The 230,686-nt window shown below is 44.8% G+C and carries 193 protein-coding genes, 1 tRNA gene, 1 other RNA gene, 1 pseudogene and 2 other annotated features; of the genes and pseudogenes, 108 read left to right on the top strand and 88 right to left on the bottom strand.

The genetic code is table 11. The features are described 5' to 3' along the window. Nucleotides 1-129 precede the first annotated feature (129 nt). The 5 genes from calR to R7D93_RS13930 all read left to right on the top strand — a co-directional run bounded on the left by calR (nt 130) and on the right by R7D93_RS13930 (nt 7,853). A complete protein-coding gene (gene calR, locus R7D93_RS13950) occupies nt 130-1,089 on the top strand; it encodes a LysR family transcriptional regulator CalR (protein ID WP_005379693.1) in 960 nt (319 codons plus the stop codon). A 294-nt stretch (nt 1,090-1,383) separates the two neighbouring features. Next, complete coding sequence (locus R7D93_RS13945; RefSeq protein ID WP_213903654.1) at nt 1,384-3,192, top strand: AMP-dependent synthetase/ligase; 1,809 nt, start codon at nt 1,384-1,386, stop codon at nt 3,190-3,192. A gap of 449 nt (nt 3,193-3,641) precedes the next feature. Further along, nucleotides 3,642-5,366 (top strand): acetolactate synthase 3 large subunit, encoded by a 1,725-nt coding sequence (locus R7D93_RS13940; RefSeq protein WP_213970546.1) that lies wholly within the window; start codon nt 3,642-3,644, stop codon nt 5,364-5,366. Between the two features lies 1 nt (nt 5,367). Next, on the top strand, nt 5,368-5,862 hold the full coding sequence (ilvN, locus tag R7D93_RS13935; RefSeq protein WP_005379697.1) for an acetolactate synthase small subunit: 495 nt from the start codon (nt 5,368-5,370) through the stop codon (nt 5,860-5,862). A 110-nt stretch (nt 5,863-5,972) separates the two neighbouring features. Further along, nucleotides 5,973-7,853 (top strand): GGDEF domain-containing protein, encoded by a 1,881-nt coding sequence (locus tag R7D93_RS13930; RefSeq protein ID WP_206953635.1) that lies wholly within the window; start codon nt 5,973-5,975, stop codon nt 7,851-7,853. 54 nt (nt 7,854-7,907) lie between these two features. On the opposite strand, the gene R7D93_RS13925 is transcribed toward R7D93_RS13930, so the two are convergent. Together R7D93_RS13925 and pykF are read right to left on the bottom strand one after the other, a co-directional pair. Next, nucleotides 7,908-8,594: a GntR family transcriptional regulator gene (locus R7D93_RS13925; RefSeq protein ID WP_080659233.1), complete on the bottom strand. Its 687-nt coding sequence runs from the start codon at nt 8,592-8,594 to the stop codon at nt 7,908-7,910. 157 nt (nt 8,595-8,751) lie between these two features. After that, on the bottom strand, nt 8,752-10,164 hold the full coding sequence (pykF, locus tag R7D93_RS13920; protein ID WP_225496774.1) for a pyruvate kinase PykF: 1,413 nt from the start codon (nt 10,162-10,164) through the stop codon (nt 8,752-8,754). Nucleotides 10,165-10,597: 433 nt separating this feature from the next. Here pykF and R7D93_RS13915 point away from each other — a divergent pair, with 433 nt between their 5' ends. Both R7D93_RS13915 and glmS read left to right on the top strand, forming a co-directional pair. Next, nucleotides 10,598-11,359 carry a DeoR/GlpR family DNA-binding transcription regulator gene (locus tag R7D93_RS13915; protein WP_005379701.1) on the top strand — a complete coding sequence of 254 codons (762 nt, stop codon included), beginning with the start codon at nt 10,598-10,600 and terminating at the stop codon, nt 11,357-11,359. Nucleotides 11,360-11,469: 110 nt separating this feature from the next. Continuing rightward, a complete protein-coding gene (gene glmS, locus R7D93_RS13910; protein WP_213970545.1) occupies nt 11,470-13,302 on the top strand; it encodes a glutamine--fructose-6-phosphate transaminase (isomerizing) in 1,833 nt (610 codons plus the stop codon). Between the two features lie 84 nt (nt 13,303-13,386). On the opposite strand, the gene R7D93_RS13905 is transcribed toward glmS, so the two are convergent. Beyond that, nucleotides 13,387-14,469, bottom strand: a complete 1,083-nt coding sequence (locus R7D93_RS13905) for a glycerol dehydrogenase (RefSeq protein ID WP_171344397.1) — start codon at nt 14,467-14,469, stop codon at nt 13,387-13,389. 353 nt (nt 14,470-14,822) lie between these two features. Here R7D93_RS13905 and dhaK point away from each other — a divergent pair, with 353 nt between their 5' ends. From dhaK to ptsP (R7D93_RS13890), 3 genes are read left to right on the top strand one after another with little or no spacing between them, the layout of a single operon-like run. Beyond that, nucleotides 14,823-15,881, top strand: a complete 1,059-nt coding sequence (gene dhaK / locus R7D93_RS13900) for a dihydroxyacetone kinase subunit DhaK (protein WP_213970544.1) — start codon at nt 14,823-14,825, stop codon at nt 15,879-15,881. 14 nt (nt 15,882-15,895) lie between these two features. Then, a complete protein-coding gene (dhaL, locus tag R7D93_RS13895) occupies nt 15,896-16,531 on the top strand; it encodes a dihydroxyacetone kinase subunit DhaL (RefSeq protein ID WP_213903651.1) in 636 nt (211 codons plus the stop codon). A gap of 1 nt (nt 16,532) precedes the next feature. Next, nucleotides 16,533-18,932, top strand: a complete 2,400-nt coding sequence (gene ptsP / locus R7D93_RS13890) for a phosphoenolpyruvate--protein phosphotransferase (RefSeq protein ID WP_225496776.1) — start codon at nt 16,533-16,535, stop codon at nt 18,930-18,932. Between the two features lie 80 nt (nt 18,933-19,012). Here the strand turns inward: ptsP (R7D93_RS13890) and dhaR are convergent, their stop codons facing one another. The 5 genes from dhaR to R7D93_RS13865 form a co-directional block, all read right to left on the bottom strand. After that, a complete protein-coding gene (dhaR, locus tag R7D93_RS13885; protein ID WP_167415666.1) occupies nt 19,013-20,938 on the bottom strand; it encodes a dihydroxyacetone kinase operon transcriptional regulator DhaR in 1,926 nt (641 codons plus the stop codon). Between the two features lie 145 nt (nt 20,939-21,083). Then, nucleotides 21,084-21,614, bottom strand: a complete 531-nt coding sequence (locus tag R7D93_RS13880; RefSeq protein ID WP_005379708.1) for an MltR family transcriptional regulator — start codon at nt 21,612-21,614, stop codon at nt 21,084-21,086. A gap of 86 nt (nt 21,615-21,700) precedes the next feature. Continuing rightward, nucleotides 21,701-22,849 (bottom strand): mannitol-1-phosphate 5-dehydrogenase, encoded by a 1,149-nt coding sequence (locus R7D93_RS13875; protein WP_005379709.1) that lies wholly within the window; start codon nt 22,847-22,849, stop codon nt 21,701-21,703. Nucleotides 22,850-22,960: 111 nt separating this feature from the next. After that, nucleotides 22,961-24,913 carry a PTS mannitol transporter subunit IICBA gene (locus R7D93_RS13870; protein WP_167415667.1) on the bottom strand — a complete coding sequence of 651 codons (1,953 nt, stop codon included), beginning with the start codon at nt 24,911-24,913 and terminating at the stop codon, nt 22,961-22,963. A 595-nt stretch (nt 24,914-25,508) separates the two neighbouring features. After that, the gene (locus tag R7D93_RS13865; RefSeq protein ID WP_213970542.1) at nt 25,509-27,272 is read right to left on the bottom strand and encodes a lysophospholipid acyltransferase family protein; all 1,764 of its coding nucleotides are present in this window, start codon (nt 27,270-27,272) and stop codon (nt 25,509-25,511) included. A 233-nt stretch (nt 27,273-27,505) separates the two neighbouring features. Between R7D93_RS13865 and R7D93_RS13860 the strand changes: the two genes are divergently transcribed. Beyond that, the gene (locus R7D93_RS13860) at nt 27,506-28,225 is read left to right on the top strand and encodes an SIMPL domain-containing protein (RefSeq protein WP_005379714.1); all 720 of its coding nucleotides are present in this window, start codon (nt 27,506-27,508) and stop codon (nt 28,223-28,225) included. A 43-nt stretch (nt 28,226-28,268) separates the two neighbouring features. On the opposite strand, the gene R7D93_RS13855 is transcribed toward R7D93_RS13860, so the two are convergent. Continuing rightward, the gene (locus R7D93_RS13855; RefSeq protein ID WP_213970541.1) at nt 28,269-29,318 is read right to left on the bottom strand and encodes a DUF4382 domain-containing protein; all 1,050 of its coding nucleotides are present in this window, start codon (nt 29,316-29,318) and stop codon (nt 28,269-28,271) included. A 229-nt stretch (nt 29,319-29,547) separates the two neighbouring features. On the opposite strand from R7D93_RS13855, the gene R7D93_RS13850 reads away from it, so the two are divergent. Then, on the top strand, nt 29,548-29,823 hold the full coding sequence (locus tag R7D93_RS13850) for a D-fructose-6-phosphate amidotransferase (protein ID WP_213970540.1): 276 nt from the start codon (nt 29,548-29,550) through the stop codon (nt 29,821-29,823). A gap of 95 nt (nt 29,824-29,918) precedes the next feature. On the opposite strand, the gene R7D93_RS13845 is transcribed toward R7D93_RS13850, so the two are convergent. The 26 genes and pseudogenes from R7D93_RS13845 to rpsU form a co-directional block, all read right to left on the bottom strand. Beyond that, entirely contained in the window at nt 29,919-30,722 is an 804-nt protein-coding gene (locus R7D93_RS13845; RefSeq protein WP_017633488.1) for a MetQ/NlpA family ABC transporter substrate-binding protein, read from the bottom strand. A gap of 509 nt (nt 30,723-31,231) precedes the next feature. Then, nucleotides 31,232-32,779 carry an anti-phage dCTP deaminase gene (locus R7D93_RS13840; RefSeq protein WP_225496800.1) on the bottom strand — a complete coding sequence of 516 codons (1,548 nt, stop codon included), beginning with the start codon at nt 32,777-32,779 and terminating at the stop codon, nt 31,232-31,234. A gap of 50 nt (nt 32,780-32,829) precedes the next feature. Then, nucleotides 32,830-33,003 carry a hypothetical protein gene (locus R7D93_RS13835; RefSeq protein ID WP_213966833.1) on the bottom strand — a complete coding sequence of 58 codons (174 nt, stop codon included), beginning with the start codon at nt 33,001-33,003 and terminating at the stop codon, nt 32,830-32,832. A gap of 705 nt (nt 33,004-33,708) precedes the next feature. Further along, nucleotides 33,709-34,380: a hypothetical protein gene (locus R7D93_RS13830; protein WP_213966834.1), complete on the bottom strand. Its 672-nt coding sequence runs from the start codon at nt 34,378-34,380 to the stop codon at nt 33,709-33,711. Nucleotides 34,381-34,562: 182 nt separating this feature from the next. Beyond that, nucleotides 34,563-34,703, bottom strand: a complete 141-nt coding sequence (locus tag R7D93_RS13825; protein WP_213966835.1) for a hypothetical protein — start codon at nt 34,701-34,703, stop codon at nt 34,563-34,565. Nucleotides 34,704-35,245: 542 nt separating this feature from the next. Further along, nucleotides 35,246-35,917, bottom strand: a complete 672-nt coding sequence (locus R7D93_RS13820) for a hypothetical protein (RefSeq protein ID WP_213966836.1) — start codon at nt 35,915-35,917, stop codon at nt 35,246-35,248. A 156-nt stretch (nt 35,918-36,073) separates the two neighbouring features. Then, the gene (locus tag R7D93_RS13815) at nt 36,074-36,328 is read right to left on the bottom strand and encodes a hypothetical protein (protein WP_213966837.1); all 255 of its coding nucleotides are present in this window, start codon (nt 36,326-36,328) and stop codon (nt 36,074-36,076) included. Nucleotides 36,329-36,364: 36 nt separating this feature from the next. Further along, the gene (trbL, locus tag R7D93_RS13810) at nt 36,365-37,621 is read right to left on the bottom strand and encodes a P-type conjugative transfer protein TrbL (RefSeq protein ID WP_225496802.1); all 1,257 of its coding nucleotides are present in this window, start codon (nt 37,619-37,621) and stop codon (nt 36,365-36,367) included. A 178-nt stretch (nt 37,622-37,799) separates the two neighbouring features. Continuing rightward, nucleotides 37,800-38,576, bottom strand: a complete 777-nt coding sequence (gene trbJ / locus R7D93_RS13805; RefSeq protein WP_029803108.1) for a P-type conjugative transfer protein TrbJ — start codon at nt 38,574-38,576, stop codon at nt 37,800-37,802. A gap of 31 nt (nt 38,577-38,607) precedes the next feature. After that, complete coding sequence (gene traI, locus R7D93_RS13800; RefSeq protein WP_213966839.1) at nt 38,608-40,371, bottom strand: TraI/MobA(P) family conjugative relaxase; 1,764 nt, start codon at nt 40,369-40,371, stop codon at nt 38,608-38,610. A 2-nt stretch (nt 40,372-40,373) separates the two neighbouring features. After that, complete coding sequence (traJ, locus tag R7D93_RS13795) at nt 40,374-40,739, bottom strand: conjugal transfer transcriptional regulator TraJ (RefSeq protein WP_213966840.1); 366 nt, start codon at nt 40,737-40,739, stop codon at nt 40,374-40,376. Between the two features lie 323 nt (nt 40,740-41,062). Beyond that, the gene (locus R7D93_RS13790) at nt 41,063-41,407 is read right to left on the bottom strand and encodes a TraK family protein (protein ID WP_213966841.1); all 345 of its coding nucleotides are present in this window, start codon (nt 41,405-41,407) and stop codon (nt 41,063-41,065) included. Between the two features lie 935 nt (nt 41,408-42,342). Then, on the bottom strand, nt 42,343-43,008 hold the full coding sequence (locus R7D93_RS13785) for a hypothetical protein (protein ID WP_058966365.1): 666 nt from the start codon (nt 43,006-43,008) through the stop codon (nt 42,343-42,345). Then, entirely contained in the window at nt 42,983-43,621 is a 639-nt protein-coding gene (locus R7D93_RS13780) for a 7-cyano-7-deazaguanine synthase (RefSeq protein WP_213966842.1), read from the bottom strand. Before R7D93_RS13780 ends, R7D93_RS13785 begins: the two co-directional genes overlap by 26 nt. Further along, nucleotides 43,618-44,934 carry a nucleoside 2-deoxyribosyltransferase gene (locus R7D93_RS13775; protein ID WP_225496805.1) on the bottom strand — a complete coding sequence of 439 codons (1,317 nt, stop codon included), beginning with the start codon at nt 44,932-44,934 and terminating at the stop codon, nt 43,618-43,620. Before R7D93_RS13775 ends, R7D93_RS13780 begins: the two co-directional genes overlap by 4 nt. Before the next feature lie 18 nt (nt 44,935-44,952). Further along, nucleotides 44,953-45,333, bottom strand: a complete 381-nt coding sequence (locus R7D93_RS13770) for a hypothetical protein (RefSeq protein WP_213966844.1) — start codon at nt 45,331-45,333, stop codon at nt 44,953-44,955. A 291-nt stretch (nt 45,334-45,624) separates the two neighbouring features. Next, the gene (locus R7D93_RS13765) at nt 45,625-46,038 is read right to left on the bottom strand and encodes a hypothetical protein (RefSeq protein ID WP_213966845.1); all 414 of its coding nucleotides are present in this window, start codon (nt 46,036-46,038) and stop codon (nt 45,625-45,627) included. Nucleotides 46,039-46,341: 303 nt separating this feature from the next. Further along, nucleotides 46,342-46,500 (bottom strand): annotated as a pseudogene (locus tag R7D93_RS13760) (tyrosine-type recombinase/integrase); the annotation flags it as partial. Nucleotides 46,501-46,659: 159 nt separating this feature from the next. Beyond that, a complete protein-coding gene (locus tag R7D93_RS13755; RefSeq protein WP_033906078.1) occupies nt 46,660-47,250 on the bottom strand; it encodes a hypothetical protein in 591 nt (196 codons plus the stop codon). Beyond that, the gene (locus R7D93_RS13750; RefSeq protein WP_054578491.1) at nt 47,247-47,981 is read right to left on the bottom strand and encodes an AHH domain-containing protein; all 735 of its coding nucleotides are present in this window, start codon (nt 47,979-47,981) and stop codon (nt 47,247-47,249) included. Before R7D93_RS13750 ends, R7D93_RS13755 begins: the two co-directional genes overlap by 4 nt. 375 nt (nt 47,982-48,356) lie before the next feature. Then, nucleotides 48,357-49,448: an integrase gene (locus R7D93_RS13745; RefSeq protein ID WP_058966373.1), complete on the bottom strand. Its 1,092-nt coding sequence runs from the start codon at nt 49,446-49,448 to the stop codon at nt 48,357-48,359. A gap of 98 nt (nt 49,449-49,546) precedes the next feature. Then, nucleotides 49,547-49,622, bottom strand: a tRNA-Ile gene (locus tag R7D93_RS13740). Between the two features lie 155 nt (nt 49,623-49,777). After that, a complete protein-coding gene (gene rpoD / locus R7D93_RS13735) occupies nt 49,778-51,640 on the bottom strand; it encodes an RNA polymerase sigma factor RpoD (RefSeq protein ID WP_005395986.1) in 1,863 nt (620 codons plus the stop codon). Between the two features lie 99 nt (nt 51,641-51,739). Continuing rightward, nucleotides 51,740-53,506 carry a DNA primase gene (dnaG, locus tag R7D93_RS13730; protein WP_005379719.1) on the bottom strand — a complete coding sequence of 589 codons (1,767 nt, stop codon included), beginning with the start codon at nt 53,504-53,506 and terminating at the stop codon, nt 51,740-51,742. A gap of 149 nt (nt 53,507-53,655) precedes the next feature. Next, nucleotides 53,656-54,099, bottom strand: a complete 444-nt coding sequence (locus R7D93_RS13725; RefSeq protein WP_054574265.1) for a GatB/YqeY domain-containing protein — start codon at nt 54,097-54,099, stop codon at nt 53,656-53,658. 27 nt (nt 54,100-54,126) lie between these two features. Then, complete coding sequence (gene rpsU, locus R7D93_RS13720) at nt 54,127-54,342, bottom strand: 30S ribosomal protein S21 (RefSeq protein WP_001145625.1); 216 nt, start codon at nt 54,340-54,342, stop codon at nt 54,127-54,129. A 230-nt stretch (nt 54,343-54,572) separates the two neighbouring features. Between rpsU and tsaD the strand changes: the two genes are divergently transcribed. Further along, complete coding sequence (gene tsaD, locus R7D93_RS13715) at nt 54,573-55,589, top strand: tRNA (adenosine(37)-N6)-threonylcarbamoyltransferase complex transferase subunit TsaD (RefSeq protein WP_005379854.1); 1,017 nt, start codon at nt 54,573-54,575, stop codon at nt 55,587-55,589. A gap of 176 nt (nt 55,590-55,765) precedes the next feature. Then, nucleotides 55,766-56,581: an alpha/beta fold hydrolase gene (locus tag R7D93_RS13710; RefSeq protein WP_053350197.1), complete on the top strand. Its 816-nt coding sequence runs from the start codon at nt 55,766-55,768 to the stop codon at nt 56,579-56,581. Nucleotides 56,582-56,615: 34 nt separating this feature from the next. Here R7D93_RS13710 and plsY read toward each other — a convergent pair whose 3' ends face one another. Next, the gene (gene plsY, locus R7D93_RS13705; protein WP_005379857.1) at nt 56,616-57,227 is read right to left on the bottom strand and encodes a glycerol-3-phosphate 1-O-acyltransferase PlsY; all 612 of its coding nucleotides are present in this window, start codon (nt 57,225-57,227) and stop codon (nt 56,616-56,618) included. A 250-nt stretch (nt 57,228-57,477) separates the two neighbouring features. Between plsY and folB the strand changes: the two genes are divergently transcribed. The 3 genes from folB to R7D93_RS13690 are packed head-to-tail and all read left to right on the top strand — an operon-like array spanning nt 57,478 to nt 59,134. Next, nucleotides 57,478-57,837: a bifunctional dihydroneopterin aldolase/7,8-dihydroneopterin epimerase gene (folB, locus tag R7D93_RS13700; protein WP_005387458.1), complete on the top strand. Its 360-nt coding sequence runs from the start codon at nt 57,478-57,480 to the stop codon at nt 57,835-57,837. Next, entirely contained in the window at nt 57,834-58,316 is a 483-nt protein-coding gene (folK, locus tag R7D93_RS13695) for a 2-amino-4-hydroxy-6-hydroxymethyldihydropteridine diphosphokinase (protein WP_005387457.1), read from the top strand. Before folB ends, folK begins: the two co-directional genes overlap by 4 nt. A gap of 14 nt (nt 58,317-58,330) precedes the next feature. Beyond that, the gene (locus R7D93_RS13690) at nt 58,331-59,134 is read left to right on the top strand and encodes an undecaprenyl-diphosphate phosphatase (protein ID WP_017820255.1); all 804 of its coding nucleotides are present in this window, start codon (nt 58,331-58,333) and stop codon (nt 59,132-59,134) included. 52 nt (nt 59,135-59,186) lie between these two features. On the opposite strand, the gene R7D93_RS13685 is transcribed toward R7D93_RS13690, so the two are convergent. After that, complete coding sequence (locus R7D93_RS13685) at nt 59,187-60,407, bottom strand: multifunctional CCA addition/repair protein (RefSeq protein ID WP_213898502.1); 1,221 nt, start codon at nt 60,405-60,407, stop codon at nt 59,187-59,189. A gap of 138 nt (nt 60,408-60,545) precedes the next feature. Here R7D93_RS13685 and R7D93_RS13680 point away from each other — a divergent pair, with 138 nt between their 5' ends. The 3 genes from R7D93_RS13680 (at nt 60,546) to ggt (ending at nt 64,852) form a co-directional block, all read left to right on the top strand. After that, nucleotides 60,546-62,162 (top strand): ExeA family protein, encoded by a 1,617-nt coding sequence (locus R7D93_RS13680; protein ID WP_213898501.1) that lies wholly within the window; start codon nt 60,546-60,548, stop codon nt 62,160-62,162. Further along, the gene (locus R7D93_RS13675; RefSeq protein ID WP_005387437.1) at nt 62,162-62,848 is read left to right on the top strand and encodes a general secretion pathway protein GspB; all 687 of its coding nucleotides are present in this window, start codon (nt 62,162-62,164) and stop codon (nt 62,846-62,848) included. Before R7D93_RS13680 ends, R7D93_RS13675 begins: the two co-directional genes overlap by 1 nt. Before the next feature lie 273 nt (nt 62,849-63,121). Next, nucleotides 63,122-64,852 carry a gamma-glutamyltransferase gene (gene ggt, locus R7D93_RS13670; RefSeq protein ID WP_025768393.1) on the top strand — a complete coding sequence of 577 codons (1,731 nt, stop codon included), beginning with the start codon at nt 63,122-63,124 and terminating at the stop codon, nt 64,850-64,852. A gap of 88 nt (nt 64,853-64,940) precedes the next feature. Here the strand turns inward: ggt and R7D93_RS13665 are convergent, their stop codons facing one another. From R7D93_RS13665 to R7D93_RS13655, 3 genes are all read right to left on the bottom strand, one after another. After that, nucleotides 64,941-65,552 (bottom strand): TIGR04211 family SH3 domain-containing protein, encoded by a 612-nt coding sequence (locus tag R7D93_RS13665; protein WP_005379900.1) that lies wholly within the window; start codon nt 65,550-65,552, stop codon nt 64,941-64,943. Between the two features lie 178 nt (nt 65,553-65,730). After that, nucleotides 65,731-66,990: an inorganic phosphate transporter gene (locus tag R7D93_RS13660; protein ID WP_005379898.1), complete on the bottom strand. Its 1,260-nt coding sequence runs from the start codon at nt 66,988-66,990 to the stop codon at nt 65,731-65,733. 131 nt (nt 66,991-67,121) lie between these two features. Continuing rightward, nucleotides 67,122-67,802, bottom strand: a complete 681-nt coding sequence (locus tag R7D93_RS13655) for a TIGR00153 family protein (RefSeq protein ID WP_005379896.1) — start codon at nt 67,800-67,802, stop codon at nt 67,122-67,124. A gap of 212 nt (nt 67,803-68,014) precedes the next feature. On the opposite strand from R7D93_RS13655, the gene R7D93_RS13650 reads away from it, so the two are divergent. Continuing rightward, on the top strand, nt 68,015-69,547 hold the full coding sequence (locus tag R7D93_RS13650; RefSeq protein ID WP_005379894.1) for an inorganic triphosphatase: 1,533 nt from the start codon (nt 68,015-68,017) through the stop codon (nt 69,545-69,547). A gap of 41 nt (nt 69,548-69,588) precedes the next feature. Here the strand turns inward: R7D93_RS13650 and R7D93_RS13645 are convergent, their stop codons facing one another. Then, the gene (locus R7D93_RS13645) at nt 69,589-70,362 is read right to left on the bottom strand and encodes a potassium channel family protein (protein WP_025768395.1); all 774 of its coding nucleotides are present in this window, start codon (nt 70,360-70,362) and stop codon (nt 69,589-69,591) included. Between the two features lie 105 nt (nt 70,363-70,467). Here R7D93_RS13645 and R7D93_RS13640 point away from each other — a divergent pair, with 105 nt between their 5' ends. The 3 genes from R7D93_RS13640 (at nt 70,468) to hldE (ending at nt 76,179) form a co-directional block, all read left to right on the top strand. Continuing rightward, nucleotides 70,468-71,724, top strand: coding sequence for a methyl-accepting chemotaxis protein (locus tag R7D93_RS13640; RefSeq protein WP_005379890.1), 1,257 nt, complete (start codon nt 70,468-70,470; stop codon nt 71,722-71,724). 113 nt (nt 71,725-71,837) lie between these two features. Further along, nucleotides 71,838-74,681: a bifunctional [glutamate--ammonia ligase]-adenylyl-L-tyrosine phosphorylase/[glutamate--ammonia-ligase] adenylyltransferase gene (gene glnE, locus R7D93_RS13635; protein ID WP_064353615.1), complete on the top strand. Its 2,844-nt coding sequence runs from the start codon at nt 71,838-71,840 to the stop codon at nt 74,679-74,681. A gap of 67 nt (nt 74,682-74,748) precedes the next feature. Then, nucleotides 74,749-76,179: a bifunctional D-glycero-beta-D-manno-heptose-7-phosphate kinase/D-glycero-beta-D-manno-heptose 1-phosphate adenylyltransferase HldE gene (gene hldE / locus R7D93_RS13630; protein ID WP_017633601.1), complete on the top strand. Its 1,431-nt coding sequence runs from the start codon at nt 74,749-74,751 to the stop codon at nt 76,177-76,179. Nucleotides 76,180-76,357: 178 nt separating this feature from the next. Here hldE and tolC read toward each other — a convergent pair whose 3' ends face one another. Further along, a complete protein-coding gene (tolC, locus tag R7D93_RS13625; RefSeq protein WP_005379884.1) occupies nt 76,358-77,686 on the bottom strand; it encodes an outer membrane channel protein TolC in 1,329 nt (442 codons plus the stop codon). A gap of 229 nt (nt 77,687-77,915) precedes the next feature. Here tolC and nudF point away from each other — a divergent pair, with 229 nt between their 5' ends. From nudF to parC, 6 genes are all read left to right on the top strand, one after another. Beyond that, entirely contained in the window at nt 77,916-78,566 is a 651-nt protein-coding gene (gene nudF / locus R7D93_RS13620; RefSeq protein WP_025768397.1) for an ADP-ribose diphosphatase, read from the top strand. Next, entirely contained in the window at nt 78,566-79,009 is a 444-nt protein-coding gene (locus R7D93_RS13615; RefSeq protein WP_017633603.1) for a DUF1249 family protein, read from the top strand. Before nudF ends, R7D93_RS13615 begins: the two co-directional genes overlap by 1 nt. A gap of 61 nt (nt 79,010-79,070) precedes the next feature. Then, nucleotides 79,071-79,877, top strand: coding sequence for a 3',5'-cyclic-AMP phosphodiesterase (gene cpdA, locus R7D93_RS13610; protein ID WP_005387419.1), 807 nt, complete (start codon nt 79,071-79,073; stop codon nt 79,875-79,877). 47 nt (nt 79,878-79,924) lie between these two features. Continuing rightward, complete coding sequence (gene yqiA / locus R7D93_RS13605; RefSeq protein ID WP_005379875.1) at nt 79,925-80,509, top strand: esterase YqiA; 585 nt, start codon at nt 79,925-79,927, stop codon at nt 80,507-80,509. A gap of 249 nt (nt 80,510-80,758) precedes the next feature. Then, nucleotides 80,759-82,639: a DNA topoisomerase IV subunit B gene (gene parE, locus R7D93_RS13600; protein ID WP_005387417.1), complete on the top strand. Its 1,881-nt coding sequence runs from the start codon at nt 80,759-80,761 to the stop codon at nt 82,637-82,639. 3 nt (nt 82,640-82,642) lie between these two features. Further along, entirely contained in the window at nt 82,643-84,928 is a 2,286-nt protein-coding gene (gene parC, locus R7D93_RS13595; RefSeq protein WP_206959305.1) for a DNA topoisomerase IV subunit A, read from the top strand. Between the two features lie 37 nt (nt 84,929-84,965). On the opposite strand, the gene degS is transcribed toward parC, so the two are convergent. From degS to zapG, 3 genes are all read right to left on the bottom strand, one after another. Continuing rightward, the gene (degS, locus tag R7D93_RS13590; RefSeq protein ID WP_017633606.1) at nt 84,966-86,030 is read right to left on the bottom strand and encodes an outer membrane-stress sensor serine endopeptidase DegS; all 1,065 of its coding nucleotides are present in this window, start codon (nt 86,028-86,030) and stop codon (nt 84,966-84,968) included. Between the two features lie 190 nt (nt 86,031-86,220). Further along, nucleotides 86,221-87,588 carry a Do family serine endopeptidase gene (locus R7D93_RS13585; protein WP_025768400.1) on the bottom strand — a complete coding sequence of 456 codons (1,368 nt, stop codon included), beginning with the start codon at nt 87,586-87,588 and terminating at the stop codon, nt 86,221-86,223. Nucleotides 87,589-87,788: 200 nt separating this feature from the next. Then, complete coding sequence (gene zapG, locus R7D93_RS13580; protein WP_005379861.1) at nt 87,789-88,232, bottom strand: Z-ring associated protein ZapG; 444 nt, start codon at nt 88,230-88,232, stop codon at nt 87,789-87,791. A gap of 195 nt (nt 88,233-88,427) precedes the next feature. Here zapG and zapE point away from each other — a divergent pair, with 195 nt between their 5' ends. From zapE to sspB, 8 genes are all read left to right on the top strand, one after another. After that, a complete protein-coding gene (gene zapE / locus R7D93_RS13575) occupies nt 88,428-89,531 on the top strand; it encodes a cell division protein ZapE (RefSeq protein ID WP_137281704.1) in 1,104 nt (367 codons plus the stop codon). 251 nt (nt 89,532-89,782) lie between these two features. Continuing rightward, entirely contained in the window at nt 89,783-90,211 is a 429-nt protein-coding gene (rplM, locus tag R7D93_RS13570; protein ID WP_005372872.1) for a 50S ribosomal protein L13, read from the top strand. Nucleotides 90,212-90,226: 15 nt separating this feature from the next. Further along, a complete protein-coding gene (gene rpsI / locus R7D93_RS13565) occupies nt 90,227-90,619 on the top strand; it encodes a 30S ribosomal protein S9 (RefSeq protein WP_005372876.1) in 393 nt (130 codons plus the stop codon). Between the two features lie 693 nt (nt 90,620-91,312). Continuing rightward, on the top strand, nt 91,313-91,903 hold the full coding sequence (petA, locus tag R7D93_RS13560) for a ubiquinol-cytochrome c reductase iron-sulfur subunit (RefSeq protein ID WP_005372877.1): 591 nt from the start codon (nt 91,313-91,315) through the stop codon (nt 91,901-91,903). Further along, nucleotides 91,903-93,168, top strand: coding sequence for a cytochrome b (locus R7D93_RS13555; protein WP_005372880.1), 1,266 nt, complete (start codon nt 91,903-91,905; stop codon nt 93,166-93,168). Before petA ends, R7D93_RS13555 begins: the two co-directional genes overlap by 1 nt. Continuing rightward, nucleotides 93,165-93,902, top strand: a complete 738-nt coding sequence (locus R7D93_RS13550; protein ID WP_005372881.1) for a cytochrome c1 — start codon at nt 93,165-93,167, stop codon at nt 93,900-93,902. The genes R7D93_RS13555 and R7D93_RS13550 overlap by 4 nt, the downstream gene beginning before the upstream one ends. Before the next feature lie 96 nt (nt 93,903-93,998). Beyond that, on the top strand, nt 93,999-94,634 hold the full coding sequence (sspA, locus tag R7D93_RS13545; protein ID WP_005372897.1) for a stringent starvation protein SspA: 636 nt from the start codon (nt 93,999-94,001) through the stop codon (nt 94,632-94,634). A 17-nt stretch (nt 94,635-94,651) separates the two neighbouring features. Further along, on the top strand, nt 94,652-95,137 hold the full coding sequence (sspB, locus tag R7D93_RS13540) for a ClpXP protease specificity-enhancing factor (RefSeq protein ID WP_005387408.1): 486 nt from the start codon (nt 94,652-94,654) through the stop codon (nt 95,135-95,137). Between the two features lie 71 nt (nt 95,138-95,208). Here sspB and R7D93_RS13535 read toward each other — a convergent pair whose 3' ends face one another. The 4 genes from R7D93_RS13535 to R7D93_RS13520 are packed head-to-tail and all read right to left on the bottom strand — an operon-like array spanning nt 95,209 to nt 98,659. Further along, nucleotides 95,209-95,877, bottom strand: coding sequence for a BON domain-containing protein (locus R7D93_RS13535; protein ID WP_225496807.1), 669 nt, complete (start codon nt 95,875-95,877; stop codon nt 95,209-95,211). Between the two features lie 21 nt (nt 95,878-95,898). After that, nucleotides 95,899-96,489, bottom strand: coding sequence for a phosphoheptose isomerase (locus R7D93_RS13530; protein WP_005372901.1), 591 nt, complete (start codon nt 96,487-96,489; stop codon nt 95,899-95,901). 3 nt (nt 96,490-96,492) lie between these two features. Then, on the bottom strand, nt 96,493-96,861 hold the full coding sequence (locus tag R7D93_RS13525) for a YraN family protein (protein ID WP_005372903.1): 369 nt from the start codon (nt 96,859-96,861) through the stop codon (nt 96,493-96,495). After that, nucleotides 96,848-98,659, bottom strand: coding sequence for a penicillin-binding protein activator (locus tag R7D93_RS13520; RefSeq protein WP_213868525.1), 1,812 nt, complete (start codon nt 98,657-98,659; stop codon nt 96,848-96,850). The genes R7D93_RS13525 and R7D93_RS13520 overlap by 14 nt, the downstream gene beginning before the upstream one ends. A gap of 68 nt (nt 98,660-98,727) precedes the next feature. Here R7D93_RS13520 and rsmI point away from each other — a divergent pair, with 68 nt between their 5' ends. The 16 genes from rsmI to lpxC all read left to right on the top strand — a co-directional run bounded on the left by rsmI (nt 98,728) and on the right by lpxC (nt 117,036). After that, nucleotides 98,728-99,591 carry a 16S rRNA (cytidine(1402)-2'-O)-methyltransferase gene (gene rsmI / locus R7D93_RS13515; protein WP_005372907.1) on the top strand — a complete coding sequence of 288 codons (864 nt, stop codon included), beginning with the start codon at nt 98,728-98,730 and terminating at the stop codon, nt 99,589-99,591. Between the two features lie 167 nt (nt 99,592-99,758). Beyond that, an RNA gene (rnpB, locus tag R7D93_RS13510) (RNase P RNA component class A) lies at nt 99,759-100,189 on the top strand. A 175-nt stretch (nt 100,190-100,364) separates the two neighbouring features. Then, nucleotides 100,365-101,315 carry a 16S rRNA (cytosine(1402)-N(4))-methyltransferase RsmH gene (gene rsmH, locus R7D93_RS13505; RefSeq protein ID WP_005372918.1) on the top strand — a complete coding sequence of 317 codons (951 nt, stop codon included), beginning with the start codon at nt 100,365-100,367 and terminating at the stop codon, nt 101,313-101,315. Nucleotides 101,316-101,320: 5 nt separating this feature from the next. Beyond that, complete coding sequence (ftsL, locus tag R7D93_RS13500; protein WP_005372920.1) at nt 101,321-101,638, top strand: cell division protein FtsL; 318 nt, start codon at nt 101,321-101,323, stop codon at nt 101,636-101,638. After that, nucleotides 101,635-103,428 carry a penicillin-binding transpeptidase domain-containing protein gene (locus tag R7D93_RS13495; RefSeq protein WP_086046525.1) on the top strand — a complete coding sequence of 598 codons (1,794 nt, stop codon included), beginning with the start codon at nt 101,635-101,637 and terminating at the stop codon, nt 103,426-103,428. The genes ftsL and R7D93_RS13495 overlap by 4 nt, the downstream gene beginning before the upstream one ends. A gap of 62 nt (nt 103,429-103,490) precedes the next feature. After that, on the top strand, nt 103,491-104,972 hold the full coding sequence (gene murE / locus R7D93_RS13490) for a UDP-N-acetylmuramoyl-L-alanyl-D-glutamate--2,6-diaminopimelate ligase (RefSeq protein ID WP_213868523.1): 1,482 nt from the start codon (nt 103,491-103,493) through the stop codon (nt 104,970-104,972). Next, on the top strand, nt 104,969-106,333 hold the full coding sequence (locus R7D93_RS13485) for a UDP-N-acetylmuramoyl-tripeptide--D-alanyl-D-alanine ligase (RefSeq protein WP_054574276.1): 1,365 nt from the start codon (nt 104,969-104,971) through the stop codon (nt 106,331-106,333). The genes murE and R7D93_RS13485 overlap by 4 nt, the downstream gene beginning before the upstream one ends. After that, nucleotides 106,333-107,415 carry a phospho-N-acetylmuramoyl-pentapeptide-transferase gene (mraY, locus tag R7D93_RS13480; RefSeq protein WP_005372931.1) on the top strand — a complete coding sequence of 361 codons (1,083 nt, stop codon included), beginning with the start codon at nt 106,333-106,335 and terminating at the stop codon, nt 107,413-107,415. Before R7D93_RS13485 ends, mraY begins: the two co-directional genes overlap by 1 nt. 39 nt (nt 107,416-107,454) lie before the next feature. Next, complete coding sequence (gene murD / locus R7D93_RS13475; protein WP_053306876.1) at nt 107,455-108,768, top strand: UDP-N-acetylmuramoyl-L-alanine--D-glutamate ligase; 1,314 nt, start codon at nt 107,455-107,457, stop codon at nt 108,766-108,768. A gap of 18 nt (nt 108,769-108,786) precedes the next feature. Beyond that, nucleotides 108,787-109,983, top strand: coding sequence for a cell division protein FtsW (gene ftsW / locus R7D93_RS13470; RefSeq protein WP_005372933.1), 1,197 nt, complete (start codon nt 108,787-108,789; stop codon nt 109,981-109,983). After that, complete coding sequence (murG, locus tag R7D93_RS13465) at nt 109,970-111,037, top strand: undecaprenyldiphospho-muramoylpentapeptide beta-N-acetylglucosaminyltransferase (RefSeq protein ID WP_158159555.1); 1,068 nt, start codon at nt 109,970-109,972, stop codon at nt 111,035-111,037. The genes ftsW and murG overlap by 14 nt, the downstream gene beginning before the upstream one ends. Before the next feature lie 23 nt (nt 111,038-111,060). Further along, entirely contained in the window at nt 111,061-112,518 is a 1,458-nt protein-coding gene (murC, locus tag R7D93_RS13460; protein ID WP_213868521.1) for a UDP-N-acetylmuramate--L-alanine ligase, read from the top strand. 192 nt (nt 112,519-112,710) lie between these two features. Continuing rightward, complete coding sequence (locus R7D93_RS13455; RefSeq protein WP_005387393.1) at nt 112,711-113,493, top strand: cell division protein FtsQ/DivIB; 783 nt, start codon at nt 112,711-112,713, stop codon at nt 113,491-113,493. Further along, on the top strand, nt 113,486-114,748 hold the full coding sequence (gene ftsA, locus R7D93_RS13450) for a cell division protein FtsA (RefSeq protein ID WP_005372946.1): 1,263 nt from the start codon (nt 113,486-113,488) through the stop codon (nt 114,746-114,748). Before R7D93_RS13455 ends, ftsA begins: the two co-directional genes overlap by 8 nt. A gap of 30 nt (nt 114,749-114,778) precedes the next feature. Further along, nucleotides 114,779-116,017: a cell division protein FtsZ gene (ftsZ, locus tag R7D93_RS13445; protein ID WP_017633617.1), complete on the top strand. Its 1,239-nt coding sequence runs from the start codon at nt 114,779-114,781 to the stop codon at nt 116,015-116,017. A 101-nt stretch (nt 116,018-116,118) separates the two neighbouring features. Next, nucleotides 116,119-117,036 carry a UDP-3-O-acyl-N-acetylglucosamine deacetylase gene (gene lpxC, locus R7D93_RS13440; RefSeq protein ID WP_225496809.1) on the top strand — a complete coding sequence of 306 codons (918 nt, stop codon included), beginning with the start codon at nt 116,119-116,121 and terminating at the stop codon, nt 117,034-117,036. 114 nt (nt 117,037-117,150) lie between these two features. On the opposite strand, the gene R7D93_RS13435 is transcribed toward lpxC, so the two are convergent. Further along, complete coding sequence (locus R7D93_RS13435) at nt 117,151-117,609, bottom strand: DUF721 domain-containing protein (RefSeq protein WP_033906094.1); 459 nt, start codon at nt 117,607-117,609, stop codon at nt 117,151-117,153. Between the two features lie 407 nt (nt 117,610-118,016). On the opposite strand from R7D93_RS13435, the gene secA reads away from it, so the two are divergent. The 5 genes from secA (at nt 118,017) to carB (ending at nt 127,091) form a co-directional block, all read left to right on the top strand. After that, a complete protein-coding gene (gene secA, locus R7D93_RS13430) occupies nt 118,017-120,746 on the top strand; it encodes a preprotein translocase subunit SecA (RefSeq protein WP_005387389.1) in 2,730 nt (909 codons plus the stop codon). A gap of 155 nt (nt 120,747-120,901) precedes the next feature. Further along, nucleotides 120,902-121,300 carry an 8-oxo-dGTP diphosphatase MutT gene (gene mutT / locus R7D93_RS13425; protein ID WP_005387387.1) on the top strand — a complete coding sequence of 133 codons (399 nt, stop codon included), beginning with the start codon at nt 120,902-120,904 and terminating at the stop codon, nt 121,298-121,300. A gap of 110 nt (nt 121,301-121,410) precedes the next feature. Further along, nucleotides 121,411-122,220 carry a 4-hydroxy-tetrahydrodipicolinate reductase gene (gene dapB, locus R7D93_RS13420; protein ID WP_170890660.1) on the top strand — a complete coding sequence of 270 codons (810 nt, stop codon included), beginning with the start codon at nt 121,411-121,413 and terminating at the stop codon, nt 122,218-122,220. Nucleotides 122,221-122,701: 481 nt separating this feature from the next. Further along, nucleotides 122,702-123,841: a glutamine-hydrolyzing carbamoyl-phosphate synthase small subunit gene (carA, locus tag R7D93_RS13415; protein WP_017821483.1), complete on the top strand. Its 1,140-nt coding sequence runs from the start codon at nt 122,702-122,704 to the stop codon at nt 123,839-123,841. 16 nt (nt 123,842-123,857) lie between these two features. Continuing rightward, on the top strand, nt 123,858-127,091 hold the full coding sequence (carB, locus tag R7D93_RS13410; protein WP_005381854.1) for a carbamoyl-phosphate synthase large subunit: 3,234 nt from the start codon (nt 123,858-123,860) through the stop codon (nt 127,089-127,091). A 322-nt stretch (nt 127,092-127,413) separates the two neighbouring features. On the opposite strand, the gene R7D93_RS13405 is transcribed toward carB, so the two are convergent. Next, nucleotides 127,414-127,839 carry a hypothetical protein gene (locus R7D93_RS13405; RefSeq protein WP_017633621.1) on the bottom strand — a complete coding sequence of 142 codons (426 nt, stop codon included), beginning with the start codon at nt 127,837-127,839 and terminating at the stop codon, nt 127,414-127,416. Continuing rightward, nucleotides 127,836-128,705: a hypothetical protein gene (locus R7D93_RS13400; protein ID WP_167415012.1), complete on the bottom strand. Its 870-nt coding sequence runs from the start codon at nt 128,703-128,705 to the stop codon at nt 127,836-127,838. Before R7D93_RS13400 ends, R7D93_RS13405 begins: the two co-directional genes overlap by 4 nt. Before the next feature lie 304 nt (nt 128,706-129,009). On the opposite strand from R7D93_RS13400, the gene R7D93_RS13395 reads away from it, so the two are divergent. Next, nucleotides 129,010-129,789, top strand: a complete 780-nt coding sequence (locus tag R7D93_RS13395; RefSeq protein WP_213970534.1) for a TSUP family transporter — start codon at nt 129,010-129,012, stop codon at nt 129,787-129,789. Here the strand turns inward: R7D93_RS13395 and R7D93_RS13390 are convergent. The 10 genes from R7D93_RS13390 to gltB (R7D93_RS13345) all read right to left on the bottom strand — a co-directional run bounded on the left by R7D93_RS13390 (nt 129,731) and on the right by gltB (R7D93_RS13345) (nt 146,833). Further along, nucleotides 129,731-130,585 (bottom strand): LysR family transcriptional regulator, encoded by an 855-nt coding sequence (locus R7D93_RS13390; protein WP_213868514.1) that lies wholly within the window; start codon nt 130,583-130,585, stop codon nt 129,731-129,733. The genes R7D93_RS13395 and R7D93_RS13390 overlap by 59 nt on opposite strands. A 128-nt stretch (nt 130,586-130,713) precedes the next feature. Beyond that, nucleotides 130,714-131,334, bottom strand: a complete 621-nt coding sequence (locus tag R7D93_RS13385; protein WP_005387377.1) for a TRIC cation channel family protein — start codon at nt 131,332-131,334, stop codon at nt 130,714-130,716. 69 nt (nt 131,335-131,403) lie between these two features. Beyond that, a complete protein-coding gene (gene btuF / locus R7D93_RS13380) occupies nt 131,404-132,225 on the bottom strand; it encodes a vitamin B12 ABC transporter substrate-binding protein BtuF (RefSeq protein WP_213868512.1) in 822 nt (273 codons plus the stop codon). Continuing rightward, complete coding sequence (locus tag R7D93_RS13375) at nt 132,225-133,178, bottom strand: cobalamin biosynthesis family protein (protein ID WP_213868510.1); 954 nt, start codon at nt 133,176-133,178, stop codon at nt 132,225-132,227. Before R7D93_RS13375 ends, btuF begins: the two co-directional genes overlap by 1 nt. An 11-nt stretch (nt 133,179-133,189) precedes the next feature. Then, entirely contained in the window at nt 133,190-133,885 is a 696-nt protein-coding gene (gene mtnN / locus R7D93_RS13370; RefSeq protein WP_005381837.1) for a 5'-methylthioadenosine/S-adenosylhomocysteine nucleosidase, read from the bottom strand. 63 nt (nt 133,886-133,948) lie between these two features. Further along, the gene (locus R7D93_RS13365; RefSeq protein ID WP_047102022.1) at nt 133,949-134,377 is read right to left on the bottom strand and encodes a DUF1499 domain-containing protein; all 429 of its coding nucleotides are present in this window, start codon (nt 134,375-134,377) and stop codon (nt 133,949-133,951) included. Between the two features lie 91 nt (nt 134,378-134,468). After that, complete coding sequence (locus R7D93_RS13360) at nt 134,469-135,881, bottom strand: FAD-dependent oxidoreductase (protein WP_213868508.1); 1,413 nt, start codon at nt 135,879-135,881, stop codon at nt 134,469-134,471. Between the two features lie 20 nt (nt 135,882-135,901). Beyond that, a complete protein-coding gene (gene gltB, locus R7D93_RS13355) occupies nt 135,902-140,365 on the bottom strand; it encodes a glutamate synthase large subunit (protein ID WP_213868506.1) in 4,464 nt (1,487 codons plus the stop codon). 448 nt (nt 140,366-140,813) lie between these two features. Further along, nucleotides 140,814-142,283 carry a glutamate synthase subunit beta gene (locus R7D93_RS13350; protein ID WP_138938955.1) on the bottom strand — a complete coding sequence of 490 codons (1,470 nt, stop codon included), beginning with the start codon at nt 142,281-142,283 and terminating at the stop codon, nt 140,814-140,816. Continuing rightward, nucleotides 142,283-146,833 carry a glutamate synthase large subunit gene (gene gltB, locus R7D93_RS13345; RefSeq protein ID WP_136976980.1) on the bottom strand — a complete coding sequence of 1,517 codons (4,551 nt, stop codon included), beginning with the start codon at nt 146,831-146,833 and terminating at the stop codon, nt 142,283-142,285. Before gltB (R7D93_RS13345) ends, R7D93_RS13350 begins: the two co-directional genes overlap by 1 nt. A 550-nt stretch (nt 146,834-147,383) precedes the next feature. Here gltB (R7D93_RS13345) and R7D93_RS13340 point away from each other — a divergent pair. The 4 genes from R7D93_RS13340 to R7D93_RS13325 all read left to right on the top strand — a co-directional run bounded on the left by R7D93_RS13340 (nt 147,384) and on the right by R7D93_RS13325 (nt 153,167). After that, nucleotides 147,384-148,343 (top strand): TIGR01212 family radical SAM protein, encoded by a 960-nt coding sequence (locus R7D93_RS13340; protein ID WP_017633631.1) that lies wholly within the window; start codon nt 147,384-147,386, stop codon nt 148,341-148,343. Nucleotides 148,344-148,378: 35 nt separating this feature from the next. Next, nucleotides 148,379-150,124, top strand: coding sequence for a GGDEF domain-containing protein (locus R7D93_RS13335; RefSeq protein WP_225496812.1), 1,746 nt, complete (start codon nt 148,379-148,381; stop codon nt 150,122-150,124). Nucleotides 150,125-150,361: 237 nt separating this feature from the next. Next, nucleotides 150,362-152,716 (top strand): aerobic respiration two-component sensor histidine kinase ArcB, encoded by a 2,355-nt coding sequence (gene arcB, locus R7D93_RS13330; protein ID WP_005381826.1) that lies wholly within the window; start codon nt 150,362-150,364, stop codon nt 152,714-152,716. 1 nt (nt 152,717) lies between these two features. Further along, nucleotides 152,718-153,167 (top strand): hypothetical protein, encoded by a 450-nt coding sequence (locus tag R7D93_RS13325; RefSeq protein ID WP_005381825.1) that lies wholly within the window; start codon nt 152,718-152,720, stop codon nt 153,165-153,167. Nucleotides 153,168-153,252: 85 nt separating this feature from the next. Here R7D93_RS13325 and arcA read toward each other — a convergent pair whose 3' ends face one another. Next, nucleotides 153,253-153,969: a two-component system response regulator ArcA gene (arcA, locus tag R7D93_RS13320; protein WP_005381824.1), complete on the bottom strand. Its 717-nt coding sequence runs from the start codon at nt 153,967-153,969 to the stop codon at nt 153,253-153,255. A gap of 361 nt (nt 153,970-154,330) precedes the next feature. Between arcA and R7D93_RS13315 the strand changes: the two genes are divergently transcribed. Together R7D93_RS13315 and R7D93_RS13310 are read left to right on the top strand one after the other, a co-directional pair. Then, nucleotides 154,331-154,738, top strand: coding sequence for a DUF3293 domain-containing protein (locus R7D93_RS13315; protein WP_053306886.1), 408 nt, complete (start codon nt 154,331-154,333; stop codon nt 154,736-154,738). A 64-nt stretch (nt 154,739-154,802) separates the two neighbouring features. Beyond that, nucleotides 154,803-155,285: a putative 4-hydroxy-4-methyl-2-oxoglutarate aldolase gene (locus tag R7D93_RS13310; RefSeq protein ID WP_005381822.1), complete on the top strand. Its 483-nt coding sequence runs from the start codon at nt 154,803-154,805 to the stop codon at nt 155,283-155,285. Here R7D93_RS13310 and R7D93_RS13305 read toward each other — a convergent pair. Then, nucleotides 155,282-155,740: a ribonuclease regulator gene (locus R7D93_RS13305; protein ID WP_225496814.1), complete on the bottom strand. Its 459-nt coding sequence runs from the start codon at nt 155,738-155,740 to the stop codon at nt 155,282-155,284. The genes R7D93_RS13310 and R7D93_RS13305 overlap by 4 nt on opposite strands. Before the next feature lie 423 nt (nt 155,741-156,163). On the opposite strand from R7D93_RS13305, the gene thrL reads away from it, so the two are divergent. The 5 genes from thrL (at nt 156,164) to R7D93_RS13280 (ending at nt 161,863) form a co-directional block, all read left to right on the top strand. Next, the gene (thrL, locus tag R7D93_RS13300; RefSeq protein WP_074192076.1) at nt 156,164-156,241 is read left to right on the top strand and encodes a thr operon leader peptide; all 78 of its coding nucleotides are present in this window, start codon (nt 156,164-156,166) and stop codon (nt 156,239-156,241) included. After that, nucleotides 156,177-156,296, top strand: a sequence feature (Thr leader region). Its footprint overlaps the gene before it by 65 nt. A 53-nt stretch (nt 156,297-156,349) precedes the next feature. Beyond that, nucleotides 156,350-158,809 (top strand): bifunctional aspartate kinase/homoserine dehydrogenase I, encoded by a 2,460-nt coding sequence (gene thrA, locus R7D93_RS13295; RefSeq protein ID WP_053304351.1) that lies wholly within the window; start codon nt 156,350-156,352, stop codon nt 158,807-158,809. A 20-nt stretch (nt 158,810-158,829) separates the two neighbouring features. Beyond that, nucleotides 158,830-159,786 carry a homoserine kinase gene (thrB, locus tag R7D93_RS13290; protein WP_041852994.1) on the top strand — a complete coding sequence of 319 codons (957 nt, stop codon included), beginning with the start codon at nt 158,830-158,832 and terminating at the stop codon, nt 159,784-159,786. Then, nucleotides 159,783-161,063 (top strand): threonine synthase, encoded by a 1,281-nt coding sequence (thrC, locus tag R7D93_RS13285; protein WP_061007749.1) that lies wholly within the window; start codon nt 159,783-159,785, stop codon nt 161,061-161,063. The genes thrB and thrC overlap by 4 nt, the downstream gene beginning before the upstream one ends. 140 nt (nt 161,064-161,203) lie before the next feature. Next, nucleotides 161,204-161,863, top strand: coding sequence for an NADPH-dependent FMN reductase (locus R7D93_RS13280; RefSeq protein ID WP_054822993.1), 660 nt, complete (start codon nt 161,204-161,206; stop codon nt 161,861-161,863). Between the two features lie 111 nt (nt 161,864-161,974). Here R7D93_RS13280 and grcA read toward each other — a convergent pair whose 3' ends face one another. Beyond that, the gene (grcA, locus tag R7D93_RS13275) at nt 161,975-162,352 is read right to left on the bottom strand and encodes an autonomous glycyl radical cofactor GrcA (RefSeq protein WP_005381814.1); all 378 of its coding nucleotides are present in this window, start codon (nt 162,350-162,352) and stop codon (nt 161,975-161,977) included. A gap of 326 nt (nt 162,353-162,678) precedes the next feature. On the opposite strand from grcA, the gene nfo reads away from it, so the two are divergent. From nfo to R7D93_RS13260, 3 genes are all read left to right on the top strand, one after another. Further along, nucleotides 162,679-163,563, top strand: coding sequence for a deoxyribonuclease IV (gene nfo / locus R7D93_RS13270; protein WP_213971589.1), 885 nt, complete (start codon nt 162,679-162,681; stop codon nt 163,561-163,563). A 289-nt stretch (nt 163,564-163,852) separates the two neighbouring features. Beyond that, entirely contained in the window at nt 163,853-164,533 is a 681-nt protein-coding gene (ung, locus tag R7D93_RS13265) for a uracil-DNA glycosylase (protein WP_005382846.1), read from the top strand. Nucleotides 164,534-164,646: 113 nt separating this feature from the next. Further along, the gene (locus tag R7D93_RS13260) at nt 164,647-165,198 is read left to right on the top strand and encodes a hemerythrin domain-containing protein (protein WP_005381807.1); all 552 of its coding nucleotides are present in this window, start codon (nt 164,647-164,649) and stop codon (nt 165,196-165,198) included. A 236-nt stretch (nt 165,199-165,434) separates the two neighbouring features. Here R7D93_RS13260 and R7D93_RS13255 read toward each other — a convergent pair whose 3' ends face one another. Beyond that, nucleotides 165,435-165,620, bottom strand: coding sequence for a DUF3545 family protein (locus R7D93_RS13255; protein WP_005381805.1), 186 nt, complete (start codon nt 165,618-165,620; stop codon nt 165,435-165,437). Between the two features lie 721 nt (nt 165,621-166,341). Here R7D93_RS13255 and R7D93_RS13250 point away from each other — a divergent pair. After that, nucleotides 166,342-167,775, top strand: coding sequence for an alanine/glycine:cation symporter family protein (locus R7D93_RS13250; RefSeq protein WP_005381800.1), 1,434 nt, complete (start codon nt 166,342-166,344; stop codon nt 167,773-167,775). A gap of 110 nt (nt 167,776-167,885) precedes the next feature. Beyond that, nucleotides 167,886-168,662: a peroxide stress protein YaaA gene (gene yaaA / locus R7D93_RS13245; protein ID WP_005382848.1), complete on the top strand. Its 777-nt coding sequence runs from the start codon at nt 167,886-167,888 to the stop codon at nt 168,660-168,662. Between the two features lie 109 nt (nt 168,663-168,771). Here the strand turns inward: yaaA and srmB are convergent, their stop codons facing one another. Both srmB and R7D93_RS13235 read right to left on the bottom strand, forming a co-directional pair. Beyond that, nucleotides 168,772-169,995 (bottom strand): ATP-dependent RNA helicase SrmB, encoded by a 1,224-nt coding sequence (gene srmB / locus R7D93_RS13240; RefSeq protein WP_005381797.1) that lies wholly within the window; start codon nt 169,993-169,995, stop codon nt 168,772-168,774. Nucleotides 169,996-170,102: 107 nt separating this feature from the next. Continuing rightward, entirely contained in the window at nt 170,103-170,822 is a 720-nt protein-coding gene (locus R7D93_RS13235; protein WP_053306891.1) for a tRNA1(Val) (adenine(37)-N6)-methyltransferase, read from the bottom strand. A 330-nt stretch (nt 170,823-171,152) separates the two neighbouring features. Between R7D93_RS13235 and brnQ the strand changes: the two genes are divergently transcribed. After that, the gene (brnQ, locus tag R7D93_RS13230; protein ID WP_005381792.1) at nt 171,153-172,463 is read left to right on the top strand and encodes a branched-chain amino acid transport system II carrier protein; all 1,311 of its coding nucleotides are present in this window, start codon (nt 171,153-171,155) and stop codon (nt 172,461-172,463) included. Nucleotides 172,464-172,548: 85 nt separating this feature from the next. Here brnQ and fldB read toward each other — a convergent pair whose 3' ends face one another. Then, entirely contained in the window at nt 172,549-173,067 is a 519-nt protein-coding gene (gene fldB, locus R7D93_RS13225; RefSeq protein WP_005381790.1) for a flavodoxin FldB, read from the bottom strand. A gap of 157 nt (nt 173,068-173,224) precedes the next feature. On the opposite strand from fldB, the gene xerD reads away from it, so the two are divergent. The 7 genes from xerD (at nt 173,225) to R7D93_RS13190 (ending at nt 181,956) form a co-directional block, all read left to right on the top strand. After that, nucleotides 173,225-174,142, top strand: coding sequence for a site-specific tyrosine recombinase XerD (xerD, locus tag R7D93_RS13220; protein WP_005381788.1), 918 nt, complete (start codon nt 173,225-173,227; stop codon nt 174,140-174,142). Between the two features lie 59 nt (nt 174,143-174,201). Further along, nucleotides 174,202-174,990 (top strand): bifunctional protein-disulfide isomerase/oxidoreductase DsbC, encoded by a 789-nt coding sequence (gene dsbC, locus R7D93_RS13215; protein ID WP_005381786.1) that lies wholly within the window; start codon nt 174,202-174,204, stop codon nt 174,988-174,990. Between the two features lie 43 nt (nt 174,991-175,033). Further along, nucleotides 175,034-176,773, top strand: a complete 1,740-nt coding sequence (recJ, locus tag R7D93_RS13210) for a single-stranded-DNA-specific exonuclease RecJ (protein ID WP_017821504.1) — start codon at nt 175,034-175,036, stop codon at nt 176,771-176,773. 173 nt (nt 176,774-176,946) lie between these two features. Further along, nucleotides 176,947-178,045 (top strand): peptide chain release factor 2 gene (gene prfB, locus R7D93_RS13205; RefSeq protein WP_100068604.1). Its coding sequence is split into 2 segments (ribosomal slippage): nt 176,947-177,021 and nt 177,023-178,045, totalling 1,098 coding nucleotides; the frame shifts between segments, so codons are not numbered across the junction. A gap of 34 nt (nt 178,046-178,079) precedes the next feature. Continuing rightward, nucleotides 178,080-179,597, top strand: a complete 1,518-nt coding sequence (gene lysS / locus R7D93_RS13200; RefSeq protein WP_137281723.1) for a lysine--tRNA ligase — start codon at nt 178,080-178,082, stop codon at nt 179,595-179,597. A 243-nt stretch (nt 179,598-179,840) separates the two neighbouring features. Further along, nucleotides 179,841-181,175, top strand: a complete 1,335-nt coding sequence (gene vpsR, locus R7D93_RS13195) for a cyclic-di-GMP-binding transcriptional regulator VpsR (protein ID WP_017635067.1) — start codon at nt 179,841-179,843, stop codon at nt 181,173-181,175. A 529-nt stretch (nt 181,176-181,704) separates the two neighbouring features. Then, nucleotides 181,705-181,956, top strand: coding sequence for a hypothetical protein (locus R7D93_RS13190; protein WP_005381776.1), 252 nt, complete (start codon nt 181,705-181,707; stop codon nt 181,954-181,956). Nucleotides 181,957-182,087: 131 nt separating this feature from the next. On the opposite strand, the gene R7D93_RS13185 is transcribed toward R7D93_RS13190, so the two are convergent. Then, nucleotides 182,088-183,122: an NADP(H)-dependent aldo-keto reductase gene (locus tag R7D93_RS13185; RefSeq protein ID WP_005381774.1), complete on the bottom strand. Its 1,035-nt coding sequence runs from the start codon at nt 183,120-183,122 to the stop codon at nt 182,088-182,090. Nucleotides 183,123-183,276: 154 nt separating this feature from the next. Here R7D93_RS13185 and R7D93_RS13180 point away from each other — a divergent pair, with 154 nt between their 5' ends. After that, a complete protein-coding gene (locus R7D93_RS13180) occupies nt 183,277-183,588 on the top strand; it encodes a DUF6482 family protein (protein ID WP_005381772.1) in 312 nt (103 codons plus the stop codon). Nucleotides 183,589-183,603: 15 nt separating this feature from the next. Here R7D93_RS13180 and mutH read toward each other — a convergent pair whose 3' ends face one another. Further along, complete coding sequence (mutH, locus tag R7D93_RS13175; RefSeq protein WP_017821501.1) at nt 183,604-184,284, bottom strand: DNA mismatch repair endonuclease MutH; 681 nt, start codon at nt 184,282-184,284, stop codon at nt 183,604-183,606. Between the two features lie 619 nt (nt 184,285-184,903). Here mutH and rppH point away from each other — a divergent pair. From rppH to R7D93_RS13150, 5 genes are all read left to right on the top strand, one after another. Continuing rightward, nucleotides 184,904-185,425 carry an RNA pyrophosphohydrolase gene (rppH, locus tag R7D93_RS13170; RefSeq protein WP_005381953.1) on the top strand — a complete coding sequence of 174 codons (522 nt, stop codon included), beginning with the start codon at nt 184,904-184,906 and terminating at the stop codon, nt 185,423-185,425. Nucleotides 185,426-185,427: 2 nt separating this feature from the next. Next, nucleotides 185,428-187,674, top strand: a complete 2,247-nt coding sequence (gene ptsP / locus R7D93_RS13165; RefSeq protein ID WP_104975865.1) for a phosphoenolpyruvate--protein phosphotransferase — start codon at nt 185,428-185,430, stop codon at nt 187,672-187,674. A 6-nt stretch (nt 187,675-187,680) separates the two neighbouring features. Further along, on the top strand, nt 187,681-188,472 hold the full coding sequence (locus R7D93_RS13160; RefSeq protein WP_005385965.1) for a sulfite exporter TauE/SafE family protein: 792 nt from the start codon (nt 187,681-187,683) through the stop codon (nt 188,470-188,472). A gap of 87 nt (nt 188,473-188,559) precedes the next feature. Beyond that, a complete protein-coding gene (lgt, locus tag R7D93_RS13155; RefSeq protein ID WP_005381948.1) occupies nt 188,560-189,381 on the top strand; it encodes a prolipoprotein diacylglyceryl transferase in 822 nt (273 codons plus the stop codon). 9 nt (nt 189,382-189,390) lie between these two features. Then, nucleotides 189,391-190,242: a thymidylate synthase gene (locus R7D93_RS13150; RefSeq protein ID WP_005381947.1), complete on the top strand. Its 852-nt coding sequence runs from the start codon at nt 189,391-189,393 to the stop codon at nt 190,240-190,242. 70 nt (nt 190,243-190,312) lie between these two features. On the opposite strand, the gene R7D93_RS13145 is transcribed toward R7D93_RS13150, so the two are convergent. Further along, complete coding sequence (locus R7D93_RS13145; protein WP_062730733.1) at nt 190,313-191,455, bottom strand: flavohemoglobin expression-modulating QEGLA motif protein; 1,143 nt, start codon at nt 191,453-191,455, stop codon at nt 190,313-190,315. A 147-nt stretch (nt 191,456-191,602) separates the two neighbouring features. Continuing rightward, nucleotides 191,603-192,748 carry a Na/Pi symporter gene (locus tag R7D93_RS13140; RefSeq protein WP_025768431.1) on the bottom strand — a complete coding sequence of 382 codons (1,146 nt, stop codon included), beginning with the start codon at nt 192,746-192,748 and terminating at the stop codon, nt 191,603-191,605. Between the two features lie 387 nt (nt 192,749-193,135). Between R7D93_RS13140 and nhaR the strand changes: the two genes are divergently transcribed. Further along, nucleotides 193,136-194,026 (top strand): transcriptional activator NhaR, encoded by an 891-nt coding sequence (gene nhaR, locus R7D93_RS13135; protein ID WP_005381942.1) that lies wholly within the window; start codon nt 193,136-193,138, stop codon nt 194,024-194,026. 288 nt (nt 194,027-194,314) lie between these two features. Next, nucleotides 194,315-194,623 carry an ArsR/SmtB family transcription factor gene (locus R7D93_RS13130; protein WP_005381940.1) on the top strand — a complete coding sequence of 103 codons (309 nt, stop codon included), beginning with the start codon at nt 194,315-194,317 and terminating at the stop codon, nt 194,621-194,623. A gap of 304 nt (nt 194,624-194,927) precedes the next feature. On the opposite strand, the gene rpsT is transcribed toward R7D93_RS13130, so the two are convergent. Next, nucleotides 194,928-195,188: a 30S ribosomal protein S20 gene (rpsT, locus tag R7D93_RS13125; RefSeq protein WP_005381938.1), complete on the bottom strand. Its 261-nt coding sequence runs from the start codon at nt 195,186-195,188 to the stop codon at nt 194,928-194,930. A 305-nt stretch (nt 195,189-195,493) separates the two neighbouring features. Between rpsT and murJ the strand changes: the two genes are divergently transcribed. The 6 genes from murJ to ispH all read left to right on the top strand — a co-directional run bounded on the left by murJ (nt 195,494) and on the right by ispH (nt 203,100). Then, complete coding sequence (gene murJ / locus R7D93_RS13120) at nt 195,494-197,056, top strand: murein biosynthesis integral membrane protein MurJ (protein ID WP_005381936.1); 1,563 nt, start codon at nt 195,494-195,496, stop codon at nt 197,054-197,056. 69 nt (nt 197,057-197,125) lie between these two features. Further along, entirely contained in the window at nt 197,126-198,061 is a 936-nt protein-coding gene (gene ribF / locus R7D93_RS13115) for a bifunctional riboflavin kinase/FAD synthetase (protein ID WP_137281725.1), read from the top strand. A gap of 64 nt (nt 198,062-198,125) precedes the next feature. Then, complete coding sequence (gene ileS, locus R7D93_RS13110) at nt 198,126-200,954, top strand: isoleucine--tRNA ligase (RefSeq protein ID WP_137281726.1); 2,829 nt, start codon at nt 198,126-198,128, stop codon at nt 200,952-200,954. A 73-nt stretch (nt 200,955-201,027) separates the two neighbouring features. Further along, complete coding sequence (gene lspA, locus R7D93_RS13105; RefSeq protein WP_005385948.1) at nt 201,028-201,534, top strand: signal peptidase II; 507 nt, start codon at nt 201,028-201,030, stop codon at nt 201,532-201,534. A 144-nt stretch (nt 201,535-201,678) separates the two neighbouring features. Next, nucleotides 201,679-202,110 carry an FKBP-type peptidyl-prolyl cis-trans isomerase gene (fkpB, locus tag R7D93_RS13100; protein ID WP_005381922.1) on the top strand — a complete coding sequence of 144 codons (432 nt, stop codon included), beginning with the start codon at nt 201,679-201,681 and terminating at the stop codon, nt 202,108-202,110. Between the two features lie 24 nt (nt 202,111-202,134). Then, on the top strand, nt 202,135-203,100 hold the full coding sequence (ispH, locus tag R7D93_RS13095; RefSeq protein WP_005381920.1) for a 4-hydroxy-3-methylbut-2-enyl diphosphate reductase: 966 nt from the start codon (nt 202,135-202,137) through the stop codon (nt 203,098-203,100). Between the two features lie 46 nt (nt 203,101-203,146). Here ispH and R7D93_RS13090 read toward each other — a convergent pair whose 3' ends face one another. The 4 genes from R7D93_RS13090 to R7D93_RS13075 form a co-directional block, all read right to left on the bottom strand. Beyond that, on the bottom strand, nt 203,147-203,620 hold the full coding sequence (locus R7D93_RS13090) for a low molecular weight phosphatase family protein (protein WP_064368997.1): 474 nt from the start codon (nt 203,618-203,620) through the stop codon (nt 203,147-203,149). 71 nt (nt 203,621-203,691) lie between these two features. Further along, a complete protein-coding gene (gene btsR, locus R7D93_RS13085; protein ID WP_005381917.1) occupies nt 203,692-204,420 on the bottom strand; it encodes a two-component system response regulator BtsR in 729 nt (242 codons plus the stop codon). Between the two features lie 31 nt (nt 204,421-204,451). Then, on the bottom strand, nt 204,452-206,122 hold the full coding sequence (locus R7D93_RS13080) for a sensor histidine kinase (RefSeq protein WP_005381915.1): 1,671 nt from the start codon (nt 206,120-206,122) through the stop codon (nt 204,452-204,454). Between the two features lie 188 nt (nt 206,123-206,310). Then, the gene (locus tag R7D93_RS13075; protein ID WP_005381914.1) at nt 206,311-207,795 is read right to left on the bottom strand and encodes a carbon starvation protein A; all 1,485 of its coding nucleotides are present in this window, start codon (nt 207,793-207,795) and stop codon (nt 206,311-206,313) included. A 280-nt stretch (nt 207,796-208,075) separates the two neighbouring features. Between R7D93_RS13075 and R7D93_RS13070 the strand changes: the two genes are divergently transcribed. Together R7D93_RS13070 and R7D93_RS13065 are read left to right on the top strand one after the other, a co-directional pair. Beyond that, on the top strand, nt 208,076-208,417 hold the full coding sequence (locus tag R7D93_RS13070; RefSeq protein WP_005381912.1) for a DUF2799 domain-containing protein: 342 nt from the start codon (nt 208,076-208,078) through the stop codon (nt 208,415-208,417). A 114-nt stretch (nt 208,418-208,531) separates the two neighbouring features. Further along, nucleotides 208,532-208,804, top strand: a complete 273-nt coding sequence (locus R7D93_RS13065) for a hypothetical protein (protein ID WP_005381911.1) — start codon at nt 208,532-208,534, stop codon at nt 208,802-208,804. Between the two features lie 51 nt (nt 208,805-208,855). On the opposite strand, the gene murQ is transcribed toward R7D93_RS13065, so the two are convergent. Both murQ and R7D93_RS13055 read right to left on the bottom strand, forming a co-directional pair. Further along, entirely contained in the window at nt 208,856-209,785 is a 930-nt protein-coding gene (murQ, locus tag R7D93_RS13060) for an N-acetylmuramic acid 6-phosphate etherase (RefSeq protein WP_005381910.1), read from the bottom strand. A gap of 36 nt (nt 209,786-209,821) precedes the next feature. Beyond that, nucleotides 209,822-210,934 (bottom strand): anhydro-N-acetylmuramic acid kinase, encoded by a 1,113-nt coding sequence (locus R7D93_RS13055; protein ID WP_064377041.1) that lies wholly within the window; start codon nt 210,932-210,934, stop codon nt 209,822-209,824. Nucleotides 210,935-211,033: 99 nt separating this feature from the next. On the opposite strand from R7D93_RS13055, the gene nagZ reads away from it, so the two are divergent. The 3 genes from nagZ to tyrA all read left to right on the top strand — a co-directional run bounded on the left by nagZ (nt 211,034) and on the right by tyrA (nt 214,450). Beyond that, nucleotides 211,034-212,017, top strand: coding sequence for a beta-N-acetylhexosaminidase (gene nagZ, locus R7D93_RS13050; RefSeq protein ID WP_005381905.1), 984 nt, complete (start codon nt 211,034-211,036; stop codon nt 212,015-212,017). Between the two features lie 207 nt (nt 212,018-212,224). Then, a complete protein-coding gene (locus R7D93_RS13045; RefSeq protein ID WP_213970531.1) occupies nt 212,225-213,301 on the top strand; it encodes a 3-deoxy-7-phosphoheptulonate synthase in 1,077 nt (358 codons plus the stop codon). A 21-nt stretch (nt 213,302-213,322) separates the two neighbouring features. After that, nucleotides 213,323-214,450 carry a bifunctional chorismate mutase/prephenate dehydrogenase gene (gene tyrA / locus R7D93_RS13040; RefSeq protein ID WP_213970530.1) on the top strand — a complete coding sequence of 376 codons (1,128 nt, stop codon included), beginning with the start codon at nt 213,323-213,325 and terminating at the stop codon, nt 214,448-214,450. Between the two features lie 77 nt (nt 214,451-214,527). On the opposite strand, the gene R7D93_RS13035 is transcribed toward tyrA, so the two are convergent. The 3 genes from R7D93_RS13035 to ettA form a co-directional block, all read right to left on the bottom strand. After that, nucleotides 214,528-215,529 carry a M23 family metallopeptidase gene (locus R7D93_RS13035; protein ID WP_005381900.1) on the bottom strand — a complete coding sequence of 334 codons (1,002 nt, stop codon included), beginning with the start codon at nt 215,527-215,529 and terminating at the stop codon, nt 214,528-214,530. Between the two features lie 39 nt (nt 215,530-215,568). Continuing rightward, nucleotides 215,569-215,928 (bottom strand): PilZ domain-containing protein, encoded by a 360-nt coding sequence (locus R7D93_RS13030; RefSeq protein ID WP_017636157.1) that lies wholly within the window; start codon nt 215,926-215,928, stop codon nt 215,569-215,571. 230 nt (nt 215,929-216,158) lie between these two features. Further along, complete coding sequence (ettA, locus tag R7D93_RS13025) at nt 216,159-217,826, bottom strand: energy-dependent translational throttle protein EttA (protein WP_005381894.1); 1,668 nt, start codon at nt 217,824-217,826, stop codon at nt 216,159-216,161. A gap of 364 nt (nt 217,827-218,190) precedes the next feature. On the opposite strand from ettA, the gene sltY reads away from it, so the two are divergent. Both sltY and trpR read left to right on the top strand, forming a co-directional pair. Continuing rightward, complete coding sequence (gene sltY / locus R7D93_RS13020; RefSeq protein ID WP_373921413.1) at nt 218,191-220,137, top strand: murein transglycosylase; 1,947 nt, start codon at nt 218,191-218,193, stop codon at nt 220,135-220,137. 13 nt (nt 220,138-220,150) lie between these two features. Continuing rightward, nucleotides 220,151-220,459: a trp operon repressor gene (trpR, locus tag R7D93_RS13015; RefSeq protein ID WP_005381892.1), complete on the top strand. Its 309-nt coding sequence runs from the start codon at nt 220,151-220,153 to the stop codon at nt 220,457-220,459. Between the two features lie 110 nt (nt 220,460-220,569). Here the strand turns inward: trpR and yjjX are convergent, their stop codons facing one another. From yjjX to bamD, 5 genes are all read right to left on the bottom strand, one after another. Beyond that, complete coding sequence (gene yjjX / locus R7D93_RS13010) at nt 220,570-221,103, bottom strand: inosine/xanthosine triphosphatase (protein WP_025768441.1); 534 nt, start codon at nt 221,101-221,103, stop codon at nt 220,570-220,572. A gap of 24 nt (nt 221,104-221,127) precedes the next feature. Then, the gene (gene pheA / locus R7D93_RS13005) at nt 221,128-222,306 is read right to left on the bottom strand and encodes a prephenate dehydratase (RefSeq protein ID WP_017636154.1); all 1,179 of its coding nucleotides are present in this window, start codon (nt 222,304-222,306) and stop codon (nt 221,128-221,130) included. 12 nt (nt 222,307-222,318) lie between these two features. Continuing rightward, nucleotides 222,319-222,440, bottom strand: a sequence feature (Phe leader region). A gap of 108 nt (nt 222,441-222,548) precedes the next feature. Next, nucleotides 222,549-222,875, bottom strand: a complete 327-nt coding sequence (gene hpf / locus R7D93_RS13000; RefSeq protein ID WP_005381889.1) for a ribosome hibernation-promoting factor, HPF/YfiA family — start codon at nt 222,873-222,875, stop codon at nt 222,549-222,551. Nucleotides 222,876-223,200: 325 nt separating this feature from the next. Then, nucleotides 223,201-224,682, bottom strand: a complete 1,482-nt coding sequence (locus R7D93_RS12995; protein WP_309473959.1) for a lytic transglycosylase F — start codon at nt 224,680-224,682, stop codon at nt 223,201-223,203. Between the two features lie 148 nt (nt 224,683-224,830). Beyond that, nucleotides 224,831-225,559 (bottom strand): outer membrane protein assembly factor BamD, encoded by a 729-nt coding sequence (gene bamD, locus R7D93_RS12990; protein ID WP_005381876.1) that lies wholly within the window; start codon nt 225,557-225,559, stop codon nt 224,831-224,833. Nucleotides 225,560-225,695: 136 nt separating this feature from the next. Between bamD and rluD the strand changes: the two genes are divergently transcribed. From rluD to clpB, 3 genes are all read left to right on the top strand, one after another. Continuing rightward, nucleotides 225,696-226,673 (top strand): 23S rRNA pseudouridine(1911/1915/1917) synthase RluD, encoded by a 978-nt coding sequence (rluD, locus tag R7D93_RS12985; protein WP_005381875.1) that lies wholly within the window; start codon nt 225,696-225,698, stop codon nt 226,671-226,673. 1 nt (nt 226,674) lies between these two features. Further along, on the top strand, nt 226,675-227,403 hold the full coding sequence (gene pgeF / locus R7D93_RS12980) for a peptidoglycan editing factor PgeF (protein ID WP_213868493.1): 729 nt from the start codon (nt 226,675-226,677) through the stop codon (nt 227,401-227,403). Nucleotides 227,404-227,547: 144 nt separating this feature from the next. After that, complete coding sequence (clpB, locus tag R7D93_RS12975; protein ID WP_005381873.1) at nt 227,548-230,121, top strand: ATP-dependent chaperone ClpB; 2,574 nt, start codon at nt 227,548-227,550, stop codon at nt 230,119-230,121. Nucleotides 230,122-230,686: the final 565 nt, after the last annotated feature.

Genomic DNA, 230,686 nt, shown 5'->3' with positions numbered 1-230,686 from the left:
TATAATAAAAAGTTAGGTTATCTATTCGTAAAATGATTCGAATCCAGCCGCCGTCTTTTGTGCGAGATGGGATTCTATTCGTTATGAATTTAATGAACAAAGTTGACGATTACAAAAGAGGCGCACTCAATGTTAGAGAAGAAAGACGCGATGAGCGCAATTGCTAGCTACCGTATGGAAAGCACTTTGCGTGGTGTAGATTTAAACCTACTGACTGTATTTGATGCTGTAATGCAAGAGCAAAATATTACTCGTGCAGCACATAACCTAGGCATGTCTCAACCGGCGGTAAGTAACGCCGTGGCACGCTTAAAAGTGATGTTTAACGACGAGCTATTCATGCGCCAAGGCCGTGGTATTCAGCCTACGCAACGAGCACGTCAACTGTTTGGTCCTATTCGCCAAGCACTGCAGCTGATTCGCAATGAACTTCCTAGCTCCGTATTCCAGCCAGAATCTTCGACTCGCTTATTCAAGCTTGCGATTTGCAGCCCTTGCGACATGCGTTTTGCTCCGAAGATCATGGCAAAAGTGAATCAACAAGCACCAAACGTTCAGCTTCACCTAGATGCAGAATTTGACCGTTTGTTGTCTGAGCGTATGCGCTACCAAGAAATTGATTTCGTGATCGACTACGCTCGTTTTGATGAGCAAGGTTTCTCAAGTACTGAAATCTTCAAAGATGAATTAGTGGTTATCGCATCAAAAACACACCCACGCATTCAAGGTGGTGTGACGGCTGAGCAACTGCTTAACGAAAAGCATGCGAAGTTATCGAAAGTGCATGGCCAACGTAGTTTCTCAGAGCAAGCGTACCGTGAACTGGATTGCCAAGCGGCGTATGAAGGTTCTAGTTTAAGCAACCTACTATACGTGGTGGGTCAATCTGAGCTTGTGACTATTGCACCACGTTGGATGGCGGAAAATGCGGTAAACAGCGATCAACTGCAAATTCTTGATTTCCCATTTGCGAACAAAGAAATCAGCGGCTTCTTAAGCTGGCATGAATCAAGCGAAAAAGATAAAGGCCACATTTGGCTGCGCGATCAACTGATGATCACTTGTGGTGAAGTCGTTGCCGCAAAATAAGATGACGTTTGGTCTTCTCGATTAGACCATATTGGTAATCATCAATTTTTACAATTCATTGGTCCCCGAGCGATTTTTGTCTCTCGGGGCTTTTTGTTTTCGTAATCAACAATCGAAACAGTAAGTTAAATAGAGTAATCATTCAGCAATTTGAGTTACGTTACGCGACGTATAAGTGATAGTTGTCTCTTATTAGTGATAAGTTTGATACTGGTCAGTTGCGTTTTAGCAAGCCGTGAGTACACTTGTTCGCTCAATTAGCTTACGCCTGTAAGCCAAAAGGTAAGTAAAAGAATGGCCAAGTTAGATTTTCATATCGTTAAACGTATTCGTGAACAAATTGCGAACGGTGGTACACGCGTTGCACTCAAGCATAAAGTGGGTGAGGAGTGGCAAGGTATTACGTGGACGCAATTTGGTCAGCAAGTTGATGCTTTATCACTTGCACTTTTGGCTCAGGGATTAGGAGTCCAAGATAAGATCGGCATTTTCTCGAACAACATGCCGCAATGGACGATCGCTGATATCGCAGCACTGCAATTACGCAGCGTGACAGTACCTATTTACCCAACCAATACTGCCGCTCAGTCGGCGTACATCATTAACAATGCAGACGTCAAAGTTCTGTTTGTTGGTGAACAGCCTCAATTTGATGCAGCCGTGAGCATTTTCGACCAGTGCGAACAGTTAGAGCTCATTGTTGCGATGTCTGATGATATAGAACTTGGCGATCATGATTTCGTTATCTCTTGGCAAGCATTTGTTGCCAAAGGCGACACTACATATCAAGTTGAATTGGACGCGCGTTTAGATCAGGCAAAAGAAGATGATCTACTCACGCTGATCTACACCTCGGGTACAACAGGCCAGCCAAAAGGCGTTATGTTGGACTACGCAAACATTGCGGCGCAATTGGAAGGGCACGATCAGCGCTTGAGCCTTTCTCAAAGTGACGTGTCATTATGTTTCCTTCCGTTGTCACACGTATTTGAGCGCGCTTGGACCTTTTATGTATTGTACAAAGGGGCGACCAACTGCTATTTGCAAGACACCATGCAAGTACGTGATGCACTGAGCCAGGTGCGACCTACCGTGATGTGTGCCGTACCGCGTTTCTATGAGAAGATCTTCTCTGCGATTCATGAGAAAGTGTCTCGCGCGCCGATTCACCGTAAGATCATGTTTACTTGGGCAGTCAACATGGGCGCAAAAATGGCCGCTTGTCATCAAGAAAAACGTCAGCCATCGCTCTTGCTGCGTAAGTCATACGCTTTGGCGGATAAGTTGGTTCTGAGCAAACTGCGTGCGCTACTTGGCGGGCAAATCAACTTTATGCCTTGTGGTGGTGCAAAGCTGGATGAAACCATCGGTCGATTCTTGCATGCGATTGGTATCAACGTTAAGTTGGGCTACGGCATGACTGAAACCACGGCGACAGTATCGTGTTGGGATGATAAATGTTTTAACCCCGACTCTATTGGTATGTCGATGCCTGGCGCACAGGTTAAGATCGGCGAAAACAACGAGATTCTGGTTCGTGGTCCAATGGTGATGCGTGGCTATTACAAAATGCCAGAAGAGACGGAAAAGACCTTTGATGAGCACGGTTTCCTAAAAACGGGCGACGCTGGTTACATTGATGAAAATGGCAACTTGTTCATCACCGATCGTATCAAAGAGTTGATGAAAACTTCAGGTGGTAAATACATCGCTCCACAAATGATTGAAGGTGCGATTGGTAAAGACCACTTCATCGAGCAAATCGCAGTCATTGCGGATACTCGTAAGTTTGTTTCTGCGCTTATCGTGCCTTGTTATGACTCGCTAGAAGAGTACGCGAAAGAGCTGAATATTAAATATCACGATCGCGTTGAGTTGATTAAGCACCACCAGGTGGTCGAAATGCTTGAGAAGCGTGTGAACGATCTTCAAAAAGAGTTGGCAAAGTTTGAACAAGTGAAGAAGTTTAAATTGTTACCAAGAGCTTTCTCTATGGATGATGGTGAGTTAACGCCAACTCAAAAACTTCGTCGTAAAGTCATCAATGACAAATACCAAGATGAAATTGAAGAAATGTATAAGGAAAAGTCGGATAAAAAGTAACTTAAGCTGACTTAGATTTTATATTGATGAAAAAATCCCCAGTGATGTGATCGCGCATTGCTGGGGATTTTTGTTTGTATTGATTTTTTCTGTTCTGCTCGTCAAATAATGCTATTTCGCACCCTATAGCTAAAAGCTTATGAAATAATGTTCTTTTTTTGAGCGTTAACTTTTTAGGTTGTACTGTGAAATAGGAGATGTGTGGCTGCTATTCCTACTAACATTCTAATTACTAGTATCTTGTTTAAAAAGTAGATCAATCTCTCATTAGACCCTTTGATAATAAAACGTTACATTTGTTGGGTAACCTTGCGGGATGTTATGACGAACGCAAGACATAGCCGAAAACGTGGAAGTATTTCGATTAGGCTACGAATAAGACCTAGACTATGTAAAACCAGACCAATCCGTTGACCTTACGGTGAGGAAACTGGCTAAGGAGAGCAATTATGACAGCAATGTTGTCAGGCGCAGAGATGGTGGTTCAATCTCTGATAGAAGAGCACGTAGAGCAGATCTTTGGCTACCCAGGTGGCTCTGTTTTGGATATCTACGATGCACTGCATGCCAAAACCGATCAAATCAAACACGTACTTGTAAGGCATGAGCAAGCCGCCACTCATATGGCAGATGGTTACGCTCGAGCTACCGGTAAACCGGGTGTCGTACTTGTGTGCTCGGGGCCGGGCGCGACCAATACCATTACGGGTATTGCAACAGCGTATATGGACTCTATCCCAATGATCGTTATCTCGGGTAACGTACCGAATAGCCTAATTGGTAATGATGCTTTCCAAGAGTGTGACATCGTCGGTGTCTCCCGCCCAGTGGTCAAACACAGCTTTTTAGTAAAAAAAGCGGAAGATATTCCTGAAACAATCAAAAAAGCGTTTTATATCGCGACTACAGGTCGACCTGGTCCAGTTGTGATTGATTTGCCAAAAGATGTAATGAACCCGCAAATCAAACTGCCTTATCAATATCCAGAAACGCTTTCAATGCGCTCTTACAAGCCGACAACTTCGGGCCATAAAGGCCAGATTAAAAAAGCGCTTAAATCGCTATTAGAGGCGAAAAAACCAGTGCTTTATATCGGTGGTGGTGCGGTGATTTCTGGCGCCCATGAACATATTTTAGAGCTTTCCGACAAACTGAACCTACCCGTTGTGAGTACTTTGATGGGCTTGGGGGCATTCCCGGGTACACATAAAAACTCACTGGGCATGTTGGGTATGCACGGCACTTACGAAGCTAATATGGCAATGCATGAAGCCGATCTTATTTTTGGTATCGGTGTGCGTTTTGATGACCGTACAACCAACAACCTTGAAAAGTACTGCCCAAACGCAAAAGTGATGCATATTGATATCGACCCGTCATCGATCTCGAAAAACGTGAAAGTGGATTTGCCGATCGTAGGTTCTGCGGAAAAAGTGCTGACAACCATGCTCGGGCTGCTTGCAGAGCAAGGTAGTGGAAATGATAAAGATGCTATCACCGTATGGTGGGATGACATTCAAGTATGGCGTGACCGCAACTGCTTGTCTTATGAAACGTCTCCAGAACGAATCAAGCCACAGCAAGTAATTGAAACGCTGCACAAGCTAACTAATGGCGACGCGTATGTGGCGTCTGATGTGGGCCAGCATCAGATGTTTGCGGCACTGTACTACCCATTCAATAAGCCGCGCCGTTGGATAAACTCTGGTGGTCTTGGCACCATGGGATTTGGTCTTCCGGCTGGCATGGGCGTGAAGTTTGCCATGCCACAAGAAGAGGTCGTGGTTGTGACTGGTGACGGCAGTATTCAGATGAATATTCAAGAATTGTCGACAGCCATGCAATACGACATTCCAGTGAAGATCATCAACCTGAACAACCGATTCTTAGGCATGGTAAAACAGTGGCAAGACATTATTTATCAAGGCCGTCACTCTAATTCTTACATGAGTTCTGTTCCTGACTTTGCAGCGATTGCAGAAGCTTATGGTCACGTCGGTATTCGTATCGAAACGCCTGATCAGCTCGAAGAAGGGCTACAAAAAGCGTTGGATATGAAAGATCGTCTGGTGTTTGTGGACATCAACGTAGACGAAACCGAACACGTATACCCGATGCAAATCAAAGGTGAGGGTATGGATAAAATGTGGCTAAGCAAAACGGAGAGAACTTAATATGAGACACATTATTTCATTGCTATTGGAAAACCAACCGGGTGCGTTGTCTCGTGTTGTTGGTTTGTTCTCTCAACGTGGTTACAACATTGAATCTTTGACGGTATCACCGACTGATGATGAAACCTTGTCGCGAATGAACATTACCACGACATCTGATGAGATGCAGTTGGAACAAATTCAGAAGCAGTTACACAAATTGATCGATGTGCTGAAAGTACAAGAAGTCACCGAGTATGAGCACATTGAGCGTGAACTGATGATGGTGAAAGTGAAAGCCAGTGGTTTTGCGCGAGCAGAAGTGAAGCGGACGGCAGACATCTTTCGTGGCCAGATCGTGGATGTCACGGCTTCCCAATACACCGTACAACTTGCGGGTACGAGTGAAAAGCTAGATGCCTTCATTCAAGCGATATCCGAAGTGACCGAAGTTGTCGAAGTTGCTCGTAGTGGTGTCGTTGGCATTGCGCGAGGAGAGCGAGCCCTCAAACCTTAACTCTCTGATTGCATATAGAAAAGCCACTTAATCTAAGTGGCTTTTTTGTTTAGAAAATAACAATTAATGATATAATTGTCGTTTTAGTAAGCATGATAGGCATTAGACGTGTGAAAGTACCTAAGCGAGTCGGCACCTTATTGGCGACAGCACTATTTTTTAGTGCACTCACTGCCGCTTACTACTATCAGAAATATCTGACGTTGTTAGAAAACAATGTTGAGAACACCGCTCAAGAAGCGTTACATCAATTGGCCTATACTGGCCGTGAATACAGCAATATTCAGGATCAAATCGAAACGATCAGTGACCTACTTGGTCACAGCCAAAGTCTGTATGAATATCTGCGCCAACCTAACCGGGTGAACCGTTCCATCTTAGAAGACATGTGGATCTCGGTCGCAATCAATCAAAAGTTGTATAAGCAAATTCGCTTTCTTGATGTTTCTGGTCGAGAAAAAGTGAGGATTAATTATGAGATTGAAACAGGCGCTGCGTTGCCCGCGATCAAATTGCAAAATAAGTCAGAGCGAGATTACTTTCAATTCGCTAAGAACTTAGACGATGGCGAAATCGCTTCGTGGGGGATAGGTTTAGAACGAGAGTATGGCGAGTTAGTCTATCCCTATAGCCCGTCACTGCGTATTTTGATGCCTATTTCGCTTAACGGAAAGCGCGAAGGGTATCTTGTGCTTAATGTTGATATTGACTATTTATCCTCTCGACTCAACTATTCGTCAGTGCTTGATTTCCATATTGAGCTGATTAAGAGTGACGGATTTTACATTGATAGCCCTAAATCAGCTCGTTTGTATGGCCATATAATTCCCGCTCGCTCTCAATTTAATTTTGGCCGGATGTACCCAAACATTTGGCGTAGTTTAAATTCAAAAGATTCGGGCTATGCTTACAATGGTTCGAATTTGGTCGCGTATCGCACCATCCAGTTTGTTTCTAGCGAACCTCTTCATCTGGTTATTGATCTTACCAATGAGCAGTTATTATCCCGAGCTCAGAGGGATATTGATGACTTAATCCAAGAAGCGTTTTTTGTTCTAAGTTTGGTGCTCGGCTTCACTTTGCCGACGGCAGCCCTTGCTCTGCATTATCGGCGTCATAGTATGGAATCGAAGTTGGCTCGAGCTGCTCTTGATGGTATGACTGCGGTGATGATCTCGGATGCTTCACATAGAATCATCATGGTTAATCAAGAGTTTGAAAACATGATGGGTTACTCAACCAAGCATGCCCAAGGTTGGAGTGCACATCATTTAATTTTTCTACCTGAAGATCTCGAAGCAAACCTGAGTATCTGGAAAACACTGAAGAGTGAACACGTATGGGAAGGGGAGATTCGTTGTCGAACTAAGTTTAATCAAGTCTTTACTGCAATAATGCGTATTCAGGCGAATTTAACCAAATCAGGTAAAGTGAGTTATTACATTACGTCGCTGGTGGATATCTCTGGGCAAAAAGAGTTAGAAGAAAAATTACGAAACCTAAGCGAAAAAGATGGCTTGACGGGGTTGTGGAACCGCCGAAAATTTGAAGAGCAATTGGCGCAATATGCGGGGATTATTGAACGCTATCCTGATAGCCCTCCTGCTTGTTTGGCGTTGTTTGATATTGACCACTTTAAACGTATTAATGACGAGCTTGGCCACGACGAAGGAGACAAGGTGATTTGTAGTGTCGCAGAAACCCTCCTAGAAGAAGTCCGCAGCACAGACTTTGTATCTCGTGTCGGTGGTGAGGAATTTGCAGTGATTATGCCGCATACAACACTAGAAGAGGCTGAAATTGTATTGAACAGGCTACGTGTCGCGGTTCAAATGCGTAGTGATAGAGGCATTACTGTAAGTGCTGGGTATAGTGATTTAACCTCTGATCGTACAAGAACGTATAAATGTGCTGATATTGCTTTGTATGAGTCAAAAAGTGCAGGGCGTAACTGCGTATCGCTATGTCATAGTTATGATGATATTGCTTAGTGCTTTTACAAAAACGAAAAAACGGGGATAGACCCCCGCTTTTTAGTCTCAGCGTTATTCGCTAGCCAGTATGCGACATTGGTTGTCGATGGCGGCTTCGATACACTGTATTGACTGTCTCAAATAACGCTCTAGATAACCTAAAGCATCCTGACTCTTTTTGTCTAGCGATGCCTTCATCAGTATTTCTTGCTCATCGAGATTACAGTGCCCAGGGTTCCCTGTGCCTAAAATCTGCATCGCGAAGTATTGGTAGCGTTTAATTTGCGTGAGTAGATCGCGGAAAAACCCAAACATATTGACAGAGCCAGCACCTTCAAACAGCGCAGTAAGAAACTGATTTTGGCGCTCTTCCCATTCCCTCCAACAAAAGCTTTCGCCAGGTTTTACTCGGGATAACTTGTGATAAGCAGTTAGTACATCCAGTTCCCATTTTTCATCGCCAATCATAATTGCCTTACTGAGTAAGCATGCGGAGACCATTTGCAGGCTTTCGTACAAGTCATGTAACTCATCTTTACATACAGGTGCAACCCAGCAGCCTTTTTGCGGCTCGAGTTTGACGTATTTGCTCCAAGATAATTGCACCAATGCTTCTCGAATGGGTGACGCTCCTACGTTGTACTTCTCTTTGAGTTCGGCAACCACGAGTTTTTGACCTGGTTTAAGCTCGCCATCGAGAATATCCTGACGGATCATTCTTAATACTTTGTCGGTAAGAGTGGGACTAGACACATACACCTCATAGAAACTTTAATCGTGACGATAAAATTAAACAGTACGAAATTCTGATAGAGGTGAATAATACAATTAGCCTATTATGAGAGCAAGAAAGCCATATAAAAAAGGAGGGCATAAGCCCTCCTTCTCAAGAAACTGAAGTGTTAAAAGTTCAGTCTTATAGTACGTGTACAGAAGCTGTGTTCGTAGTACCTGAAGCAACTAGAGCGCCAGAAACCATAACAACGATATCGCCTTTGTTACCTAGACCTGATTCTAGAGCAAGTTCTTTACCCGCTACGTAGAATGCGTCAGTGCTTTCGATTGAATCAACAACTACAGGAGTAACACCTTTAGTTAGAACTAGCTGTGCAGCAGTTTTCTTGTTAGTTGTTAGCGCTAGAATGTTTGCAGTTGGGAAGTACTTACGTACTGAACGTGCAGACTTACCGCCTTCAGTTGCAACAACGATAAGTGGAGCTGCTAGTTTCTCAGCTGTGTCTACAGCGCCTTTACATACTGCTTCAGTGATGCGAAGACGTGGGCTGTCTAGACGAGAACCTAGTTCAGCTTTTAGCGCTGAGTCAGTACGGTTCGCGATTTGAGCCATGATAGTTACCGCTTCAACAGGGTATTTACCTTTCGCCGTTTCACCAGAAAGCATTACTGCGTCAGTACCGTCCATTACCGCGTTAGCAACGTCGCCTGCTTCCGCACGAGTAGGACGTGGGTTGTTGATCATAGAATCAAGCATTTGAGTTGCTGTGATAACCATCTTACGTGCACGGTTACATTTCTCGATCATCATTTTCTGAGCGAAGATTACTTCTTCAGCTGGGATTTCAACACCTAGGTCACCACGTGCAACCATAATGCCGTCAGAAAGCTCTAGGATCTCGTCGAAGTTATCAACACCTTCTTGGTTTTCGATCTTAGAGATGATGTGGATGTTCTCGCCGCCGTTTGCAGCAAGTACTTCACGGATTTCTTGAACGTCAGACGCTTTACGGATGAAAGAAGCTGCTACGAAGTCAACGCCTTGCTCACAACCAAATTTAAGGTCGCTCTTATCTTTTTCAGATAGTGCAGGTAGGTTTACAGAAACGCCAGGAAGGTTAACACCTTTGTTTTCGCCTAGTGCACCGTTGTTAAGAACTTTACATTTAACTTCAGTTTCAGTCTTAGAGATAACTTCCATCTCGATTAGACCGTCGTCTACTAGGATAGTGTTACCTACGTTTAGGTCTGCTGCGAAACCAGCGTAAGTTACTGCAACTTTATCTTTGTTACCTACAACTGAAGTGTCAGTTGTGAAAGTGAATTCTTGACCTGCTACTAGATCAACATCGTTACCGCCTTCTAGCTTGATAGTGCGGATTTCTGGACCTTTAGTATCTAGAAGAATTGCTAGTGGTTTGCCAGTAGCTTCCATTACTTTACGGAAGTTCGCGATACGAGTGCCGTGTTCTTCGTAGTCACCGTGAGAGAAGTTAAGGCGCATTACGTTCATGCCTGCGTTAACTAGTTCAGTTAGCTTCTCTACAGATTCTGTTTTAGGGCCAATCGTACATACGATTTTGGTCTTTTTCATGGAAGATACTCTCCGGTAAGTATAGTTACAATTTGAAAGTCGGTTATTTACTCTGAAGTTAGGACGTTTTTGATGACATTTAGTACCTGTCACCCACCGATTTTTCGTCTCATTATTAGAACTTCAGATTCTGAAAGTCTTTCACCAAGTTTAGTCATTTTATGACTAAAAGATCGGCGATTTTGGTTACCTTTTTGTGACTAATCCCACTTTATATGCAGAAAGTTGCAAAAAAATAGCCTTCAATTCTGTAATTTTTTTTCTTTTCGGTGGCGAATTCTACCACTGAATGAATCCAATATCACTGTTTAAGAATTGTCTTAGGACAAGGTTTTATCGAGAAATATTAATTTTTTGGATCGAAATAAATGGACTTAAAAGTTTCGGTTTGACTATAATAAGTTTCACATCGAAACTTAAAATCAAAACTTAAATGTCGAAACGAAATACTCAATTAAGAAGACACGCCATTTCTAACTTGGTTTCTGAACTAGGAGAAGTCAGCGTTGATGAACTTGCTCAGAAATTCGAAACCTCAGAGGTCACGATTAGAAAGGATTTAGCTTCTTTAGAGAAAAACGGCCAACTTCTACGCCGCTATGGCGGTGCGATTGCTATCCCAAAGGAAGTCATTCACGAAGAATTGGGCGCTAATGTTTCGACTCGAAAGTTAAGCTTAGCAAAAGCAGCTGCATCATTGATTCGCGATCATAATCGCATCGTGATCGACAGTGGCAGCACGACTGCCGCGCTGATTCAACAGTTGAATGACAAACGTGGCTTAGTGGTCATGACCAACTCGTTGCATGTTGCTAACGCCCTAAATGAATTAGAGAGCGAACCGACACTGCTGATGACTGGTGGTACTTGGGATACGCACTCAGAGTCCTTTCAAGGCAAAGTGGCCGAATCTGTATTACGAGCTTACGACTTTGACCAACTATTCATCGGTGCGGATGGCATCGATCTCGAGCGTGGAACCACCACATTTAATGAGTTGGTTGGCTTAAGTAAGGTAATGGCAGAAGCGTCACGTGAAGTGATCGTAATGATCGAGTCCGAAAAAATCGGCCGTAAGATCCCAAACTTAGAGCTCGCTTGGCATCAAGTTGATGTGTTGGTGACCGATGCAGATATCCAAGCAGAGCATAAAGTACAGATTGAACAACATGGCGTGAAAGTCATTTGCGCCTAATAATGTAATCAGTTTCATATTTTACTTCCCTCTGGATAAAGGCCTTTGCTTGCTGCCTCTATTTGAAATCATGGCTAGGGAAGAACAAAACTACAAACGGAGATAAACACATGTGTGGAATCGTAGGTGCAGTAGCACAACGAGATGTTGCAGAAATTTTGGTTGAAGGTCTACGCCGCTTAGAGTACCGCGGTTACGACTCTGCTGGCGTTGCGGTTGTTGATGGCGAATCAAACCTAACGCGCGTTCGTCGCTTGGGTAAAGTACAAGAATTGGCTGATGCAGTAGAAGAAGCAAAAGTGATCGGCGGAACTGGTATTGCGCACACTCGTTGGGCGACGCACGGTGAACCTTCTGAAATCAACGCTCACCCACACATGTCTGGTGATATCGCAGTGGTCCATAACGGCATCATCGAAAACCATGAAGAGCTGCGTGAGCTGCTTCAATCTCGTGGCTACGTGTTTGAATCGCAAACGGATACAGAAGTTATCGCACATATGGTTGAGTGGGAACTTCGTACTTCAGAAACGCTATTAGAAGCGGTACAAAAAACAGCAAAACAACTTGAAGGCGCATACGGCACGGTAGCGTTGGATCGCAAAGATCCTTCACGCATCGTAGTAGCGCGTTCAGGCAGCCCGATCGTGATCGGTTTTGGTGTGGGTGAAAACTTCCTAGCGTCTGACCAACTTGCATTACTTAACGTTACGCGCCGTTTCATGTACCTAGAAGAAGGGGACGTAGCAGAAATCACTCGCCGTGAAGTCACTGTGTTTGATGCAACGGGTGAGCCAATTGAGCGTGAAATTGTTGAATCTAATGCAGAGCATGATGCAGGTGATAAAGGTCAATACCGTCACTTCATGCAAAAAGAAATCTATGAGCAACCTAAAGCGTTGATCAACACAATGGAAGGTCGTATCACGTCAGATTCTGTTGTGACAGACGCGATCGGTGTGCACGCGGCAGACATTCTAAGCAAAGTAGAACACGTACAAATCGTGGCGTGTGGTACGTCTTACAACGCAGGTATGACGGCACGTTACTGGTTTGAAGACATTGCAGGTGTTAGCTGTGATGTAGAAATTGCGTCTGAATTCCGTTACCGCAAGTTTGTGACTCGTCCAAACAGCCTATTGATCACGTTGTCTCAGTCTGGTGAAACCGCTGATACGCTAGCAGCACTTCGCCTAGCAAAAGAGAAAGGTTACATGGCGGCGATGACCATTTGTAACGTAGCAGGCTCTTCTCTGGTTCGTGAATCAGATTTTGCGTTCATGACTCGCGCTGGTGTTGAAATCGGTGTGGCTTCAACCAAAGCGTTCACGACTCAACTTTCTGCACTACTTATGTTGGTAACGGCACTGGGTAAAGAGCAAGGTCGCATCAGCAAAGAGAAAGAAAAAGAGATTGTTGAAGCGCTACACGCACTTCCTAAGCAAATCAACGCGGCACTTTCTTTCGAGAAAGAAATTGAAGCACTAGCAACGGATTTTGCAGACAAGCACCACACATTGTTCCTAGGCCGTGGCGAGTTCTACCCAATCGCGATGGAAGCGTCTCTAAAACTGAAAGAGATCTCGTACATCCACGCAGAAGCGTACGCGGCGGGTGAACTGAAACACGGTCCTCTGGCCCTAATTGATGCTGACATGCCAGTTGTTGTGGTTGCACCAAGCAACGACCTACTTGAAAAGCTAAAATCAAACGTTGAAGAAGTGCGTGCGCGTGGCGGCCTTCTATACGTATTCGCAGATGCAGACGCAGGCTTCGAAGGCGATGAAACAATGAAGATCATCACGATGCCTCACGTTAGTGAAATCACGGCGGCGATCTACTACACCATCCCAATGCAGTTACTGTCTTACTACGTAGCACTGATCAAAGGTACGGACGTAGACCAACCACGTAACCTAGCGAAAGCGGTAACGGTTGAGTAATTACGCTTAACAGCAAAAATCCAAGCGGCACATGCGAGAGTATGTGCCGCTTTTTTTATTTAAACCCACTTTAAGGTTTGTGAGTTATTGACCCAACTGGTGAGCGGTTAGAATTGCAGAGTAGACATTTTCTGCCGTCACTGGGAATGGCATATTGTGGATGGTTTCTCCCTCGGCCGTTGAGGCTTCGGCGACCTCGCGCAACTTAGTGTGGTTAAGCTCTTTAACGCCCATATCAAATAAGTTGGTTGGTAGACCTACAGAGCGGCAGAATGCAAGAACCGTATTAATCTCTTCCATCGCTGCGTTTTCTAGTACCAGCTGAACTAGTGTGCCGAACGCGACTTTCTCACCATGATAGAGATGATGACACTCTTCAAGCTTAGTTAGGCCGTTATGAATAGCGTGAGCACCCGCTAGACCACTGCTTTCAAAACCGATACCGCTTAGGTATGTATTGGCTTCAATAATGTTTTCTACCGCTTTGGTGCTCACACCATTTTCTACCGCAGCTTTTGCTTTTACACCATCTTCAAGCAAGGTTTCATAGCAAAGTTTCGCAAGCGCTTGTGCTGAACGCGTCGCTAACCCACCAGCCATTGTTGCCTTACCAGAAGTCATGTTGGCACGAGCTTCAAAGTAGGTGGAAAGCGCGTCGCCCATCCCCGATACAAGTAAGCGAACAGGGGCTTTGGCGATGACTGACGTATCCATGATGACCATGTCTGGGTTTTTAGGGATCATCAAATATTCTGCAAATTCACCTTCAGGTGTGTATATCACCGCAAGCGCTGAGGTTGGTGCATCTGTCGAGGCAATCGTAGGAACCACCACGACAGGAATTTTTGTGTAAAACGCAACAGCCTTTGCTGTATCTAACGTTTTACCACCACCAATACCGACAATGACATCGTGTTTCTGAGTGGCACAAATGTCCGTGATGCGTTCAATCTCAACGCGCGAACATTCGCCACCAAAAATGTTCATAGTGAGTGGAAGCTTTTCGTCAGCAAAGCTTTGCTTGACGTCATCACCAACCAGGTTAGTCACGAACTCATCGGCAATTACTAACGGACGTTCACCTAATGTTTTCACATAGTGAGCGATAGATGTAAGTACTTGTTCACCTTGGACGTATTTGCTTGGGCTGATAATAATTTTGTCCATAATTCAAACCTTTAACCTTTTTTATGTGTGTTTTGGACTGCAATGAATATCCATTGTAGGGATAAGGTTTATATTAGGTTTGGTGTGGTAAGTGGTGAAGGATATCTCTGGTTTTGTTCCATGCTTTTATGACCTCTGTGTCAAACCGACTGTCAGAAGTAATAAGCATCAGCATGCTTTATGGCGACGATCACTATTCAGGACAATTTGTCGTTTTACGTTTCATATTGAAACAAAAATGCCGAAGTTTTTGTTTCAATATGAAACGGATTGATTTTTGTTGAGCACGCTTTTTCTCTGTTTAAGATGAATTCATACCCTACATAAAAATATAAATGGAATGAGATAGAACGATGAAAAAGTTAATTAACCACGTTGATGATGTTGTATTGCAGCAAATGGAAGGCCTGGCATTGTCCCGCCCTGAGCTAAAAGCGAACTACGAGCCTCGTTACATGTGGCACGAGGAAACGCCGGGGCAAGTGGCACTGGTTTCTGGTGGTGGCTGTGGTCATGAACCTTTGCACGCTGGTTTTATTGGTAAAGGCATGCTGACAGGCGCCTGTCCTGGTGAGGTATTTACTTCACCTACACCTGATCAAATGTACGAATGTGGCAACCAAGTGAATACTGGTGAAGGCGTGCTATTTATCATTAAAAACTACACCGGAGACGTATTGAACTTTGAAACGGCCGTGGAGCTCCTTCATACCGATGGTATCAAAGTTGGGTCGGTGTTGGTGGATGACGATGTTGCAGTCAAAGACAGCCTATACACCGCTGGTCGCCGTGGCGTTGCTGGAACGGTATTGGTTGAAAAGTTAGTTGGGGCTGCCGCGAACAAAGGTTATTCGCTGGAGCAATGTGAAGCACTGGCTCGTCGCGTGAATAATCACTGTCGTTCATTTGGTGTGGCACTTAATGCTTGTGTTGTACCAGCGGCGGGTAAACCATCTTTTGTTCTGGAAGATGATGAAGTTGAGTTTGGTGTTGGTATCCATGGTGAACCAGGTATCAAGCGAGTGAAATACACCGATGTCGATACGTTAGTGGATGAAATGTTTGCTGAAGTTGCTGAAAACACGCCTTATCAGCGCACATTGCGTATTTGGAATCGTGACGAAGGTGAATGGGATGAAGTGGAATCCAGCATTGAGCCTTTCGCCGCTGAACACGACTACATCGTGATGGTGAATGGTATGGGTGGTACGCCAACTTCAGAGCTTTACGGAGTGTACCGCCGTCTGGCTCATAACTGCGAGCAAGCAGGGTTCCGTATCGTACGTAATATGGTTGGCAACTTCTGTACGTCACTTGATATGGAAGGCGTTTCGATTACGTTGCTGAAGGCAGACAAAGAGATGTTGGAGCTGTTTGATGCTCCTGTCGATACGGCCGCGATCAAGTGGTAACAGGGGGAGCAAACATGCAAATTGAAAAACAACATATCGTTCACTGGCTAGAGTTATGTGCAAAAACGTATCAAGAGAATCAAGATTTTCTGACCGACCTTGATCGTGATATTGGTGACGCCGACCACGGTCTCAATATGAACCGTGGCTTTAAAAAAGTTGCTGAAAAACTGCCGCAATTTGCGGACCAAAATATCGGCAGCATTCTCAAGAATACGGGCATGACCTTGCTTTCTAGTGTCGGTGGGGCAAGTGGCCCGCTGTATGGCACGCTGTTTATTCGCACGGCTGCCGCTGTCGGAACCCGAGAGCAACTAACGTTTGAAGAGTTGGTGGATGCACTAAAAAGCGGTGTGGATGGCGTGGTGTCTCGTGGTAAAGCGGAACTGGGTGATAAAACCATGTGTGATGTTTGGTTACCCGTTTTAGTTAGCGTGAAGGCGTCGTTAGAAAATGGCATGAGCGCCGATCACTTACTGAATGAAATGGTTGAACTAGCAGAAACGAGCGCGGTTGCCACGATTGAAATGTTGGCGAAAAAAGGGCGAGCAAGCTATCTGGGGGAACGTAGTATTGGTCACCAAGATCCCGGTGCAACCTCTTCTTTGTTAATGATTAAAGTACTACAGCAGGCAATAGCAGGTAATTAAGATGGTGGGAATTGTAGTTGTATCTCATAGTCGTCGACTTGCAGAAGGGGTGGCAGAACTTGCCACCCAAATGACGCAAGGCAAAGCCAAGCTTGCGATTGCTGCTGGGATTGATGATCCAGAGAACCCGATCGGAACCGATGCCATTGCCGTGATGGAAGCGATTGAGCAGGTACAAGATCAACAAGGGGTTGTTGTGTTGATGGATCTTGGCAGCGCGTTGCTTAGCACGGAAATGGCTCTGGATCTGGTTGATGATCATGTGAGGGAAAATGTCACCCTTATCTCGGCCCCTATTGTTGAAGGGACCATGGCGGCGTCGGTGGCTGCTGCTGCCGGACTACCTTTATCGACGGTAGTCGAAGAGGCACAGAATGCGTTAAGCGTAAAACAAGAGCACCTTGGTGATCAGCCACTAACATCCGCTGAGATAGCGCCAGTATCAGAGAACTTTGAGCAAGAACGGACATTTGATTGGGTGGTGCAAAATCCGCATGGATTACATGCTCGTCCCGCTGCGGCCATTGTTGGTGCACTCGCGCCTTTTGACTGCCAATTATGGTTGAAAAAAGGCGAGCGCCGTGTGAACGCAAAAAGCTTAAACAGCATTGCGAAACTTGGCGTTTGTAGCCAAGAGACGATCACGCTGTGCGCACTTGGACCTCAATCCAGTGAAGCAATCAAGGCATTTGAAGCCTTAGCTAGTGAGCACTTCGGAGAAAAAGAGGCGGTTGAGCAAGGCATTATCGAATCTGAAGAGAGCACGGATACTTTGCTCGATGACATGGTCCCAAATCAGATTGAAGGTGCTGTTGTTGGTATTCGAGTCAATGACGGTATCGCTACTGCTCCTGCTGTCCTTTTTACTCATGAAATGCCAGCAGTGCCTGAACGTGATTTCCAAAGTGAACAAGATGAAATTGAACGGGTTAAGCGTGCGATAGGCGTGGTTGTTCAACATTTGCAGGAGCAAGCGAAGCAGCCGAAAGGGGAAATATTTTCCGCTCATAGCATGATGCTCAGTGACCCAGAATTATGGGCATCGGTCGAGTCGCGAATTCAAACGGGCATGATAGCCGAGCAAGCTTGGGTAGAATCACTGCAAACGTTGGCCAAAGAGTTTCGCCAGGCAGAAAGTCAGTACATGCGGGAACGCGAAGCAGATGTGCATGATATAGCACGCCAAGTTATGGTCGAAATGACAGGCGTAACGCCTAATGCCATCGACATTCAGGAACCGAGTATTTTGTTGGCCCGTGACCTTATGCCTTCTGATGCGGCCGGGCTTGATAAATCTAAAGTGCTTGGTATCTGTTTGAGTGAAGGAGGAAAAACCTCTCACAGTGCGATTCTTGCTCGTGCGATGGGGATTCCTGCCATCGTTAAAGCTCAGGGTTGCCTTGATGCTGTGCGTGCTGGGCAAGTGGTGACTATTGATGGCTTTCGAGGGCATTTATGGTTCTCTCCTTCAGATGCAATACAACAGGAATTAGAAGCGCAACAAATTGAGTGGCAAAGCACCCGACAAAGTGCACTAGCGAGTGCTCAGCAAGCCGCAGTCACCTGTGATGGTGTCCATATTCCAGTATTCGCCAATATTGGTGGACCGAAAGATATTGATGATGCACTAACATCAGGAGCTGAGGGCGTTGGTCTATTCCGGACTGAGTTTCTATTTCAAAACAGTGATGAGTTGCCGACTGAGGAAGTGCAATACCAAGTGTATCGTGATATTGCTGCCGCACTTGGTGATAAGCCACTTACGATTCGTAGTCTAGATGTTGGCGGTGACAAGCCTTTAGCCGCTTATCCTATGCCAGCAGAAGATAATCCATTTTTAGGTTTGAGAGGGGTGCGGTTGTGCCTTCAACATGAGTCATTGTTTACCGCTCAACTTCGAGCCATTCTGAGAGCCTTTCACGAGCAACCGAATATTCAATTGATGATACCGATGGTGGCTCAGGTTGAAGAAGTGAGAAAAGTAAAAGCGCTGTTGGCGCATCAAGCAAACCAACTCGGCTTGGATGCGACTCATTTGCCCGTTGGTATTATGATTGAGGTGCCAGCCGCGGTATTAAATGCTGATGCGTTAGCCCAAGAAGTCGACTTTTTCTCTATCGGCACCAATGATTTGACTCAATATGTTATGGCCGCCGATCGAGGTAACGCCGCCGTTGCTGAATTGGTGAACTACTTTGAACCATCGGTACTAAAAGCCATTGAGCTCACGTGTGCAGCAGGCGATCGCGCGGGCATACCGGTTAGTATGTGTGGTGAGATGGCTGGCGATCCAAATGCCACAGAAACATTGCTTCGCGTGGGGTTGCGAAAATTCAGCGCCAGTTCAAGTATGCTCCCGGGACTAAAAGCGCAGATTCGTCAGTTGTCTGTCGATGTTTAATCGATACCTTATCGTTAGTACATCTGTACCGGCGTGCTTACGCCGGTTTTACTTTTGTTATAGGAACGCCAATTCACGACTTAATACAGTTTCATTTGCTCCTGCAGCCCAAACTTATTAATTTTTCTCCATAAGGTCGTGCGGCCAATTTGCAATGCTTTCGCCATATCATGCATTTTGCCATCACACTGATTCCAAGCCTGAACAATAGCTCTTCTCTCGGCTTCTTCTAACGTGATTACTGGCGTATTTTCTGCGGTATGGCGAGAATTCAGTTTAATGTCTTCAGGAATATCGTTCAGCTTGATTAAGTTGGAACTGCGGTTAAGCAAAATTCGCTCAGTTCGATTTCTTAATTCAGAGTTGTTGCCTGACCAACGAAAATTCATCAACGCTTCCAGTGCGACTGGCTCTATCGAGATCGTCACATTGTGGCGGCGTTCATAATGGCTGATAAGTTGCTGGACGAGAAATTCAATGTCTTCTTTACGCTTTCGTAGTGGTGGAATATGCAGCTCGTTCGATGAGATTTCATAATAAAGTTGCCGACCAAATGAGCGCTGAGTGACATACTCGCTGATCTCTGAAGAGGTGCTGGTAATAAGTTGAAAATCTACGGGGATCAATCGCAAACTGTCGCTGCGGCTGACGAGCCCAGTTTTTAACAACTTAAGTAGCACGGCTTGTAAATCGGGCGACAGATATTCCACCTTTTCTAAAAAGAGCGTACCGCCATGGGCGAGCTCAAACTTTGAAGGCATGCCTTGCCCTTCGTCGTATCCCAAGGTTTCTTTGACCAGTTGCTCTGTATTGATGGAGCGGCAGTTGAGCGTAATGAATGGTCCTTCTTTGTAGGCGCTTTCGTTATGAATCGCCATGGCGAGAGTGGCTTTTCCTACGCCTTCTTCACCTGTAATTAGAATCGGTGATTTTGACTTTATGGCCCGTTTTGCCACGGTAATGACATGCTTCATTTTTCGTGAAATGACGGGCAAAGTGCTGAACGTATAGCGCGCACTGCCACCTATTTGTTGTTGAGCAAGTTCGCGAATTTTATCGATAGGGTGCAAGAACAATAAGTGTGTGCCGTCGTTGAGTGGACGCAAGGTGATGATCGCTTCAACAAACTCGCCACGAACCTCTACCGTTGTGAGTTTACGGTTTATGCTCGCACCTGACTCAATACTAGTAAGGACATTCGGTGGGAAGCGTAAAACAGAAAAGACTTCTTTATCCAAGACCTGACTGGCTTCAATGTTTAACAAACGCTCGGACTGGTGATTTACCATGGTGATGCGATTTTCTTCATCCCACGCTAGAAGGCCGTCATCCATGCACTCTAACGTTGCGTTATGCGCACAAGTGAGGCGGTTCATGTTCTCTTGTTCCGACTGAATGTGGATTTGCAAGCTGACTTCTTTCGCGCTCGACGCGATGATGACTAAGTCTTCTTTCTTATAGCTTTCCGCTTTTCTGAAAAGGCATGTTGTACCGCGTAATTTGCCAAATTGGTCAAAAACAGGCGCCGCTACAGAGGCATAAGAGTGCAAGTGGCGATTGAAATGTTCGGCAGCAAAAACTTCACACGGGATATGAGTGTTGATACAGAGATTGACTGCATTTGTGCCTATCTTTCCTTCGGAGAGAAAACAGCCTTGTTTTATGCCGAGCGTTTGCATCTCTTGTCGCATAGAGTCGTGCCCGACGGTGGAGAGAATACAGCCGTTGCCATCGGTTACCATCAATACCAGGTCTTCGTCACCAAGCATATCGTACGTATCTTCAAGTACGGTCGTGGCGCATTCGATGAGATGTTCGTTGCGCTTCATTAGAGATGAGAAGGTAAATCCAGAGGCAATATGTGGTTTTGACCAGGTGTAAGGGCTGCATTGCTTTATGCAACGCTCCCACGACTCGAGGACGGGAGTGCGGGAAAATTCTGGAGATACCCAGTGGTGTTTCTGGAAAAACTCCCACTTAGTTTTAGTGTCTTCGATTGAAAGCATGCGATACCGTTTCAATACTAGCGATAGATTGGTCTGATGTTACAGAGACATCGGAATATGGACTGTGATGGCTTTCACGCACGTTGTATAGAAGAATGTGCAAAAAGAGGGGCGAGTTGAGGAGGCTTCCTTGCCAGTTTTTCGATTAAAAAGGGCTGTCTTTGCCGAGCTCATTGCAAATCTCGACAATGGCAAGTGAGAGCCCTGACTTAATGATTTGTTGTTGACGTTGCAGTTGTAGCTGATAAAACTCAAGGTCGATGTCGTCATCTGGTTCGCTGACTTCCAGTTGTACCATGCCCATTTTCTTCACCAAGTGCAGTTTCTTAATTGGTTCTAGAATATTCGGGTCAGTGAATTCGTAATCTGAAGCGTCACTATTGAGTTGGTTTTTGAGTTTGATGATGTCTTCGATGTCGTGGTAAATGTCATCGGGGAGCACTCCCAAGCCAAACAATAACTTCAAACGAACAGACAGATCGCCCAGTGGTCCAGAGTCTTGTAGCAGCGGACCGACAACCGATTGAACAGCGAAGTTATCTTTACGAAAGATTCTTTGCACCAACCCGTCGATCGAATCGTTAAAAACGTCGACTGCTGCAATGAAAAAGCCTCGTACCGATGGTGCGCTGTTTAATCGCTCAATGATCTCGGTTTCGTTGATGTTATCTGCCATATACTGAATACATTTCTAATTATTAGCTATCCCAACTCTTCAAGCAGAGAAGGACATAGAAGGGGAGCCGAGCTCCCCTAGGTAAATCAAAGTTGGTTGTAAAGTGTCTCGATTTGAGCCACTTCATCGCTGTCTTCTGCAAGACCTGTGTATGTCGCTAGCGTCTTCTTCACTCCCACTTCTTTTAATGAGTTTTGTAGCTCTACGGCTTGTGGGTCAGTGTCGTTAGTGTACTTCAACGCAGCGGCAATGCCTTTCAAAAGTGTTTGATTTTCAGTGCCATACTCAATTGTACCGAGTAAAGGCTTCACTAATCTATCGTTTGCACCTAATTTACGAATTGGTTGACGACCTACGCGATCAACCTCATCCACTAAGTATGGGTTGGCAAAGCGTCCTAGAATCTTCTCGATGTAAGCATTGTGCATGTCACGGTCGAAGCCGTAACGTTTGATCAACACCTCACCACTCTCTTGCATCGCCTGTTTTACTTCAGCATGAATACTTGGGTCTTCAATCGCTTCACGAATTGTACGATGGCCTTTCAAGCAACCTAGGTAAGCGGTAATGCAGTGGCCTGTATTGAGAGTGAATAGCTTGCGTTCTACGAATGCCATTAGGTTGTTGGTTCTTTCCATGCCAGCTATGTCAGGGATTTCGCCCTTGAATTGCTGCTCATCCACAATCCATTCGCTAAAGCTCTCTACCGTCACTTCTAGTGGGTCATCGTTCGCTGCTTCTGCTGGTGGCACGATGCGGTCTACCGCTGAATCGACAAAGCCAACCAATTCGTCTGCTTTCGCGTGCAATGATTCATCCAAGTGTTTGTACACTTCACCTTTTAGGTGTGTGGTGCCACGAACCATGTTTTCACACGCGATGATGTTCAATGGCTTATCGTTACCTGCTGCAAAGCGCTTAGCTATGCCGGTAGCGATGGTTTTTGCAATGATGTCCAGTACGTTAGGGCCAACCGCTGTTGTGACCAAGTCGGTTTTTACAATGCGGTCAATGACATCTTCACTGGCTGAGTTTACCGCGGTGACGTGAGTTACTGTGTCGATTTGGCACTCAGTACCGACCACTTTTACTTTGTATTCTTGCTTGTGACTCAGTTGATCGACGAGTGGTGCGTCTACATCTGCAAATGTGACCTCGACTTCTGCATCTGCTAATAGTTTACCGATGAAGCCACGACCAATGTTACCTGCGCCAAAATGAACTGCGTTTTTCATAATTCTTACCTACCAATGTCTAAAATGTTGACTTACGAAACTAGGGGGAGGCCAACCGCATAGGGGGTGACAGCTGACCTCATTTGCCTCAGGAGCAAATTAAAGGGGTAATTAAGCCGCTTGTTGACAGCCAAGGATGTTCAGAATCTCTTCCACATCGTTGGTACTGGTTAGCTTCTCAATTGCCTCCGGCTCATCGAGCGCGTTCGTAATGGTGGTAATCACCTGGATGTGCTCATCGTTCTTAGCGGCAATGCCGATAACCAGTTTCGCTACATCATCGTCGTCTTCAGTAAATTGGATACCCGATGGGTATTGGCAGATTACAATGCCGGTTTTCTTCACGCGGTCTTTCGCTTCTACCGTGCCGTGAGGCACTGCGATAGATTCGCCTAGGTAAGTTGGAACCAATGCTTCACGCTCAAACATCGCGTCTACGTATTCTGGTTCTGCGTAGCCAAGTTCGACCAACTTGTTGCCCGCGAAGCGAATCGCTTCTTCTTTGTTGGCAGCTTTCAAACCTAGGTGAATGTTTTCACGCTGGATTTGGAACACCGACGTTTGCTGTGGCTCGAAGTTGTCGTCGTTTGCTGCCACGAGCGAAACTTTTACCATTTGGTCGTCATTGGCTGCGGATTGGTTTTGCGCTGCTAGTAGTTTGGTGACTAGCTGGTTGTACATCTCGCTGTCTAGGAAGTTAGTCAATGAAATGTGGTGTGCGTTTGGAGCATGCTTACGTGCACGATCCGTTAAGTCTTTATGAGTAATCACGATATCTGCACTCTCTGGTAAGCTGTTAATGGCAAGGTTGGTTACGTGGATGTTCAGACCTGCGTCTTGAACCTTTTTGCGTAGCATGCTCGCGCCCATTGCACTCGAGCCCATGCCCGCATCACAAGCGACAATGATGCTTTGTACTGTCGCTAGGTCTACGTCACCTTTGCTTTGGCTGTTTACCACCGCATCGTTTTTAGATGCAGATTTCATGTCTTTCATTTGTGATGTTGCTTTCTCTAGTGCTGCTTCATCACCGTCTTCTTCTGTTGACGTTTGTGTCTTCATTAGCAGTGCTGCTACGGCGAATGACACGCCTGTTGCCGCTGCTATAGACGCCAGAACACCAACGATTGAGCCTTTCTGAGTCATCAACAAGATTGCAAAGATTGAACCTGGTGATGCTGGAGAAACGATACCTGCGTTAAAGATAGTTAGTACGAATACGCCAGTCATACCACCTGCGATAGCCGCAAGGATTAGGCGAGGGTTCATTAGGATGTATGGGAAGTAAATCTCGTGGATACCGCCGAAGAAGTGGATGATTGATGCACCACCTGCCGTTTGACGAGCCGTACCTTTACCAAACACCATGTAAGCTAGCAGGATACCAAGACCAGGACCTGGGTTTGCTTCGATTAGGAAGAAGATCGATTGACCTGTTTCAGACGCTTGCTGGATACCCAGTGGAGAGAAAATACCGTGGTTGATCGCATTGTTTAGGAAAAGGATCTTCGCAGGCTCAACGAAGATTGAAGTCAGTGGTAGTAGGTGAGCAGAAACTAGGAAGTTAACGCCTGCCGCCAAGCCACCAGAAAGAATTTTTACGAATGGACCGATAAAGATGAAAGCAAGGATCGCACATAGCATGCCGATGATGCCCGCAGAGAAGTTGTTAACCAACATCTCGAAGCCACTTTTTACTTTACCATCGATGTAGTTATCGAATTTCTTGATAGCCCAGCCGCCCATTGGGCCGACCATCATTGCGCCCATAAACATTGGGATGTCTGTGCCTACAATCACACCCATTGTTGTGATTGCACCGACTACCGCACCACGATCGCCACCAACTAATTTACCACCGGTGTAACCGATAAGTAGTGGCAGCAAGTAGGTAATCATTGGGCCAACCATAGAGGCTAATGTTTCGTTTGGTAGCCATCCCGTTGGGATAAATAGAGCAGTGATAAAGCCCCACGCGATAAACGCGCCGATGTTTGGCATTACCATGTTTGACAGAAAACGACCAAAATTTTGTATCTTGATCTTGGCATCTGGTGATATCATAACAATTCCCCGTTCGATGTTCTGATGAATCTTGTTGTAGTAAACGGTTCGCCAAAACCGTTTGTTTGATTGCTTAGTACCCAATCAATTTACCACACATTTTCCAATTGGAACTGACAACGGGTTTTTCGTGATCTACGCCCGCATTTCTTAGGCTGAGAAACGGTTTTTAAGTGACCAAGTTCAACTTATTAACTTGTAACTTAATAACAAAAAGCCACTTTTAAATCTGTCAATAAAAATCTTAGTGATCAATCCGATCTTCTGACAAATTTAAAATCAAAATACTTTGTGACTTTGATCACTTTTGATTTTTTTTGAAATTCGAATTAAATACTTGTAATGATCAATGTCACGTTTTGTGTTGAGTTGTGGTGGATTTAAAGTGTGACCTGGATCTGTTTTTGTTTTTTGTGAAAGTTTGTGACGGAATTGGTGAGATAAATGCTATCTAGATCTTTCGATAGATTGTATCTATAAGAGTCTTTTCGGCGCACTTCACGGAGCACGCCTAATTAGTTGATGAAAGGGTAAATAAAGAGAGTCGCCACACGGTTCTTCTTGTGATTCCCAACTCTCTACTTAATCACTGTTCTTAATCATCGTTGCTATTAGTATGATAGACGAGGTAGTCATGAGCTTGCTCGCGTCCCATATACCTTGCCAACGTCTTTTCTTGAACATCGCGCAAATCCACCATAATCAATCCATCTAGAGCGTTATTGAATGCAGGGTCGACGTTGAAGCATACCAGCTTGCCATTGAGGCTTAAGTACTGACGCAGCAAAACGGGCACTCCTTTCCCTTCATCGATTCTGGCAATGACACGTGACAATAGCTGTAAATCACCCAGAGCAGTGAGCATGCTGGTGTTCCAGTCACGGTGGTGCTCAGGAAGTGGGTTAGAAGGCGTGACGTACTCTGCGCAGTTGTTATCGTAGTGGTGAAGCGTCATTGATTGAGCCAGCAGTTGGCGTGCAGTATCGCTATAGTCGTTGCTAATACTTACCGGACCAAATAGGTGAGTGTAATCTGGGTTTTGATGCACGAAGGTTGCGATGCCTTTCCACAGCAGCAATAGCGCGCTCATGCTCTTTTGATATTGCTGTGCAATCACTGAGCGCCCCATTTCGATGGATTTACCCATTTGGTCGATAAAGCGTTGGTCATAGTTAAACAACGTTCGTGAATACAGACCTGCTACGCCGTGCTTTTCAATCAGTTGATCAACTAGACCTAAGCGATACGCGCCCACCAAGCATTGGTTTTCTCTGTCCCACACAAACAGATGCAGGTAATCATGATCGAAATGGTCAATGTCTATTGCTAGTCCCGTCCCTTCGCCAACCTGTCGAAAATTGAGCTCACGTAGGCGACCAATTTCATGCAGTAGGGAAGGGATATTCTGCGACTCCGTGCAGTAGACATCGAACTCACCACTTGTTAGCAGCTTGGACTCTTTTGGTAAGTTGTTCAGCTCTTCAAGCAATTCGCCTACGGGTAACCCTGCCGCTATTGGAGAGAGCAGTTCTGATGAAGAAGAAGGCTTAACTGATTGGGTTTCACGATTGAGCAAGTAAGTGTTGAGCCGCAAATAGTTCACCACTTGATCATCGTTAAGTGTGTTGAGCTCTTTGAATTTAATCGCTTGGCCAAAAGACAAGTTGATGGTTTGTGCATGTTTGTTTAGCAACTCTCGACCAAGCAGTAGGGTGCGCAAAAGTGGATGGATTTTCCCTGCCATATAGAAGCGTTTCGAGTTCTGACCACTGATGAATACTGGAACTGTCGTTGCTTTGTTTTTGCGGATTAGGCTACTTACGCTTCGACTCCACGCTTTATCTTCCAAGCGTTGCTGTTTGGCATCGACTAACTGGGAAACCTCACCGGCAGGAAAGACAAGCAATAAGCCGCCACTTGCTAGGTGTTTATTAGCCGCTCTGAGGGCCTTCATATTCGATTTGACGGCGTCTTTGCCTTCAAACACATCGACACCAATGAAGAGCTGATCTAACTCCGGCACGGTTTTCAGGTATTGATTGGCTAGAATTTGGATATCGTCTCGTACCATCAACAAGAGTTCGGCCAAGATGACGCCTTCCACACAACCAAGCGGATGGTTCGCCACAATGACGGTAGCACCTTGTTTAGGAACTGAATCGAGTGAACCATGAGCAATGCGATAGTCGATACCTAAGATATCCAGCGTGAAGCGGAGAAAAGTTTTGGTATCGGCATTAACGGGGCGTTGGGCGTAGAACTTATCAAGTTGGTTTAAACCGGTTGCCCATTCAGCAACGTTTTCACCAATGCCAAACGGCGTTTTACGAGGGAGACGAAAAGGGGTTGAACTATCCATATTTACCTCAGCGTACAAGTTGCTGATTGGATAGTAGAAATTACAGATGACAGTTCAGAGGCAAAAGCATGAGCCTTTGGTGACAAACTAATGAAGCTTTATTGACTAAAGAAAACGGTATATCACTGTGCTATGAATCAAAACTCGCGTTATGTCTCCCTCTTAAAACAAGAGATAGGCTATCTTATTTAGAACAAAGATTAAGCTAAGTTGATATTTATCAGGGGGAAGTAATGGAACGAGTTTCCAATAAAGCAGCACTTTGGATTGGGCTAAGTTTGATACTTGGTCTTGGCATCCTTGGCTATTTTATGCAGCAGACGGCGGTGAAATACCGAGCCTATGAAAGAGTCGTGACAGTAAAAGGTTTGTCGGAGCGTGAGTATCCTGCTGATACGGTGATTTGGCCGATTCAATTTACTCTAGCGAGTAATGATATGGGGGCCATGTTTGATGAAATTGACCAGCAAACCCGTTTGATTTTGGACTTTCTAAGTGCCAAAGGGCTTCCTGAAACCAGCGTTTCCCTTTCTTCCCCAGCGGTCATTGACAGAAAAGCACAGCAATATGGGAGCGAGCAAGACATTGAGTATCGTTATTTGGCCTCGCGAACCGTTACGGTTTACAGCCAGAGTGTTGATGTTGTTCGAGCGGCAATCAATGAAATAGGTGAGCTAGGAAAACAAGGTGTTTTGCTTAACCAAGATCCTTATGCAAATCGTGTTGAGTACAGCTTTACTAAGCTGAATGATGTGAAGCCAGACATGATCGAAGAAGCGACTAAGAATGCGCGTGAAGTGGCTGAGAAATTTGCGAAAGACTCACAAAGTTCACTGGGTAAGATCAAACGTGCAACTCAAGGGCAGTTCTCGATTTATGACCGAGACAGCAACACGCCTTACATTAAGAAAGTACGAGTGGTATCGACGGTGCAATATTACCTTTCTGACTAAGTAAAAAGCCGCTCAGTACGAGCGGCTTTTTTAATGTGGTGACTTAAAGAATTGGATTAATGTCCTGAGTTGTCAGCTCTGCCTCGACAACATCAACTGGCGTGTAATGCTGGTAAATCAAGAAACCGTCTTCTGAAGTTTCATGAGCGTCTGGAGTATCAATATACGCAGTACATGTGTAGCCAATGCTGTAAGTACCCGGGCCGATGTAACCAAACTCGTAGCTGTAGGTTGTATTACCTTCTTCGTCTTGCGATTCATTCACGTTAGCTACCGCAACTGGCGCGTTGAGTGGATCTGCCGCACCCATATCGCCCATGGTTAAGCGATCCATTGAACCTGCATATAGGTAAACAGAGTGAACGGCAGGAACGTCATTTATTGCATTTGATGCGGCACTGTCTGCTTCACACGCTTGATACTGAATTTCACTGACTTCACCACTAATATGACCTGATTCTGATGCGTTTACTAAGCTTACCGCATTAGAGTTCATGTTCATGTAATCTTTGCCTGTTGGATCCGCCAGACCTTTGCGTAAGTCAAACTCGACAACATAGCTATTATGACCAGTATGAACTTTTACATACTGACCTTTTTGAGAAAACTTTAAGCGACCTTGATCGCTCGTATCTGGTTTAAAACCAAAACAGCTGCCTCGGCTAGGTACAACTAAGCCTTTGATGTTGCCGTCTGTCTTCTCTACGTATGACAGTGTTGTATCGTTTAATTGTTTGCCGTCTTTAGCGTACACACACATAGCATAATCACCAGGAGCGATGTCCTGTTCGTGAATGATCGTTTTAGCGTTGCTTCCCTGATATTCCATTAGATCAACTTGGTGTAGTGCTCCATTGTCACTAGCATCTAACAGAATGTGTTCTCCAGTTTGCTCGCCAGTTTCAGGGTCAAATGGTACAAGGACAACATCTTGAAACGCTAAAACGACTTTGTTGGCATCGTCGACAGGAGCATCGGAAACGCTGAGAGAAAAAGTGGCTGCTTCTGTATCGGATGAAGAGTCGTCGCTACCGCAGCCCGTCAATAAAAGACCACCTGAGATAGCAAGTAAAGGATAGGTATATTTTTTCATTATGACCTCTTGTTTACACTGCTGATAAATGTAAAAGGCTAGTCTCAAAGTCGAGAAATGATGTCATTGTATTGTGATAGAGAGGTCAATCTTCAATGGTGCTATATACAAGTCCTTTTTTATAAAACTAAGTTCTTAACTGTGATGAGGGGAGTTTGATGATAGTCAAGCTGGCTTCTTTCTTATGAGCGTAAGTTAGTATGACTTATTGCTAGAAGGAATTAGTATCATGGCATACAAGCACTTTATTAGAGAACTACTGGGTTTAGCGATTGTTGTCTCTGTCGTCTTTGGCGTATTAGGCGTGATGTTAGAGCTCTTTGCACTGACGGCACTTTTGGAGCATCAGCAAACGATAGCCGATGTTTTCTTCCATGAATCTCTCTACTTCATCGTATTTTTAATCCCACCATACTTCCTCTGGAAGTTGATTAACCGTCCTGAATTGGTTTCTGCTGACCAAGCTTATTTGGCAATGAAGTTAGAGGCTGAAAGTCGACAATGAGTCGATTTAGTGAGTAATGAAAAGAAGAGGCTATGAGAAAACATTAGCCTCTTTTCTATCTGATTCGTGGGGCAAAGTATTCGCTGCTTTATTGATTAAAAAGCTGCTTCGATTGTGCCTTTGAAAGTGCGATCGAGATAATCACGAATCGCTTGAGATTGATAAATAGAAACGAACTTTTTATACGCTTCATTATTTTTGTCTGCGTCACGAGTGGCGATGACCATGACTGCTAATGGGGCGTCTTTTGCTTCAAGATAGATACTTTGTTTCTTCGGATCTAAACCAGAAGACATTACGTAGTTCATTGTAATCGCAGCCGCGTCCACATCATCTAATGTTCTTGGTAGCTGAGCGGCATCTACCTCGACAAATTCAAATGATTTTGCGTTTTTTGTGATATCAGTTAGGGCGGCTTTATGGCCAACACCCTGTTTCAGCTCAATTAAACCTGCATCGGCGAGTAGCAACAGACCACGACCACCGTTGGTAGGGTCATTTGGAAGCGCTATACGTGCATTGTTTGGAAGCTCTTGCAGTGAGCGATACTTATTGGAATAAAGCCCCATACGCATAAGAATGGACTGACCAATTGATACTAATTGGGCGTTATGGCTACTGTTGAAGTTGTCTAAAAATGGCTGGTGCTGATAGCTATTAATATCGATGCTACCATCGCTAAGAGCGGCATTAGGTGTCACGTAGTCAGAAAACTCAATGACTTCGACATTCAAACCTTGCTTCGCTGCCTCCTTCGCTACCGCCTCGACTACTTGTGCATGTGGTCCAACTGTCGCGCCCACTTTAATGACAGAGTCATCTTTTTCTCCACAAGCGCTTAAGCCGACTACTGCCGTGAGAATCAAAGCTAGTTTCTTTAAGTGACCAATACTTTTCATTGTAGCTCCATTTTTTATTTTAGACGTCCATACGTTTATATGTCCATCCTATCAGAAGTTGTCTGAGGGTCAATGGTTTAAATCACGAGCGGACATTTTGTTTCATTGCTACATATAGAAAGCCAGATAATAGTTAAAGAAAAGGGGAAGAGGAAAAGCTATTACGAGGTTAGTGACGAGTTACCGCAACTGCACCCAAAGATATAAGATACAAAAAAAGCGTAGTAGGTATTAACCTGCTACGCCTTTCGGAATATGGTGGCCCCTCGCAGACTTGAACTGCGGACCAATCGATTATGAGTTAGCCACTAACACAGGAAGTCTAGGAAAACCGAGGTAAGTTTAGTGCAATTTAAAATAGCATAAAGCAATTACTAAACAGCAGTTTAGCGTAGTTTAGATAAATTAGTCAAAACTAGCGACTGTACCGCTATTGTACCTATAGTTAAGAAAGTTTAACCTTTTACCGGAAAAGGTTCTCGTAAACCCAAAGCTCCAGAATCTCACTATCATGAATCAGGTGAATATGAATCCTCTCCAACTGATTGGTTAGCAAAGTCAGCCACTTTAACTTCATAATCGACATAGCAGTCTAGCTGGTGAGGCTCCACTTGATTTGAGGTTGGCAACTCGTAATTTATTACTTCACCTTGGCTATTCTTACGATCTTTTTTGTAGATAAAGAATTCTGCGTACCTATTTGGTGAGACGCCCTCAAAGTTCTTCAGTACTAGTTTATCTTTATTTGGGCTATCTACTTGGCAGATTGCGTCACTGTGTAAATCGAGGGCTAAGCTTTTTTCATACGGCTCGATGTAAACGACACTTGTAATCCCCGCTGCTACGATATGTCTAGCACAATTGTGACAAGGAAATGTTGTGCAGTATAGAGTTTTACCTGCAGTACTTGCTCCACTACTGCGAGCTAGAGAGACGATTGCATCCATTTCAGCGTGTATTGCTCTGGAGTATTCAATAAGTGATTTTGCTTTTGAATTGTTGAAGATAATGTCAGCTACTCTTTCGGGCTCAGAAATTCCCTCATTAAGAAGAATCTGTTTTATCTGCTCTTTCAGTTGTAACTTGTGTTTATCGTTTTGACATCCTAGTTGATTGTAACAGCGCAGATCTTTCTTGCTTTCGTTATCGTAGAGGCCTCCCCCAAACTGAGGGACATCATTGCAGCCAGTCGCAATTATTTTTCCTTTATCATCCATGATTGCTGCACCCACTTGCCTAGATAAACAGGCTGAAGCGAGAGATGCTGATTGTGCAGAGTAAATCCCCTTTTCATCTCTAGTTGGAGTATGATTACCGACCCCATGAATTAGATTGATGAATCTCTTTATAGACGAGCTTAGCTCCGTAGTATCATCGAGGTTTCTGATAAAGTAGTCTGACATCTGAATAGCTTTCTCCACATGTTGACCAAACTTGTCATTACTATTCCTATCCCTCTCTATAAGCTTTATAGCTTCTGCACTATCTGTAATGCCTTCATCCTTGAGGTTTTGCTCTCGTTGCTCTTTAGTTCTTAAAAGGCCGATTAAGTAGAAGTTTTTTCTATAGACTTCTTGGAATAGAGCAACTTCATCATGATGTTTTACCTGATCAATGACATATGCTACTTTTTTAGTGACTTTTACAGCGTTACCGCTATTACTTCCATCACCAAAAATTGAGTTTCTGATTAGATGGATTCGGCGAATTCCGATTTCAGCAACTGTGGTATTTGAATGATCCTTTCGAAGCTTATCTCCGAGATTTTGTAGAGTATCGTAGCGCTTAAATCCACGTAAGCTGAGTATGGACTCTGGATCTGGTTGTGTAGCTGCAATTAGATCACTTAGCCTAATGTGTTCTACGTGGTAGTTAGCGGACTTGAGCTCAGTAATTACTACGTTTTTGAGTCGTTTAATTCCTGCACCAACAGCACCACATAGGCCTATAACAAGCTCCTGTGAGTGTCTAGAACGTATAGCTTCAAGAGAGTTTTTGTAGCTGCTAGTAGTAGCGGCCGAAGGGGATAAACTCGTAACAGTTTGTTCTGGCATCATAAGTCCCTATAGATTGCGCATATAGGGTCATATTATCAGATATAAGAACTTTACCAATCAAGCTTACTTGCTGCTTCCTTGAGGTTTTTCTTCGCATTTTCGAATGCGATCATCTTTTTCTTCTGGTGAATTGAAGACACAGTTGCCTTTGAGGAGGTCGAGAGATGTTTGCTTACTTTCTTAGAAGTACGAGCTTCAGACACAGTTATATCAACAATATTCATTGCATTTCACCTTGAAAAAATCGCGCAAATTATACACAAGCAATCCGTGCTTTCAATAAAATTTCTTTTGCGTTTTATATGAAGATATCATCTCAATCATAGTAAAGGTATCTTATGAAACAACTTTATTTGTCTTATGTGAGGTATTGTGCAACTTGCAACTAAAAGTTTGCAGAGCTCCACGCCCCCTTAATCTTTCTCTGACTAACTTTGAGGACTCATGCATGGCTTTCCTCAAATCTTCAAGTTCAGCTTCTGTGGGGCATCTTGGCTCCTCTGTATTGAGTGTTTTTCTTTTCATGTTACCTATATTGATCAATCGGTGCTGATCTCAGAGGCCTAATTCATTTCTTTCCTGGTGTTAAAGCCACCATTTCACCATAAGAATTAATGCTGAACGAGTAACCTATACTGACAGCAGGTGACCAAGTAACCAATGAGGGAGCCCAAAGGACTTGCCTCTTTCGGAATAGTGCAGAGTAAACCGTCGTACTTTTCTGAAAAGTGTATTTATGATGAGGTATTAGACATGAATAAACCAGTGGAGTACTTAACTTAGTAATGCAATCATTTTACGATTAGGTTCATTGCTGCTTTTCTTAGAAAGTCGCAATGAACCAAAGTAGGGGAGAAAAAGGTAAGGTATATGCGGATCTGGATTAGTCGGAATACTCCCTATCCCTATAGTGATGGCTTTTGAAGAGTCTAACTTAACCGAGTATTCCTTGTCATTTCGAGATACTCTTCAAGATATGCCGCTTGTGTCTGCTCGTCATTCAAGAAATCTTCGATGCTACTGTTGACATCTTTACTTGAGGTGTGACGGTCTATTGCGAGATCGCTATATGCCTGGTTGCCAAATGTCATAACATGACTTTCTTGGATTAAGTACAGGTCTATATTTCCTCTGTTCTCAGACTTGTTGTACTCGAAGTTGTAAAAGTCCATAAGCAACTGTTCCATGTACTTTGCAATTCGGTTCTCGCACTGGTAGAAAGTAATCAGATAGCCTAACTCTACTAGCTTCTTTTTTTCATGAATTGCAATCCTGTCTTTTGCCCAGCCTTTGCCAGCGTATGAGCATTTAAAAATCATCTTACCATTTACTGGTGTTCCAACTGGCGACCAAATTAAATATAGTCCCATTTCGTTGACGTTGAGCAGTGGGTTGATGTAGAGAACCGAGCCCTCCATTTGTTCCTTTTCGTGTTTATAAAGAGGAAAAACGATCGATTGATTTATAATACTTTCGAAGGTGACTCCCTGAGCGCTAATTTCCTCACGGATTATCTCATTGAATAATTTGTAGGATTCTGTCGTTGCCGTCTGAAAAGCTTCAAGTTGCGCTGGGGTTTCGGGCAGAGTGCTCGTGGTCATTCTAATCCTTTTAAGTTGATGATGTTTTCTGTTTTTGTAAGCACTTACATGTGCTTCAGAATTGATAGATTGGATATATTACCACTTGATGCTTTTGCTACAACTCCTTGGAAAATCAATGATGTAATTATTCCTTCTCTACAATAGTAATGAGGCTTTGATTTTATATATAAAACATTTGGTCAAAGTGACTTATGCTTTTTACGCCTCTTCAGCTCATCTCTTGCCCATTTGGATGACTCCTGCATATCTTTCCTCAAATCTTCAAGTTCAGTGTCTGTGAGGCGCTTTGGCGGCTCTGTATTGGGTTCTTTTCTTTTCATGTTACCTCCATTGATCAAGTTACGTTTATCTCAATGGTTTAATTCATTCCCTTCCTGGCGTAAAACAATCAATCATCCCACCATATGCACTAATGCTCAATAAGCAACCTATGCTGACAGCTGGTGACCAAGTTACCAGTGAGGGAGTCCAGAGGGGCTTGCCCCTATGGGCATAGCGCAGCGTGAACTTTTAGAACGTTAGTTCGCGAAGACATTTATTCATGGCGAGGTACGAGGCATGAATAAATGGATGAAGTAGATCTAACCTTTAGGTTATGAAGTCTGTACAAGTCTCACTTCCGAAGTCCTACTTTGGAGTCTTACTTTGGTAATTTTTAGATATATAAGAGTCAAATTTAGTGATTTTGAAGAGGAGATCAGTTGCTGTTGATGAGTGAGTTATTTAAATTTTGACTTATTTAGCGAGAAAACCGTTCAGAGTTGAGGAAATTTTGAACATTGGTATATTTCGGGCGCGAGAATACGACCGAAGTAAACCGGCGTATTTAAAGATGAGGGGGCTGGCCGTGACTTAGGTATCCTCAGTTATTGAGAATATAAAGGTCGCCTTCTGTATAACGATAATCTTGTGCAGCCTGTAGTGATATAGCCATTGAACAGGCTATACGAGCACTATGGCCTTCAAACACACGCCATTGGTTGCTTAGCCCCTTTGCTTTGAGAGACTTCAACGCCTGCTCTTTTTGTTTAGCTAGCCAGTCTGTTTTAAACCCGAGTTCACTCATGAACTTTTGGGTGAACCATTTATAGGCTGGTTTATTGAAGACCTTGCCCTCACTCGTGCTTATCTTTGCCGTGGTACTATTTAAATATCCAGCATCGGTTAATTTTTTGATGTACCTGTACCACGTAGAGCGAGGTATAGTTTCGTTATGTAGCTTTTTATGGCGGTCTATAAAGTCTTCGTAAGTTATGGGATCTAAGTGCTCTTTTTTCGCAACACCAATACGCAAAGTAGACCAATCTAAATCGTCGAGTAAGGTTTCTAGTAATTGAGACATTCGAGTTCGGACGTCTTTTCGGCTAATCCCTAAAGATTTGAGCATGAAGCTACGACTTGGGTAATTGGATAATCGGCATGAAGCTATACGAGTCGCCTCTGGAATAGCTCTGGACTTTTGTCTGCGGAATCGTGGGTGCTTCTTATAGCGGCGTTTATTATGATTGTTTTTTCTCTGTGTTTCGCCAGCCATAGGCTCGCCCTCAGAAAAAGGCAAAAACAAGTGTGAAAGTGAACACCGTCTCTCGTCGGTGTTTGCACTATAATCTATAGTTGTCATGTTATACCTCTATGGAAGGTGTAATGTGAAAATGTGGGCCGGTGTTGAGAGCACCGGCCTATGTGTTTTTTACTTACGTGAGTTGAATGGCCAGTCTCTGGTTTTGTTGGTTTGCTTATTTAACGACATCATTCCTCGATATGCCTTGTTTGCCACTTTGTTTTGAACCCCTTCCAGGACGTCAGCTAAACGATAAAGCTGCTTACTGTATTTGGTTGAGTGTGCCCACTGACCAACAAAATAAAATGCGAGCATCACCAGGAACATGACTGCGAAAAATGCTCCAAAGTCTGTCCAGTTTTGAGGTGGGAAATGCAAATCCATTGTGATTCTCCTATCTGATTTTGTGTGAAGGCATCATTAAATGTCTTCTTGGTTACTTTGAGTTTTGATTGTTTCAGCCAAGCGGCCTCCCGCAGTTTGACTGATACGGTTACGTGCAATATCTCCAATACCTTTAGCTAGGTTTACTCCTGCCCCTGCGGCAATTCGTCCTGCTTTAGCCGTGGATGCGACAACGCTGTTTGAGTTCATTTGCATTCCTGATGCATGGGCGAAGGGGGTGTCACCTGTGCCAGGGTCTTCGGATGTTGTAGAAGAGTCGCTACCAATAGAGCCTGTCATTGAATCGAGCATTTCAGAGCTGGACGCCGCCTTGAACGCAGCTTGCAGAGCCGAGGCTCCTCCCAACGTTCCCATAGCTGCACCAGCAGCCATGCCACCAGTAGCCATTGCAGCTCCAGCCATCGCGCTAGCACTTACATTTCCTGAGCTAGTAGCAGAGCCTGAGCCTGGTATTAAGCTCGCGACTACATTGGGTACGGAGTGAATAAGTAGCATTAGAACTACGGATACTACGAAAATAACCAGTAGCTCTTTCATTGAGGTGTTTGCTGACAGCTCAGCATAAAAACTATCCATAATTGACATAGCGACGCCGATCATTAACGTCATAGTCATAAGCTTTAAGGCAATGCTGAGCACACTACGAAAGTAATTGATGGCAATATCCGAGGTCCATTTTGAGCCCCCAAAACCCAGTACAAAAATTCCAGCATAAGTAAGAACCCAAGCGGAAACTAAAGACAGTAAGACATTGGCTGCTACAACCGTCATACAAACCAAAATTAACAAGGTAATAATGAAAATTGCTAAGTTATCAAAGGGGCTTGTATAGCTATAGGCTTCGCTCGATTTTGTAATAATGTCGAAAGCGATGCTGATCGGCTCTGATGGAGTTAGCTCACGAGGTAATCCTGCTGCTTGAGCGCCAATTATTCTGAGTGAATCTATGATAGAAGTGGCAAACTTAGGACCGTTTCTAAGCAGCCATAAGAAGAAACCGAAGGTGATAATGAAGCGGGTAAACTCGGCAAAAAACTCTCTTATATCTGCCTGTTTTAGTAATAGATTCCCTCCTGTCCATACAAGTGAGATTGTCCCAAGCAACCAAAACAACCAGCTTGCATGATTAGTTATCACGCCTGCCCAAGAGCTGCTCACGGTCAGAAAGTGAACTGCAACTTCATCTAGCACACCGTTAGTTTCGATTGTGGCATTAGCGGGTGTTGAAATTATGGTTAGCCACGAGAGAGTGAATAATCGAAATATCATCATTAGAAACCTTTATTTTGGCTACGTTCTGTTGGCGTACCCATGTCCCATAAGCAACTTTCCGACTGTGTTGAGTCGGATGACTCACAATCAATTTTTTCTACGTCGGTGGGCTGTTCACAACCACTTAAAAGTAATAAGCAGCTGAGATATAAATGCATCGATATGAGTGTTCTCATGGCTAAAACTTCCTGTTTTTCGAACGATCTGTAGGTGAGTCAAAATTAAAAAGTTCTTCATGTGCAGCTTGGTGTCGGGCTTTCTGATCGGTTTCGGCTTGTATTTGTGTCGCGACAGCATTGTATTGAGCGGTCATCAGACTACGTATCTGTAAGAGTTGACTGCTTTGTTGGCTAGCAAATTGGTTCGCATATTGAATTGCTTCTAGTTGCCCCTCGGCTCCTTGAGCTTGTCGCTGTAGCTTTTCTAATTGCTTAGCGTCGTTTTGTAAGGCTTTAAATTGCTGACTAATCCCTTTGATTGCAGCTTTACTCGCTGATACTTGAGACTCGGAGGAAATACGGTGGCTTTCCTTCATGGCAGCCCACTCTGTATCACTGCATCCTTGAGCTGAAAAACACGGAGAGTTACGGTAATAAGAAACGTCTTGAAACTTACCAAGGTAGTTATCTAGGCTACCGAGTTGGTTCTGATAGTAGGCGAGTGTATTGGTCGCCTGGTTAAGTTCATTTATCGTCGCTTGAGCTTGATCCCAGATGTACGAAGCTGGTGCCACTGTGTTTTTTAGTTGGTTTTCATACTGCTGAAGTTGCGTTTGGTATTGTTGGATTTGCTGTGCGGTTTGAGTTACCGACTCCATTGCGGAAAGTATGTTGTGAGGCAGATTTAGGCCATCTGCGACTGGAATCCCCGACCAAGTGGGACCAACATAACTCCAAAGCATCCCAATAGTTAGGACGTGAATTTTAGCCGCTAAAATTTTCCTTCTAAGTTTCATTGCGATTTCCTTAACTGACGGTGTGAAGTGTTTATCGACTTCTACTTTTTCTAGATTGTTTTTCTTGTTTCTTTGCCATTTCAGCTATCAACCGAGCTTTACGCTGTTCGTATGCTGAATGTTCTTGAACTTGTGGCTCCTCAAAGCGCAGAACAGCAAGCTGAGAGAGAGTACTGAGCTTATTCCGCCTAATTATTGGGGGAGCCTTGCCAATAGGTGAGATATCACGACGTTGGTTGTTCCTCGTTACATCTTGATTGGAAGAGAGTAATGAGAGCCGCCTTTGCTCTAATGCTTTATCGCTAAAGGTGATAGGTAGGCGGGTATCAACCGCTGCACGAATCACGTAAGCCTTAAATGTAGGGGAGCCGTTAACGCTGATTTTGTTGCCATATCGTGCCATTGTGATTTTTAGTGCTTGGACTATGGATTCCTTATCCGCTTGGCCCGATACCTGAAGGCGTTGACCATCATCTCGTATTGCTCCGTTTTTGGAGCGAAACAAAATGGTTCCAGTTTTGGTAATAGAATCAATAACGCTTGTGAAGTTTGTTTGTTCTTGTCCATTGCCTTGTAGAGTGTTGCCGTCTAGCGTTTGTGCTGCTTCTCTTGCTCGCAATGCGGCCAAAGCGTTCTGGTCACCCTGATGAGCTTGATGTTTTAACCAATCAGCCCAAGCTCTTTTGCTATAAGTTTTGTAGATTGTTTGGCGATCGTTTTGGTATTGCTGTTGAGCTAAAGCGATGTTCTTTTGAAGTGCTTGGCTGGCTTGGGCATACAGTAAGCGCTTAGTAAACTTACCGCTATTGGTGAGCTTTATTGCCATGCGACGCACCTTGCCTTGTTTTTTGGCGTCTAGAACTTGCTGGTTTTTCTTTTGACGAACTTTCTCTAATGCGGTGGCTTTATTAGTTGCGAGGCTCTTTTGCTCTTTCTGATATCTGGCGTATAGCTCCGTTGTATCTATTCGAGTCTGAACAGGTTTCTTTTGATAAGTGCGTTTTGAACTGGATGTATTATTAATGGTTTGGCGTGGCTTGAATGCGCCCAAGCGGGAGTCCAACTTTGGTTTGGATAAATTGCGATCCAACGTGCTAGCCTTTATCGTGACTCCAGTGTTGGATGAAATCACAAAACCATTGCCTTTTTCTGAAAGTGTTAACCCATTTTGGCTTAGAGTCGCGTGTAGCTCAGACCATGTTTGTGCGGCTTTGATTTCGTTTATACACTCACGCTTAATCCATCCAATTAGGCTTTCAATACCGGAGTGACGCTCCATATCAGCAGCGCGTGCTGCGCTGCGATTTTGATTGGGGGTGTGATTGTCTTGTTGTAGTCCAAATGCTTTTTCTAATCGTTCACATTGCTCTGCAAGCGTACGATGTGAATAGTACGGCTCATGAATGGTATGGCGTGATGGATGAATCTTATTGATCGCCACGTGAACATGCAGGTTGTCAGTATCATTGTGAACGGCACTGATACGTTGATGTTCACCAAAACCTAGACTTTCACATATGCGCTCTTCGATTTTAGAAAGAACATCAGAATTAACTTGTTCTCCAGCACGGAAGCTAATAACAAGGTGGTAAGTCTTGTCACCTTTCGCTCTAGTGTTTGTTTGCTGTGTGGCCAATACCTCGCAGATCGCATCTCTAATTGAATCTGCATCGCAGTTAGTCAGTCGCACCTGACCTAACCGATGTTCTTTGCTTTGGGTATCAGTGAGGTAACGGACTAAGCCTGAAAAATCGGACTTACTCGATGAGCGCATTGGGATGTGTTTAGCAATCATGGCTAGGACCTTTGACTAAGAATAGATTCCATGAGCTCGCTCATCTGAGCTTTGGTTGAATCGATGCGATTTAATACTGCTCTAATGGTAGGTGTGCCGATTTGAGCGGCCTTAGCATCATTAGTTAGCCAAAGCTTTAGTAACCCACCAAGCCTGCCAAGATCACCATTAACTCTGACTAGTTCACGTACTTGTTCTGCATCAACGACACTTTTCACTTGGCGTCCTTGTCCAATTCGTCGTAGATAGGTTGAAACACTAAGACCAGCTTGTTTGGCATTAACCTCAATCGCTGCACGTTCACTAGGTAGGCAGTAGACTTTAAGAGGACTTGTGTTCTTCCTAGTGATTTTTTCTTCATGCTGCATTACGTGTTCTCCTATCGAATCATCTATCACTGAATTGATCCCGCAGGGCAGGATTACCGTTGAGCGCCGCAGGTGCGAATAAGGGAAGTGAAGAGTCATCGCTATGCTTGCATAGTGGGACTCCTTCACACATCCTGCCCGCAATATCGCCCTCATCAGTTATCAAAAAAGGGCGGCGCTATCGCACTGTTGTCACGCAATTGCGTAGAAAAAGACATAAAATGGTGTGAAAGTGGCCAAAAATAGACAAAATAGTGTGGTGGTTGTGCACTGGTTGCGTTTTAACTGAGATACAGTTGCGTATCCACTTCGTTTGAATATATTCATATCAAGTCCTCTTTATTTGGCTGTGAATTAAAAGAAAAACCGTTTATTTCACGAGAGGGGGGCGACTTCTCTGATTTCTCTTTAGTGGGCGGAGTAGCCATTGAGGTTTGTGTGATGTATTGCTTCACATAACGCAGGAAAGTCTCATAGCGAAATGCGATTAGATTCTTCTCTGTTAGGTAGGTCCAAATCGTTTTTAAGTTGTAACCAGCGTTAATTGCTTCCTCTACATCGGTTTTTACGCCAAGAAAAGTTGCAAGCACTTCTTGCTTATTTGGCGAACGATTGTTTTTTTGTCTTTGAATAACCCAGGACTGTAGTTCTTTGACGTAATCAGACATATCAAGCCTCCTGGTATTGATAAGATGATTGGTCAATTAAATTAGCAATATCGGAAACTTTAAAATAAACACGTCTTCCTATTTTCACTTGGTTCGGTTTGAGCTTATGTGCCAGTTCACAGTTGCTCCGAAGAGTCATTCTTAGGCCTTGTGGACTGCGGTGTAGGATCTCAGCCACTTGATAAAACGAAAGAAGTGGTGAACCTCCGTACTTTCTATACAAGCATTCCTCAGTGGTCATATTGCCCTCCTTTGCATTTTATTTATTTCATCTAGAGAATTACTTTAAATAAGTGTTAAGAATATATTTTAATTAAAAATGACAACTACCTTATGTCAGTCTATGTAAATTAAAGCAATAATATTACCTAAAAATCAATATATAAGTTTTCGAAAATTTAAGATTGGAATTATTAATTTTTTATTTATTTTCGATATATCGTAATTTTATTTAAATATTTTCGATCGGATTTTAGCGGCTAAAATTTTTATGGGAAGTATGATTTGTTATTTTGTTACGATATATAGGATGTTAAATTTTATATTGTTTGAATTGTAATTATATGTATTTGACTTAAGTTGTTTTTATATTGATAAGCGCGAGTTTGATTGGAATGGTTTCGATATATCGAATAGGGGATGGAGAAAATATCATTCGCTCAAGGTACTGAGTAGTGTGAGAAAACTTAGGAAGGAATTATGCTAATTTCTAAACTCCTGCCGTTTCTTTTAAAATAATATTGTGAGATATGTGATACCTGTCTCACGATTATTTAGGAACAACGTGAGGTTTAAGGCTCGAGTATCCATAAATCCAATTGTTATCAGGCCTATATGAGTAAAAAAGATTTCTCGGAAGTTATATTCCTAGGTTCATGTATGTGGTTTTTCGTCATGAATCCAAGGGCGATGCATTACTATAGTGCCTAAGAGTATTAAAATAGAGATTGTTGAGGGGAAGTCTGCAATGCAAGTGTTCTCCAAACCCATGAATCAAACTCGCGTCTAGAAATTGCTAACAAGTCTGCAGCTGAACAAAATACATCTTTCAGAAAAGTATATTCGGAACTCTCTATTCCTGCATTTTTAGCAAAACTTCGGATGTGTCTATCTACAGCAATAGAATCTATACCAACTAGACACTTCATGTAATCAACAGTTTTTGGACCAATACCGTTTAGGGATTGAAGATCTGAACAAAAATCGTCTTTCATGAGTTTGTTTTTCAGATCGCTGGCAGTGTGAATGTCATTGTTTAACATATAAGACACAAGGTTCTCGAATCTAGAGAGCTTTGTCGAGTGAGTCCAGTTAAGAATCTTTTGTGGACCATCTTGTTGAAGCAACCGAGCTAACTCACAAGTACTTTTCATTTCTGAGTATGTGTTAAGTATCGCGAGTACCCTAGGTCTGACTACAGTAGTGTAGTTCAGTCCTGCTTGGAGCACTGAATCAGCTAAGATTGCTCCCATATGGTCATAAGTTGGTCTGTATTGATGTCCATCAACTTCCAAGCCTTGCTCTTTGGCATAGTTTGCTAAAATTCTTGCGGACTTAAGAATTTCAATCGTCGCTTCAAGGTTTGGTGTGATCGCGTTCATCTCTAATAACTTTCAATGCATTTAGTCTTTCGACACAATTAGGACAAGCTCCGCATGGGAAACTGCTTGCTGCCTGACAAGAGTACGTTCTTCCTATAGGTACACGTAGTTTCATAGCTTCTTGTACTACATCAGCTTTACTTGAGAATCTAAATGGAGAATGAAACCTAACAGGACCAATGGATTCAGTTAGACCATCAAGCTTATTCATAAAACTAGAAGTACAGTCAATTTCCTTTGCATGATTGCTGTTGATGAAACCAGTATAGACATCGAGAATACCGATCGTCTGGGCTCGTGCTGCAGCGGCTGCGAAAAATAGCATAGTTCTATATGGGATGTACAGATCATCATCAACTATGTCGTCTGCCCACAAATCAGCTTCATCGATCAATCTAGATGTAGAGCCTCTAAAAATTTCACTGATATCAACTCGTTCTGGGCATGGACAGGAAGCAGGTAGGATCTCATTTAATCTTGACCATTCTGTCTCGACGCAATGCTGTCCGTAATCGAAGAACAGTGGGTAAACTTCATACCCTTTTTCAAGAAGTTTATATACCACTGTGGTTGAATCCAGCCCCCCTGACGTTAACACTATAGCTTTTGTCATTTTCTATTCTCCAAATATGAAAGTTCAACGTAGAGATGATTCAAACATTCGTCGAGGTCAGAAGAGTATTTATTACTACCAGTCACCACCATATTATTATCGTTCTCTCGATTAGGGTCATAAGTTATTACAGGTATTCCTTTAGCTAAGCCAATACCAACCTCTACCAATGTTCCAGGGTCTCTTTGCAGTGGAATTGCAAATATCACGTCACATACATCAATGAGCTCACAGTCGTCATCATAAGCTTTTCGACGTTCAAAGTTGGAAGATTTTTCGTTTAGCTCCCCGTTCTCAAGTACAGGTCTTCTAATATTAAAGTTGTGGTACTTTAAGCTGGATATAGCTGAGTCAAGATGCTTTCTATCAATATAGCTGAAGTCAGGTGCGGCTATATAAATGTTATATTTCTTCCTTGCATGCCAAGACAAGGATGTTCCGCCAATGCTTTTGTGTTTATCTAAAGGTGTATTTTGGCTTCTTTGAACGGCTCTCTTAAAGTCGTCTGGAAATGTTGTTTGGGAGTAGTAAGTAGCCGAAAGGGCACCTCGCCAAACTGCGTCTTCAATTGAATGAGAAGAAAATCGATAAGCTGATGCTACAGCAGTAAAGACGTCACCTACACCGACAGAGTTCACTGTTTTCTGAAGGATAGCCGGGACAGACACTATTCGATCGGCCGCTAAGTCAAATAGTCTACTTCCTCCTCTATTTTCTTTTAGTACAACGCTGCATGGAGATAAGTTTTGAGCTTCCGTAATCAAACTGGATATGTCGTTTGCTGCTAGACCCAGAAATAAATCCGAAGAAGTAGAGAGGTAAATAGTTTCGATTTTTCCTGTAATTGAGCTTAACACGCTTAGATCTGAAATGTCGTAAGCAACATCGATGCTAAACTTCGCATTGGGACTAAAGCAGTCGGTTAGTGTTTTAACGCAAAATCGTCCAGGAAAAAGAATTACGTTATCGAAAGATGTTAGTTTCTGTGTGTCTTGAGTAAACTCAATACTTTTTTTATCCCTTAACAACTCTTCGTAGCCTTGCTGACCAACTTCTCTTTGATCAACCAAAGACATAATGTTCGGTGAGCCAAGAACCTCACCAATTACAATTACTTCATCACAACCGTGACACTTTAGATAATTGGTTGCCTCTGAAGTAAGGTAGCTGGGGCAGATTATTGCAGCAGAGTATTTAATGTTATTTGCCCAAAGACCTCTAGCGGCATGAATAATACCTCCTAAACGCATTTTGCATGAGTTGTGTTCTGATGGCAGTGTGTAATCTATGAATATCTCACCAAGTATCAACATGTTCACTTACCTGCTCAATCATGGAGTGGCGATTGGACTAATGTCTATTTCAATTATTGGATTTAATCCGTTCGAAGAGTTGGATACAACACCTGCATATGAATAGCCATTTTCCATACAGTTGAGTAAGTAGTTGTAACCAGTAGGGAGTGCGCCGCAGTCTTTACCAGAAATTGCATCAACTGCAACAATTCTGGGAGACATAAATTGAATTAAAACCGTGTTACCAGCAGGAGGTACATCTTGTTTGGTATTATAAAAAGACGACTGTGCTACCTCTTCCAAAAGACAAGCTATTGATAGCTGACACTGATCTTCGCCACTTGTGCCACCTGTACTACCATCTTCGCTTCTGGTCTTAGTGTAATCAGTGAAGCTTCCAGATCCCGTACTACCCATAATTAAAGTCCTTATTATTCGATTTAAACTTCATACTAATTAATAAGCTAGGGGGCTTCTTTGGTATATGTCTCATTTTATGCGTATTGTTTTATATTGAATAAAAAAGGTGGCAGGGATGCTTATCGGGCTCATATGAAGCTGATGAACAATGAGCAGATATCTATCCCTCAAATGTCAATGAACATGGCTTTCGTCGAGCTCCCTCTAGTTTCGCAAGAGTCAGCCGACTTAATTGACATTTGAGGGGCACTTTTGTTGAGGCTGTACTTTATTGAAGTTGTACGGACTTCATTGACGGTCTTTACTAGCTCTTTCTACTACCAATAAAAATGTCATGCTAACAGTCGCTAAAGCAAAAGAAAGAGGTGTATTTACCCAGCTAAACTCACTAATTTCAAATGTGGTAGCGACAACGACAGATAACATTAGGCCCGCCGTAATCATGAACATTGGAATGGAGTGATAAGACTCAAAATAGTTAGCGAATGAAAAAAGAGTCGCATAACCGGCAATCGCTGCTAACAAGGCTAGGATTACATTCGCAGTAATTCCAACTCCAGGCAATAGGTTATACAAGAATGCAATCCAGTTTCCTTGGGCTAAGGAAGCGGGGAAGTAGCTCATGTATGCAACAGCTAATGCAGGAAATACTAAATAATTTGCAACGCTTTTGATGGCTGGTAGTTTTAATAGGATATCCATAGTGTCTCACTAAGTTTGATTAAACAAAGATCATTCCCTCTAGGTTTAATAGTAAACATGATCCAGCATTTAGTTTGAGTGTTAAATCACGTTAAGCTTTAACTATGAAAGAGTTAGAAATGTATTGGCTGTAACAATCAGAGTTCTTTCTGTATTACTGCCCCTCAAGTGTCAATAAACCAGGCTTATGTAATGAGAATGAGCCGCTATTATTGGGCTAATCCCAATCGTATTGACATTTAAGGGGCGCTTTTGTCGACGCCTTTCTAGTTCTTCAACCAGATCTTCAGCTCTTAGGTGAGTTTAGCGGCGCAGCATCTGCATCGACTTATGGCCGCTTATAGCTGTGACTTGTTGAGTACTTAAACCACCTTCTACTAATCGGCTGACGCTTTCGTGTCGCAAGTCGCGAAACTTAAAGTCCTGTAGCCCAATTTGGGCTTTAATCTTCGTCCATACCTTATTGAAATTATAAGGACGCCGTTTGCCTACCTGAAGGACTCTAACGCCTGGAGATAAACCGGGACGGTTGTAGTATTACAACTGATTCTTTAATTAGCATCTTGGTTAGCTACCAATGATTGAACCAATGAGTAAGACCAAGTAACCCTATAAGAGAAATTACACCGCCTCATCAATGAAATCTAAACCTGTTAGATCTTCTGAGAAACCGATACCTGTCAGCTTATGTTCGGTCACTAATTCTCGAAGTATATCTGTACAGAATAAATTTACGGGGCCTTCCTCTACTGACTTGAAGATATATTTATCTTGAGTATCTTCTTCGTCGAAGACTAGTGTCTCCAATCCTATCAATTCACCGTATTCAACTTTGGGAATCGTTAACTGTTTGTTTTCTCTTGCGAATGTCAGTGCTGCATAGAAATACCAAGTTTCACTACCTACATTGATTGGCAAAAACTCTCCACATGTCGACAACTTGTTATGTAAGTAATTGAATGCTTTGGGTGAAAATATGAGGAATGTATTACACCAAATACTTATATCTGGGGTTTCCGAATCTTTCTTGAGAACATCTGCAAACTCCGAATTAACCTTACCCCATATCGGTTGGAGTGATGAATTGTGCGAAGGTTGATGCAGTATGTCTCTTACAAGCTCAAAGTCACCTAATTGTTCAGCTAGGTCACTAGGCAATAATGAAAGAGTTTTAAACTTAGTAGGATCTTCTGTGATTCTATAAACGGTCATGAGCCATTCCAACTTACATCTTTTTTCTGAGTAATCTTTGAAGGGTATTCTCCATCCTTCAAGCTCATTTTAATCCTATTTAACCGAGCTATTACCATCTGTTTTGTCATACCACCAGTCACAAATATTCTTGCGATCCAGTTCTCATAGTTAAATCGATGTATTGAACGGTGTGCCGGTGACTTTGGGTCAACCCAATTCAAGTCGTTGTTCTTTTTGAAGTTCATCATCCAGACCCCATTTCTTGGATCATTTATACCTATTTGGTGCATGTGCAGCTCAAGTCGAGCTGCCTGAATTGCTGTTTGTTTGAACCGACCTTTACCTGGAATAATGTGGTGGGCTTCGTGATTGGTAGTAGGTTTTGGCTCCCCTGCTGCGGTTAGGTTTCTTGCAAGTTTTTGGGTTGGGTGATGTTCTTCTTCCTCAAGCTCTTTCAACTTTTTGCTCTGGTTTTCCTTTACATAATCTCGAAGCTCAGCTTCCATCTCTGTGACTTTGGCATGAGCAATCAATTGTGTACGCTTCATCTTCAAAAACTTTAGATCTCTTTGTTCAGCTTCAAGCATTCGTTTTACTTGCGCTTTGGGTGCGGTACGAGCTTTATTTGTCTTATATTTGGCGTAGAAGTCTTTAACTAACATATCGTAACGATCTAAGGCTAATTCTGCCGCTGATGGGTTTGCAGGACGATTTGAACGATGTCCAGCGATAGATAATCCAGTTTGCATTTCCATACCTATGTGTTGAGTTTTTGATGTAATAACATCGATAGGAAACTAGTTGCAATGTGATTGTCGAGAATTATGACTCAGCTTAAAAAATAAAGAGATAAATGGTAAAGGTCGGGAGGTGTAACTGTGGGGAAACATCAATGTATGCGGTAAATATAGAGGGGAGAGTTATATAAAACTTACTATTAGTTCAGTTACCACTTACCTGAGAAAGCTTCACACAGTTCAAGTATAGCAGCCCCTCATATGTCAGCACTGGTATGTTTATCTTTCTAGTCCCCCAAGATTCAATAAGTCGGGCTTATCAGAGGAGAACAAGCCGGCATTACTCATCTAATAGATATAGTATTGACATTTGAGGGTCGCTTCTACCTATGCTTTTTTCTCTTTTGCAATCGCGTCCAGTTCTTCAACCAGGTCTTCGGCTCTGAGGTGCGTGTACCGGCGTAGCATCTGCATCGATTTATGGCCGCTGATGGCCGCGACTTGCTGATCACTTAATCCGCCTTCTACTAAACGGCTGACGCTCTCGTGGCGCAGGTCGTGGAATTTGAAATCCTTCAGGCCAATCTTGGTCTTAATCTTCATCCATACCTTGTTGAAATTGTATGGACGTCTTTTGCCGTCTTTACCTGGCTCGCCAAAAAAAATCAGGTCAGTATCAATTGGCCGTACCGGATTGTTAATTGCCTGTTTAAAAGATTCTAACGCCGGGAGAGAAAGCGGAACGGTTCTCGGCATGGTGTTTTTGGTTTCAACCAGGAAAACTACACGTTTTTTCAAATCAACTTGAGAGCGGCGCAAAGAGGTTATCTCTGATGAGCGCATACCCGTTTCTAAGGCTATACGGACAATCCAGGTTAACATCGGATTCGAGTGTGCCTCAACGGCTTCTAGGAGCTTCAATTCTTCTTCTGGAGTTAAGCGTCGTTCTCGCCCAGAAGGAGGGGAGGGCTTGCGGATATTTTGTACTGGATTAATTGCTAAGCCTATACCCCATTCTTTAATCGCGATGTTGTATAGGTGGCTGAGCAGCGCTAGGTCTATACGAACTGTGTTTGGAGAACGAGGTTTCGGCGCAGGATTCCCTTTGGCGTCGCATCGGTCTAAGCCAGCTAAACGGTCATCACGGTATTTGGCAATGATATCTGGAGTGAGGGCGGCTAGGGAATATTGGCCTAAAGCTTTGATGATTGGTTTGGAATGTCTTGCATCACATGCAGCAGTGGCTGGGCGCTTCGTGGGAGATACTTCAGCTAAATAACGTTGCAGAGCATCTTCTATCGTCATCCGTTCTGAAGAAGAGCGTTTGATATACACGCCACGAACAATTTCATCTTCAGTACGCCTAGCCCAATCTTCTGCATCGCGTTTGAGGCGAAAAGTTTTAGATGTAGTTGGCCAGCCTGTTTTTCTAATAACAGCTTTCCATGTGCCTGAAGGGGTTTTAACTAAGGTTGCCATAAAAGTACTCCCGAATACTCACTGTACTGATTTTGTACCTCGGGACGTATAGAAAGGCAACATTCAAAAGAGGATAAGCGATAAGTGCTTGATTTGAATGGTGGCCCCTCGCAGACTTGAACTGCGGACCAATCGATTATGAGTCGACTGCTCTAACCACTGAGCTAAGGGGCCTTAATAGGACAACGATTATAGGGGAAGCGTTGCAAGGTGTCTAGATACCAACTAGGGCAATTGCGCTTAGTTTTTATCCACTTAGAACAGTAGATAATAAAAAAGGTGACCTAAAGTCACCTTTTTTGATTTCTAAAAGCTTGTATGCGCTGCGATTATTCGTCTAGGAAGCTGCGCAGAGTCTCTGAGCGGCTTGGGTGACGAAGTTTACGTAGTGCTTTTGCTTCGATCTGACGGATACGCTCACGAGTAACGTCGAACTGCTTACCAACTTCTTCTAGAGTATGGTCAGTGTTCATGTCAATACCAAAACGCATACGAAGTACTTTCGCTTCACGTGGCGTTAGACCTGCAAGCACGTCTTTTGTTGCCACCTTAAGGCTAGTTGCAGTTGCAGAATCTAGCGGAAGTTCTAGCGTTGTATCTTCGATAAAATCACCTAGATGCGAATCTTCGTCGTCACCGATTGGTGTCTCCATTGAGATAGGCTCTTTAGCGATTTTTAGAACTTTACGAATCTTGTCTTCTGGCATTTGCATGCGCTCTGCCAGTTCTTCCGGTAGTGGCTCGCGACCCATTTCTTGCAACATTTGACGAGAAATACGGTTTAGCTTGTTGATCGTTTCGATCATGTGTACCGGGATACGAATCGTACGTGCTTGGTCCGCGATTGAACGAGTGATTGCCTGACGGATCCACCACGTTGCGTAAGTCGAGAACTTGTAACCACGACGATATTCGAACTTATCTACCGCTTTCATCAGACCGATGTTACCTTCCTGGATCAGATCCAAGAACTGTAGGCCACGGTTGGTGTATTTCTTCGCGATAGAAATTACAAGACGCAAGTTCGCTTCAACCATCTCTTTCTTCGCACGGCGAGCTTTTGCTTCACCGATAGACATACGACGGCTGATGTCTTTAATGTTCTGTACGTTTAGAGAAGTCTCTTCTTCAATCATTTTTAGCTTAGCGATTGAACGACGGATTTCTTCTTCGTTACGTTTGATCTTTTCAGCGTATGGCTTGTCTGAAGCAAGAACTTCATCCAACCAAGCTTCACTTGATTCATTACCAGTGAACAGCGCGATGAATGATTTCTTCGGCATTTTGCCGTATTCAACCACAGACTTCATGATTAGACGCTCTTGAGTACGAACGCGATCCATAGCAGTACGCAGTTCATTCACTAGGTGATCAAACTGTTTAGGCGTTAGACGAAACTCGCGGAATACGTCTAGCATCATTTCATTAGCAACGGTTGCTTTCGGGCTGTTATAGCCGTACTCGTTGATTGCTAATTGAAGATTTTGATAGGTGCTGCGTAGTTGGTTGAATTTCTCTAGCGCTAATTCTGGATCGATACCTACATCTTCTTCAGAATCATCTGAATCGTCATCGCTATCTTCGTCGTCATCAACGTCTTCATCGTCTTCTTCTTCTAACTGAGATTCAGTCAGTTCAGAACCGATGTGTGTTGCCGTTGGTGCAGCGGTGTCGTCAGCATCTGGATCTACAAAACCTGAAATTAGGTCTGTAAGACGTAGTTCTTCAGCTTGAACTTTGTCAAATTGCTCAAGAATGTACGGAATTGTGCCTGGGTATTCAGCAACAGACGATTGAACTTGGTTAATACCTTCTTCAATACGTTTTGCGATGTCGATTTCGCCTTCGCGAGTTAGAAGTTCGACAGTACCCATCTCACGCATGTACATACGTACTGGGTCTGTTGTACGACCAATCTCACTCTCTACGCTAGAAAGTGCAGCGGCTGCAGCTTCGGCTGCATCTTCATCGGTAATATTTGTGTCATCGTTCAGTGCTAAATCATCAGCATCAGGAGCAGTTTCTACTACCTTAATGCCCATGTCGTTGATCATCTGAATGATGTCTTCTACCTGTTCTGAATCTACGATTTCAGCAGGTAGGTGGTCATTTACTTCGGCGTAGGTCAGATAGCCTTGTTCCTTGCCTTTAATAACAAGTGACTTTAGCTGTGACTGCGGATTGTGATCCATAGACGGTATCCAACTTCGTAATCTGGTGAAGGAATCAGTATGCGAAATGCAAACCACTTACTATAACAAATTAAATCGTTGCTGACTAATTAAACAGGGTTACGCTTTTAAATCTAGCATAAGTGCTAGCAGCTCCCTTTTCTCTTCGGCTGATAAACCGACACTTCTTGCTTTGGCCTGCAGGTTTTCAATTTGTTTTTCTACGCACTGGGCAATAATTTTATCCAGTGAGTCTAAAAAGATTTCTTCTTGGTTGTCCTCATCGAGTGGAATGTCCCAACTCGCGAGACGAGACAGAAGGGTCTCATTTTGGCTGTTTCGCCAATGCTCTAATAATTGGCCTGTGTTGATATGGGGATGCGCTTGGCATTTATCAAGTACATCAACAAATAAACTTAGACCAGGAATGGGCAAATCTCTAACGCTAGTTAGATCTGGCACCATACTTACGTATTGTGGGTTTTGAATCAGTAACGCGATCACTTCTCGCATCGGCGTTCGCTTGATTTCTTTATGAGGTTGAGGCCTTTTATCCTCTTTACCTTGTTTTGAAATTAGCTGCTGTAGTTGGCGCTCATCAACCAAACCCAAACGGCGGCCAAGCAATTCTCTCAAGTATAGTCTTAAAGTGCCGCCAGGGACTTTATCAATGAGAGGAACCGCAAGAGTACTCAGTTTTGCCATGCCTTCTTTCGTGCTCATATCGACCTGCTGAGTCAATGAGCTGAACATGAATTCAGACAAGGGCATCGCATTAGACACTTGCTGCTCAAATGCTTGTTTTCCGTTTTGTCGGATATAAGAATCGGGATCTTCTCCATCCGGCAAAAACATGAATTTTAACTGGCGACCATCCGTTAGGTAAGGCAATGCATTTTCCATGGCACGCCACGCGGCTTCACGGCCTGCGCGGTCACCGTCATAACAACACACGACGGTGCTTGTTTGCCTGAATAACACTTGCAAGTGATCGCCCGTTGTCGAGGTTCCCAATGAGGCAACGGAATAATCTACGCCATATTGAGCAAGCGCGACAACATCCATATAGCCTTCAACCACTAAAATTTGTGGTGGCTCACGGTACGCTTGTAGTACTTCATAAAGGCCATACAACTCTTTACCTTTATGAAATATCGGGGTTTCGGGTGAGTTGAGATACTTTGGTGTCCCATCACCTAATACTCTACCACCAAAGCCTATTACTCGGCCGCGTCTGTCTCGAATAGGAAACATCACTCGACCACGGAATCGGTCGTAGCGGTTGCCTTTATCGTTTTCAATCAACATGCCGCCTGTGACGAGCATGTCTTGGTTTTCTTTATTCTGGCCAAAGTTCTTACGAACTAAATCCCATTCATCAGCCACATAGCCGATGCCAAACTTCTGGACGATTTCACCAGACAGGCCGCGATCTTTTAGATACTCAATCGCCACCTTACTTGCTGGCTGTTTGAGTTGGTTACGATAAAATTGCGCAATGCTGCCCATTAAGTCGTATAGGTTACGTTTTTCACTGCTGCTTGCTTGTGGGCCTGACTGAAACGAACCATTACCGCCGCTACGTTGTTCGCGAGGAACATCTAAACCCAAGTATGAAGCGAGTTCTTCAATGGCTTCGACAAATTCTAGTCGGTCGAATTCCATCAAAAAATCGATGGCATTTCCATGCGCGCCACAACCAAAACAATGGTAGAACTGCTTTTCTTGACTGACACTGAATGAGGGTGTCTTTTCGTTGTGGAACGGGCAGCATGCGCCGTAGTTTTTGCCTTTTTTCTTAAGTTTCACACGTGCGTCGATGATATCGACAATATCAAGTCGAGCTAGAAGGTCATCGATAAAACTGCGAGGGATGTGTCCAGCCATAAAACCTAACAAAAAAAGAAGATGATGAGTGGAGTGAATGCCTTAAAAGAATGAGCGTATTGCCCATTGATTTCATTCCATCCATCCAGATACAAACAAGCCGTGCGCTCCAAAGGATAGCACGGCTTGCTGCAATTGGGTGGGGTACCTTAAGCCAATTTAGCGCGAACTAAACCGCTTACTTTACCCATATCTGCACGCCCTTGAATTTGCGGTTTCAGAACGCCCATTACTTTGCCCATGTCTTGCATGCCAGCTGCGCCAGATTCAGCAATCGCGTTCTCGATGAGAGCCGCTACTTCTTCGTCTGTCAGTGGTTGAGGCATAAAGTCCTCAAGAACGGTAATTTCTGCTTGTTCCGCATCAGCAAGATCTTGACGACCCGCTGCTTCAAACTGCGTTACAGAGTCGCGACGTTGTTTAACCATCTTGGTCAATACTGCAAGAATGTCATCATCGTTCAGAGTAATCTGTTCGTCAACTTCACGTTGCTTGATTGCTGATAGGGCTAAACGAATAGTACCAAGGCGCAATTTGTCCTTGGCTTTCATCGCTAATTTTTGCTCTTCTTTGAGTTGATCAATCAGAGCCATAACTAAATTCCTTTTGGAGCTCAGTTATTAGTACAGGCGAACGCGACGAGCGTTTTCACGAGCTAGCTTCTTAGCGTGACGCTTTTGAGCTGCTGCTTTAGCGCGTTTGCGAACTGTAGTTGGTTTTTCGTAGTGCTCACGACGACGCACTTCAGAAAGGATACCTGCTTTTTCGCAAGAGCGCTTAAAACGACGTAGAGCAACGTCGAACGGTTCGTTTTCACGTACTTTAACTACTGGCATATGCCTTTCACCTCAGGGGTTATTCGTTAACGCTGGTATTCAACAGACCAAATCACAATTGTTAGGTCTCTTACCAGCTTGATCAAAAATGGTGCGGAATTTTAATCCGATCACAACTACTTTGTAAAGCCTTTTGTCGATTATTGTCTGTACAAAATTTGTTTGCAGCACCAAGGCGAGGTAATATGACGCCCAAATTTCCTCTATACAGAAAGCATACTGAGAAAACCATGCGCATTATTGGTATTGAAACCTCTTGTGACGAGACTGGCATCGCAATTTATGACGATGAAAACGGTCTCTTGTCACACAAGCTATACAGCCAAGTAAAACTGCACGCAGATTACGGCGGTGTGGTGCCTGAGTTGGCTTCACGTGACCACGTAAAGAAAACCATTCCTCTTATTAAAGAGGCACTAAAAGAAGCGAACTTAACTTCAAAAGACATCGATGGTGTCGCGTATACCGCGGGGCCTGGTCTTGTTGGGGCGCTATTAGTGGGTGCGACTATCGGTCGCAGTATTGCTTATGCTTGGGGAGTGCCAGCGGTACCTGTTCATCATATGGAAGGTCACCTATTGGCCCCGATGTTGGAAGATAACCCTCCACCGTTCCCGTTTGTGGCGGTATTAGTATCGGGCGGCCACTCTATGATGGTGGAAGTGAGAGGCATCGGTGAGTACAAAATTCTAGGTGAGTCGATTGATGATGCGGCGGGCGAAGCGTTTGATAAAACAGCGAAGCTAATGGGTTTGGATTACCCAGGCGGTCCACTATTATCTAAACTGGCGGAAAAAGGTACACCGGGCCGCTTTAAGTTCCCACGGCCAATGACGAATGTGCCAGGTTTGGACATGAGTTTCTCTGGTCTAAAAACCTTTACGGCTAACACGATTGCTGCAAACGGTGATGACGAGCAAACCCGCGCGGACATCGCATTGGCATTTGAAGAGGCTGTGTGTGCTACGTTGGCTATTAAATGTAAGCGCGCGCTTGAGCAAACAGGCATGAAACGCATTGTTATTGCTGGTGGTGTGAGTGCTAACCGTCGTTTGCGAGCTGAGTTAGAGAAGTTAGCGAAGAAAGTTGGCGGCGAAGTTTACTACCCACGAACTGAGTTCTGTACAGATAACGGTGCGATGATCGCTTACGCAGGCATGCAGCGCTTGAAGAATGGCGAAGTGGCTGATATGTCAGTAGAGGCTCGTCCACGTTGGCCAATTGATCAACTAACACCTGTCGCTTAATCAAATTTATGCGGTAAGTTTGAAACCGGTTCTGTGTAATAAAGGTCTCTGCTCCTCAGAGGCCTTTATTTTTAATTATTCAATGAACCGCCTCGTTTTACATTCTGACTGATGCGATCAGTTCGCTATTGTTTCAGTGCTAGGATGACGTGGAAGAATAAGAAATGGATATAACAATGAATAAGTTTGAAATTGAAGGTCAGCAACTTGCTTATCTAGATAAAGGTGAGGGCCCTGTGCTTCTATTTGGTCATAGTTACCTTTGGGATAGCCAAATGTGGGCGCCACAAGTTGAGGTTTTAAGCCAGTCATTCCGTTGTATTGTGCCAGATCTTTGGGCACATGGTGAATCGGACGCTGCACCTGCATCGACACAGTCATTGGCCGACTATGCACAACATATGTTGGCATTGATGGATCATTTAGATATCGAAGAGTTCTCGATAGTGGGCTTATCTGTTGGCGGCATGTGGGGAGCAGAGCTAACGGCTCAAGCGCCGCAACGTGTTAAGTCACTGGTATTGATGGATACCTTCATTGGCTGGGAGCCAGAAGTTACGTATAAGAAGTATTTTGCAATGCTTGATACCATCAGCCAAGTCCAAGCAGTGCCTGCGCCAATTATTGAAGCCGTTGTGCCGCTGTTCTTTGCCAACAACGTCAATCAGGATAACCCTAAACTTGTCGCTTCATTCAAACGCAGTTTAGAAGAGCTGAACGGTGAGCGTGCGGTGGAAGTAGCTCGCATAGGGCGCATGGTGTTTGGTCGCCGTGATGTGATTGAGGATTCGGAAAAATTTGCTCTGCCGACGTTAATTGCAGTGGGCTGTGAAGATAAACCCCGTCCAGTTTTTGAATCTTATTTAATGAAAGACTGTATCACAGGCAGTGAGTTGGTGGAGATTCCCCAAGCTGGACACATCAGTTGTTTAGAGCAACCTGAGTTCGTCAACCAGATGTTGTTGAACTTCCTGAATCGAGTTCATGCATAACCAATACATCCTTCTTTAAACGAAAAACTCGGCATTAAGCCGAGTTTTTTTGTGTCAGTTTTTTCTCGCCGATTTTTGGCTCATCGCCAGACAAAAGCCGACGAATATTTTGATGATGCTTAAATACGATTAAGCAGCACAGCATAGCAACAGGTAACGTGTATTGCGGTTTAAACATCCAAGTATAAAACGGAGTGACCAAAACCGTGACGAGAGCCGCTAAGGATGAATAGCGGAATAGCGCGGCTACTGACAGCCAAGTTAACATTACCAATCCTGTTAAGTCCAAACCAATCGGAGCGATAGCGCCAAGCGCGGTTGCGACACCTTTTCCGCCTTTAAAGTGGAAAAAGATGGGGTACATGTGGCCAAGACAGGCAGCAATGGCGATGACGCCAAGAATGATAGGGTCGATACCAAGAAAGTATCCGCCCCACACGGGGATAGTGCCTTTGAGCATATCGCACAACAAGACTGAAACAGCGGCTCCTCGTCCGCCAATACGCAATACGTTCGTTGCTCCAGGATTGTTAGATCCCACACTGCGTGGGTCTGGCAGTTTTAAGAGTCGACAGATCAAAACCGCACTGGAAACCGAACCTAATAAATAGGCGGCCATTGTCATTATCAGTGCCAGTGCGTCCATAGAAGTCCTTGATGGATTGGAATTTAATGCTCGGTTCCCGCGTAGTTGCTATCATACCCCGAATTTACATAATGCAGAAATCCTCACTGTGATAGAGCTTGCATTATGTGATTTCTTGTATATAAAGATGCTTTCGCAGTTTATACCTAAGTAACATTGTGATGACCAAAGTAAATGTTACTTAGGTATAGAATACTACGATCAAATTACCCCTCACGGGTATCCGACCTCTGTAATAGAAGGACATAAGATGGCTCTGGATAAAGTTTTTATTGAACAGTTAGAAGTAATCACCACCATTGGCGTGTACGACTGGGAACAACAAATCAAACAAAAGTTAGTTCTAGATATTGAAATGGCACACGATAATAAACCTGCGGGCAAAAGTGATGATGTGCAAGATGCACTGGATTACTCGCAGGTGAGTGAGGCGGTACTTAACCACATTGAAAATGGTCGTTTCTTACTGGTCGAGCGCGTGGCTGAAGAAGTAGCAGAGCTTATCATGCAGCGTTTCTCTGTGCCTTGGGTGAAAATCCGCCTAGCGAAGCCTGGCGCCGTGCCGCAAGCACGTGCTGTTGGTGTGGTGATTGAGCGAGGCCGAGCATGATCACCACCTATATCGGTGTTGGGACGAACGTAGAAAGAGAGCAACATGTGCTTGCTGCGTATCAGGAGCTGCAACGGCTTGGAGAAAATCTCCTCGTATCACCGATATATGAATGCGAACCTATTGGTTTTAGCAGCAAGAATTTCTACAACTTTGTCGTTGCAATGCGTACCGAGTTGTCATTAGAAGAGTTGAGCCATCAACTACGCGAGATTGAATTTAAGTGGGGACGCGAAGAAAACGCGCAAAAGTATCAGGATCGAACACTGGATCTCGATATAGTGTTGTTCGGTGAGCGCGTCTCCAAGAAAAAACCTGAGCTACCTCGCAGTGATATCTACAAATATCCTTTTGTCACAAAGCCGCTGTATGATCTCGAACCGCAATTAGTGATCCCAGGCGATGGACGCACAGTCGCAGACATTTGGCATGCTATGCAGCCAGTCGATTCGCTCAAACCCGTTTCCTTTCATTTTTAATTTGAGTTGTTTACATGAGTTATTTTGAAGCCTTTATTTTGGCTCTGATTCAGGGGCTGACAGAGTTTTTGCCTATCTCAAGCTCTGCCCATTTGATCCTGCCTTCCGCTATTTTAGGGTGGGAAGACCAAGGTCTAGCCTTTGATGTTGCTGTTCACGTCGGTACATTAATGGCTGTCGTGATCTATTTTCGTCATGAAGTAATCACTTTGTTTCAAGCGTTATTTGCTTCGATCTTTAAAGGAGATCGCAGTAAAGAAGCTAAATTGGCTTGGATGATCGTGATTGCGACGATTCCAGCTTGTGTGTTTGGCTTATTGATGAAAGACATCATTGAAGTGTATCTACGTAGCGCTTACGTCATCGCGACTACTACGATCGTATTTGGCCTGTTGCTATGGTGGGTAGACAAAAACGCTAAACTCGTTGCCGATGAATACCAAACGGGTTGGAAGAAAGCTGTATTTATCGGTATTGCTCAAGCCTTAGCGATGATTCCTGGAACTTCACGTTCAGGGGCGACCATCACAGCAGCGCTTTACCTTGGCTTTACTCGAGAAGCGGCTGCCCGATTTTCGTTTTTAATGTCGATCCCAATCATTACATTAGCTGGTAGCTACTTAGGCATGAAGTTAGTGACCAGTGGTGAACCTGTCCATGTTGGTTTCTTAATGACTGGCATTATCACATCGTTTATCAGTGCGTACATCTGTATTCACTTCTTCTTGAAGATGATTTCACGCATGGGCATGACACCGTTTGTGATTTACCGTCTCATTTTGGGCGTCGGTTTGTTCGCTTTTCTATTAAGTGCATAATTGATGTTAACGAAAAACGCCCGCGAAATCCGCGGGCGTTTTTGTTTGTTCGTTACTTCTTAAGTGCTGCTTTCACTGCTTCAATACGTCGTTTTTCTTGCTCGTCACGAATCGCAGGGCCTTTAAAGCCCTCTTTGATTATGATTTGAACGTCAACTGCCGCTGCTGCTTGGTAGGCTTGCCTAAAAATATCCGCCTGTGGATATGGTTGCGTTTCCAGTCCTTTACGACCAGCGTGATCCGCTTGGCAGCAAAGCAAGATATCTTGCAGACGTTCGGACTTACGCCACACATCGAGCTTATTGAGTATTTTAATTATGGTTTGTGGTTTAAGTTCAGCCGCGCGATGAATATTGGAGTGCTGTTCGCACACCATCAAGGCTAAATCACGAAACTCATTTGGTACCCGGACACGTTCGCACAGCTTTTTGATCAGTTTTAATCCTGTATGGCAATGCATTTTGTGGCTTGGCCATTCGCTCTCTGGCGTCACGCCTTTACCCAAGTCATGCACTTGGGCGGCAAACCTGACGGGGAGTGAGTTACTCAATTTTGCGGCTTGCTCTGCCACCATCAAAGTATGGATGCCAGTATCGATTTCTGGATGCCACTTCTCAGGTTGAGGTACGCCAAATAGTGCATCAATTTCAGGTAACACCACGGTTAATGCACCACAGTCTCGTAGAACCGATAAGAAAATATCAGGGCGAGGAGTAGAGAGAGATTTATGCCATTCTTGCCAAACACGCTCGGGAGTCAGTGTACTTAGCTCTCCAGATTCTGCCATGTGACGCATTAACCGCATAGTTTCGTCGGCAACCGTAAAGTTTAGATCAGCAAGCTTTGCAGCGAAGCGAGCGACACGTAAAACGCGTAGAGGATCTTCAATAAAGGCGTCTGATACATGGCGTAGCAGTTTATCGTTGAGATCTTGCTGACCACCATATGGGTCATGGATCGTGCCATCACTCTCCATTGCCATCGCGTTAATGGTTAAATCACGACGTATCAAATCTTCTTCTAAGGTGACGTTTTGATCGAAGAAACATTCAAAGCCAGTGTAACCAGAACCTGACTTTCTCTCTGTTCGTGCAAGGGCATGTTCTTCTTTACTTTTGGGATGCAGAAATACAGGAAAGTCTTTACCAACGGCGGTGTACCCTTGGGACAACATCATCTCAGGCGTCGCGCCTACGACCACCCAATCGTTGTCATAACTATCAATTCCGAGCAATTTATCTCGAACTGCGCCACCTACTAAATAAACTTGCACGAATTACCTCTTAATTTATGGATATGCCGTTGGACATTGTAGCAAGCAATGGTACTTTTCTTTACTCCCGAGAGTAGATGCGGCTATGTTTATATTATATCTGACTATTCTCAGGTGGTTTTTTAGCTGGAGAGCCTAATGTATAAGGACTTTTTTGGGTTTGTCGAACAACCATTTTCGATTGTTCCAAACTCACGTTATTTGTATTTAAGCCAACGTCACAAAGAGGCAATCACACATCTCCAAGCTGGGCTAGGCGATGGCGGTGGCTTTGCTATGCTTACTGGCGAAGTAGGTACAGGCAAAACGACCGTCGCAAAAGCGATGCTGGCGAATTTGGGTGATAACACCAAAGCGGGTCTTATTCTCAATCCCACGTTTTCGAGTAGAGACTTGCTCGAAGCCATTTGTGATGAGTTTAAAATCACCTATCCGCCAGATGCAAACCTCAAACAGCTAAACCAGGTTATCCATCAATATTTGCTGCGTAATTATCGTTCAGGCTGGCAGACATTGCTGGTCATTGATGAGGCTCAACACCTTGCTGCCGACGTTCTAGAGCAGTTGCGCTTGTTGACCAACTTGGAAACCGATACCAGAAAACTGCTCAAAGTGTTGTTGGTCGGGCAGCCTGAATTGCAGCGGTTATTACAAACAACACAACTACGCCAACTTGCCCAGCGTATTACCGGGCGTTATCACCTGTTGCCGTTGGATGAAAAAGAGACAGAAGATTACATCGCATTTCGACTACATACAGCAGGTGGCGACCAGCAACTGTTTAATCGTGCTTCTTGTAAACTTATAGCCAAATACAGTCACGGTATACCGCGGCTCATCAACCTTATCTGTGACAAATCCCTCAACATTAGTTATCACCAGGGTAATGTGGTTGTGGATAAGCAAACCGTTCAGCAGGCCTGTGAAGAGGTGATGCAGTTTCAGGCAGATATTTATCAGCAAGATAAAAAAGAGCGCCGGACTTTCCGTTGGCCTGCTTGGGGCTCTGTCACGGTAGGCCTTATTGCTGCATTAAGTACGGGGTGGGCGGTCGTGAATTATATACCAGCTCAAGCGACGTCAGTGTTGACACAAGTGACGGAGCCAAGAGTAGAGCCAACACCAACCGTCGTCAGCCAACAGTTAACGGATGAGCAGCGTGATTTATTGTTAACACAAAAACAGTCGAACCTCGCTGTAAATGATTTGTATCGTTTGTGGGGGTATCAAGCATCGGTTCGCGATAATCTTTGTTTGTCAGAACCGCAGTCGACTATGCGTTGTGAGCGTAAAATGGCGACTTGGCCGCTGTTGATGCAACAAAATCGCCCTGTGATCTTGGAGTTGAATTATCAAGGTGATGTTGGGTATGTCATTCTATATGCCGTCGGTAATGACCAAGCTGAAGTGCTCAATGGTAAGCAGCGTCTTCGTCTGCCAGTTTCGTGGCTAAAGCCATTGTGGCAGGGCAATATTATCGAACTGTGGCATGCTCCGCTGAATGAAACATTACGTTTAGACATGGAAGGCCCTGCGATTGAAGTATTAGACCGATTATTAGCAGAAGCGGTGAGTGAGCCACTGCTTGAAACGTCTATTTTTGATGGTGCGATGAAAGAGCGAGTCGAATTATTTCAACGTTGGCAAGGAATTGGTGTCGATGGTATTGCAGGTAAGCGAACGCTAGACCGACTTCAGCAAAATGTTCAGCCAGATGCGCCTCAACTGGCGAGAATCGAGAAGGAGGACGCATAATGTCAGCTGTGAAACATATAGGTCTGTTCTTGCTGCCAATCACTGCTTCTGCTATCGGAGTCGCTTGGTACTTAGATCTCTTTGCACCGAGTGTTGAAGTAGATACAACGTCCCCGATAGAAAAGGTCGAAGTGGTATCACCTTTCAAAGTATTGGACTATCCAGAGAACACCCAGTTGGCCCAATTGCCAAGAGAGTGGCCAAGTGCAGAGCTATCGCGTGATTTTGGTACATTTACCACCCCCGATGAATACACGAGCCATACACCAAGCAGAGATGAAACACGCAACTCAGCATCAACCCAAACGACTTCTGCTGCTGAAGAGGACCTCGGGTTGTCTTTGGATGATCTGGATTTATCCTCATTATCTCCTGATTTAGCTAGGAAGGTCGAAAATGCCTTATCCCGAGATGATGACAATTCGTCATCACAAACGGCACGCGTGAACGATTTAGAGCGCAACGCTCACCAGTGGCAAGGGCGTCTACCTGCGCTTAATTTGCAAACCCATATGTATGCCAGTGATGAAAATCGCCGTTGGGTGAAAATTAACAATGTTGAGTATCATCAAGGGGATGTCGTTGATGATCAGGTCACTCTAAGAGAAATACAACCGCAAGCTGTGATTGTTGAGTTCCAAGGTGAGCAAATTCGTATACCAGCGTTGTATGAGTGGAAAGGGTAACTCTTGTAGAAACACATCAAGCCAGCGAAATCATATCGCTGGCTTTTTATTTTTCAGAGCATCTTTTGCATCTATTCTGATGATGATTTTTAGATACTCAAACAAGCAAAATATAGCTTTTCTCAGTCGTTTAAATAGCACCAATATCATTCATCTATTGATAGCGCGATTCCAGTCAGCGTTGTGTAAAAAGACACCATCTTCACGAACTTCGGAGTAATGACTTGGTCCACGTTAGACCCCATCACATAATAGGAGTCTAAACAGAGACACATGCGTATTCTGATTTTTTCTTTAAGCATTGTTGCATCGACAAGCTATGCAGCAAAGCCAGACCCATTCCCAGTTACACCAGATAGTCGCGGGCAAGATTTCATGGTCAGTGCGACGAATCCTTACGTGAGCAGTACCGGTTACTCAATATTGAAAGAAGGCGGTAACGCTGTTGATGCTATGGTTGCGATGCAGATGGTGATGTCTGTCGTTGAGCCAGATATGACCGGAATTGGCGGCGGGACTTTCGCGCTGTTTTATCAACATGACGAGAAAAAATTTCTGGCCCTTGATGGTCGAGATGAAGCACCCTCTAGCGCGAACCCTGAAATGTTTGTTGAGAATGGGGAAGTACTCAGTCGCAACGAAATATTAGGCCCTCGTTCTGTTGCGGTTCCGGGCACGTTGCGGTTGCTTTACACCACTCATGAACAATACGGCAAGTTGCCATGGGCAGAGCTGATTAAGCCGGCGATTACATTGGCGAGCAATGGGTACGCGATGAACAGCTACACCTACGACATCGTAGTAAGAGAGCAAAGCCGACTTGAGCAAGATCCGGAAGTGAAAGCCTTGTATTGGCAAGGGGACGATATTAAGCCGACGGGAACCTTGATGAAGAACCCTAAGATGGCTGAGACGCTGAGGAAGATCGCGCAACAAGGCGATCGTTACCTTTATGGTGGTGAGCTTGGTCAGCACATCGTAGAGACGGTTAATAGTCGTATTGATGACCAACACGAGAAGTTGTCTTTAGAAGATTTTAAACATTACCAAGTGAAGCAGCGTGACATCATTGAGAGCGACTACCGTGGGAATAAAATCGTCTCTTTTGGTTACCCAGCTTCGGGCGGTGTGATGGTCGCTCAGAGTCTTGAACTGCTCGCACCCTATGACATTGCCCATATGGCGAAAACGGATGTGGAACCTTGGCGTCTCATGACTGAAGCGATGCGAATTGCAAAAGCCGATCGTATTGCGTATGCCGGAGATCCGGATTATGTGGAAACGCCAGTTGAACAGTTGTTGTCTAAAGCCTATCTAGATCAGAGACGTGATTTAATCCCTGATAATGGCACTTTAAAAGAGGATCCAAAAGCAGGACAGATAACGCAAACTCAGTATGCGCAATATCAAGGCTTCGAGAGCAAAGATACAGGGCATATTTCTATCGTCGATAGAGATGGAAATGCAATTGCGATGACCAGCACGGTAGGAACGGGTATGGGCTCGGGTGTGATGGTCGATGGCGTTATCTTGAATGCGCAGATGGCTAACTTCTCACCTCAGCCAACGGTTAACGGCAAGCCTACGCAAAACTCAATTGAAGCGGGCAAGCGTCCACGTTCGGCTATTACGCCATTAATGGTGATGGACAGTGATGATAACTTGCGTTTGGTGGTTGGGTCACCAGGTAGTTCACAAATCCCGGGGTATGTACTCAAAACCGTGGTTGGGGTGCTGGATTGGAATTTATCAGCGCAAGAGGCTATTGACTTACCAAACATCCAGTATGGCACTAAGATAGACCGCACCAAGTCTTATGACCCGACTGGTTTGCTGGTGGAAAAGAAAACGTTCGCAGAAATGTTGGTGCCTGAGTTTATGGAGCTTGGCTACCCAGTGCACGTTATTCCAGTGGTAAGCGGTTTGAATGCAATTGAGCTAAAAGATGGCAAGCTTTATGGCGCAACGGATCGTCGTCGAGCCTCTAGTTCAATGGGGGAGTAGTACTCACTTCTATCAAACGAAGCAAACTAAAAAGCCAGTCAATATCGACTGGCTTTTGCGTTCTTTTTAAAGATAAAAGCGTAAGGGTTTATGCCCAACCCGCAGGAGAGCGCTTTCTACGAGGCATGACATGCGGAAGAATCAAACCAAATAGTAAACCTAAACCTGCAACACCGCCGCCATAAGTGAAGTACTTAAGCAGCATGTCATCTTTTTGTGTATCCAGCTTTGCGCGTAGCTCGCGGTTTTCTGTTTCAACAGAAGTAAGCTGATCACTGATCTCAGAGTATTTATTTTCTAGATCTGAAATTTGTTGGTTACGTGTTTCGAGAGAGGTAACAAGACCTGCTTTCTCTGCATCAGAAGTTTGACGAGCATTAGCAAGCTGCTCTTTTACTTCGGCTAGCTCTTTCTCAATGCGAGGAAGGCGAATTGCCATGCTCTCTTGGTTTGTCACAAACTTGCTTTGTACCCAACCAGTGCGACCACGGTCATCACGAACTTGCGTGTAGCCAGTATCTCGGTTGGTTTTAATCAGTTGTACTTTAGAACCGGCGTTAACACTACCAATAATACGGTAGGTGTTATTTGGACCTGAGTGCATAAAAGTGAAGAGGTCATCAGAAATATAACGGTCTGCTGCTAGGGCCGCTGGCGCTGCTAGCAAAGTAAACAAAACCGTGATGATTAGTTTTTTCACAGTAAATCCCTTAACGATTTTTCTTGGAGACAGCGTTGGCACCGAATGATTGGAGCCGGAAATAGACGAATAGTATGCAGTTTCAAACTTCGGTGCAACAAAGAAGGGAGGCAAAGCCTCCCTTTCTGTGCGTTTGAGTCAATAATGACAAAGCGCTTACATTCTATTGACGAGTGTCTTAAGCGAACATCGCTTGAAGTCCGTAGAAGAATACTACGGCCAATAACGCACCCGCTGGTAGTGTAACGATCCATGATGCCACGATGTTACGAACTACGCCTAGGTTCAGTGCTGCGATACCACGAGCAAAGCCAACACCGAGAACCGCACCAACCAATGTTTGAGTGGTTGAAATTGGCAGGCCTGTACCAGACGCTAGAACTACCGTACATGCTGTTGCTAGCTGTGCTGCAAAACCGCGGCTAGGCGTTAGCTCAGTGATGCCTGTACCAACGGTTGCCATTACTTTGTGACCCAGTGTTGCAAGACCGACCACGATACCAATACCGCCAAGAGGTAGAATCCACCAAGCGATGGTGCTTTTCGTGCTGATTTCGCCCATGTGTTCAACAGTCGATACGACAGCAGACAGTGGACCAATGGCGTTTGCAACGTCGTTTGAACCGTGTGCAAATGCCATCGCACAAGCGGTGATAACCATCAGAACGCTGAAGATACCTTCCACGCCAGAAAAGCTGCGGTCTTCTTCGCGATTAGCGAATTTTTTCTGGATGTATACGTAGCCGCCAATCATCACAAGTGCTGAAACTGCAGCTGCCCACATCCAGGCTTCACCATTGGTCAGGTGAAGACCAACGTGTTTTAGACCTTTTTTGATGGTTACAAGTGCAATCACCATTGTTGTGATGAACATGTAAACAGGTACAAAACGTTTCGCATTAAACAGAGGGTTCTCTGTATCAAAAATCAGGCGTTGTGCGCTGACAAAGATAACGTAAGCAAAGAAACCTGAAATCACTGGCGTAATAATCCAGCTACCAACAATGCCTTGAACGCTGCCCCAGTCAACCGCTTCAGTACCTACTGATACGCACGCAAAACCAATGATTGCACCGATAATTGAGTGAGTCGTTGATACTGGCCAGCCCATGTAAGAGGCAAGAAGCAGCCATGTACCTGCTGCCAAAAGCGCAGACATCATGCCGTAGACAAGAACATCTGGTTGACTAGCAAATAAAGAAGTTTCGATTACACCTTTACGGATAGTGTCGGTTACTTCACCGCCTGCAAGGTAAGCACCTGCAAATTCGAAGATCATCGCAATGATGATAGCTTGTTTTACAGTTAGCGCTTTTGAACCTACAGATGTACCCATCGCATTAGCAACGTCGTTCGCGCCAATACCAATCGCCATCATGAAACCAAAAATCGCTGCAACAATAATCAGGACAGTGCCGTAGTTCGCAAGGATATCCATCGTAATACCTAGTTGTTTTATAACAAGCGGAACAAAATTTTACGCGCGCCAAACCATAAGACGATGAAAATAGTCATCGTCCCTATGACACGTGTTAATTATGCTCTTCGTTATGTCGTTAACTTTATGTTTTAAGATCGAGATAGCATGACTTCCAAACGAGCACCTACGCGCTGCGCTTGGTCGGCAATACCACCTACCCATTCAAGAATCTTGTACAGGAACATGACATCGATAGGGTTCATGTCAGCTTCAATCACCATCAACTGTTGGCGAAGTTCAATCTGCATGGCATCGGTATCATCTTCGATAACGTCTAATTGATGAATCATTTCAGCGACGAGCGTCACTTCACGGCCTTTGAAGCCGGTTTCTAGCAATTCATCAAGTTCATTGATTACCTTTTGCGCCTGATCGGCAGCATCAAGACAACGTTGAACGTAAGCGAGGAAGTTTGGTTGGAGAGCCTCAGGGATGACAAGTTGACGACCATATACACGGCCAGCAATGTCTTTTGCCAGGTTTGCAAGTTTGTCCTGTTGAGTCAAAAGCTCAAGCATGTCAGTACGGTCGACTGGCATGAACAAACCGCGAGGCAGTTTTAGACGGATTTCACGTTTCAGCACATCCGCTTCTTTCTCTAGGTGAGAAATTTGTGCACGGATTTCTGCTGCTTTTTCCCAATCACCCTTTGAAGATACTTCAAAGAATTTCACCAAGTGTGAACAACATTCGTTGACACACACAACGTGGCGTTGCAAAGGCTTAATTGGGGACTTTGCAAATAACCCCATAATTGTATTTACTGGCATGGTCATTCAACCTAATAACTATAACCTTAAAAAAACATACACCATTTCTGAGTGCTTGGCGAAATGTTGAACGATGGCTATAAAGGCGCGCATGGTAACGCATTAAATCGCTCATTAAAACTGTTTTAGATCATCATTCCGGCGATATTTCTCTCTTGCCGTGTGAGAAATTACGCAATATCCTGTTTCTATCTGCTTTGAAAGGTATAGCTATGGAAACCGAAATAGAACTGAAGTTTTTTGTTTCTCCTGAATTTTCAGAAACTTTAAAAGAAAAAATTTCTGAGACAAAAGTACTTCAGCATAGTTGTCGTGACTTGGGTAACACCTATTTTGATACTGCCGATAAATGGCTCAGAAAGCACGACATTGGTTTAAGAATTCGCCGTTTTGATGATGTATTCGTCCAAACCGTAAAGACAGCAGGACGCGTCGTCGCAGGCTTACATCAAAGACCAGAATACAATGCTGAGCACACTAGCGACGAGCCTAATCTGTCGCTTCATCCTCTAGATATTTGGCCTCCAGGTAAAGATGCAGAAACGCTGCAATCCGAGCTTATGCCATTATTCTCGACCAACTTCACACGTGAACAATGGCTGATTGGCATGCCCGATGGCAGTCAGATTGAAGTTGCTTTTGACCAAGGCTTAGTTGTAGCCAAAGGTGAAGACGAAGAAGAGAAGCAAGAGCCAATTTGCGAAGTTGAACTGGAACTTAAGTCTGGCCAAACCGAAGCTTTATTCACACTGGCACGCAGCTTTTGCGAGCAAGGTGGTATGCGCTTGGGTAACTTGAGCAAAGCGGCGAAAGGTTATCGACTTGCAAGCGGTTATGCGGGTGATGAAGTAAAATCATTGGCACTTGTGGACAGTAGTCCGACGGATACCGTTGAATTTTGCTTGATCAACTCTTTAGAGCACGCTTTGTCTCATTGGCATTATCACGAGCAAATTTATGCTGAGCGTGACAGCGTGGAAGCACTGCGTGAAATCAGTAATGCCATTCGTTTCATTCGTCAAACATTGACCATTTTTGGCGGGATTGTCCCTCGTCGCGCGAGCGCGATTCTGCGCCAAGAGCTTAAATGGTTGGAAGAAGAACTGAGTTGGTTGGATGAGCATGCACACCTTGAAGAGCTTTTAGATGACAAAGGCAATGTGCTGCGCAAGTTGGATGCACGTAAGTTCTTAGTATCTGAGTTGACTCAGCAGTTACAAGAGTTGCCAAGCCGTGAAGAAGTGCTAGGGTTGCTCAATTCCGCGCGTTACACAGGGTTACTGCTGGATCTAAGCCGCTGGATCTTAGCGCGCGGTTGGCAGCCATTTCTTGATGAAAAAGCACGTGAAAAAATGGCAAGTAATATCATGCCGTTTTCAGTTACTCAGCTCGATCGCACTTGGGCTGAGCTAATGGAAGCTTTCCCAGCAGAGCGCGATTTGACGGCGCAAGAGTACGTTGATCAGCGTTATCGCTTATTGCGTAACCTCTATACTGGTATTGGTTTCGCGAGTTTGTATAACTCGGATGAGCGTAACAGCTTCCGTTTACCATGGGCGGATCTGGTGCATGGTATCGATGATCTGCTAATGCTGAACCACTTGCTCCCGTTGGTTGATATGCTGGAAGACGCAGAAAAAGAGCAGTTAGAACGCTGGTTGCACCGTCAAGAGCGCTCAATTTTGCATGCAATGGATCAAACCCGAGCGATCAGTGTGGAAGTACAGCCTTATTGGCGTGAATGATCGTTCTGGTGGTAACGACAAAAAAATAGGACCGCATGGTCCTATTTTTTTGTCTCTGTTTTACGTTGTTGTAGCTCTTTTTCCATGAAATCGAGTCGTTCTAGTATTTGAGCTTGTTGGGTTAGGAGCTGCTCGAGCATACGTTCTTTATTGATTGAACTGTGCGTCTGTTGTTTCGTTGGGGCAGTAAGGATAGAGGTGATAAGACCCGAGATCATACCAAAGATACCCACCCCGCAAACAATGATGATGACAGCCAAAAACTTTCCTATGGAGGTCACTGGATAATGATCGCCGTAACCAACCGTTGAGATTGTTACAAATACCCACCACAAAGCATCGGCGCCAGTACGAATATTCGCTTCTGGGTTTTTCGCTTCGATAAACAGCATTGCACTAGAACCGAGTGTTATGAGGATAACCATCAATAGCAGTATAGAGGCGACCGTGGTTTCGCGGCGGTTTTCTTTGAGCTGATGCAAAATGAACTTTGACGAACGCAGTACTAATACCACTCGCATAATATGAAAAATACGAGCAAAGCGCAGGGGCTCTATCAATGGGATGCTCGCCACGAAATCTATCCAATGACGTTTAAGGAATAACCAGCGATCTGTGGACCGGATCAAATCAATGGTGAGCTGTAGTAGAAAAATACTACAGATTATGAAATCCAGACCGATAAGAACTTGACGGGTTTCGTGATCGATCGGGAAAAACAACAAGCCAGAGATCACAAATAGTGCCATAAAAGACAATATTAGTGACAACAGGCCCATCGGTCGTGTGCTGTCTTTGATATCATTGTTTTTCATACGAAGCTCAAAATAAATCGCGTAACCACGCAAAGCGCGAACATAACTATAAGTAATATAAAGATTATAGATAAAGACTATATAAGACTCGGTGGAGAACTGACAATGGAAAAGCTGGCATTTAAGCCATGGGAAAGGGTCATATCCGACATTCGACTGGTGCCTAAAATGGTCATGTTGATGGTCTTCAGTACTGTCCTGATCGTGGCAAAACAACTGTGGGACGCAAACACTTTTTACGACTCACTTTTAGCGGCGACACAAAACGCGCAAGTTGCCCAACAGCATTATGAAGCATATTTAACGCAAGTTGCTTGGCAAACCGCCTTATTGATTGTGGTTTTTGTCGTGCTCTTATTAGCGGCGGCTAGAGTGATGTTGCGTCAAACACAGTATCTGAGCGACGCGATCAAACTGATGGCGAGCAAGAACCTCTCTGTTCCATTTGGTATGGATTGTAAAGATGAATACGGAGACGTGGCACGTGAATTAGAAAAGACACGTCGACAATTGCACGATGTTATTCAAATGCAAATTAATGCGTCTGATGAATTATCAACGCTCACCGAAGTCATGACGCTGAGCATGTCGGAAACGAAGGAATCGGCGCAAGAAGAGTTTAACGAAATTGATCAACTTGCTACGGCGATGAGTGAAATGTCGTCGACGGTCCAAACGGTTGCGGAACATGCCCAGACGGCATCTTCTCTAACAGAGCAAGCTTCCGCACAAGCAATTTCTGGTCAGCAGTTCTTGCAAAGTACAATGGCGAAAATGAGTGAACTTTCGTCGGATATCGCTTCATCGGCACAAGCGGTTAACCAAGTTGAAGAACGTGTTGAAGCCATTGGTAGCGTTGTAGGGACGATTCAAGGCATTTCTGAACAAACCAACCTGCTTGCACTGAATGCGGCGATTGAAGCGGCGCGAGCTGGCGAGGCTGGGCGGGGTTTTGCTGTGGTTGCAGATGAAGTTCGTAACCTTGCCCAACGTACACAACAAGCGACGGTAGAAATTCAAGAGATGATCGCACAGCTGCAAACCAGTGCTGAATCTGCGGTAGAACTCATGGAAAAAAGCGTTGTAGAAGCGGCAGATGGAAACGAGCTGGTTTCTAATGCTGGATCTGAGCTCGATGGTATTGTTGGGCAAGTGACGCAAATCAATGACATGAACTTCCAGATCGCGACGGCGTCTGGTCAGCAAAGCAGTGTTGCAGAAGAGATGAGCCAAAACCTCACCAATGTACGTGAGTTGGTTGAAGCCTCAGTTGTTGTTGTTACCGAGCTGCTAGAAACCTCTGAAATGATGCAAAATAATGCAGGTGAGCTAGACAAGAAGATCAAATCTTTCCAAGTTTAATATTCGATCCCGAACTTTTGATAAAACGCCCACAAACCTTTTGTGGGCGTTTTTATTTGCTTTCAGTCTGGTATAAAGAATGAGTTACCGTGCTTTTCAAACAAGGAAGAAAAATGCAGCTGCCTTCGCCACTGATTTCTATCGCTGAATCTGCCGTACAAAACGCCCAAGACGCAGGTTATTTTCCCCTTTGGCCCGATGAGGTTGCGCAGCAATTTCGTTATGTGGCGGGCTTAAGCCAGTTTATAACTGAAGCCATTCATCGCGATGAAGTCCTAGCCCGTGAGTTGCCAAGTATGTTAGCGCAGCCAAGTCGTCAGGAGTCTTACCGCTCACGCCTTGCTGAACTGTTGGAACAATGTCCTGATGAGATGTCTGGTCATCGCGTATTGCGTCAGTTTCGCAATCGAGAAATGGTGTACATTGCGTGGAAGGATTTCACGCATGCATGGTCTCTAGAGACGTCTTTAAGCCACTTATCTGAGTTGGCAGAAGCGATGATTTTTGAAACCTATCAATGGCAATATCAAGTGTGTTGTCAGGAGTGGGGCACGCCAACAAGTGAGGACGGTGAAGTGCAGCCGATGTTAATTATCGGCATGGGGAAACTGGGTGGTGGCGAGCTAAACTTTTCTTCCGATATTGATCTAATTTTCACGTATCCAGAGAATGGCGAAACCCAAGGCGCACGCCGCAGCATTGCCAATGCCCAGTTCTTTACTCGTCTTGGTCAACGCATCATCAAAGCGCTCGACCAACAAACCTTCGATGGTTTTTGCTACCGCGTCGACATGCGACTTCGCCCATTTGGAGAAAGTGGCCCCTTGGTAATGAGCTATGCCGCACTTGAAGATTATTACCAAGAGCAGGGGCGAGATTGGGAACGTTACGCGATGATCAAAGCTCGGGTGATGGGATGTGAGATGTACCCGCAGTATCAAGAGCTACGCCAAATGCTGCGCCCTTTTGTTTTTCGTCGTTATATTGATTTCAGTGCGATTCAATCTTTGCGTCGAATGAAGTCGATGATCAGTAGCGAGGTTCGCCGCCGAGGGTTGAATAACAACATTAAGCTAGGTGCGGGTGGCATTCGAGAAATTGAATTTATCGCTCAAGTTTTTCAATTGATTCGAGGTGGTCGAGAACCTTCTTTACGTAATCGAGGGCTGTTGGAAACACTGCAAGGCATTGAAGAACTGGCATTGCTTACTCCACAAGAAGTCAGCGATCTAGAAGCCGCATACAAGTACTTGCGTCAATTAGAAAACTTGTTGCAAGCAATGGCGGATAAGCAAACCCAGACGCTGCCTGATTGCGAAACCGAACGCTTAAAGCTCGCCACCGCGATGAAAATGAGCTGTTGGGATCAATTGATTGAGCAAACCCAGCAGCATATGGCAAATGTTCACCAAGTTTTTGAATCACTAATTGGTGATGATGAAGAAGACGAGGGGACTACCGTTGCTCGTCATTTTCATGAGCTATGGGATATGGCCGACAAACAAGATGTTCTTGAGCATATCTTGCAGCAGGATATTCAGATTGAAGACTTTGCTTCATGCGCGAAAACCATCATCAACTTTAAAACCGATCTGGCCAAAAAAACGTTAGGCCCACGTGGACGCGAAGTGCTCAATCGTTTGATGCCGAAAGTGTTTGATGCGGTCTTTGCCCATCCTGATGCACAGTTTGGTTTATCTCGTGTACTTCACTTGCTACACAACATCTGCACTCGCACGACTTACTTGGAATTATTGGATGAGCATCCAGCGGCTCTGGTGCAGCTCGTACGTTTGTGTACCGCAAGCCCAATGATTTCAGAGCAGCTGTCTCGTTATCCTATCTTGCTTGATGAGTTGATCGACCCTGCGCAGCTGTACAATCCCATTCCATTAGACAGTTACCGTACAGAGCTACGTGATTATTTGGCGCGTATTCCTGAAGATGATATGGAACAGCAAATGGAAGCGTTGCGTCAGTTTAAGCAAATTTGTATTTTGCGTATTGCAGCGGCAGATATTGCTGGCGCATTGCCAGTGATGAAAGTGAGTGACCATTTAACTTATTTAGCGGAAGCTATCGTTGATGCGGTGATCAGTCAGGCTTGGTTGCAAGTGTCTGAAAAGTACGGCGAGCCAACGCATGTGAAAGATCGTGAAGGTAAAGGCTTTGCTGTAATTGGCTATGGTAAAGTCGGAGGGTGGGAGCTCGGCTATAACTCCGACTTGGATATTGTCTTCATGCATGACTGCCCAGTCAATGTCTACACTGACGGCAAAAAAGAGATTGATGGTCGTCAGTTCTACCTTCGTTTAGCACAGCGTATCATTCATATTTTCTCCACTCGCACCGCTTCCGGTATTTTATACGAGGTCGATACCCGATTGCGTCCGTCCGGTGCATCGGGTTTGTTGGTTAGTCCAACGGACGCGTTCGACGACTATCAACATCAAGACGCGTGGACATGGGAGCATCAAGCACTTGTCCGCGCGCGCATGATTTATGGTGATGAACCACTGGCAATTGCATTTCACAATACGCGGCATGATGTGCTGTGCAAAGCACGCGATCAAGCTGAACTGAAAAAAGACGTTGTCGAAATGAGAGAAAAAATGCGCGGTCATCTTGGGGGGAAAAAGCCAGGCCGCTTTATGCTCAAGCAAGATGTAGGTGGGATTACCGATATCGAATTTCTCGCTCAGTACCTAGTGCTCAACTATAGTCACGATAAGCCGAAATTGACGCGTTGGTGTGATAATGTGCGCATCTTTGAAACGCTCATTGCGCAAGATGTTATGGACGAAGACCAAGCAATGCAGTTGATACGTGCTTACACGACAATGCGCAACGAAATACACCGCCGAAATCTACTCAATTTAGACGCTGATGTGGTGGAAGATAAGTTTGTTGCCGAAAGGGAGTGGGTAAAACAGGCTTGGAATCAGTGGTTCAGTTAAGACCATATATTTAGCCTCGATAAGGGCTGTGATAAACTCACTTCGATTTAATTTTTGGAGACCAACAATGAAACCAATTCTACCTGATTACAACAGCGCTGGTGTGCTCATCATCGGTGATGTCATGCTAGATCGTTACTGGTATGGCCCAACCGGGCGCATTTCTCCTGAAGCGCCGGTTCCTGTTGTAAAAGTAGAAAACAATGAAGAGCGTCCTGGTGGTGCTGCGAACGTTGCGATGAACATCGCATCATTAGGTGGCCATGCTCACATTGTTGGTCTAACTGGGGAAGATGAGCCTGCAAAAGTGCTGACGGAGACGCTGAGCTCGCTCAATGTGAAGTGCGATTTCGTTGCGCTGCCTGATTACCCAACGATTACGAAGCTTCGTGTAATGAGCCGTGGACAACAACTGATCCGCCTCGACTTCGAAGACAAATTTGAAAACACAGATTCTGCACCTGTGCTATCGCGTATGGATGCCGCACTGCCAAACGTTAAAGCCGTGATTATGTCTGACTACGCAAAAGGTTCGTTAGAGCATGTTCAGGCATACATTCAAAAAGCGCGCGCAGCAAATATTCCGGTTTTCATTGACCCGAAAGGTGCGGATTTTGAACGCTACCGTGGCGCAACACTTCTTACGCCAAACATGAAAGAGTTCGAAGACGTTGTAGGTAAAGTGAAATCTGACCAAGAGCTAGTAGAGAAAGCGCTGGCTTTGGTTGAAGAGTTTGAATTTGAAGCGCTTTTAGTGACACGCAGCGAAAACGGAATGACCTTGATTCGTCGTGGTCAGGAACCGTTCCACCTTCCAACTCAAGCGAAAGAAGTGTACGACGTGACAGGTGCGGGCGACACGGTTATCTCTGTATTGGCAGCGTCTGTTGCCGCAGGCAAATCATTTGAAGAAGCGTGTGCACTAGCAAACGCAGCGGCAGGTGTTGTAGTTGGTAAACTAGGCACGTCAACGCTTTCTGAGATTGAATTAGCAGAAGCGGTACATGGCAGCCAAGACACGGATTACGGTGTGATTTCAGAAAAAGCACTGATCGAAGCGGTGAAAAAAGCACGAGCTCGTGGCGAGAAAGTCGTTATGACAAATGGCTGCTTTGATATTCTACACGCTGGCCATGTGTCTTACTTAAACCATGCTGCTGAACTGGGCGATCGCCTAATCGTTGCGGTAAATACCGATGAGTCAGTAAAACGCCTTAAAGGCCCTGGTCGTCCGGTAAACCCAACCGATCGCCGCATGGCGGTGTTGGCAGGTTTGGGCGCTGTGGATTGGGTTGTACCATTTAGTGAAGATACGCCGCAGCGTTTGATCTCAGAAGTTCTACCAAGCTTGCTAGTAAAAGGCGGTGACTACAAACCAGAAGAGATTGCTGGTGGTAAAGAAGTCATTGCGGCGGGTGGTGAAGTTCGTGTATTGAACTTTGAAGATGGCTGCTCGACCAGTGAAATCATTAATGCAATCAAAGGCGGTAAGGGCTAAGGCTGCTGTTTGTTAGCATTGAAATGCTATTTGCTCATAAAGGTCGCTAAGTGCGGCCTTTTTGATACTTGTAGTTCAGAGGCACTTTTAAGCTCTGAACTACAAGTAATAAAAAACGCCAGCTGATAACTCAACTGGCGTTTTTTATTTATTAAGACCTGAAGTATTCAGTTCGCGGTTATTTTGCCGCTTTCAAACCTGCATCAACGTCCAAGATGTCTTGTTCGCTTAGCGTACCAACTGCTTGGCGTAGCTGAAGAACACTTAAAATGTAGTCGTAACGAGCGTTCGATAGGTTTTTGTTCGCATCGTATAGACGACGAGTCGCGTCCAGTACATCAACGATAGTACGAGTACCTACATCAAAGCCAGCTTCTGTTGCTTCTAGTGCAGAGCGTGCAGAAATAACCGCTTGCTCATACGCACGTAATGCGCCGATAGAGGCGTTAATGTTGTTGTTTTGTGCGCGAACATCTTTGACTACGCTACGGTACTGTGCTTCAAGATCTTCGCTTGCTGCCACGTACGCGTATTCAGCTTGTTTGGTTTGAGAGGTTACGTTACCACCTGTGTATAGCGGTACAGCAAGGTTCACACCAATATTGAAGTTGTCTGTCGTGTTGTCACGAGAGCTATGAGAAGTATCACCGTAGTTGTAACCACCGTCTAGAGAGAGCGTTGGTAGGTGGCCAGAGCTTGCTAGTGAAATATTGTCACGCGCAATGTCTTGAAGAATACGTGAAGATAGCAAGGTCAGGTTTTTGGTTTTTGCTTCATCAATGAGCGATTCAGCAGGTACGGTCGATGGGCTAGCAGTGAAGCGGCCAGTGTCCAAAATGTTGAGATCTTTGTGCTCTTGGCCTGTAATTTCACGCAGTGACTCGTAGCTATTAGTGAGCGCGTTTTCTGCCAACACTTCGTCCGCTAGCACTTGGTCGTACTGAGCTTGTGCGTCATGCACGTCAGTGATTGCAGACAAACCTACTTCAAAACGCTGTTTAGTTTGCTCAAGTTGACGGCCAACCGCGGCTTTTTCTGCACGTACGAAAACAAGATTATCTTGTGCGCGTAGAACTTCAAAATACGCTTGTGACACGCGAAGAATCAGTGCCTGTTGCGTCGCTGCGTAAGTTGCGTCTGCTTGGCGAGCACTTTTCTCAGCAGTATCTAGAGAGATCCAAGATGCGCGGTTGTAAAGTGCTTGTGAAAAGCTAACGCCAGCGGTTAGTGCGTTGCCATCGTTTGATACGTCGCTAATTAGATTTGAATCGTATTCAGTATCACCACGAGTTAAATTGTAACCCGCAGTAAGGTTAATTTGTGGTAATAGAGCACTACGGCTTGAGGTGATTGCTTCGAAAGCTTGGTCACGTTGTGCTGCTACACTGAGCAATTGTGGATCATTTTGTTTTGCCAAGTCGTAGATTTCAGCCAAAGAGTCTGCGAACGCAGACGTACTCATGCTACCTAGCGCTGCACTGATAAATAGTGGAAGCAATTTTTTCATTTTCTATTCCCGCGGTCCATAGATTGGTTAATTCTCAGTAGTTTAACTCAATTTGCACGATATTTACTCTAAAGTTTGCACTTTTTTACACGTAATTATCCACTTGTGCAATAAATTTTTAGCAAAGACTTAAATTAATTTGTAACTATTATACAAAAAGTTGAGCCAAGTCCTTTGAGCAAGCGAATAACAATGAGTAAACTACAGGATTCACTCAGAGAGGTGTTGAATGCAACAGCGTGACAAACAACAACAAGATTTTACTTCGCGAGATGTAAAAGTCATCTCGAAAGAAACCTTATTTGAAGGTTTTTTCAAAATGGTGAAATACCGCTTTCAGCATAGGCTATTTGCTGGTGGTTGGAGTGGAGTTGTCGAACGAGAAATGTTCGAGCGTGGTCACGCAGCAGCGATGCTTCCTTATGATCCAAAGACGGACCAGGTCGTAATCATTGAACAGATTCGTATTGGCGCGTTGGAACATGAACACCCTTGGCAGCTAGAAATTGTCGCCGGTATGATTGACCGCGATGAATCAGCTGAAGCCGTAATTCGTCGAGAGGCTGTCGAAGAAGCGGGGATTCAGGTGGGGCGCGTTATACCTGTCACTTCTTATTATCCTTCGGCTGGTGGTTGCTCGGAAAAGCTAGACGTCTTTGTTGGTGAAGTGGATGCGTCTAAAGCGCACGGCATTCATGGTTTAGACTATGAGAATGAAGATATCCGAGTTCATGTCATGAGTCGTGAAACGGCGTATCAATGGGTGAAGGACGGGAAATTTGAAAATGGTGCGTCGATTATTGCGTTGCAATGGCTGCAATTACACCATCAAGAGTTAAAGTCAGAATGGGGACAATCCCAAACGGTGGAGAGTGAGTAATGGCACAATTGGCTGAAAAACAACAATATCATGTTGATTTAGCTGGTCTTATGAGAACGTATGAGACCAACTACGCTAAGTTGAACGCCTTATTGCCTGCTTCTGCCGAAGTTGGGGATGTACGTTGCTACCAAGCGGCGAACATGGTTTACCAATTGACCGTGAATGAAATCACAAAATACACCACAGTTGTTGAGATATGTCAGAGTGATGAAACGCCAGTGTTTCCTTTACCGACGATGTCTGTCAGGCTTTATCATGATGCGAGAGTAGCCGAAGTATGCTCAAGCGGAGAGTTCTCTCGCATAAAAGCTAAGTATGATTATCCCAATGACCAACTGATGCAGAAAGATGAAAAGCATCAATTAAACACATTCCTCGGTGAATGGCTGACGTTTTGTTTACGAAGTGGTATCAGTAGAACACCACTTGCCTTCAATTGATCGTCACGTCACTAAAGGAAAATAACAAATAACGATATAGTGGACGAATCAGGTTTTCATTTTGCAATCATCTAGTGACAGCATCAAACTTTTACAAATTACGGATACTCATCTGTTTGCTGCCGATGAGGGAAGTTTGCTAAGCGTAAAAACAGTCGATAGCTTTAATGCTGTTGTTGCTGATGTTTTACGCCGCAACGTGGCGTTTGATTACATCTTGGCGACGGGCGATATTTCCCAAGACCATAGTGCAGAATCTTATCAGCGCTTTGCCAACGGCATTGAACCGCTAGAGAAAGACTGCTTTTGGCTACCTGGTAATCATGATTACAAGCCTAATATGGGCAGTGTTTTGCCTTCGCCACAAATCAAAGCCGCAGAGCATGTGTTGCTTGGCGAGCATTGGCAGTTAATTCTTTTAGACTCGCAAGTTGTTGGCGTTCCTCATGGGCGCTTGAGTGATCAGCAATTAACGCTACTCGAAGAAAAGCTAGCCGAACACCCAGAAAGACACACACTTGTTTTGTTGCATCATCACCCGTTACTGGTGGGAAGCGCGTGGCTTGATCAACATACTTTAAAAGATGCCGAAGCGTTTTGGCAGGTTGTCGAGCGTTTTGATAACGTGAAAGGCATTCTCTGTGGTCATGTTCATCAAGATATGAATGTGCTTCACAAGGGCATTCGAGTGATGGCAACACCCTCAACTTGTGTTCAGTTTAAGCCTAACTCGGATGATTTTGCCCTTGATACCACTTCGCCTGGTTGGCGGGAGCTGCAACTACACGCTTGTGGCGATATTACGACCCAAGTAGGTCGGCTTCCTGATGGCCAGTTCCAACCAGACTTCTCTTCTAACGGCTACTAACGCGCCCGAGCTCTCTGTTCGGGCTCGCTTTTTTGTGCGAGATATCTATGAGTAAACCTTCACTTCTTCTCTATATCCATGGCTTTAATAGCTCTCCACTCTCCATGAAAGCGAATGTGATGAGAGCCTACTGCGAGCAACATAGGTCTGATATCAAGGTGATTGTTCCCCAGTTACCTTGTTATCCTCAGCAAGCGGCGAAAATGTTGTTGGATATTATCGAGCAATATAAAGACGACTATAAAATTGGTCTAGTGGGCAGTTCATTAGGCGGTTTTATGTCAACGTGGCTAAATGACAAGTTTGGGTTTAAAGCGGTAGTGGTCAACCCCGCAGTCAAGCCTTATGAGTTGCTAGTAGATTATTTGGGTAAGCAAACTAACCCATATACGCATGAAACCTATACACTTGAAGCTTGTCATATTGACGAGTTAAAAGCTCTTGATGTACAAAGCATCGCGTCGCCACATTCTTTTTGGTTATTGCAACAAACAGAAGATGAGGTTTTAGACTATCGACAAGCGGTAGATAAGTTTGCAGACGCTAAGCAAACAGTAGAACAAGGCGGTGATCACAGTTTTGTAGGCTTTGAGCGTTATCCTGCACAGATTATCGAATTTCTAGAACTGTAATTCGAAAGCGATTGGAAAAGGCTCATAGTTTTTATTGATATATCCAACCGTTTCTTGACATGGGCGGTATGCTTTCCGACTATGTTTTGCCAAAAGATCTTAAGGGTCGAGGACCCTGGCTACTTTGTTATGCATCATGTTTACAAACTCTTAGTGATGTGAACAGGGTGGCTTTTTCGTTTCCTGAGTATGGGTACGCCCATTGGTGATACTCAGGCAACAAGTAAACTTTGAGAATAATTCCGTATTATGACTGAACAATATAATGCTGGTGCCATTGAAGTACTGAATGGCTTAGAGCCAGTACGTCGCCGACCAGGGATGTATACGGATACAGCGCGCCCAAACCATTTGGGCCAAGAAGTTATCGACAACAGTGTCGATGAAGCGCTAGCCGGACATGCCTCAAAAGTACAAGTCATCCTACATGCTGACCAATCACTCGAAGTGATCGATGATGGTCGAGGCATGCCTGTTGATATCCACCCAGAAGAGAAAGTATCAGGCGTAGAGCTAATTCTATGTAAGCTACATGCGGGTGGTAAGTTCTCTAACAAAAACTACCAATTCTCTGGTGGTTTGCACGGGGTAGGTATATCTGTAGTAAACGCGTTGTCAAAACGCGTTGAAGTAACAGTTCGTCGTGATGGTCAAGTGTATGAAATTGCATTTGAACACGGCGAGAAAGTGTCTGATCTGACCGTAACTGGCACATGTGGTCGTCGCAATCGCGGTACCAGCGTACATTTCTGGCCTGATGCGAAGTACTTCGATTCGGCTAACTTCTCTGTGACGCGCTTAGTCAACAACCTGCGCGCAAAAGCGGTTTTGTGTCCGGGCTTAGAAATCACATTAACCGACAAAGTTAATGGCAAAGACTATAAGTGGTACTACGAAGACGGTCTTAAAGACTATCTTGCGGAAGGTGTAAAAGGCTATCCAGTTATTCCTGAAGAACCATTTACTGGTGAGTTCTTGGCGGATACTGAAGCGGCAAACTGGGCGGTAATTTGGCAGCCAGAAGGCGGTGAAATGATCACCGAAAGCTACGTTAACCTAATCCCAACCGCTCAAGGTGGTACGCACGTTAATGGTTTACGCCAAGGCTTGTTGGAAGCGATGCGCGAATTCTGTGAGTTCCGTAATCTATTACCTCGTGGTGTGAAGCTAACGGGTGATGACGTTTTCGACCGCTGTTCTTACGTGCTGTCGGTTAAAATTCAAGATCCACAATTTGCAGGCCAGACCAAGGAACGTCTCTCTTCTCGTCAAACCGCGGCATTTGTCTCTGGCGTTGTAAAAGATGCGTTCAGTCTTTGGTTGAACGAAAAGCCTCAGCTCGCAGAGCAATTGGCAGAAGTCTGTATCGCTAACGCGCATCGTCGTATGCGAGCGGCGAAAAAAGTCGTACGTAAGAAAGTGGCTTCTGGCCCGGCACTGCCAGGTAAGTTGACCGACTGTTCTGCACAGGACTTAAGTCGCACGGAAATCTTCTTTGTGGAGGGTGACTCTGCGGGTGGCTCGGCAAAACAGGCACGTGACCGTGAATTCCAAGCTGTGATGCCACTGCGTGGTAAGATCTTGAACACGTGGGAAGTCTCTGCCGATCAAGTTCTTGCGTCTCAAGAAGTACACGATATCTCAGTTGCTTTGGGTATTGACCCAGATAGCGACAACCTCGAGAGTCTTCGTTACGGTAAGATCTGTATCCTTGCCGATGCGGACTCGGATGGTCTTCACATCGCAACGCTGCTTTGTGCTCTATTTACTCGTCACTTCCGCGCACTAGTGGAAGCGGGTCATATCTATGTGGCGATGCCGCCTCTGTATCGAATCGACTGCGGGAAAGAAGTGTTCTACGCCCTCGATGATGATGAAAAAGATGGCATTTTAGAGCGCTTGTCGAAGAAGAAAGCCAAAATCAACGTGCAACGATTCAAAGGTCTGGGTGAGATGAACCCACTTCAGTTGCGTGAAACCACCATGGATCCGAACACGCGTCGCTTAGTGCAGTTAACCATTGACGACTCTACGGCGACCATGGAAATGATGGACATGCTGCTAGGTAAAAAGCGTGCAGATGACCGTCGTTCTTGGCTACAAAACAACGGCGACTTGGCAGAGGTGTAACGGATGTCTACAGAAATTACCTACGATGGCGTCGAACAATTGCCAATGCGCAAGTTCACTGAAGACGCTTATCTGAACTACTCGATGTACGTAATCATGGACCGCGCCTTGCCATACATTGGTGATGGCTTAAAGCCGGTTCAACGACGCATCATTTATGCGATGTCAGAGCTTGGTCTCTCTGCATCAGCAAAATACAAAAAATCTGCACGTACCGTTGGTGACGTGCTAGGTAAATACCATCCGCACGGTGATTTAGCGTGTTACGAAGCGATGGTATTGATGGCTCAGCCATTCTCTTACCGCTATCCATTAGTGGATGGTCAAGGTAACTGGGGTGCGCCAGATGATCCGAAATCATTTGCGGCAATGCGTTATACCGAAGCAAAACTGTCTAAGTTTGCTGAAGTATTGCTTGGCGAACTTGGTCAGGGCACGGTTGAATGGCAACCTAACTTTGATGGCACAATGAAAGAGCCACAAATGTTGCCAGCACGTCTGCCTCATATCCTGCTTAACGGTGTAACCGGCATTGCCGTTGGTATGGCAACAGACATCCCACCGCACAACGTTCGTGAAATCGCAGATGCGACTATTCATTTGATCGACAACCCGAAAGCAGAACTGCCGGACGTGATGCAGTATGTCAAAGGTCCAGATTACCCAACAGAAGCAGAAATTATCTCGCCGCAAGCGGATATCGAGAAGATTTACCGCAACGGTCGTGGCAGCATCAAAATGCGCGCGGTTTGGCATAAAGAAGGTTCTGATATTGTTATCACTTCTTTGCCTCACCAAGTATCGGGTGCCAAACTGCTTGAGCAAATCGCTAACCAGATGCGTGCGAAGAAGCTGCCAATGGTTGACGATCTTCGTGACGAATCGGATCACGAGAACCCAACGCGTATCGTTGTGGTGCCTAAGTCAAACCGTGTCGATTGTGACTTGTTGATGAACCACTTGTTCGCATCAACGGATCTTGAGCGCAGTTACCGCGTTAACTTGAACATGATTGGTTTGGATAACCGTCCTCAAGTTAAAGGTCTGGTGCAAATTCTATCTGAGTGGATCGAGTTCCGTCGTACGACTGTGCGTCGTCGTCTACAACACCGCCTAGACAAAGTAATGGCTCGTCTACACATCTTGGAAGGTTTGTTGGTTGCTTACCTCAACCTAGATGAAGTGATTGAGATCATCCGTACTGAAGACGATCCAAAAGCTGTGCTGATGGAACGCTTTGGTATTACCGATATCCAAGCGGATGCAATTTTAGATACCAAACTTCGTCATCTAGCAAAACTAGAAGAGATGAAGATCCGTGGTGAGCAAGACGAGCTAGAGAAAGAGCGTGAGAAGCTAGAACAGCTACTCGGTTCTGAGCGTCGTCTGAACACACTACTGAAAAAAGAAATCAAAGCAGACGCAGAGAAATACGGTGATGACCGTCGCTCTCCAATGGTTGAGCGTGCAGAAGCAAAAGCGCTGACTGAACGTGACCTCGTACCAAGTGAGCCAATCACGGTTGTGCTTTCTGAGAAAGGTTGGATTCGTCACGCGAAAGGCCATGACGTGGATGCCGAAGGCTTAAACTATAAGTCGGGTGATAAGTATTTAGCGCATGCTCGAGGTAAGAGTAATCAGCCTGCGGTATTCCTAGGTAGTGACGGTCGAAGTTACTCTCTGGAATCGCACTCACTGCCTTCTGCTCGTAGTCAAGGTGAGCCGATTACCGGTCGCTTGAATATTACGGCTGGTAGCAGTATTCGCCAAGTCATCATGAGTGAAGAAGATCAGCTGTGGCTGGTGGGTTCAGATGCAGGTTACGGCTTTGTATGTAAAGGCGCGGACTTGCTGTCTAAAAACCGCAGTGGTAAAGCGCTCGTCACTTTACCTGCCAACTCTGAGATCATGACGCCAAAAGAGATTGAAGATTTAGACTCTGATGAAATCTTAGCAATCACTAACCAAGGTCGCATGCTGCTGTTCCCAATCAAAGACTTGCCACAACTGGCGAAAGGTAAAGGGAATAAGATCATCAACATTCCTGCTGCTAAAGCAAAAGAGCGAGAAGAAGTACTATCTCACTTAATGTCTTTACCAAAAGGTGCATCGTTAACGCTGTACGCGGGTAAGCGAAAGTTGGGTCTTAAACCGTCTGACCTTGATAACTTCCGTGGCGAACGTGGTCGCCGAGGTGGGTTATTACCGAGAGGTTTGCAGCGAGTCACTCGCATTGAAGTTGAGCTGGATGATTCCGATACGACGGAAACACCGAGCGATAGCGAGTAACGCACAAATAAAAATCCCAGCCAATGGCTGGGATTTTTTATGCTTCTTGCTTGTCTTCAGCAATGGTGACTTTCAAGGTCATCTCTTTTCCTTTGCGAATGATACCGACGTCCACGGTGGTGCCAGGACGTAAATCGGTGACGATATCCATAACGCTCTGACGCCCCTGAACCTTATTGCCATCAATACTGATAATGATATCTTGTTTTTGAAAGCCAGCCGCATTGGCTGGGCCATTTGGATCAATACCAAGTACGACAATACCACCTATGTGTTCATTTCCAAGTAGGCGAGCAGTGACCGCATTAATGTCTTGGCCGTCGATTCCAATATAACCACGAATCACGCGGCCATCAGCGATGATTTTCTGCATGATCTTACTGGCTAGCGGCGCAGGGATCGCAAAAGAAATACCGTAAGTTTCTAAGTCTGTCGCTTGCTGAAAAGAGGCGGTGTTAATGCCGACGAGCTCGCCTTGTGTGTTCACTAGGGCTCCACCAGAGTTACCTTCATTGATGGCGGCATCGGTTTGAATGAATGCTTGACGACCATCGCTAATGGATGAACGACCTGTGGCAGAAATAATGCCGAACGTTGTGGTTTGTCCAAGGTTGTATGGGTTACCGATGGCTAGTACTACATCGCCCACTTGTGGTTTGTAATTAGAGTTCAGAGGGATTACGGGCAAATTCGAACCTTCGACACGCAGCACGGCTATATCAGTACGTTTATCTGTCCCTACGAGCTGAGCCGCTGCGGCTCTGCCGTCTTGTAATGCCACAACAATTTGATCAGCTTGAGCAACCACATGATAGTTAGTAATGATGTAGCCTTTCTCACTAACAATGACACCTGACCCCAGACCTTGAGTCGAGAGTTTACTGCGATCATTCTCAACATACTTACGACTGTAGATGTTTACTACGGCAGGCGCTGCTCTTCGGACCGCTTGATTAAACGTCAACTCGACTGATGCGATATTAACAGGTTGAGGATCAAGCGCAGCAGGAATTACGTTGTTGCGCAAAGATGGAACCGCCAGTAATACCACTGCGGCAGTAGCCAAGCCTAAAAAGACAGAACGTAATAAAAAGCTGAGCATATCCTCTCCATGCGTGAGCGCCAAAATGGCATCGAAGATGAAGAATAGCATTACATTGAAAAATAACAAAAGGGCAGTACGTCATCGCGCTGCCCTTTTCATTAGTTATTGAGCGATAAGGAAAAGTGATCGAGCCTTATCACTCAGTACTATGCATCGAAAACCTTATTTCCTATCACGTTGAAAGTGGTTAACGAATGACAAGATAAATAGTACGTTCACCACGTTGAATATTAAGAGCCAGTACACCTTTGTGTTTCTCTACGATTGTACGAAGCTCGGCAAGGTTTTTCACTCGTTGACGGTTCACACCGATAATAATGTCACCTTGTTGTAATTGATATTGAGCCGCTGGAGAGTTATCTGCAACGCTCGATACTTTAACACCTTGGATTACATCACTTGGTGTTGTATTGCTTAACTCCGCACCTTTGAGTCCCTCATGTAATGTCTCCGCTTTAGCTTTCATATTCGTAGATTCGCCAAGCGTTACATCAAAGGTTTTATTCTTACCATCTCGAACCACACCTAATGTGATTTCTTTACCTGCGCCCAGTGTTGCCACTTTTGCGCGGAGCTCTGAGAAAGTATTAATCGCTTTGCCGTTCACCGATACAATTACGTCACCGGCTTTTAACCCTGCTTTATCGGCTGCGCTGTCCGGTACGACTTGACCAATAAAGGCCCCTTTACTTGACTCGTAACCCAATGCATCAGCTAGCTCAGAGGTTACTTCGCCACCTTGCACACCCAACATGCCGCGTTTGACTTCACCAAACTCTAGAATTTGATCAGTGAGGTTTTTCATCATGTTTGATGGAATCGCAAAGCCAATACCCACATTACCGCCGTTAGGGCCTAAAATCGCAGTATTAATACCGATCAGCTCACCATTAAGGTTGACCAATGCACCACCAGAGTTACCGCTGTTAATTGCGGCATCGGTTTGGATGAAGTTTTCGAAGTTTTCAACGTTTAAGCCACTACGACCAAGGGCTGAAACAATACCCGAAGTCACAGTTTGACCGAGTCCAAATGGGTTACCAATCGCAACCGTAAAGTCACCGACACGCAGTTTGTCGGAATCCGCGACTTTAATCTGCGTTAAGTTTTTCGCTTTCTCTAATTTAAGTAACGCAACATCGGCCATTTCATCACCGCCAACGAGCGTAGCGTCATACTCGCGCCCGTCAAAGAGGCGAACTCGAATCTCATCTGCGCCCTTGATCACGTGGTAGTTAGTGACAATATGGCCTTTCTTCGCATCAATAATGACACCAGAACCTAAACCTCTGAACGGGCGCTCTCGCCTTTGTTCCATAGGAAAGTCTGGGCCAAAGAAAAATTGAAATTGCTCGGGAATGCGGCTGGTTTGTACTTGTTTACCTTCTACAGCAATACTCACAACAGCTGGGGTCACCTTCTCAAGCATTGGTGCCAAGCTAGGTAACTGTTGGCCATCCACATTCAAAGGTAATGCGGCAGTGGCTTGAACTGGGGCAATAATCGAACCCAAACTCAGAGATAGAACGGTGAGCGCAAGCAGTGGTTTTTTCATCCAATAACTCCTCTTGAAACATGTCTGCCAAAAAGAAATATCCGAACGGTTAGTTCACTTTGTTAATAACTAATATAGGGTCTAGTTCGGACAATCAAAAGGGGAGGCAGTGCACATCCAAGTTAGAGCGAAGGTGAGGTGAAAAAGTTCAAAAAAGGGCCGATACAAATGTATCGGCCCTAGATAGAAGTAAGAGAGGATTATGATGCTTTTGCGGTTACCGCTTCGGGAGCATTAATGATTTCTTTCTCTTGATCCTTCAAAAGACCGGTGGCGCCATTAGCGTAGTCTTTTGGTTGTTCGTTAAACTCTGGTTGATCTTCTGCAATAGTTTCAGACGACATTGCCGTTTTCTTATCAAACGGGTTGTCTTGTTCTGGTAAGTTTGGCAAAAGCTCAGAAGAGGTCTTGGCCATATGTTGGTATAGCTTGGTGTAATCTTTACCTAGGGTGTCCAACATTTCTGCGGTTTGTGCAAAATGATCGACGAGCTCTTGACGTTGTTGCTCTAATTCAAACTTGGCCGCTTCAAGTTCTTTCTGCACAGACTTTTGTTTCTTGTATTCAGGGGTGGTTAGTCTACTAATGACTACGCCTACGATTGTACCGACCAGCAAACCCACAATGGCATAAATCCAAGGCATAACTGCTCCTTATAGTTGTTTTAACAAGTCTTTTACTACTTAGTTACACGCGGTGCTCGTCCATGTTACTATGGCTTGAACAGCCGATAAAGAAAAATAGCAGTATGTCTTCGGGGACTGATAACTACTTCTCTCTATTCTCAAAGTTGACCCCGAGGTAACCCTTTTCTCTATACCTCTATACGACTTAATACGATGACACCACTACAACAATATCAAAAAGACATAGCAGAACACGGGTTTCAGCGTGATGAAGCTCAGTATCAAGCGGTCGTTGCATTAGACAAGCTTTACCATGCTATCGTTGAATTTCAGTCAGCGCCTGTGCCTCAGCTTTCCAAATGGCAAAAGCTAATGGGGAAAAAAATCGACAAGCCTGAACCACCAAAAGGCCTTTACTTTTGGGGTGGGGTAGGTCGCGGTAAAACCTACCTTATGGACGCATTTTTTGATGCTTTACCGACCCAAAGAAAAATGCGCGTCCACTTCCATCGATTTATGTATCGAGTACATGATGAGTTGAAGCTGTTAGGTGATGTCGAAAATCCGCTATCAAAAGTGGCGGATAAATTTAAAGAAGAAGCCGATGTGGTTTGCTTTGATGAATTTTTTGTTTCCGACATTACTGATGCGATGATCCTTGCAACGCTACTTCAAGAAATGTTCAAGCGGCAGATGATCCTAGTCGCGACTTCAAACATTGAGCCGCAGAACTTATATCGTAACGGTTTGCAAAGAGCGCGCTTTTTGCCCGCGATCGATATGATTTTGGCACGTTGTGAAGTGTTGAATGTCGATAGTGGCGTTGATTATCGCTTAAGAACGTTAGAACAGGCTGAAATATACCATTACCCGCTTGATGAGCAGGCTAGCATAAACCTTAACAAATATTATCAGCAGCTGACTGGAGAGCGTCAGTTTGTTGCTCATCAAATCGAAGTTAACCACCGTCAACTAGCGGTGATTGAAGCAAGCGATGGGGTGCTGCATGCGTCGTTTGCTCAGTTGTGTCAAACTGCTCGCAGTCAAAATGACTACATTGAATTGTCTCGTATTTACCACACGGTATTACTGGCAGATGTTCAACAAATGAACCGAAAAATAGATGATGCGGCGAGACGCTTTATCGCGCTGGTCGATGAGTTTTACGAGCGCAATGTTAAGTTGATTATTTCTGCTGAAGTGCCAATGGCCGATTTATATGCTGACGGGCAGTTAGAGTTCGAATTTAAGCGCTGTTTGTCTCGGCTTACTGAGATGCAAAGTCATGAGTATCTCGCGCGTGAACATTTGGCCTAGATCCAATGGGTTCTTAAAAAAGTGAAGAAAAAATTAGTGATTTGGCGCAAAAAAAGGTGATTTTTTCTTCGCTCTTCTCTATAATCCTGCGACCCACCGTTACTGCAGACCTGATTATCGAAGTTATTTCGAAATTGAAGGTCGAGAGTACCAACGACTCGAAGGGGTGATGACTGGGCTCTTAGACAGTGTGGGAGCACTATTGGGTGTTCCTTTAAAGTTTAAAATTTAATTAACGGGTTATTGTTAGCATGAAAACTTTCGTTGCTAAACCAGAAACTGTAAAACGCGACTGGTACGTTGTAGACGCTGAAGGTAAAACTCTTGGCCGTCTAGCAAGTGAAATTGCATCTCGCCTACGTGGCAAACATAAAGCTGAATACACTCCTCACGTTGACACTGGTGATTACATCATCGTTATCAACGCTGAGAAAGTTGCTGTAACTGGTAACAAAGCTAAGAACAAAGTGTACTACCGTCACTCTGAATTCCCAGGTGGTCTAAAATCTATCACTTTTGAAAAGTTGATCGATCGTAAACCTGAGATGGCTCTTGAGCTTGCAGTTAAAGGCATGCTTCCACGTGGTCCTCTAGGCCGTGCTATGTACCGTAAGCTAAAAGTTTACGCGGGCGCTGAGCACAACCATGTTGCTCAACAACCACAAGTACTAGACATCTAATTGGGGATTTCGAAAATGGCAGAGAATCAATACTACGGCACTGGCCGTCGCAAAAGCTCAGCTGCACGTGTTTTCATTAAACCAGGCAGCGGTAACATTGTAGTAAACAAGCGTAACCTTGACGAATACTTCGGTCGTCCAACAGCACGTATGGTTGTACAACAACCTCTAGAGCTAGTTGAACTAACTGAAAAGCTAGACCTTTACGTAACAGTTAAAGGCGGCGGTATTTCTGGTCAAGCTGGTGCTATCCGTCACGGTATCACTCGCGCGCTTATGGAATACGATGAGTCTCTACGTCCTGCTCTACGCGCAGCTGGCTACGTTACTCGTGACGCTCGTTGCGTTGAACGTAAGAAAGTTGGTCTACGTAAAGCACGTCGTCGTCCACAGTTCTCTAAGCGTTAATTTCCTCTTATCGGGAATTATGCTTTCAGAGTTACTCTGGAAACTGTGTACCAAAAGCTCGGCTCTATGCCGGGCTTTTTTGTATTTAAAGACATCATACTTGTCTTCAAGCAACGAACAGCCTTCACTTATCATCACACTCCGAGCAGGCCTTCTTATTCGTCCTCTTCGTCGAAAGGTTGTCAGTGCCGTTTTATATGTGTGCCTTATTTAATCGCGACTCACCACGCTTTCTCTTGCGATGCAGCATAGATGTATTCATCAGCAGGAATGTCTTTGTATCTTATTCTTCCTGTAACATGTTTTAAAATGACTTACGTTCCTTTTTGAGCATTCTGCGTGCTACAAAATTGAAAATATAAACACAGTAAGCTGAACGCGTAATACGAAATATTTCTCTGTGTAATTAACTGAAAACTACCAAGATAAAAGGTTTTATCCGCTTTCAGCGGGGCTTCTATGTGGTGCTTTCTTGTTACAAATCACATCAATTTTTTATAATTCTGCCGCTTTTGTGACGACGCGAGCGATTTGCCTCACAAATGTTACAAAAAGGTAGCTTTATCTTGTCAAAAAGTAGGGTTTTCTTTATCATTTCCCTCCAATAAATAGAACTAAATTCATTATTTGTTAGCCATGCTCTTATAAGCGGAATAATAACGATCCAAAGGGAGCAAATGGGAGAATGTTTGGATGAGCAACGCGCCTTTAAATAACGGTCGCAGGCGTTTTCTAACCGCTACAACGGCAGTTGTTGGTGGGTTAGGGGCAGTCGCCGTCGCCGTGCCTTTTATCAAATCATGGAATCCGAGTGCTAAAGCCAAAGCGGCGGGCGCACCGGTGGAAGTGGATATAAGTAAAATTGAACCAGGTCAGCTGGTTCGTGTTGAGTGGCAGGGAAAACCTGTATGGATTGTTCGCCGCACTCAAAGCGTTCTGGATAACTTAAAATCGATCGGTGATAAGCTTCGCGATCCACAATCTGAAATGGAGCAGCAGCCTGAGTACGCTCAGAATGAGTTTCGTTCGATTAAGGAAGAGTTTTTCGTCGCAGTTGGTTTCTGTACCCACTTAGGTTGTTCACCAACCTATCTACCTGACTCTTTCTCAGAGCAGGTGCAGGGCGTAAGATCTGGCTTCTTCTGTCCTTGTCATGGTTCTAAGTTCGACATGGCTGGTCGAGTGTTCCAAGGAGTACCTGCTCCGTTGAACCTTGTCGTTCCTAAGCACATGTATTTGAGCGATACCAAGCTCATTGTGGGTGTTGATGAGGGAGATGCATAATGCAAGCAATGTTAGATTGGGTTGAAAAGCGTATTCCTGCAATGAATGCTTATAAAAAGCATTTGTCTGAATACCCAATGCCTAAGAACTTCAACTTTTGGTACCTTTTCGGTTCTCTGGCGATGCTGGTTCTTGTTAACCAAATCCTAACGGGTATTTGGCTAACGATGAACTATGTTCCTTCAGGTGACGGTGCATTTGCGTCTATCGAATACATTATGCGTGATGTAGAGTACGGTTGGCTTCTGCGTTACATGCATTCCACTGGAGCGTCAGCGTTTTTCGTTGTTGTGTATCTTCACATGTTCCGTGGTTTGATCTACGGTTCATACCAAAAACCTCGTGAACTGTTGTGGATCTTCGGTATGTTGATCTTCCTAGTTCTCATGGCTGAAGCGTTCATGGGTTACCTACTTCCATGGGGTCAGATGTCATACTGGGGTGCGCAGGTAATCATTTCCCTGTTTGGTGCTATTCCTGTTATCGGTGATGACCTAACACTTTGGATTCGTGGTGACTACATCATCTCTGGTGCAACGCTAAACCGTTTCTTCGCACTACACGTTATTGCACTGCCTATCGTTTTGCTTCTTCTTGTTGTTCTGCACGTATTGGCGCTGCACGAAGTAGGCTCAAACAACCCGGATGGTATCGAAACTAAGCTGCCAAAAGGCTCAATGGGCGACGATTACAAAACGCAATTCAAGTTCCACGATTACTACACGAAGAAATATGACATCATTGATTCGATTCCTTTCCATCCGTACGGCACGGTTAAGGACTTGGTCGGTGTTGCTGGTTTCTTGTTCTTCTTCTGTTACGTGCTGTTCTTTAACCCAGAAATGGGTGGGTACTTCCTTGAGCCGCCTAACTTTGAAGCTGCAAACCCACTGAAGACACCAGAGCATATTGCTCCGGTATGGTACTTCACGCCGTTCTACGCAATCCTACGTGCGGTTCCAGACAAACTATTAGGTGTTATCCTAATGGGTGCGTCAATTGCAGTGCTGTTTGTTCTACCTTGGTTGGATCGTTGTAAAGTTCGTTCATACCGTTACCGTAGCAAACTTCATCTATTGAATATTGTACAGTTCACTATCGCCTTTATCGCTCTAGGTATTTTAGGTGCGTTACCAGCGACACCAACGTACACACTACTATCTCAGATCTTTAGCTTGTGTTACTTCATGTTCTTTGTGTTGCTGTTCTTCTACAGCAAAAATGAAGCAACCAAACCATTACCAGAGAGGGTGACATTCAAATGAAGAAGTGGATTGTAATTCTATTTGCTATGTTGCCATCACTAGCGATGGCAGCTGGGGCCAATGTTCCGCTGGATAAAGCGAATGTTGACCTTACGGATAAAGCTTCGCTACAAAACGGCGCGAAGTTGTTCATGAACTACTGTTTTGCTTGTCACTCTACGCAATACCAGCGTTACGAGCGTGTAGCAACAGACTTGGAAATTCCAACAGACTTAATGAAAGAAAACCTGATTTTCAATCCTGAAGCGAAAATCGGTGATCTAATGGTCAATGCTATGCCACCGAAGCAAGCGGCAAACTGGTTTGGTGCTCCACCACCAGATCTTACGTTGGTTGCACGAGTTCGTGGTGCTGATTGGTTATACACTTACTTACGCTCTTTCTATGTTGATCCATCTCGTCCATTCGGCGTGAACAACATCGTCTTCCCGAGTGTTGGTATGCCGCATGTGCTTGAAGAGCTACAGGGCATCCCGACGCCGATTTACGATACGAAAATCGTAGATGGCGAAGAAGTACAAGTTGTTGTTGGTACTGAAACCGATGGCACGGGTGAGCTGAGTGAAGGCGAATATGACAAAGCGGTTGGCGATCTCGTTAACTTCTTAGTTTATTCAGGTGACCCAGTGCAGCTTGAGCGTCATGCTCTAGGCTGGTGGGTAATGGGCTTCTTAGTGCTTCTAACCATCGTTGTTGTGATGCTCAAGAAAGAGTATTGGCGCGATGTGCATTAATTGTGCTAAAATACCGTGCTAATTCCCAATTTTAATTGATGTACAATGGAGGCTTAGCCTCCATTGTTTTTATTTGTAAGTGTACTGGAGGGCTCCATGGCTGTAGCTGCCAATAAACGTTCTGTGATGACTCTTTTCTCAAGTGCATCAGATTTGTATAGCCATCAGGTTCGCATTGTACTAGCTGAAAAAGGCGTAAGTGTTGAAGTTGAGCTTGTTGACGAAGCAAACCTTCCTGCTGAGCTTGTTGAGCTAAACCCATATAAATCAGTGCCAACTCTTGTTGACCGTGAGCTAGCTCTTTACGATTCAAAAATCATCATGGAGTACTTGGACGAGCGCTTTCCTCATCCACCTCTAATGCCGGTTTACCCTGTTGCTCGTGGCAACAGCCGCTTGATGATGTACCGTATCGAACGCAACTGGTATTCACTCGCTGAAAAAGTGATGAAAGGTAATGCGGAAGAATCAGAAAAAGCACGCACAAAGCTGCGTAATGATCTTCTGACGTTAGCGCCAATTTTTGCTGAATATGAGTACTTCATGAGCGAAGAATTCAGCTTGATCGATTGTTACCTAGCACCACTATTGTGGCGTTTGCCTCAACTTGGTATCGATCTTGTTGGCCCTGGTTCAAAAGAAATCAAGGTATACATGAACCGCGTATTTGAACGTGATTCGTTCCTTGCTTCTTTGACTGAAGCTGAACGTGAAATGCGCCTAGTTCGCTAAGCGATTTAAAACACGTTATGGATATTGCAAAAATGACTGCTCGCCGCCCGTATATGCTTCGCGCATTTTACGATTGGTTAGTAGACAATGACTTGACTCCTCACTTGGTTGTGGATGCAACAATGCCAGGGGTGCGTGTCCCGGTTGAATTTATTCAAGATGGTCAAATTATTTTGAATATTGCGCCACGTGCAGTGGGTAATCTTGAGTTAGGTAATGATGCGATTACCTTCCATGCTCGCTTTAGCGGTCGTCCGCACTCAGTGATCGTGCCTGTGTATGCTGTTCAAGCTATTTATGCACGTGAGAATGGTGCTGGTACTATGTTTGAACCAGAAGAAGCGTACACTCACATCGAAGAAGAAGCGATGACCGAGGAAGAATCATCCCCATCGTTCACAACGGTTAGCGATGAGCCTTCTGAGTTAGTTTCTGATTCAGATGCCGAAGAGGACGATGCTCCTCGACCAAAAGGCAAACCAAGCTTAAGAGTGATTAAATAATAAAAAAGCAGCGTAACGCTGCTTTTTTCTTTTTAACTTGTTGAAGATGATTTCAAGCCAGACTTTGGAAATTACTCACTAATCGTAAAGACTTCGACGTTCTCTTCACTTTCTGTACTTGCCTCACTTTCTATTGTTTGTACACCGTCACTCGGTAAGTCTACTTCAACAGGCTCCATTTCGCCGTATTGGAACCCTTTAATGACTTGTTTTACGCCTGAGATATTACGCGCGATTTCTGTCGCTCGATCGCCTTGCTCTGGCGTGACATAACCGAACAGAAAAACGTCGCCATCTTCGGTGATCACTTTAACCTTAACACCATTAAGCTCAGAATCAGTAAGCAAAGCTGACTTTACTTTGGTTGTGATCCAGCTGTCATTGCTAATCTGGGTAACAGTGAGTGGCTCTTTTTGTTTGATTTGATTGTGTATGACTTTTACACCACTAACTTCTCGAGCCCTTCGCTCTAAAGCAAGGATAACGTCTTGTGTCGGAGCTTGTCCCATAAGGACTACAGTCCCATTATATGAACTGGCAACGACACGAACTTCACCTTTAAACGGTGCTTTATTGCCGATCGCCGCAACTTCGAATTCGATGTTATTGTCCTGCCAGATTTGTTTTGTCGTGCGTGTGTCCGTGACAATATTCGCTGTGCTTGCTGCACCTGCGATAAACAAACCTGCGCAACCACTTAAACTCAATGCTGTTAATAAGATAACAAGGCTACGTATCATAATTCTGACTCTCAGTCTTGGTTACTCTTCGTGAGCAGGGAAAAGCACCTGGTCAATAAGATCACAAAGGCAATGGAGTGTTACCATATGTACTTCGTGAATACGTGCAGTGCGGTGTGATGGAATACGAATTTCGACGTCGTTCTCACCTAGCAGTCCTGCCATCTCTCCGCCATCTTTTCCTGTGAGCGCGATAATCGTCATGTCTCGAGTTACGGCTGCTTCCATCGCTTTGATAATATTTTTACTGTTACCGCTAGTCGACATGGCAAGCAAAATGTCGCCTGGTTGACCAAACGCTCGTACCTGTTTTGAGAAGATTTCCTGGTAGTGGTAATCGTTGGCCACTGCGGTTAGGGTAGTATTATCGGCGGTTAAGGCCATTGCTGGTAGGCTAGGGCGCTCAGTTTCAAAACGGTTTAAAAGACAAGAAACAAATTGTTGAGCGTTTGAAGCACTGCCGCCATTACCACAACATAAAATTTTATTGCCATTAAGCAGGCTCGACACCATCGCTTGAGCTGCATGAGTAATGGCATCAGGCAGCGCCTCTGCTGCTGCGATTTGAATTTGAATACTTTCTGTAAAGCTGTCTTTAATGCTGTCTAGCATCGCTTATCCTTCAGAGATTGCGTTTTCTATCCAGTTGATATCTCGCCCATTATCATGAATGGCGATGACATCAAATCGATAATCGATATTGTGTTTTAAGCGCTTTTGTTGGCTAAGCCAAACTTGTGCGGTTTTGACTAGCTTGCGCATTTTAGCGTGCGTCACCATTTCTGCTGCCGAGCCAAAGTGATTGTTCTTACGGTATTTGACTTCAACAAACACAATAGTTTCACCTTGTTGGAAGATTAAATCAATCTCACCGACCTTAGTCAGAAAATTTTGTTCAATAAAGTTTAAGCCCTGGCGTTGTAAATACTGCTTCGCCAGAGCTTCATATTGATTTCCGATTTGGCGCTTGCTAAAGAGCCCCACGCTCAGCCCAGCTTAGCTCACGCTGTACAACACAATTATTGTCGATACTTAAAATACCGGTTTGGCCACCGACTGAGTAGCCCGGAACGACCTTCATTTGTGGCAGCTCCCCAATCAATTTATACGCATCCATACCCAGTGCTTTCAAACGTTTTTCCATGTTAGATTGCTCTGACCACAGCTCGTTCATTTCAGCGGTCACGCTAGGGTCTGGGTCAATCAGTAATGGGATATCGCTGTAGATGATGCCTGTTAGATCTTCGTAAGTCGCGCCGCCACTGTTGCTACGCGAGCTAGAGAAAATTTGTGGCGCTTTGGCGTCTGGGTTAATCGCTACCTCAATAAACGGCTTAATCAAAGTCAGTTCCGTGCTTCTAGCAACAATATAAACCGCATCGACATCACGACGGCTACGTGGCTGTGTTTCAAGCTTGATACGCATTAGTGATTGCATCTGAGCAATACGTTGTTTGCTTTCTTGCAGACCAAATACTTCATTGATGTCTTTTTGAAGTTGGCGCTTGTCACCAAAATAACTTGCTGCGACTTTATTAGAGCTGTACTTGCGCCACTCTTTGTTGAACGCTTCAGTTACACGTTCACCAAAGCTGCCCTTTGGTGCCAGAATCAGAGGGAAGTTATAGCCTTCGCTGAACAAGTGTTTCGCTGCTTGTGCGGCTTCTTGTTCCGGTGATAATGCCAAGTAGCAAATATTGCTATCTGGTTGCACATCTTCGGGAATATTTAGCGCAAGGGCTGGAATCGTAGGACCATTTTCTGAGCCATCCATGGTTGTGTGCAATAGCTCAACGTTCTCTTTTTCTAGAGGACCAACAACAAAATCGATGTTTTCATTGATCAAACGTTGTTTAATTTGGTCGGCGTTATACGCATTAGTGTCTATTACCGTGAGGGTAGCGCTTGGATCACGGTTACGATCATTCATCATCGCAAACACAAAACCATCACGAATTAATTGCGCTTGTGGCGAGAATTTACCAGTAAGCGGCAGTAACAAAGCGGTGTTGTTTGGTTTAACGATGTCTAGAGAGAGAATGTTTTGAATCTCTTCTGGTGTGTAGATAGCGGCTGGATGCGATGGGTTCTCGTTTAACCAGCGTTCGAGGGTATTTTTTAGTTGGGATAAGTTGCCCGACAGCGTTTTCGCATAAATAGCGAGTTGTAGCCAACCATCCAAAACATCTTCATTTGGCTCTGTTTCTAATGAGGTCAGTTCGTACTCGGAGTAGCTGCCAAAGTTCATCCAAATACGGCTAGAAGTCTCTCTCTGCTCCGCGGACGATGCATATTGGCCAAATGCAACCAGTTGGCGGTTTGCCTCAAACGCTTGGTTAAGACCTTGATAAGCGTCGGCACGCATCAAGTAATAGTCTTTCCATTGCTCATTTGGCAACTTCCACCAAGGTTTAAAATTCAACAATTGCAGCAACTGAGAGTAATTACCCTGTTTTTGCTGTATGGTCGCACGCGCTAGTTGCCACTCTGCTTGCTGAACTTCGGTTAACTGTTGACGAGCCAGGCGCTTGATCAACATTTCTGCTTGATCAAACTGGTTTGCTTGAATCGCGGCTTTGGTTGCCATGATCAACCAGTCATTTTGTAAACTGCCTTCCGTGCTATCAGCTTGGATCATATAGTTCTGAACAGACTGAGTAGGCTCAAGTGTTACATCAACGCCATCAGGCTGTCTTGGACCTGAAGAACAGGCGGCGAGCGTAATTGCTAGTGCAACAGGAGTAAGTATGCGTGGTACACTGAGTCTCTTATGGTTAATCATTGCCGTGAGTTCTCTATAATTTTGTACAAAATTGTCTCTATATTAATCGTTGAAGTGATGGTAAACAAATGACAGATAAAAATAAGTTGCCGAATGAGGGGCCAACTCTCTATATCGTACCGACTCCAATCGGAAATTTAGCGGATATCACCCAACGTGCTATCGAAATTCTGTCGACTGTGGACATCATTGCCGCTGAGGATACTCGACATACGGGCAAATTACTGTCTCACTTCAATATTCAAACCAAAACTTTTGCTCTACACGACCACAATGAGCAGCAAAAAGCACAAGTTTTGGTAGAAAAGCTGCTTTCCGGTCAGTCTATCGCATTAGTTTCTGACGCTGGTACGCCACTTATCAGCGACCCAGGATACCATTTGGTGACAAAATGTCGTCAAGCGGGCGTTAGAGTTGTGCCTCTTCCAGGTGCTTGTGCGGTCATTACGGCGTTAAGTGCCTCTGGCTTGCCATCGGATCGCTTTAGCTTCGAAGGTTTTTTACCACCGAAAAGCAAAGGTCGTAAGGATAAATTCCTAGAGATTGCTTCGGTAGAGCGTACGTGTATTTTTTACGAGTCACCGCACCGTATTTTAGACTCTCTACAAGACATGTTAGACGTTCTTGGCCCAGATAGAGAAGTTGTGTTGGCAAGAGAGCTAACAAAAACCTTTGAAACCATTCAAGGCATGCCGTTAGGTGAGCTGATTGAATGGGTGAAAAGTGACGATAACCAACAGCGTGGTGAAATGGTATTGTTGGTACATGGCCATCGTGAAACAACAGACGACTCACTACCTGAAGATGCTTTACGCACGTTAGGCATTTTGACCAAAGAGCTGCCTTTGAAAAAAGCAGCTGCTTTGGTGGCAGAAATACATAACTTGAAGAAGAATGCGTTATATAAATGGGGCTTAGAAAACTTAGACTAAGTGCCACTAGCGAGATAAATGGTCAATGAGGGCTGATGTTTAGGCATCGGCCTTTTTATTATCTATTTTTGGCACGTTGACTAAAAAGTCATCACTTAGTGCATTCATTTCATCATATCTGTGATCTAACTAGACTCTGAAGTGAGAACTCTATACAATCCGCCCTCGGAGCTGACTGGGTAGTCGCTGCTTTGTTGATGTCCTTCGGGAGACTGACGTCGAAGTCCCTTTGGGAGACTGACGTTGACGTCCTTCGGGAGACTGACAAAGGGGAGGAAAGTCCGGGCTTCATAGAGCAAGGTGCCAGGTAACGCCTGGGGGGCGCAAGCCTACGACAAGTGCAGCAGAGAGAAGACCGCCGATGGCCCGTAAGGGTACAGGTAAGGGTGAAAGGGTGCGGTAAGAGCGCACCGGACGACTAGCAATAGTTCGTAGCAGGGTAAACTCCACCTGAAGCAAGACCAAATAGGCCTCCACATTGCGTTGCTCGCGTAAGGAGGCGGGTAGGTTGCTCGAGCCAGTGAGTGATTGCTGGCCTAGACGAATGGCTACCGCCGCGCAAGCGGAACAGAACCCGGCTTATGTGTCGGCTCCACCTATTCGAGACCCATCTCTACTTCGGTAGTGATGGGTTTTTTGCATTTAATTGACGCAAACTATGTCATTACCAATAAACTTGGCGTAAATCACGTCTAACTTTAGACTTGTGGTGGCGATGATGTAGGAAATCAGTACACTAAAGAATCGCTTCAAGATCATTCAACGAGAAAGCTATGACCGAAACCTTCCAACATATTTCCGTGTTATTAAATGAATCCATTGATGGCTTAGCTATCAAACCAGACGGCGTCTATATTGATGGAACATTTGGCCGTGGCGGTCACAGCCGGACAATTCTATCTAAACTCGGTGAAAATGGCCGACTGTACAGTATCGACCGTGACCCTCAAGCGATCGCTGAGGCAGGCAAAATCAATGACCCTCGCTTCACCATTATTCATGGTCCATTTTCTGGTATTGCTGAGTATGCTGAAGAGTATGGGCTAGTTGGAAAAGTGGATGGTGTTCTGCTGGATTTAGGCGTTTCTTCTCCTCAGTTAGACGACGCAGAGCGTGGCTTTAGCTTTATGAAAGACGGTCCGCTAGATATGCGTATGGACCCGACATCAGGTGTTCCAGTATCTCAATGGTTGATGGAAGCAGACCTCGATGATATCACTTGGGTCATTCGCGAGTTTGGGGAAGATAAACATGCGCGCCGTATTGCAAAAGCGATTGTTGCCTACCGTGAAGACGAAGAAAATGAGCCAATGGTTCGCACTGGTCAGCTGGCAAAATTGATTTCAGATGCCGCACCGAAAAGTTTTAAAGAGAAAAAACACCCTGCGACTCGTGCTTTCCAGGCTTTTCGTATTTACATCAACAGTGAGTTAGAAGAAATTGATACGGCACTTAAAGGCGCGGCGAGCATTCTGGCTCCTGAAGGCCGTTTATCTGTGATTAGCTTTCACTCTCTGGAAGACCGTATGGTCAAACGTTTTATCCGTAAAGAGAGCAAAGGGCCTGAAGTGCCACACGGTATTCCAATGACGGAAGAGCAAATTCGTGCTCTTGGTAGTGCGAATATGAAAGCGGTGAGCAAAGCGATTAAGCCAAGCAAACAAGAAATTGAAATGAACCCTCGCTCGCGCAGCTCTGTGTTAAGAATTGCGGAAAAGCTTTAATTATTATGACGAAATCCACTCCTAATCTTGCTAAGTTGATTGCAACAGATCTCCTCACTGTTGGTCGCTGGCCATTACTGTTGTTGCTATTGATCGTGGCATCGGCAATGGGAGTGGTATTTGCTACCCACCATGCGCGTCAAGCGATTACCGAGAAAGACCATACGTTGGTTGAACGAGAACGATTAGATAGCGAATGGCGTAACTTAATGTTGGAAGAAACTGCCCTCGCGGAACACAGTCGTGTTCAAGACCTTGCCAAAAAAGAACTTGAAATGAAACGACCTGATGGCGATAAAGAAGTGGTTGTCACGCTCAAATGATTAGAAAAAAATCCAACACGAAACAAGCCAATAAGCGTAAACCTGTAGCAAAAGAGAAAGCGGCTACGGGGGATAAGAAAACCGATAACAAAGCAGTGAAAGTGGCGGTCGAAGAATCTTTCTTGATTCGTTGGCGCTTCCATCTATTACTGTTTTTTGTTTTTTGTGCATTTGCCCTTTTGGTGGCACGCGTAGCCTACATCCAAATCATTGAGCCAGATAACCTTATTAAACAAGGTGACCTACGTTCGGTTCGTGTTAAATCCATTCCTTCTGCTCGCGGTATTATTTCGGATCGAAATGGTGAGCCGCTTGCTGTCAGTGTACCGGTTGAGGCGGTTTGGGCAGATCCTGCCACGATATTTAAAGAAAACGCGTTAAGCCAGACCAAAAGTTGGCATGCATTAGCGGATGTTCTTGGTATTGACCGACAAGGGTTAATAGACAAAATCAAGCGCAATGAAAAACGCCGCTTTATCTACTTGCAGCGCCAGGTCAGTCCGGCCATGGCGAACTATATTCGTGAGCTAAAGCTGCCAGGTGTTGGCCTTAAGTCGGAATCTCGTCGTTATTATCCTGCAGGTGAGGTTAGTGCTCACTTAGTCGGTGTAACAGGCATTGACGGGCATGGCCTAGAAGGTGTGGAGCGTAGCTACGATGAGTGGCTCACTGGCGCGGCGGGTAAGAAAACTATTCGTAAAGACCGTTATGGTCGTGTTGTGGAAAACATTGCTTGGCAAGACAAGCAAGAAGGTAAATCACTTCAGTTAACCATCGATCAGCGCCTACAGGCGATTGCGTATCGTGCGATTAAGCAAGCCGTTGCGGACCACCGCGCCACTTCAGGTTCCGTTGTCATGTTGGATGTAAAAACGGGCGCCGTATTGGCCATGGTTAATGCTCCTTCTTACAACCCTAACAATCGTAGCGATTGGCAAAGCTATCAAATGCGTAACCGAGTGATCACGGACTCAATGGAGCCTGGTTCGACCATTAAGCCTTTCGTTATTTTAGCCGCCTTAGAAAATGGGATAGCCGATAAAGATACCATCGTAGATACCGGTAATGGTGTCCTACGTTTAGGTGGTAGTCGAGTCAGAGATGTCTCTCGCGTAGGCAAAGCGAGCTTGACCACGATCCTTAAAAAGTCGAGTAATATCGGTGTGACGAAGCTAGCAATGCAAATGCCGGTAGAGGCGCTTCTTGGGCTGTACAGTTCAGTGGGTTTTGGTGAGCTTTCTGGCCTAAACCTAGTTGGGGAAGTGACGGGTATTTTTCCTACACGAACTCGTTGGTCGCCAATTGAACGCGCCACGATTGCGTTTGGTTACGGTCTATCAATTACACCAATCCAGCTAGCCCATGCTTATGCGACGCTTGGAAACCTTGGCAAATACGAGCCTATTCATATTATTGAAAGCAATGATCATGACATGTCACGTCAAGTGGTGAGTGCGAAGTATGCGCGTCAAGTATTAGACATGTTGGAAACCGTAACTCAAAAAGGGGGCTCGGCTCGCAGAGCGGCAGTTCCTGGTTATCGAGTAGGAGCGAAAACGGGTACATCACGTAAAGCTTCTGCCGGTGGGTACAGCGACGAGTACATCACCTACACGGCTGGGCTTGCTCCGGTTAGCGATCCGCGAATTGCTTTAGTAGTGATCGTAAACGAGCCTCAAGGCGATGACTACTATGGTGGCTCGGTAGCGTCTCCTGTCTTCTCTGAAATCATGAAAGGCGCGCTACAAATACTCAATGTTGCACCTGACGAAAACAAATTCCAACAGTAAGCCCTGTGGTTTACTGAGCAAACAAAATTAAGAAAACCTGAGCCAAAGCTCGGAGAACAAATATGACTAAAGCCATCAGTATGGACGTGCTGCTTTCCCCTTGGGTGGATTGCCCTAGCTTATCGTCCGTTCTTGTTTCTGAATTGGAGCTCGACAGCCGAAGAGTTCAACCTGGAACCACGTTTGTAGCAGTGATTGGCCATGTTGTGGATGGGCGTAAATTCATTGCTTCTGCAATTGAGCAAGGTGCAAATGCAGCCCTGGCGCAAGCCTGCGATGTCAAAACACATGGTACGGTGGAAATCATTGATGATGTTCCCGTCATTTACATCGATAGGTTGGACCAACGTTTATCCGCAATTGCTGGAAAGCTCTATGCTTACCCTAATATGGATTTGATTGGTGTCACTGGCACCAACGGCAAAACCACCATTACCCAGTTAATAGCGCAATGGCTAGAACTGCTTGACCATAAAGCGGCGGTAATGGGAACAACAGGAAATGGCTTCCTCAATAACTTGCAACAAGCTGCGAATACAACGGGGAATGCCGTTGAAATTCAGAAAACGCTCTCCTCTCTCGCAAATCAACAAGCCACATACACCGCGCTAGAAGTATCTTCTCATGGCCTGACGCAAGGTCGTGTCAAAGCATTATCATTTGCGGCGGGCGTGTTTACTAACTTAAGTCGTGACCACTTAGATTATCATGGCACGATGGAAGAGTATGCCAATGCAAAGCTTGGGTTGTTCACGCAACACCAATGTGAACGTTCCATTATCAATGTTGATGATGAAGTAGGTCATCAATGGGCGTCGCAGTTAAGTAATGCGATCGCTGTTTCGCTCAAGCCGAACACTGAATTTGAAAGCGCAATTTGGGCGACGGAAGTCAGTTACGCGGAGTCAGGGATTACTATTAAGTTCGATGGTAAATTTGGATCAGGTGAATTGCACGCGCCATTGATTGGTGAGTTTAATGCAACCAACTTAATGCTCGCTTTTGCGACCTTATTAAGCTTAGGTAAAGAGAAACAAGCGTTACTCGAAACCGCAGGTCAACTGCAACCTGTACTCGGCCGAATGGAGTTATTCCAAACTGAGGATCGTGCCAAAGTCGTGGTCGATTATGCTCATACTCCTGATGCTTTAGAAAAAGCGCTGCAAGCTTTACGAGTTCATTGTGAAGGCCAGCTGTGGGCTATTTTTGGCTGCGGTGGCGATCGCGATGCAGGTAAGCGCCCAATGATGGCGGAAATTGCAGAGCGTCTAGGTGACAGAGTGGTGTTGACTGACGATAACCCACGCAGCGAAGATCCGGTTCAGATTGTGAAAGACATGTTAGCTGGGCTGTCAAAACCTGCTGAAGCGATTGTTCAGCATGACCGCTTCAAAGCACTGTCTTATGCCATTGAAAATGCTTCGCCAAACGACATTATCTTGTTAGCTGGGAAGGGTCATGAAGATTATCAGATTCGTAATGGCGAAACGATTCATTACTCCGACCGCGAGTCCGCAATGCAACTTTTAGGATTGACCTCATGATCAAAGTAACGTTATCTCAAATTGCAGACATCACACGTGGCGAGCGATTCGGCGACGATCTACTTATCGACGCGGTTTCTACTGATACACGAGCGATTGAGCGTGGGGCTCTATTTGTGGCGTTAGTAGGGGAGCGCTTTGATGCGCACAACTTTTGCCAACAAGCGGTAGATGCAGGTGCCGGTGCTTTACTCGTGGAAAAACGCTTAGATGTGAATGTGCCGCAAATTGTGGTGTCGGATACCAAACTTGCATTGGGTGAATTTGCTTCTTGGGTGCATCAAGCATGCCAAACACCTACCGTTGCGATCACCGGAAGTTGCGGTAAAACGACCGTAAAAGAAATGGTTGCGAGTATCCTGCAATTGAAAGGCAAAGTGCTATTCACGGCGGGTAACTTCAATAATGATATTGGTGTTCCGTTGACATTATTACGCTCACAGCAGGATGATGATTATGCCGTGATTGAGCTTGGTGCTAACCATATAGGTGAAATTGCTTACACGACTCAGTTAGTAAAACCAGATATCGCGTTAGTGAACAATGTAGCAGCCGCTCACCTTGAAGGCTTTGGTTCTATCGATGGCGTGAAACAAGCCAAAGGTGAAATCTACCAAGGCCTTTCAGCTGGTGGTATTGCGATTGTTAACCTAGACAGCAATGGTGAAGCCAAGTGGGATGAAGTGTTAGCAGATAAGAAAGTCATTACTTTTTCACAAAGTAATACTGATGCAGACTTCTTCGCTTCTAACATCGTATTGAACGCCGCAGGTGAAGCAAGCTTTGACTTACATATCGCAGCAAGCTCACAAGAAATTGAACTGTCTCTGGGTATTATAGGTCAACACAACGTTGCGAATGCCATCGCTGCTTCTATTATTGCGTTACAAATGGGCGCCACATTAGAAGAGGTTCGCGCTGGCCTTAAACATTTGAACAAAGTGAAAGGTCGCGTCGAGGTTGAAGCGCTGAGCGAAAAGATAAAATTGATTGACGACAGCTACAACGCGAGCGTGCCAGCCATGAAAGCGGCAGTTGATTTATTGGCCGCTTTCCCAGGTCAACGCTGGCTGATTTTAGGTAATATGGCGGAATTGGGCGAGGAAAGTCTTGCACTTCATCGTCAAGTCGGGGAACATGCTGCCCCACAAAAATTTGAACATGTTCTCACATATGGTGCAGACGCCAAGGTGATCAGTGATCTTTGCCAAGGCATTCATTTTGAGACGCACCAAGAGATGATTGAATACATCAAGCAGCATCTAGACCAAGCCGTTCCTGAAAACCATACGATATTGGTGAAAGGAGCGAACGGTGCACGTATGTTTGAAGTCGCTGCTGCTTTGAAGGAGTATTATTAATGATTATTTGGCTTGCCGAGCTGCTACAGCCATACCTGTCTTTTTTCCGATTGTTTGAATACTTGTCTTTTCGAGCAATCCTAAGCGTATTAACCGCTCTAGGTCTGTCATTATGGATGGGACCAATCATGATCAAGCGTTTGCAAATGCTGCAAATTGGTCAGGTAGTGCGTAACGAAGGTCCTGAATCTCACTTTAGTAAGCGTGGTACCCCAACAATGGGCGGTATCATGATCTTAGCGGCCATCTCAATCACGATTTTGCTATGGACAGACTTATCCAACCCTTACGTATGGGCGGTACTGACAGTCTTACTTGGCTACGGTGCGGTCGGATTTGTTGATGATTATCGTAAAGTGGTACGCAAAAATACCGATGGCTTGATCGCGCGTTGGAAGTACTTCTGGCAGTCGTTGATCGCGTTTGTCGTCGCTTTCGCATTGTATGCTTACGGTAAAGACACAGCAGCAACTCAGCTAGTGGTGCCATTCTTTAAAGACATCATGCCGCAGCTTGGTTTGATGTATATCATTCTGACTTACTTTGTCATTGTAGGTACAAGTAACGCGGTCAACCTGACTGATGGTCTAGACGGTTTGGCAATCATGCCAACGGTTCTTGTTGCAGCAGGCTTCGCGGTTATTGCATGGGCGACCGGTAACGTTAACTTCTCTGAATACCTTCATATACCATACTTACCACATGCTTCTGAGTTAGTTGTCGTATGTACAGCAATCGTAGGTGCAGGCCTTGGTTTCTTGTGGTTTAACACGTACCCAGCACAAGTGTTCATGGGCGATGTGGGCTCACTAGCGCTTGGCGGTGCATTGGGCACCATTGCTGTTCTAGTTCGTCAAGAGTTGGTGTTGGTGATCATGGGTGGCGTATTTGTAATGGAAACGCTATCAGTCATCCTGCAGGTAGGTTCTTACAAATTACGTGGTCAGCGCATTTTCCGTATGGCACCAATTCACCACCACTACGAATTGAAAGGTTGGCCAGAACCTCGCGTAATCGTGCGCTTCTGGATTATTTCTATGGTTCTTGTTCTGATTGGTCTTGCGACATTGAAAGTGCGTTAATCGCGCTTTCCAAGAACAAGATTTACAGTGTGATCAAATATGGAACGTTGGCAAAACATACATAGTGTTGTCGTCGTAGGGCTCGGTATTACCGGGCTCTCTGTCGTTAAACACCTAAGAAAAAATCAGCCACAACTTGTGGTCAAAGTCATTGATACTCGTGTAAACCCTCCAGGTGCAGAGCGCTTGCCGGAAAGTGTTCAACTGCATAGTGGTGGTTGGAATACAGACTGGCTTTCTGACGCGGATCTTATCGTGACCAACCCTGGTATTGCGCTAGCGACACCAGAGATCCAAGCCGTATTAGCAAAAGGTACGGCCGTAGTAGGTGATATCGAGTTATTCGCTTGGGCGGTGCAGAAACCGGTGATTGCGATTACGGGCTCAAACGGTAAGAGCACAGTAACCGACCTCACAGGTGTGATGGCTGAGGCTGCAGGTTTGGATGTTGGCGTTGGTGGTAACATCGGTGTGCCTGCACTGGATTTGTTAGAACAAGACGCAGACCTATATGTACTCGAACTCTCGAGCTTCCAGTTAGAAACGACGTCAAGCTTAAAGCTCAAAGCCGCTGCGTTTCTGAATCTTTCTGAAGATCATATGGATCGTTATCAAGGCATGTCTGACTATCGACAAGCTAAGTTGCGTATTTTTAACCATGCTGCTCTTGCAGTCGTGAACCGTGATGATCAAGAAACCTTCCCAGACGCAGAGATGCCATTGGTGACATTTGGCAGCGACAATCAGGACTTTGGTCTCGAGGTGGATGGCAACCGTACTTGGCTGCTCGATCACGGTCAACGAGTTGTCGCAAGTGATGAGCTTAAGTTGGTTGGTAAGCACAACTTATCTAACGCTCTGGTTGCTTTAGCGCTATTAAAAGCTGCGGACGTAAACTATCACAAAGCATTGAATGCACTTAAAAATTACACAGGACTGACACACCGATGCCAGGTGGTTGCGGATAATCAAGGCGTCAAATGGGTGAATGACTCTAAAGCAACTAATATTGCCAGCACTATGGCTGCGCTATCTGGTTTGGAATCGACAGGCAAGCTCTACTTACTCGTTGGTGGTGTTGGCAAAGGTGCTGACTTCTCGCCATTAAAACCGATCTTCGCGACGCTTAACTTGCAACTGTGTTGCTTTGGCGCTGATGGCGATGAATTTATGCCACTGCATGAATCTGCAATACGTTTCGACACTATGGAAGATGTGATTCAACAAGTATCTTCGCAGTTAAAACCAGGTGATATGGTGATGCTGTCTCCTGCATGTGCTAGCTTTGATCAATTCGACAACTTTATGGCAAGAGGTGATGCTTTCGCTGCTCTTGCTCAGAAATATGCATAATTAAAGGTTACACACTTCGTGGGTTTAGGTAACGTTAAACGCAGTATTGGCAATTGGCTCAAGCATCCAGCCCCAGAGGCGATGTTTGATCGTCAGTTAGTGTGGATTGCACTGGGTTTGATGTTGACTGGTTTGGTCATGGTAACCTCTGCATCATTTCCAATCAGCTCTCGATTAACGGAACAGCCGTTCCACTTTATGTTTCGTCATGCGACGTTTCTCGTGCTGGCGTTAGGGACCTCCGCTGTTATTTTGCAAGTGCCTTTGCAAGAGTGGTTTAAGAAGAGCCATTACTTACTTTGGGCTTCTTTCGCACTGTTGATCATCGTGCTTTTGGCGGGTAAGTCGGTTAATGGTGCGTCTCGTTGGATTCCCCTCGGGCTGTTTAACCTTCAGCCAGCGGAGGTCGCGAAGCTATCGCTGTTTATCTTCATGTCTGGTTACTTAGTTCGAAAGCAAGACGAAGTACGACAAACGTTCTTTGGTGGCTTTATGAAGCCAATCATGGTGTTTGCCTTCTTCGCAGTATTACTACTTGGTCAGCCAGACTTGGGGACGGTGGTCGTGATGCTGGTCACGCTGTTTGGCATGCTTTTTATCGCAGGTGCAAAACTAACCCAGTTTCTCGCCTTGATGGTGGCAGGTATCGGTGCTGTCGTTGGTTTGATTCTCGTCGAGCCATACCGTATGCGACGTGTAACCTCCTTCCTTGACCCGTGGGAAGACCCGTTTGGTAGTGGCTATCAGTTGACTCAGTCTTTGATGGCGTTTGGTCGTGGTGAATGGTTCGGACAAGGTCTCGGTAATTCAATTCAAAAACTGGAATATCTACCGGAAGCGCATACCGACTTTGTGTTTGCCGTACTTGCTGAAGAGCTTGGTTTCGTAGGCGTAGTGCTGGTCTTAATGCTGATTTTTAGCTTGGTGCTAAAAGCGGTTTACATCGGCAAGCGTGCATTTGAAGAAGGCGAAATGTTCGGAGGTTATCTGGCTTTCGGAATTGGTATTTGGTTTGCGTTTCAAACCTTGGTTAATGTTGGAGCTGCCGCCGGTATTGTTCCAACTAAAGGTTTAACACTTCCACTCATCAGTTATGGTGGTTCTAGTCTAATAATTATGTCCGTCGCAGTGTCCATACTACTGCGTATCGATTACGAATGCCGCTTGAAACGCGAGCAACAACAATCAGAACAACAAGCTAATGAAACAAAATAAACGTTTGATGGTGATGGCTGGTGGTACTGGCGGTCACGTATTCCCAGGTTTGGCGGTAGCAAAACAGCTTCAAGAACAAGGTTGGGAGATCCGTTGGCTAGGTACGGCGGATCGAATGGAAGCGGATTTGGTGCCAAAACATGGCATTGAAATCGACTTTATCAAAGTGAAAGGGTTACGAGGTCAAGGCGTTAAACGTCTTCTTGCAGCACCATTTCAAATTATCAATGCCATTATGCAGGCTCGTGCTCACATGAAACGCTGGCAGCCAGACGCAGTGCTTGGTATGGGCGGTTATGTTAGCGGCCCGGGTGGTATTGCCGCTTGGATGAGTGGCATTCCTGTTGTTCTGCATGAACAAAATGCAGTAGCAGGTTTAACGAACCAATGGTTATCGAAAATCGCTAAGAAGGTTTTTCAGGCTTTCCCAGGCGCTTTTCCAAATGCCGAAGTGGTTGGGAACCCAGTTCGTGAAGACGTGACTCAATTAGCAGCGCCAACTGAGCGCATGCAAGAGCGCCAAGGTCCAATTCGCATTTTGGTGATGGGTGGCAGCCAAGGCGCACGTATTCTTAACCAAACTCTGCCAGAAGTGATGTCGAAATTGGGCGAAGATTACTGTATTCGTCATCAAGCGGGTAAAGGTGCCGCCGAAGAAGTGAATGCAGCATACCAAGCTAATGGTGTGGTAAATGCAGAAGTAATGGAATTCATTGATGACGTTGCAGAAGCTTACGCATGGGCTGACCTTTTAGTTTGTCGCTCTGGAGCGTTAACCGTATCTGAAGTCTCGGCGGCAGGTGTAGGCGCTATTTTTGTTCCATTCATGCACAAAGACCGCCAGCAAGCACTTAATGCAGACCACTTGGTGGATTGCGGCGCGGCGAAAATGATTGAACAACCAGATTTAACCGTTGAGTCTCTGACTCAGCAGATCCAACAATTGGATCGCCAAGCTTTACTTACAATGGCTGAGCAAGCGCGTGGCGCTGCAAAATTGAATGCTGACCGAGTTGTCGCACAAGCCATTGTCGCTTTGACCGAAAAGCGTTAACCGAATTATTGAGAATAGAATTGATGACAATCCAACATACACAAGACTTAGCTCAGATTCGCGCAATGGTGCCAGAGATGCGCCGCGTGAAATACATCCACTTCATCGGTATTGGTGGTGCGGGCATGAGCGGCATTGCAGAAGTGCTGTTGAACGAAGGCTACCAAATCACAGGTTCTGATCTATCAGAGAACGCTGTGACAGAGCGTTTGGTATCAAAAGGTGCGACGGTATTTATCGGTCATCAAGCCAGTAATGTAGAAAAAGCCAGTGTGGTTGTTGTGTCAACGGCGATCAACGAAGAAAACCCAGAAGTGATGGCGGCACGTGAATTACGCATCCCTATTGTACGCCGCGCAGAGATGTTGGCTGAATTGATGCGATTCCGTCACGGTATTGCCGTTGCGGGTACACACGGTAAAACCACGACGACCGCTCTTGTTACTCAAATCTATTCTGAAGCCGGTCTTGATCCAACGTTTGTGAATGGCGGTTTGGTGAAAAGCGCAGGTACAAATGCGCGTCTAGGCTCGAGTCGTATTCTAATTGCAGAGGCAGATGAAAGTGACGCGTCATTCCTGCACTTGCAACCAATGGTGAGCATTGTTACCAATATCGAAGCCGATCATATGGATACCTATGGTGGTGACTTTGAAACCTTAAAGCAAACCTTCATCGACTTCCTTCATAATCTACCGTTTTACGGCCAAGCAATTGTTTGCATTGACGATCCTGTGGTTCGAGAGTTAATCCCACGTATTAGTCGTCAAGTGATAACTTACGGTTTTTCTGAAGATGCCGACGTACGTATTGAAGATTATCGTCAAGAGGGGCAGCAAGGCAAATTTACGGTAGTACGTAAAGGGCGAGCTAACTTAGATATCACGCTGAATATTCCAGGTCGTCACAATGCATTGAATGCGTCTGCTGCGATTGCGGTTGCTACTGAAGATGACATTGAAGACGATGCGATCCTAAAGGCAATGGCTGGTACGCAAGGTACGGGAAGACGTTTTGATCACCTTGGCGAGTTTGATACTGGCAACGGCCATGCAATGCTTGTTGATGATTACGGCCATCATCCCACAGAAGTGGATGTAACCATTAATGCAGCACGCAGTGGTTGGCAAGACAAGCGTTTGGTGATGATTTTCCAACCGCACCGTTATAGCCGTACTCGTGATTTATACGATGATTTCGCGAATGTGCTTGAACAGGTAGATGTATTGATCATGCTGGATGTTTACGCAGCGGGTGAAAAGCCGATTGCAGGGGCTGATGGGCGCGCTTTATGTCGCACAATTCGCAGCCGAGGCAAGGTAGATCCGATTTTTGTTCCAGAAATCGAGCAATTACCTTCAGTTTTAGCTAACGTTATACAAGACGGCGACCTAATCTTAACGCAAGGTGCGGGTGATATTGGTAAAGTGGCGAAACAGCTGGCAGGTCTTAAATTGAATATAAACAAGATGCTTGGCTGACACATATTGTTGACGCGAAGGACAGATAAAGACTCAGATCTCGATTTTGCGTCAATATCATTGTGATTTATTGCTATCAGTGTTTGATAGTTTACAAGAGCTCAGTATAATCCCAAGGTTAAAGTCAAGACTTTTACCTCTGCGTAATTATATGGGTAAAAAGTACACGACAAAAGTCAGGAAACGAAGACGTTGTTGAATATTGCACTGAATGACGAGCGACCAAACACGGGTAACAACCGTGGTCGCCAAGAAAAAATCTTGGGTGCGTTATTTTTCGTTGTGGTTGTGACTTTAATTAGTTCTGTTTTGTACGCGGCGATCAGTTGGATGTGGGATGACCAAAGGTTACCTCTCTCCAAAATAGTACTTCAGGGGAAACTGGAGTATGTCCAAGCTGACGATGTGCAGGCTGCATTTAGTCGAATTGATCACATCGGTACATTTATGTCTCAGGATATTGATGTATTACAGCAAAGTGTCGAAGCTCTGCCATGGGTAGCGCATGCCGCAATCCGAAAGCAGTGGCCGGATACAGTAAAAGTTTTTTTGACGGAGCATCAACCAGAAGCCATTTGGAATGGCAACGAACTGTTAGATAAAAACGGGTTCGTTTTTGATGGAGATGTTGCTCTGTTGCAAGAAGAAAAAGTGAAGCTGTACGGACCCAAAGATAGCGGACCGGAAGTCTTACAGACTTACCGTGATTTGAGTCCTAAGTTTCAGCAATTGGGTTTAGCGATATCGTCTCTGGTATTAAACGAGCGACGAGCTTGGCAAATCATCCTTGATAACGGTATTCGATTAGAGCTCGGTAAAGAGTCTCTTCTTGAGCGTATAGAGCGCTTTTTTAAGCTCTATAACAAGCTTGGCAGTGACACGCAAAGAATCAGTTATATCGATCTTAGGTACGATACAGGAGCCGCAGTTGGTTGGTTTCCTGAACAAGAGTTAGAAGAGAGTACAGATGACTAAGGCCGCTGATGACAACATTATTGTTGGTCTTGATATAGGCACTGCAACCGTATCGGCTCTAGTGGGTGAGGTTTTACCAGACGGTCAAATTAATATTATTGGCGCAGGTAGTAGCCCCTCACGCGGCATGGATAAAGGTGGCGTGAATGATTTGGAGTCGGTTGTAAAATCAGTACAACGTGCAATTGATCAAGCTGAATTAATGGCAGAGTGCCAGATCAGCCGAGTCTTCATTTCGTTGTCTGGTAAGCATATCGCAAGCCGAATTGAAAAAGGTATGGGCACGATTTCTGATGAAGAGGTGTCTCAAGAAGACATGGATCGCGCTATCCATACCGCAAAATCGATTAAAATCGGTGATGAACAGCGAATTCTTCATGTGATCCCGCAAGAGTTCACCATTGATTACCAAGAAGGAATCAAAAATCCGCTTGGTTTATCTGGGGTAAGAATGGAAGTGAGTGTCCACCTTATCTCATGCCATAATGACATGGCACGCAACATTATTAAGGCGGTAGAACGCTGCGGCCTTAAAGTAGAACAACTCGTATTTTCTGGGCTTGCTGCTAGTAATGCAGTAATCACCGAGGATGAAAGAGAGCTTGGAGTTTGTGTGGTTGATATTGGCGCCGGCACGATGGATGTGGCCATCTGGACTGGCGGTGCGTTACGTCACACAGAAGTATTTTCGTACGCAGGAAATGCTGTAACCAGTGATATTGCTTTTGCTTTTGGCACGCCAGTGAGCGATGCTGAAGAAATAAAAGTCAAATATGGCTGTGCTTTGAGTGAACTGGTCAGTAAGGATGACACGGTTAATGTACCAAGCGTAGGTGGACGACCATCACGTAGCCTGCAACGTCAAACGTTGTCAGAAGTGATTGAGCCACGCTACTCTGAGCTTATGGGACTGGTTAACCAAACTATCGACTCTGTACAAGCAAAATTGCGCGAAGAGGGTATCAAGCACCATCTGGCTGCGGGAGTTGTACTCACCGGCGGTGCTGCGCAAATGGACGGAGTGGTAGAATGTGCGGAACGCGTATTCCGCAATCAAGTAAGGGTCGGCAAACCGCTCGAAGTCAGCGGATTAACTGACTATGTAAAAGAGCCGTACCATTCTACGGCAGTTGGATTACTTCATTACGCAAGAGACATGCAGTCTAGCGACGATAGCGATTATAATGAACCTAAACGCTCATCTGTAACTGGCTTTTTCGATAAATTGCGTAACTGGATACAAAAAGAGTTTTAACCTGAGTTGCAGGATAAACGGAGACAACACATGTTTGAACCGATGATGGAAATGTCTGACGATGCAGTAATCAAGGTCGTTGGGGTTGGTGGCGGCGGTGGTAACGCCGTTGAACACATGGTGCGTGAATCCATCGAAGGTGTGGAATTCATCAGCGTCAACACTGATGCGCAAGCACTTCGTAAGACAAGCGTTGGCAATGTAATTCAGATCGGTGGTGATATCACTAAAGGTCTGGGTGCAGGTGCTAATCCACAGGTTGGCCGTGACGCAGCTCTCGAAGACAGAGATCGAATTAAAGATTCCCTGACTGGCGCCGATATGGTGTTTATCGCAGCTGGTATGGGTGGCGGTACCGGTACTGGTGCAGCGCCTGTTATTGCTGAAGTGGCTAAAGAGCTTGGCATTCTAACAGTAGCGGTAGTAACTAAACCGTTTAGTTTTGAAGGTAAAAAGCGTTTGGCATTTGCTGAGCAAGGTATCGATGAGCTGTCTAAGCATGTTGACTCTTTGATCACGATTCCAAACGAAAAGCTACTTAAAGTACTTGGTCGTGGTGTAACACTACTAGAAGCTTTTGCAAGCGCTAACGATGTTCTTAAGAATGCCGTTCAAGGTATTGCTGAGCTAATTACTCGCCCTGGCATGATCAACGTCGACTTTGCGGACGTAAGAACTGTAATGTCTGAAATGGGTCACGCAATGATGGGTAGCGGCATCGCCAAAGGTGAAGACCGTGCTGAAGAAGCGGCTGAAATGGCAATTTCTAGCCCACTTCTGGAAGACATCGATCTAGCGGGTGCTCGTGGTGTTCTTGTCAATATTACTGCTGGTCTGGATATGCGTCTTGACGAGTTTGAGACGGTTGGTAATACAGTGAAGGCATTCGCTTCTGACAATGCGACTGTTGTTATCGGTACTTCTCTAGACCCTGATATGACTGACGAAATCCGCGTAACAGTTGTAGCGACAGGTATTGGTAATGAGAAAAAGCCAGATATCACGCTAGTTGCGGGTGGTAAAGCGAAAGTGGCACCGACGCCGCAAGCTCAACCACAGCAACAAGCAGCGGCAACGCAAGCTGAAGAAAAACCGGCACAGACCTTGCAAAATAATCAAGTGCAAGAGAAGCCACAGGTAACTCCTCAGCCGACAAACACTGCTCCTTCTTCTCCAGCTTCGTCGAGCCAAAGTTCTGCGGCTCCAAAGCAAGAAAAGGAAAGTGGTTATTTAGATATACCGGCATTTTTGCGTCGTCAGGCTGATTAATCTTTAACCCATAAATTTGACATGGCTCAAAATTATGGTAGCATTCACGGTCGACGTTACAGACGGCCGTGTTTTGTAGCAAATTTTTGAGAGGCAAGCAGATGATCAGACAACGTACTCTGAAAGAAATAGTGAAAACAACTGGTGTGGGTCTCCACTCTGGTCGTAAAGTCACACTTACTCTGCGCCCGGCTGCTGCAAATACAGGTATCATTTACCGTCGTACAGATGTAAATCCACCTGTAGATTTTCCAGCTGATCCAGCTTCGGTTCGTGACACCATGCTTTGTACTGCATTGGTAAACGATGAAGGTGTGCGTATTTCAACTGTTGAGCACTTGAATGCGGCACTTGCTGGTATGGGCATCGATAACATTGTTGTCGAAGTAGACGCACCTGAAATTCCGATCATGGATGGTAGTGCAAGCCCATTTATATACTTGCTACAACAAGCAGGTATCGAAACGCAAAATGCGCCAAAACGCTTCATCCGCATCAAAAAGCCAGTTCGTTTTGAAGATGGTGATAAATGGGCAGAATTTGTACCATTTAACGGCTTCCGTATGGACTTCGAAATTGAGTTTAATCACCCAGCGATTGAATCAGACGAGCAACGTTTGCTGTTTGATTTCTCGTCAAAAGGCTTTGTTCGTGAGATTTCTCGAGCACGTACGTTTGGCTTTATGCGTGATATCGAATATCTACAATCTCAAAACCTAGTTTTGGGTGGTAGTTTTGACAATGCTATCGTTTTGGATGATTACCGTATTCTTAATGAAGAAGGTCTACGCTTTGAAAATGAGTTTGTGACTCACAAAGTGTTGGATGCGATTGGTGACCTTTACATGTGTGGCCACCCAATCATTGGTGAATTCCGTGCCTTTAAATCTGGCCACGGTTTAAATAACCAACTGTTACGTGCTGTTCTTGCAGATCAGGAAGCGTGGGAGTGGACTACATTCGAAGAAGAAGTCGGCTCACCAGTAGCATTCGCAGAACCAAATATGGTGCTTGCGTAAATACTTGGCATTAGAATTAATAAAAAAACCAGGCTTATGCCTGGTTTTTTGCTATTTGGCTTTAATCCTGGATTTATCAATAACATTCAAGCTTTCAGCATATTGAAATAACGTTCACTTACGATCTTCCTTTTCTGCCATATCGGCTAATCGTTTTAAACGCTCTTGAATTTTCGGTGGCGCCATGTCGGCAATCGTCATTAATGACTTTGCTGCAGATTCGGTTAGTGGTGGACGCTTAGGTCTGTCGTCTTGTTGAAAGCGGTTTCGATATAGTGAAGGATTGATCCTCACTTCAACGCTCATCAGCTTGGCAAAGCCTTGAGTACGAAGTTTATTTAGGATCATGAGGCGATCGTAATCGATCTTCATTTTGATCGCGGCACTAGAGACATCGATCAATAGATGGCCGTTACGAACATTCGCTACTCGGCAATGATCGGCCGTCCCCGTGGGTAAGACCTCTTGCAAAGCTTGGTTAAGCTGTAAGATTTCTCCAGCATGTTCTTGAATCTGCTTGAACTGTGACTCAGCAATAACATCTTCAGTCGAGGTTGGACGGTGATCACGCATAGGTAAAATCTAATTTTGTTGAGATATAGCTATTCTAGAGCAGCTTTCTATCAAGGTATAGTTTACATTAACGTCTTTAGCTTCAGTTTTACAATGTAGCAAGGTAAAAAGCAAAGTTTGCTCTGGATGGATTACACATATTGCGGTATGCAATATCGGCTAATCAGTCACCACTTTAAGTAAAAACTTCAGAGTGCTTCAAACAAATACGTCTATTTATGGTTGTATCGATTAAAAATCCTTACACTAAGCCACATTGTTTCAAAACTTAGCCTTGAAATATGGATGTTTGAACTCAATATCTTTGATAAATGATTTATCTCAGTATTCTTAGTTCCAAACTGGCAGAGACTGAAGGCATTATGAGTAGATCGGGAACGGTCTGAATAAAGAGAGATTCACGAAAAATGATAACTAAGCTACTGACAAAAGTGATTGGCAGTCGCAACGACCGAACACTGCGCCGCCTTAGAAAAATTGTAAAAGAAATTAATAACTATGAGCCAACATTCGAGGCTCTAAGTGACGAAGAGCTAAAAGCAAAGACGGTTGAATTCCGTGAGCGCCTAGAGAAGGGTGAAACTCTTGATAAACTACTTCCAGAAGCTTTTGCTACGGTTCGTGAAGCATCTAAGCGTGTCTACGGTATGCGCCACTTCGACGTCCAGCTTATCGGTGGTATGGTTCTAAATGCGGGTCAAATCGCTGAAATGCGTACGGGTGAAGGTAAAACGCTGACGGCAACGCTTCCTGCTTACCTAAATGCCCTAGCTGGTAAAGGCGTTCATATTGTAACAGTGAACGATTATCTAGCTAAACGTGATGCAGAGACAAACCGCCCTCTATTTGAATTTTTAGGTATGACTGTTGGCGTAAACGTGCCAAACATGCCTCCTCAAGAGAAAAAAGAAGCGTACCAAGCTGACATCTTGTACGGAACGAACAATGAATTTGGTTTTGACTACCTTCGTGACAATATGGCTTTCCGTAGCGAAGATCGCGTACAACGTGAACGCTTCTTTGCAGTTGTCGATGAGGTGGACTCAATCCTAATTGATGAAGCTCGTACCCCTTTAATCATTTCTGGTCCTGCTGAAGATAGCTCTGAGCTATACACCCGAATCAACCTTTTGATCCCGCATCTTAAAAAGCAAGACAAAGAAGACTCTGAAGAATATCGTGGTGATGGTCACTACACTGTTGATGAGAAATCAAAGCAAGTATACCTCACAGAAACGGGCCAAGAGTACGTTGAAGAACTGTTGGTGAAAAATGGTCTTATGGAAGAGGGTGACACACTTTACTCTCCGACTAACATCAGCATGTTACATCACGTGAATGCCGCTTTGCGTGCTCATGTGTTGTTTGAGCGCAACGTTGATTACATCGTTACTGACGAAGGTGAAGTAGTAATTGTTGATGAACATACTGGTCGTACAATGCCAGGTCGTCGTTGGTCTGAAGGTCTTCACCAAGCAGTAGAAGCGAAAGAAGGCGTTAAGATTCAAAACGAAAACCAAACTTTGGCTTCGATTACCTTCCAGAACTACTTCCGCTTATACGAAAAACTGTCTGGTATGACAGGTACTGCGGATACTGAAGCGTTTGAGTTCCAATCTATTTATGGCTTGGAAACGGTGGTTATCCCAACCAACAAACCAATGATTCGTAACGATATGCCGGATGTGGTGTACCGTACCGAAGCTGAGAAGTTTGCTGCAATCATTGAAGATATCAAAGAGCGCGTTGCGAAAGGTCAGCCAACATTGGTTGGTACCGTATCGATTGAAAAATCAGAACTTCTTTCTAACGCATTGAAGAAAGCGAAGATCAAACACAACGTATTGAATGCGAAATTCCATGAGAAGGAAGCGGAAATTGTTGCTGAAGCGGGTATGCCGGGTGCGGTAACTATCGCGACCAACATGGCCGGTCGTGGTACGGATATTGTGCTTGGCGGTAGTTGGCAATCAAAAGTGGAAGCTTTGGAGAACCCAACTCAAGAACAAATCGATGCGATTAAAGCAGAGTGGAAAGTGGTACATGATCAAGTACTAGATGCTGGTGGTCTACACATCATTGGTACTGAGCGCCACGAATCTCGCCGTATTGATAACCAGCTACGTGGTCGTTCTGGTCGTCAAGGTGATGCGGGTTCATCGCGCTTCTACCTATCTATGGAAGACTCTTTGTTACGTATTTTCACTTCTGATCGTATGGCGAGCCTTATTCAAAGTGGTATGGAAGAAGGTGAAGCTATTGAATCGAAAATGCTTTCTCGCTCAATTGAAAAAGCACAGCGCAAAGTGGAAGGTCGTAACTTTGATATCCGTAAGCAGCTACTAGAATACGATGATGTGGCGAACGATCAGCGTAAGGTTGTCTACGAGCTGCGCGACGAATTGATGAACGTTGAAGACATCAGCGGTATGATCGAGCAAAACCGTGAAGATGTGCTAACCGCGGTTATTGATGAGTACATCCCGCCACAATCACTAGAAGATATGTGGGACGTTGAAGGTCTGCAAGAGCGCTTGAAAGCAGACTTCGATCTTGATGCGCCAGTGAAGCAATGGCTTGAAGAAGACGATAAGCTTTACGAAGAGGCGCTACGCGAGAAGATCATCAATCTAGCCGTTGAAGTGTACAAAGAGAAAGAGGAAGTGGTGGGTGCGCAAGTGCTTCGTAACTTCGAGAAATCGGTTATGCTTCAAACGTTGGATACGCTTTGGAAAGAGCACTTGGCAGCAATGGATCACTTGCGTCAGGGTATTCACTTACGCGGCTATGCGCAGAAGAACCCGAAACAGGAATACAAGCGTGAATCGTTTGAACTGTTTGAAGGTCTACTAGAAGCGCTGAAAACTGATGTGATTACTGTTCTATCTCGCGTTCGAGTTCAGCAACAAGAAGAAGTTGAACGTATGGAAGAGCAACGTCGTGCGCAAGCTGAAGAGGCCGCTCGTCGTGCTCAAGCGCAACACGCAGCAGCACAAAACCCTCTTTCTGAAGGTGAAGAATCTGAAGAAGGTTCAAGTCAGCCAATGGTACGTGATGAACGTAAAGTAGGTCGCAATGAGCCTTGCCCTTGTGGTAGTGGTAAGAAGTATAAACAGTGCCACGGCAAGATCGACTAACGTATTAGTCAGATAATTTTTTAAAGAGTCGCCTAGGCGGCTCTTTTTTTAAGCAAATTCTGTGGCTGTCGAATTTCATAAGTTTTGATAGCATCGGATAGTTTTAGAGATGCAAAGACCGTTGAAGTGTAACGGCTTGAGAGTTAGGAACCCCTATGAAAAGAATTCACATAGTCGCGGCTATTATTTTTAACCAAGACAAATCAAAAATTTTTATTACAAAGCGTCCAGACGACAAGCATAAAGGCGGGTTTTGGGAGTTTCCCGGCGGGAAAGTCGAGTCAGGAGAAAGTATTGAACATGCTCTAGCAAGAGAACTTGAAGAAGAAGTAGGAATTGAAGTTACTGAGCAAGCCCTTTTCGAGCATTTGGAATATGACTATCCAGACAAATCACTTAAGTTTGATTTTATTACGGTATCTAAGTTCAGTAATGAGCCTTACGGCCGAGAAGGTCAAGAAGGTCGCTGGGTTGAGATAAGAGAATTGGGTAACTATGCCTTTCCTGAAGCGAACGTGCCTATCTTGGAGCGTGTCGTAAAAGAGTTCGCTTAAGCCTGATGAACTTGCTTGTGGTAACCACGGTATGTTGTTAGTTTAAACAGATTAAGCGAAACGAGAGAACGAGAGCAAACCTCGTTATCCAGAGAAGGAGAGAAAGCGCAATGGTTCGTATTGCAATCGCAGGAGCAGCAGGCCGAATGGGCCGTAATTTGGTTAAAGCTTCACACCTTAATCCAGTGGCGACAGTGAGCGCGGGATCAGAACGACCTGAGTCCTCACTTGTCGGTGTCGATATCGGTGAACTTTGTGGTGAAGGCAAATTCGATGTGTTCTTAACGGATGATCTTGCTAAAGACGTTGATAATTTTGATGTAATCATCGATTTTACTGCCCCAGTAAGTACGTTGGCGAATCTTGAACTGTGTAAGAAGCATGGAAAGAGTATTGTGATTGGGACGACTGGTTTCAGTGATGCAGAGCGTGAACTGATTGACGAAGCCGCTAAGCAAGTGCCTGTTGTCATGGCTCCTAACTACTCTGTTGGTGTGAACCTAGTATTTAAGCTTCTTGAGAAAGCAGCCAAAGTGATGGGCGACTACTGTGATGTTGAGATTGTCGAAGCACATCATCGTCATAAAGTTGATGCTCCTTCTGGTACTGCTATCGGGATGGGCGAAGCCATTGCTGGTGCGATGGGCAACAAGCTGAATGATGTAGCTGTCTATGCGAGAGAAGGTATCACAGGTGAACGTACTAAAGATGAGATCGGCTTTGCTACAATTCGCGCTGGCGATATTGTCGGTGAGCACACAGCCATGTTTGCTGATATCGGGGAACGAGTGGAGATAACGCACAAAGCGACCGATCGTATGACGTTTGCTAATGGCGCCGTCAAGGCCGCTGTTTGGTTGAGTGCCAAACCAGCGGGCTTTTATACCATGACAGATGTTTTGGGATTGAATGAACTCTAAATACATAATTATTCGCCGGCGGTAGCCGGCTTTTTTATATCTATAGAATTATTTGTAAATGAAATGATTCTAACAGAAAGTATTTTGGTGCTTACTTTTGTTGTTGTTTTGGTTGTTTTGTGGGTGTTTTGTGTTTTGATGTCTAAAAACTAATGTCTTTTTTGTTGAGTGAACGTTTGCGTGAAAAACTCATACTTTTTTGTGATCTCTAAAAAGTTCAAATTTGTAAAATTCATTAAACCTCTATGCCTCTCTATGTAATAGCATGTAAAAGTTATCTTTTTGGGCCTTACTGATTCAAAATGACCTTACTCGCTAGAAATTAATCATTTATTTTTGATTGTAGGTTGACAGGTTTCGACTCCAACTTTAGAATACCGCCAATTTGTCTGAAATACCTATTTATGTAGATTTTATAGGTAAAGGAAGGCATGTTTGCAGTTTGATTTATTTTTTTTGCATTTTTATTCTGGAGGTTGTCTTGGGTAAATTAGCACTGTTGGTCCTAGAAGATGGGACAGTGTTCCGCGGAGTGTCCATAGGGGCAGATGGTCTTTCCGTTGGTGAAGTCGTTTTTAATACCTCGATGACGGGGTATCAAGAAATCCTCACTGATCCTTCCTATTCTCAGCAAATCGTCACTCTCACTTATCCTCACATTGGCAATACCGGAACCACTTCCGAAGATGAAGAATCCTCTTCCATTCATGCACAAGGCCTTGTGATTCGCGATCTTCCTCTAATCGCTTCTAACTTCCGTAACGAACAATCCCTCTCTGATTATCTTAAGTCTCAAAATATCGTTGGCATCGCTGATATCGATACTCGTAAGCTCACTCGTATCCTGCGTGAAAAAGGTGCTCAAAACGGCTGTATTGTTGCGGGCAACAACCTAGACGAAGCTTTGGCACTAGCGAAAGCAAAAGAATTCCCAGGCTTAAAAGGAATGGACCTTGCGAAAGAAGTTACAACAAAAGAAGCGTATCAATGGAAGCAAGGTTCGTGGACGCTTGAAGGTGGACTTCCAGAGGCGAAAGATGACAGCGAGCTGCCATACCACGTTGTCGCTTACGACTTCGGCGCAAAACGCAACATCTTACGAATGTTGGTTGACCGCGGCTGCCGCTTAACGGTTGTACCTGCAGAAACGTCAGCGGAAGAAGTTCTGGCACTAAATCCAGATGGCGTATTCTTATCGAACGGCCCTGGTGACCCAGAACCATGTACTTACGCGATTGAAGCAACCAAAGTGTTCCTAGAAAAAGGCCTACCAATTTTTGGTATTTGTCTAGGTCACCAAATTCTGGCGCTAGCATCAGGTGCGCAAACGGTGAAAATGAAGTTTGGTCACCACGGTGCAAACCACCCAGTAAAAGATTTAGAGCGTAACGTTGTGATGATCACTTCGCAAAACCACGGCTTTGCGGCCGATGAAGCAACATTACCGGAAAACTTACGTGCTACTCACGTATCGCTATTTGATGGCTCTTTGCAAGGTATCCACCGCACAGACAAGCCAGCATTTAGCTTCCAAGGTCACCCAGAAGCGAGCCCTGGTCCACATGACGCGGCACCGCTATTTGACCACTTTATCGAACTAATCAAAAAACACAGCGCTTAATTCGGAGTAGTAGATAATGCCAAAACGTACTGACATTCAAAGTATTCTAATTCTTGGTGCTGGTCCGATTGTTATCGGTCAGGCATGTGAGTTTGACTACTCTGGCGCACAAGCGTGTAAAGCTCTTCGCGAAGAAGGCTACCGAGTTATCCTGGTTAACTCTAACCCAGCAACGATTATGACTGACCCAGAGATGGCAGATGCGACTTACATCGAGCCGATTCAGTGGGAAGTGGTACGCAAGATCATCGAGAAAGAACGTCCTGATGCAGTTCTGCCAACTATGGGTGGTCAGACAGCACTTAACTGTGCGTTAGATTTAGAGAAGCACGGCGTTCTCGCAGAGTTTGGCGTAGAGATGATTGGTGCAACGGCTGATGCAATCGACAAAGCGGAAGACCGTTCTCGTTTTGATAAAGCGATGAAGTCTATCGGCCTTGAGTGTCCTCGCGCAGATACAGCGAAGAGCATGGAAGAAGCTTACAAAGTTTTAGATATGGTTGGCTTCCCTTGTATCATTCGTCCATCGTTCACCATGGGTGGCACTGGTGGTGGTATCGCGTACAACAAAGAAGAGTTCGAAGAAATCTGTCGTCGCGGTCTGGACTTATCTCCGACCAACGAACTTCTTATCGATGAGTCACTAATCGGTTGGAAAGAGTACGAAATGGAAGTCGTTCGTGACAAAGCGGACAACTGTATTATCGTATGTTCAATCGAGAACTTTGACCCAATGGGTATCCATACGGGTGACTCAATCACGGTTGCTCCAGCACAAACACTGACTGACAAAGAATACCAGCTTATGCGTAATGCATCGCTAGCTGTTCTGCGTGAAATCGGTGTTGAAACTGGTGGTTCAAACGTACAGTTTGGTATCAACCCGAAAGATGGTCGTATGGTCATCATCGAGATGAATCCGCGTGTATCTCGCTCATCTGCGCTAGCATCAAAAGCAACAGGCTTCCCAATTGCGAAAATTGCCGCGAAACTGGCTGTTGGCTTTACGCTAGACGAACTACAAAACGACATCACAGGTGGTGCAACACCCGCGTCATTTGAACCAACTATCGACTACGTCGTAACTAAGATCCCTCGCTTTAACTTCGAGAAATTTGCTGGCGCAAACGACCGTCTGACAACTCAGATGAAATCGGTTGGTGAGGTAATGGCGATTGGTCGTAACCAACAAGAATCTCTTCACAAAGCACTGCGTGGCCTAGAAGTTGGCGCAACTGGTTTTGATGAGATGGTCGATTTAGAAGCACCAGATGCACTGACTAAGATTCGTCACGAACTTAAAGAAGCAGGTGCAGAGCGTATCTGGTACATCGCCGATGCATTCCGAGCGGGTATGTCAGTCGACGGTGTGTTCAACTTGACTCAAATCGACCGCTGGTTCCTGGTTCAAATCGAAGAAATTGTAAAACTCGAAGAACAAGTCAAGGCGGGCGGCTACGCAGGTTTGACCAAAGAAGTGCTTCGTCAGATGAAACGCAAAGGCTTCTCTGATGCTCGCTTGTCTAAATTGCTTGGTGTCGCTGAAAGTGAAATTCGCCGTGCTCGTGAGCAGTTTGATATTCATCCGGTTTACAAACGTGTGGATACATGTGCAGCAGAGTTTTCTTCTGACACGGCTTACATGTACTCATCTTACGATGAAGAATGTGAAGCAAACCCAACAGACAAAGATAAGATCATGGTTCTTGGTGGCGGTCCAAACCGTATCGGCCAAGGTATCGAATTCGATTACTGTTGTGTTCATGCATCACTTGCGCTGCGTGAAGACGGTTACGAAACCATTATGGTTAACTGTAACCCAGAAACGGTATCTACTGACTACGATACGTCTGATCGTCTGTACTTCGAGCCAGTAACTCTGGAAGATGTACTGTCTATCGCTCGCGTTGAAAAACCAAAAGGTGTGATTGTTCAGTACGGTGGTCAAACGCCACTTAAACTGGCTCGTGCTCTAGAAGCGGCTGGTGTGCCAATCATTGGTACTAGCCCAGATGCTATCGACCGTGCGGAAGACCGTGAACGCTTCCAAGCCGCTGTTGACCGTTTAGGTCTACTTCAGCCAGAAAACGCGACAGTAACAACGATGGAGCAAGCGGTTGAGAAATCGAAAGAAATTGGCTTCCCATTAGTTGTTCGTCCATCTTATGTACTCGGTGGTCGTGCGATGGAAATCGTATACGACGAGCAAGACCTGCGTCGCTACTTCAACGAAGCAGTAAGCGTATCGAACGAGTCTCCAGTTCTGCTAGACCGTTTCTTGGATGATGCAACCGAAGTTGATATTGATGCTATCTGTGACGGTGAACGCGTCGTTATCGGCGGTATCATGGAGCACATCGAACAAGCGGGTGTTCACTCTGGTGACTCTGCATGTTCACTGCCTGCATACACGCTAAGTCAGGAAATTCAAGACAAGATGCGTGAGCAAGTTGAGAAGTTAGCATTCGAACTCGGTGTGCGCGGTTTGATGAACACGCAGTTTGCTGTGAAAGATAACGACGTTTATCTAATTGAAGTGAACCCTCGTGCTGCTCGTACGGTACCATTCGTATCGAAAGCGACAGGCGCTCCTCTAGCAAAAATCGCTGCACGTGTAATGGCGGGTCAATCTCTAGAGTCACAAGGCTTTACTAAAGAGATTATCCCTCCTTACTACTCAGTGAAAGAAGTGGTTCTGCCGTTCAACAAATTCCCTGGTGTTGACCCTCTATTGGGCCCTGAAATGCGCTCAACAGGTGAAGTAATGGGTGTGGGTGCAACGTTCGCAGAAGCTTACGCGAAAGCAGAGCTAGGTTGTGGTGCGGTTTATCCTGAAGGTGGTCGTGCGCTACTGTCTGTACGTGAAGGTGATAAAGAGCGTGTTGTTGACCTAGCTTCTAAGTTAGTGAAACTGGGTTACCAGTTGGATGCGACACACGGTACTGCTGTAATTCTGGGCGAAGCGGGTATTAACCCACGTTTGGTAAATAAAGTACACGAAGGTCGTCCACACATTCTTGACCGCATCAAGAACAACGAATACACCTACATCGTAAACACGGCTGCTGGTCGTCAAGCGATTGAAGATTCGAAAGTTCTACGCCGTGGTGCACTGGCAGAAAAAGTGAACTACACAACGACACTGAATGCAGCGTTCGCTACATGTATGTCTCATACTGCAGACGCAAAAGCGTCAGTAACTTCGGTTCAAGAGTTACACGCTAAAGTGAAAGCGAGTCTAGACGCGTAACAGATAAAAATCAGTAAGCTCATTAATCAGGGCTTACATGACAACCTCATTGCCCGCTCATTTGAGCGGGCTTTTTTATATCGAGGTTTTTCTAAAATGAAGAGCATTAAAGTGTGCTAGGAACGATTGGTATGCTTCGCTTTTGAAGATCATTAAGCTAATGATGGCAAGCAATGTGCCCAAAGATGAAGCAATAGAACTACCACTTGCTGCAACAAAATTAATGCTGTAGGACTGAGGTATTAAGCGACCATAACTCTTTAAGCAGATAGGTAATTAGAAAAAGTTAAAATAAGCAGTGTCGAGCTTAAAGACATACTAACTATGGAGTGCTTCGATATGTTCTTTTTTCTAAGACTAAGTTATAAGTTGATTCTTCAGTATCAAGAGAGTATCCGTTACTTTTTGCAAAAACATCTGCTGCTAGTAGCGAGGGATAAAGAAGAAAAAAACTAGTTACCGATATAGTTAGGAATATCTTACTAGAGCTTTTAAACTCACTTTTAGTTAGGAAATTATTTGATTTTAATGTTTTTACGGACATTCTAGAGCATTCAAATAAGATCAAACTAGAGCCTATAATCAAAATATCAGCCTGATCAAAAGATGAATAACTTTCATTATTATAGATGTTAAGATAAAAGTCTGACAATCCATCAAAACCATATATTAACAGTGATATTGCTGATGCTAATAAAATTATTAAATAAAAAAACACTTGCGTTCGGTCGTAACTCCCTTTTTTCATCGTAACAAACCTCGCTGTATTTCTTGCGAGAAAATCATACTTTGAGTTTTACGTTGAATCTCATTATATTCTTCTTTTGCTCTTCTCTTTGCTTCTATATCTCTTTGCTTTAAGTAAATATCTATAGAGGCTATTAACTTCTGTGTTAAACCTCGTTTATCATTTTCTCTATTCAATAAAAGACCTACAGCCGAGCTTATCAAAATAGCCCCTAATAATGGGCCAGCACTTAAAGTTACAACACTGCCACCCACTGCTGCGGCAAAGTTTACAAATATAGCTGCTGCAGCTGACGATAACCCGATAGTGATTATATCACTAGCTAAAGTACCAAATAGTTTGGCTAAGGTTTGACGGTCATTGAGGAAAAAGTCAATCACTCTGTATGTGGATATTAAGATAATTGTTATTATGCCCCCACTTCTAATGGATTGTAATGCCCCTTCTGGTCCAACAGCGAACTTTGCCACAGTTGGAGTGGGAAGAAATTTTCCTAATCCAGAAAGCTTTGAGTGCATAGCAGGGGAGCCTGTGAGTATGATATGTGGAGCTCCAGAATAATTTTTAACGATAACAGAGCTATTATTTCCGTACAAATAGTTTGATAAGTTGGTTATAAAAACTAAGTCCTGTCCTGTAGCATAATAGTTTGCTGTATTTTCAAACATTCCCTTTATCTTTTCCCAACGTTCTAATTTCGCTTTATCTTTTACATTGTTCTTGACAACGATATCGAAGCTCTCGATAGATAAGATAATGGTTTCTTGATTTCGATGTTGATGATTTGATTTATAAAGTGGGTAGGTGCTTATACTAGCACTATTTTTTGAGGATTGATGTCGTGATAAAGGGTAGTTGCTAGTCATGTATTTTCCTCAGATATCGGGCCTTGAGCGCTGACAATGTAAACTCTACATGCTGAACAGATATTTCATATTCGTCTAGTTTTATATTTAAAGGTAAGCGTTTGATCTCATTATCAGGAATAGATTTGTGACAGTGATTCAATTCTTTCTGACAACTAAATTTTATATAAAAGTTTGGAGTCAAGTTTAAGCATTAATTCTATGAAAATTAGGAATAGATTGGTGTCTTGACTTTCCATTGGTAGTTTTGTGAATAAGTGCTACCGTTTCTTCCTCTTTGATACCTCTTCAAAAAGGAAGTGTAGTGGAAATCACGGTTGAGATTTTGTTGGCCTTATTTTTGGTTGCGACTGCCGCAGGCTTTATTGATGCGATGGCTGGTGGGGGAGGGCTCATTACGCTCCCTGCGCTTTTGGCTGCGGGGTTGAGTCCGACTCAAGCTCTAGCAACCAATAAGTTACAAAGTTCGTTTGGCAGTTTCTCTGCTAGCTGGTATTTCGTGCGTAACGGTATTGTCAGCCTAAAGGAAATACGTTTCGCGATACTCTGTACTTTTATTGGTGCAGCGATCGGTGCCGAGGCTGTGCAGTTTATTGATGCTAGCGTACTCACCAGTTTGATCCCTGTTCTTTTGATAGCCATTTCCCTCTATTTTTTACTCGCGCCAAGTACGAGAAAAATCGATGGAGAACCAAAGTTATCTGAAGCGATGTTTGCGCTATGCATTGGTGGCGGGATTGGCTTCTATGATGGCTTTTTTGGCCCTGGGACTGGATCTATTTTTACTGTTTGTTTTGTTGCACTAGGTCACTTTTCTTTGGTCGAAGCCACAGCTAGAACCAAAATCCTCAATTTCACGTCAAACATAGCGGCACTACTCTTTTTTATCTTAGCTGGGTTGCCAGTGTGGAGGCTTGGCTTAACTATGGCTGTTGGCGGTTTTCTTGGTGCTCAGTTAGGGGCGAAGGTCGTGGTAAGTAAAGGGCAAAAATGGATTCGTCCTCTAGTTATAGTGATGTCGATGCTTATGGCAACGAAACTTCTTTGGCAACAACATCAGCAATGGATTCTGTCAGTGCTTTAACTCGCTCGCTACGATATGTGCTGTGACGTAAGCAGATATGTATTGGTCGAACTAACTGATCTATCTCTTCAAAGTCATAGCAGAACTTAGGTGCGATATTAAGTGTCGTTAGGATAGATTTAGGGATTAAAGCGGGAGCCATACCTCCCAAAGCCAGTTGTGCTGCCGCAGTATACGAATCCATTTCCATCAAAGGTTCGATTCCGTGTTTGGATAAAATAGCTTGTTGATATGTGTTGGCAGGGTTAGTTAGGTCATTGGTCAAAATAGCTTTAGGTAGTTGTGAAAGTGAATGTCGACTGACAATTGAGAAAGGTTCATCGGCGAGGTGAAGGCTCATTAATCCATGATGAGGTGGTAGATAGCCAGCGCAAAATCCCAATGTTGCTTTACCTGATTTCACATTCTCAATAATGCGTGGCGTATGATTGGTCGATATTCGTATGTACTGATCATGGGCAAAGTGTTCTGCCATGATCATGCTGAGGTATCCCGCCACTAAGGTTTCAGAGCAGTCTATCTTGATCAAAGAAGTATCTTCTATTTGTTGTTGATCGTAGATTTTTCCTCTTAACTCATTGAACGTGGGTTCTATTGTGTGTATGAGAGCAAGGCCATCGGAGGTCAGCTTTATGTGCCGACCATTTGGCTCTATCAATTTTTTTCCTAACTTCTTCTCTAGATTTGAAATACGTTTACTCACGGCAGATTGACTAATATAGAGTTGACTGCCCGTGCGGCTCATGGTTTTTTCTTTACTGAGGACAAGTAACGTTTCAATACCTTCAAGCAACATAATGATTAATGAAAGTTAGGAATGGTTGAGATAATTTAGCGAATTGCCCAAGAATTGGCGAATCAAATGAGCATAAATGAGAGGAGCCGACACTTGGTCGACTCCATAATGAGTGATGTTGTTGGTGTTTAACGGTTAATGGCGAAAGTTGGCAGGGATAGATGCCAACGAATCGCACCGAGACGTATAATGAGCGTTGAGATTACACCAGCGAGTAAAGCCGTTGAGTGGTCATAACCCATGTTTACCGCCATCGTATGGAAGATGCCGCCAATAATACATGCCGTAGCATAGACTTCGCTTCTTAATACCATAGGAACTTCGCGAGCCAGCACGTCTCGTATAATGCCACCGCCACAGCCAGTAATAACCCCCATTATCACCGCGACCATCCCAGAAGCATTGTAGGCGAGTGCCTTTTCTACTCCTATTCCCACAAATACAGCGAGACCGATGGCATCACAAACGGGTAATACCCACCATGAGAGTCGCTTGGGTCTTCGAATAACAAGCATGGTTAGTAGACACGTAACAAATATCACCCATAAGTAAGTCGTATCTGTTATCCAAAATACGGGAGTGGCACCAAGCGCCATGTCTCGGATTGTTCCGCCACCTATAGCAGTCACACTGCCGAGTACGATAACGCCGAATGGATCCATTTTTAAACGGCCAGCCAGTAATACGCCAGAGATAGCGAAAACAGCGGTACCGAACAAATCGATCATATAAAGCAGCATGGAGTCCATGTTACTTAGTACCTTTAAATAGTGTGAGAAAAAATGGGCGGAAATTGTACGGTATTTGCCACGAAATCGTTAGCGTTTTTGACGAACGCTTTTAAAGTGCTCACACACTTCCTTGATCGCGTTCAATGTGCGTGGTGTCGGACGGTTAATCCAATCAGAGTTTAGGGACCAGATGTGTTTGTTTTTAAGAGCAAGAAGCTCATTACTCCACTCAGCCCACATACCATCGTTACTCATTGCGTGACGAGAAGTAAAAATAACCTCTGGCTGGCGAGTAATGACTTGCTCGATGCTAACTTGAGGATAAGGCGCGCTAGATGTGGCGAAAATGTTCTCACCACCGCAAAAAGTAAAGACTTCACTTGGCCAGTTCTTTCCGGCGACAGTGATGATAGGCTTTTCACTCAACTGATAAAAGTAACGAACTTTCTCGTTCGTGTTGTACTGTTCTTTTAGTGTACTCAGTTGCGTTCTAAAATCTTCAGCGGCCTTTTTTCCTACTTGTGGAGTTTCGCTGTATTGGCTGAGTTGCTCAATATTGTTGGCGATATCTTCTAATGAACCTGTAGTGGAGTAATAGATAGGAATACCGAACTGTTTAATTTTCTCCAACTCTTTAGCGGGGTTTCCGGCTGGCCAAGCAATCACTAAGTCCGGCTGAAGAGCAATAATGCGCTCTAATTTAATTCCTTGATAATTTGAGACTCTTTCTAGCTGCTTTGCCTGTTCTGGATAATCGCTCATTTCGCTGACAGCAACAAGCTGCTCTCCTAGCCCTGCTGCAAAGGCAATTTCGGTGGCATGTGGAGCTAAACTTATAATGCGTTGAGCGGGTTGAGCGAAGGTCGCTGTCGAAACAAACAGCGTTAATGCGAAGCATAATTTATTCATCATAATCCTTGATAAATTATTCCTAAAAGCAAACTTTGGATTGCGATCCAAGCCAGGACGCGCCAAACGAGCAGCGTATGTATTTGTGAAAGGTGAATAGCCGATGGCGCAATGCGCCCACCGATTTTTGCGCGCTCTGCACGCACACCTTGATAGATAGCAGGGCCGCATAAAGACAGTTGTAGTTTGTGTCCGATAGTACATAACACCCAGCTAGGTCCTGGTAAGGGCCAAGACTTCGCTTGCTGTTGTATTCCAGAGAGCACATTACTTGTATTCTTTCCGGCAGCTAAAAGTATGGCAAAGAGACGAAGTGGAATAATATCCAGAGTAGCAACCAGTTGAATCACAGGTTTACCAAAGGGCAAATATTGGCGTCGGCTAGGGGACCACACTCGCGCTAATTCTGTTGTGAGTCGATACATTAACGCACCAATACCACCTGTTAGTGCGTACCAAAATAGCACGCCGATCACGTTGCGGCTGTATCCCATAATCAGGGTTTCTGAGCCAGCTTTACCTATGCCAACGATCGAGAGGCTACCAGTGTCGCGATTAAGATATGGTTGCAGTAATGCTCGACATTGGGCTTTGTCTTCCGAAGAGATACTTGTGACGAGCTGTTTCGTTAACGTTTCGCTGTTGCGCCAGTCTAGCGCAATGATCAATAGAACCAGTTCATATAAAGGGATTTGCCAAACAAATGGCTTTACTGCAATCAGTAATATCAAGCAAGGAAACAGCATCAAGCCTAGTGCAAGACTGCCTGAGATTACACTCTGTGAGTAATTGTGATTATTGTTCACTTTGTTGGCTAGCTGTTCTGCTAGCTTTCGCCATAAAGTGATGGGGTGCGCTGAATGGGGGATTGGCACTAGAAGGTGCAAGAGCAGTGCGCCCCACATTATAAGGAGCGCACCGTTGGCATAAAATGACTGAAAAACTTCTTCCATGAATGAGTCGTTTACTTAATGAGTTCCAGCATTTTGAATACCATTTCGGAAGAGCTTTTTGCTGCTAGAGGTAGAAACTCATCAAAGCTCATTGGTGATTCTTTATCAGCGACATCAGAGATTGCACGCACAACAACAAACGGTGTGTTGAATTGGTGACAAGTTTGAGCGATAGCAGATGCTTCCATTTCTACAGCGATAACAGACGGAAAGTGTTTACGAATAAACTCTTGACGCTCAGCAGTACAAACAAACGCATCGCCAGTACAAATTAGGCCGCGAACCGCATGAGTGTTTTCCATTTGTGCTAGGGCTTTTTCTGCTAAGTCCATTAGCTTGTCATCCGCTTTGAATGCAGCTGGTTGACCGGCCATTTGGCCAATTTCATAACCAAAAGCGGTTACGTCTGCATCGTGATGACGAACTTCTGTAGAGATAACTACATCGCCAAGGTTTAAGCTTGAATCGAAACCGCCAGCAGAGCCTGTGTTAATCACAACGTCTGGTTGGTATTCATCAAGAAGGATTGTCGTGCCCACTGCCGCTGCAACTTTACCGATGCCCGATTGTAGTACGACGACTTCGACATCGTTAATTTGACCAGAGAAAAACGTACAACCTGCTTTATTTACAGTTTTGCAGTTTGTAATTGCTTGCTTCAGGATGGTCACTTCTTGTTCCATCGCACCGATGATACCAACTTTCATAACACTCTCTTTAGGTAAATATTTTAGTTGGCCGAGAGTATAGCACTCCCCGTTGGCAGTTTTCTATTTGATGAGCTTAGCTTGAGTGAGCTTTTGTCGTAATTGATCGGCGCGCTTTCTGTTTACGCCAAAGTCAGAGTAGCCCACACGAGATTCCGAGCGCACAATCAGTTGGTCTCCTGCTATTTTTAGTTCGAGGTCATCCACGAAGCGCATGATTTTAGATGTGCACTCGATACGAAGGTAGTTGCTTTCTTTCACCGCGGTTTTCGCGCCTGGCAGTTCAAGCGCAACTTGCTCAATAGCGTCGATGTTCGCTGAATCCACTAAGATGAATGGCGTTAGGTTGTATTTTTCTCGCGTGTCTTGGGTGGAGACGCAGTTTGGTTTGTCACCACAAGGTGATTGAGAACGATCCGTCATGGTTTTGACTCCTTGGCTACAAGCGGTTAAGCCGAGCAAAGTAATGGAAAGGAGAGCGGCTTTTTTCATTGGTTTTATCCCTTATCATAGGAATTTAATTATATGTAATAAAAGAAAAAAGGATCCAATAGTAGGATCCTTTTTGAGACGTTAACAGTGATTAAACTTCGAGGTAATCGAGAATGCCTTCTGCCGCTTTTCGTCCTTCATCAATTGCGGTTACGACAAGATCAGAACCTCGTACCGCATCGCCACCCGCGAAGATCTTTTCGTTGCTGGTCTGGAACTGGAACTCTTGCTTCGCTGGGGCTTTGATACGACCCCATTGATCCAAATCGACATCAAACGGTGCTAACCAGTCCATTTTGTGCGGCTGGAAACCAAACGCCATGATAACAACGTCTGCTGGTAGAACGTGCTCGCTGCCTTCAACGGGCTCTGGACGTCGGCGACCCACTTCATCAGGTTCACCAAGTGCGGTTTTCACCACTTTGACCCCCGAGACTTTGCCTGACGCATCCACTTCAACTCCCAAAGGCTGAAGGTTGAACATGAACTTCACGCCTTCTTCCTTTGCGTTTTTTACCTCGCGACGAGAGCCCGGCATGTTGGCCTCATCACGACGATAAGCACAAACTACGTTGGAGGCACCTTGGCGAATTGAGGTACGAACGCAGTCCATTGCGGTATCACCACCACCCAGTACGACGACTTTCTTTCCTGCCATATCGATAAAGGGTTGGTTACTCTCAAGATCCATGACTTTGTAGGTGTTCGAAACTAAAAATGGCAGCGCGTCATACACACCCGGCGCATCTTCATTATCTAGACCTGCACGCATGTATTTATAGGTGCCAACGCCCAAGAAAACAGCATCGTATTCATCAAGTAGCTCTTGCATTTGGACATCTTTGCCTACTTCCATGTTCATGCGGAACTCGACGCCCATTTCACTGAACACACGGCGGCGGTTTTCCATCACGCCTTTTTCAAGCTTGAAGGAAGGAATGCCGAAGGTCAGAAGGCCTCCAATTTCAGGGTAGCGGTCAAACACGACTGGCTTAACGCCATTGCGCACTAGGATATCAGCGGCAGCCAAGCCAGCTGGGCCAGCTCCAATGATTGCGACCTTTTTATCGGTCCACTCCACCTTGGACATATCTGGCTTCCAGCCCATTTCAAACGCTTTGTCGGTAATGTACTTTTCTATGTTACCGATGGTGACGGCACCAAAGTCATCATTAAGCGTGCATGAACCTTCACATAGGCGGTCTTGAGGACAAACGCGCCCACATACTTCCGGTAGGCTGTTGGTTTGATGCGATAGTTCAACCGCTTCAAGAATACGACCTTCATTGGCAAGTTTTAACCATTGAGGGATGTAGTTGTGGACTGGGCATTTCCATTCACAATATGGGTTGCCACAATCTAAGCAGCGATCCGCTTGTGCAGTCGCCTGTTGTTTAGTGAACGGTTCATAGATTTCAACGAACTCGATCTTACGAACTTTGATAGGCTTTTTCGCAGGATCTACACGCTGCACATCGATAAATTGATAAACGTTCTGGCTCATGATTCAAACATCCTCCATGATTACTGTGCTTGAACACGCAGCTCTGCGGCACTGCGGCTCTGGTGACCAAGTAGCGTGCGAAGATCTGCCGCTTGTGGTTTCACCAAATAGAACTTTGGAATCCATTCATCAAAGTTCGCCAAAATATTTTCTGCATGACTCGACCCTGTTTCTTCAAGGTGTTCCGCAATTAGGCCACGCAAATGTTCTTGGTGGATGTAAAGATCGGACAATGAGATGGCTTCGACAGACTCAGTATTAACTCGACCTTCAAAGCTTTGGTTCTCATCCAGAACATAGGCAAAGCCTCCAGTCATACCCGCGCCAAAGTTCACACCTGTCGCACCAAGAATGGCAACAATACCGCCAGTCATGTACTCACAAGCGTTATCGCCAGCACCTTCAATGACGGCTATCGTACCTGAGTTTCGTACGCCGAAACGCTCACCTGCTTTACCGGCTGCAAATAGTTTACCGCCGGTCGCGCCGTACAGGCAGGTGTTACCAATGATAGTTGCTTCATTGCATTTAAATGCGGTGCCAAGGTGAGGTTTGATAACCACTTTACCACCCGCCATGCCTTTGCCCACGTAGTCGTTCGCATCGCCCGTGAGGTAAAGCTCTACACCACCTGCGTTCCAAACACCAAAGGACTGGCCTGCGGTGCCGTCAAGATAGATTTTGATTGGGGAAGCCGCCAACCCTTGGTTGCCATAGCGTTTTGCTATTTCGCCAGATAAGCGTGCACCAACAGAACGATCAGTGTTGATGACATTGTAGAAGAAACTTGCCGATTGACTGTTTTCGACCGCATGCATGGCATCATCAACGATCTTTTGGTTGAGCTCAGCTTTATCAAACGGTTTGTTTGGCTCTGTCCAAAATAGCGGATGGCCCTCAGGTGATACTGGAGCTTCTAGAATATTGGATAGATCCAGCTTGGTCTGTTTCGCTGTAAATCCCTCTACTGCCTCAAGTAAATCGGTACGACCAATCAAGTCCGTCAGCTTTTCAACGCCAAGTTCGGCGAGTAATCCGCGCACTTCGTCTGCCAGGCCGATGAAGTAATTCATCACCATTTCTGGTAGACCTTTGAAGTATTCTTTACGCAGTGTCTCGTCTTGAGTCGCAACCCCAGTTGCACAGTTGTTGAGGTGACAAATTCGTAGGAACTTACAACCCATAGCGACCATTGGCGCAGTACCAAAACCGAAGCTTTCTGCACCTAAAATTGCGGCTTTAACTACGTCTAAACCAGTCTTTAGACCACCGTCTACCTGTAGGCGAATCTTATGACGCAGACCATTAGCAACCAGAGCTTGTTGTGTCTCTGCCAACCCCAACTCCCAAGGGCTACCAGCGTATTTTACCGAAGTTAATGGGCTTGCTGCGGTACCACCGTCGTAACCCGAAATGGTAATAAGATCTGCGTAAGCCTTGGCTACACCCGTTGCGATGGTGCCGACACCTGGCTCGGAGACGAGTTTTACCGAAACCAGTGCATTCGGGTTGACTTGTTTAAGGTCGAAGATCAGCTGGGCCAAATCTTCAATCGAATAGATATCGTGATGCGGAGGAGGGGAGATCAGAGTCACGCCTTGTACCGAATAACGCAGTTTTGCGATTTCTGCGGTGACTTTGTGTCCTGGTAGCTGTCCACCTTCACCCGGTTTCGCACCTTGTGCCACCTTGATTTGCAGTACATCCGCATTAGTCAGGTAATGCGGCGTTACACCAAATCGGCCAGAAGCAATCTGTTTGATACGTGAGTTACGCTCAGTACCGAAACGGCGAGGATCTTCACCGCCTTCACCCGAGTTAGAGTAACCACCAAGACGGTTCATCGCCGTTGCAAGTGCTTCATGCGCTTCTGGGCTAAGTGCGCCAATGGACATTGCCGCTGAGTCAAAGCGTTTGAACAGTTCAGTGCGTGGTTCTATTTGCTCAAGTGGCAGCGGTGAGTCTGATTTTTTCAGCGACATTAAGTCACGCAGCATGGCAACAGGGCGTTGGTTTACCTGCTTAGCAAAGCTCTGATAGTCGTTACTTTCGCCAGATTTAACGGCCTGTTGCAGCGTGCCGACGACATCCGGGTTGTAAGCATGATATTCACCTCCATGGACGTACTTTAACAAGCCGCCATGATCAATCGATTTGCGTTTCGCCCATGCTTTACGAGATAAGTTTGTAAGATCTTGCTGGAAGTCGTCAAAATTCGCGCCTTCAATTCGAGTTGTGACGCCTTTAAAACACAGATCGACCACATCTTGGCTCAAGCCAACTGCTTCAAATAGTTGTGAGCAGCGGTAAGAGGCGATGGTTGAGATCCCCATTTTCGACATGATCTTGTACAGGCCTTTGTTGATGCCGTATTGGTAGTTTTGCATCACATCGCGGTAGTCTTTCTCTAGCGCTTTATCATCAATCAGTTTACCTAACGCTTCATAAGCAAGGTATGGGTAAACCGCAGTGGCACCAAAACCAAGCAAGACGGCAAATTGGTGTGGATCACGGGCTGTTGCGGTTTCGACAACAATGTTGGCATCGCAACGTAAGTTCGCGTCAATCAGACGAGTTTGAACGGCGCCGACTGCCATTGCTGCCGGAATTGGTAACTTACCTTTGACCAAGGCTCTGTCCGAAAGAACCACTAAAACCGTGCCTTCACGAACGACTTGCTCTGCTTGCTCACACAGATCATTAATGGCTTGTTTAAGATCTTTTTGTTGTGGGTCGTAGTTGATATCGAGAATGGTATTACGGTAATGATCGTCACTCAGCTCTAGTAGTTGCTGCATGTCTGAATAGAGCAGTACTGGAGAATCAAAGGTTACACGATGCGCGTGGCCATCGGTTTCACAGAAGACGTTCATCTCCTGGCCGATGCTGGTCGCTAGCGACATGACGTGTTTCTCACGCAGCGGATCGATTGGTGGGTTGGTGACCTGCGCGAACTTCTGACGGAAGTAATCAGTCACCAAGCGCTCTTTCGAAGAAAGAACCGCCATCGGGGTGTCATCACCCATCGAACCGACGGCTTCTTGCCCCATATCACCGAGGACACGCAATACTTGATCGACTTCTTCACTGCTCATGGCAAACTGCTTTTGATAAGTCTTAAGCAAGTCTTCATCAAAGCTGCGCTCACCTACTTGATCTTCAGGCAGCTGAGAGAACGGTGTTAGTTTGCGAACGTTGTTCTCCATCCATTCGCGATAAGGGTGACGAGATTTCAGGTCATTATCGATCTCGCTAGACTGCCAAAGCTTACCTTTACGAGTGTCGATGACGAGCAATTCCCCCGGACCTACACGACCTTTTTTGGCAACTTCATCTGGGGCGTAATTCCAAATCCCTACCTCAGATGCCAGAGTGATCAGCTTGTCTTTGGTAATTACATAACGCGCAGGACGTAGACCGTTTCGGTCTAGGTTACAAGCAGCATAACGACCATCGGACAGTACGATACCTGCTGGGCCATCCCATGGTTCCATGTGTTTGGAGTTGAAATCGTAAAACGCACGCAAATCCGGATCCATATCCGGGTGGTTTTGCCATGCTGGCGGTACGAGCATACGCATGGCACGGAAGATATCCATGCCGCCAGCTAAAAAGAGATCTAGCATATTATCTAAGCTAGACGAGTCTGAGCCTGTCTCGTTCACAAACGGTGCTGCAGTTTGTAGGTCAGGCAGCAGTGGTGACGAGAACTTATAAGCACGAGCGCGTGCCCATTGTCGGTTACCTTCAATGGTATTGATCTCACCATTATGAGCAAGGTAGCGGAACGGTTGAGCTAATGGCCAACGCGGTTGAGTGTTGGTAGAAAAACGCTGGTGGAACAGACAGATAGCAGATTCCATACGTAGATCGGCAAGATCAAGATAAAAGCGCGGTAAGTCCGCAGGCATGCATAGGCCTTTGTACACCAAAACTTGAGTCGACAAGCTACAGATGTAGAAATCCGGATCTTCGGTGATTTGTTTCTCGATGCGACGGCGTGCGATGTAGAGACGACGTTCAATGTCACGCTCGCGCCAACCTGCCGGTGCAGAGATAAAGACTTGCTGAATATTTGGAAGCGAGTTGGCCGCAATTGGACCGAGTACTTCTGAATTAGTTGGTACTTCACGCCAACCAGCCACAGTTAGCGTCTCTTGCGCCAGTTCTTTGTTGACGATGTCTTTAGCGAGTTGAGCTTTGACTGGATCTTGGTTGAAGAAAATCATCCCTACGGCGTATTGCTTGCCAAGGTTGAAACCATTTTCTTCGGCAATAAGACGTAAATAGGAATCGGGCTTTTGTAATAGAAGACCACAACCATCACCAGTTTTACCATCGGCGGCGATACCACCACGGTGAGTCATGCGGTCAAGTGCAGAAATTGCTGTACGTACCAGCTTGTGGCTTTGTTCGCCTTCCATATGCGCGATCAAGCCAAATCCACAGTTGTCTTTCTCAAGACTTGGATCATAAAGAGCCATTGCAATTCTCCCTTTGCTTATCCGTCATCCCGACAGATATATCAACACTGCTTACGTTGATATCGATGACTAACTATGCGTCATCTTTATAGCTTTATGTATAATTATTCAGTAAAAGTTGTGAAATATTTAACATTTTTTGAGTGTTTTATTTTCATCAACTTCACAAGCTATAGCTTATTGTAAAAAAGGTCAAGTTATTAGTGGATCATCACGTGAATATACGATTTACCATTTAATAAGCTAAAATAGTTTAATAATTTCAAATAGATAGAAAATTGATTGTTACAAAAAAGTAACATTTGATTCTGTGGGAGATAAAAAAGACCAGCATAAAATGCTGGTCAAAATAGAAAGATTGGAAGGAATTGTTTTCTTTCTTCACCGATAGCCATCGATATTGCTGATGGCTATTAGGCAATTGAAAGAGAGAAGCATGACTGCTTCGTTAAGCAGAAAGCATCAGTGAATCTGCTTTTGCTTCTAGGTTTGTGCCACCCATTAGGTAATCATCGATAGCACGGGCACATTCGCGGCCTTCATTGATACAACGAACCACCAAAGATTGTCCTGTTCGCATATCACCAGCAGCAAATACGCCTTCTTGGTTAGTAGCAAAATCTTGAGTTGCTACGTTACCGCGATCGTCTAGTGCGATATCCAGTTGAGCAAGTACGCCTGTTGGTTCAGGGTGTAGGAAGCCCATCGCTAGAAATGCCATATCACATGGAATCACACGCTCGCTGCCTTCTACTTCTTTGAAGCTTGGGCGCTCGCCTGGTTTTGCATCTTGCCAAACGATATCAGCAAGACGAAGGCCTGTGACTTCACCTTTGTCATTTCCGATGAACTCTTTGGTCAGGATGTTCCAGTGACGATCGACACCTTCTTCATGAGAGGTCGAAGTACGTAGGATCATTGGGTATTGAGGCCAAGGCATATTGGCAGGACGCTTTTCTGGTGGAATCGGCATGATTTCCACTTGAGTTACGCTTGCTGCGCCGTGACGGTTTGACGTACCTACACAGTCTGAACCGGTATCACCACCACCGATGACAACCACATGTTTACCTTTTGCGTGAATCTCTTCCGTTTTCAGGTCCATGTTATTTGCACGGCGGTTGTTTTGACCTAGGAATTCCATTGCGAAGTGAACGCCTTTGAGCTCACGACCCGGAACTGGCAAATCACGTGGAACTGTTGAGCCTCCCGTCAGTAGAACCACATCGAATTCTTGACGCAGTTGCTGAGCATTTACATCAACACCGACGTGTTGGTTTACTTTAAACTCAATGCCAGCTTCTGCCATTAGATTGATCTTGCGATCAATGACTTCCATGCTCAGTTTAAAGTCTGGGATACCAAAACGTAGCAGACCGCCCACTTTCTCGTCTCGCTCGAATACTGTCACGGTATGGCCTGCGCTGTTTAGCTGCTCAGCAGCCGCAAGACCAGCAGGTCCAGAACCAATGATCGCCACCGTTTTACCAGTGCGAGATCGTGGTGTTTTTGGTTTGGCGTACCCTTCACGATACGCCGTTTCTACGATAGTTTTTTCGATATTACAGATAGTGATTGGGTCTTGGTTGATACCAAGAACACAAGCACTTTCACATGGAGCAGGGCAAACACGACCAGTAAACTCTGGGAAGTTGTTCGTCGAGCTTAGGATGTTCCAAGCTTCTTCCCAGCTATCACGATAAACTGCATCGTTAAACTCTGGGATGATGTTACCGATAGGGCAGCCGTTATGACAAAACGGCACACCACAATCCATACAACGAGAAGCCTGAGTATTGATTTTGTCACCAAACTCCTCGTTCAGGACGAACTCTTTGTTGTTCTTGATGCGTTCAGCTGGGTCGATCTTCTGTGGTAGTTCACGACCATGCTCTAAAAATCCAGTAGGCTTACCCATTATACGGCCTCCACTTGAGTTTCGTTTCCTTGAGACTGTGCTTCAGCTTTACGCTTTTGAAGAACCGCTTTGTAGTCACGCGGCATTACCTTAACCATAGAGGCTAGGCTTGCTTCAAAGTTGTCTAGGAAAGACTGAGCGACTTCACTTCCTGTGAATTGAACATGCTTAGTTAGCATGTCGAGTAATAGATCTCTGTCTTCTTGCTCGATTGGATCTAGGTCTACTAGCTCTGGGTTCAGTTTTGACTCAAAGTCACCTGATTTATCCCATACGTAAGCCACGCCGCCACTCATACCAGCGGCAAAGTTACGACCTGTTGAACCAAGGATGATGGCTGCACCGCCAGTCATGTATTCACAACCGTGGTCACCGACGCCTTCTACTACTACTTTCGCGCCTGAGTTACGAACACAGAAACGTTCACCAGCCATACCGCGAATGAAAGACTCACCCGAAGTTGCACCGTAGAAACACACGTTACCAACCACGATGTTGTCTTCCGCGACAATACTTGATTTTGCATCTGGGTAAAGTACTAAGGTACCGCCAGATAAGCCTTTACCCCAGTAGTCGTTCGCGTCGCCTTCCACTTCGAACTTCACGCCCTTAGCTAGGAATGCACCGAATGACTGACCCGCAGAACCTTTGAACTTCACGTTCATTGGCTGAGGTAGACCCGCATCTTTGTACACTTTCGAGATTTCGTTCGACAACATGGTACCTGCAGAGCGGTCCGTGTTGACGATAGGGAACTCGGCATTCACCGCTTCGCCTTTCTCTAGTGCAGGAATCGCCGCTTGAATCAGCTTACGGTCTAGCACTTCTTCTAGGTTGTGATTCTGCTGAGCTTGGTTGAATACACCATCAGCTTCACGTGGTTGCTCAACGTGGAGAACAGGAGACAGATCTAGGTTCTTGTATTTCCAGTGAGAAATGTCTTGGCGAATCTTCAGCTTCTGACCTTGACCGACCATTTCATCGATAGTGCGGAAGCCAAGTTCAGCCATGATTTCACGTAGACCTTGTGCCATGTATTGGAAGAAGGTGACGACGTCTTCAACGCGACCATCAAAGCGCTCGCGAAGCGTCTTGTTTTGAGTTGCGATACCAACAGGACAAGTGTTCTTATGACACTTACGCATCATGATACAACCTTCAACCACTAATGCTGCGGTTGCTACGCCCCATTCTTCTGCACCAAGTAGTGTTGCCACTGCAAGGTCGCGAGGTGTCTTCATCTGACCATCTGCTTGAACCACGATACGGTTACGTAGACCGTTCTTCAGTAGCGTTTGGTGCGTTTCTGCCAAGCCAAGTTCCCAAGGAAGACCTGTATGGCGGATTGAAGACATTGGTGATGCACCTGTACCGCCGTCGAAACCTGCGATTAGTACAACGTCCGCTTTCGCTTTCGCTACACCAGAAGCGATCGTACCTACGCCTGCTTCTGATACCAGCTTCACGTTTACACGGCCTGCGCGGTTCGCGTTCTTCAAGTCGTAGATAAGCTGAGCTAAATCTTCGATTGAGTAGATATCGTGGTGTGGTGGTGGCGAGATAAGGCCAACGCCCGGAGTCGAGTGACGCGTTGCACCGATCCAGTCATCTACTTTATCGCCTGGTAGCTGACCACCTTCACCTGGCTTCGCACCTTGAGCCATTTTGATTTGCAGCTCTTCAGCGTTAGTTAGGTAGTAAGAGGTTACGCCGAAACGACCTGAAGCCACCTGCTTGATTGCAGAGCGTTCCCAATCGCCGTTCTCTTTGCGCTCGAAACGCATTGGGTCTTCACCACCTTCACCAGAGTTCGATTTCGCGCCAAGACGGTTCATCGCAACAGCTAGTGTGGAGTGTGCTTCGTAAGAAATAGAACCGAATGACATAGCGCCCGTCGCGAAGCGTTTCACGATGCTTTCAATTGGTTCGACTTCGTCGATAGAGATAGAACCTGCTGGGTTCTTAATGAATTCTAGCTGGCTACGCAGAGTTACTGCGTTGTCACCTTGTTTATCTACGGCTGTCGCGTACTGCTTGAACTGATCGTAGTTCTTGTTGCGCGTAGACTCTTGCAGTAGAGAAATGGTTTCTGGGTTGAATAGGTGCTTTTCACCACGCTGTTTCCATTGGTAAACACCACCAACATCCAGCATTTGAATTGGGATTTCGCGTTGTGGGTAACCGATGCGGTGACGGATCAGCACTTCTTTGGCGATATCATCAAGGGTTAGACCTTGGATACGAGAAACTGTACCTGTGAAGTATTTGTCTACCACGGATTTGTGGATGCCCAAGGCTTCGAAGATTTGCGCACCATGGTACGACTGTAGCGTTGAGATACCCATCTTCGAGAAGATCTTCAGAAGACCGCCATTGATCGCTTTACGGTAGTTGTTGAACAGATCACGAGGGTTCGCTTCTGGATCCAACTTCTTCGTACGTTGAAGTTCAATGATGGTTTCAATCACTAGGTAAGGGTTAACCGCATTCGCACCGTAACCAAGTAGCGTTGCAAAGTGGTGCGTTTCACGCGCGTCACCAGTTTCAACCACGATGTCACACTTCGCACGTAGACCTTTACGGATCAAGTGGTGGTGCACTGCGCCAACTGCCAGCATTGCTGGGATCGCAGCGTGGTTTGAATTCACTGCGCGGTCAGTGAGTAGGATGATTGAGTAACCATCGATAACCGCGTCTTCTGCGTATTGGCAGATACGTTTTAATGCACGCTCAAGTTTGCCTTGATCTTCACTAGCTTGGAATACGATATCCAACGTTTTCGCTTGTAGGTGCTCGTTATCGATCGCACGCAGTTTTTCAAGCTCAGAGTTGGCTAGAACAGGCGATTCCAATTCTACTTTCTGACAGTGAAGTGGTGTTTCAGTCAGAAGGTTTTGGTCTTTACCCAAGTAAGTGTTCAGCGACATAACCATACGCTCACGGATCGGGTCGATCGGTGGGTTGGTTACCTGTGCGAACAGCTGCTTGAAGTAGTTAGAGAGATGTTGAGACTGATGAGATAGAACCGCAAGAGGCCAGTCGGCACCCATTGCTGATAATGGTTCTTTCGCGTCATTCGCCATTGGAACGATGATTTCGTTCACTTCTTCAGTGCTTACGCCAAACGCTTGTTGGCGGTGTAGAAGGTGTTCTGGCTTAGGTTGGCTGAACTGGTTGCTCGCATCTGGCAGCTTCTTCAAGCTCAGTAGGTTTTCTTCTACCCACTTCTCGTAAGGCTGCGCTGTTGCAATGGTGTCTTTCACTTCTTCATCGGAGATGATGCGACCTTGCTCTAGGTCTGCAACGAAGATACGACCTGGTTGTAGGCGACCACGGAACTCAACGTTTTCTGGTTCTATATCCACAACACCAGATTCAGATGCCATCACTAGGAAGTTATCTTTGGTCACTGTGTAGCGAGAAGGGCGCAAACCGTTACGGTCTAGTGTCGCACCAACTTGAACACCATCAGTAAAACATACTGAAGCAGGACCATCCCATGGTTCCATGATGTTCGCGTGGTACTGATAGAACGCGCGACGTTTAGGATCCATGTTTTTGTTTTCTTGCCATGCTTCCGGGATCATCATCATCAATGCGTGTGGCAGGCTGCGACCAGAAAGAACTAGGAGCTCAAGTGCCATATCGAAGTTAGATGAATCCGAGCTGCCTTCCTGACAGATTGGAAGAAGCATGTCGATTTCAGCCTGAGTAAACAGGTCTGATTCTAGGATTGCTTCACGGGCTTTCATCCAGTTCAAGTTACCGCGAACTGTATTGATTTCACCGTTGTGGGCAATGTAACGGAAAGGCTGTGCAAGACGCCATTTCGGGAAGGTATTGGTAGAGAAACGAGAGTGTACCAGTGCCAGTGCAGTCACCATGGTCGGGTTTTGTAGATCAAGGAAGTACTGAGGTACTTGCTCGGTCGTTAACTGACCTTTGTACACCAATGTCTTGTAAGACATGGAGTTAATGTAGAAGTCGTCACCAATGTTCGAAACGCTTTCTAGGCAAACACGTACAGTATAGTTACGAAGTACGTACAGTTTGCGCTCTAGCTCTTCAGGTGTGATGCCCGGGCCACCAGAGATAAACACATGCTCAAACTGAGGCTCTGTGCTTAGTGGGTCTGCACCGATCATTGAGTTATCGGTTGGCAATACGCGGTAGCCGATAACTTCAAGATCTAGACGTTGTGCGTTACGTTCTAGAATGTCACGGCATTGCTCGCGTTTGTATTCGTCTTTCGGGAAAAGAACGACACCAACACCATACTTTTCAAACGAAGGCAGTTTAATGCCTAGCTTAACGGCTTCTTCTAATAGGAATTCATGAGGTTTTTGTAGCAAGATACCCGCACCATCACCGCTGCATGGGTCACAACCTTGACCACCACGGTGTTCCATGCGAGCCAGCATATCCAATGCTTGAGTCACTACTTCATGAGATTTACGGTTTTTAAGGTGAGCAACAAAACCGATACCACAAGCGTCATGCTCCAGTTCCGGAGTGTACAGACCCTGTGGATTTTGCTCTCTATCTACCATAGATACATCCTTCCAGTTCAATGTCGACGCAAAAGTACCGGGCAGCAAATACTACCTAGACTATTGATTACGTCTTGTCCTTTATATTTATTATCGCCACCGATCTAGGTTGACCGGTCTTGATTCCTTTCCGTATCTCGCAGGAAAAGTTTTGCGAGAAAAACAATCCTTGGTGGTATCCCTTTATTTATTATCACTATCTAGTGATTTATATAGGTAGGAGTGGGATAACACCGACAAATCCCGCAGTGTGCTTTGTAATAAAAGTCACAAAAATAACGGGGTTGTGTAAGTATCCTACAATTTTGTCACTTCAGAATGCAATGAAAAACTCGGCGTTGTGACCCAATTTTTCGTTTAATTATGCATTTTTAGTTTAACATTTACGCAACATGAACGATTTTTGTCTTTAATTATGCAAGTTTATTGATTTTGACCCGCATGATGGGTGTTTGAATTGATTAATATTGTGTGTTTTTTCTTGCAGGGATGTAATTTATTTACACAGATCGTAGTGAGATTGATTACGATTTATTGTTGGTGAGAATTTATGCAGTTACATGAGTTGGTCAATACAATCGGCCAAGATCTTCAGCGTCGATACGGTGAAAAGGTTCATAAGTTAACATTGCACGGTGGATTTAGTTGCCCTAACCGCGATGGCACGATTGGGCGGGGAGGATGTACATTTTGCAATGTGGCTTCGTTTGCAGATGAAGAAGTCCAGATAAAAAGCATTCACGAACAGTTAAAAGATCGCGCAGGTGAAATTCACAGAGCGAAGAAATATCTCGCTTATTTTCAGGCCTACACCAGTACCTATGCCGAGGTACAAGTTCTCAAAAACATGTATGAGGAAGCACTAAAGGCTGCAGACATGGTTGGTCTTTGTGTGGGGACGCGTCCTGATTGCGTCCCTGATGCGGTATTGGATTTACTGTCGGGCTATGTACAGCAAGGTTATGAAATTTGGCTAGAACTAGGTCTTCAAACCGCCAACAATGACACCCTAAAACGTATCAATCGTGGTCATGACTTTGAGTGTTATGCCGAAATCACTAAGCGTGCGCGAACACTTGGAATCAAGGTTTGTACTCACTTAATTGTGGGTTTACCCAAAGAAACCCGCGCCGAAAATATTGAAACGCTGCAAAAAGTGTTGGCCGTGGGAACGGATGGCATCAAGTTACATGGCTTGCATATTGTCGAAGGTAGCACCATGGCGAAAGCTTGGCGTGCTGGAAAGCTAGAAGCCCCTGAATTAGAAGAATATGTTGCGATCGCCAGTGAAATGATTCGTATGACACCACCAGATGTGATTTATCATCGCGTTTCATCAGCAGCCAGGAGGCCCACGTTATTATCGCCTCTGTGGTGTGAAAACCGTTGGCTAGCGATGACGGAAATTGGTCGAGATCTCAGTGCTCATGGTGCTCAAGGGAGTCTTACGGGTAATACCTTTATCTATACTAAACCGGAATTAATAGCAGATCGCTCAATAAATAACTGATATATTTTAACCAGTGTTCTTTGAAGGTTTAAACGATGGATCAGTTACTCAATTGGCTTTGGGGTGGTCAAGGCGGTTATGGCTATGTCGTCTTGTTATTAATCGCAGGCGTGTGCGCGTTAGCACTGATCTATTTGCACTTTCAGACATCACTTAAGCAACTAGTAACGGATTCTCCCTATCCAGTCATAGTGGTGGACTCTAGCCATGCTCAGCTCTTGCTATCTAACCAGGCTGCGATGCAGTTATTAGGCATTCGCTCTTTGGGAACGGGGTATTTGTATCCTGCTTTATTCGATATTCATGAGCTTGAGCAGTTTCTCGATCGCTTCTCTAGTCGTCATTTTCGTCAGCAGGCTTTTGAGTGGCGACTATCTGATAGTGAATCTATTAAAGTGGAGCTGTCAGGCAGAAAGAGTTTATTGCGCAATCATCGAGTTTGGATTCTTTATGCTCAGCCATATCAAGCCACTCACCAAGAGCAGCAACAAGAACTTGCCCAATTAATCATCGCACGTTCGGCATTAGACTCACTTTCAGAGCTGATTTGTACCCAAGACCGCCAAGGCAATCTGTTAACGACCAATCGAGCATTTGATCAATTCTGGCAAGGGCGAAGGGAAGAAGCTTGCGCATCCAAGGCCTTGGGTGAGATGACCAGAAAAAGCGAACGTAAATGGACAACGGATCCACAAGGTCGAAGTTGCTTATTGGAAGTCAATCAAAACTCTCTTGTTTCGCCGAGTGGTGAGCTTATCGGTACGCTGTCTATTAGTCATGACGTGACTGAATGGCACAAGATGCAACAGAATCTGCGAGATGAAATGGAGCGTCGCAAAGATACTGAGGTGGCGCTAGCGCAAAGAGATACTATCTTACAAACGATTCTGGATGCCAGTCCGGACTCCATTGGTATTTTCAATGAGAACATGGTCTATCAAGCGTGTAATCAGCCTTTTGTTAAGGCGTTAGGCATTTCAAAAATTTCTGATTTGATAGGTAAGCGCCTCCAAGACGTGATTCCTAAAGAGATGTACGCGCGCTTAGCAGACAGTGACTTAGAAGCATTACGCCAGTTAGAGCCAGTTCGATACATAGATAAAGTCGTGAGTAGTGATGGTAAAAGTACGTGGTTTGATGTGGTGAAATCGCCTTTTAAAGATAAAGCATCAGGAACGAATGGTGTGCTGATCATGGCGCGTGATATTTCTGAGCGTTATCTTGCAGAACAAAAGTTGGAAAAAGCCAACCTAGAGTTAGAAAAATTGAGCTTTATGGATAGCTTAACTCAAGTATCGAACCGACGCCGTTTCGATGAACAACTGCAGGTATTGTGGTACCACCATGCTAGAGAAAAGCTGCCGCTCACCATCATGTTATGTGACATCGACTTTTTCAAAGATTACAACGACTGTTACGGTCACCAACAAGGTGATGAAGCGTTAGTCAGTGTTGCTACCGTGTTTACACAAGTCATCAATCGTTCTTCGGATTGTGTTGCGCGTTATGGTGGCGAGGAGTTTGGTTTTATATTGCCGAATACCACCACGGAAGGTGCGCGCAACGTAGCGCAGCGTATTCATGAGAAAATTCTACAGCTTGATATGGAACACGACAGTTCAGAAGCATCTGAACGCCTTACCGTCAGTATCGGTCTGATCTCTTACATTCCTCAGCATGGTGATGAACCCGAAATGGGCATCGCTATGGCTGACAGTGCGTTATATCAAGCTAAAGCTGATGGACGTAATCGCACCTGTATTCACCCCAGTTCTTGCTAACGCTTTGTGACCGCTTGCTCTAAGTTGATAGCTGATTGTTTAAATCACCGTATTAAACACGTTAAAATTACAGAAGCCTGTGTGCTCGTTGGTTTATCTTTCTATCTCGTGTCACAAGCGCAGATCGCACCGTGTGTTTTTCACTAATCAAACAGACCTAAATTGCGTTAGGTCGAGTGCATTTACCTGTTTTTCATCATCGAATGGCGCTATCTAGCCACCACCATGGAGTAGTTAATGAAACCCATGAAAAATCTCGCCCAGTATTATGTCGACTTGCTAGTCAAACTGGGGATTGTTCGCTTCTCTATTTTGCTAGCCCTTGCGCTGGTGGCATTAGCTGTTGTGGTGCAGGTAGGGATTACTTTAGCTCTCAAAGGGCGAGTAGATGATATCGACATTGTCCGTTCGGTGTTTTTTGGTCTATTGATCACCCCTTGGGCGGTTTACTTCCTCTCTGTGGTTGTCGATCAACTAGAAGAGTCTCGCCAGCGTTTAACTAAGCTGGTGTCCAAACTGAAGGACATGCGTTCGCGAGATCAAGAGCTGAATTACCAACTTCAACAAAACATTGAAAAGCTTAACCAAGAAATTGAAGAGCGTATTAAAGCGGAAGAAGCACGTGAAGAGGCGATGCAAGACCTCGAAAACGAGGTGTTCCAACGCGAACGTACTCAATTAGAGCTGGCAGAACGTACCGCATTACTACGTTCATTTATTGATGCCTCACCAGACTTAATTTACTACCGCAATGCGGATGGTGTTTTCTCTGGCTGTAACCGCGCGATGGAAGAGCTAACGGGCAAGAAAGAGCACCAGTTAGTCGGATTAAGCCCTTGGGATGTGTATAGCAAAGAAATCGCCGAGCATATCGTTGATACTGACCAAAAGGTTTTTGCCGATAATCAAGCGATTACTTACGAGCAATGGCTCGAATACCCAGATGGTCGCAAGCATTACTTTGAGCTGCGTAAAGTGCCATTTTACAGCAAAGATGGCCGCCACCTTGGTCTCGTTGGGTTCGGTCGTGATATCACTGAACGTAAGCGCCATGAAGAGTCGTTAGAGAAAGCAAGCCGCGACAAAACTACCTTCATCTCAACCATCAGTCATGAGCTGCGAACGCCGCTGAATGGCATTGTAGGCTTAAGTCGTATGCTTCTAGATAGTCCGTTGACAGAAGAGCAGCGTAAACACATGCAGACCATCAATGTGAGTGCGATTACGCTAGGTAACATCTTCAACGATATTATCGATATGGATAAATTTGATCGCCGTAAGTTAGAACTATTACCTGCGCCACTTAACTTCGAAGACTTCGTCGCAGAGATTGAGAGTATCTCTGCTCTGATGGCGGAACAAAAAGGGTTACGCTTTGACTTAGAACGTTTAAGCGACTTGCCAAAAGCAATTGAAGTGGATGCAACCCGTCTACGTCAGGTGATTTGGAACTTGGTCAGCAACGCAATGAAGTTCACCAAAGAAGGTGGCGTTGTGATGACAGTGAGCGCGGATGTCGAAGACGATTTTGCGACCATTATTATGGAAGTGGAAGACACTGGTATTGGTATCCCAGACGAAGAGCTAGATAAGATCTTTGCGATGTACTACCAAGTGAAATCAGGCAAGGACAACCTGCATGCGGTCGGTACAGGTATTGGTTTGGCGGTATCTAAGCAACTGATCAATATGATGGATGGTGACATTACGGTTACCAGTGAGGAAGGCTTTGGTAGCACTTTTACTGTATCGATCCACGTTCCGATTGTTGAACTAGCTGAGCCAGTCATTGATGCGAAACGCGACAATGTGCGCCTCAACATATTTATGGTCGAAGACATCGAGCTTAACGTAACTGTGGCTAAATCGTTACTTGAGAGCCTAGGGCACTCTGTCACCGTGGCAATGACGGGCCAAGAAGCGTTAGTGAACTTTGTGCCAGAAAAATACGACTTAGCGTTGTTGGATATCCAACTGCCTGATATGACGGGCTTTGATGTCGCCAATTATTACCGCAAGCATTATAACAATCTTCCTCCATTGGTCGCCTTAACTGCTAATGTAATGAAAGATCGTCGTGAATACTTAGATAACGGCATGGATGATGCGATCAGTAAGCCGCTGGCAGTGAATGCTATTCAGTCAGTGATTGATAAATTCTTCGCTCACCAGTTAGAACAACCTAAGGAAGTGGTGAGCGGTCCCGAAACAGTGGAAGAGCCAGTGCCTTCTCCTGTGATTGAGACACATTTGCTCGATATGGATATGTTAGAGTCTTACGTCGACATTGTTGGTGCAAAACCTGTCTACGACAGCATAAAAATGTTTGAAGATATGATGCCAGACTATATTGATGTCTTAGATTCGAACATGACAGCGAAAGATCAAGATGGGATTGTTTCTGAAGCGCATAAAATCAAAGGTGCTGCAGGTTCAATTGGCCTGAAACGTATCCAAAGTGTGGCGCAAAAAGCGCAATCGCCCGATATGCCTGCATGGTGGGAAAACATTTCAGACTGGGTTGAAGAGATCAAAAATGAATACCAAAACGATATTCAAGTCCTCAAAAGTTGGTTGGAACAAAGGAAATAACATGAAAAGAATCGCACCATTGGCATTAGCCATGGCATTGATGGCAGGCTGTAGTTCCGTTCCAAATGTGAATTGGCAACAAAACAGTCAGATTACGATTAATGAGGTTAATGTTGAGCTCAAAAGTAATTTATGGGTGAACCTCATGCCGAATATTGGGGACGTGGAAGAGCAAAGTATTCAAGGTGCACTTTACCTCGAAGGAGATCAGTTACTTCCTGCAAATCTAACGGCAGAAGCTCTTATTATTAAACAGGGGCAAAAAGAGTGGTTGGTGGACAGTGCGTCTTTAGATACTCGAACGCACAGTGAAAGCCGATGGGAGGTGGCGTTCTCGTCTCACATTGATGTGAACACAGAAAAATCGGTTGATATCGCAGTGCTTCTAGACGATGCGGGTAAACAGCGTTGGTTAGTCGAAAAGTACGTGAAGATTAACAAGGTTTATTAACCGCAATGATGTTGCATTAGTCGTTAGACCTAAAACAAAAAGGGCTTGCTCAATGAGCAAGCCCTTCGGATATTAGCGGTTAAATCTAGTCTTCTAGATCGCCACAGAAGCGGTAACCTTCGCCGTGGATAGTGGCGATGATTTCTGGCGTACCTGAAACAGACTCAAAGTGCTTACGGATACGACGAATCGTTACGTCTACAGTACGGTCGTGTGGCTTAAGTTCACGACCAGTCATCTTCTTAAGAAGATCGGCACGAGTTTGAATCTTACCCGGGTTCTCACAGAAGTGCAGTAGTGCGCGGAACTCAGAGCGAGGTAGCTTGTAGCTATCACCAGCAGGGCTTACTAGAGAGCGGCTGTTGATGTCTAGTACCCAACCGTTGAATTCATACTTTTCTACCGAGCGCTTCTCTTCTTGCACCGCGTTAGAGCTCATTGAGCGACTAAGTAGGTTACGTGCACGAATAGTTAGCTCACGTGGATTGAATGGTTTAGTGATGTAGTCATCTGCACCAATCTCAAGACCTAGGATCTTGTCTACTTCATTGTCACGGCCTGTCAGGAACATTAAAGCAATGTTCGCTTGCTCGCGTAGTTCACGCGCTAGTAGAAGGCCATTCTTGCCTGGAAGATTAATGTCCATAATAACCAAGTTGACTGAGTTATCAGACAACACTTGGTGCATCTCTTCACCGTCACTGGCTTCAAAAACAGCGTATCCCTCTGCTTCAAAAATACTCTTAAGAGTGTTACGAGTTACTTGCTCATCTTCAACGATAAGAATCTGCGGGGTTTGCATTGGCGGTACCTAAATTTGTGACAAAATTGTGCTAATAGAATAAATTCTAGGCAAAAATATAACATACAGGTAATGTGATTTTGATAATAAATCAAGTTGATCAAAAAAACACTTCTTTCAGTTATCCGCCCTCCATGGAATTTTGCCAACTCACCAGTATCCAATGGCGACGTTTATTCTAAAGGGCTTGTTTACCTTTCATTTCCTGCTTTCAGTGGGGCCTGAAACGTAAACACCCTAAGATATTGAGCGGATTTTATATTGTTAACAGCATGCTAACAATGCTCAAATGTTAATTCCATTCAGTTTGTTGATTTATATCAATTGATGAAATGTAACTGTTATTAATCGTTTAAGACTTATGATAGAAAAAAGTAATACGAACATAGACGCATCGTTATGGAATGCTTATTCAGAATCTTTTTTCAGATTCGAAGCCGAGTGGCGTGTTTCAAACTATGCTGTGATAACCGCTTGGAACCCATACAGTAACTTGAGGTCCAAAGAAGAGAACAGCATAAACAATCACGCGTTAGAAAAACAGCTACAGCACGTTAATTACGCGCCTGTCACGGTAGGTGATAGCGCTTTTACATGGTATGAGGAAAGCTTTGCCGTCGAGTTGTCGCCAGAGGTAGCCGTTGAATTGGCGAATGACTTTCAACAAAACGCGATTTATTACGTCATTAATGACCAACTTTATCTTATTGCGTGCTCGCAGCCGAAAGTTTTTCATACGTTAGGCTCCATTAAACCTCGGCTCGTATAGAAGGTATAGAAAAGGATACTGCTCACTGAAGCATCGCTTGGGTGAGAAAATTCACGGAGGAAATATGAGAGACATTACACCCGATATTTGTGACCAATTTGAAGACCAAGTGAGCTTGCTTACTTTACCATTGCAGAACTTTGGTCAACGTAGCGCTTTTTACGGTGAAATCGTTACGGTGCGCTGCTATCACGATAACTCGAAAGTGCGTGAAGTACTGGGCGAAGATGGAACGGGTAAAGTATTGATTGTTGACGGGCATGGATCGTGTCAGAGAGCATTACTCGGCGATCAATTAGCGATACTCGGAATAGAAAATGGGTGGGAAGGCATCATTGTCTATGGTGCAATACGCGACGTAGCACAAATATCTCAAATGGACATTGGCGTTCAAGCTCTTGGAACTAACCCGTTTAAAACAGAGAAACGCGGGATAGGAGAGGTAAACGTAACCTTAACGATGCAAAACCAAATCGTTCAACCTAAGCACTACGTTTACGCGGACTGGAACGGTGTATTGATTTCTAAGCAAAAGCTGGACTTCTAAAAACGAAAGCCTAAACCAACCTCAAAGCCTTGTTGCCAATCTTGGTAATCAAGAGTCGCGTGAAGATCCAGTTTATCGGTAATTTTTACGCGACTTGATACTTCAGCCGCGAGGCTGCTGTCGTCTTGGCGAATACCTTCCGCTGTTTCGTTCTTGTAAGAGCGAACTGTACTTTTCAGCGTGACACGATCATTAAAGTGATAGCTGATCCCACTCAAAAAACCACTTTGATTTTGGGTAGGAGAGTTATTGACTCGCGCACCGACATAAACGTCTACCGAATCAAAAAGTTCGTAGGCGTAACCCGTATCGATATTCCAAACATCAAAACTGTCAGCGCTGGAAATGAATAGTTTATGAGGAGAAGGGGATGTTTTACCTGGAAGCGGCGGAAGCTCGTTGGCTAGACAAACACCAGGCACAAAAAACAGCAACAGAAAAAGCCATCTTTTCATGTTCACCACTCCTTGTGTCAACTTTTTTATTAGTATGCGCCCAAAGCTTCTCACTATTAAAGCATAGAATATGAAAGCTAGCTCACCTATTTTCTAAATAATTCGATCCTATGAACATAAGTCACAGTTAAGTTGTTGTTATGTGTCACAACCCTCTCGAATTATTTGATCGTACGTTTTATGGCACAGATTAGACTAGTTATTAGATAAAAAACCGAACTGGTGATGATAGTTAAGTCCTTTACAAAAACTAACTGTAGATTTCCAAATGATCAATAATGTGTAATTAACTATAAATATCAATGACATTGCTTAGCAGAAATCTCTGAAAGATGGAAAAACAAACAATTTTTTGTTGACTATGTATCAGAAACTCGGTAAACGTAGAGTTAAGCAAACACAATTAACGTTGAATATTTATTTATGCCATCTAACAGCCTAGTAGTAATGACCACGACCATTATTATTACCGACACGACACATGTTGGGGCAGGCTGCTGAGCGAAAGAAATTCACAAAAAAGGCCTGTATCCAACAAGATACAGGCCTTTTTTTATGCTTTTTTATCCAGAATTTAGACAAATTTAAGAAGATATACCGGAGGAAGGGATGCGAGTATTGAAGTTTGGCGGATCATCACTAGCTGATGCAGATCGCTTTTTGAGAGCGGCAGACATTATTGCCAATAACGCTCAACAAGAAGAAGTAGCGGTTGTTCTTTCCGCTCCTGGTAAAACAACAAACAAATTGGTTGCGGTCATTGAAGGCGCATTGCGCAATGGTGAAGCAGAACTACAAATCAAAGAGTTGGAGGAGTCGTTTAAAACGCTCTTCACTCAAATCCAAGCAGTACTACCCAATATCGATGGTTCAGCTTTCGATAACCAAGTGAAAACTTCTCTCTCTCAATTACGCCAGTTCGTTCATGGCATCAACCTTCTTGGCATGTGCCCAAATAACGTCAATGCACGCATCATCAGCAAAGGCGAACGCGTTTCAATTCAATTGATGAAGGCAGTGCTTGAAGCGAAAGGCCAACCTGCGCATCTTATCGACCCAGTCGAGTATCTATACGCAAAAGGCGATCACCTAGAAGCCATGGTCGATGTTGAAGTTTCGACTCAGAACTTCCGCCAGAATCCTCTTCCTCAAGGTCATGTGAACATCATGCCTGGTTTTACTGCCGGTAACGAGAAAGGTGAACTAGTTACACTAGGTCGTAATGGTTCAGACTACTCAGCGGCGGTTCTTGCGGCGTGTCTGCGCGCAGATTGTTGTGAGATCTGGACTGACGTAGACGGTGTATACAACTGCGACCCTCGTTTAGTGGAAGATGCTCGCTTACTTAAATCTCTTAGCTACCAAGAAGCAATGGAGCTTTCTTACTTCGGTGCTTCCGTTTTGCATCCGAAGACCATTGCTCCTATCGCGCAGTTCCACATCCCATGTCTGATCAAAAACAGCTTTAACCCACAAGGTGCAGGAACTCTGATTGGGCAAGACACTGGTGAAGACAATCTGGCGATCAAAGGTATCACGACGCTAAACGACCTAACCATGGTTAACGTCTCCGGCCCAGGTATGAAGGGTATGGTTGGCATGGCAAGCCGCGTATTTGGCGCAATGTCTTCCGCTGGTGTGTCTATTGTTCTTATTACTCAGTCTTCTTCTGAGTACAGCATTAGCTTCTGTATTGAGGCAGAAGATAAAGCAAAAGCGCAACAAGTACTGGCCGATGCGTTTGAGTTGGAACTGAAAGATAGCTTATTAGAGCCGGTCGAGTTTATTGATAATGTTTCAATCATAACGTTGGTTGGTGACGGCATGCGTACATCGCGCGGTGTTGCATCTCGCTTCTTCTCATCTCTTGCTGAAGTGAACGTAAACATTGTAGCCATCGCACAGGGCTCATCTGAGCGTGCAATCTCAGCCGTGATTCCTGAAGATAAAATCTCTGAAGCGATCAAAGCGTGTCACGAGAACCTATTCAACTCTAAGCACTTCTTAGACGTATTCGTGGTTGGTATTGGCGGCGTTGGTGGTGAGCTGGTGGATCAGATCGAGCGTCAACAGGCGAAGCTTGCGGAAAAAGGCATCGTTATTCGCGTGTGTGGCTTGGCAAACAGCAAAGGTCTTCTGCTTGATAGTGAAGGTCTGCCACTCGATCATTGGCGTGATCGTATGTCGGCTGCGACAGAAGAGTTCAGCCTAGCGCGTTTGATTTCTTTGGTTCAACGTAACCACATCATCAACCCAGTATTGGTTGACTGTACATCAAGTGAAGATATCGCGAACCAATACGCTGATTTCCTAGCTGCTGGTTTCCATGTCGTTACACCAAATAAAAAAGCAAATACAGCAAGCATGGCTTACTACCATCAGCTTCGCGATGTTGCGCGCAGCTCTCGTCGCAAGCTGATGTACGAAACAACTGTGGGGGCGGGTCTACCGGTAATCGAAAACCTGCAAAACCTAATCTCAGCGGGTGATGAGCTAGAGCGCTTCAGCGGTATTCTTTCTGGCTCTCTGTCATACATCTTCGGTAAGTTAGATGAAGGTATGAGCCTAAGTGAAGCAACTAATATCGCAAAAGAAAATGGTTTTACTGAACCGGATCCTCGTGATGACCTTTCTGGTATGGATGTCGCGCGTAAGCTTCTGATCCTAGCTCGTGAAGCTGGCATGTCTCTAGAACTAGAAGACGTTGTGGTTGATCAAGCACTGCCACCAGGTTTTGATGATTCTGGTAGCGTTGATGAATTTATGGCGCGTTTACCTGAAGCAGACGCCTACTTTAAAGAATTATCTGCAAAGGCAGCGGAAGAAGGCAAAGTACTGCGCTACGTTGGTGAGATTAATGAGGGCAAGTGCACAGTAAGCATCGCAGCGGTGGATGAAAACGATCCAATGTATAAAATCAAGGACGGTGAAAACGCACTGGCATTTTACAGCCGTTACTATCAGCCAATCCCACTAGTGTTACGTGGCTATGGTGCAGGCACCGAAGTAACGGCTGCGGGTGTATTTTCTGACGTGATGCGTACTTTAGGTTGGAAACTAGGGGTATAACAATAATGAGTTCAAGTGATATGGATGTAGTGGTTTATGCCCCAGCATCAATTGGTAATGTAAGCGTTGGCTTTGATGTGCTGGGGGCGGCGGTGTCCCCAGTGGATGGGACCTTGCTAGGTGACAGAGTGCAAGTTAAGGCAGGGACTGAGCCGTTCAGTCTGAAAACTGCGGGTAATTTTGTCTCTAAGTTGCCTACAGAGCCAAAAGAAAACATCGTTTACGATTGTTGGCTGGTGTTTTCTCGCGAGCTAGATAAAAAAGGTGTTGAGCTAAAACCACTTGAAATGACGCTAGAAAAGAACATGCCAATAGGCTCAGGTTTAGGCTCAAGTGCATGTTCTATCGTGGCGGCGCTGGATGCTTTAAACCGATTCCATGGTCAACCGCTGAATGAGACTGAGCTGCTAGCACTGATGGGGGAAATGGAAGGCAAGATCTCTGGTGGTATTCACTACGATAACGTCGCGCCGTGTTACCTTGGTGGTGTCCAGTTGATGCTTGAAGAGTTGGGTATCATCAGTCAAGAAGTGCCTTGTTTTGATGATTGGTACTGGGTGATGGCGTATCCGGGAATCAAAGTATCAACAGCAGAAGCGCGTGAGATCCTACCATCTCAATATCGCCGACAAGATATCATCGCTCATGGTCGTCACCTTGCGGGCTTTATTCATGCGTGTCATTCTGGTCAGCCAGAACTTGCTGCAAAAATGATCAAAGACGTGATCGCAGAACCGTATCGTGAGAAACTGCTTCCAGGTTTTGCGAATGCACGTCAATACGCAGCGTCTGCGGGTGCATTGGCAACCGGTATTTCTGGCAGTGGTCCGACACTGTTCAGTATTTGCAAAGAGAAAGATGTCGCTGAGCGAGTTGCTCGCTGGTTAGAACAAAACTACGTACAAAACGAAGAAGGATTCGTCCACGTTTGTCGTCTAGATAAGCAGGGTTCGAAAGTAACAGGAAGTGAGCTATGAAGCTTTACAATATAAAAGAAAATGATGAACAAGTTTCCTTTGGCCAAGCCGTTCGCCAAGGGTTAGGCCGTAACCAAGGTCTATTTTTCCCATCGGAATTACCAAAATTTGAAGATATCGATGCGCTGCTTGCAGAAGACTTTGTCTCTCGTAGCACTAAGATTCTATCAGCGTTAATTGGCGATGAACTTGCAGAAGAGCAAGTGAATGCTCTTGTTGATGCTGCATTCCAATTCCCTGCGCCTATCAACCAAGTAAAAGACGGTGTTTACGCACTGGAACTGTTCCATGGTCCAACGCTTGCGTTTAAAGACTTTGGTGGTCGCTTTATGGCGCAATCTCTGGCTGCGGTTTCGGATGGCGGCAAGATTACTATTCTGACTGCAACTTCTGGCGATACTGGCGCAGCCGTTGCGCATGCTTTCTACGGTATGGAAGACATCAACGTTGTGATTCTTTATCCGAAAGGCAAAATCAGCCCGCTGCAAGAGAAGCTATTCTGTACGCTTGGTAAAAACATTCACACTGTTGCGATCGATGGTGACTTCGATGCGTGTCAGGCTCTGGTTAAGCAAGCTTTTGATGACTCTGCACTGCGTGAAGAGATCGGTCTGAACTCTGCAAACTCGATCAACATCAGCCGTTTGATGGCGCAAATCTGTTACTACTTTGAAGCAGCTGCGCAAATGAGCAAACAAGAGCGTGAAAACCTAGTCGTGTCTGTACCAAGTGGTAACTTTGGTAACCTAACTGCTGGTCTACTGGCAAAAGCGCTGGGCTTGCCTATCAAACGCTTTATCGCTGCAACGAATGCCAATGACACGGTTCCTCGCTACCTAGAAACAGGTAAGTGGGAGCCAAAACCAACAGTCGCAACAACATCGAACGCGATGGACGTGAGCCAACCAAACAACTGGCCTCGTATTGAAGAGCTGTGTCGCGTGAAAGAGTGGGGCTTGGAGACGCTAGGTAAAGGTGCAGTATCTGATGAGCAAAGCGCACAGTCAGTAAAAGATCTATACAGCATGGGTTACCTGTGTGAACCGCACGGTGCGATTGCTTACCGCGTTCTTGAAGAACAATTGCAAGACGGTGAAACCGGTCTGTTCCTATGTACTGCTCACCCTGCGAAGTTCAAAGAAGTGGTGGATGATATTCTAGAATCAGATATCGACCTTCCTGCGCCACTAGCGAAGCACGCTGCGATGGAGCTGCTATCGGAAGATCTCGACGCAGACTTTGACGCACTGAAGCAAGTACTGCGCCGCGTGCAGTAAGCTTCAAAAATACAGTCAGTATCAAAAACACAAATAACGAGAGGTGAATGAGCAATCATTCACCTTTTTTATTGTCGGTAAGTTTTAACTCTCTTTATGATTGAGAAACGAACTTAACTAAATGAGATGGAAAGAGAAGCATGCATTTTTTGATTTTTCTAGGTTCGGTGAGAGACAGCACGCCACCAAGACCAGCCCGTTTAGGAATGCGAGTCAGTAGAGCGTGTGAAAAACTCATCGTGAGTCAGCATTCGCAACATACTGTCGAAATCATTGACCCATTGGACTATGACTTTGGCGATGTGTTTAAGCCCGAGTTTGCTTATCACCGCTCTAAAGTGCCAGAGCACCTAAGCGAGTTGGCAAACAAAATCAAACATGCCGATGGGTATGTGATGGTTAGCCCGGAATACAACCATTCGATGAGTCCAGCCTTGGCAAACATGCTTAACCATTTTGGCAGTTCGCTGTTTTCCTATAAGCCAAGTGCGATCGTGACCTACTCTGCTGGGCAATGGGGTGGTGCTCGTGCTGCAGTGTCGATGCGTACTTTCTTATCTGAGCTGGGGTGCTTGCCTGTGTCGGCAATGATCCATATTCCGAAAGCACAAGAGGTGTTTGATGAACAGGGCGTTGCTGCGGATGAGTCGGATCAGGTGCAGTGGGACAGCTATATGAATCGCACTATGTATCAATTGATTTGGTGGGCAGAAGGGGCGTCACTGCAAAGAGATAGGCTTGATCCAACCTCTTTAGCGCAAGCGTTTCAGAAAGATCCTTCGCAAAGAAATGCACCTTAGAGGCGAGTTGCTTTCCATTATAGAAAGGGTTTAGAAGGATTCTGAAACAAAAAAAGCTTGGTCATTGCTGACCAAGCTTTTTAAATTCTAGCGAGCTAGTTTACTGAGAGATTATAGAGTCTCAGTAAAAGTACGAGCGATTACATCACGTTGTTGCTCTGGAGTTAGCGAGTTAAAACGTACTGCGTAACCAGAAACACGAATAGTTAGTTGTGGGTATTTCTCTGGGTGTGCAACTGCATCTTCTAGTGTTTCGCGTTTAAGCACGTTCACGTTTAGGTGTTGGCCGCCTTCGATACGAGGAGCAGTTTCGATTGCAACTTCACGGCTTTCGTATTCACCTAGGTCGCTGATTGCGATAACTTGGTCTGCTTCGTAGCCAGCAGTTGCAGCAACACAGCGAGCTTCATTTTTTTCGCTATCTAATAGCCAGATAGAGTTTAGTAGGTCGTCGTTTGCCGCTTTTGTAATTTGGATACCTTGGATCATCACTATCTCCTAGACCACTTACGTGGTGATTATTGGTGTTAATTTTCGAATTTTCGTTGAGCTGAGTATTATATAGCTAATATCCACTATTTTAATATTGATTTAAGTCAAAAAACAACCAAAAACATTATTTTTATTAAGGTAATTTTATTGAGTTAAATCAATAAAACCTTTGAAAACAAAATAATTACAATTTATTTGATAATATAAAAAATATTTAATAACTGGTTTTGTTGTAAATTTACTACAAATTGAGATTAAAGTTTAAACTGGTTAACGCAACTATCTGTATTTAGGTAGCAATACTGAAAGTCTAAAGTGATTAAATGACAAACATGAAAAACAAGCTTGGGAATAAACTCATTGGTGCACATGTCTCTGCTGCTGGTGGGGTCGATCAAGCTCCGTTGATAGCTCGTGAAATTGGCGCGAATGCCTTCGCACTATTTACAAAAAACCAACGCCAGTGGGTGGCGAAGCCTTTAGAAGCAAAAACCATCAGTGCGTTTAAAGCGAACTGTAAAATGCTGGGTTTCGGAGCAGAGCATATTCTTCCCCATGATTCTTATCTGATTAACTTGGGTGCGCCGGAAGAAGAAAAGCTGAATAAATCCCGCGCGGCATTTATTGATGAAATGGAGCGTTGTAATCAGTTGGGGCTGACTTTGCTTAACTTCCATCCGGGTAGTCACCTAAAGAAAGTCTCTGAACAGGAGTGCCTCGCGATGATCGCCGAGTCGATCAATCTTGCGCATAAAGCGGTGCCGAATGTGATCGCTGTTATCGAGAATACGGCAGGTCAAGGCACTAACTTAGGCTGGAAGTTTGAACACCTTGCTGAAATCATCGAGCAAGTGGAAGATAAAGATCGTGTCGGCGTTTGTATTGATACCTGCCATACCTTTACGGCTGGTTATGACTTACGTACAAAAGAAGATTGCGAGCGCACCTTTGCAGAGTTCGACCGTATCGTAGGTATGCACTATTTAAGAGCAATGCATCTAAATGATTCAAAAGTAGAGTTTGCCAGCAAAGTAGATCGCCACCATTCTCTTGGTAAAGGAGAGATCGGGTGGGATTGCTTTGAGTACATCGCGAAAGACCCTCGTTTTGATGGTATCCCTCTGATTTTAGAAACAATTGATCCAGATATTTGGCAGCAAGAGATCAACACGTTGCGTCAATTCCATTTAGCGGCCATTGACAGTTAATGGCGTAACCACAAAGTTGGCACCTTTCTTTCTTAGTCATTGAACATCAATCTCTGAATTAGCAAAGAAGGATGCCAACATGTCTCGACCATTCTCTTTTACTCCTTATACTTACACTCGTCGTGTGCTTCGCTTACCGATGCCTAATCGTCACATTACCGGACAGGGGCATTTTCGAACGCCACAGAAGCATTAGTCTTTTATTACTTGTCTCAAGTTCGTGGTAAGTTTTTGTTTGTTTGAGTTTCGCTCGTTAGAATAGAAGCAAAATTTAGGACAGGAACTTTCCATGAATCAGTCACCCACTTGGCACGATGTGATCGGCGAAGAGAAAAAGCAGAGCTACTTTGTAGACACCTTGAATTTTGTTGAAGCCGAACGCGCCGCAGGCAAAGCTATTTTTCCTCCCGCAAAAGATGTCTTTAACGCGTTTCGTTTTACCGAGTTCAAAGACGTTAAGGTCGTGATTCTAGGACAAGACCCATACCACGGCCCAAATCAGGCGCATGGCCTGTGTTTCTCTGTACTTCCTGGCATTAAAACGCCACCGTCACTGGTTAATATGTATAAAGAGCTGGCGCAAGATATTGAAGGTTTCCAAATCCCTCAGCATGGTTTTTTGCAAAGCTGGGCTGAACAAGGCGTATTGTTACTCAATACGGTATTAACGGTGGAGCAAGGTAAAGCGCATTCACATTCAAAGACAGGTTGGGAAACGTTTACTGATCGAGTGATTGAAGCCATTAATCAGCATCAAGAAGGTGTAGTGTTCTTGCTGTGGGGTTCACATGCACAGAAGAAAGGTCGTTTTATCGATCGCAATAAGCACCATGTGTTAGCTGCCCCACACCCATCGCCACTTTCTGCACATCGAGGCTTTTTCGGTTGTAAGCATTTCTCTCAAGCAAACCAGTTGCTTACATCACAAGAAAAAGCACCAATTAACTGGCATTTGCCATTAACGGTATAAATGAAGAGACAGCGATCATGGATGCTATGATCGCTGTTTTTTTGAGCATGCTCGAGGCTGATAGTAAATTTCTCATGTACACTTACTAAAAGTAGGTGTTAAGGAGAGACGCTATGATGATCGAAAGAATTCGACGCGAACATGGTTATATGGTTCGTCTGTTGGCGATACTGCGCCATAAGCTTAATGAGATAAAAAAAGAACGTGTAATCAACTATGCGTTAGTAAGCGAGATTGTTGATTACCTCTCTAATCATTCGGAGAAAGTACACCACCCGAAAGAAGATATCCTCTATCACCACTTTCTTGAACACTATGGTAAGCAACAAACCATGGAAAATTTAGAGAAAGAACATCTAGAGTTAGCGAGTAAAACCAGAGAGTTTTCATCCGTGATAGAGATGATCCTTCAGGATGCTGTTGTGCCACAAGACATGTTTGTCGCTCACCTAGAAGATTTCATAGAATCGCAAAGGCACCACTTGGAGCTAGAAGAGCGAAAAATTTTGCCTCTCATTGAAGAGTTATTTACCACAGAAGATTGGCAGCATGTCGAGAGCTTATGGAGCGTCAGTGAGGATGATCCTGTGTTTGGTGACACGATTGCTGATCGTTATAAGCAGTTGGCCGAACGTGTTCGTCAAAGTGATACTGAGTATGTTTAAGCCTGAGTGATGAAACCTGAGCGAGCGAAAGCCGTCTCTCGGGTTTGTGAGATACATTTCTTATTTATTGGGAATCAACCGAAAATTTAGTGTGCATATTTCTCGGCAAAAAGTACGGAAGATTCTCATTCAGTAATAATGGTATTCATACTTAAACCTTGGTACATAAACTCACGGTGTTTACGGTCACTGTAAACAAAAAACAAAAGGCACCTGTAAGGTGCCTTTTGTTTGAATTAGAGTTTAATGTCTTCCAAGTTATAATCGGTACAGACATCAAGTTCGCGCAGCTCTTTAAGCAAATTGCGTCTGTCGTTCATCTCTTCTATTTCACGCCACTTTCGCTTTACTGGTTTGGCACGAGATTTGGTTGTTGAGGTAGTATCCAGATTAAAAATGTCATCTAGTTGAAAGCCTTCCATAAGCCACCTTTACCTTTCTTAAGCTAAACTGTTGTAACCAGTCCTTGTGGAGTTTTTTAAGTACCACAATAGCCGTGAGAATAACCATGATATATTTCGCATTTGTGTCGGTAGCATGACATTTTCGTGCAAAAATATTCTCAAAATCACACTTTTTATTGCAACGATGTGGATAAAAAATGCACAAACGATCTCAAGAAAACGATTAAATAGAGAGATTTTCTATGTTAATTCGATTTGATGAATGGGTGCACTGCGCAAAGGTTAAAGTTGCATAAAATCAGTTTGATGAAATAGTGTTCAATTAGATGGTAAGTCACTAGCGTAAATTTATGTAACACCTTGTGAATACTAGCTTGTTCTTGTTTATACGGTTTGCCATTCCATTTAATGAAAAATAATTATTTATGTTGGTGTTTGGTAATTGAAATGTTGCGCAGTTTGAGTGTTAAGTCTTCTATTTATGTTATTTTTTGGTGACTTTATAGTGAAAAATAACAATGTTATTCTTTTTGTTGCATATTGATTTTTGCGCTCCTAGGTTGCATTATCCGCCCGTCAAAAAATACGCTGGTACGTAAAATGGATGCATGAAGCGACGTTTACGATTCTAGATTGCCCATAAACATTACTTAAAAAGCTAAGCACACTTTGACACTTAGCAGGCAATTTGGTGGATGGCTAGGACGCATAGACTGGCGCAACTCACTTTGAGGTACACATGACAGACTTAATCAATTTGATGAACGATCTCCTCTGGGGCTCGATTCTGGTTTATCTTCTTGTTGGTGTTGGTATTTACTTCACCGTTCGATTAGGGTTCATTCAGTTCCGCCATTTCGGCCACATGTTCTCTGTTCTTAAGAACAGCCGTAAAGCAGACAAAGCTGGTATTTCCTCTTTCCAAGCGCTTTGTACTAGTCTTGCTGCACGTGTCGGTACAGGTAACATGGCGGGCGTTGCAGTTGCATTGACTGCGGGTGGTCCTGGTGCGATCTTCTGGATGTGGCTGATTGCAATGCTTGGTATGGCAACATCGTTTGCCGAGAGCACACTGGCGCAGCTATACAAAACCAAAGATGATGATGGCAACTACCGTGGTGGCCCTGCCTACTACATGGAAAAAGGCCTGGGCATGCGTTGGATGGGCGTGTTGTTCTCAGTTTTCCTAATCATCGCTTTTGGTTTGGTATTCAACGCCGTACAAGCTAACTCAATTGCCAATGCAATGAGCAACGCATTTGGTTGGAATAACCTGTATGTTGGTATTGCCGTTGTTTTACTGTCTGCAATTGTTATTTTCGGTGGCATCAAGCGTATCGCAAGAGTTGCTGAGATGATCGTTCCGATCATGGCACTACTTTATCTAGCCCTAGCGCTGTTCATCATGTTCTCTAACCTAGAGAAATTACCTGATGTATTGATGCTTATCTTTAAGAGTGCATTTGGTCTGCAAGAAGCAGCAGCAGGTGGTCTTGGCTACGCAATTGCACAGGCAATGATTAACGGTATCAAGCGCGGTCTATTCTCGAATGAAGCAGGTATGGGTTCTGCACCTAACGCGGCAGCTTCAGCAACACCTTACCCACCACACCCAGCGTCTCAAGGTTACGTACAGATGCTAGGCGTGTTCATGGATACGATCGTTATCTGTTCTGCAACAGTGGCTATCATCCTGATGTCTGGTGAGTATGTCGGTCAAGCAACAGAAGTGACGGGTATCGAGCTAACTCAGCGAGCATTGAGCTCACAAGTTGGCGATTGGGGCGGCATCTTTGTTGCTGTGGCAATCTTCTTCTTTGCGTTTACTTCAATCATTGCAAACTACTCGTATGCTGAAACGAACTTAATCTTCCTAGAGCACAATCATAAAGCGGGCTTAAGCATTTTCCGCGTTATTGTTCTTGGTATGGTGATGTTTGGTGCACTAGCTTCGTTACCAGTCGTATGGTCGCTTGCTGACGTCTCTATGGGTCTGATGGCGATAGTCAACTTGGTGGCGATCATCTTGCTATCTGGCATCGTGATTAAACTGGCAAAAGATTACAACCGCCAGCTTGGTGAAGGCAAAGTGCCAACATTTGATGCGAATGACTTCCCAGAGCTGAAATCTCAGCTTGAAGAAGGCATTTGGTACAACGATAAAAAAGACTAAGTGAGCTATCACTCATAGTTGAAAGCTATTAGTACGATGTAAAAAGCCATGCAGACAATGCATGGCTTTTTTTGTACCCTATTAAAAACAAAATTAGAGAAGGGAAAGTCATGCTTATCGTAGTTTCTCCAGCGAAGACTCTTGATTACGAGTCTCCGTTAGCGACAGAAAAATTTACTCAACCTGAGTTGGTCGAATACTCAAAAGAGCTTATCGATGTTTGCCGCAAACTGACTCCTGCTGATGTTGCCTCTTTAATGAAAGTGAGCGACAAGATTGCCGATTTAAATGTGGGCCGATTCCAAGAATGGAGTGAAACGTTTACCACGGAAAACTCACGACAAGCCATTCTTGCATTTAAAGGTGACGTTTACACAGGTCTAGACGCCGAAAGTTTATCTGAAGCGGACTTCGAATATGCTCAAGATCATCTGCGTATGCTATCGGGTCTTTATGGCTTACTAAAACCACTTGATTTGATGCAGCCATACCGTCTTGAAATGGGTACCAAGCTTGCAAACGACAAGGGTACGAACTTGTACCAGTTTTGGGGCAATGTAATTACGGACAAGCTTAACGAAGCGATTTCTGCTCAAGGTGATAATGTCCTTATCAACCTTGCATCAAATGAATACTTTAAAGCGGTTAAGCCAAAGAATTTAGATGCGCAAGTGATCACGCCAGTATTCAAAGATTGTAAGAATGGTCAATACAAGGTCATCAGTTTTTACGCGAAGAAAGCGCGCGGTATGATGGCGCGTTACATCATTGAAAACCGTGTTGAGAGCGTGGCAGACCTGACTAAGTTTGATACGGCGGGTTACTACTTTGTGGAAGATGAATCGACGCCAACAGAGTTAGTATTTAAACGTGAAGAGCAAAAATAAAGCTGATTGAGACGTAGTCTACGTTAATCTCTATCAGCACAAACGAAAAAGGGTTGGCATTGCCAACCCTTTGTTATTTTCTAGCTTGAGCTACTTGGCTCCAACAAGATTACTTCTTCTTAGCGGTTTTCTTTTTCGCTACTTTTTTCTTGTCGTCTTTTTTCTTTTTCTTCTTAAACACAGGCTTTTTGTGTTTAGGACGCATCTCTTTCACGAAACGCTCTTTGATGTCTTCTTTCACGTAGCGCGCAACGCGATCCATCATTGGTTGGTCGTGTGCTTCTACGATTGAGATAGCGTTACCTTTCTTACCTGCGCGAGCCGTACGGCCGATACGGTGAAGGTAAACATCAGCCGTGCGCGGCATGTCGTAGTTGATAACGTGTGATACATCCGGAAGATCGATACCACGCGCAGCAACGTCCGTCGCTAGCAGCACGTTCACAGTACCATCGCGGAAGCGAGAAATCGCATTGTTACGACGATCTTGCGGCATTTCACCTTGAATCCAAGAACATGGAATCTGTGCACTTTCAAGCTGCGCTCGTAGCTCAGCCAAACGCTCACGAGTCTTTAAAAAGACGATAGTGCGCTCAGCTTGCTGAGTAATAATGTGTTTTAGTAATTCCAGTTTGTGTTCAGCATCATCAGCTCGGTGATACCACTGAGCAATTTTCTTACGCTCACGCAGCGGTGATTTTGCATCAATCTCTGCTGGGTCATTCAACAGATCAGCGGTAAAGCCTTCTACGCCTTTCCCTTCTAACGTTGCTGAGAACAGAAGGGTTTGCTTACGCCAGCGACATTCGTTAGATAGGCGATCGACAGTAGGAGCAAAACCCATATCTAGCATACGGTCTGCTTCATCAAGGATTAACCATTCGATTGCACGACAATCAAAACGTTCTGCATCAATGTATTCTTTTAAACGGCCAGGTGTCGCAACCACAATGTCTTGTGTTGTTGCAAGGATGTCGGCGTGCTCTTGGTACTGAACACCACCAGTGATGGTGAAAATGTTGAGTTTGGTATTTTTTGCCAAAGCACGTGCTTGATCGGCAATTTGCATCGCCAGTTCGCGAGTAGGCGTTAGGATCAAAATACGCGCAGGCCCAGGCTTACGACGAGGGAAGTCTTGCAAGTATTGCAATGCTGGCAGGACGAAGGCGGCCGTTTTACCAGTTCCTGTTGGCGCTGACGCTAGAATGTCACGACCGTCCAACGCTTGTGGAATCGCTTCTGCCTGAATTTTTGTTGGGCGTTCGTAACCCATCTCTTCAATGGCTTCAAGTAGGTTTTGGTCTAGATCAAGTTCAGCAAAGGTTCTGATCACAATGAGTTCTCCACAAGCAAAGCTTGGTTAATGGTTCGCCACAACAGCATAGAATACAAAAAGGTCGCACATTATAAAGTGATTGGTGATAAGGATCACATGTTATTTCACATCTTAAGATAAAACTCGCGGGTTAACTGGATGAAATCATCACTATAGCCGTCATTTGAACGGATAATTAAATGTGACGTCTGCAAATCGCAAGGTCGTTTTGACAGTTCAAATAACAATCGGTGTACTGGTTTCTTTTCTGATGGTTGCACACGACAGATCCTCGATAGATACCAACCTTGGTTTAATGCTAGCTCAATGAACTGCTCGCCTTCGGTGATTGGCAAAACAAAACTAGCTCTCCCTTCGTCATCAAGCAAATGATAGCAACGCTGTAGCAATGCGTTATGGCCTAGCGTATCAGTGTGCCTCGCGGTTGCACGTTGACTGTGTTTCGATTGCTCGCCGCTGTTGAAGTAGGGCGGGTTACAAATGATGCGTTGGAATGGATGTGTCGGCGTAAAGTGCAGTATGTCGGTGTGATGCACACTTACACGATCTGACCAAGGAGACTGGGCCATATTTTTTTGCGCGGCAGCAACGGCTGTTAATTCGATATCGACCGCGGTTATTTGAGCTTCTGTAAAGCGTTGAGCACACATCAGGGCAAGCAGGCCAGTGCCAGTGCCAATATCGAGAATTTTAGCGTCGTTAGGGCTTTGAATCCAAGCACCAAGCATTACCCCATCTGTGCTGACTGGCATACCACTCTCGCCGCCCTCAATACAAAATTGCTTAAAATTGAAACCTTTAGTTTTCAGTTTTTTGTTCTTCATGATTGTTTTATATTTGCTCAATAATTAAGTGGATTACTCTATTGTTTATTAATTGTATAGATTGTTGTTTTGTTGGTTATTAAATTGTATTGTTAATTGATCGAGATAAAGAACTGGTCTGTCATTTGGATCTGGTTATATCCACTGCTTTTAAGTTTGAAAACTAAATTAATATGGTGTTTTTTTCTTAAAGGTTGCCAAATGATGAGTCTTTCGTCATTATGCGGCGAAAATTTTATAGATTGAACCACGTGTACTTATTGACTTTAGGTATACAAAAAGTGGTCTAAGCATACACAACATTCATTAATTAAAAGACAAGGGTTATCTGTGAAGCAGACGTTAAAACTAACAGATATTATCGCAGTAGGCTTTATGCTATTTGCGTTCTTTTTAGGTGCGGGCAATATTATCTTTCCACCTCTAGCGGGTCAGTTAGCGGGTGAAAACTTAATGCCAGCTATGTTTGGTTTCTTGCTAACAGCGGTAGGTCTACCTCTTATTACTATCGTTGCTATTGCTGTTGCTGGTGGTTCTTGGGATCACTTGACGCAAGATCTTCCGAAAAAAGCGGCAGTTCTTATGGCTGCACTGATTTTCATCATCATTGGTCCAGCGTTTGCAGCGCCTCGTACAGGCCTAGTGGCTTACGAGATGGCGGTGAAACCTTTCTTCCTTGAGGCGTCACAAACGCATCTGACAGCGTTCTCAGTGATCTTCTTTATCGCAGCGATGATGTTCTCATGGTTCCAAGGCCGTTTGATCGATCTTATCGGTAAAGTACTGACACCAGCATTGTTCGTTGGTTTGATCATTCTTGCTGTCGCTGTCTTCCTTGATCCTCAGGGCGATATGATTGGCGCGCACGGTGAATACCTAACGCAGCCTCTGACCAAAGGCTTCTTAGAAGGCTACAACACAATGGATACGTTCGCGTCATTGATGTTTGGCATGCTGATGGTTGACGCACTACGCGGTAAAGGCATTACTGAGCGCTCTGCAACTACTAAATATCTGATCTATGCAGGTTGTATTGCCGCTGCTGGTCTTGCGTTTGTTTACATCTCACTATTTTACTTAGGTGCGACGAGTGCAACGGTTGCTGCTGGTGCTGATAATGGTGGCCTAGTGCTTAGCCAATACGTTCAAGCGTTGTTTGGTCCATACGGTCAAATCGTTCTGTCTGTCATCGTATTGCTAGCGTGTCTGACAACCGCGATTGGCTTGATTTCTGCGTGTTCAGATTTCTTCAGCTCGAAAACACCACTGTCATACAAGCAATGGGTACTGATTAATGGTTCTGTTTGTGCATTGGTTGCAAACGTTGGTCTTGCGCAGCTGATTTCTCTGTCAGTGCCAGTATTGTTTGCGCTGTACCCTGTGGCGATTGCGTTGGTTGCACTAACATTTGTGCGTAGCAAACTGCCGAATCCACGCTTTGCTTACCGTGCAGTACTGCTTGTATCTCTGCTGTTTGCGTTGGTTGATGCGGCAAAAGTATCGGGTATTGATGTTTCTGCGTTTAACATGTTGCCATTATTCGAAGTCGGCATGGGTTGGGTGCTTCCAACATTTGCGGCTATCGTGTGCATGTTCTTCATCGCGAAACCTCGCCCAGAGCTAGCACAAGAAACCGCGTAATCACTTCGCGTTATCAAGATAATAAAAAGCCCGATGAATTACTTCATCGGGCTTTTTACTTTTTAATGATTACGTGTTTGCGCTATTAAAGCGTGTCGTGGAATTCCACAAGAACTTGTTCACACCATTTTTCGATGCGTTCATCACTCAGTTCGTACTGTGAGTCTTCATCTAACGCAAGTCCAACAAACTTGCTGCCATCTTCGATCAATGCTTTCGATGCTTCAAATTCGTAGCCTTCATTTGGCCAGTAACCGATAAAGGTTGCGCCTGTGGCTTGCAATTCATCGTGAAGTAAGCCCATCGCATCTAAATACCACTCTCCGTAACCTTCTTGGTCACCCAGACCAAACAGCGCTACAACTTTGCCTTTCAGTGGTGTGGTCGCGATGTCTTGCCAAATCGCGTTCCAATCTTCTTGAATTTCACCAAAATCCCAAGTTGAGATGCCAAGGAGTAATAAGTCGTAGTCCGCCATTAGTGATAACGGTGTCTCTTTCACATTGTGAATGTCGACAAGGTCTTCACCAATAAGGGTACGAATTTTCTCTGCTGCCATTTCGGTGTAGCAGGTCGTTGAGCCGTAAAAGAGTCCGATTTTCATTATATTCGTCGTTATTTGTGTTGCTGTTGTGGAAGATTCTAACCATAAATTGAGGAAGATTGCAGCGAATATCCTATGTGGGATGATTTTTTATGGTATTGGATTGGCAGGTGCTTTAATCTAAATACTGTAAATATAAACAGATAAGGAAGCATTCATGACGGCACAACAGCCTGTCAATCAACAAGATTTTTCGCTTGTTGAGCAATTCTTAGATGCGATGTGGATGGAGCGTGGCCTATCAGAGAACACGTTGGCTTCCTACCGAAACGATTTAATGAAGCTGCTCGTGTGGATGGAAAAACATCGATACCGTCTTGATTTTATCAGTTTGTCTGGCTTGCAAGAATATCAAAGCCACCTTGTAGATTTAGATTACAAACAGACGTCTCGTGCGCGTATGTTGTCGGCGATTCGCCGTTTATTTCAATACCTGCATCGTGAGAAGGTGCGTGCTGATGACCCGAGTGCGCTCTTGGTTAGCCCTAAACTGCCACAACGTTTACCCAAAGATATTAGTGAAGAGCAAGTGGACGCGTTGCTCGAAGCGCCAGACCCGAATGACCCTATAGAATTGCGCGATAAAGCGATGCTAGAGCTACTCTACGCGACAGGGTTGCGTGTGACAGAGCTCGTCAGTTTGACCATGGAAAATGTTAGCTTGCGCCAAGGGGTGGTGCGCGTGACTGGTAAAGGTGGTAAAGAACGCCTGGTTCCTATGGGGGAAAACGCGGTCGATTGGATCGAGACGTTCATTCAACAAGGGCGCCCTGCGTTACTTGGTGATACATCATCTGATATTGTTTTTCCTAGTAAACGCGCAAGACAAATGACTCGTCAGACGTTTTGGCACCGTATTAAGTACTATGCTTTGATAGCAGGGATTGATACTGATCAGCTGTCGCCGCACGTACTGCGGCATGCCTTTGCCACGCATTTATTGAACTATGGCGCAGATCTCAGGGTCGTACAGATGCTTTTAGGACATAGTGACTTATCGACCACGCAAATTTATACTCACGTGGCGACTGAACGATTGAAGCAGATCCACAGTCAACACCACCCAAGAGCGTAACAATGGTTAGATTCATCCATGTCTTCTTGGAAAAACGATTTTACATTAAGGTGAATTTCATGAGCGTATTACGCCGACTAACTCTGCTGACTTTACCATTTTTTGTTACCGCTTGTGGTGCAGAAGAAAGTCAGGCTCAAACGGAGACTCCTGCGCAACAAGTGGCGCCAGCTGCACAAAGCGGCTTTGATGAAGCAGCATTAAAAACTAAGTTCTCAAAGCTTGGTTTATCTATCGTTGATATTCAACCATCAGACGTCGCTGGCTTATTGGAAATTCAAACCAATGGCGGGATCCTGTTTGCTTCAAATGATGGTAGCCATTTTATCGCTGGTACGCTTTATGCCATTAATGATGATGGCAGTTACAAAGATGTCATAGCAGAGCGTCAAGCGCCGCTTAACGCCGAGAAAATTGCGCAGTTCTCCGATAGCATGATCGAATACAAAGCCGACGATGAAAAGTATGTTGTGACCGTATTCACAGATATCACCTGTGGTTACTGTGTGCGTCTGCATAGCCAAATGCAAGGCTATAATGATCTAGGTATTACAGTGCGTTACATGGCTTACCCTCGCCAAGGTGCAACTGGCCCTGTGGCAGAGCAAATGGCAACGATTTGGTGTGCTGAAGATCCGGCGTCGGCAATGCACAACGCGAAAGTGAATCGTACATTTGATAACCCTGCGAAAGACTTGAAACAGTGTAAAGAAACCATCCAGGCGCATTACAATCTAGGTCGCCAATTGGGTATTTCTGGTACGCCAGCAATCTTCTTACCGAATGGCGAAATGGTTGGTGGCTACCTACCACCTGCAGAGCTATTGAAACGTTTAAAGCAACTATAATCCTTTAGGAGCAGAGCCGGCAAAGTTGTCGGCTCTTTCAAGCATGATAGAAATTCAACGACGTCCTGAACCAGATCTTTCCCTTCTTCCTGATTCCATTCCTCCGATTCTTAAACGTATCTACATCAACCGTGGGATAACGGATCTTTCACAATTAGAAACGTCGGCCCGTGGGTTGCATTCATATCAAAAACTCGGGGGGATTGAGCAAGCTGTCGATCTTTTGTTTCAGGCGATAAAAGAACAAAAACGCATCATCGTTGTCGGTGATTTTGACGCTGATGGTGCGACAAGCTCAGCATTATCAGTACTCGCGCTGCGTATGCTTGGTAGTCACAATGTGGATTACTTAGTGCCAAATCGTTTTGAAGACGGTTATGGGTTAAGTCCAGAAGTCGTTGACCAAGCCTTAGAGCTTGGCGCTGAGATGATCATGACGGTGGATAACGGCGTCTCATCAATCGAAGGTGTGCGTTACGCAAAAGAAAATGGCATTACCGTGCTCGTTACCGATCACCACTTGCCAGGACAAGTGTTGCCTGATGTGGATGCAATGGTGAACCCAAACCTTGAGAGCTGTAGCTTTCCATCTAAAGCGCTTGCGGGGGTGGGGGTCGCGTTTTATCTCATGATGGCACTATGCGTTCATATGCGAAAACACAATTGGTTTGCAGAACAGGGGATGCAAGAGCCCAAGTTGATGGAACTGATTGACCTTGTTGCACTGGGTACCGTCGCCGACGTCGTTCCATTGGATGAAAACAACCGCATTCTTGTACACCAAGGTTTGCAACGTATTCGTGCGGGCAAAGCGCGTCCCGGCATCCAAGCGTTAATTGAGGTCGCTAAGCGCGATGCGCGTCGTTTAGTTGCGTCCGATTTTGGCTTTGCTTTAGGTCCACGTATTAACGCAGCAGGTCGTCTTGATGACATGTCTTTCGGTGTTGAACTGCTGATGTGTAACAACATCCACGCAGCTCGTCGCATGGCAAGTGAATTGGATGGCTTGAACCAGACTCGTAAAGAGATTGAAGAAGGCATGAAGCAAGAAGCGATGGCTTTCTGTGAGCGCCTTCAGTTTGGTGAAGGCAATGAGCTTCCTTATGGCTTAGCCTTATTCCAACGTGATTGGCACCAAGGTGTGATTGGTATTTTGGCTTCGCGCATTAAAGAGAAGTTTCATCGTCCAGTCATTGCATTTGCTGATGGTGGAGAAGGGACGATTAAAGGCTCGTGTCGTTCTATTCCGGGGCTACACATGCGCGATGCGTTGGATTTCATCGACACGCAAAACCCGGGTTTGATCATCAAGTTTGGTGGACACGCCATGGCAGCAGGCTTAACGATTAAAGAGCAGGATTTTGAGCGTTTCAGTCGTTTGTTTGATGAAGTGGTAAAAAAGGAACTCGATGAAGCGGCGCTAAAAGGCGTGATCATGTCAGATGGCGAACTTAAGCCGGAAGAGTTCTCTATGCATGTTGCTGAACAGCTGCGATCGGGTGGCCCTTTTGGACAAGCTTTCCCAGAGCCAATCTTTGATGGTGAGTTTAAAGTACTGCATCAAAAGCTGGTGGGTGAGAAGCATCTTAAATTGATGTTAGAGCCGCTTTATAAAGGTCACCCTACCAATGTGATGATCGACGGTATCGCATTCAATGTTGATCTACGTCGATGGCCAGATGCATCGGTTAAAACAGTACGTCTCGCGTATAAGCTGGATGTGAATGAATTTCGTGGTAATCAATCATTGCAATTGATGATCGACCATATCGAAGCTAAGTAATACCTAGATCAACCTTTCTTATAGAGTACGGTTGCCCCTAAGTGGGCGTAAAATTTTATGACCGTGCTCTCTCTCACCGCAATCTGATTTCTCATCCGAAATTTTCCTGTATCTCGGTCACATTTTTCAGTAGAATTTCTCGGTTAAATTCTATTCTAAAATGTTGAGTAAACATGTTTGAAATCAATCCAATTAAAAACCGTCTGCAGGACGTGTCTCAGCGCACAAATGTCCTGAGGGGGTATCTTTGACTATGACGCGAAGAAAGAGCGTCTAGAAGAAGTCAACGCAGAACTTGAACAACCAGATGTATGGAACGAACCTGAGCGTGCGCAAGCACTGGGTAAAGAGCGTGCATCACTAGAAGCGGTTGTTGAAACCATTGATCAACTAGAGCAAGGTGTGGAAGATGTAGAAGGTCTTCTTGAGCTGGCTGTAGAAGAAGAAGATCAAGAAACATTTGACGAAATTGAACCAGAACTTGCTGAGTTGGAAGAGAAGCTAGAAAAGCTTGAATTCCGTCGTATGTTCTCTGGAGACCACGATAGCTCTGATTGTTACATCGATTTGCAAGCTGGCTCTGGTGGTACAGAAGCACAAGACTGGACTAACATGCTGCTGCGTATGTACCTACGTTGGGCAGAAGCGAAGGGCTTCAAAGCTGAAGTGATTGAAGTCTCTGAAGGTGAAGTCGCGGGTCTTAAGTCGGCAACAGTTCGCATCTCTGGTGAGTATGCGTACGGTTGGTTACGCACTGAAACGGGCGTTCATCGTCTTGTTCGTAAATCTCCGTTCGATTCAGGCGGTCGTCGCCATACGTCATTTGCTTCTGCGTTCATCTATCCAGAGATTGATGAAAACATCGACATCGACATTAATCCTTCCGACCTACGTATTGACGTTTACCGTGCGTCAGGCGCAGGTGGTCAGCACGTAAACACCACAGAATCTGCGGTACGTATTACGCACGTACCTACGAACACAGTGGTTCAGTGTCAGAATGACCGTTCTCAACATAAGAACAAAGATCAGGCAATGAAACAGCTTCGAGCGAAGCTATTTGAGCTTGAATTGCAAAAGCAAAATGCGGAAAAACAAGCTAATGAAGACGCTAAGTCTGACATTGGCTGGGGTAGCCAGATCCGTTCTTACGTATTGGATGACTCACGTATTAAGGACCTCCGTACGGGCATTGAAAACCGTAATACTCAAGCGGTTCTTGATGGCGATCTGGACAAATTTATTGAAGCTAGCCTGAAATCAGGTCTATAAAGCTTTTCACCGACAAAAACAGGATACATCGAAAATGACTGATGCTGTTCAAAACGAAACTGTACTAGAAGAAAATAAGCTGATTGCTGAACGCCGCGCTAAACTGGATGCAATCCGAAAGAGCTGCAAAGCGAACGGCCATCCAAACGACTTCCGTCGTGACACACTAGCGGGCGACCTTCAGAAAGAGTTCGGTGAAAAGACGAAGGAAGAGCTAGAAGAGCTTAACCACGTAGTAGCAATCGCTGGCCGTATCATGGCTAAACGTGGTCCATTCTTGGTAATTCAAGAAACTTCTGGCCGTATCCAAGCTTACGCTGACAAAGCGGTTCAAAAAGTACTTAAAGAAAAATACCAAGGTCTAGATATCGGTGACATCATCGGTGTTAAAGGTGCACTTCATAAGTCTGGTAAAGGTGACCTATACGTGAACATGGAAGAGTACGAGTTGCTAACCAAAGCACTACGTCCACTTCCAGAGAAGTTCCACGGTCTAACTGACCAAGAGATGCGTTACCGCCAACGTTACGTTGACCTGATCGTTAACGAAGACTCTCGTCAAGCGTTTGTAGTACGTTCTAAAGTCATGTCTGCAATCCGCAACTTCATGATCTCTAAGCAGTTCATGGAAGTTGAAACGCCAATGATGCACGTTATTCCTGGCGGTGCGAGTGCGCGTCCATTTATCACGCACCACAACGCACTAGACATGCCAATGTACCTACGTATCGCGCCAGAGCTATACCTGAAGCGTCTAGTTGTTGGTGGTTTTGATCGCGTATTCGAAATCAACCGTAACTTCCGTAACGAAGGCCTTTCTCCACGCCACAACCCAGAATTCACAATGATGGAATTCTACATGGCGTACGCAGACTACAAAGATCTGATGGACCTAACTGAAGAACTACTAAGCTCAGTGGCGCAAGAAGTTCTAGGTTCAACGTCAATGCCTTACGGTGATGAAACGGTTGAGTTTGGTGGTACTTACACTCGTATGAGCATGTTCGAAGCAATCAAGCACTACAACCCAGACCACGCGCAAATCCAAGCGCTAACAGAAGAAGACCTACAAAACCGTGATCTAATGGTTTCTATCGCGAAATCTGTTCACGTTGAAGTAGAACCTTTCTGGACATGTGGTCAGCTTCTTGAAGAGATCTTTGGTGAAACAGCAGAACCTAAGCTAATGCAGCCTACGTTCATCACTGGTTACCCAGCAGATATTTCTCCGTTGGCTCGTCGTAGCGATGATAACCCGTTCTTTACAGACCGCTTTGAGTTCTTTATCGGTGGCCGTGAAGTAGCGAACGGTTTCTCAGAGCTTAACGATGCTGAAGACCAAGATGCACGCTTTAAAGCACAGGTTGAAGCGAAAGAGTCTGGTGACGACGAAGCAATGTTCTACGATGCAGACTACATCACTGCTCTAGAGCACGGCCTACCGCCAACAGCAGGCCAAGGTATCGGTATCGACCGTTTGGTTATGCTACTGACTAACACGCACACTATCCGTGACGTGATCCTATTCCCTGCAATGCGCCCGCAAGCGTAATTCGATAGGATGAGTAAAAAACCACCTTCGGGTGGTTTTTTTTTGCCTTTTAGTTAAGTTAATTCAAGTTGTTGCATTTGCCTTTTAATGGGATATGCAAATAAACATTCGCCAAATCTCAATCTATTGCATAGTCTTAATACTGAGACAGACGTGAGGGGGCGGAGTCTCGATAATGTTACCCGCTCGCAAAGATAAGTTTGTGGCACAAAATTTCTATTAACAATGAAAAAGGGTTAGAGAATGGCTGGGCAGTTTAAGATGGATTCCATCCCGGGATCGCTTGTGGTAGTTGGCGGTACTTATGAGCCTTGGTTATCGGTACTGGAGCAAGTGGGCTGGAAGTGTCACCAAGTAGGTGATTTACGCAAAGCTAATACGCTGTTAGAAGATATTGGTCCATGTATCGGTATTGTTGATCTCAGCCATGACGAGTTCAGCTTGAATGGTTTGGCGAACTTAGTCAGCTCTCACAAACACGTACGTTGGTTAGCGTTTATTCGTGAATCTCAGCTTGGCACTGACACCATATGCCAGTTCATTGTTAACTTTTGTATCGATTTTTTCACAGCGCCGATCCCAGATGCACAGTTATTAAGCACAATAGGTCACCAGCTTGGCATGCTTAAGTTGGAGAAAAAAGTTTGGCCTAGTTTTGGTAGCAGTTTAGATATGGGTCTGATCGGTGAATCTATCCCGATGAAACGTTTACGCGATCAAGTGAAGCGCATTGGTCCAACGGACGTCAGCATTCTGATTTCTGGGGAAAGTGGGACTGGTAAAGAGGCGGTTGCTAGGGCCATCCATAAAGTCTCTTCACGCTCTCATAAACCGTTTATGGCAATTAACTGTCGCGCACTCAATGAACAACGTTTCCAAGCTGAAGTATTTGGTATTAACGCCGATGAAGATATGGAAGCATGCCTGCTTGAACAAGCAGATGGTGGCACCGTGTTGTTTAATGACATTCTTACCATTTCAAAAGAGCAGCAAATGAATCTGCTGAGATTCTTGCAAGAAGGCACCATTGATACCAAAGATGGCGTAAAAGCGGTTAACGTACGCATTCTTGCTGCTAACTCGTCAGATGTTGAAAAAGCTTTGATTGACGGTGACTTCAATGAAGAACTTTACCATTACATCAACGTTCTGCGCATCAATGTCCCTAGCTTGAAAGAACGTGCGAGTGACATCGCATTGCTGGCTCGTTTCTACTTACAAGAGTTCTCAAAAGAGTACAACTCGCAAGCAAAAAGCTTTTCTGAGGATGCATTCAAGGCACTGACACGTTATTTCTGGCCTGGAAATGTGCGTGAGCTGATGAACCAAGTGAAGCGAGCGGTATTAATGTCCGACAGCGTAATGATTGAAGAGCATCACTTAGATTTACCTCAACGTAATGACTCAAAGCGCAGCTTGAAATCAATCCGAGAGAAGAGTGAACGTGATGCGTTGCTGGTTGTTTTGGAATCTCATTCTGGTCAAGTTTCAAATGCGGCGAAAGAGCTCGGAGTTTCGCGTGCAACCATGTATCGACTACTTAATAAACATAACTTGATTTCCGAACAAGCCATGTAGTTGGCCTTTCCCTGTGTCAAATAGGCGAATAAATACAATAAAAGAGAGTGGCCACAGAGCCGCTCTTTTTATTTTTTGTTTGGTTTGATTTATAAAATCCGCAAATTTATATATTCCTCAGGTGAATATGTTATACATAAAAGTATATGAAACTAAATTGCGGTGTATTGATTTGTTTTTAATCAAAAAGGCAAAAAATGTTTGATATATATTCATCAAAGCTTACAATTTAACCGTAACTCAATGAGTTATACCTTTCATAAACGGATTAATTTTTAGCTAGGAGGCGCAAGATGAAACATTACGTTGTTAACACCACTGCTTGCGCTGATCGTATGCCTATCGCTCCGATAACCCTTAAATCGGATGATACCAATACCACTGGCTCACAAGATAAAAATTAATCCGTAACCTATCATATTTATTACTAGGCTGCGGGAAAGTAGCGGCTTAGTATCAACAGAATATTTCTGTTCATTTTACGCACTATTTTTCCCAGTCGAATACATCGATAATCGGAGAAAATATTATGCGTCACTCTATTTACTTACAATTGGCCACTTTGCTATTGAAAGCAGACCTTAAACGCGAAGAAAAGCAATGGCAGCGTACCATACGCCGAACTGCTCATGATATTCCATGGACGAATGTTCATCTATTGAGGGATATTGGTTTAGATCGCGATGGTCGTTCTACACGTGCCAATGTTCCGGATGCAGTAAAAGTTGAACGTCGAGTTCGTCACCTTCGTCGAGTCTTAACGTCGCGAATAATGACGTAATCGTTAGCGTGTTGGGCTGACTGAGTTGCTAACGAGTCATTCAACACGCTTAACTTTTTATATGAAGTATGACTTCATTGGATAAACAGCTGATCTTGAAGATCAGCTGTTTTCGTTTGAAGGTGGTACTGTTAAGGGCAAGGATTCGAGTAAGTTGTACCTATTGCTTGAATTTCAGTAAGTAGTTCGTCGCTAAGTTGCAAATCAATACTGTCGATATTGGCTTTTAATTGGTCTAGGTTTGTTGCTCCGATAATGTTAGAAGCAACAAATGGACGCTGATTGACAAACGCGAGCGCCATTTGTGCAGGGTTTAGACCATGCTCTTGAGCTAAATTGACGTAAGCTTCGGTCGCTTTAACACCTTGTGGAGTGAAGTAGCGCGCAAAACGCTCCCACTTAGTGCATCGAGCGCCTTCAGGTTTTGCCCCGTTTAGGTATTTACCACTCAGGCAGCCAAATGCCAAAGGAGAGTAGGCAAGTAACTGAACGCCTTCGTAATGGCTGATTTCAGACAAGCCAACTTCGAAGCTGCGGTTCAATAAGTTATATGGGTTTTGAATGGAGACAATTCTTGGCAAATCGTGTTTTTCTGCCAAACGCAGTAGCGACATCACCCCCCACGGCGTCTCGTTGGATACGCCGATATAGCGCACTTTACCTGCATTCACTAATTCAGTAAGCGCTTCCAACGTTTCAATTAACGTGACTTCTTCTTGTTTGTCAGGGTATGGGTAGTTGAGTTGACCAAAGCAGTTGGTTTGACGCTGCGGCCAATGTAGTTGGTACAAATCGACATAATCGGTTTGTAGACGATTAAGGCTGTCATCAATTGCTGTATGGATGTGGCGACGATTAAGGCTCATGTTGTCTCTAATGTGAGGAACATTGCGAGGGCCTGCCACTTTTGTTGCCAGTACTACTTTCTCTCTTTTGCCGCTTTTTGCTAACCAATTACCGATGTATTGCTCGGTGAGCCCTTGTGTTTCCGAGTTTGGCGGTACAGGGTACATCTCTGCGGTATCGATGAAGTTCACCCCATGATCGAGGGCAAAGTCGAGCTGTTCAAAGGCGTCCTTTTCTGTGTTTTGCTCGCCAAACGTCATAGTGCCGAGGCAGATTTTACTGATCTCAAGTGATGAGTGCGGTAGTTTTGTGTATTGCATATCACGTCCTTGAAGAGTTACCGACTAAATAAGTGACTCCAATATAGGGGATTTTTAGCCGCAATCGCAAATGATTTACGTATAAAGGAAGAGCAAACTCGAAAGCTACAGTTAGCCTAACTACACTTAAATGATCGTGTGAAGGAGGTATGTTATGCAGAAGCATCAATTGGACATGTGGCTACATGGTCCACATAAAGATACTTATAAAACTCCCAAAGTATTTGTGATTGGGTGTTCTGATGTCTCTGACTATCTTTTAGCTGTGGAGTACAAGCATCAACTTGAGCCGATTAAAGACGGTGAAGACCCGATACATTTTGGCTCTCTAGACTTAGTAAAAGAAGAACTATTGAGGCTAGGGGTCGATAAAGCGTATTTAAGGCTGCGCAATGCGTATGACGAATGTGGCACTGAAGAGGCAGCCTCATACTGCGATATTGAGTTATCGCTCGTGACGCACTAAATAGCTGATATGGTTTTATTCTGGTTGAGTGTTAATGTAGTGCTTGAGTAAGATCTGTTCAGTAAACTGTGTTCTAAGGTAAAAGCCTCGGGGCAGAGTTTTCATCGGCTTACCATTTGAGTTATATGCTTCGGTGAGCGCTTTTGCATTTGCGGCTTTAGGGCGAAGATGCAGCGCTTCTCCGTGTCTGGCGGAAATTTGATCAAATCTTCCCAAGACGATCATCTCCATTAACTCTTCCCAGTCATTTCGCAAAATCCGTTCTTCTTCTTCATCTGGTGACCAAATGAGTGGACTGCCCACACGTCTTTCAGCGAGTGGGATTTCTCGTTCTCCTTCTACGGGTACCCAAAGCACACGAGATAGCTTGTTTCGAACATGACTTGTTTCCCATGTAAGACCATGAACACCAGTGAGGGGGGCCACAGAAACAAAGGTTGTTTCTAAAGGTTTGCCAGAGTAACTGATCGGAATACTTTTCAACTCGATCCCTAGTTTTGCGAAATCTTGTTGAGGTTTACTGCCAGCTGGAGCGCCCAAGTGCCATTCGAGTAATTGACCCACCCAACCTTTATCACGTTTTAAGTTTTCAGGAACAATCATATTCGCCTCGGCGGCCAACTCAGCAAAACTGAGTCCTGCCATATCATGCGCTCGTTCCAATAGCTCTGCTTCTGTTTGTGGTTCTGGTTTCATAGTTACAAGGTGGTATTACAAAAAATATAGTTTATCAAACTCCGACCAAATCTACTGTTTAAGATTTCACCGAGGCGGTGTAAGAACGATCAATTCATAACTTATCCACAGGTGTAGGAGGTATTGATAAGATCCTGACGAGGTCTGTATGAATAAACAGGGGTTAAAATGCATTTTTGGGGTTGATTTTGTTGTAATCATCTAAACGAATAGCAGGTAAGTGTGGATAAATAGCCTGTTGGTGGATCTTTGACCGATCTGAGTTTGGTGAAAAGATCATCAAGAAATTGAAGATCGAATTATCGTTATTTTTAAAAATAAATACTTTTTTATCAATGTTTTATGTTTGTTTTTTTGTTTATTCATTTGTTTTTCATTTGATGGGATTGAACTGAATTACTCATTTGAATTGAATTCTTCACAAAGTTATTCACAGAAAAGGTGAATAAATGTGGGCAATGTCTCACTCTTGTGTTGATAAGGTATGGTTTGATTAAAAGATATCCAAAAATGCTGAAAAGGTAATAAATCTTGCTCATATCACATCAGTAAGTTTGCTAGTAATGGGGATATGTGGAAAAATCACGGTAATAAAAAATTTATTCATAGAGGTTAGCCAGTGATAGATGGCGATGGTTACCGACTTAATGTTGGTATTGTGATATGTAATAACCATGGTCAGGTCTTCTGGGCTAAACGATACGGGCAACACTCATGGCAATTTCCACAAGGTGGGATTGACGAAGGTGAAACCCCTGAACAAGCCATGTTCAGGGAGTTATACGAAGAAGTCGGTTTAACGAAAAAAGACGTTAAGATCATTGCAACAAGTCGTCATTGGTTAAGATATAAGCTACCAAAGCGATTGGTGCGTTGGGACTCCAAGCCTGTTTGTATCGGCCAAAAACAGAAATGGTTTCTGCTGAGATTAGAATGCGATGAGTCTCGCATTAATATGCAACGCGGAAAATCCCCTGAATTTGATGGTTGGCGCTGGGTAAGTTACTGGTATCCAGTTAGGCAAGTTGTTTCTTTCAAGCGAGATGTTTATCGACGAGCGATGAAAGAATTTGCATCCTTAGCCATGCCTTTTCGAGAGAGAAAAGCGAAAGGGAAAAGAAAAAAGCAACGTAGAGGATAATCATGCTCAGTCAGCTAAGGGAAATAGTTGAGAAAGTCTCCAGGGTCGATGATGTGCATCTGGCACTCGATATATTGGTGAAAGAGACTTGTGCTGCCCTTAGTACTGAGTGCTGTACTATCTATCTTGCTAATGAAGAAATGCAGCGCCTTGAGTTAATGGCAACTCAAGGCCTTATTTTTGAAGGTGATAGTATTCATATCAACTTCAATGAAGGCTTGGTTGGGTTGGTAAAACGAAGCGCTGAACCCCTTAACCTTGCCGAAGCCTCAAAACACCCCGAGTTCAAATTCTTTCCTCAACTCGGCGAACAGATTTACCACTCTTTTTTAGCTACTCCAATCATTCATCGTAAACAAGTTTTAGGTGTGTTGGTGATCCAACAAAAAACGCCGCGCTTGTTTAGTGAAATGGAAGAATCGTTTCTTGTTACCTTATCCGCTCAGTTAGCGGTGCTCATTGCACATGCGCAGAATCTTGGGCATTGGCAGTTAGCATCTAAACCCACGGTATTAAAAGGTTTGCCTGCGTCTACTGGTGTCGCGATTGGAGAGTTTTGGTTCGACAATACCCAGCCGAGTTTATCGGATATTTTCCCTTCGTCCACGTTAGATAAGGAACGCGAGCACGAGACACTACTGGTGGCCATAGAGCGAGCGTTAAATGACTTTCGCCGCATGCGGAAAAAACTGGACAGTGAAATCAACAAAGATGCGCTGGCGATCTTCGATCTGTTTACTCACTTACTGAATGATCCGATGCTTCGCGGTGATTTGAAGAAGCAGATTGAAAAAGGAGACAGGGCAGACTGGGCGTTACGCCAAGTTGTAGAGTCATACTCGAATCGATTTGCAAGAATGTCGGATGTATACATGCGTGAAAGAGCGCAAGATATCCGAGAGTTAGGGCAAAGGCTGCTCTATTTTCTGCACAACAGCGAGCAAGAAAATTCTGCAATTGATCGTCCCATTATTTTGGTGGCGAATGAACTCACTGCCACCTTGCTCGCTTCTGTACCTAAAGAGTTTTTGTTAGCTGTCGTATCATTAGAGGGAGGCGCAAACTCTCACGCTGCCATTTTATCTCGAGCTCTTGGGGTCCCTGCAGTCATGGGCGCCAACATTAATCCGGATGTGGTTAATGGCAAACTCGGGATAGTCGACGGCTATACGGGTGAGATCTTCTTAGAGCCAAACCGCCAGTTGTTGCGAGAGTATCGCAGCTTAGTAAGCGAAGAGTCTGAATTGTTTGCCATGGTAAACAAGGACCTCGCACTCCCTGCGGTTACGCAAGATAATCACCATATCGAAATTATGCTGAATGCGGGACTCAGTGCAGACAGTAATATTGCCATCAACACAGGTGTTGATGGTGTTGGGTTGTACCGAACTGAGATTGCATTTTTACTTCAGCATCACTTTCCTTCGGAAGATGAGCAGTATCATCAATACCAAGCAATACTTAACAGCTATCCGAATCAACGAGTAGTGATGCGTACTTTGGATATTGGTGGTGACAAACCTTTGCCGTATTTGCCCATCGAAGAAGATAATCCGTTTCTAGGCTGGCGTGGCATTCGTTTTACATTGGATCATCCAGACATTTTCTTGATCCAGCTGCGTGCAATGTTAAGAGCGAGTGCAGAAAGCGGAAACTTAAGTATCTTATTGCCAATGGTGTCAGGGGTAAAAGAGCTAGACGATGCCATTAGCTTGATTAATCAAGCTCACAGCGAAGCCGTTTTGCTTGATGATAGAATTCAATTCCCACAAATTGGGGTCATGATTGAAGTACCATCGATGGTGTATCTGTTGCCAACGATTGCTCACCGTGTTGATTTTGTTTCTGTCGGGACAAACGATTTAACTCAGTATTTATTAGCGGTAGATAGGAACAATTCGCGCGTAGCGGATGTCTATGAATCTATGCATCCTGCGGTACTGTTAGCGCTTAAGCAAATCCATGAGGTGTGTGATAAATATCAGGTGCCCGTGTGTATTTGTGGTGAGCTAGCGGGTGATCCATTTGGCGCTCTTCTCTTACTTGGGTTAGGGTATACCAGTTTGAGTATGAACACCTCCAACGTGGCTAAGGTGAAATATTTGATTCGTCATAGTCAACAAGAAGAATTAGAAAAATTAGCGGAGCAAGCAATGACAAAATCCTATGGGGAGGACATTCATCAAATGATGCATGACTTCTTCATTCAACAGGGCTTTGCGGGCTTTATCCGTGCAGGTAAAAAGTAGGAAATCGTGACCGTCTCTTTATTTTTGTTATTGTTGGCGCTAGGCGCTTTTGTGGGTGTGATGGCGGGGTTACTCGGTATCGGTGGTGGTTTGATTGTTGTTCCTGCCTTGTTGTATTTGCTTCCTCTTGCTGGGATCTCTCCAGAAATGAGTATGCACATGGCCTTAGCCACTTCGTTAGCGAGTATTATTGTCACGTCTGGCTCATCGGCGATGAATCACCTTAAGCTCGGCAATGTCGATATGTTTGTCGTAAAATGGTTGATGCCTGGTGTGGTCATTGGTGGCTTTGTTGGTGCCAATATTGCTGAGTGGATCCCTACACACTATTTGCCGAAAGTGTTTGGTGTCATTGTTCTTTGCCTGTCAGTACAAATGTTTCGTTCCATTAAAGTTACGAGCAGTAAACCTATGCCGAGCAGCCCTGTGACTGTAGTTTACGGCACGGGAATTGGTGTCGTATCAAGCCTTGCTGGTATTGGTGGTGGCTCACTGTCGGTACCATTTTTAAATAAACATGGGATAGAGATGCGTAAAGCGGTGGGCTCATCCTCCGTTTGTGGTTGCGTGATTGCTATTTCTGGTATGATCGGCTTCATCTTACATGGCTATAAAGTCGAAGGCTTACCTTCATACAGTATTGGTTATGTTTATCTTCCCGCTTTATTAGCGATTGCTATGGCCTCGATGCTCACAACAAAAGTGGGTGCGAAGCTGGCAACTAACCTTCCAACTGCGGTATTAAAAAAGATATTCGCGGTGTTCTTAATGTTTGTTGCAGCGACCATGCTGCTCTAAGTTTGTACCCAAGTCATTCTCGCTGAACCAAGCATCTAGAGGTTACTTGGGTATATTTATTTTGTTGTGATAAGAAGAGAATGATTTATGTCTCAGGGATATATTGAATTTCCCAATATTGATCCGGTTTTAATCTCTATTGGTCCTGTTTCGGTTCGTTGGTACGGTTTGATGTACCTTGTGGGCTTTATGTTTGCTCTATGGTTAGCGAACCGACGTGCGGATAAGCCTGGAAGTGGTTGGACACGAGAGCAGGTTTCTGATTTGTTGTTCGCAGGCTTCCTTGGCGTGGTGATTGGTGGCCGTGTAGGCTACGTGCTTTTCTACAATTTTGAGCTCTTCCTGGCTGACCCTTTGTATCTATTTAAAGTGTGGACCGGTGGTATGTCTTTCCACGGGGGCTTACTGGGTGTGATTACCGCGATGTTCTGGTATGCACACAAAAACGGGCGAACTTTCTTCGGTGTTGCTGACTTTATCGCGCCGCTTGTGCCATTTGGTTTGGGTATGGGGCGTTTAGGTAACTTCATGAACAGCGAGTTGTGGGGCCGAGTAACGGATGTGCCTTGGGCGATCGTTTTCCCAAATGGCGGTCCACTGCCACGTCATCCATCGCAGCTTTATGAAATGGCGCTTGAAGGTATCGTCCTTTTCTTCATTTTGAATTGGTTCATCAAGAAACCTCGTCCTCTAGGTTCTGTTTCAGGACTCTTTCTTGCGGGTTACGGAACCTTCCGTTTCCTAGTAGAATACGTGCGCGAACCAGACGCTCATTTGGGGTTATTCGGTGGCTTTATTTCCATGGGACAGATTTTATCCCTGCCAATGGTGGTTATCGGTGTCCTCATGATGGTTTGGGCATACAAACGTGGTCATTACAAAGACGAATTACCACAAAAGACGAAGTAAGGTATTGGTGTGAAACAGTATTTAGATTTGTGTCAACGCATCGTTGACCAAGGTGTTTGGGTTGAAAATGAGCGTACAGGCAAGCGCTGCCTGACCGTAATCAACGCGGATTTAACCTACGATGTTGCGAACAATCAATTTCCGTTGGTCACCACACGTAAAAGTTTTTGGAAAGCGGCCGTTGCAGAGCTATTAGGGTATATTCGTGGTTACGATAATGCGGAAGATTTTCGTAAGCTGGGCACGAAAACCTGGGATGCCAATGCCAACCTAAATGATGCCTGGTTGAATAACCCATACCGTAAAGGCGAAGACGACATGGGCCGTGTCTATGGGGTTCAAGGGCGCGCCTGGGCGAAACCTGATGGTGGTCATGTTGACCAGCTACGTAAGATAGTGGATGACTTAACGCGTGGTGTTGATGACCGCGGTGAAATCTTGAACTTCTACAACCCGGGTGAGTTCCACATGGGGTGCTTGCGTCCTTGTATGTACAGTCACCATTTTTCATTGCTGGATGATACGCTTTACCTGAATAGTACTCAGCGTTCGTGTGATGTACCGCTTGGCTTAAACTTCAATATGGTTCAAGTTTACGTGTTCTTGGCGATTATGGCGCAAATTACGGGCAAGAAACCTGGTCAGGCATTTCATAAGATTGTGAATGCTCACATTTATGAAGACCAGCTTGAACTGATGCGCGATGTTCAGTTGAAGCGTGAGCCATTAAAAGCGCCGACGTTCCATATCAACCCAGAGATTAAATCTCTAGAAGATTTGGAAACATGGGTCACACTGGATGACTTTTGGGTTGAAGGGTACGAGCATCACGATCCTATTCGTTACCCATTCTCAGTGTAACGAGTATCGTTCTTCAAGATATAGAAAAAGCTCCGAATGGAGCTTTTTTCTTTTTTGTACTTAGAAGGTATTATTTTAGTGCACTGACAATATAACGGTGAATTGGGCTGGTCTGCATCGGTGTGGATAGTGCCGGGCTAATAAACTTAGGTTGAGTGAATATTTCTTTACTCACTAATGAACGGATAAGCTCAAAGTACTTCAGCTCAGTTTTCCCGCACAACAATAGTGAAAAGTCATCGCCCAATTTATCATAGGCATTGAGCACCTCTCGGAATCCTCTAAGATACAAGTAATCCTTCGTTAAACCTCCACCTCGATAGACTCGGGCAGTCGTTGTAAATGCTTGAAGATCAGAAGCTTTATACTGTTCTTTTAATAGCATGAACGTATGGCGGAAATCGCGATCCTTGATCATCGACTCTACTGCCAGAACTCGTAAGGCTAAGGTTCTTAGGCGCTTGATACTGAAATGTCCTGACAGATACTCACATAATATAGCCAGCCCTTCTTGAGTGTTGGTATTGGCAGGACAACCTAAGCTCAGGACTTTTAGCGGTTGTTGACGACCGTTAAGCGTAGTCAGGAGATGTACTCCCATTTCATGATGTGCAAGAGCCTCCAGCTCATCAGTGGTGATGTACGCCGCGTGGTTAATTTTGACTCGAGACCCTGAAACTAGTGCGTTTGCTAACATCCCGTCCAACACCTGTATTTCACATTCATACCCATTGCGTTGAGCAAAATTTTGCATGAAACGTGCTATTGCACGGCTATCGTGCTGAGGTTCTTTTTCTTCTTCTGTAGGAAGGTGCAATATGAAATGGGCGTTGGCAATATCTTTGGCGCTCGGTTCCCCATAATAGCGTAAGGAGTTATAAAGAAACTCTTGCGTACCTATGGTATTCACTTGATCCAGTTTATCTGCATAAGACTGAATTACATCCGCGTACAGCCTCTGCAGTTGGGTGTCTTGAATGTTTTCTAGAGGTAGCTCATATAGACGTCGCTTTGCGCTGTGGGTATCTACGTTAGTAATTGAATATTGAAAATTAGGCTCTTGAGAATATTTGTTTTTAATGAAACGTTCTCTTTCTTGAGCATAATTAAGAGGATTCACGCTACTGAGGATATCAATATCAGCAACCAGTTGGGTTAGGTTTTCGTCTATTGCGAGTAGCTGATCAGAAATAGCGTCATTAAGCTGCGTCATGTTGTCGACTCCAAATGAGATAGCTCAGCATAAGCATGCTGATGTGGCTCAAATTATCACCGGACAATCGATTTGAACAGTTTAATTATCATAAAAAAGGCTCCACGATGTGGAGCCTAAACAATAAGCGATGGTATGTCGTTGTTGTTACGTTGTTAGGGCTAGAATTGCACCTGGTAGAATAACGAATACTGACATTAGGTAACCACCAACAACTGCTTTATTCTTAATAGCCATTTCAGAAATCATCTCAGCGCCTTTAACCGGAATCTCACGTAGGAATGGAATTCCAAAGATAAACAGCGTCGCCATGATGTTAAATACTAAGTGGACTAGAGCGATTTGTAGTGCGAATACTGCGAACTCTCCAGACACCGCTGTCGCTGCTAGTAGTGCCGTAATACAAGTACCAATGTTAGCACCCAGAGTGAAAGGGTAGATATCTCGTACTTTCAACACGCCAGTACCAACCAACGGAACCATTAAACTTGTCGTGGTTGAGGAAGATTGTACTAGAACGGTCACGATTGAGCCTGATACGATGCCGTGAATAGGACCACGACCGATGGCGTTTTTCAAAATTTCACGTGCGCGACCAACCATTAGGCTCTTCATTAATTTACCCATCACTGTGATTGCAACGAAGATAGTCGCAATACCCAAAGCAATAAGCATGACGCCGCCAACAGTATCACCGAAGGTAGAAAGTGGCTCTTTAATTGCGCCTACGACTGGCTTTGTAATTGGTTTAATAAAGTTGAAGCCTTTAATGCTCATATCACCAGTAGCAAGCAGTGGAGAAACAAGCCAGTGAGAAACTTTCTCTAAAATGCCGAACATCATTTCCAACGGAAGGAAAATAGCGACAGCAAGCAAGTTGAAGAAGTCGTGAATGGTTGCACTTGCAAATGCACGTTTGAACTCTTCTTTACAGCGCACGTGGCCAAGAGATACAAGCGTATTGGTCACTGTGGTACCAATGTTAGCACCCATCACCATAGGGATAGCGGTTTCTACAGGTAAGCCACCTGCAACCAAGCCTACAATAATAGACGTTACAGTACTTGAAGACTGAATTAAGGCTGTTGCCACCAAGCCGATCATTAGACCTGCAACTGGGTGTGCGGCAAATTCAAATAGCACCTTAGCTTGATCGCCAGTTGCCCATTTAAAGCCACTACCAACCATAGATACTGCTAGAAGAAGCAGATATAACATGAATGCCAAGTTAGCCCAGCGTAACCAACGAGCTGTGCTCGAAATTGGTGCCACTGTTGAAGTAGCTTGGTTCATCATAATTTTCTCCGTTGACCTTTCAGTTCATTTTTCGGTCTGTAGTTGAATCTGCGGGCGATGTTAGAGAACAAATATTTCAGTAATATTACAGATTTCTTGCTGTGAGAGATTTTTATTGTTCTTTTTGATAATGGCGTAAAAGAGGAAGAAAATTAATTTTTAACTTGTTGATTTTAATGGTTAAATTTTGATTTCGTTTTGTTTGGTTTTTGCGTTTTTTTTTGTAGAGAAAATGCGCCTCAGTTCAACTTTTATGACAGTGTTGACTTTATACTTTCGGTAAAACTTATGCTTTTGTAAGGTATTGTATGGTTTTGTCGAGTTTATTGTTTGTCTCTGTCACATTTGGTATAAAAAGTATCACTTTCTTTTCGGGACTCGATCATGTCACATCTAAACTACAACCATCTCTATTATTTCTGGATGGTGTGCAAACAGGGCTCTGTAACTAAGGCGGCTGACGCGCTCTTCCTGACACCGCAAACCGTGACAGGACAGATTAAAGCGCTTGAAGAGCGCATGAAAGGAAAGTTAACCAAGCGCAATGGTCGTACAGTTGAGCCCACTGAGTTAGGTCAGCTTGTGTTTAAGTACGCCGACCGGATGTTCGGTTTGAGTTATGAGATGTTAGATATCGTCAATTACAGCCAGCACTCGAACATTCTATTTGAAGTTGGTGTAGCCGATGCGTTATCTAAACGCTTGGTCAGTAAAGTACTGATGACGACCGTCCCGGAAGATAACAGTATTCATTTACGCTGTTATGAATCAACCCACGAACTGCTACTTGAACGCCTTTCTCAGCACAAGCTAGATATGATCCTTTCAGATTGTCCCGTTGATTCTACTCAAAGTCCTGGCCTTTATAGCAAAAAGTTAGGTGAAAGTAGCATGAGCTTTTTTGCTTCTTCTGAAATTGAAAATGTGCGATTCCCTGAGATCTTGGAACAAAAAAAACTTCTGATTCCCGCGAGCCGAACGGCTATGGGGCGTAAAGTTATTCAATGGTTTGATCGTCAAGGCCTTCAACCCAATGTGCTGGGGGAGTTTGATGATGTTGCGTTGATGAAAGCTTTTGCTCGGTACCACGATGATGTGATTTTCTTGGCACCGACCGTATACATGTCGGAGATTGAAGACGACCGAAATTTACAGCTAATTGGCCATGTCGATGGGCTAAAAGAAGAGTACTACGTGATTTTTGCGGAACGAATGATCCAACACCCCGCGGTAAAAAATGTTTGTGATGCTGATTTCAGTCAAATGTTTGAGTAAACCCGTATCGTTGCGTAAATAAATAGATTACTATCAATAAAAATATAATTCTAAATAATATCTAAGTAAGCAAGATACTTGTTTTAGTGAGCAAAACTATTAATTATTGATGGCGCACCAATTAAAATCCTTGGTGGATAATATTGGTGTATCACTAACAACTAAATTAGAGGTTCTAATAATGAAGACTCTGGAAGTGTATCTTGATTTTTTTAGATATATAAATCAGTGCAACACAACAAGCTGGCCAGGGTTGGAATAAGTAAGTTGTAGCTAGAGGTCCAACACATGAATCTACAAGAAATGGAGCAGAACTCCGCAAAAGCCGTCGTGTTGCTCAAAGCGATGGCAAACGAGAGACGCCTACAAATCCTTTGTATGCTGCATAACCAAGAGCTGTCCGTGGGAGAGCTGTGTGCAAAGTTAGAGCTAAGCCAGTCGGCATTATCTCAGCATCTTGCTTGGCTTCGCCGTGATGAGTTAGTCACGACAAGGAAAGAAGCACAAACGGTGTACTACACATTAAAGAGTGATGAAGTGAAAGCGTTAATAAAAACACTGCATAGTCTTTATTGTGCTGAGAGTGCTCAACATTAATTAAATAGTCCTAATATACTGCTCATCTTAGAGTGTGAATCTAACTTGTTGGAATATTTGAGAGTGGCGTTAAACTTTTGATGATAGGGTACTACTCATCGACCAATTTGCTTTGTTCTCAAGTGTTTTATTAGTGGTTTCTAGTTTGAGCGTTATATGGGTAATGAATAAGCTGATGTCTTTAAATGGGACATTCAGAAAAAGAAAAGCTGGCATTGCCAGCTTTTTTTATTAAGAAAATTTTGTAGATATAAAAAAACCGACACAAGGTCGGTTTTTTCTTCACTGTAAAATCAGGACTCTATTAAAGAGCTTTGATTTGTGCAGCGAAACGAGACTTATGGCGAGCTGCTTTATTCTTGTGAATAAGGCCTTTAGTTGCCATGCGGTCTAGGATAGGTGTAACTACAGCGAATGCAGCAGTTGCAGCTTCTTTGTCGCCTGCTTCGATAGCAGCAACAGTTTTCTTCATGTAAGTACGCATCATTGAGCGACGGCTAGCATTGTGCTGACGACGTTTCTCAGCTTGGATAGCGCGCTTCTTAGCAGATTTACTATTTGCCAAGGGTCTAACTCCCAAAAACTTAGTTCTGTGACAATTTAAGGGCGAGGAATATCCCTCATTTGCGCTTAAATGTCAAATGATTTGTGCAAAAACCGATCTAAGCCAAAACAAATTTTGGTAAGAGAGGTTATCGCGGTTAAGATGGCGGGGATTCTAACAGCATTTTTATACCAATGCTAATAATTATCCGCGAAAGGCACACTTATTCCTTACAACCCGCGGATAGATTTTTGACGTCTATTTGCAGCACCTGTCAGAGAAACAGTATAGGGTTAGCTGTCTTATGGTGATATTCCGAGGTTACAGTGAGTAAACGACTACTCAAGTCTGGCATGATCGTCAGTGCTATGACATTTATTTCCCGCGTTCTTGGCCTAGTTCGTGATGTTGTAGTGGCAAATTTAATGGGGGCAGGAGCAAGCGCAGACGTCTTTTTCTTCGCCAATAAAATTCCTAATTTTTTACGACGTTTGTTTGCTGAAGGTGCTTTTTCCCAAGCGTTTGTACCTGTTTTAACGGAAAGCCATGCTCAAGGCGACATGGATAAAACTCGGGAGCTCATTGCTCGTGCAGCGGGCACGTTGGGGGTGATAGTCTCAATTGTTACCATCTTAGGTGTTCTAGGTTCCGGTGTGGTGACTGCACTGTTTGGTTTTGGTTGGTTCCTAGACTGGATGCATGGTGGTCCCGCGGCTGAGAAGTTCGAACTTGCTAGCGTGATGCTCAAGATTACCTTTCCTTATTTATGGTTCATCACTTTTGTTGCCCTATCGGGAGCCATTCTTAATACACTAGGTAAGTTTGCGGTTTCTTCGTTTACTCCCGTCTTCCTCAACGTAATGATCATTTTGGCAGCATGGTTTATCTCGCCGCAGATGTCACAGCCAGAGATTGGTCTTGCCATCGGTGTTTTCCTTGGTGGTTTGGTTCAGTTCTTATTTCAAATCCCTTTCCTTATTAAAGCGGGGGTTATGGTTAAGCCAAAATGGGGCTGGCGCGATCCGGGCGTGGTGAAGATCCGAACCTTAATGATTCCTGCTTTGTTCGGTGTGTCGGTAAGCCAAATCAACTTGTTGTTTGATACTTTTATTGCCAGCTTTCTGCAAACCGGTTCGATCAGTTGGTTGTACTATTCAGATCGCTTGTTGGAATTCCCGTTAGGTCTGTTTGGTATTGCTATTGCAACGGTGATTTTACCAGCATTATCACGCAAACATGTTGACGCACAAAATGAAGGATTCGCACAAACCATGGACTGGGGGGTGCGCATGGTGATCTTACTTGGCCTTCCTGCAATGCTTGGTTTGATGGTACTGGCAAAACCTATGTTGATGGTGTTATTCATGCGAGGTGAGTTTTCGCCACAAGACGTACATCAAGCATCATTGTCACTCTTTGCTTACGCTTCAGGCTTGTTGAACTTTATGCTGATTAAAGTGCTTGCTCCGGGTTATTACTCGCGTCAAGACACCAAAACGCCAGTGAAATACGGCATCATTGCGATGGTGACCAACATGGTATTTAATGCAATTTTTGCGTACTTCTATGGCTACGTTGGCTTGGCTATCGCGACAGCACTATCGGCATTTGTGAATATGGCACTACTGTATCGTGGCCTGCACATCGCAGAGGTATACCAAATCACTAAGCGAACCGTCTTCTTTATTATACGTTTAGCTATTGCTGGCGCGGCGATGGTGGCGGCAATCTTATGGCAACTGGAAGATATGTCAGTATGGCTGGGCTGGAGCTTTGCTCACCGAAGCGCGGTGCTAGGGATGTTGATCGGTTTAGGAGCAGTGGTTTACCTAGTGGTTCTATTTTTAACTGGTGCGCGTTTAAAAGACCTAAAAGCTGGGACAGACTGAGGGTGATTAGTATATAATCCGTCAGTTTCACACAGTGTAAAGTAAAACAGAGGCAGAAAGCAGTATCCAATGGAACTGATTAGAGGCATTCACAATATCAACCCGCGACATCATGGTTGTGTGCTGACTATTGGCAATTTCGATGGTGTCCATAAAGGCCATCAACAAGTATTGCAGCAAGTGTCTGAGCAAGCGGACAGGCTATCCTTGCCTTCTGTTGTGATGACCTTTGAACCTCAGCCGATGGAGCTGTTTGCCAAAGACAAGGCACCTGCAAGGTTGACGCGATTACGCGATAAGTTCGTGCAATTGAGTAAGCTCGATATTGACCGCTTACTGTGTGTCAATTTCAATCGCTATTTTGCAAGTTTAACCGCGGAAGAGTTTATCCGTGACTTGTTGGTCGAGCGTTTGGGTGTTAAGTTTCTTGTCGTTGGTGATGATTTCTGCTTTGGCAAAGGCCGTACAGGTAACTTTGCAATGCTGCAGGAAGCAGGGGAAAAATACGGCTTTGATGTCGTAAGTACCCAGAGCTTTTGTTTACAACAATTACGTGTCAGCAGTACGGCTATCCGTCAAGCGCTGGCGCGTGACGATTTGCATTCCGCGCAACAGATGCTGGGAAGAAACTACAGCATCAGCGGTCGTGTTTCTCACGGAAGAAAGCTAGGTCGAACCATTGGGTTCCCTACTGCAAATATTCCTTTGAAACGCTGTGTTTCTCCGGTTTCCGGAGTCTATGTTGTTCAAGCGCTTGGCTTAGGAAATAAGCCAGTTGGTGGTGTTGCTAATATTGGTCAAAGACCAACCGTCAATGGTGTTCGCCAACAGTTAGAAGTGCACTTATTCGACTTTCATGCCAATTTATATGGCAAGCAACTAGAAGTGGAACTTTTGCATAAACTTCGAGATGAGCAAAAGTTTGAGTCGTTTGAAGCACTTAAACAACAAATCGAATTGGATGCTGAAGCAGCAAGGGTGTGGCTGCGTCAGCTTAAGCGTTGAGCGGTTTATTCCACCGTTCAACATAATGTCTAATTTTCGCCCAATATAACGGAATTAAGAATCGATGAGTGAGTATAAAGATACCCTGAACTTACCTGAAACAGGGTTTCCAATGCGCGGCAACCTGGCCAATCGTGAGCCAGAAATGCTTAAGCGTTGGTACAAAGAAGATCTTTACGGTGAAATCCGTAAAGCTAAGAAAGGCAAAAAGTCATTCGTATTGCACGATGGCCCTCCTTACGCAAATGGTGACATTCATATTGGTCACGCACTAAACAAGATTCTTAAAGACATTATTATTAAATCCAAAACACTTTCAGGTTTTGACGCACCTTACATCCCAGGCTGGGACTGCCACGGTCTACCAATCGAATTAATGGTAGAGAAGAAAGTAGGTAAGCCAGGCCAAAAAGTGACAGCAGCGGAATTCCGCGAGAAATGTCGTGAATACGCAGCAGGTCAGGTTGAAGGTCAGAAAGAGAGCTTCAAACGCCTTGGTATCATGGGTGAGTGGGACAAGCCATACCGCACTATGGATTTCGCAACTGAAGCGAACATTATTCGTGCTCTTGGTAAGATCGCAAGCAATGGTCACCTGCTAAAAGGTTTCAAACCTGTTCACTGGTGTACAGACTGTGGTTCTGCTCTTGCTGAAGCGGAAGTAGAGTACAAAGATAAAGTATCGCCATCTATCGACGTTCGTTTTAAAACGGCTGACGAAGCGGCACTATTGTCTAAGTTTGAACTGACAGAAGGTCATGAAGGTCACGGTGACGTATCTATCGTTATCTGGACAACAACACCTTGGACACTGCCAGCAAACCGCGCAGTATGTCTACGTGATGATCTAGAGTACGTGCTTATCCAAACAGAAGGCGACAACGCTGAGCGTATTATCGTTGCTGCTGAGCTGGCGAAAGACGTAATGGACCGTGCGGGTATCGAGCACTTCCACAACCTTGGCTTTGCTAAAGGTGCGGATCTAGAGCTGTCTCAATTCCAACACCCATTCTACGATTTCACTGTACCGGCGATCCTTGGTGATCACGTTACGACTGATTCAGGTACTGGTGTTGTTCACACTGCTCCTGGTCACGGTCAAGAAGACTTCGCGGTTGGTAACAAGTACAACCTAGAAGTAGCAAACCCAGTTGGCTCAAACGGTGTTTACCTACCAGATACAGAGCTATTTGCTGGTCAGCACGTATTTAAAGCGAACGATGCAGTAGTAGAAGTACTAAAAGAAAAAGGTGCACTACTACATCACCACGCTTACGAGCACAGCTACCCACACTGTTGGCGTCATAAGACTCCAATCATCTTCCGTGCTACACCTCAATGGTTCGTTTCTATGGACCAAGCTGGCCTACGTGCTAAAGCATTAGACTCAATCAAGAATGTAGAGTGGATGCCTGAGTGGGGTCAAAGCCGCATCGAAGGTATGATCGAAGGTCGCCCTGAGTGGTGTATCTCTCGTCAACGTACTTGGGGTGTGCCAATTGCTCTGTTTGTTCATAAAGAAACAGCAGAACTTCATCCAAACACGCTAGAGCTGATCGAGAAAGTCGCGAAGCTGGTTGAAGAGAAAGGCATTCAAGCATGGTGGGATGTAGATGCCGCTGAACTACTAGGTGCTGACGCTGACCAATACGAAAAAGTGCTAGATACGCTAGACGTATGGTTCGATTCAGGTGTTACTCACTTCTCTGTTGTTGATGCTCGTGAAGAGTACAACGGCAATAGTGCAGACCTATACCTAGAAGGTTCTGACCAACACCGCGGTTGGTTCCAGTCTTCTCTAATTTCATCTATTGCGATGAAAGACGAAGCACCTTACAAACAAGTACTGACACACGGTTTCGTGGTTGACGGTCAGGGTCGTAAGATGTCTAAATCTATCGGTAACGTGGTTGCGCCAAAAGACGTAACCAACAAGCTAGGTGCTGACATTCTTCGTCTATGGGTTGCTTCTACAGACTACACTGGTGAAGTTGCAGTTTCTGATGAAATCCTAAAACGTAGCGCAGATGCGTACCGTCGTATCCGTAACACAGCGCGTTTCTTCCTAGCTAACCTGAGCGGCTTCAACCCTGAAACAGACATCGTTCCTGTTGAAGAGATGGTTGCGCTAGATCGCTGGGCGGTTGGTCGTGCACTAGCAGCACAAGAAGAGATTGTTAAAGCATACGAAGAGTACAACACGCACGGTGTAACTCAGCGTCTAATGCAATTCTGTTCAATCGAAATGGGCTCTTTCTACCTAGACGTAATTAAAGACCGTCAGTACACAGCAAAACGTGGCGGCAACGCTCAACGTAGCTGTCAGACAGCACTTTACTACATCGTAGAAGCGCTAGTCCGTTGGATGGCGCCAATCATGTCGTTCACTGCAGATGAAATCTGGAACGAAATGCCAGGTCAACGCGACAAGTTCGTATTCACTGGTGAGTGGTTCGACGGCCTATTCGGTCTTGCTGAAGGTGAAGAGCTGAACAACGAATTCTGGACTGAGATCCAAGCGGTTCGTGGTGCGGTTAACAAACTTCTAGAAGATGCGCGTAAAGAGAAAACCATTGGTGGTGCACTACAAGCTGAAGTGACTCTATTTGCTGATGACGCACTAGCGGCGAAGATCAACAAACTTGAAGATGAACTGCGCTTTGTTCTACTAACCTCTGCGGCGAAAGTTAAGCCTCTAGGTGAGAAGACTGATGCAGCACAAGCGACGGATATCGAAGGCTTGTTTGTTGAAGTAGCAGCAGCTGAAGGCGAGAAGTGTGACCGTTGTTGGCACCACACGCCAGACGTAGGCACAATCGAAGGTCACGAGAAAATCTGTGGTCGTTGTGTGTCTAACGTAGACGGCGAAGGTGAAGTACGTAAATTCGCGTAATTGCCTAGAACGACTGAACTTTTTTTAAAATTAACAGCCCCAGTATTTACTGGGGCTGTTTGTAGGTAAAGTAATGAGTGAAAAAGCACTGACGTTAAAGCAATCTGGAGTTCGCTGGCTGTGGTTAGCAATTCTGGTATTTATTGCAGATATTGGCATCAAATTGGTGGTGATGGACAACATGGGCTACGGATGGGCAAACCGAATTGAGGTGTTGCCATTCTTCAACCTACTTTACGTTCATAACTACGGTGCCGCTTTCAGCTTCTTGAGCGATCAAGCTGGTTGGCAGCGCTGGTTATTTACAGGTATCGCGTTTGTTGTGACGGGTCTTTTGACCTACTGGATGAGTAAGCTTCCAGCAAAAGAAAAATGGAACAACATTGCTTATGCACTGATTATTGGTGGTGCAGTGGGCAACGTGTTTGACCGCGTCGTTCATGGCTTTGTTGTTGATTACCTAGACTTCTTCTGGGGTAACTACCACTGGCCAGCATTCAACCTTGCTGACATGGCGATCTGTATTGGTGCGGCAATGATTATTCTGGATGGCTTCCGTAAAAAAGACGCTGACAAGTAATCTTTTGCGGTATATCGAATAACCCTAAGCGTCGTCCGTTGATTCGAGCGACGCTTTTTATTATGTTGGAGCGCCAATCAGCATATCAATGTATAAAAAGACCAAGCTGACAGCGTAATAACCCAAGAACAAGGAAGCATTAACGTGACAACAATAACCAATGAATCGGTAGTAACCCTTCACTTTACGATTAAAATGAAAGACGGATCGGTTGCAGATAGTACTCATAACATGGGTAAACCAGCGAAGTTTGTTATGGGTGATGGCAGCTTGAGTGAAAACTTTGAGCAATGCTTGATCGGCCTCGAAACAGGCGCACAAAAAGCGATTGAGCTAAAGGCAGAAGACGCGTTTGGTATGCCAAACCCTGATCATATTCACTATATGGATCGCACTAAATTTGTAGGTGATGCAGAAGTGGAAGTTGGTACAATCATGGCCTTCAGTGGCCCTGATGGCATGGAAATCCCAGGCATCATTACTGAGATTGCTGGCGACTCAGTAACTGTGGACTTCAACCATCCACTCGCGGGACAAGACGTGACTTTCGAAGTTGAAATTTTGTCAGTAGAATAGCGAACCAAATAAAAGATAACTTCCATGAGCAATGAAATGAAAATCCTGTTAGCTAACCCACGTGGTTTCTGTGCTGGTGTTGACCGCGCGATTAGCATCGTAGAGCGTGCGCTAGAGATGTATCAGCCACCGATTTATGTGCGTCATGAAGTGGTGCATAACCGTTTTGTGGTTGAAGGTCTAAAACAGCGTGGTGCTATCTTCGTTGAAGAACTGCACGAAGTGCCAGACAACAACATTGTGATTTTCTCCGCTCATGGTGTATCGCAGGCAGTTCGTCAGGAAGCCAAGCAGCGTGATTTGACCGTATTTGACGCAACGTGCCCTTTAGTAACCAAAGTGCATATGGAAGTGGCGCGTGCGAGCCGTCGTAATATGGAAGTGGTTCTGATTGGTCACGCAGGTCACCCTGAAGTCGAAGGTACGATGGGGCAATACGCCAGTGAAACCGGTGGTATGTACTTGGTTGAAACTCCAGCCGATGTTGAGAAACTGAAGGCGATTGTGAAAGATCCATCCGATCTTCATTACGTAAGCCAAACGACGCTTTCTGTCGATGAAACTGCCGATGTTATCGAAGAGCTACGCCGCGTGTTCCCAGATATCCAAGGTCCACGTAAAGACGATATCTGTTATGCGACACAAAACCGCCAAGATGCCGTACGTGAATTAGCTGGTGACGTAGATGTGATGGTTGTGGTGGGTTCTAAAAACTCATCAAACTCTACACGTCTTAAAGAGCTAGCTGAAAAGCTAGGGACACCTGGCTACTTAACCGACTGTCCGGAAGATATCAAACCTGAGTGGTTCGAAGGCAAAACAAAGGTCGGCGTGACTGCGGGAGCATCTGCTCCGGAAGAGCTCGTTAATCAGATTCTAGAGCGAATCAAAGAACTCGTTGGTGCCGAAGCGGTTGATGAAGTACTTGGTCGCGAAGAGAATATGTTCTTTGAAGTACCTAAAGAACTGCAAATCAAGCAAGTGGATTAATCTCCATTTATCGAATATTCAAAAGGCGACCTGTGGGTCGCCTTTTTTACATCTCTCTTAACTCATTTAGGTAATCACGAATTTGGTCTTTTCCTAAACCATCGATAATCATATCAGACATCTTCGTGATTCTTCGCTCAAGCGATTGAGCAACCTTTTCGCAATGTGCGTACATGTCTTCATCAGAACCATCGGTCGGAAAAGCATCAACTTGCCAGTTTACTCGAACACCACCTGCAAGCCACTGAGGAGCGGTTTCTTGATGTAAAGAATCACAGAGAATAATAACGATGTCGGGAAGAAACTGAGTTCGCTCCTCCCATGAATGTGTGTGGATATGCGGAATGGGGAGTTGGTGGTCATCTAAATATTTTTGCACCACTGGGTGCACCTTGCCTGTGGGATGTGAGCCTCCACTGGTGACACTAAAATCTGCTGACAGGATATTGGTTGCGATTGACTCCGCGAGGACGCTTCGTCCAGCGTTGTGCTTACATATGAATAAAACTTTATACATCATCGCCTCGTCTTTTCAGAGCGTCCTATTTATACGCTAGCGGAAACTCAGCGATGATGTGTGAAGTTTTTGTGTTAGTGGCTAATGCCGAGCATCTCTTTGAGCACCTTTAAGTAGCGGCGGCTTACTGGTATCTCAAAGCCTGTTTTGGTGATGATTTCCGCTAACCCATTTTCCAGTAACTTGATTTCGCTAATCGCTTTAATACTGACTAAGTATTGACGATGGCAGCGGACTAGAGGGGTTTTCTCTTCCAACGTTTTTAATGTCAGTTGGGTGCTCGCGGTTTGGCTGGTGGAGCGTACATGCACGCCGCTGATATCACTGTAAGCACATTCCACCGTGTCGGTGGCCATGATAACGATGCGGTTGTGTCCGATGCACGGTATCTGATCTAAAGTGTCAGGCGTAATAGCAGACAGTTGTTGCGTTAGGGCGGATTGGCTAATGACTTTGTTTAGTCGTTTGACCGTTTTAGTTAACCGGCATGGGTCGACAGGTTTGAGCAAGTAATCAAAGGCATTGTCTTCAAATGCTTGAATCGCATACTGATCATAAGCCGTGACAAAAACCACATAAGGCATGGTTTCTGGATCAAGCATCCCAAGTAGTTCAATCCCCGTGACTTGAGGCATTTGGATATCGAGAAACACCACATCAGGCTTAAGTTCATTGATTTTTTTTAGGCCAAGGATTGCGTTTGAGGCATCGCCCACGACCTCAACTTGGCCTGTTTCATCCAGTAACTCTGCTAGCTCTTCACGAGCAAACTGTTCATCATCAATGACGAGTGCGGTTAACATCCAACATTACCTTTATTGCTTCAGCGTGCTTTTATGATTTTGGGGGAATGATAAAGCTCATTTTAGTAAATTGATGTGGCTCGCACGTAATTTTTAGCGCTGCATCACGTCCAAATTGATTAGTGAGACGTTTGTCGACAATTTCTAAACCTAGCCCTGAGTGGTTTTCTTTTGGCGGTTCAAAACTGCCTGCGTTGTCTTCGACGGTAATCAAGTGACCTTGTGGGTGTGCTTCGCTGTATATATGAACTTTACCACCTTCAAGCATGTTTGAAATGCCATGCTTAATGGCATTCTCAACCAAAGGCTGGAGTGTAAAGCTTGGTAATTTGATGTCCAGCAATTCAGGTTGAATATCGATTTCAACCTCTAAGCGGTCCGTAAAACGCGCTTTTTCGATGCTCAAGTACGAGTTCACATGTGCAAGCTCTTCCTTTAGCGTCACGGTATTAATGTTCTGCTTTAAATTGCTGCGGAAGAAGTGCGATAAATTTTGGATTAGCTCGCGCGCTTTGTCAGGGTCACGACGAGTAATCGCACTAATAGTATTGAGTGCATTAAACAAAAAGTGTGGATTCACCTGAGCGTGAAGCAATTTTATTTCTGCTTGGGCGAGTAAGGCTTGTTGTTGTTGGTAATCGCCATAAAGGATTTGGCTAGATAGAAGCTGGGCTATTCCTTCCGCCATCGACATGTTGGCCGTCGAGAACAATTTACGCTTCGGTTCATACAGCTTTATGGTACCAATGACCTCTTTCCCTGCACGCAGTGGGATGATCAGCGCAGATCCGAGCTTGCAATCTTTTGCAATGGAGCATTGGTATGGACGCTCCGCGCCATCAAGATAAATGATGTCGTTTTTCTCCATGGAGTCTAATGTGCTTTGCGATGAAATCGGCGTGTTTGGTTTATGGTGATCATCGCCAATGCCCACAAACGCTAAGATTTTTTCTTGGTCAGTAATCGCGACAGCGCCCACTTTGGTTTCTTCGTAAATAATACGCGCGATTTTCTCTGCGTTTTCGGTGTTGAAGCCGTTGCTTAGAATTCCCACTGAGCGATCAGCAATGGTGAGCGCTCGACGCGAAAACGTCGCAGAAAACTTTTCAAAGATTGCTTTTCTGTCTTGCAGGATACTCATGAACAACGCCGCACCAAATGAGTTCGCGATGATCATAGGCGCTGCAATAGCGGACACCAGTTCATAGGCTTGATCAAAAGGTTTCGCGACGGCGAGCAGCAAAATCATTTGCACCACTTCTGCAACAAACGTGACGCTGAATACAACGCTTGGATTAAACAGCAATGCGCCTTTATTTCGCTTGATAAGGTAAACGTGGAGCAAGCCACCAATTACGCCCTCGGCGGTGGTTGAAATTGCACAGGCGAGGTCAGTAAAGCCACCAAGAGAGTATCGATGAATGCCACCAGTAAATCCGACGGCGAAACCTACAACAGGTCCACCAAACAGCCCGCCCATAACTGCGCCGATCGCACGAGTATTGGCAATAGCATCGTTGATGTGCAGACCGAAATAGGTGCCGAGAATACAAAAGCCAGAGAAGAGTACGTAACAAATTAGGCGGTGGCTTAAGCGCGAAGAAATACTCAGCAAAGGTAAGATGATTGGCGTTTTACTTAGCATGTAAGCCAAAACTAAGTACACACACATCTGTTGTAAAAGGGAGATGACCAGTTCCATAATGAACCTAACCTAGAATCAATGTTGTTATTGTATACCTAAGTAACCTCAAGATGCTTGGCTCAGATAGATAAGAACAGCTAAGTAAATGATGCTGTGCTTTCTGAGTCTTAAAGTGACTTGGGTATAAAACAAAAAGAGCCTGCAATTGGCAGGCTCCTATCTTAGTCACTCAGATGTGACGAGTATTACGCTGTTTCTGATACGGCTTGTGGTTTCTCTTCGTCAGCCAGTTCAGTTTCACCTTTACCCTTAGAGGTTTTGATAACGTAACCTGTCACAGCTAGGGCAAACACAATACCTACGATAGTTGATAGTTGCATTGGCAGACCAAAACCTAGCGAGCTGTTGTTTAAGATGAACGTGACACATACCGTGGTCATGAAGATAGCTGGGATAGTGGTAATCCAGTGCAGCTTGTTGTGACGCAGTAGGTAAGCGGACGCAGTCCAAAGCATCATTACCGCTGTTGTTTGGTTTGCAAAACCGAAGTAGCGCCAGATAATGCCGAAGTCTACTTGAGTTAAGATACCGCCGATAACGAACAGTGGAAGTGCCATCAGTAGACGGTTACGTAGCGTTTTTTGTTCCATGTTGAAGTATTCAGCAAGGATCAAGCGGCTTGAACGGAACGCTGTATCGCCAGACGTAATTGGTAGGATAACCACACCCAGGAACGCAAGGATACCACCGAACACACCTAGCAGACCAAATGATGCGCTGTATACCACGTTACCAGGGCCACCGTTTTTCACAGCTTCTGATAGAGCGTCTAGAGAGCCGAAGAAAGACAGAGCGATAGCACACCAAATTAGCGCGATAACACCTTCACCAATCATTGCACCGTAGAATACGAAGCGACCGTTTTTCTCATTTTCCATACAACGCGCCATCAGTGGAGACTGAGTTGCGTGGAAGCCAGAGATAGCGCCACATGCGATAGTGATGAACAATGCAGGCCATAACGGCATGTCATTTGGGTTGAGGTTAGAGAACATGTCCGAAACTTGGAAGTCACCCATTACTGTGTGTTCGCTAGAGAAAGCAACGGCTGTCATTAGACCAACAGACATAAAGATAAGTAGGGCGCCAAACAGTGGGTAGAAACGACCAATGATTTTATCGACAGGAACAATCGTCGCAATGATGTAGTAAGCAAAGATAGCAATAACCATTGTAGTCATGCTTACGCTCAAGCTTGTTTGATCATTGATGAGGTTAGTAATCATGCCAGCAGGGGCTGAAACGAACACTACGCCAACTAGAAGCAATAGGACAATGGCAAAAATATTCATAAAGTGTTTTGCGCCATTACCTAGGTAGCGACCTGTAATGGTAGGTACAGATGCACCGCCGTTACGCACTGAAAGCATGCCTGAGAAGTAATCGTGTACTGCACCAGCAAAAATACAACCGACTACAATCCAAAGCATCGCCGCAGGACCGTATAGTGCCCCCATGATCGGGCCAAAAATTGGACCAACACCTGCGATGTTAAGTAGTTGAACTAGGTAAACTTTCTTTGTTGACATTGGAACGAAGTCAACACCGTCCGATTTGGTGTGAGCTGGCGTTTGGCGTTTTTCATTGATGCCGAAAATCTTCTCGACGAAAGCACCGTAGATGAAGTATCCGCCGATTAGGGCTGCGACACAGGTTAGAAACCACATCATAGCAATTGTCCTTGGTCTTAGTTGGGTAGGGTAATTTTTTAATCTCAGGATGCATGTTATGCGTCACTTGTGTTAAATGCATTCGGTTAGTAGATGAGTGGTCGAATAGAGCACTGAGTGGTCGATATGCTGCTTGAGCGGTTTTTAAAAATGGCGAAAGGTTGATGACAGTCTTGAGCGGCTGATTTGAGTCATCAGTGGTTAAATCTGCAAGCTCAGCGGCAAGCGCCAATAATTAGTGGTAAGCTTATTTTTGAAAACAATTACTTAAGGAAGAACCATGAAAAAGGTAACGGTAGGTCTGGCACTGGCTTTACTTGCAGGATGCACAGCAACGACAGCAGATCTTGCCAAGTCGGGAGATTGGCATCAGATCGGATATCAAGATGGCATAACCGGACACACATCGCGCACGATGAGCGAGCTTCGTGAGTTGGGTAGTGTTAAGCAAAGTGACTACGACCAAGGTTATTTAGAAGGTTTACGTGAGTACTGTAACCCTGCTTTTGCGTATCAAATGGGGTTATCTGGTCAGTATTACGAAGGGGTTTGTGAAGGTACTGAGCAAGCGCAAAAATTCCGCATGGAATGGCAACGTGGTTGGAATGAATACTCAAATTAATAGTCAATAAAGCCGTTGTTACACTGTCTGCATCACATAAATGTGGCAAAATCTTCCTTATTAAACTATGTTCATACTGCTTGATAGTGAGCACAGAAAAAAAGGAATCACATTATGTCAACGCAAATGGCTGGTGGCTGGAGTCCATTTCATGAACTCACAGCAGAGAATAAAGAAGTATTTGCTAAAGGTATCGAGGGGTTTGTCGGTGTCAAATACTCCCCTTTGGTTGTGGCTACTCAAGTCGTAGCCGGACAAAACTATGCGTTTTTCTGTAATGCAGAAGTTGTCTACCCTGGAGCACAACCATACCCAGCAATGGTTCATATGTTCAGTGACCTTGAAGGTAAAGTCGGTATTACTCACATTGAACGATTAAACTACTAAATTAAGCCATAAAAGGCGCCTGACTTTTAAATAAGTGAGGCGCTTTATTGATTAAGATTGATTAGTTTGCGCGATCACGACTTTTCTTAAATATCCTTGCTTGGCGTTCAGTTGCTCAGTCGCGCTTTCTCTATCCAGCCCGGTTAAAATCATCAAAATCGCTAACTTGGCGTCGTAGTCCGTTTCTTTGAGCGCCGTTTTAGCCTCTTGGTTAGTACAATCTGTTGCTTGCATAACAATACGAGCCGCTCTTGCAACTAGCTTTGCATTCGTCGCTTTCACATCTACCATTAAGTTCTGATAACTTTTGCCCAGGCGAATCATGCTTGCGGTAGTGAGCATGTTTAGTACGAGTTTTTGTGCCGTCCCTGATTTTAAGCGAGTGGACCCCGTTAACGCTTCAGGTCCAACAACGGGGCTAATCGCAATATCGGCAATATCTGCAATCGGAGAGTCAGGGTTACAAGATAGTGCTACAGTGGTGGCACCAAGCTCGTTCGCATACTCTAAGCCACCAATCACGTAAGGTGTTCGTCCACTTGCCGCAATACCAACGACGACATCGCGTTGTGTTAGCGTATTCTCTTTAAGATCTTGCTCGCCTAATGTAGGGTCGTCCTCCGCCCCTTCTTTTGCACGGAACATTGCCTCTTTTCCACCGGCAATAATACCAACGACCATCTCTGGATCTGTGCCAAAAGTTGGTGGGCATTCTGAAGCGTCCAAAACGCCAAGTCGACCACTGGTACCCGCACCGATGTAAAACAACCGACCTCCGACCTTAAATGCTTCCGTGATCTTATCAACGGCTTCAGCGATCTCAGGCAATACTTTTTCAACGGCAAGAGGAACGAGTTTGTCCTGTTGGTTGATGCGTTGAACAATATCGAGAGAAGGCAGCAAGTCGATGTCCATGGTGTCTGGATTTCGCCCTTCAGATACCAGATGGGATAAAGCTGCGATAAGTGCATCGTTCGTCATAATGAATTAAGCCTTTTTGTTTAGGATCTATTGCCCTTAATTTTTTGAATAGAGTACACCCAGTGAAGCGAGACGACTTGCCCCCGTAACTTCCGGTAAGTTGCTGGGGAGGCCGTGAATATGGCGCTGCGCAAGCCAAGCAAACGCCATTGCTTCCATGTAATCGCCATCAACACCTTTTTCTGCCGTTGTCGCAACGCTCCATTGTGGCAATAACTTGGCCAGTCGTTGCATCAAAAGCGGGTTTCTTGCTCCACCGCCACAGACCAATAGTTGAGGTGTGATGCCATGAGAAAACTTGTCGACTTCGTTGGCAATGGTAATTGCAGAATACTCGCAAAGTGTACGTTGTACGTCTTCGATTGGTAACTTGTGATGGACCATTTGTTGATGCAGCCAGTCAATATTGAACAGTTCTCGTCCGGTACTTTTAGGGGCTGGCATGGTGAGGTAAGCTTCTTTGAGTAATTGAGTCAACAAAGTAGCGTTTACCGTTCCTTTAAGTGCAAATTGTGCATCTTCGTCGAAGCTTTGCCCTTTATGCAGCGCACACCATGCGTCCATCAACATATTGCCCGGGCCTGTGTCATAGCCAATGACTGGTTGTTCTGGATGCAGTACAGAGATATTGGCAATGCCTCCAATGTTAAGCACCACAGTTGTGGAATCCTGCATCGCAAAAATGCTTTTATGGAAAGCAGGGACGAGTGGGGCACCTTGTCCACCTAGCGCCATGTCTTTACGACGAAAATCCGCTACCGTATCAATGCCTGTCTTGACCGCGATAATGTTGGCATCGCCCAATTGAGTGGTAAACGGCAAGTTTCCGGTAGGCTGATGGAACACTGTTTGACCGTGATTACCAATCGCACGAATTTGCTCTGCGACGTAACCAGACTTATTGAGCAGCTGTAACACAGCATCTGCAAATAGGTGGCCGAGCTGATGGTCAAGTTCACCTATGGCTTTTAAATTTGTTGCTTGACCGGTACAAACAGATAACAGCATGTCTTTTAGTGCTGCGGGCATTGGGTAGTCGTCGTGCGCAATCAGGCGAACATGCTCATCGCTTATTTCAACTAGAGCGGTATCAACACCATCCATACTCGTTCCAGACATCACACCAATGTATAGTTCGTTAAATTTCATAGCCGATCTCGTCAATTCTTCATTCACTTATTGTAAAGCAAATCTGAAGCGAATAACCTCATCGAATACGAGATATTCAGCCGATTTTGAGGAGAAAACATGGGACCGTTATGGGTTGACGTTGCGGGGTATGAACTGACCGCTGAAGACAAAGAAATCTTGGAGCATCCTACGGTTGGTGGCTTAATTCTATTTGCTCGCAACTATCATGATAGCGAACAGCTTCAAGCACTTACTCAATCCATCCGAAAGGCGGCTAAGCGCCCGTTTTTGATCGGTGTGGATCAAGAAGGCGGCCGAGTGCAGCGCTTTCGTGAAGGTTTCTCATTAATTCCTGCTGCTGATGAGTACGCTAAACATCAAAATGGTGAAGAGCTTGCTCGTATGGGCGGTTGGTTAATGGCAGCAGAGCTGATTGCCCATGATATTGATTTAAGCTTTGCCCCGGTACTTGACCAAGGCCATCAATGTAAAGCGATCGGTAACCGCGCATTCGGTGAAGATGCCGATACCATTCTTCGCTATAGCACTGCATATATGCAGGGAATGAAGAGTGTTGGCATGGCAACGACAGGCAAGCACTTCCCTGGACATGGTGGCGTGATTGCAGACTCACATCTAGAAACACCATACGATGAGCGCAGTGATATTTTTGAACAAGATATGGCGATCTTCAAAGCGCAAATTGATGCCGGTATTTTAGATGCCATGATGCCTGCTCACGTGATTTTCCCACATTATGATGCTCAACCAGCCAGCGGTTCTGAATACTGGTTAAAACAGGTCCTGCGTCAGCAATTGGGTTTTAAAGGTTTGGTTTTTTCGGATGACTTGACCATGGAAGGCGCTGCGATTATGGGCAGCCCAGCCGAGCGAGGTGCTCAAGCATTGAGAGCTGGTTGCGATATGTTGTTAATGTGTAATAAACGAGAAGCGCACGTTGAGGTATTAGACAACTTACCGGTTTCAACCGTGCCACTCGCGGATGGATTACTGAAAAAACAGTCATTTTCTCCAAGCGAACTTAAGCTATCTCAAGAGTGGAAAGCGGCGAGTGAAGCGATGAAACGCTTGACTAGCTAAACCTCTTGTAAAAGATTCAAAACAGCGATGAGAAGCCAAAGTTAATTATACTTTGGCTTTTTATTTAACTGTAAACCTAGGTTTACACTAAATGTTTTTTATTCTGTACGCTTGTTTTTCTTTTTTAGCCTGTTATCTTGTCGTTAAAGCTTAGTTGTCTCACCAAAGGTTTGGTTGGGTGTAAAAATAAATATACAGGTTAGAGTTATGCAGAAAAGTGAGTTGAGCAATATTAATATTATCGAAGAACAGGTTCTTATTACTCCGGAGGAACTAAAAACCAAGCTTCCTTTGAGTGAAAAAGCACGTCGCTTTATTCAAGAGTCTCGTCAAACTATCGCTAATATTATTCACAAGAAGGATCACCGCCTGCTTGTTGTATGCGGTCCATGTTCTATCCACGACGTAGAAGCGGCGAAGGATTACGCAAAGCGACTTAAAGCACTCTCTGAACAACTAAGTGACCAACTGTATATTGTTATGCGTGTTTACTTTGAGAAGCCGCGCACCACGGTCGGCTGGAAAGGCCTGATCAATGACCCACACCTAGACGGCAGTTTCGATATTGAACACGGTCTGCATGTTGGACGCGAACTTCTGGTGGAGTTGGCAGAGATGGAAATCCCGCTCGCGACTGAGGCTCTAGACCCAATTAGCCCACAATACTTGGCGGATACTTTTAGCTGGGCAGCCATCGGTGCTCGTACGACGGAGTCACAAACTCACCGTGAAATGGCAAGCGGCCTGTCTATGCCAATCGGTTTTAAGAATGGCACGGATGGCAGTTTGGCAACCGCAATTAACGCGATGCAAGCTGCGTCCTCTAGCCACCGTTTTATGGGAATTAATCGTGAGGGACAAGTCGCACTATTAACCACCCAGGGCAATGCTAATGGACATGTGATCTTACGTGGCGGCAAGCAAACTAACTACGATTCGGTATCAGTCACTGAGTGTGAGCAAGAGATGGCGAAATCTGGTCTTGATGCTTCATTAATGGTGGATTGCAGTCACGCCAACTCACGTAAAGATTACCGTCGCCAGCCACTAGTCGCGGAGGATGTGATTCATCAAATCCGTGAAGGCAATAAATCTATTATCGGTCTTATGATTGAAAGCCATATCAATGAAGGAAATCAATCTTCTGACTTAGCTCTTGAAGAGATGAAATACGGTGTATCTATCACTGACGCATGTATCAATTGGGATTCAACTGAGGCACTATTATGTCATGCACATGAAGAGCTAGTGCCTTTCTTAGAAAATCGTCTAAAGGCTAATTAATACAGGATTTAAGGAACATCAATGGCAGTTGAACTTAACGCATTACGCGATCAGATTGATGCAGTCGACAAGCAAATGTTGGAGCTATTGGCTCAGCGTTTAGCGCTCGTAGAGAAAGTTGGGGAAGTAAAAAGCGAACATGGTTTGCCAATTTATGCTCCAGACCGCGAAGCGGCGATGTTAGCTTCTCGTCGCGCTGAAGCTGAAAAAATGGGAATTCCTCCACAGCTTATTGAAGATATTCTGCGTCGAACAATGCGTGAGTCTTATGCCAGCGAGAAAGATTCCGGTTTTAAGTGTTTGAACCCTGATTTACGCTCAATTGTTATTATTGGTGGTAATGGTCAATTGGGTGGCCTGTTTGGGCGTATGTTCAAATTGTCGGGCTATCAGGTCAAAGTTCTCGGCAGTAAAGACTGGGATCATGCGGATGAGATTCTAGACAACGCGGGTTTAGTCGTGGTCACGGTGCCGATTCATCTAACGGAAGGGGTGATCGAAAAACTGGGGAATTTGCCGCAAGACTGTATTCTGTGTGACCTGACTTCTATCAAGTCGAAGCCTCTGCAAGCAATGTTGAATGTGCACCAAGGTCCTGTAGTTGGTTTACACCCAATGTTTGGCCCAGATGTTCCGAGCCTTGCCAAGCAGGTTATTGTGTACTGTGATGGTCGTGGTCACGAGCATTACCAATGGCTATTGCAACAGTTTGGAATTTGGGGCGCAAGCTTGTGCCAAATCGATGCACAAGAGCACGATCATGGCATGACGTTGATTCAGGCGTTGCGCCACTTCACGTCGTTTGCTTACGGTATGCACCTAAGCAAAGAGAACCCGAACATCGATCAGTTGTTGAAGTTAAGCTCGCCAATCTACCGCCTTGAATTGGCGATGGTGGGACGACTGTTTGGTCAGGATCCGAACTTGTACGGTGATATCATTTTCTCTTCTCAAGAGAATATCGATATGATCAAGCGATTCCATCAGCGTTTAGGTGATGCGGTAGCGATTCTGGATAGCAGAGACAAAGCGCGATTCATCGAAAGCTTTAAGCAGGTGAGTGATTGGTTTGGTACTTATTCTCAACAATTTATGAATGAGAGCCAAAACTTACTCAAACAGGCGAATGATAATATTCATCGCGGCTAATCACGGGTCATTTAGCCGTGCAGAGTCCGAAACAAAAAGAGCAGCGTAAGCTGCTCTTTTTCGTGTTGATGGACAAATCAGTTCGTCGCAGTATTACTCGTATCTTCACTTGATACTGTGTTGATACTGGTATCGCGATAGGGTGAATTGGTTAAATTGACTTGTAGGCGTACAACGTTATCAATCAATTGAACCAAAGGTCCCCATTTCACTTTTTTCTCTTTTTCAAAGACGTCATTGAAGTTTTCTGGTGTCCACTCCATTAAGTATTGAGGGTTGAGTGCTCGTCCGAGGAAGCGTACTTCATAGTGCAAGTGTGGCCCTGTGGAGTTGCCAGAGTTACCGCATTGAGCAATGATGTCGCCTTTACTAACAAACTGACCGCTTTTCACTTTGAAGCGTTGTAGATGAGCAAAGGAGCTCATAAAGCCAAATGAGTGACGAATGGTGACATAGTTACCATAACCACGATTGCTCGGGCGAACGGTTTCCACCACACCGTCAGCCGGTGCCAGGATCTCTTCTCCTCTTTTACAAGTCAGATCGATACCAGTATGAACATGCCTCTTACCTGAAATCGGATTAATACGACTGCCGTAAGAAGAAGAAATACGTTGGTATGTGACTGGACTGTCATTTGGTATCAAACGGAACATCGTCGCGCGAACAGCAGAATCGATAGCGGCTGCGTCAATTCGCTCCTCTAACCCCATGCTGTTCTCATCGATCATCAACTCTTCGTCTGCGAGACCTAAAACCGATTCAACGTCGAATACCCGTTTGCCCAATAGCTGAATTTGATTGTTTTTGTCCGTCAAAGATTGGGAAAGCGAATGATTGGTATCAAGCTGTTCTTCGTAAAGAGCCGTCACTTCGGCCTTTTCACTTTCCAGTTTGGCGATGATTTGTGTTAGTTCGTCTTTATTGTGCATCTGCTGCTGATTAAGGTACCACGCGCCACCAACGACGGCGGGTAATGCCAATACTGAAGCAAATACTGCTAGGACCGAACTGCGGCCCAAATAGAACTGCTGATCGCCGTCTTTCGTCGGGATCTGCATGATGATTTTTTTAGACATAGTTATTGTTACTTAAATAGGCGTTCATTTATTTTTCTCCTAAAAACCAGAGAGGTGCTCTAACTCTCGATTCAGAAGGTCGTTATTGCCTACATTCAATTCTATAAATCGTTTTAGTTGGCTAATGCTTTCGATGTCTATCTTAGCGATCTTCAACCTAACCTCACACTTAGAGACATTCACAATTTGCGCTTTTAACGTAATCACTTGTTCGGATTGATCAAATGAAAAAGTCACATGGACTGGAAGGGTTGGATCCAAAGCCTCAGTCTCTTCCACTTTCATGAGTAAACCATGCAAGGAAAGATCTTGAATCCTAGCTTCAATTACCAAGTCACGTTGTTCTATCTTAGCTGGAGCTTGATGGAGAATACGTGAAAAGCGTCGTCTCTCTGTCATATGAATATTCTCGTCAGGTCGTCAAACAGAATTGAATAGTATATCAATACGAACAAAAAATGTTCGATTGTTGTTTGAAAAGTGTCGAGGTCGCTACAGAGTGACGTAAGTGCTATGTCATGTTCTTAACGAACGAGACGGGCTAATGAGCTCTTTTTATAACAAAGAAAACAAAGGCCGCTATGATAGCGGCCTTTGTACAAATTACAATCAAACTTTGTGGGTTGCGATTACTTCGCAATACGCTTGTATTTGATACGGTGTGGTTCTGCGGCTTCAGGACCCAATGTTTTCTTCAACCAATCCATGTACTCTGTGTAGTTACCTTCGTAGAAGTTAACTTGGCCTTCGTCACGGTAGTCAATGATGTGGGTCGCGATACGGTCAAGGAACCAACGGTCGTGCGAGATAACCATTGCACAACCAGGGAACTCTAGTAATGCTTCTTCTAGAGCACGCAGTGTTTCAACGTCAAGGTCGTTGGTTGGTTCGTCGAGTAGCAACACGTTGCCGCCCGCTTTAAGCAGCTTCGCAAGGTGGACACGGTTACGCTCACCACCCGATAGTTCACCAATAATCTTTTGTTGGTCACTGCCTTTAAAGTTAAAGCGTGAACAGTATGCGCGAGCTGGGATTTCGAAGTTGTTGATCTTAATGATATCAGCACCTTCAGAGATCTCTTGGAATACGGTTTTAGAATCGTCCATGCTGTCACGGAACTGATCGACCGATGCCAGTTTTACTGTATCGCCCATCTCAATTGTGCCCGAGTCTGGTTGTTCAGTACCACTTAACATCTTGAATAGCGTCGATTTACCTGCGCCGTTAGCACCGATGATACCAACAATCGCACCTTTAGGGATGCTGAATGACAGGTCATCAATCAGAACACGACCGTCAAATGACTTGGTCAGGTTCTTCACTTCAATAACCTTATCACCTAGACGCTCACCTGGTGGGATAAACAGTTCATTGGTTTCATTACGTTTTTGGTGATCAGAGCTTTGCAGTTCTTCAAAGCGAGCCATACGTGCTTTTGACTTCGCTTGACGACCTTTAGGGTTTTTACGTACCCACTCAAGCTCTTTCTCGATAGTCTTTTGGCGAGCACTCTCTTGGGAGGCTTCTTGTTGTAGACGAGCGTCTTTTTGCTCCAGCCATGAGGTGTAGTTGCCTTCCCATGGGATACCTTCACCACGGTCCAGTTCTAAGATCCAGCCCGCAGCGTTATCTAGGAAGTAACGGTCGTGGGTGATGGCTACTACGGTACCTGTGTAATCCACTAAGAAGCGCTCTAGCCAAGCCACTGATTCTGCATCTAGGTGGTTGGTAGGTTCATCAAGCAATAGCATGTCTGGCTTAGAAAGTAGCAAGCGACAAATAGCCACACGGCGGCGTTCACCACCTGATAGGTGCGCAATTTTTTGGTCCCATTCAGGTAAACGAAGTGCGTTTGCCGCACGCTCAAGCGCATTTTCTAGGTTATGACCATCTTTCGCTTGGATAAGGGCTTCTAGCTCGCCTTGCTCTTTTGCAAGTGCGTCGAAGTCTGCATCTGGTTCAGCGTATGCTGCGTAGACTGCGTCCAAACGTTTCAGAGCGTCAGCAACGTCAGCAACCGCTTCTTCAACAACTTCACGAACGGTTTTTGATTCGTCTAATACTGGTTCCTGAGGTAGGTAACCTACGTTTAGACCAGGTTGTGGACGCGCTTCACCGTCGATATCCGTGTCGATACCTGCCATGATACGTAGCAGTGTGGATTTACCTGCACCGTTCAGACCTAAAACACCGATTTTCGCACCAGGGAAGAAGCTCAGAGAGATGTCTTTAAGAATTTGACGCTTAGGTGGCACAATTTTGCTCACCCGCGACATGGTATATACGTATTCAGCCATTGCCGATCGTTCCTAAATTAACTGTCATTCAAACCCATCATTTTATACCAAGTGCTTTGTTTTTGTTACCGCATTGCAAGAATTTCCCTAACGAATGGATTTCTTATTTTGAGCTGACCGGAAACTTACACGGTTAGGGTATACACTTTTGTTATTCGTTAAGAATGACGAAGTGTTTTCTATGCGAGTTAGAAACGCTTTGTCTCCATCGTCTTAAAAGTTTGACGAGTACAATTTTTAATACACTAAGTTGCTTTACATGGACATCTGCATTCTGTGTAAATAGATGCATGTGTGAAAATTGCCTTAACATCACATGAACTCTAACAAAACTAGGCTTTAGGGCAGTATATGTCTGGGGAAAATGACACAAATGAGATTCAACGTATCTGAATTGGCTAAAAACGTATGCTGCGCCGCCGCGTTGTGTGCTATGAGTTTGAGTGCTAATGCCGCGCTGAGTTTGGAAAAGCAGCGCGAAGTATATGAGCAAGCTCAAGATTTATTAGATAAAAATGACATCGACGGATACCTTTCGATTCGTCCTAAAATTTCTGACTATCCACTAACGCCTTATGTGGATTACCGCACTTTTATTAGACAGTTACCGGAAAAGTCACCACAACAGGTGAACGAGTTTATTTCTGAGCACGAGTCTTTTCCATTTTCTCGTCGAGTTCGCGCTCCATACCTCAATCATCTTTATAAGCAAAAAGATTGGAAAACCATTACTGAGTTTCAAAAAGTCATTCCTAGTGGTGAGCGTTACCAATGTATTTTCTACGTAGCTCAATTAAAGCAAGGCAAGAAAGTCGCGGCGTTTAAAGGGGCTGAACATATGTGGTTACGTGGCATCAGCATTGCTGATGAGTGTGACCCATTATTTGAAGCATGGGACAAGGCGGGTGAGCGTACCGATGAACTGATTCTACAGCGTATGTTACTGGCGTTTGATGCTCGTAATGGCGGTTTGATGAGTTACTTGCTCAAACTGCCTAAATCAGCGCAGGCAAAGCAACAAGCCAAAGAAATGAAAGCGTTGTTTGATAATCCTTCAAGTGTTGGGGAATTCGCGAAGAAAAAACCTGCGAATGATTTTAATCGAGCGCAAAGTGAATATGCGTTAGAAAAGTTGGCTCGCATGAACACTAGCCAAGCACAAGGTGCGTACGATGCCGTCATTAAAGGACAGAAGTTTTCTCCAGAAAAAGCGCAAGAACTTGCCGACTATATTGCATTTCGATTGACTCGTACGGAGTCTGAGTCATTAGCTAAATGGCGCGATGATAAAACGAAAACCAGTCAGTACTTACCGTTGATTGAAACGCGCATCCGCTTAGCGATTCAAAATGCAGATTGGAAAGGCGTACAAGAGTGGATTGCTGTTCTAAATAAAGAAGAACAAGCCACGCTACGCTGGCAATATTGGCTTGGAAGAAGTGAAATAGCGTTAGGTGATGACATCGCGGGGAAACAGCGTTTAGCAACTCTGCTTGGGCAACGAAACTTCTACAGTGTGGCTGCCGCCAATGCAATCGGGCAATCAATCAAATACCCAACGCATACGGTTAAGTTGGACAAGAAAGTTGTTCAACCCTATCAAGACTCGCTAGCTCGTATCGAAGAGTTGATCGCGACGGATAAAATCGCAGCAGCGAAGAGTGAATGGGCACACTTACTGCGCCGCGTAGGAAAAGATGAAAAGGCGATGTTGGCGGCTTATGCATCATTTAAACGTTGGCATAACCTAACGGTGACCGCGAGTATTCAAGCGCAGATGTGGGATAATATCGAACTTAGGTTCCCAATAGCACACCGCTGGTGGTTTAACTTTTATGCGAAAAAGCACAACATTGATCCCGTCACGATGATGTCTCTCGCTCGACAGGAAAGTGCGTTAGATGTTGAAGCCCGCTCTCCAGTTGGCGCTCGTGGTCTTATGCAGATCATGCCTGCGACGGCGAAGTACACGGCACGTAAATATAAGTTGAGTTATCAAGGTACGCAGGACCTCTACAATGTAGGAAAAAATATCGAAATTGGTAGCCATTATTTGCAAGGTTTATTAGAGGATTACGATAATAATCGTATTTTTGCTCTTGCTGCTTATAATGCAGGTCCTAACAGAGTAAAAACGTGGCGAGAGCGTACCCAAGGAAAAGTGGATGCTTATGCCTTTATTGAGGCAATTCCATTTAAAGAGACGCGCGGTTATGTACAAAACATCTTGATGTTTGAAACATACTATCGTGATCTTTTGGGTATCGATGGCGCGTTCTTGAATCAACATGAGATCAATACCAAGTATTGAGTGAGGTAACTTGATGTCGCACGAACCCGAGTACAAAGACTGGCAACAGATTATTGAGCTAATTCGAACAAGTATGGGCACCCAGCAAGATGACATGCTGTTAACTATGCTGATGTCACGTGATGAGAGAGAGTCATTAATATCACGCGTTAATATAATTAACGAACTTCTTAAAGGAGAATTATCTCAACGTCAGATCAGTCAGATGCTTGGTGTGGGCATTGCCACCATTACTCGTGGTTCTAACGAACTAAAGTCGAAATCTGATGAAGAAAAAGACAAGTTGAAAGTCTTGTTAGAACAAGTTGCGGTATCTAAGTAGACAGTATATCCAATTTGCTTTTAGGCCTTGGTGTTACAATTGACTAAGATAACGTATTACAAAGGGCGGAAATATCCGCCCTTTTGCGTATCTAGAGAATAGGCTGAGTGTTATAAATTTGAAGGAAAGTGCTCAGGGTTTGTGAATGGAATCAAAGCCAGAATCAAGGCTTGGTGATAGACCGAGCTTCGAGTTAGCTGGTTTTGGGTTAGTAGGCTAATAGCGCCACCTTTCTGTTTGATGTTATCAGTACCAAACACTTTGTCCATTACATCTCCCAACTCATTCGCATCCTTGAGTTTTTCCAAGACTTTTGGCGGCAACATTAAGCTTGCAGAACGAGATTCACCGCGGTGAGTCTCTGACTCAACCACCATCCAAGCAAACGTCACGTTTGCTTCAATTCCCGCTTCGAGACCGACATAGTAATCCGCGTTTGGCATCTCTACTTTTGCGTTTTTAACGCGGTTTAGCGCACCACGATGAGTTTCTTCATTCGTCATGGGCTGATCTGCGACCTCACTCGGTACACTGATGCCAACGAAGTTGAACTCTTGATGCGGAAATGCATTACGAAATGCACTTTGAACTGCATTAATTTTGGCTGGGTTTAGCGATGCGATTACGACTTTTTGGGTTGCCATGATCTTTTTACTCACTGGTGTCTATTAACTCAATTTTACTTGCGTAGGCTTTACGTTCTCACTCGGGTAACAGCCTAATACTTTCAAGTGCTTAGTGATTTTTGTTAGCTCTTCAAGTGCCTGTTGCATTTCTGTCGAAGCAAGATGTGATGTCAAGTCTACGTAGAACATCTCTTCCCACGGGTTCCCCATAATTGGGCGTGATTCTAGCTTGGTCATATTGATGCCGTAACGTTGCAGCACTAATAGTGTTTCAACCAATGAACCTGCCTCTTGGGAGGTCGACATGATCAATGTGGTTTTTGCTGGAATCTGAGTAGAAACTTCAACCGGTTTACGAGCAACCACGATAAAGCGAGTATGGTTTTCGGTTTGGTTTGCGATGTTGCCTTGAATTGCTTGCAAGCCATATAGCTTACCGCTTGATGCATTACCAATTGCAGCTACATCATCACGATCCATCTCTTGGACTTTCTGCATTGCATCTGCTGTGCTCGCGCAGGACTCCAGCTTTACTCCTTTCATACGGCTTAAAAACTCACTGCACTGTTGGTGTGGCTGAGGGTGAGAATACAGCGTTTTAATATCTTCCAGACGAATGTCTTTTTTCGCAACCAAGCAGTGTTCGATTGGTTGAGTTAGCTCTCCAACGATGTAAAGCGTCGTGTGTTGTAGTAAGTCATACACTTCATTAATAGAGCCTGAGCTGGTGTTTTCGATTGGCAGAACGCCATAATCAGCATGGCCAGATTCAACCGTTTGAGTCACTTCTTTAAAGTGCTCGCAGTTGAGCTCGATAAGCTCCGTATTTTTACGACTGAAGTATTCGCGACTTGCCAAGTGCGAATAAGAGCCTTTGGCTCCTAAAAATGCGACGCGAGCAAGTGGCTTACGGCTTTGCTGTGGGTTAACGAGATTTTGCAGATAACTTTGTTGAAGCAGAACTGAGTCTTCAATGATGGTATGGAAAAGTTTGGTGATGTACTGCGCGTCAAGTTCGTATTTATCTTGGCCATTAGAAATCAGCTTGACCAATAATTGCTGTTCACGGACGGCGTCGCGAACAGGCTTTGAGGTTTGTACTTTGCTTTTGGCTACTTCAATGCTGAGTTTACGGCGCTCAGACAATAAGCTGAGAAGTTGGTCATCCAACTCATTCAAGCGTAAACGAATTTCTTCGAGGGAAATAGGTTGGTCAGTCATCAATTCTTTCCTTATAAAAAAGCCTCCCGATTTGGGAGGCTTTCTGTTTGTTTTTGACTTTTCTTTCACAAACGAGTTTGCCCCTCCAACTATGGGAGGAAAAAGAAGTCAAAAATAAACAGTGAGGTTAAATGCATAAATAGTGCTTAATTTATGAGTGTTTAAACACAATAAGCAAGGCTGGGGAGAGCGTCAAGCAAAAAAATAGCGCCTTTCGGCGCTATTTCCTCAATCTGTTCAGTTTACTCTTCTTCTTCCACTAGCTCAGGCTTACTTGCACGTCGAGCTTCAGGTTTGTGGGTCAGCTTGTTCAATTGTCGTTCTAGTTTTTGCTCCACTTCGTTGATAGCTGCGTAAAGATCTTCGTGAGTTGCTGAGGCAATGAGCTGGCCTTTAGGAACTTTGATAACCGCTTCGAATTTCTTCTGTTTGTTTGGTTCCTCACTGAAAGTTGCTTGGCAACCAATTAGGTCTACTTGCCATTTCTCCAGTTTTTTAAATTTGCTCTCAATATGAGCTCGGATTGCAGAGGTGATTTCGATGTTTTTGCCAGTGATATTCATTGTCATAAGTGTTTTTCCTCTGTTGCATCCCTCATGGGTTGAGTTCAGATTACCGCTTTAAACATAAAAAAATGTGATTCAGATCATTATTTTGCTCGGGTTTTTTATGATGAAAAATGAATGTGATCTCACTCAAGAACTTCTGAGATTTATCGTGAAATTGCTTGTTATCGGTTAGTAAATCCGTAGATTGGATAGAGTACTCAGCTGAAAACGGCCTCGTTTTTAGGGAAGTTTTACGGCCTAATATTTGAGGTGGTTAAAATTTAACTACACGTAAGGTGTGATGACGATCACTGAGTCTCTCCAATGAATCCATTTAAAAAGCCGCTTACTGTACAAGCGGCTTTTTACTGTCTGGCATTTGGCTGACTTTTCGTAGCGGTATCATGAAAATGGGGTCTTTTGGGGCTAGTGAAACCCTTTCTAGACTTTTGACTTGGTCCAAACTTTCTAGTTGTTTGTATATTATGTAGTAGCGATTAATGCTTGTGACGTACCCAACCGTTGAGCTTAAACTTTTCCGCATAACGACTTCCACGTTATTAAACCAAACATTAGGATCGTAACCTTGTTGGGCTGCACGCTTACGAATACGCTCTACATTGCCGGGGCCCGCATTGTAAGCCGCCAATGTAAAGTAGAGTTTATTTTGTGCAGTAATATCAGGATCACTGAAGTACTGCTTACGCAAAAAAGCTAAGTATTTCACTCCAGCATGAATGTTGTTTTCTAATTGTCGAACATTTTTGATATTGATATTCGGATCTTGAGCGGTGCTGGGTAGGACTTGCATTATACCAACGGCACCTCGACTTCCAACTAGGTCGTTATTAAATCCTGATTCCTTGTAAGCGATTGCTGCGATCAGTAAATAGTCGATATCGTATTTCTCACCATAGCGTGAAAATAGCGCTGCGAGTTTTTCTAGTTGAGCAATTTTCTTAGGGTTAAGAGCTCTGTTCAACCATCCCGTGTTATCGATGTATTTACCGTAAATAACGTTACCGAGTAGTGTCCCAGAGCGAGACTTCTGGATGAACTTATTCACGACGGCTTTTAATTTGGGACTATTTTCTCGCATTGCCCAAGCAATTTTGCCATTTTTGCGGATAGGGATTTTTTTGTGCACCCGAATATCATCCATCACTTTCAGCCAAAGCTTGGCTTTATGGCTATCGAGAACAATGGCTTTGACGTAACCATTGTTGAGCATTCCGACCAGCTCATAATCTTGAAGTGTTTCTTCAATAAAGTGCACGATAACAGGCGGTAAGCCTTTTTTGTTTAGTTTCTTATTTAGTGTCTGAATGCTTTCAAAGTAGCTAGAACTGGCGCGCACCCAAATCTCTTTGCCGCTCAGTTGTTCGATTTTCGTCATCGTTGGTGTGCTTTTGTTTGTCACTACCCACTCTTGAATGTCAGTGAGAATGGGTGAACTGAACTCCACTTTCTGTTTGCGCGTGTCGGTAATAGTCAGGTTGGCGACAACTAAGTCACCTGAACCGTTTTCTAAGGCTGGCAGTAGCTGGTCGCGGGCAACAGGAATAATTTGTACGTTAAGCTTTGGTTTGAGTTTACGAAGGTCTTTTTCGAAATGCGCCAGCAATTCCGCGCCTATGCCTTTTGGTGTGCCGCCCTCAATGTAGTAAAAGCCTAAATCAGCAGAAACTAAGACGCGCAGTACATTCTTCTCCTTGATGACATCGAGGTCCCCAGTATAAGGAGGCTGTTTGAGCGGCGAGATTTGCAGTGCGCAAACGGAAGCAGACAATAGGAGCAGCATAACTGCGCAAAGCTTAGATATCGTCACGTTCACATCCTTTTTATAAAGGGGGGAGGAGAACTTTAAGCATATGTGGAGCTAGGAAGATCATCAAGAAAGGGCTGAATACACTATTGAGAGTAATAAAAAACCGCCACGGTAAAAACGGTGGCGGTTCAGTTTAAAGCAAGTTCAATTACTTCACAGGGTTGAGCTCTATAAGCTTTTCAGTTCTTGCTACGGCGTCTTCCAAACCAAGTTGCTTGTAGGCCTCTAGCTGGATAGTCAGTGACTTACGTGCAGCTTCTGTGTCTGGATACGCTTTTTGTAGCTCTTGGCTGCGATTAATAGCAGCGACCCAAGCTTCACGGCGAAGGTAGAAGTCAGCAGTCGCTAAATCATAGTTCGCTAGACGGTTTTTCAGCGCGACCATACGTTTTTGTGAATCTTCTGCATATGGGCTATTCGGGTAACGTTGAAGTAGTTTTTTGAAGTCATCAAACGCTTTTTTTACCGGTTCAGGATCGCGATCGCTTCGATCTACGCTGAATAAATCATGCATAAAGTTACGATCTTGCGCCATGTGGCTTAGACCTCGCATGTACAGCACCCAATCCATCTTTTCATGGGTTGGGTTTAAACGCATAAAGCGAGAAATGGTTGCTAAGCCCAAAGCAAGGTCGTCGTTTTTGTAGTACGCGTAGATTAGGTCAAGCTGCACCTGTTCTGAGTAGGCACCGAATGGGTAACGTGAGTCTAATGCTTCCAGTTTCTCAATTGCAGAAAGCCAATTACCACTTTGAAGAGAAATCTGTGCGTCTGCATACAGTTCCGAAGGCGGCACATCAGGAACGATTTCTTCTTTGCTTGCACATCCAAACAGAAGGGATACCGCTAAAAGGCCTGTTAAAGTCTGACGTTTCATATCAGGAGTCTGTTCCTTGAATCTAAATATTTCTTAAGCTGCCGTTACTTTCTTTCCAGTAACAGATACAATGACGTAATAGTCTATTTTTTCACAGTCGTGAGCATTAGTCTCACAGTTTTTAAAAAAGTTCGATATGGCTCAGCAGATTGTATTAACAAATACCGTAAAAGATAGCCAGTTAGGTCAACGTTTAGACCAAGCTATCGCCGAATTATTCGCGGACTTCTCTCGCTCGCGCCTAAAAGAGTGGCTGCTTGATGGGAAAGTTCAAGTTGATGGTGAAGTTGTCACTAAACCTCGTACCAAAGTAATGGGTGGCGAGGAAATTACATTGCAAGCCGAGTTAGAAGATGAAGAACGCTGGGAAGCGCAAGATATCCCGCTAGATATCGTCTATGAAGATGAAGATATTATCGTTATCAACAAACCTCGTGACTTTGTGGTTCATCCGGGCGCTGGTACGCCTGATGGCACTGTGCTTAATGCGTTGTTGCATCATTACCCTGATATTGCAGAAGTACCTCGTGCAGGTATCGTGCACCGTTTGGATAAAGACACAACGGGTTTGATGGTGGTGGCGAAAACCGTTCCTGCACAAACTCGTCTGGTTCGCGCACTGCAAAAACGTAATATTACTCGTGAGTACGAAGCGATCGCTATTGGTCGTATGACTGCGGGCGGTAAAGTGGATCAACCTATTGGTCGTCACTCTACTAAGCGCACGCTTATGGCGGTGGCACCAATGGGCAAACCAGCAGTAACGCACTACCGTGTTGCTGAACGCTTCCGCGAACACACGCGTATTCGTTTGCGTCTAGAAACGGGTCGTACGCACCAGATTCGTGTGCACATGTCTTATCTTCAGCATCCGCTGCTCGGTGATATTGCATATGGTGGACGTGCTCGCATCCCGACAGGTGCGTCTGAAGAGCTAACGGCAATGATCCGGGGCTTCGATCGCCAAGCATTGCACGCAGTAATGCTGCGCTTTGAGCACCCAATTACGGGCGAAGTTCTTGAGTTTCATGCTCCAGTGCCTGATGACATGGTTGTGATGACTGAAGCGCTTCGTCAAGATACAGAAGAGCACGGCTTACCGGAAGAATTCTAATATGAAGACGATCATTCCGAACTGGCCAGCGCCTAAAAATGTCAAAGCTTTCGCCTCAACACGCATAGGTGGATTTTCGACAGGCCCTTACCAAGGGCTAAATTTAGGTACTCACGTTGGGGATGATTTGTCTTTAGTAGAGAAGAACCGAGCTTGGTTGGCGCAACAGGCAAGCATGCCAAATGCGCCAATCTGGTTAAACCAAACGCATTCAACCGTTGTGGCTCAAGCAAATGAACCAACAACACAGGTGCTTGATGCGGATGGTGTATTTACTTCTTCAAGCCATGTTGTTTGTTCAGCGATGACCGCCGATTGTTTACCTGTATTATTGACTAATACACAAGGTACGCAAGTAGCCGCTGTTCACGCAGGTTGGCGCGGCTTAGCAAATGGCATTGTCGAAAATGCGTTAGCGTTGTTTTCTGGTGAAGTGATAGCGTGGCTTGGCCCCGCCATTGGCCCTCAAGCCTTCGAAGTGGGTGAAGATGTTCTGCAAGCTTTTGTTGATTTTGATTCACAGGCGAATCAAGCATTTGCTCCACGCGATATCGACGGTAAATGGTTTGCTGACATATCGGTGCTGGCAACGCAACGTCTAAACCGGGCTGGTGTGACACAAGTGTTTGATTCTGGACTTTGTACTTACCAAGATAAAGCCTCTTTTTACTCTTATCGCCGTGATGGTAAGACTGGTCGACAAGCAACCTTTATTTGGATCGAAGACTAGCTATAAGCACCAAAGTGCTAAGATGCATACTACTATTTTTGCAAAGCTATCTTTATTCATTCACTCCCTTGAAATTCCCCACCCGAGTATCCATCTTTCTAACTGTCAAAAGAATTTCCTTTAGTTGAGGTTAGGAAGGTAGATATGCGTCTTGATCGATTCACAAGTAAGTTTCAAATCGCTATCTCTGATGCTCAATCACTAGCGTTGGGGCGCGATCATCAATATATCGAGCCAGTTCACCTCATGGTGGCTTTGCTTGATCAAAATGGCAGTCCAATTCGTCCATTGCTTACTATGCTGGATGTGGACGTAACGCATTTACGCTCTAAATTGAGTGAAATGTTAGATCGATTACCAAAAGTCAGTGGCATCGGTGGGGATGTTCAGCTCTCTAGCTCGATGGGCACATTGTTTAACCTGTGTGACAAAGTGGCGCAAAAGCGTCAAGACTCCTATATCTCGTCTGAAGTCTTCCTGCTTGCCGCTTTAGAAGATCGCGGACCATTGGGGCAATTGCTCAAAGAGATCGGCTTAACAGAGCAAAAAGTCAGCCAGGCAATCGAAAAGATCAGAGGTGGTCAAAAGGTCAATGATCCGAATGCAGAAGAGCTTCGTCAAGCATTGGAAAAGTTCACCATAGACCTTACCGAACGTGCAGAGCAAGGTAAATTGGATCCGGTTATCGGCCGTGATGATGAAATCCGTCGTACTATCCAGGTATTGCAGCGTCGTACTAAAAACAACCCTGTGATTATCGGTGAACCAGGCGTAGGTAAGACAGCAATTGTTGAAGGCTTAGCGCAGCGCATAGTTAACAATGAAGTACCTGAAGGTCTGCGTGGTCGTCGTGTGCTATCACTGGATATGGGCGCACTGGTTGCTGGCGCGAAATACCGTGGGGAATTTGAAGAGCGTTTAAAATCAGTATTGAATGAACTTGCTAAAGAAGAAGGCAACGTCATCCTCTTCATTGATGAACTACACACTATGGTCGGTGCTGGTAAAGGTGAAGGCTCAATGGATGCGGGCAACATGCTAAAACCGGCATTAGCTCGTGGTGAGCTGCACTGTGTTGGCGCAACAACATTGGATGAATATCGTCAGTACATCGAAAAAGATGCAGCATTAGAACGTCGTTTCCAAAAAGTGCTGGTGGATGAGCCGACCGTTGAGGATACCGTGGCGATTTTACGTGGCTTGAAGGAGCGTTATGAGCTTCATCATCACGTCGAAATTACCGACCCAGCGATTGTTGCTGCGGCGAGTTTGTCACATCGCTATGTCTCCGACCGTCAGTTGCCGGATAAAGCGATCGACTTAATCGACGAAGCGGCTTCAAGCATTCGTTTACAAATTGACTCTAAGCCGGAGTCCTTGGATAAGCTTGAGCGTAAAATCATCCAACTCAAAATTGAGCAGCAAGCACTAAGTAACGAGCACGATGAAGCGAGTGAAAAGCGTTTGAAAGCGCTTAATGAAGAACTCAATGAAAAAGAACGTGAGTACGCTGAACTAGAAGAGGTTTGGAATACAGAAAAAGCAGCTCTTTCTGGTACTCAACATATTAAGTCTGAGCTTGAACAAGCTCGTATGGACATGGAGTTTGCTCGCCGAGCTGGTGATCTAAACCGCATGTCGGAGCTTCAATATGGTCGTATTCCTGAACTTGAGAAGCAGTTAGATCTTGCAACCCAAGCTGAAATGCAGGAAATGACGCTATTGCGTAATAAAGTAACCGACAACGAGATTGCAGAAGTACTTTCTAAGCAAACCGGTATTCCGGTATCCAAGATGCTAGAAGCGGAAAAAGAGAAACTACTTCGCATGGAAGACGTGCTGCATAATCGTGTGGTAGGTCAAAGCGAAGCGGTCTCTGTTGTATCGAATGCCATTCGTCGTAGTCGAGCTGGGCTTTCTGATCCAAACCGACCAATTGGCTCCTTCTTATTCTTAGGTCCAACTGGTGTGGGTAAAACAGAGCTTTGTAAGACACTTGCGAGCTTTATGTTCGACAGTGAAGATGCGATGGTCCGTATCGATATGTCTGAGTTCATGGAGAAACACTCAGTGGCAAGGTTGGTTGGTGCACCTCCAGGCTATGTCGGGTATGAAGAGGGTGGTTACTTAACTGAAGCGGTTCGTCGCAAGCCGTATTCGGTAATTTTGTTAGACGAAGTAGAGAAAGCGCATCCGGATGTATTTAACATTCTGCTGCAAGTTCTCGATGATGGGCGTTTAACGGATGGTCAAGGTCGTACTGTTGACTTCCGTAATACGGTTGTGATCATGACATCTAACTTGGGTTCATCTCGTATCCAAGAGAATTTCGCAACATTAGACTATCAAGGTATCAAGAGTGAAGTGATGGATGTGGTTAGCAAACACTTCCGCCCAGAGTTCTTGAACCGTGTTGACGAAATCGTGGTGTTCCATCCACTTGGTCAAGAACACATTAAGTCCATTGCTTCTATTCAATTGGAACGTTTGGCGAAACGACTAGAGGAGAAAGGCTATCAACTAGAAGTTTCCGACAAAGCGCTCGATTTGATCGCTCAAGTTGGTTTCGATCCTGTGTATGGTGCGCGTCCTTTAAAACGTGCAATTCAGCAGAATGTCGAGAACCCGTTAGCCAAATCAATTCTTTCTGGTGAAATCGTTCCAGACAAGACAGTGCAGCTAATTGTTACTAATGACCAAATTTGTGCTCATCAATAATTGTATGGATACAGTAAAATTGAGATAAAAATCACACTAAAGGGGCCGTTTGGCCCCTTTTCTATAGTTTTTTAGAGTCTTTTGTCTGTTTTCTATACGAATAAACTAAAAAGGTGAGTTTTTTTAAAAAATGCACTTGTGTTCTTTGATGAACTCCCTATAATGCGCCTCCGTTGTCACGGGAAAGCAAGTGAAGCGGAACCTAAACAACTACGGTTAGTGAGTTAAAATTAACTCGCAGATAAATAACTTAAAAAAGTGTTTGACACGATAAGTTATCTAGCTAAAATGGCCGTCCACTTTGAAGAGAACTTCGAAGTGTGCTCTTTAAAAATATAGACCTATCAATCTGTGTGGGCACTCGTTGATGATAATCCAATTAGAAGCTTAGGCTTCAAATTAGGTTTCAATGATACGAAGTGACCATTGAATCGAAAGATTCAGCACAGTCAATTCAAACATTACTTCTGCTATTTATTAGCGAAAGGAATGTTCAGTATTCATTGAGCCGAACAAAATCTTAAATTGAAGAGTTTGATCATGGCTCAGATTGAACGCTGGCGGC

Origin of the sequence: Vibrio sp. YT-15, assembly GCF_033337445.1 — a bacterium.
GTDB lineage: Bacteria > Pseudomonadota > Gammaproteobacteria > Enterobacterales > Vibrionaceae > Vibrio > Vibrio alginolyticus.
The sequence above is the reverse complement of the archived record's forward strand: the minus strand, read 5'-3'. Positions and strand labels throughout refer to the sequence as shown.

Bases quoted from the DNA above. Each gene is read 5' to 3' on its own strand.
- rpsU (WP_001145625.1), bottom strand. From the start codon at position 54,342: ATGCCAGTAGTTAAAGTACGTGAAAACGAACCGTTCGACGTTGCTCTA.
- rluD (WP_005381875.1), top strand. From the start codon at position 225,696: ATGGCTCAGCAGATTGTATTAACAAATACCGTAAAAGATAGCCAGTTA.
- yqiA (WP_005379875.1), top strand. From the start codon at position 79,925: ATGAGTAAACCTTCACTTCTTCTCTATATCCATGGCTTTAATAGCTCT.
- R7D93_RS13835 (WP_213966833.1), bottom strand. From the start codon at position 33,003: ATGAATATTGTTGATATAACTGTGTCTGAAGCTCGTACTTCTAAGAAA.
- R7D93_RS13360 (WP_213868508.1), bottom strand. From the start codon at position 135,881: ATGAGCCAGAACGTTTATCAATTTATCGATGTGCAGCGTGTAGATCCT.
- mtnN (WP_005381837.1), bottom strand. From the start codon at position 133,885: ATGAAAGTTGGTATCATCGGTGCGATGGAACAAGAAGTGACCATCCTG.
- R7D93_RS13090 (WP_064368997.1), bottom strand. From the start codon at position 203,620: ATGATGTATAAAGTTTTATTCATATGTAAGCACAACGCTGGACGAAGC.
- nhaR (WP_005381942.1), top strand. From the start codon at position 193,136: ATGTCACATCTAAACTACAACCATCTCTATTATTTCTGGATGGTGTGC.
- R7D93_RS13185 (WP_005381774.1), bottom strand. From the start codon at position 183,122: ATGCAATACACAAAACTACCGCACTCATCACTTGAGATCAGTAAAATC.
- R7D93_RS13765 (WP_213966845.1), bottom strand. From the start codon at position 46,038: ATGGATATCCTATTAAAACTACCAGCCATCAAAAGCGTTGCAAATTAT.
- R7D93_RS13035 (WP_005381900.1), bottom strand. From the start codon at position 215,529: ATGTCTAAAAAAATCATCATGCAGATCCCGACGAAAGACGGCGATCAG.
- folK (WP_005387457.1), top strand. From the start codon at position 57,834: ATGATCACCACCTATATCGGTGTTGGGACGAACGTAGAAAGAGAGCAA.
- R7D93_RS13940 (WP_213970546.1), top strand. From the start codon at position 3,642: ATGACAGCAATGTTGTCAGGCGCAGAGATGGTGGTTCAATCTCTGATA.
- yjjX (WP_025768441.1), bottom strand. From the start codon at position 221,103: ATGGCAACCCAAAAAGTCGTAATCGCATCGCTAAACCCAGCCAAAATT.
- R7D93_RS13550 (WP_005372881.1), top strand. From the start codon at position 93,165: ATGAAGAAGTGGATTGTAATTCTATTTGCTATGTTGCCATCACTAGCG.
- clpB (WP_005381873.1), top strand. From the start codon at position 227,548: ATGCGTCTTGATCGATTCACAAGTAAGTTTCAAATCGCTATCTCTGAT.
- rpoD (WP_005395986.1), bottom strand. From the start codon at position 51,640: ATGGATCACAATCCGCAGTCACAGCTAAAGTCACTTGTTATTAAAGGC.
- R7D93_RS13880 (WP_005379708.1), bottom strand. From the start codon at position 21,614: ATGGCAGATAACATCAACGAAACCGAGATCATTGAGCGATTAAACAGC.
- R7D93_RS13250 (WP_005381800.1), top strand. From the start codon at position 166,342: ATGACAGACTTAATCAATTTGATGAACGATCTCCTCTGGGGCTCGATT.
- tsaD (WP_005379854.1), top strand. From the start codon at position 54,573: ATGCGCATTATTGGTATTGAAACCTCTTGTGACGAGACTGGCATCGCA.
- parC (WP_206959305.1), top strand. From the start codon at position 82,643: ATGTCTACAGAAATTACCTACGATGGCGTCGAACAATTGCCAATGCGC.
- R7D93_RS13710 (WP_053350197.1), top strand. From the start codon at position 55,766: ATGAATAAGTTTGAAATTGAAGGTCAGCAACTTGCTTATCTAGATAAA.
- murQ (WP_005381910.1), bottom strand. From the start codon at position 209,785: ATGACGAACGATGCACTTATCGCAGCTTTATCCCATCTGGTATCTGAA.
- ftsA (WP_005372946.1), top strand. From the start codon at position 113,486: ATGACTAAGGCCGCTGATGACAACATTATTGTTGGTCTTGATATAGGC.
- R7D93_RS13065 (WP_005381911.1), top strand. From the start codon at position 208,532: ATGTCAACGCAAATGGCTGGTGGCTGGAGTCCATTTCATGAACTCACA.
- R7D93_RS13340 (WP_017633631.1), top strand. From the start codon at position 147,384: ATGCAGTTACATGAGTTGGTCAATACAATCGGCCAAGATCTTCAGCGT.
- thrL (WP_074192076.1), top strand. From the start codon at position 156,164: ATGCCATCTAACAGCCTAGTAGTAATGACCACGACCATTATTATTACC.
- sltY (WP_373921413.1), top strand. From the start codon at position 218,191: ATGACACAAATGAGATTCAACGTATCTGAATTGGCTAAAAACGTATGC.
- R7D93_RS13365 (WP_047102022.1), bottom strand. From the start codon at position 134,377: ATGAAAAAAGCCGCTCTCCTTTCCATTACTTTGCTCGGCTTAACCGCT.
- ptsP (WP_225496776.1), top strand. From the start codon at position 16,533: ATGGTGGGAATTGTAGTTGTATCTCATAGTCGTCGACTTGCAGAAGGG.
- R7D93_RS13820 (WP_213966836.1), bottom strand. From the start codon at position 35,917: ATGGCTGGCGAAACACAGAGAAAAAACAATCATAATAAACGCCGCTAT.
- folB (WP_005387458.1), top strand. From the start codon at position 57,478: ATGGCTCTGGATAAAGTTTTTATTGAACAGTTAGAAGTAATCACCACC.
- R7D93_RS13655 (WP_005379896.1), bottom strand. From the start codon at position 67,802: ATGCCAGTAAATACAATTATGGGGTTATTTGCAAAGTCCCCAATTAAG.
- R7D93_RS13615 (WP_017633603.1), top strand. From the start codon at position 78,566: ATGGCACAATTGGCTGAAAAACAACAATATCATGTTGATTTAGCTGGT.
- ribF (WP_137281725.1), top strand. From the start codon at position 197,126: ATGGAACTGATTAGAGGCATTCACAATATCAACCCGCGACATCATGGT.
- ung (WP_005382846.1), top strand. From the start codon at position 163,853: ATGAATCAGTCACCCACTTGGCACGATGTGATCGGCGAAGAGAAAAAG.
- grcA (WP_005381814.1), bottom strand. From the start codon at position 162,352: ATGATCCAAGGTATCCAAATTACAAAAGCGGCAAACGACGACCTACTA.
- R7D93_RS13075 (WP_005381914.1), bottom strand. From the start codon at position 207,795: ATGATGTGGTTTCTAACCTGTGTCGCAGCCCTAATCGGCGGATACTTC.
- gltB (WP_136976980.1), bottom strand. From the start codon at position 146,833: ATGGTAGATAGAGAGCAAAATCCACAGGGTCTGTACACTCCGGAACTG.
- ftsZ (WP_017633617.1), top strand. From the start codon at position 114,779: ATGTTTGAACCGATGATGGAAATGTCTGACGATGCAGTAATCAAGGTC.
- murC (WP_213868521.1), top strand. From the start codon at position 111,061: ATGACAATCCAACATACACAAGACTTAGCTCAGATTCGCGCAATGGTG.
- R7D93_RS13905 (WP_171344397.1), bottom strand. From the start codon at position 14,469: ATGGACAAAATTATTATCAGCCCAAGCAAATACGTCCAAGGTGAACAA.
- R7D93_RS13780 (WP_213966842.1), bottom strand. From the start codon at position 43,621: ATGACAAAAGCTATAGTGTTAACGTCAGGGGGGCTGGATTCAACCACA.
- R7D93_RS13875 (WP_005379709.1), bottom strand. From the start codon at position 22,849: ATGAAAAACGCAGTTCATTTTGGCGCAGGTAACATTGGTCGTGGCTTC.
- R7D93_RS13315 (WP_053306886.1), top strand. From the start codon at position 154,331: ATGATAGAAAAAAGTAATACGAACATAGACGCATCGTTATGGAATGCT.
- parE (WP_005387417.1), top strand. From the start codon at position 80,759: ATGACTGAACAATATAATGCTGGTGCCATTGAAGTACTGAATGGCTTA.
- R7D93_RS13745 (WP_058966373.1), bottom strand. From the start codon at position 49,448: ATGGCAACCTTAGTTAAAACCCCTTCAGGCACATGGAAAGCTGTTATT.
- traI (WP_213966839.1), bottom strand. From the start codon at position 40,371: ATGATTGCTAAACACATCCCAATGCGCTCATCGAGTAAGTCCGATTTT.
- R7D93_RS13145 (WP_062730733.1), bottom strand. From the start codon at position 191,455: ATGACGCAGCTTAATGACGCTATTTCTGATCAGCTACTCGCAATAGAC.
- R7D93_RS13840 (WP_225496800.1), bottom strand. From the start codon at position 32,779: ATGATGCCAGAACAAACTGTTACGAGTTTATCCCCTTCGGCCGCTACT.
- R7D93_RS13030 (WP_017636157.1), bottom strand. From the start codon at position 215,928: ATGACAGAGAGACGACGCTTTTCACGTATTCTCCATCAAGCTCCAGCT.
- trpR (WP_005381892.1), top strand. From the start codon at position 220,151: ATGTCGCACGAACCCGAGTACAAAGACTGGCAACAGATTATTGAGCTA.
- R7D93_RS13390 (WP_213868514.1), bottom strand. From the start codon at position 130,585: ATGTTGCTTGAAGGTATTGAAACGTTACTTGTCCTCAGTAAAGAAAAA.
- R7D93_RS13585 (WP_025768400.1), bottom strand. From the start codon at position 87,588: ATGAAAAAACCACTGCTTGCGCTCACCGTTCTATCTCTGAGTTTGGGT.
- R7D93_RS13130 (WP_005381940.1), top strand. From the start codon at position 194,315: ATGAATCTACAAGAAATGGAGCAGAACTCCGCAAAAGCCGTCGTGTTG.
- sspA (WP_005372897.1), top strand. From the start codon at position 93,999: ATGGCTGTAGCTGCCAATAAACGTTCTGTGATGACTCTTTTCTCAAGT.
- R7D93_RS13055 (WP_064377041.1), bottom strand. From the start codon at position 210,934: ATGAAATTTAACGAACTATACATTGGTGTGATGTCTGGAACGAGTATG.
- hpf (WP_005381889.1), bottom strand. From the start codon at position 222,875: ATGACAATGAATATCACTGGCAAAAACATCGAAATCACCTCTGCAATC.
- R7D93_RS13680 (WP_213898501.1), top strand. From the start codon at position 60,546: ATGTATAAGGACTTTTTTGGGTTTGTCGAACAACCATTTTCGATTGTT.
- ggt (WP_025768393.1), top strand. From the start codon at position 63,122: ATGCGTATTCTGATTTTTTCTTTAAGCATTGTTGCATCGACAAGCTAT.
- btsR (WP_005381917.1), bottom strand. From the start codon at position 204,420: ATGTTAACCGCACTCGTCATTGATGATGAACAGTTTGCTCGTGAAGAG.
- mraY (WP_005372931.1), top strand. From the start codon at position 106,333: ATGATTATTTGGCTTGCCGAGCTGCTACAGCCATACCTGTCTTTTTTC.
- nudF (WP_025768397.1), top strand. From the start codon at position 77,916: ATGCAACAGCGTGACAAACAACAACAAGATTTTACTTCGCGAGATGTA.
- zapG (WP_005379861.1), bottom strand. From the start codon at position 88,232: ATGCCTTGGATTTATGCCATTGTGGGTTTGCTGGTCGGTACAATCGTA.
- tolC (WP_005379884.1), bottom strand. From the start codon at position 77,686: ATGAAAAAATTGCTTCCACTATTTATCAGTGCAGCGCTAGGTAGCATG.
- R7D93_RS13310 (WP_005381822.1), top strand. From the start codon at position 154,803: ATGAGAGACATTACACCCGATATTTGTGACCAATTTGAAGACCAAGTG.
- lgt (WP_005381948.1), top strand. From the start codon at position 188,560: ATGTCTCAGGGATATATTGAATTTCCCAATATTGATCCGGTTTTAATC.
- R7D93_RS13865 (WP_213970542.1), bottom strand. From the start codon at position 27,272: ATGGATAGTTCAACCCCTTTTCGTCTCCCTCGTAAAACGCCGTTTGGC.
- bamD (WP_005381876.1), bottom strand. From the start codon at position 225,559: ATGAAACGTCAGACTTTAACAGGCCTTTTAGCGGTATCCCTTCTGTTT.
- ettA (WP_005381894.1), bottom strand. From the start codon at position 217,826: ATGGCTGAATACGTATATACCATGTCGCGGGTGAGCAAAATTGTGCCA.
- rsmI (WP_005372907.1), top strand. From the start codon at position 98,728: ATGACAGATAAAAATAAGTTGCCGAATGAGGGGCCAACTCTCTATATC.
- hldE (WP_017633601.1), top strand. From the start codon at position 74,749: ATGAAACCAATTCTACCTGATTACAACAGCGCTGGTGTGCTCATCATC.
- ptsP (WP_104975865.1), top strand. From the start codon at position 185,428: ATGCTCAGTCAGCTAAGGGAAATAGTTGAGAAAGTCTCCAGGGTCGAT.
- rplM (WP_005372872.1), top strand. From the start codon at position 89,783: ATGAAAACTTTCGTTGCTAAACCAGAAACTGTAAAACGCGACTGGTAC.
- R7D93_RS13045 (WP_213970531.1), top strand. From the start codon at position 212,225: ATGCAGAAAAGTGAGTTGAGCAATATTAATATTATCGAAGAACAGGTT.
- R7D93_RS13180 (WP_005381772.1), top strand. From the start codon at position 183,277: ATGCAGAAGCATCAATTGGACATGTGGCTACATGGTCCACATAAAGAT.
- pheA (WP_017636154.1), bottom strand. From the start codon at position 222,306: ATGACTGACCAACCTATTTCCCTCGAAGAAATTCGTTTACGCTTGAAT.
- R7D93_RS13660 (WP_005379898.1), bottom strand. From the start codon at position 66,990: ATGGATATCCTTGCGAACTACGGCACTGTCCTGATTATTGTTGCAGCG.
- dhaL (WP_213903651.1), top strand. From the start codon at position 15,896: ATGCAAATTGAAAAACAACATATCGTTCACTGGCTAGAGTTATGTGCA.
- R7D93_RS13530 (WP_005372901.1), bottom strand. From the start codon at position 96,489: ATGCTAGACAGCATTAAAGACAGCTTTACAGAAAGTATTCAAATTCAA.
- glnE (WP_064353615.1), top strand. From the start codon at position 71,838: ATGCAGCTGCCTTCGCCACTGATTTCTATCGCTGAATCTGCCGTACAA.
- arcA (WP_005381824.1), bottom strand. From the start codon at position 153,969: ATGCAAACCCCGCAGATTCTTATCGTTGAAGATGAGCAAGTAACTCGT.
- gltB (WP_213868506.1), bottom strand. From the start codon at position 140,365: ATGGCTCTTTATGATCCAAGTCTTGAGAAAGACAACTGTGGATTTGGC.
- calR (WP_005379693.1), top strand. From the start codon at position 130: ATGTTAGAGAAGAAAGACGCGATGAGCGCAATTGCTAGCTACCGTATG.
- R7D93_RS13325 (WP_005381825.1), top strand. From the start codon at position 152,718: ATGAAAAGAATCGCACCATTGGCATTAGCCATGGCATTGATGGCAGGC.
- R7D93_RS13140 (WP_025768431.1), bottom strand. From the start codon at position 192,748: ATGAACCAAGCTACTTCAACAGTGGCACCAATTTCGAGCACAGCTCGT.
- R7D93_RS13255 (WP_005381805.1), bottom strand. From the start codon at position 165,620: ATGGAAGGCTTTCAACTAGATGACATTTTTAATCTGGATACTACCTCA.
- R7D93_RS13435 (WP_033906094.1), bottom strand. From the start codon at position 117,609: ATGCGTGATCACCGTCCAACCTCGACTGAAGATGTTATTGCTGAGTCA.
- R7D93_RS13825 (WP_213966835.1), bottom strand. From the start codon at position 34,703: ATGAAAAGAAAAGAACCCAATACAGAGCCGCCAAAGCGCCTCACAGAC.
- R7D93_RS13850 (WP_213970540.1), top strand. From the start codon at position 29,548: ATGGCATACAAGCACTTTATTAGAGAACTACTGGGTTTAGCGATTGTT.
- R7D93_RS13070 (WP_005381912.1), top strand. From the start codon at position 208,076: ATGAAAAAGGTAACGGTAGGTCTGGCACTGGCTTTACTTGCAGGATGC.
- R7D93_RS13385 (WP_005387377.1), bottom strand. From the start codon at position 131,334: ATGGACTCCATGCTGCTTTATATGATCGATTTGTTCGGTACCGCTGTT.
- R7D93_RS13640 (WP_005379890.1), top strand. From the start codon at position 70,468: ATGGAAAAGCTGGCATTTAAGCCATGGGAAAGGGTCATATCCGACATT.
- R7D93_RS13190 (WP_005381776.1), top strand. From the start codon at position 181,705: ATGCGTCACTCTATTTACTTACAATTGGCCACTTTGCTATTGAAAGCA.
- murG (WP_158159555.1), top strand. From the start codon at position 109,970: ATGAAACAAAATAAACGTTTGATGGTGATGGCTGGTGGTACTGGCGGT.
- secA (WP_005387389.1), top strand. From the start codon at position 118,017: ATGATAACTAAGCTACTGACAAAAGTGATTGGCAGTCGCAACGACCGA.
- vpsR (WP_017635067.1), top strand. From the start codon at position 179,841: ATGGCTGGGCAGTTTAAGATGGATTCCATCCCGGGATCGCTTGTGGTA.
- plsY (WP_005379857.1), bottom strand. From the start codon at position 57,227: ATGGACGCACTGGCACTGATAATGACAATGGCCGCCTATTTATTAGGT.
- dapB (WP_170890660.1), top strand. From the start codon at position 121,411: ATGGTTCGTATTGCAATCGCAGGAGCAGCAGGCCGAATGGGCCGTAAT.
- R7D93_RS13690 (WP_017820255.1), top strand. From the start codon at position 58,331: ATGAGTTATTTTGAAGCCTTTATTTTGGCTCTGATTCAGGGGCTGACA.
- thrA (WP_053304351.1), top strand. From the start codon at position 156,350: ATGCGAGTATTGAAGTTTGGCGGATCATCACTAGCTGATGCAGATCGC.
- ilvN (WP_005379697.1), top strand. From the start codon at position 5,368: ATGAGACACATTATTTCATTGCTATTGGAAAACCAACCGGGTGCGTTG.
- R7D93_RS13870 (WP_167415667.1), bottom strand. From the start codon at position 24,913: ATGATATCACCAGATGCCAAGATCAAGATACAAAATTTTGGTCGTTTT.
- R7D93_RS13775 (WP_225496805.1), bottom strand. From the start codon at position 44,934: ATGTTGATACTTGGTGAGATATTCATAGATTACACACTGCCATCAGAA.
- R7D93_RS13555 (WP_005372880.1), top strand. From the start codon at position 91,903: ATGCAAGCAATGTTAGATTGGGTTGAAAAGCGTATTCCTGCAATGAAT.
- R7D93_RS13945 (WP_213903654.1), top strand. From the start codon at position 1,384: ATGGCCAAGTTAGATTTTCATATCGTTAAACGTATTCGTGAACAAATT.
- R7D93_RS13830 (WP_213966834.1), bottom strand. From the start codon at position 34,380: ATGACCACGAGCACTCTGCCCGAAACCCCAGCGCAACTTGAAGCTTTT.
- R7D93_RS13535 (WP_225496807.1), bottom strand. From the start codon at position 95,877: ATGATACGTAGCCTTGTTATCTTATTAACAGCATTGAGTTTAAGTGGT.
- ftsL (WP_005372920.1), top strand. From the start codon at position 101,321: ATGACGAAATCCACTCCTAATCTTGCTAAGTTGATTGCAACAGATCTC.
- murD (WP_053306876.1), top strand. From the start codon at position 107,455: ATGGAACGTTGGCAAAACATACATAGTGTTGTCGTCGTAGGGCTCGGT.
- glmS (WP_213970545.1), top strand. From the start codon at position 11,470: ATGTGTGGAATCGTAGGTGCAGTAGCACAACGAGATGTTGCAGAAATT.
- R7D93_RS13520 (WP_213868525.1), bottom strand. From the start codon at position 98,659: ATGATTAACCATAAGAGACTCAGTGTACCACGCATACTTACTCCTGTT.
- arcB (WP_005381826.1), top strand. From the start codon at position 150,362: ATGAAACCCATGAAAAATCTCGCCCAGTATTATGTCGACTTGCTAGTC.
- R7D93_RS13375 (WP_213868510.1), bottom strand. From the start codon at position 133,178: ATGGAAGAAGTTTTTCAGTCATTTTATGCCAACGGTGCGCTCCTTATA.
- R7D93_RS13915 (WP_005379701.1), top strand. From the start codon at position 10,598: ATGTCGAAACGAAATACTCAATTAAGAAGACACGCCATTTCTAACTTG.
- rpsI (WP_005372876.1), top strand. From the start codon at position 90,227: ATGGCAGAGAATCAATACTACGGCACTGGCCGTCGCAAAAGCTCAGCT.
- mutT (WP_005387387.1), top strand. From the start codon at position 120,902: ATGAAAAGAATTCACATAGTCGCGGCTATTATTTTTAACCAAGACAAA.
- R7D93_RS13815 (WP_213966837.1), bottom strand. From the start codon at position 36,328: ATGGATTTGCATTTCCCACCTCAAAACTGGACAGACTTTGGAGCATTT.
- thrC (WP_061007749.1), top strand. From the start codon at position 159,783: ATGAAGCTTTACAATATAAAAGAAAATGATGAACAAGTTTCCTTTGGC.
- R7D93_RS13770 (WP_213966844.1), bottom strand. From the start codon at position 45,333: ATGGGTAGTACGGGATCTGGAAGCTTCACTGATTACACTAAGACCAGA.
- btuF (WP_213868512.1), bottom strand. From the start codon at position 132,225: ATGAATAAATTATGCTTCGCATTAACGCTGTTTGTTTCGACAGCGACC.
- R7D93_RS13260 (WP_005381807.1), top strand. From the start codon at position 164,647: ATGATGATCGAAAGAATTCGACGCGAACATGGTTATATGGTTCGTCTG.
- pgeF (WP_213868493.1), top strand. From the start codon at position 226,675: ATGAAGACGATCATTCCGAACTGGCCAGCGCCTAAAAATGTCAAAGCT.
- R7D93_RS13650 (WP_005379894.1), top strand. From the start codon at position 68,015: ATGGAAACCGAAATAGAACTGAAGTTTTTTGTTTCTCCTGAATTTTCA.
- R7D93_RS13400 (WP_167415012.1), bottom strand. From the start codon at position 128,705: ATGACTAGCAACTACCCTTTATCACGACATCAATCCTCAAAAAATAGT.
- R7D93_RS13485 (WP_054574276.1), top strand. From the start codon at position 104,969: ATGATCAAAGTAACGTTATCTCAAATTGCAGACATCACACGTGGCGAG.
- sspB (WP_005387408.1), top strand. From the start codon at position 94,652: ATGGATATTGCAAAAATGACTGCTCGCCGCCCGTATATGCTTCGCGCA.
- lpxC (WP_225496809.1), top strand. From the start codon at position 116,119: ATGATCAGACAACGTACTCTGAAAGAAATAGTGAAAACAACTGGTGTG.
- carB (WP_005381854.1), top strand. From the start codon at position 123,858: ATGCCAAAACGTACTGACATTCAAAGTATTCTAATTCTTGGTGCTGGT.
- pykF (WP_225496774.1), bottom strand. From the start codon at position 10,164: ATGAAAAAGACCAAAATCGTATGTACGATTGGCCCTAAAACAGAATCT.
- trbL (WP_225496802.1), bottom strand. From the start codon at position 37,621: ATGATGATATTTCGATTATTCACTCTCTCGTGGCTAACCATAATTTCA.
- tyrA (WP_213970530.1), top strand. From the start codon at position 213,323: ATGGCAGTTGAACTTAACGCATTACGCGATCAGATTGATGCAGTCGAC.
- R7D93_RS13645 (WP_025768395.1), bottom strand. From the start codon at position 70,362: ATGAAAAACAATGATATCAAAGACAGCACACGACCGATGGGCCTGTTG.
- mutH (WP_017821501.1), bottom strand. From the start codon at position 184,284: ATGAAACCAGAACCACAAACAGAAGCAGAGCTATTGGAACGAGCGCAT.
- R7D93_RS13080 (WP_005381915.1), bottom strand. From the start codon at position 206,122: ATGGAACTGGTCATCTCCCTTTTACAACAGATGTGTGTGTACTTAGTT.
- R7D93_RS13860 (WP_005379714.1), top strand. From the start codon at position 27,506: ATGGAACGAGTTTCCAATAAAGCAGCACTTTGGATTGGGCTAAGTTTG.
- recJ (WP_017821504.1), top strand. From the start codon at position 175,034: ATGATAGAAATTCAACGACGTCCTGAACCAGATCTTTCCCTTCTTCCT.
- R7D93_RS13405 (WP_017633621.1), bottom strand. From the start codon at position 127,839: ATGAAAAAAGGGAGTTACGACCGAACGCAAGTGTTTTTTTATTTAATA.
- yaaA (WP_005382848.1), top strand. From the start codon at position 167,886: ATGCTTATCGTAGTTTCTCCAGCGAAGACTCTTGATTACGAGTCTCCG.
- dhaR (WP_167415666.1), bottom strand. From the start codon at position 20,938: ATGCTTTCAATCGAAGACACTAAAACTAAGTGGGAGTTTTTCCAGAAA.
- xerD (WP_005381788.1), top strand. From the start codon at position 173,225: ATGACGGCACAACAGCCTGTCAATCAACAAGATTTTTCGCTTGTTGAG.
- lysS (WP_137281723.1), top strand. From the start codon at position 178,080: ATGACTGATGCTGTTCAAAACGAAACTGTACTAGAAGAAAATAAGCTG.
- traJ (WP_213966840.1), bottom strand. From the start codon at position 40,739: ATGCAGCATGAAGAAAAAATCACTAGGAAGAACACAAGTCCTCTTAAA.
- R7D93_RS13280 (WP_054822993.1), top strand. From the start codon at position 161,204: ATGCATTTTTTGATTTTTCTAGGTTCGGTGAGAGACAGCACGCCACCA.
- zapE (WP_137281704.1), top strand. From the start codon at position 88,428: ATGACACCACTACAACAATATCAAAAAGACATAGCAGAACACGGGTTT.
- dhaK (WP_213970544.1), top strand. From the start codon at position 14,823: ATGAAAAAGTTAATTAACCACGTTGATGATGTTGTATTGCAGCAAATG.
- petA (WP_005372877.1), top strand. From the start codon at position 91,313: ATGAGCAACGCGCCTTTAAATAACGGTCGCAGGCGTTTTCTAACCGCT.
- R7D93_RS13495 (WP_086046525.1), top strand. From the start codon at position 101,635: ATGATTAGAAAAAAATCCAACACGAAACAAGCCAATAAGCGTAAACCT.
- murE (WP_213868523.1), top strand. From the start codon at position 103,491: ATGACTAAAGCCATCAGTATGGACGTGCTGCTTTCCCCTTGGGTGGAT.
- lspA (WP_005385948.1), top strand. From the start codon at position 201,028: ATGAGTGAAAAAGCACTGACGTTAAAGCAATCTGGAGTTCGCTGGCTG.
- R7D93_RS13785 (WP_058966365.1), bottom strand. From the start codon at position 43,008: ATGAACGCGATCACACCAAACCTTGAAGCGACGATTGAAATTCTTAAG.
- R7D93_RS13235 (WP_053306891.1), bottom strand. From the start codon at position 170,822: ATGAAGAACAAAAAACTGAAAACTAAAGGTTTCAATTTTAAGCAATTT.
- R7D93_RS13755 (WP_033906078.1), bottom strand. From the start codon at position 47,250: ATGACCGTTTATAGAATCACAGAAGATCCTACTAAGTTTAAAACTCTT.
- R7D93_RS13855 (WP_213970541.1), bottom strand. From the start codon at position 29,318: ATGAAAAAATATACCTATCCTTTACTTGCTATCTCAGGTGGTCTTTTA.
- ispH (WP_005381920.1), top strand. From the start codon at position 202,135: ATGAGCAATGAAATGAAAATCCTGTTAGCTAACCCACGTGGTTTCTGT.
- dsbC (WP_005381786.1), top strand. From the start codon at position 174,202: ATGAGCGTATTACGCCGACTAACTCTGCTGACTTTACCATTTTTTGTT.
- R7D93_RS13350 (WP_138938955.1), bottom strand. From the start codon at position 142,283: ATGGGTAAGCCTACTGGATTTTTAGAGCATGGTCGTGAACTACCACAG.
- nagZ (WP_005381905.1), top strand. From the start codon at position 211,034: ATGGGACCGTTATGGGTTGACGTTGCGGGGTATGAACTGACCGCTGAA.
- trbJ (WP_029803108.1), bottom strand. From the start codon at position 38,576: ATGAAACTTAGAAGGAAAATTTTAGCGGCTAAAATTCACGTCCTAACT.
- dnaG (WP_005379719.1), bottom strand. From the start codon at position 53,506: ATGGCTGGACACATCCCTCGCAGTTTTATCGATGACCTTCTAGCTCGA.
- ileS (WP_137281726.1), top strand. From the start codon at position 198,126: ATGAGTGAGTATAAAGATACCCTGAACTTACCTGAAACAGGGTTTCCA.
- rsmH (WP_005372918.1), top strand. From the start codon at position 100,365: ATGACCGAAACCTTCCAACATATTTCCGTGTTATTAAATGAATCCATT.
- degS (WP_017633606.1), bottom strand. From the start codon at position 86,030: ATGCTCAGCTTTTTATTACGTTCTGTCTTTTTAGGCTTGGCTACTGCC.
- fldB (WP_005381790.1), bottom strand. From the start codon at position 173,067: ATGAAAATCGGACTCTTTTACGGCTCAACGACCTGCTACACCGAAATG.
- R7D93_RS13750 (WP_054578491.1), bottom strand. From the start codon at position 47,981: ATGCAAACTGGATTATCTATCGCTGGACATCGTTCAAATCGTCCTGCA.
- R7D93_RS13305 (WP_225496814.1), bottom strand. From the start codon at position 155,740: ATGAAAAGATGGCTTTTTCTGTTGCTGTTTTTTGTGCCTGGTGTTTGT.
- thrB (WP_041852994.1), top strand. From the start codon at position 158,830: ATGGATGTAGTGGTTTATGCCCCAGCATCAATTGGTAATGTAAGCGTT.
- nfo (WP_213971589.1), top strand. From the start codon at position 162,679: ATGACAAACATGAAAAACAAGCTTGGGAATAAACTCATTGGTGCACAT.
- R7D93_RS13845 (WP_017633488.1), bottom strand. From the start codon at position 30,722: ATGAAAAGTATTGGTCACTTAAAGAAACTAGCTTTGATTCTCACGGCA.
- R7D93_RS13790 (WP_213966841.1), bottom strand. From the start codon at position 41,407: ATGTCTGATTACGTCAAAGAACTACAGTCCTGGGTTATTCAAAGACAA.
- R7D93_RS13675 (WP_005387437.1), top strand. From the start codon at position 62,162: ATGTCAGCTGTGAAACATATAGGTCTGTTCTTGCTGCCAATCACTGCT.
- R7D93_RS13725 (WP_054574265.1), bottom strand. From the start codon at position 54,099: ATGGCTCTGATTGATCAACTCAAAGAAGAGCAAAAATTAGCGATGAAA.
- R7D93_RS13335 (WP_225496812.1), top strand. From the start codon at position 148,379: ATGGATCAGTTACTCAATTGGCTTTGGGGTGGTCAAGGCGGTTATGGC.